The organism is Kitasatospora herbaricolor, assembly GCF_030813695.1.
GTDB classification, from domain to species: domain Bacteria; phylum Actinomycetota; class Actinomycetes; order Streptomycetales; family Streptomycetaceae; genus Kitasatospora; species Kitasatospora herbaricolor.
In genome coordinates this window covers 911,826-1,142,511 of sequence record NZ_JAUSVA010000002.1, presented here as the reverse complement: position 1 = coordinate 1,142,511, position 230,686 = coordinate 911,826, and the positions used below count along the sequence as shown (strand labels likewise).

Below are 230,686 nucleotides of genomic sequence, written 5' to 3'. Positions count from 1 at the left end.
ACGGCCAGGTGCACGCCCTCCAGGGCGCCGACTTCACCGTCCGTCCCGGCGAGGTGGTCGCCCTGATCGGCGACAACGGCGCGGGCAAGAGCACGCTGGTCAAGACGCTGTCCGGCACCGTCCGTCCGGACGGCGGGCAGATCCTGGTGGCCGGCGTGCCGGTCGAACTCGGCAGCCCGCTCGACGCCAGGCGCCACGGAGTGGAGACCGTCTACCAGGACCTCGCCCTCGCACCGGACCTGGACGCGGCGGCCAACCTGCACCTGGGCCGGGAGCTGTACCGGCCCGGACTGCTCGGCCGGCTCGGTGTCCTGGACCACGCGGCCATGCGCCGATCGGCCGTCACCGCGTTCGCCGAGCTCGGCGTCGACCTGCGGGACGTGGGGGTACCGGTGGCCTCGCTGTCCGGCGGACAGCGGCAGTCGGTCGCGGTCGCCCGCGCGGTGGCCTTCGCCAACCGCATCATCTTCATGGACGAACCGACCGCCGCCCTCGGCGTGGTCCAGCGCGGCCGGGTGCTGGAGACCATCAGGCGGGTCCGCGACCGGGGCGTCTCCGTCGTGCTGATCAGCCACAACATGCCCGAGGTGCTCTCGGTGGCGGACCGCGTCGAAGTCCTGCGGCTGGGGCGGCGGGTGGCGGTCTTCGAGGCCGCGAACACCTCGGTGGAGGAGCTCGTGGGAGCGATGACCGGTGCGCTGGACCCGGTGCCCGCGGAACCCGGCTCCGCCGGACCCGGTGCCACCGGACCAGACCTCGAAGCACCCGGCGCCGCAGTACCCGACCCCGAAGCACCCCGCCCTGTGGCGCCCCGCTCCGCGGGACGCCCCTCCGCGGAACGCCCCTCCACGGTGGGGGAGTCCGCGCGGCCCACCCCCGGAAAGGACGGTGCCCTGTGAGCGCGCACGTACCCGGCGAGGCCGACCGGGCCGCCGCGACCACCCCGCTCCGGCCCGGGCGCGCCGTACCCGGCTGGGTGCGCCGGATCGCCGCGATGAACGAGACCTGGACCTTCGGCGTCCTGGCGCTGCTCGTCGCGTTCTTCACCGCGGCCCGGCCGGACACCTTCCTGACCCGCTACGACATCACCCAGATCGCCACCAACGCGGCCATCTACCTGGTGCTCGGCGTCGGCATGACCTTCGTGATCATCGTCGCCGGCATCGACCTGTCCGTGGGGTCCGTCCTGGTGCTGTCCGCCGTGCTGTCCGCGGAGTACACCATCCACCACGGCGGCGCGGAGTCCGGCTGGGGCACCATCGCGGTGTCCACCCTGATCGCGCTGGTCACCGGAGTGGTCTGGGGCGGCCTGCAGGGCTGGCTGGTGGCGAAGGCGAAGGTGCCACCGCTGATCGTCACCCTCGGCGGCTTCGGGGCGGCCCTCGGCATCGCGCAGATCATCACCGGCGGCCAGGACCCGACCGGTGCCGTCTCCGGCGAACTCCAGCACCGGGTCGGCTTCGGCAAGCTCTTCGGCCAGATCCCCTGGCTCGTGGTCATCGCCTTCGCCACCACCGTGGTCTTCGGCCTGGTCCTCGCCTTCACCCGGTTCGGCCGGTACACCTACGCCATCGGTTCGAACCCGGAGGCCGCCCGCCGGGTCGGCATCGACGTGGACCGGCACCTGGTCAAGATCTACGCCCTGACCGGCCTGCTCTCCGGGCTCGGCAGCGTCATGTGGCTGGCCTACTTCGGCACCACCTCGATCGCCGGGCATTCCAGCGACAACCTGAAGGTCATCACCGCCGTCGTGCTCGGCGGAGCCAGCCTGTTCGGCGGCCGCGGCAGTGTGCTCGGCACGGTCATCGGCGTCTTCATCCCGGCGGTGCTCACCACCGGACTGATCATCATGGACGTCCAGCAGTACTGGCAGGACGTCGCGATCGGCATCGTCCTGGTCGCGGCGGTCTACCTGGACCAGTTCCGCAGGCGCGGCCGCGAACGCGGCTGAACCCACCCTCCCGCCGGTTCTCCCCTTCCAGGAACCCTCCCGCAGAAGGAAGTTCACCATGCTCGAATCCAGTGGAGCCAGAACGCTCGCCCGCGGCTGCGCCGTCCTCGCCCTGGTGGTGGCCGGCACCACCGGCTGCGGCAGCGGCGGCGACAGCGGCCCGGCGGCCTCCAAGGCCACCACCCTGAAGCTCATCACCGGGGTGAAGAGCGACCCGTTCTACATCACCATGGCCTGCGCCGCGCAGGAGCAGGCCAGGAAGCGGGGCGTGAAGCTCACCGTGGACGGATCGGCGCAGTGGGACGTCGCCGTGCAGCGGCCCATCGTCGACTCGGTCGCCGCGACGCGCCCCGACGGCCTGCTGATCTCCCCCGTGGACACCGCCGCCCTCACCCCGTCGCTGTCGCAGCTGCAGAGCGCGGGCACCAAGGTCGTCCTGGTCGACACCACCGTCAGCGACAGCTCCGTCGGCGTCTCCCGGATCTCCTCCGACAACGAGGCCGGCGGCCGCACCGCCGCCAAGGCCCTGGCCGAACTGATGGGCGACAAGGGCTCGGCGATCGTGATCAGCGTCAAGCCCGGCGTGTCCACCACGGACGCCCGGATCAAGGGCTTCACCGAGGAGATGAAGGCCGGCCACCCCGCCATCACGCTGCTCCCGGTGCTCTACGACAACGACCTGCCGGCCACCGCCGCCTCGCAGATCCAGGCCACCCTGGCCGCGCACCCCGACCTCGGCGGGGTATTCGCCGGCAACACCAACACCGCGCAGGGCGTCGCCACCGGGCTGCAGGCCGCCGGCAGGCAGGGACGGGTGAAGGTCGCGGCCTTCGACGCGGAACCCGACGAGGTGACGGCGTTGAAGAGCGGCACCCTGGACATCCTGGTCGCCCAGGACCCGGCCGGCATCGGTGCCCAGGGGGTCGACCAGGCGATCGCCGCCATCGAGAAGAAGCAGGTCAGCGCGCAGATCGGCACCACCATGGTGGCGATCACCAAGGCGAACATGGACGACCCGGCGGTCAGCAAGTACATCTACAAGGACGCTTGTTGAGCGCTTGCTGAGCCCTCGCTGAGCCCTTGACGGGACGGCCGGCGGCGAGCCACGGGTCCGCCGCCGGCTCGGGGCCCGCTCCGGTTCCGTCGTACCGGCAGGCCCCCGGCAGGCACGGCCCGCGCGGCGCCGGCCGCGTCCGGCGCCCCGGCCCGCCCGGGAAGTCGAGCACCGTAAGATTGCACACTCCAGGGGCGCTTGGGCGGACCGGGAGCGTGCCGAGGAGGAAGCCTGTGAAGCGCCCGACGATGAAGGACGTGGCCCAGGCGGCGGGGGTCAGTCTCATGACCGTCTCCCGGGTGATCGCCGGCGAGGCGGGAGTCTCGCCCGACACCGCCGCGCGGGTCGAACAGGCGGTGCGCAAGCTCGGGTACCAGCGCAACGACAACGCGCGCAACCTGCGGCAGAAGAGACCCGGGACGTCCACCATCGGCCTGGTGGTGGACGACCTCGCCAACCCCTTCTACGCCCTGATGGTCCGTTCGATCGAGGACGAGGCGCACCGCCGCGGCTACGTGGTCCTGGTCGGCAGCACCAACGACGAGCCGCGCCGGGAACGCGAGGTCATCGCCGCCTTCACCGCCCGGCAGGTGGACGGCCTGATCATCGTCCCCACCATCGGCGGGCACGGATTCCTCAAGCCGCCGATGGAGGCCGGCACCCAGGTGGTCTGCGTGGACCGCCCGGCCAGGGACCTCGACGTCGACACCGTCACCGTCGACAACCGGGAGGGCGCGCGGGGGGCCGTCACCCACCTGCTGGGCCACGGCCACACCCGGATCGCCTATCTCGGCGACCGCTACGAGATCTGGACCCAGTCCGAGCGCTACGCCGGCTACCTGGACGCACTCACCGCCTGCGGCCTCGCGGTCGACCCCGACCTCGTACGGCACGGGCTGCGCTCCCACGGCGACGCGCAGGGCGCACTGGCCGGCCTGCGCGCCCTGCCCGACCCGCCGACCGCCCTGTTCAGCAGCAACGACGTGATCACCCTCGGCGTGCTGGACGGCCTGGAGCACCCGACCCCGATGTCCATCGTCGGATTCGACGACCTGCCGCTCGCCAAGCAGCTCGACCCGCCGCTGACCGTGGTCAGCCAGGACCCGGTCGCCGTCGGCAGCACCGCGGCCAACCTCCTCTTCTCCCGGATAGCCGGCGACCGCTCGGCCCCGCGGAAGGTCGTCCTGCTCACCCGCTTCATCGCACGGAGATCGGGTGAACGGCCCGTCCAGCGGGTGTCCGACTGACCGCCGTCCGCATCGAGGAGCGCGCCGCCCGTCGGCCGTTGTCGGCGTCCGTCCCGGCCGTTGTCCCGTCCGCCGGTCGGGCGGCCCCGGGCCGGGGCGGTGGCCGCGGCGCCCGGTCGGCACCGGACGCCGCGACCGCGCCCGTCAGGCCTGCGGGGCGAGCGCCCGGCCGAGGTGCCGGGCGAAGAAGCGGACCGCGCTGTCGGCCTCGAACCGGGGCAACTCCTTGTGGGCGCCCGCGTTCACGTGCAACGACTTCTCCTTCGAGGCGAAGGCGTCGAACAGGGCGAGACCCTCCTCGCGCGAGATGTGCTCGTCGTCCCACTGCAGGTCGAACTCGATCGGGATGCTGATCCGCTTCGCCTTCTCGGCCAGGACGTCGGGCCAGTGCTGGCCGAAGACCGCGGCGGTGACCCTGGGCTCGGCCGCCACGAACGGGATGCCGATCGCGGTGCCCATGTTGATGCCCCAGAAGCCGACCGGCCCGTCGGAGCCGATCTCCGGGAGCTCCTGGAGGGCGTCCAGCAGCATCCGGTACTCGGGCACGGCGAGCTGCGCCAGGTGGTCGTTGTAGCGCACGACGATCGGGCCTTCCGGCTCGCCCGCCGCCCTCGCCCGGAACAGCTCGGCGATCTCCGCCTCGTCGTGCGCCGTGCGGGGCCGGTCGCCGTGACCGGGCGCGTCGACGACGGCGACGTGGAACCCGCAGCCGGCCACCAGCAACCGGGCGCGGCCGGCCATCGCCGGGTGCTTCTTGTGGTTGCCCCCGCCGTGGGCCATCAGGACCAGCGGGGCTCGATCGGCTGCGCCGGAGGCCGGCGACCAGAGAACGCCGGGGACGCCGCCCACGGTGAAGTCGTGCTCGACCACGCCGTTCGACGACGACTCGGCGGTGAACTGCAGAGAGTGCATGGATGTTGCCCTTCGGGAGTGCCTTGTTGTCGAGGCGCTCCCGGCGAGACCTAGGTCAATCGCCCAGCCGTGACGGGAGGGGGAGCACCCACAGAAGTACAGCGTTCATGGGTCTCACCTCCTCGGGCAGTGTCACCGGCAACTGAAAGCTACCAGATCGACCGCCGGCTCGCCGATGATTCCTGCTGGTGGAACGCTCCTGTGCCGCGCTGCGAACCGAGCGGTGGCGAGTGGGGAGTTGGGGGCGGCGTCAGTCGAGCCGCTTGTAGTAGAAGCTGCAGTCCCGGAGCGCGCCGTCCGGGTCGGCCGCGTACTCCGGGACGATGCCGTACCTGGTCCAGCCGGCCGCCCGGTAGAGGTGGTCCGCCGCGCTGCCGGTCTCGGTGTCCAGCAGCAGGAGAGTGGCCCCCGCCCGGACGGCGGCCTGCTCGGCGACGGCGAGCAGGGCCCGGGCCAGGCCCCGGCCGCGGGCGTCGCGGTGCACCATCAGCTTGACGATCTCGCCCCGGTGCCGGCCGTTGGCCTTCTGCTCCAGGGTGAGGCTCACCGTGCCGCTGAGGCCGTCCGGGCCGTGGCTGACCCAGACCGTCCGGGTGCCGTCCGCGACCGAGGGCAGTTGGGCGCGCCACCAGCGGGCCGCGGCCTCCCGGTCGAGCGGGGCGAGGAAGCCGAGCGAGGCGCCGCCGGCCACCGCGTCGGCCAGCAGGTCGGCCAGTCCTGGCACGGCGGCCGCGAAGCCGTCGGCGGACAGGCGGCTGACGGCGGGCGCCGGGGTCCTTCCCGGAAGGGGGCCGGCTGCCGGGCTCGGTGCGGAGGGCGACGGGGTCGGCGCGGGCCCGTGCGTACCCGGTCGGGCGGTCACGGCAGCACCACCAGGACCGCGTAACGGACCGGGCCGGCGGCGGGGTTGCGGAACCGCGAGCGGCCCCAGAGGCGCAGGCGCAGGCAGTCGCCGGCCCGCAGCAGGTGCGCCTGCTCGCCGGCGGTGACCTCCAACTCGCCTTCCAACACCCAGATGTGCTGCTCCAGCCCGGGCACCGGCGGTCCGTCGTACGAGATGTCCGCGCCCGGCAGGAGGACGCCCTCGACGACCTCGCCGCGCAGTCCCGGGTGCGGCGGGGAGACCGACCGCCGGGTGAAGCCCGAGGCCTCGTCCCGCCATACCGCCTGCCGGTCGGCCGGCACCAGCTGCGGCGGCTCGGACTCGACCTCGGCCAGCAGCTGGGACATGGTCCGCCGGTACGCCGAGCAGAGTTTGCCGAGCAGGGCGGCGGTCGGGCTGATCTCGGCCCGCTCCAGCCGCGACAGGGTCGAGCGGCTGATGCCGGTCTGCCGGGCCAGCTCGTCCAGCGACCAGCCCTGTTCGGTCCGCAGGGTGGCCAGCCGGGCGGCCAGGCGGGCCTCCAGCTGTTCTCCCACGTGCTCCCCGGCAGCCTGGCCGCTCTCGCTGGTTCTCATGATGGAGACAATATCCCATATCGGGGATGGAACTGGACGGAACTGGAAGCGGGGTGGGAAGCGGGGTGGCGGACGGGGCTGCGGGCACGCGGTCAGCCGCCGGGCTGCTGCGCCACCGGGAGCTGAAGCGGCGGGCCGAGCAGGTTCAGCAGGGAGCGGTTGTGCTGGAGCAGCCAGGTCAGGTAGGCCGGGTTCACCCGGGCCAGGTCGGTGTAGGCGGCGCGGAGATCGGTGTGCAGGGCGTCGAGCGCGGCGCCGCTGAGCGCCCGGGGTCTCCAGGCGAGCAGCAGGCGTACGGCGAGGGGGTCGCCGTGGACGGGCCGGACGACGGTCCCCGGGCCGGGGGTGGAGGTCGGCTGGCAGGGGCGGACGGCCTCGCCGGAGGCGACCAGTTCGGCGGCGGTGGCGTTGTCGCGGACCTGAAGGACGCGCGGGTCGAGCCCGGCCTCGCTGAAGACCCGGCGCAGCGCGGCGTACTCGTGGTCGGCCGTCGGGTCCACCATCCAGGTGTCGTGGGCCAGGTCGGCGAGCCGCACCACCGGCTGGGCGGCGGCCGGGTGGCGGACCGAGAGGGCGACGAACTGCGGTTCGCGGGCCACCACCACGCGGTGCTCGGCGCCGGCCGGGACGGGCAGCGGGAACCCCTCGCTCTCGTGCACGAAGGCGATGTCCAGCTGGCCGGCGGCGACCATCCGCAGCAGGGCGATGGCGGAGATGTCGATGTGGATGGTGGTGTCGGTCTCCGGGAGCCGGTCGTGGACCCGGCGCAGCCAGGCGGCGACTGCCCGGCTGCCGACGCTGCCGATGCGCAACTGCCGCTTCGCCGTCCCGGAGGACTCCTGGCGGGCGGCGGTGACCAGAGCGGCCAGGTCGGTGATGATCGGCCGGGCCCGGGAGAGCACCGAATGGCCGAGGGCGGTGGGCTGACTGCCGGTCTGCTCGCGGGTGAACAGCGGTCCGCCGACGGTGCGTTCGATCCGGTGCAACTGGGTGGTGAGGGACGGCTGGGTCATGCCGAGCTGCTGGGCGGCCTTCCGCACGCTGCCGGTGTCCGCGATCGCGCACAGCACCCGGAGGTGTCTCACGTCGAGCTCCACCCGGGGAGCATATCGGGATGGCAAACGAACGACAAGGACATGTCAAATTGTCGAATACCGGATTCCCGGACGCGGGACCATTGGCCCGAGCTATCGCCGGTTGGCATCATCCGCTCACCCGTTCTGCTGAACGAAGCTCTGCGCATCAGAAGTTCACCCGCCGCCGCACGGTCACCGATCACCCCCAGGGCCGGGCGGCACGCGAACGGAGTCCCCCACGTGAAGCGCTCCTTGATCTCCCTGTCGCTGACCATCGGCCTCGCCCTGGGCACCGGCCTGGCCGCCGTGCCCGCGTCCGCCGCGTCCGCCGACAGCGCTCCCCGTCAGCACTACACCGCGTCCTCCTACGCCGGCTCGGCCGAGGAGGAGGCCGCCAACCAGGCCTTCTACGAGGCCGTGATGAAGTCCGCACTCGCCAAGCAGGCGGCGGCGCCCTTCCTGCAGACCGTCACGGTGACCTACGACGCCAGCAGCGCACCGACCTTCCGCAACCAGATCGCCAGCAGCGCGCAGATCTGGAACGGCTCGGTGCGCAACGTCCAGCTCCGCTCCGGCACCAACGCAGACTTCCGGTACTACGAGGGCAACGACTCGCGCGGCTCCTACGCCAGCACCGACGGCCACGGCCGGGGTTACGTCTTCCTGGACTACCGGCAGAACCAGCAGTACAACTCCGTCCGCGTGACGGCGCACGAGACCGGCCACGTGCTGGGCCTGCCGGACCACTACTCGGGCCCGTGCAGCGAGCTGATGTCCGGCGGCGGGCCCGGCACCTCCTGCACCAACGCGTACCCGAACACCACCGAGCGGAACCGCGTCAACTCGCTCTGGGTCAACGGCCTGAGTGCCAACACCGGGGCCCTCACCACGGTGCGCTGACCCCGTAGCACCCGTCCCGCGGCACCGGCACACCGGCACCGCGGCGCCGGGGTGCCCGACGCCGGACGGCCCGGCCCCGATCGAACGGGGCCGGGCCGTCCGGCGTCACGGGTGCGGTGCGTCAGGCCGGGCAGCCCCCGTCGGCCAGCACGAACCAGCCGGGAGCGGTCTGCGCCAGGGTGTGGGTGACGAAGGTGTTCCACAGGCCGAGGTTCTGGTTGGAGCCGTTGGCGTACGCGATGCCGCCGCTCTGGTGCGCCCGCCCGGCCGCGACGTGCGCGTAGTTGCTGGCGGTGAAGCACTGCGGCCGGGAGCCCGTGGTGGTGGCCGTCACGGCGGCGGAGCGGGCACCGGTGTTCCCGGCGGAGTCGACCGCCGCGACGGTGTAGCCGTAGGAGGTGGCGGCGGTCAGTCCGCCGTCGGTGAACGAGGCCGAAACGGCGCTGCCGGCCGCGGCGCCGTCACGGTAGACGGTGTAGGAGGCCGCGCCTGCGACCGCGGTCCAGGAGAGCGAGACGGTGGTGTCGGTGCTGCCGGTGACGCCCAGCCCGGCCGGGGCGGGCAGCGAGCCGGTGCCGCCGCCGGTGGGGGCGCCGTCCAGGCCCCAGAACTTCGCCGTCCAGTAGCTGGAGCAGATGGTGCTGAGGAAGTAGGCGCCGGCGCTGCCGCACTGGTCGGCGCCGGAGCCGGGGGCGATCGGCAGGCCGTGGCCCATCCCGGCCACCGAGTACAGCTCGACGGCGGGCCTGCCGGCGGCGTCGTTGTAGACGGACAGCGTGGTGCCGCCGGGCAGCGACTGGGTGCTGGAGGCGCTCTGGCCGATGCCCCAGACGTTGGTCCACTGGTCGCGCAGCTCGGTGGCGTTCACGGGGTACACGGTGTAGTCGGAGGTGCCCTGCCAGATGGCGACCCGCGGCCACGGGCCGGTGTAACCGGGGTTGGCGCCGCGGACCTTGTCGCCCCACTGCGCGGGGGTGAGGTTCTGGTTGTTCTGCTGGCAGCCGGAGGCGGCGGCCAGCGAGGTGGCGCACTGCGCCGGCAGGCCGGAGTCGACGGCGCCGCCGGCGAACACGTCCGGGTAGGCCGCGAGCAGGTCGGCGGTCATTCCGCCGCCGGCCGACAGCCCGGTCACGAAGACCCGGTGGGTGTCCGAACCGTACTGCGCCGCGGCGGTGTTCACCATCTGAACCACGGAGGCGGCCTCGCCCTTGCCCCTGGTGTCCTTGGTGGCGTCGAACCAGCTGAAGCAGGAGGAGCTGTTGTTCGCCGAGTTGGTCTGCGGGAAGACCACCGCGAAGCCCCACTGGTCGGCGTACTTCTGCCAACCCGAGTGCGTGAAGTAGTCGTTGGCGCTCTGCGTGCAGCCGTGCAAGGCGACCACCAGCGGCGCGCCTGCCGGCAGGCCGGCCGGCGTGTACGCGTACATCGCCAGATTCCCGGGATTGGTACCGAAGTTGCCGACCTGCTGGAGGGTGCCGGCGGCCGTGGCCGCGCCGGTGGACGTGGTGGTGACGAGTCCGGTGGCGACCAGGCCCAGCACCGCGGTGCAGGTGACGCGGCGCAGGAGTCTGCGCAGGACGGAGGGACGCACGGGTACTCCTTGAGTGGGGTGGGGGAGGCGGCGGCCGCCGCGGTCCGTGGGGGGACCTCGGCGGCGGGGGCCGCCCACTCGGTTGCTGATGCCGGACGGTACGGCCGGCCGGGCGGGGGCCGATACGTGGCACGCGCACACACCGGGCGGTCGCGGATGGCAGCCGGCGCCATTGTCCGGAGCCGGCCACCCGTCCCGCCGTCGCCCCCGTCGCCCTGCGCCTGCGCCTGGCCGTGCCGTCCCTGCCGTCCCTGCCGTCCCTGCCGTGCCCGTGCCCGGGCATGCGGACGCCGCCCGTCGCCCGCCCGGCGGCGGGCAGGCGACGGGCAGGCGACGGGCAGGCGACGGGCGGGCCGGAGGTGGGCGGCGGGCAATGGCGGGCGGTCAGGCGGTGACCGGGTGTCGGTCGGGCGCGGGTCGGGGCGGCGCCGCTACCCCAGCCGGTCCGCCGGCAGGCCCGCGGCCGTCAGCAGGTGGCGGGCCACCACGCCGGCGCCGTCCTCCCCGATCAGCAGGGTGTAGTGGTTGGTGCCGGGCACCAGGTCGGCCGGCACCCGCTCGCGGTCGAGCCCGGCGGCCTTCAGGCGCTGCTCGTCGTACAGGCCCTGCGGCTCGTCCAGCAGGCCCCGCTCGGCCCACAACAGCCGGGCGGGCCGCGGGATCCGGTGCACGGCGGCGAGCACCTCCGGGGCGAAGAGGCCCACCCCGTCCACCCGGACGGCGTCGATCAGGCAGGAGGAGCGCAGCTCGGGCTCCTCGCCCACCAGGTCGCGCTGGACGTAGGCGTCCACCGGCGGCGACCAGCTCCCGGCGAAGGCCGGGTGGGCCTGCCAGAAGGCGCGGTAGGCGTCCCGGTCGGGGAAGGTCATGGAGAGCCGCTGCATGGCCGGGCCGATGACGGCGGTGATCAGCTCGTCCGGGGTCAGCCCGGTCGGGGCGGGGAACCCCACGCCGCCGTCCACCAGCAGTACCGAGGCGAACCGCGCGGGGTGCCGGACGGCGGTCAGCGCGGCCACGAAGGCCCCCATCGAGTGGCCGGTGAGGACGGCGTCGCGCAGGTCCAGTGCCTCGGCGAGCGCCGCGACGTCCGCGGCGTGCGCGGGGATCCCGTACGGGCCGGGAAGCCCGGCGCTGGCGGCCCGGCCGCGCAGGTCGGGGGCGATCAGGGTGACCCGGCCGGCCAGCTGCCGGGCGACCGGGCCCCAGGACAGCGCGTTGGCGGTGATGCCGTGCACGGCGAGCACCACCGGGGCGCCGGGGTCGGTGGCCGGCCAGCGCAGCACGGCCAGCCGGCCGCCGGCGACGGGCACCGTCGACTCCTCCGGCGTGGCCGGCGCGTGACCCTCGGTCGTCTCGTACGTCAAGGTGTTCTCCTTCGGTCGGCCGGCTGCCCCGCCACGGGTCACCGGGTCACTCGGCGGGAACGCTCCGCCGCTGGGCGGGAACGCCCCCGGGCGGCCCGCAGCCGGTCCGGCAGGCGCACCACGCCGCCCGGCAGCAGATAGACCACCAGCACGAACAGTGTGCCGAGCAGGAACAGCGGTTGCGAGAGCGGCACCCGCAGGACGGCGGGCAGCCCGGCCACCGCGCCGGATCCGGCCAGGTCGCCCAGACGGTGGTCGGCCCAGGTGTACAGGACGCCGCCGACCAGCGGCCCCCAGCGCGTCCCGGAGCCGCCGAGGACGACCATCACCAGCAGCGAGAGGGTGAAGTCGGAGGTGGTGGTCTGCGGGGTGGCGCCGCCGGTGAGCAGCAGGTAGACGACGCCGCCGAGCGCGGCCAGGGCGCCGGCCAGCACGAAGGCCACCAGCTTGAACCCGTACGGACGCAGGCCCAGCACCTCGACCCGGCGCTCGTTCTCCCGGATGCCCTCCCAGACCCGGCCGGTGGGGGAGCGGACGACCCGGTGCACCACGGCGAGCGTCAGCACCAGGTAGGCCAGCGCGATCCAGTACAGGTTGGCGGTGTGCTCGATTCCCACCAGGGCGGCGGGGAGCCGGTCGGCCGGGGCGGCCCGGCCCTCCTCGCCGCCGGTGAAGCCGCCCGGGTCGCGCTCGACCAGGATCGAGCCGGCCTGGGCGAAGGCCAGCGTCACCATGGAGAATCCGATGCCGCTCATCCGCAGGCTGACCGAGCCCAGCAGCGCCGCCAGCAGCACGCCGGCCAGCAGTCCGAGCAGCGCGGACGGCAGGAACGGCAGGCCGGCCTGCAGCATCACGGTGTTGGTCGCGTAGGTGCCGGTGGCGAAGTACAGGGCGTGGCCGAAGGAGAGCAGGCCGGTGCGGCCGAGCAACAGGTCGTAGCCGGTCGCGAGGGCGCCGAACAGCAGGCACAGGGCGATCAGTTGGAGGCTGCCGGGGCTGCCGAGCGGGCCGTCCAGCAGGCCGGGCAGCGGCAGTGAGCTCCAGGGCGCGGTGAGCAGGACGAGCAGCAGGGCGGCCGGCCACCAGCGGGCCAGCCGGCGCAGCCGGTCGGCCGCCGGTGCGGCGGGCGGTGCGGCGGGCGGGGCGCCCGCCTCGCTCTGCTCGGGCGTGGCGGTGGTCATGCGAGTCTCCCGGTGAGTCCGCTCGGCCGGACGAGCAGCAGGGCGGCGAGCAGGACGACGACGGCGAGGTCGCCGAGCCCGGCGGTGGTGTAGTAGTTGGCGAACTGCTGGACGAGGCCGACGGCGACGGACGCGCGGGCGGCGCCGCCGACCGAGCCCATGCCGCCCATCACCACGACCACGAAGGCGAAGATGAGCAGCGAGGTGCCCTGGCCCGGGTCGACGGAGCCGAAGTAGAGGCCGCCGAGCGCCCCGCCGAGGGCGGCGGCGGCGCCGCCGATGGCGAAGACCAGGGTGAAGGCCTTGCGGACGTCGATGCCGAGCGCGGTGACCATCGCCCGGTCCTCGACGCCCGCCCGGACCACCAGCCCGTGCCGGGTGCGTCCGAGGAACACCTTGAGCACCGCCAGCACGGCCAGGGCGGCGGCGATCAGCACCAGCCGGTTGACCGGCACCTGGGCGCCGAGCAGGCCGAAGGTGCCGCTCAGCGCGGCCGGTCCGGGGAACGGGCGGGCGTCGGCCCCCCAGATCGCGGAGAGCAGGGCGGGCACGGCGAGGCCGACCCCGACGGTCGCGAGCACCTGCTCGCGGGGGCGCTCGTACAGCGGGCGGATGACGGCCAGTTCGAGCAGCACGGCGGCGAGGGTGCCGGCCGCCGTCCCGAAGGCGACCGCCAGCACGAAGCCGAAGCCGTCGGAGCCGGCGCCCGGCAGGTGCCCGGAGGCGGCCCACCAGGTGCCGTACGCCCCGACGCTGAGCAGGGCGCCGTGCGCGAAGTTCAGGACGTCCATCAGGCCGAAGATCAGCGACAGGCCGGAGGCGACCAGGAAGTACAGCGCTCCCAGCCCCAGCCCGGTGAGGGTGAGCAGGACGACGGTCGACATTCAGTGTTCCCTGTCGGTGTGGGGGCGGGCGGCCGGCAGCGCGTCGACGGCGGTCCGGTCGGCAGGGCCCCGGCCGGGGGCGCCCTGGTGGCGTCCGACGCCGAGCAGCCGGCGGGTGGCCTCGGCGTCGGTGAGCAGCTCGTCGGCGGGGCCGTGGTGCGCGGTGCGGCCGTCCGCCAGGACGACGCAGTGCTCGGCCAGCCGGCGGACCATGGCGAGGTTCTGCTCGACCAGCAGGACGGGTACGGCCTCGGCCGCCCGCTCCAGCACCTGCGCGACCTCGGTGACGACCTTGGGCGCCAGGCCCTTGGTCGGCTCGTCGGCGATGATCAGGCGGTTGCCGTTGAGCAGGGTGCGGGAGATCGCGACCATCTGCTGCTGGCCGCCGGAGAGCGTCCCGGCGGGCTGCCCGGCGCGCCGGCGCAGCTCCGGGAACAGCTCGTGCACCAGGGCGTAGGCGGGCTCGCCGGCGCCCGGCCGCTCGGCCAGCCGCAGGTTCTCGGCGACGCTCAGCCCGGCGAACACGCCGCGGTCCTCGGGGGCGTAGCCGATCCCGCGCCGGACCAGGGCGTGGGTGGCCAGCCGGACGGTCTCCGTCCCGTCGAACAGCACGCTGCCGGTCCGCGGGACCAGGCCGAGGATGCCGCGCACGGTGGTGGTCTTGCCGGCGCCGTTGCGGCCGAGCAGGGCGGTGACGCCGTGCGCCCGGACGTCGAGGTCGACGCCGTGCAGGATGTGCCGGCCGCCGATGACGACCCGCAGGTCCCTGACCCGCAGCAGGGGTTCGCCGCTCACAGTTCCTCCCCGAGGTAGGCCTGCTGCACGGTCGCGTCGGCCATCACGGCCTGCGGGGTGTCCAGGGCGAGCAGGGTGCCGTGGTGCATCACCGCGAGCCGGTCGGCCAGGCCCAGCAGGACGTCCATGTGGTGTTCGACCATCAGTACGGTCCGGCCCTCCTCGCGGTGCAGCGAGCGGATCAGCTCGGTGAGCGCCGGGACCTCCTCGGCGCTCACCCCGGCCATCGGCTCGTCCAGCAGCATCAGGCGGGGCTCGCCGACCAGCAGGACGGCCAGTTCGAGCTTGCGCTTCTCGCCGTGCGAGAGGTCCCGGGCCGGGGCCTCGGCGCGGTGCCCCAGGCCGGTGCGCTCCAGGGCGCCGACGACCTGCCGGGTGTGCGCGCCGGCCCGGCGCCAGACCCGGTACGAGCCGCCGCCGGCGGCCTGCGCGGCCAGCCGGACGTGGTCGGCCACCGTCATGGCCGGCCACAGGCTGGAGGTCTGGAAGGTCCGGCCGAGGCCGAGCCGGGCCCGGGTGTGCGCGGCGGCCGCGGTGATGTCGGCGCCGTCGAGCTCGATGCTGCCGGCGGTGGCCGGGTTCAGGCCGCTGATCAGGTTGAACAGGGAGGTCTTGCCGGCGCCGTTCGGGCCGATGAAGGCGAGGAACTCGCCCTCCTGGACGTCGAAGGAGACGTCCTCGACGATGGTGGCGCCGCCGACGGCCCAGCCGAGGCCGCGCAGCCGGAGCACGGGGGACGCGAGGGCGGCCGCCCGCCCGCTCCCGGTGTCACCCCGTGGTGCGGTGTTCGGGGATCCCATCGGTCAGCCCGCGATCGTCTTGACCGTCGGCGCGGCCGCCGACATGGGCAGGACGTGCAGCAACTCCGGCTTGGCGTCGGCCCCCTGGCCGTTCAGCCGGGCGGTGAACATCGGCTGGAGCAGCGCGTGGTCCTCCGCGCGGACCTGCTCGTCCCCCTTGGGGCCGGCGAACCGCCAGTCCTCCAGGGCCTTGACCATGGCGGCGGTGTCGGTGGGGCTGCCGGCCTCGACGGCGTGCACGATCATCTGGGCGGCGGTGAAGCCGTCCGGGTTGAAGAGGTCGGGCGTGCCGCCGGCCTTGGCGACGCCGTCCAGCATCGCCTTCTCGACCTCGTTGCCGCCGGCCGCGCCGGGGAAGTAGTGCGCCAGGAAGGAGATCTTGGCGGCGGCCGGGCCGAAGATCGGGTACGAGGCGGTGCCGGCCAGGCCGGTCACCACCTTGCCGGCGTCCAGCACGCCCTGCTGGTCCAGCGCGGTCCACAGGGCCGGGGCGCTGGCGCCGGCCCAGGCCACGAAGACGAGGTCGGGGGAGCCCGCCTTGACCTGCTGCGCGAACGGTGTCAGGTCGGTGGCGCTGGGCGGTGCCAGCACCGAGGTCACCACCGCGCCCTGGCCCTCCAGCGCGGACTTCACGGCGGCGACGTTGGCCTGGCCGAACGCCGAGTTCTGCGAGAGGACGGTGACCTTCTTGTCCTTGGTGCCGAGCAGCAGCGTCCCCGCCGCGAGGATGTCCTGGTAGGACTGCCGTCCGGAGCGGAAGGTGTACTTGTTGATGCCGGTCAGCGCGTCGGTGGCGGCCGCGCCGCTGACGAACAGCAGGTGGTTCTGCGCGGCCAGCGGGGCCACCTGCAGGGCCACCCCGGAGTCGGTGCTGCCGGCCAGGATCCGGTAGCCCTTGCCCGCTAGGTCCTTGGCCGCGGCCACGGCCTTCGCCGGGTCGCCGGCGTCGTCCTGCTCGGTCACCTCGATCGGGTGGCCGGCGACCATGTTGGTGCCCTTGGTGGCGTAGGCGAGGCCGGCGGTGAAGCCGTCCAGGTACTGCTTGCCGTAGGCGGCCAGCGGGCCGCTGCGCGAGTACACGAGGCCGACCTTGACGGGTGAGGAGTCCCCCGCGGCGGCCTTGTCGGAGCCTGCCGTGCCGGCGGCGGCGCACCCGCTGAGGAGGGCGCCGGCCGTCAGCAGGGAAAGCGCCTGCAGGGGTCTGCTGCTGGCGACGTGTGCGGTGCGCATGCGCATGGTGGTCGGCTCCCGGGGGGTCTGTTGCCGTCCGCCGCCGCCCGGGGTGCGGGAGTGTCCGTGCGGACGCTCCCCGAGGGTCACGCTCCGGGTGGCGGCGGGGTCATGGTGGGTGGTTGGTGAGACCTTAGGAGCGGCGGCCGGGCCCGGACATGTGGGCGGCAGCAACACCTGGGCCGGGCGCCATGTGGCGGGCGCACATGGCCGAGCCGCGGGCGGAGCCGGAACAGTGAAAAGGGCCTCACCGCCCCGGCCTGCGCGGATTCCCGCCGCCGGGGGAGGCGGCGAAGGCACGGCTCCCCGGACGGAAGGCAGGAACATGGACAAGGTGGTGACCTCGGCGTCGGCGGTGGCGGACATCCCCGACGGGGCGACGCTCGCGGTCGGAGGCTTCGGCCTCTGCGGCATCCCCTCGACGCTGATCGACGCGCTGGCCGAGGCCGGCCCCACCGGGCTGCGGGTGGTCTCCAACAACTGCGGCGTCGACGACTGGGGCCTCGGCCTGCTGCTCCGGGCCGGCCGGATCGCCCGGATGACCTCCTCCTACGTGGGGGAGAACAAGGAGTTCGCCCGCCAGTACCTGAGCGGTGAGCTGGAGGTGGAGCTCACCCCGCAGGGCACCCTCGCCGAGCGGCTGCGCGCGGGCGGCTCGGGCATCCCGGCCTTCTTCACCCCGGCCGGCGTCGGCACCCAGGTCGAGGAGGGCGGCCTGCCCTGGCGCTACGCGGCCGACGGGTCGGTCGCACTGGCCTCACCCCCCAAGGAGGTGCGGGAGTTCGGCGGCCGCCGCTACCTGCTGGAGGAGGCCGTCACCGCCGACTTCGCCCTGGTCCGCGCGGCGGTGGCGGACCGGCACGGCAACTGCGTCTTCCACGCCGCCGCCCGCAACTTCAACCCGCTCTGCGCGATGGCCGGCCGGATCACCCTGGTGGAGGCCGAGCGGATCGTCGAGCCCGGCGAACTGCCCCCGGACGCCGTCCACCTGCCCGGCGTGTACGTCGACCGGGTGGTCCCCGCCGGCCCCGCCGGGAAGCGCGTCGAGCGCCGTACCGTCCGCCCCGCCGTCCGCGCCGCAGCCGAGGAGATCTGACCATGCCGCTCGACCGCGACCAGCTCGCCGCCCGCGCCGCCCGGGAACTGCGCGACGGCCAGTACGTCAACCTGGGGATCGGTCTGCCGACGCTCATCCCCAACCACGTCCCGCCGGGGGTTCACGTCGTCCTGCACTCCGAGAACGGCATCCTCGGGGTGGGTCCCTACCCGTACGAGGGCGAGGAGCACCCGGACCTGATCAACGCCGGGAAGGAGACCGTCACCACCGCCGACGGCGCCTCCTACTTCGACTCGGCGTTCTCCTTCGGCATGATCCGGGCCGGGCGGATCGACGTCTCGGTGCTCGGCGCGATGGAGGTCTCGGCCCGCGGCGACCTGGCCAACTGGATGATCCCCGGCAAGATGGTCAAGGGCATGGGCGGCGCGATGGACCTCGTGCACGGCGCCCGCCGGCTCATCGTGGTGATGGAGCACACCGCCCGGGACGGCTCGCCCAAGATCGTCCAGGAGCTCACGCTGCCCGCCACCGGCCGCCGGGTGGTCGACCGCATCGTCACCGACCTCGCCGTCGTCGACGTCACCCCGGACGGCCTGCGGCTGGTCGAACTCGCCCCCGGCACCACCCTGGAGGAGGTCCGCGCGGTCACCGGCGCGGACCTGGCGGTCGGAGGCGATCCGGTCGTCGGCGTCTGAGGCCGGGGCCTCCACCGGGCCGTCACCGGTCCGTCGCCAGGCCCGGGTCAGGACGCCCCGGCCCGGCGGCCGCGCCCGGCCCGCCGTGTGTCGCTGGGGCGCAACGCCGGGCCGGGCCGGGAGGATGACGGGGACCAGGACCCACCGGCCCGCCCGGGCGGGACCGACCGAGGAGGAACCGCGTGCCGGACACCGAGGAGACCGGGCGGACCGCCGGCGGCGACGACGCGGGCGAGGACACCGGGCACGCCGAGTCGCACGGCGGGGCGCTCGGCCCCCGGCTGAACTGGCTGCGGGCCGCCGTCCTCGGCGCCAACGACGGCGTGGTCTCCACCGCCGGCCTGGTGATGGGCGTGGCCGGCGCCACCACCTCGCGGAGCGCGCTGCTCACCGCCGGCCTGGCCGGAATGCTGGCCGGCTCGCTCTCGATGGCGGTCGGCGAGTACGTGTCGGTCAGCAGCCAGCGCGACTCCGAACGGGCCGCCCTGCGCCAGGAGCAGCGCGAACTCGCCGAGGACCCGGCGGCCGAACTCACCGAACTCGCCGGCTTCTACGAGGCCAAGGGCCTACCCGCGCCGCTGGCCCGCGAGGTCGCCGTCCGGCTCACCGAGCGGGACCCGCTGGCCGCCCACGCCGAGGTCGAGCTGAAGATCGACCCCGAGGAGCTGACCAGCGCCTGGCAGGCCGCCTGGGCGAGCTTCGTCTCCTTCACCGTCGGGGCGCTCTGCCCGCTGCTCGCCGTCCTGCTGCTGCCGGCCGCCGCACGGGCGCCCGGCACGGCCGGCGCGGTGCTCTGCGCGCTGCTGGTCACCGGCCTGCTGAGCGCCCGGCTGGGCGGGGCGCCGCCCCGGCGGGCCGTTCTGCGCAACGTGCTCGGCGGCGGGCTGGCGATGGCGGTCACGTACGGTGTCGGCGTCGGACTCGGTGCGGCCGGGGTGTGACGGCCCGGGCGGCGCTGTGGCCGCGGTGTGTCCTCCCCGGGCCAGGGTGCGGCCGGTCCGGGACCGGGCTCAGCCGTGGAACTGCGGGATGATCAGATACAGCCCGTAGAGCACGGCGCCGCCGCAGGCCAGGAAGCAGACCGCGGCCCCCGCCAGGGCGGCGGCCGAACTCCGGCCGCTCTCCCGGGCCTCCTGGCGGTTCAGCATCGACCGGACCCCCAGGGTGAACACCACGGCGATCGCCACCGTCGAGCCGATGCTGACGGCGGCCACCTCGCCCAGGGCGCTCCAGTGCAGTGCCACGGCGGTCTCCTCCCTCTCAGTTTCCCGCTGCCGCGGGCTGCGGGTTGACCGTCACGGTGCGGGAGTCGTTGACGTTGTCGGCGGTGACCGGGCTGCGCCGCGACAGCAGGTAGATCACGGCCGCCGCGACCACGGCGGTGACCGCCACCGCGACCGTCCCGGCCGTCCCGCCGTGCACCACGACGGCTGAGGCGCCGCCGCCGATCAGACCGGCGGCCGGCAGGGTGATCAGCCAGGCGACGGCCATCCGGCCGGCCGTGCTCCAGCGGACCTGCGCCCGCCGGCGGCCGAGCCCGGCGCCGATGATGCTGCCGCTGCAGACCTGGGTGGTGGAGAGCGCGAAGCCGAGGTGGGCGGAGGTCAGGATCACCGTGGCGGAGGCGGTCTCGGCGGCGAATCCCTGCGGCGAGCGGATGTCGGTCAGCCCCCGGCCGAGCGTGCGGATGATCCGCCAGCCGCCGAGGTAGGTGCCCAGGCCGATGGCCAGGCCGGCGGTGAGGACCACCCAGGTCGGCGGTCCGGCGCCGGTGGGCAGCGCGCCCGCGGAGATCAGGCTGAGGGTGATCACGCCCATCGTCTTCTGGGCGTCGTTGGTGCCGTGGGCGAGCGAGACCAGCGAGGCCGACCCGATCTGCCCGAACCGGAAGCCCCGGGTCACCGACTCCTCACCGGCGCGCCCGCGCAGCCGGTAGACCAGCCAGGTGGCGAGGAACGCGGCGATCCCGGCCACCACCGGTGCGGCGAAGGCCGGGATGATGATCTTCTCGAGCACCTCGACGAAGTCCACGGCCTTCAGCCCCGCGCCGACCCAGGCGGCGCCGATCAGCCCGCCGATCAGCGCGTGCGAGGAACTGGACGGCAGTCCGAGCAGCCAGGTCAGCAGGTTCCAGAGGATCGCGCCGACCAGCCCAGCGAAGATCATGCCCAGGGTGATCAGCCCGTCGTTCACGATGCCGCCGGAGATCGTCTTCGCCACCGCCGTGGACAGGAACGCGCCGACCACGTTGAGGACGGCGCTCACCAGTACCGCCACTCTCGGGGGCAGCGCGCCGGTGGCGATCGAGGTGGCCATGGCGTTCGCGGTGTCGTGGAAACCGTTGGTGAAGTCGAACGCCAAGGCTGTGATGATCACCATCACCAGGAGGAGCGTGATGTGGGCCATGCAGCCAGTAGAACAGCGTTCGGAGCCGCTCGCCGGTGCGACACTCGCCCGGGCGGGATGCTTGTCGGACTAAAGGTGGGATACACACGGCCGTTCCCGGCCGTGGCCGGGCCCCGGGAGTCGGGCCCGGCCACGGCGGGGAACCGCACTGGGGCATACGTGTCGCTAGGCCTGGTTCCTGGCCGCGCTCAGGCCCGTCCGCCCGCCCGCCGCGGGGCGGCGCAGCAGCTGTTCGAGGGCGAGGGTGCCCGGCCCGGTGACCGCGATGGCCAGGAAGGCCCAGCAGAACAGCACGGCGGGTTCACCGCCGTTCTGGATCGGCCACAGCGCCTTCTCCTGGTGCACGGAGAAGTAGGCGTAGGCCATCGAACCCGAGCAGAGCAGGGCCGCCGGACGGGTGCCGAGTCCAAGCAGCACCAGCACCCCGCCCGCCAGCTGGATGAGCGCGGCCCACCACCCGGGCCACTGGCCGACCGGCACGGTGCCGCCGCCGCGGGTGCCGCCGAGCACCCCGAACAGCGAGGCGGCGCCGTGGCAGGAGAACAGCAGGGCGGTGACGATCCGGAACAGTGCCAGCGTGTGGGGCCTGACGGGGTCGAGCACGGAACGGGGTTCGAAGGACACGGGGACTCCTCGGTCGGCGTCCGGCCGCTGGCCGGTACGGGGATCGTGCGGACCCGGCGCCGGCCCCACTCCGGCGCCGTCGGGCAGTCCGGTCGTCCGTCATCCCGTCGCGGTCCCCGGCCCGGCGCGCCCGCGCACGCCTCGACGGGCGCGGGACAGGTGCGCCGCCCGGCCCGCGGGCATCCGGCACCGGCGGGGGCGGACTGCGGTCCGGCCCGCCGGTCGGTGGCCTCGGTGCCTGGTGCGGCCGTGCTGGGCTGCGCCGGGTGATCGGTTGACCTGGCACCGACAATTCTGTCGCACCGTCAGGTCCCGGCGGGAGTCCCCTGAACCTCAAAGATTCCTCAAGTCGCCGTGGCGCGTCCGGAATCCGCGCTGCGGCGTCCGGGCCCGGCGCCGCCCGGCCTCTTCGCCCGTCGCGCCCGGCCCGTCGCGCCCGGCCCGTCGCGCCCGGCCCGTCGCGCTCGGCCCGTCGCGCCCGACCCGGACCCCGGGGCGCGTCAGACCCGCCGGATCGTGTTGATCGGCATGGCGTCGGCCTTCATCACCTTGACCACGTCGCCGCTGTGCGGCGCGTGCACCACGAGCCCGTCGCCGATGTACATCCCGACGTGGTGCCGGTCGCTGCCGTAGATCACCAGGTCACCGGGCTGCGCCTCGGCCAGCGAGGGCACCCGGGTGCCGACGTTGCCCTGCTCCTGGGAGGTGCGCGGCAGCGAGACGTTGGCCTGGCGGTAGGCCCACACCATCAGGCCCGAGCAGTCGAACTGGTCCGGGCCGGCGGAGCTCCAGTGGTACGGCGCACCCTGCTTGCTCATCGCCTTGGCGACCGCGACGCCGGCGTAGCCGCCGGCCTGCGGCAGGCTGCCCAGGTCGACGCGGACGGCGTCGCGCGAGGCGCGGCCGTCGCCCTGGACGATCGAGGCGCGGTCGGCGGCGCTGAGCGTGTTCAGCAGGGTGTTGGCCGCCTGGAGCTTCTTGTTGATGTCAGCCTTGGCCTGGTTCAGGTCCTTGGTGGTCTCGTCCAGCGAGGCGAGGACGGCGGCCGCCTCGGTCTTCTGCTGGTCGAGCCGGCGCTGCTGGTCCTGCAGGCCCCTCAGCGCCTCGGTCTGGCCGGCGGTGGCCTGCTGGACGCTGGTCGCCTGCTGGAGGTAGCCGGAGGGGTCGGAGGTGAGCATCAGCTGGACCGAGGGGTCGATCCCGCCGGTGCGGTACTGCTCGCCGGCCACCTCGGCGAGGCCGACCTGAAGGCGCGTCATCTGCTCCTGGCCCCGGGCGACCTGGTCCTGCAGCTGGTCGGCCTGCTTGCGGAGCTGGTCGGCCCGCTCCTTGGCGCCGTTGTAACGCTCGGCGGCCTGCTCCTGTTCGGCGTTGAGCTGGTCGACCTGCGCCTTCACCTCCTCCTTCTTGGAGGGTGTGGTGGGCGCGGCGTGCGCGCTCATCTGGGCGGAGAGGGCGACCGTGGTCGCCGCGGCAGCGGTCAGCACGGTCACCCGCGCGCGGTTCGGCTGCTTCGGACGGCGGTGGGAGGTCAAAGACCCACTCCTTCTTCCTGCGGATTCACCCGAACGAGTGAAGTTCCGGAAAATAAGGTTTGGTAACAACCTAGTCAAGGCCGGCACTTCCCACCACTCCCATCCGACTCTGAACTCGCTTCCCCGGCAGGGAATTCACGCGATCCACACACCAGCGCCGGAGGCGGCCGCCCTCGCACGTGCCGGTATCGGCCGCCCCGCCCGCCCCCGGGAGCCTGCTCGGACTCCTCGCCCGTCCACGTCGAGGGTCGCAACGCGGGCGGCCGCGACCCCATGGCTAAACGGTCGACATATCTAAGTCAATGACTTATCGTCGCGGCATGGCACACCGTCAACTGCAGGAACCGACCCGCCTCGTGCTCACCGCGCTGGCCGACGCGCCCCGGCACGGGTACGCGATCGTCCAGGAAGTCCTGACGATCACCGGGGGCCGGACCAGGATGCTCACCGGAACCCTCTACACGGCACTGGACCGCCTGCTCCAGCAGGGGCTCATCCGGATCGACCACGAGGAGGTGGTGGCCGGACGGCTGCGCCGCACCTTCGCGCTGACCGAGCAGGGCCGGCAGACACTGGTCGACGAGACCGAACGGCTGCGCGCCGGCGTGGCCGAGGCCGAGCGCCGGCTCGGCCTCGGCAGCCGCCGGCCGCAGCTCCGGACGAACGCGGGGACAGCATGACCGACTCGCACACCCCCGCGTCCGCGCTGCTCCGGCGGCTGCCCCTGATCGGTCTCTACCCGGCCGGGTACCGGGCCGCGCACGGGGAGGAGATCGCCGCCGTCCTCGCCGAGGCCGTCCGGCACGCCGACCGGCGGGAGGCCCTGCGCGAGTGGGCCGCCCTCGCCGCGCACGCCCTGCGGCTGCGCACCCGGCTCAGCTCGCGCGACCCCGCGGGCCGGATCCTCGCCGGCGCCGCGCCCTTCCTGCTGGCCGGCGGGGCCGCGCTGAGCGTGGTGCATCTGCTGACCTGGCTCCTGCTGCCCGACTCCTCCACGGACTTCGCCCGGGAGGCGGTGGGTGCCGCGCAGACCCTTCCCTGGGTACCGGCCCTGCTGTGCCTCACCCTCGGGCTCCGGGCGCCGGCCCGGGCCCTCGTCCTGCTGGCCGTCCTGAGCAGGCTCGGCGTCGCCGCGGCGGCGCACTTCCATCCGGGCACGGCCCTCACCCGGTACGCCGACCTGCTCCCGCTCTGGGTCGTCATGGGCGTCCTGGTGCTGATCGCACCGCCCGACGCCGTCGACGGCTCCCCGCGCGGCCGGTCCTGGACGATGGCCTCCGCCGTCGCCGTCGCCCTGCCGATGAGCGGCCTCGCCGTCCTCTGGCTCGGTACCTGGCCCGAGGACTACGGCAACGTCGTCTTCCCGTCCTCCGTCCAGGGCGTGCTGGACGCCTCCACCGTCTGGCCGGCGTCGGTGATGACCCTCGCCTACCTGCTGCACCTCGGGAGTCCGGACACCGACCCCCTACGGGCCGGCGGTGTCGCGCTCGCTGTCCTGCCCTGGACCGTCATGGTCGCCCCGCCCATCTACCGGAGCGGCCCGACCGACCACCACGACCTGCTCCGCAACGGTGGTGCGGTCCTCGCCCTGCTGGCCGTGGCCACGCTCGTCGGCACCCTGCGCCGCACCGCCCGGCCCACCCGGGCCGGGACCCGTCCCGGAGCGTCCGACCCGACGCCGTGACCCGACGCCGTGACCCCACCTGAGAGGTCGCGGCACTCGCCCGCCGGCCGATCAGGCGGCCTCCCCGTGGGGCCGCCGGGACCTGCCCGCGACGGACGCCGCCGCCCGGTACCTGTTCGACCGGCCGGCCGACCCGCTGCTCCGCGAACTGCTGGCGAGCCCCGGCCCGGGCGAGCTGGCCGCGTGCGCCCGGTCGGTCGAGTCCTGGTGGCACGTCGGCCCTACGACCCGGGTGGGACTCACCGGGAGATCCCTGGCGTTCCGTCATCTCCCCGCCCTGGGGACCGTGCCGGACCTGGTGGAGACCCTGGATGTCGCCCTGGTCCACCGCGCGGCCGTGGAGCTGGTGACCGGCCGCGACTGCGGGCTGACGCTGCTCGGCGAGGACACCACCGTGCTGCCGCTGGAGGCCGGCTGGCGGCGGTCGCCGCCGGGCGTCCTCGGCGGTCGGCTGGAGTGGACCGGGCCGCCGCTGCCCGAGATCGCGGCGGCCGCGGGTTCCACCGACCACCCGCACCTGACCCGTCGGTTCCGCGAGCGCTTCGGCCGCACCCCGCAGGAGTTCCGGGCGGAGCGGTGAGGTCGGCGGCGCCCGGGCGGCATGGCCCGGCGGCCCCGGGGCACGGGGTTCCGACGCCCCGGGCCCGGGGGCCGCCGGACCTCGCGGCCCGGACGGCAGGCCCCGAAGTCGCTTACAGCGCTGCCAGGTTGTCCGCCAGGTCGTCCAGGCCGAGCGAGCCCTGCGAGAGCGCCTTCATGTGCCAGGCCTTGAGGTCGAAGGCGGCGCCGTGCCGGGCGCGGGCCGTCTCCCGGCCCCGCAGCCAGGCGCGTTCGCCCAGCTTGTACCCGATCGCCTGGCCGGGCCAGCCCAGGTAGCGGTGGATCTCGCTGGTCCGGGTGGGCTCCGGGCTGCCGTTGTAGGTGGCCATGAATTCCGTGGCCAGTTCCGGGGTCCAGGTCTCGCCGGGGTGGAACCCGGAGCCGGCCGGGACGGGCAGCCGCAGGTGCATGCCGATGTCGATGATCACCCGGATGGTGCGCAGCATCTGCTCGTCCAGGAAGCCCAGCCGGTGGGCGGGTTCGGCGAAGAAGCCGAGGTCGTCCATCAGGCGCTCGGAGTACAGCGCCCAGCCCTCCAGGTTGGCGCTGACCTTGCCGAGGGTGACCTGGTAGGTGGAGAGCCGGTCCGCCACGTAGTTCCACTGCGCGAGCTGGAGGTGGTGTCCGGGCACGCCCTCGTGGTACCAGGTGCTGACCAGCTGCCAGGTCGGGAAGGTGTCCCGGCCCAGCGTCGGCAGCCAGGTGCGGCCCGGGCGGCTGAAGTCCAGGCTGGGGGCCGAGTAGTAGGCGGCGGCGGAGCTGCCGGGCGGCGCGATCCGGGACTCCACCTTGCGCACCGGGCCCTGGATGTCGAAGTGGGTGCCGTCGAGCGCGTCGATCGCGCCGTCCATGAGCTGCTGCAGCCAGTCGCGGATGCCCTCCTCGCCCTTGATCGCGTGCCCGTGCTCCTCCAGGTGACGCATCGCCGCCAGCGGGCCGGCGCCGGGGAGCACCCGCTCGGCCTCGGCCGCCATCTCGACCCGCAGCCGGTGGAACTCCTCCCAGGCCCAGCCGTAGGCCTCCGCCACGTCGAGGTCGGCGCCCGTGCCGAAGCGGACGGCCCGCAGGTAGCGCTCGCGGCCGACGGCGTCCGGGGTGCCGTCGGCGGCGGGCAGGTAGGTGTCGCGCAGCCAGTCGCGGAACCCGGCGACGGCGGCGGTGGCCCGCGCAGCGGCGGCGTCCAGCTCGGGACGCAGGCGCTCCGGGCCGCCGGCCGCGAAGCCGGCGAACCAGCCGGCCCCGCCGTCGGCCTCGCCGGTCCACGCGGTGAGCTGGTCGACCACCACGGCCGCCTGGCGGGGGGCGGAGAGCAGCCCGCGCGTGATGCCCTCGGCGAGGGTGCGGCGGTAACTGTCCAACGCACCGGGCAGGTTGCGCAGCCGGCCGGCCACGGTGGCCCAGTCCTGCTCGGTGGCGGTCGGCATCAGGGTGAAGATCTCGCGGACCTGGTGGACGGGCGCGGCGACGTTGCGCAGCTGGCGGTAGTTGTCGCCGGCGTCCTGGACGGCCAGGGCGGCGGTGAGGCGCTCGCGCAGCAGTCGGGCGCAGACCTGCTCGGCCGGGTCCTGCGGGCCGTCGCCGGCGGCGCGGGCCTCGGCCGCGTCGAGTTCGGCGAGGGCGCGCCGGTTGAGTTCGGCGGCCGCCTGGTAGCCCTCGGGGGAGAGGTCCGGCTGCCGCTGGTCGTCGGGGTGCACACCCAGCCAGGCGGCGACCGTCGGGTCCAGGGCGGCGACCCGGGCGACGTGCTGGTCCGCGATCCGGCGGGGTGTGATCATCTCATCTGCCATCCGGTCATCCTGACGCATGGTGATCGTCGGCGGGGGCGATTTTGACGGTGCGCAGGCGATGCACCCGGGTTCCGGGCGCGGGCGCCGGGCGGGTTCCGGGCGGGCGCCGGGCGGGTTCCCCGACCGGTCGGCCCGCGCCGCCGGTTCAGCCGCCCGCCGCCGACCCGCCCGCCATTCCGTCCGCCATTCCGTCCGCCGGCTCCGCCGCCGCTCCGCCCGGCGGCAGTACCGCGGTCACCGCCGTGACCAGCGCGGCGATCCCGGTCCGCAGGGTCAGGCCGGGATGCGGGCGGAACTCCGGGGAGTGGTTCGGGGGCAGCGCCGCCAGCTTCTCGGCGGCGGTCGCCCCCGGCGCGGCCGCCCACTGCCCGGGGCCGACCGTCCCCAGCATCCAGTACGCCGTCCGGACGTCCGTGACCCCGTGCAGCCCGGCGCCGGCGGGGCCGAACAGCGGGAAGTCCTCGGTGGCCATGGACGGCGGCCAGTCGGCCACCCGGTGCGTGCCGAAGGCGGCCCGGTGGGCGGCGCGGACCGTGGCCGTCAGCCCCGGGTCGGGCAGGTTGACGCCGGATTCGGCGACGACCTCCACGGTCGGCGCCACCGGGCAGCGGGAGGCCTCCGCCTCGGCCCGGACGATCCGCCGTACGGCAGCCACCACCCGCTCCAGCACGGCCGGCGAGAACGCCCGGACGGTCACCCCCAGGGTCGCCCGGTCCGGGACGAGGTTCGCCGGGCCGCCCGCGCGCAGCGACCCGACGGTGAGCACCACCTGCTCGGCGGGGCCGCACTCCTGCGACACCACGGCCTGCAGCCGCAGCACGATCGAGGCCGCCGCCAGCAGCGGGTCGACCGCCAGATGCGGCGCGGAGGCGTGCCCGCCGCGGCCGTGCACGACCACCTCCAGCGTGACGCTGCCCGCCGTCACCGGGCCGCCGCCGTGCGCGACCATCCCGGCCGGCAGCGGCGCGGTGTGCTGGGCGAGCACCATCGACGGCGGCTCGAAGCGGCGGTACAGGCCGTCCGCGAGCATCGCCCGCGCGCCGCGCAGGGTCTCCTCGGCGGGCTGGCCCACCACCAGCAGCGTGCCGCGCCATCGCTCCCGCGCGCCGGCCAGCGTGTCGGCCGCCCCCGTCAGGCAGGCCAGATGGGCGTCGTGGCCGCAGGCGTGCATCACCGGGACGTCCTCGCCCTCGGCGGTCCGGGCGCGCGCGGTGCTGGCGTACGGCAGGCCGGTCCGCTCCTCGACCGGTAGCGCGTCCAGTTCGGCGCGCAGCATCAGGACCGGTCCCGGGCCGTTGCGCAGCACACCGGCCACCCCGTGGCCGCCGATGCCGCTCTCCACCCGGTAGCCGGCGGCGGCCAGCCGGGCCGCCAGCCGGGCGCCGGTGCGCTCCTCCTGCCCGGACAGCTCCGGGTCCCGGTGCAGCGTCACGTAGAACTCGGCCGCGCGGGTGGTCGGCCCGTCCGGCCCGGCGGCCCGTCCGGGCGGCGGCCCGGTCATCGGCGGGCCTCCCGGCCGGGCTCGGACAGGGCGCCGGCCTGCGGTGTCAGCGAGGTGACAGCGGACGGCGGCCGGGTCTGCCAGTGGCCTCCCGTACAAAGGGCGGTGTGGCGGGGCGGGCCGTACGGGCGCCCGGGTTCCGCCCGGTCCGGCCGTCGCGGCCGGGCCGTCCCCAGCGTCCTGAAGGAGCTCTCATGGCGGCGAACACCACCCCCGACACCAACCTGGCATCCCTCGCGCAGGAGATCCTCAACCTGGAGTCGGAGACCTTCGAGATCAGCGACTACTCGGACGCCAGCGAGGTCATGCTGGGCTCCTCCACCAGCTGCTCCTCCACCAGCACCTGCTCCAGCACCACCAGCACCACCAGCTGCACCGCCTGACCCTCGCGGTCCGGCCGTCGGCCCCCTCCGAGCCGAGGGGGCCGACGTCGTTCCGTCCCCCGGGCGTCCGGGGCGTCCGCGGCGTCCGGGGGACGGTGCCGGCCGGGTCCGGGCGCGCCTCACGGGAAGGGGTGCGGCACCAGCCGCAGGTCGCCGTCGGCCAGGTCCGACCCCCGCAGGCCGCCGCGCCTCAGCGCGGTCCGCAGCCGCGGCATCCCCAGCGCGCGCTGGCGTGACCAGCCGAAGTCGATCGGCAGCAGGCCGGGGACGATCGTGCACACCGTCCGCAGTCCGAGCCGCAACTGCTCCGGCGAGGTCTGGTCGACCACGATGACGTCGAAGCCGGCCCCGACCAGCTCGTCCCGGCAGAACAGCAGGTCGTCCAGCAGGTCCGAGGAGCGCGGCCGGGCCTTCGCCCAGCCCTCGTACACCTCGTCCAGCGACCGGACGGCCGCGGGCTCCAGGTAGCTCCCGGCGTACCGCGCCATCTGCGGCAGGCCGAACAGCGCCGCGTGGTCCGGCAGCCGGCGGACCAGGCCGAAGTCCTCCGCCATCGCGGCGAGTTCGGCCGGGCGCTCGCGGACCTGGCCGGGCAGGTGCGGGAGGTAGGTGAGGATCTCGGACAGCGCGGACTCCACCGCCTGCCCGGGGTCGAAGCCGGCGCCGGCCGCGAAGGCCAGCGTCCCCGGCCCGCCGTCCCGGCGCACCGCCAGGCCGGTCACCACCGGCACCGCGAGGTCCACCCGGTTGTCGAAGGCGTGCACCTCGTACCCCTGCAGGGCCGCCCGGTCGACCATCGCCCGCAGCGCGCCCCCGCCGCAGGAGTCCAGGTCGATCTCGGTCAGCCGGGCGCCGCCGTACCAGCCGAGCAGGAAGGCGTCCCGCTCGATCAGCTCCAGCAGCCCGAACAGCACCGCCTCCTCCAGGCAGCTGCCGATCGCGCAGCCGTTGGAGCACTCGAAGACGAAGTTGTCGGCGGCCAGCCCCGCGCTGTAGTAGCAGAGCCTGGCCGGCACCAGCACCGGGCGCGCGTCCCGCAGCGAGTACCCGCGCACCCAGGGGATCGGGCGGTCCGGGTCGAAGGGGCTCACCATCGGGTCCTCGCGGTAGGTCCGCGGTGCGTACAGGCCGCACTCGCGCGGGTCCAGGGCCGCGCCGGCCAGGTTGCGGTACGAGTCGACGAGCATCGCGCCGCCGCGGCGCCGGTGCGTCCCGGCATAGCGCTCCAGGCCCTCCAGGAAGGCCAGGTCACGGCTGGCCCGGAACGAGTTGGCCTGACCGCTCCAGGTCACGTCGGTCAGCCCGGCGTACCCGCGCATGAAGACGCTGCCGGCCACCGGCGCCGTGGTCGGCGAGGTGACGTCCGGCCAGGTGCCCGCGCCGAGCACCCCGCAGACCGGGTTCGCCAGCGCCTCGGCGGGCAGCGCGTAGGAGCCGGGCGGACGCAGCCGGTACCCGTCCGGGCCGGGCTTCGGCCGTGACAGCAGCGGCAGCACCGGGCCCTCGACGGCCCCCTCGCCGGCCCCCGCGCCGGTCGCGGCGCAGACCGGGCAGAGCGGTTCGGCGAGCAGCGGCACCGTCGTCACCCGGAGGGTCTCCAGGTCCAGCCGGCTCACCCGGGGGAGGTCCGAGGGCGGCGCGCCGGGCCCCAGCACCAGCAGGCAGAGCGACCAGACGGCGTCCGTCACCCACGAGGTCGGCCGCGGCCAGCCCGGGTCCACCGCCGTGCTGCCGAGCCCCGCCTCCAGGGCCTCGCGTTCGGTCCGGCTGCGCAGCCGCTGCCACCGCATCGCCAGGCAACTGCCGCAGGCGGCCGGGGAGTCCGGTGCGCCGCCCCACGGGCCGACCAGCACCGCGGACGAGGTCAGGTGGACGGTGGCGGCCGAGCGCGGCCCGGCCTGGGCGGCCGGCTCCGGCCCCAGGGCGTCCCGGTTGCCGAGGGCGGCGACCTCGGGGGCGGGCAGTCCGGCGCCGGCGGCCCGGGCGGCCAGTGCGCGGGCCAGCCCCGAGCGGGCGGCCTCCAGGGGCAGGGCGTCAGTGGTCATGTCCGGTTGCTCCAACGGAAGGTCCGGGCGGCCAGCAGCGCGAACAGCCCGGCGAACACCGCCAGGGCGAGGCAGTCCGTCGCCGGCCCCAGCAGGCCGCCGCGCCCGGCGAGGGCGTCGGTCACCCCGTCGACGAACCAGCGCAGCGGCAGTACCCGGGAGAAGGCCTGCAGCCAGCCCGGCATCAGGTCGATGGGGTAGAAGGCGCCGGAGAGGAAGGCCATCGGCACCATCACGCAGTTGGCGATCGCCGCCACCGCCTCCGGGGTGTTCGCCAGGCCGCCCACCACCAGGCCGACCGCCACGAAGGCGGTGACGCCGAGCAGCAGCACCGGGAGCGCCGCCGGCCAGGAGGCGGCGAGGTGCAGGCCGAACACCGGCAGCAGCGCCACCGCGGTGAACAGCACGGCCTGGACCAGCCCGGTGCCCAGCGCCACCGCGTAGCGGGAGGCCAGCACCGTGGGCAGCGGCGTCGGGGTCCGCCAGACCAGCCGCAGCAGGTCGTCGCGGCGCCAGTGCATGAGGGTGAAGGCGACGCCGAACAGCGCGGCGTTGCCGATGCCCCAGGCGAGCACGCCCGGTGCGATGTAATTGATGTACGCCAGACCGCCGTTGACCGTCTGGCCGCGGAACAGCAGCCCGAACACGACCAGGAAGAGCAGCGGGAAGGCGAAGGTGAAGAAGACCGAGGTGCGGTCCCGGACGTAGGCCAGGTAGGTGGCCCGGGTCATCGCGGCGTAGGCGCTCATCCGTGCTGCTCCGATCCGGTCAGCCGGAGGTAGGCGTCCTCCAGGGTGGCGGTCCGGGTCTGGACCGTCTCGATGCCGACCAGGTCGCCCACCGCCACCAGCACCCGGTTGGCGGCCCTGGTCTCGATCACCACCTCACCGCCCTCCACGGTGACCCGGTCCACCCCGTCGAGTCCCTCGGCCTGCGCGACCGAGAGCCGGTCCGCGGGGACGAGCAGCCGGGCCGGGGCGGCCAGCGACCTGACCAGGCTGCCGGGGCTGTCCAGCGCCAGCAGGGCGCCGCGCGCGACGATCGCCACCCGGTCGCACAACGCCTCGGCCTCGTCCAGGTGGTGGGTGGTGCAGACGATCGTGCGGCCCTCGCCGCGCAGCGAGCGCAGCACCTCCCAGAGCGAGCGCCGGGCCTGCGGGTCGAGCGCCGCGGTGGGCTCGTCCAGGAAGATCAGGTCGGGGCGGTGGATCAGCGCGGTGGCCAGCGCCAGGCGCTGGCGCTGGCCGCCGGACAGGTCGTCGACCCTGGTCCGGGCGCGGTCCGCCAGGTCGACCTGATCCAGGGCCCGACCGGCGGCAGCCCGGTCGAGGCCGTAGAGGGCGGCGACGGTGGCCAGGTGCTCGCCGGCGGTCAGCCGGGTGAAGAAGGCAGAGGCCTGGGTCTGCACGCCGATCCGGCGCAGCAGCGCGGTGTCCCGCGGCCAGGGGCTGCCGCCGAGGACGCTCACCGTGCCCGCGTCCGGCCGGCGCATCCCCACCATGATCTCCACCAGGGTGCTCTTGCCCGCGCCGTTGGGGCCGAGGATGCCGAAGAACTCCCCCTGCCGGACCGTCAGCGAGACGCCGTCCAGGGCCCGTACCTCGCCGTAGGACTTGCTCACCCCTTCGAGCAGGACGGCGGGGGCGGGTGGGCCGGCCGTGTCCGGTGTGCTGCGCGCGGAACTCATGCTGTGCTCTCCATCGTTGTCCGGACGGGGCGTCGGCGGGGGCGTCGGAGTGGGCGTCGGCGGGATCAGGGGCGGGTGCGGCGAAGACGTCGTCCGCCGCGTCCCGGGGCGGCCGGTCACGGCGCGCCGCCGCGCCGGCCGCGGGCGGCCCTGGCGAGCATGCCCACCGCCCAGAGCGCCGACGCGCAGCCGGCCAGCAGGACGGGCGCCCAGCCCGCCGCGCCGGCCCAGCGGTCCGGCAGCAGACGGCGGCAGAGCGGGCCGGTGGCGGCCAGGGCCAGGGCGGCCAGTCCGGCGCAGAGCAGCGCGTAGCCGCCGAGCACCAGCCGCAGCCGGCCGGAGTACCCGGCGAGTGCCGCCGGCCGGCCCCGCCGGACGGCCGCCCGGGCCAGCAGGACGGCGAACGTCCGGCTGTCGGTGGCGAGCTGGACGTGCCCCAGGGCGTACCCGAGCATCTTGTAGCCGTCCAGCGGCGGCAGCGGCAGCAGGTTGGCGAGCGCCATCACGGTGCCGAACAGCAGCAGCCCGGCCAGGAACGGCCGGGCCTGGGCCCGGTCCGGGAGCAGCGCCCAGAGCGGGTAGCACGGCAGCAGCAGGACCAGGTTCGTCAGCACCCCCGCGCCCGCCGTGGCGACCTGCTGCCGGCGGCGCGGGAAGAACCGGACGTCCTCCATCTCGCAGTACAGGTACGTCATCAGCAGCCACCGGCGCAGCCCGATCTCGGTGGTCCGGCCCCCGAAGGCCCGCCCGGCCAGGCCGTGCGCCAGCTCGTGCAGGGCGAGGCTCACCCAGAGCACCGCGCCGACGGCCGCCAGGGCCACCGGCTGGTGGGTGAGCCGGGCCGCTTCGTCGACGAGCTGCCCGAGCCGGGCGGCGATGCCCGCCAGCAGGGCCGGGACCAGCACCGACAGCGGGAGCAGGGCGAGCGGGCGACGGACGGAACCGGTGGCGCGGTGGATCCGGTCGAGCAGGGCCGGCGGGTCGGCGACCAGCCGGACGCTGCCGGTGAGCAGCGTCGAGCGGCGCCGGGGCCCGGGCCCGTGGGCGGGCGCGTGCGAGGGCGCGGGGGCGGCTGCGGGGGCGTGGCCGGCCAGCAGCCCGCGCCCGTACAGCAGGCCCAGCATCTGCTGCCACTGGGCACCGCCCAGGCGCAGCCGGAAGTGCCGCGCGTACTCCTCGCCGATCTCGTCGAGCGACCGGGTGCCGTCGAGCCGGACGATGATGAAGTGCTCCTTCACCCCGACCTCCAGCCGCCGGTCGCCGTCCGGGTCGCGGATCAGGTGGATCGTGCCGGTGCCGCGCCGCAGGGCGCCGCTGATCCGCACCCCCGGCTTGATCCGCGGTCTCAGCGTGAGCAGGTCCCGGTCGCTCACGGCGCCGCCGCCGGGTGCGGTTCGCGCAGCGCGCGGCCGAGGACGTAGCTGAGGTAGGCCTCGTCCCGGACGGTCACCGACAGCCGGTTGTTGGTCATGTGCAGGTAGGGCGAGAGCAGCATCGGGAGGGACTCGGCCGGATCGCCGACCGGGAGGTCCCGGGTGCCGTCCCAGGAGCGGAAGACCAGTTCGCCGCGCCCGGTCAGGTCCAGCACCCGTTCGCGCAGCTCCAGGCAGTGCTCCGCCCAGCCGCGCAGGACGCTCGGCAGCCGCTGCGGCGCGCCGTCCGCGACGGCGGCCCGGATCATCCGGAAGCGCTGCGGCAGGGTGGCGTCCATCGCGGTCCAGGCCCGGTCGTAGCCGTCCTGGGCGGTGTAGTTGGTACCGGCGAACGCGCCGTTCCAGAAGGCGTGGTAGCGGTCCAGGAAGGAGAGCAGTGCCTCGTCCTCGGCCAGGAAGCAGCCGGACATGGTCATCATCAGCTGGGCGGACAGCCCAAGGACCACCGTGCGCAGGTGCACGTTCATCGTGCGGGCCGCCTCGACCACCAGGTCGCTGGAGCGCTGGAAGTGCCATTCGGCGAGCGCGATCCCGGCCGGACCGCCGTACTTGCCGTACTCCGGCTCGTACGGCTCGGCGCTGAAGGTGTTGTTGGCCCGCAGCCGCATCCGGCCGTCCTCGCCGAGCAGCCGCCCGCGCTCCGTCTCCGGGTACTCCAGCTCGAAGAGGGTGTTGTACAGCTCGGCCAGGAATCCGCCCTTGACCTCGTACAACGCCGGTCGCCGGCGCAGGAATCCGGCGATCGCCTGCTCGGCGCGCGCCCGCACCGCCTCGGTCGCGGCGGGGGAGGAGGGCCGTAGCCGCAGCCGCAGGTGCGGGCCCTCCAGCCAGTAGTTGATGAAGAACCAGCCCGCCAGCAGGCCGTCGCGGGCCAGCTCCTCGGTCAGCGGGCGGACGCACTCCAGCAGCAGCGGGCGCGGGCTCGCGGCGTAGAAGACGTGGAAGGCCAGCCAGTCGCCGGGGGCGGGCCCGGGACCGGCGTGCGATGCGGTGGGGTCAGTCATGGCCGTGCGCTCCCTGCTGCTCGGGCGCGGCGGCGGCCGCCGCGCGGGGGACGGTCTCCACGGCCAGCTCGGCGACGTGCCGGCCGAGCGGGGAGCGGACGTGCAGGGCCTGCTCGCCGGGCAGCATCTCCTCCAGCACCACTCGGGCCGGGCCGCCCGCGAGCAGGGCGTCCAGGGCGGTCAGCGACAACGGGCTGTCGAAGTCGACGTACTGGGGCTTGGTGGCGCCCTGCCAGCCGGCGGCGCCGCCGGGCCCGGGCTCCGGGCGGACCCTGGCGAACACCTGGGCGGGCAGCGCGTGCCGGCGCCGCCACCGCTGCCAGGCCAGGTAGCGGGCCGCCTCGCCCTCGCCCGGCCGCGGCTCGGGCAGCGCCCCCGGGCCGGCGCTCCAGGACCGCCGGTGCAGCACGAGGCTGCCGTGCCGCAGGCGCGGGCGGTGGGTCACCCCGCCGTCCGCCGGGCCGGCCGGCACCCCGCGCCAGGCGTCCGGGGTGACCCGCGAGGTGGGGGAGAACAGCAGCAGGGTGCGGGGGATCTCGGGCAGCACCATCGGGACGAGGTAGCCCAGGTAGAGCGGCACCACCTCCCGCCGCAGGCGGCGCGAGCGCAGCACCAGCCGGTCCGCCGCCGGGTCGTGCTCGACGTACAGGTCGTCGAGCCGGATCCGGGCGGCCGAGGGGGCGGTGCTGGTCTCGCCGGGGCAGACGATCTCGAACTCCGTGAGCCGGGCGTGCAGGTTGAGGTTGGTGGTGGCGGCGCCCGCGGTGACCTCGGCGAAGACCGAGCCGGCAGGTTGCAGGCCTTGCAGCGTCCGGCGCAGCCCGGCGACCAGCCCGGCGGCCGGTCCGGCCTCCGGTCCGTCACCGGCTGTGCCGGCCGGTTCCGGCGGCTCCGTAGCGGCGTCCTCGGCCGGGTCGAAGCAGTGGGTGAAGCGGGTGAACGGGAAGCAGAGGCCGCCGTAGGAGTTGTTGAGCACCACCAGCGGGTCGCCGTCGCGCCGGGCCAGCTGAAGGAAGTGGCTGTACGGTGCGAAACCTCCTGGGAGGGGTGCGAGTTCGGCGGCCACCGCGGCCACCGTGGCATCGTCCAGTTCGAGTTCCTCGGCCCCGGCGGCCCGCCCCTCCCACAACGCCTGCATCCGGAGGGAGAGTTCGCTCCGGGCGCGGTCGAGGGCGGTGATCTCCGGCATGCCCAGCCAGTTCTCCTCCGGCGGGTGGGCGCCGTCCGGGCCGGTGGCCGGGCGCCGCGAGGTGAACTGCAGGTACTGGTTGAAGATGTCCTCGTGGAAGTCGTGCACCAGTTTGAGCAGGTCCTCGCAGCGGCCGCCCCGGCCGTACCGCACCAGGAAGAAGCCCTTCAGGGTGAGGCGTTGGGCGAGGGCCACGTCGAAGAGCGGCAGGATCCGGGTCAGCGACTCCAGCGGTCCGGCCGCCAGCCGCGCCCACGGGCCGGCGTCCGCCGCCACCGGCGGGCCGGCCACGTCCTCGTACAGCAGGGTCTGCGGCAGCGTGGGCTCCGGTGCGCCCAACGCGCGCTGTACGTCCAGCAGATCGCGGCGCAACCCGGCCAGCAGGGAGCGGCGCCCGGCGGTGTCGGCGGTCGGGTAGCCGGCCAGCCGGCGGGCAGGTCCGTCCAGCCGGTCGGCCAGGACGCCGGCCCAGGGGCGGTCGAGGTCGCGCAGGGCCCGCCGGAACGAGCTGAGCGGATCGCGGCTGTGCACATCGGTTGCCAGCCAAGGGAGTTGGAGGATGCCGAGGTCCAGCAGGGCGGTCAGGTACTGCTCGGCCTCGACCGGGCCGGCGCCAGTCCCGGTGGCCAGCAGTGCGGCCAGCTCCCCGTACCGGACCAGCGGCGCGGTCCGCAGCAGGTCCAGCACCTGCTCCAGGGCGCCGCTGAGCCGCAGGAAGAACAGCCGGTCCTGCGCGGCGTCGAAGCTGACGGCGGCGCTGTCGTCGCCGGCCGTCACCGACCGGCGGACGTAGCGGACCCGGTCCTCGTCCAGCGCCCAGCCGGAGGCGACGGTGAGCGGCAGGTCGCGGCGGCGCTCGGGGTCGGCGGCGACCAGCTCGGCCAGCCGGCTCAGGACCACCACGTTCAGCCGGACGTGGCCGGCCGGTTCGCCGTCCAGCAACACGTCCTCCATCGCCGGGAGTTGCCCGGCAGGACCGGCCGTCACGCCGTCGGTGGGAAGACGGAAGACGCCGGGGGACACGGTGGTGAGGGTGCTGAACGGGCTGGTCTTGCAGGCCGTTCGGTAGAGGTAGGAGAGCAGTGAGCGCTCCATCCTGCGGCCGCGCTTGTCCGGGGCGGTGGCCGGGCCGGCGATGAAGGCGTCCAGTTTGCCGTCCAGCGTGGGGGAGGCCAGCAGCAGGCCCAGCCGCAGCACCGGGAGGCCGGCCAGTCGCCGCAACTCCGCCCGGCTGTTGATGAGTTCGTCGGCCAGCACGGCCTCACCCCGGGCCTGCAGGGCGGTCAGCCGGTGGCGGGCGTCCAGCCAGTCGGCCAGCAGCCGGTGGGCCGGGCCGTCGGAGCGGGCGGCCAGGGCCAGGACGTCGGAGACGTCCCGGGGCGGCCGGTGGTTGAACACCGCGCGGCGGACGGCGAGCACCTGGCGGCGCAATCGCTCGTCCGGGGCGGCCGGGACCAGCGCGGCCAGCGGTTCGCCGAGCCGGGCCCCGAGCCCGGCCAGCCGCTCCTCCTCGTCGAGCAGTCGGTCCGCCCAGCGGCGGGTCCGCGGGCCGCGCAGGCCGTGCACGGCCTCGATCGGCAGGCCGGCCGCGCGCAGCACGAACCGGGGGCTCAGGGCTGCGGCGCGGGGCTCGCCCGCGGGCGGTCGCCCGGCCGACCGCTCCTCCGCCGGGGCGTGCTCGTTCAAGGGGTCCTCCGGGGGTTCAGGCGATGGCATGGCTGAAGTCGGCCGGGTGCGGCCGCTCGTGGCCGATCATCATGATCAGCAGTGGCGTCTCGCCGGGGCCGTCGAGCCCGAGCTCCTCGGCGTACGAGACGCAGTCGAAGCCGAGCGCGACGCCGCAGGCGAGGTGGAGTGCGGCGCAGGCGGTGTAGACGGCCTGCGAGATCGCCCCGACGGTGGCGTTGACCAGGCGCAGCCCTCGGTCGCCGACCGCGTCCAGCACGGCCGCGGTGGGAGCGGCCGGGACGATCACCGCGCCCGCCTGCTCCAGGTTGTAGTTGGAGAGGAAATAGTTCTCCTGCAGGAAGGCGCCCGGTGGGCCTGGTTTCAGCAGCCGCAGAGCGCCGGTCGGGCCGTCGTAGGCGTAGGTGCCGGCGGGTACCGCCTCGATCCGGTTGACGAAGACGTACAGGCTGGTGAGCGGCGGCCCGCCGGGGGCCTGCGCGTCGCTGCCCAGGTCGCCGCCGGCCGCGGCGGCCGCCAGCGCCGCGGCCAGTTCCCCGGCGCGGACCGGGACGGTCGCGGTGAACCGGCCGAAGCTGCTGCGGCGGGCCCGCAGGGCCTCGCGCACGCCGAGCGCGAGCCGGTCGGGCCGGGGGAGCGGCACCACCTCGCCGCCGGTCGGGGCGGTCGGGGCGGCAGGGGCGGCCGGGCGGACCAGTGCCCGGGCCAGGGCGTCGGCCGGCGGACGGTCGGCGGCGCCGGCCAGGGTCGCGGCGTGGATCCGCCGGACGGTCTCGAAGCCGAGGACGCGCCGGGACTTCTCCTGCTCCCCGATCCGCACCCGGGCCCCGCCGCCGGTCGGTGCGGATGCGGATGCGGATGCGGGGGGCGGGGCCGGGGCGTCCCCGGTGTCGGGGCCGGTCACCGGACCGGCCGGACCGGTCGCCGGGCGTTGCCAGCGGAGCGGGACCACCGCGAAGACGCCCTCCTCCTCGGGGGAGAGCCCGAGCAGGTTCCCGATCCGGGTTTCGTCGAACCACAGCACAGGCCTGATCTCCAGGCCCCGGGCCCGGGCCCACAGGCGCCAGGTGCCTAGCAGGGCGCCGACGTCCATGGTGACCACGTGGTAGGCGAAGCTGTTGTACTTGAAGGCGTTCTGCCAGAACTTCACGCCCAGCACCAGGAACTGGTCGGTTCCCCGGTCGTGGGACGGTGCACCCGGCGGCCCGTCCGCCCCGCCGCCGAGCGCGGCGCGGACCTCCGCCGAGACGTCGCCGGCCAGCAACCGCTGCATCGAGTGGTGCGGCGTGGCGTAGTGGTAGACCCCGGGGGTGAGCGGGCCGCTCGGCCCGGCGACCCAGTGGATGCCGATCGGGTACAGGCCGCCGCCGGAGGCGGTGCCGCGCGACCAGTTGGCGTGGGTGTAGAGCGGCAGGGTGCCGAGGTCCGAGTTGGCGTGGACGGCCAGCCGGCGGCCCGTCAGGCCGTAGGAGTCCTGCAGCATCCCGCCGAGCAGGGCCGGCGTGAACCCACCGTCCCGGGGCGGTCCGAACAGCCCGTCCTGGACGGTCGCGTCGGCGGGTGCGTCGCTGTCGGGCAGCGGGAAGTGCTCGGCCCGCGGGTAGAACTTGCCCTTCCTGGGCCGGTCGGCCCAGTCGGGCACGAAGTCCGCCGGCTCCATGGGGACTCGGCCCCGCTGCATCACCGCGTTCGCGTACGCGTGGGCGTAGCCCATGTGGGTCCTTTCAGGAACTCGGTCGGAAGCGGTCGGGGGCGGTCGGGGACGGGGCGGGGGTCGGGATTCGGGGACGGGGGAGCGGTGGACGGCGGGGGCCGGTCCCGGTAGCGGGCCCGGCCCGGTGCGTGGACCGGTTCGTGGGGCGGCCTGGTCATGGGAACGGGTGCGGGGCCGGATTGAGCTCGTCCGGGCGCAGGTCCCGGGTGAGCAGACCGGCCTCGCGTGCCGCGGTGCGCAACCTCGGCATGGTCAGGGCCCGTTGGCGGCTGCGGCCGAAGTCGATCGGCAGCAGTCCGGGCACCAGCACGCTCGCGGTGTGCAGGTCGAGGTCCCGCTGTTCGGGCATCGTCTGGTCGACCACGACGACGTCGAACCCGGCGCCGGTGACCGCCTCGACGCAGGCCAGCAGGTCGTCCCGGAGGTCGCCGCCGGGCTCGATCACCGCCCGACCGCCGGGGCCCGGCCGGCGCAGGCTGTCGAGTCCGGCGAGCCCTCGGCCCCCGCCGGCCGGGCGCGGCGCCAGCAGGAAGTCGGCGTACCGGGCCATCTCGGGGAGTCCGTACACCAGCGGGTGGTCGTGCAGCACCTGGATCCGGTCGAAGTCCTCGGCCATCGCCCGCAGTCGCCGCTCCTCGCGGGCGGTGCGGCGGCGCAGGTTGACGGCGTCGGTGGCGATCTCGCAGAGGCCGGCCCACACCGCCGCCTCGGGGTCGAGGCTCGCGCCCGCACCGAAGCAGAGCCGGCCGAGACCGCCGTCGACCCGCTCGGCGACGGCGGTCACCACCGGGATCGGGAAGGTCGTCCGGGTGTCGAAGAACCGGGCCCGGTAGCCGTACATCTCCAGCCGGTCGACCATGGCGGCGATCCCGGGCCGGACGGCGCCTCGGACGTCCAGTTCGGGCAGCGCCAGCCGGCCGTACCAGGCGAGCAGGAAGGCGTCCCGTTCGACGGCCTCCATCAGGCCGAAGTAGACCGCCTCCTCCAGGCAGCCGCCGGAGGCGCAGCCGTTGGAACTCTCCTGGACGAACCGGTTCTCCAGCCCGCCGGGTGCGTGGTAGTAGGTGAGGATCTCCGGCACCAGCAGCGGCTTCCGGTCGCGCAGCGACCACCCCCAGACCCAGGGGATCGCGCGGTCCGGCGCGAACGGCCGCACGCCCGGTTCGGCGCGGTGGAACTCCTCGGCGTAGAGGCCGCAGTCGCGGGGGTCGAGGGCCTGTCCGTCGAGGTCGTCGAAGGCGGCGACCACCGTGGTGCGCCGGCCCCGGGCGCGCATGCCGGCGAACCGCTCCAGGCCCTCCAGCAGCCCGACCCGGGTGCTCGCCCGGTAGCTGCCGGTGTGACCGCCCCAGAAGCACTCGCGCAGGTAGTCGCCGGAGCGCATGGTGAAGCAGCCGACCGTGGCGGAGGTGGACGCGGAGACCAGGTCCGGTACGACCGAGGGCCCGAGCATCCCGGCGACGGGGTTGACGAAGGCCTCCGACGGGAGGTCGTAGGCGTCGGCCCCGCGCAGCCGGAACTCCTCGGGGGCGGGCTTGGGCCGGCTCTGCAGCTCGATCCGGGCGGCGCCGGCGCTGTCGTCGGTGCGGTGCCCGCAGCGCGGGCACTCGGCGTCGGGGACCAGCGGGAAGGCGCTGACGTGCAAGGTCTCCAGGTCCAGCAGGTCGACCAGGGGGAACCGCGCCGCCGGGCCTGCGGCCGTCGCGGCCCGCTCCCGCCGGGCGGTGATCAGGGCCGCGACGGCGTCGGCGAGGAACGGCACCGCCCAGGGCGGGCGGCCCGCGGCCCGGGTGCCGCCGCCGAGTTCCAGCGCTTCTCGCAGCGGGCCGGAGCGGACGGCCTGCCAGCGCCGGGCCAGACAGCGCGCACAGGGCGCCGGCACCCGGCCCCCGGCGGGCCCGTGGGCCGCGGGGACGGCCAGGGGGTAGGGGCCGATGATCGCGTGGTGGCCGTACAGGTGGAGCGGAGTGCTCGGGGCGTCCCCGTCGGCCGATACCGCCAGTTCGTCCCGGACGCCGAGCACGGACACCCGGGGCGCCGGGCCCGGCAGCCGGTCGGCCAGGGCCCGGGTGAGCTGGGCCGCCAGGCCTTCGCAGACCTCCGCCCACGGGCCGGTGTACCCCGTCCGCGCGTCCCGTCCGGGTGGGACGGCCGGGCGGGCGAGGGTCTCACCGAGCACCGGTCGGCCCGTCCGTGAGCAGCACCCGGGCGACCGCGATCCGGCCGGCCCGCAGGTCGGCGGCGGCGACCGGGGCCACCAGCGCGTCCCGGCCGAGGGCCCGCAGCCGGGCCGTGACCTCCGGCAGGGTACGGACGGCGGCCGGGTCGCTCGGTGCCCCGGTACCCACCGGCAGCGTGGCGGTGGCCAGTTCGCGCAGCATCGGGTCGCCGGTGTCGGGGTGTTCGGCGGCCGGTCGGCCGGCCGCGGGGCCCGCGGTGTCGCGGCCGAGCTGCACCCGGCCGAGCAGGTCCCGGGCCGCCTCCAGGGCCGCGCCGCGCAGTCGCGGTCCGCTGCCGACCGCCCAGCTGTCCCGCCCGGTGCCCGGGTCGGTGGCCCGGGCCAGCACCACCGGTACCAACTGCTCGGGGCCGGCGCCGAGTTCCAGCAGTTCGAGCTCCAGGCCGAGGTTCTTCGCCGAGCGGGCCAGGAAGACGAGTTCGGGGTCGTCCTGGAACAGACCCGGGTCGACCCGGGCGGCTGGTGCGCCGCGCAGCGTCCGGCGCAGGGCGTCGTGGGCCAGCGCGGAGAGCAGCCCGCGCGCCGTCGCCGCGGCGGGTGTGCCGGCCGCACCCGTCCCGGCGCAGGTCGCCTCGAAGGCCCGGTCCCGGTTGTAGGGGCCGAAGGTGCGCAGGGCGCCGGCGGGGACGAGCACCTGACCGCCGGTCAGCAGCGAGCCGGCCCCGGCCCAGAGCGGGACGTCGGCGGCGCCGGCCCCGGTGCCCGCGCCGATGCCCAGCGACCGCGGGTCCACCAGCGGCCGGTCCGCCGCCCCGGCCAGGGCCTCCTCGGGCGTCACCCGTCCGGCCGGCGGCACCACGTGCTCGGCGTAGACCTCGGCGGCCCGGTACAGGGCGCGGAGCCGGGCGCCCGCGACATGGTGCACGTCGAAGGCGGAGATCTCGCGGGGAGCGCCGTGGCCGACGGAGAGCGCCACCGTGCCGATCTTCAGCGGGGTCTGGTTCCACCCGTCGTCCGCGTAGGCGGTGAAGACCCCGGCGTTCGGCCGGACCAGCACGGCCCGTTCGTCGAGTTCGGCCAGCGCGGCCCGGGCGGCGTCCTCCTCGGCGGCGCCGTCGGCGGGCGGGCGGCCGTCCCCGGCCGGGTCGTTCGGTGCCGGCCGGGCCGGGGCCGCGGGCCGGTCGGTGCCCAGGTCGGTGAACCCGCCCCGGACCGCGGCGTCCGCACCCCGGGCGTCCGGGGCGGCGTCCTGCGTCCCGCCGCAGCGCGGGCAGCGCGGGTGGGGGAGCAGCGGCTCGGCCACCACGTCCAGGGAGTCCAGGTCCTGGATGATCAGCCGGCCGTCGGTCTCGGCGGGCAGCGCCCCCGTGGTGAGACGGAACACCTCGTAGCCGAGCAGGTTGCCGAGCATCGCGGCGAGCGGCCGTCCGATCCGGGGCCCACCGGGATCGAGCGGTGCGAGCGGGCCGACCGAGCTCCACAGCTCGGCGGCGGCGTCCGGGGCGGTGTTCGCGCCCAGCCGCAGCGCCGCGCACGCCCAGCAGCCGCGGGTGTCCGCCGTCATCAGGGGGCCCACCACGGCGCGGTCGCCGATGGTCCAGGCGCCCAGCAGCCGGCGGCCGTCCGGGATCCCGGCGTCCAGCAGCCCGACCAGTTGCCGCAGCCCGGCCGGGCCGCCGGTGACCACCACCAGGTCGAAGCCCTCCAGGTCGGCCCAGCCCAGGCCGGTCCGGTGCGGCTGCGGCGCGGCCCCGCCGCCCAGCAGGGTGACCGAGACCGGGCAGCCCTCGGCCACCAGGGCCGCGACCTCCGTCCGGACCTCCTCGAACCCGTTGCCCGGCCGGTCGACGCCCGCCGCCACGCCCACGGCCGCGCAGCCGTTGCGGACCAGGCTCAGCACGCACCAGCGCGCCGTCAGGTCGTCGCCCAGCACCGCCACCCGGCTCTCCCGGAACCGCTGGAACCGGCTCCCGGCCTCGCCCACGTAGTGGTCGACGTAGTCGATCTGCGCGGCGAACCGGGCGGCCACCTCGGGTGCCGGGGACGGTGCGCCGGCCGGGCCGGCCGGGCCGGCGTCCCGTGCGAACCCGCGCTTGTAGAGGGCCCGGACCAGCTCCACCACCATGCTCCGCCGGGTGCCGTCCAGCCCCTGGCAGATCTCGGCGACGCTGTTGCGGCCGTTCAGGTGCGGCACGATCAGCGAGGCGAAGCGGTACGCCTCCTTGGTGGTCAGGCTGAAGCCCCCGTGGGCGTTGTGGAACAGCACACCCTCCGGAGTCCGGGTGAACAGCACGTCCCGGCGGACTCGTGGGCGGGTGTCGGCGATCTCCTCGTACGCGGCCATCGGCCTCACACCTCTGTCGTACGCAGCGGAGCGGCTGGCTGCCGCGGGGACCCGGCCGGCCCGGGAGCGGCGGCGGCGCGCTCCACGGGGCGGTCGGCAGGACGGTCGGCGGGGCGGTCGGCGGTCCCGGGGTTCTCCGGGTGCCGGGGGCGCTCCGGGGGCTCGGCGCGCTCGGGACGGTCCGACCGCGCCGGACGGTCGGAGCGGTCGGGCCGGTGGGCGGGGGGTGCGGGGGAGCGGCCGTGCGAGGCCGCCCGGGTGAAGGTGCGCAGGAGTTCGTGCACCCGGTAGCGGCCCGGCGGCCATTCCTCCAGCAGTCCGGCCCGCACCAGGCTCGCCAGGACGAGTTCGCCGCTCGCGGGGGCGTCCGGCCCGGGGCCGAGGTTCCGGTCGCCGGCCGCGCGCCGGTCGGGCAGGTCCGCCGGGTCGAGCGGGTCAGGCGGGTCGAGCAGCTCCGGCGGATCGGGTGGGTCGAGTACGCCGGCCGGCTCCGGTGGTCCGGGCCGCCTCCGGACGGCCGGGATGCCGGCCGGGCCGAGCCGCTGCGCCGGGGCCGCGAACGGGGCCGCGAACGGGGTCGGGGACCGCCCGGGCGGCCAGGGCTCGCCGCTCAGCAGGGCCGCTTCGAGGCGCCGCAGCGCCGGGCCGGGGCCGACCCCGAGCTCCGACCGCAGTTGCACCTCGACCCTGCGGTACTCGGCGAGGGCCTCCGCGCGGCGGCCGGTCCGGTGCAGCGCCTCGATCAGCTGCTCCCAGAAGCGTTCGTGCAGGGGGTGCGAGTGGGCCACCGGCCGGAGCTCGGCCAGCGCCTCGCGACATCGGCCGAGTGCGAGCTGGATCTCGAAGACCCGCTCGGCGGTGCGCAGCCACTCCTCGGTCAGCCGGGGGACTTCGTCGAGGTGCAGCGCGTCCGAGTGGACGTTGGACAGGACGGGCAGCTGCCAGAGGGCCAGCGCCGTGCGGAGCAGGTCCAGCTCGGCGCCCGGGTCGGCCTCCGCGGCGGCGGCCCGGCCGAGTAAGGAGCGGTACTCCAGCAGGTCGAGCGTGTCGGCGTCGGCGGCCATCCGGTAACCGCCGGGCACGGCCTCGATGGTGTTGCCGGAGATGCCGTACTTGCCGAACAGCCTGCGCAGCCGCAGGACGCAGGTCTGCAGGGCGGCCTTCGCGGTGGCCGGGGTCTCCTCGCCCCAGATCACCCGTTGCAGGGAATCCACCGAGACCACGCTGTTGGGACGGACGAGCAGGGCGGCCAGCAGGGCGGCGGGTTTGGAGGGCTGGAGGACGACGGTCTCGTGGCTGTCCGCGATGGCCAGCAGCCCGAGGACGGTGAACCGGGCCGGTGCCCTTCGGTCTGGGGTCCTCCCGTCGGGCGCCGGCCCCTCGCCGGCCCCGGGAGTCGTCTCGCTGTCCCCCACGGTTCCCCTCCCCCACGTTGCGTGTGCGCTGCAGAGATCCGGTGCGGGCCGTGGTCGGACCGTGCCGTCGGGTGGGGAAGGCACCGACTTGACTGAACGGTGCCAACGCCCAGGTGGTCGAAAGTACGGTGTGACGATCCATCAAGTCAACGATGCGTATGGTCATTTGAGCGAACATTGAGCAAAGGGTTGTGACGGCTCCACGGTGTCGGGCCGCCGCACGATCGGTGATCCCGGCTACCCGTGCGCCGCCGCTCCCGGGCCGGCGGCCCAGGCGGCGAGCACCTCGAAGTCCTCGTCCCGCAGCCCCTTCGCCGGATGGACGCGGTGCAGCAGGGCCGGGCCCGGATGGCGGGCGGCGACGAAGGCGCGGTCGGCCTCGTCGATGTCGTCGTCGACCCAGGCGAAGGGCTGCCCCGCCGCCCAGCCGACGATCTCCCAGGTCTTGGCGCAGGTCCCGTCGGGGCGCCTTTCCTGGCTGATCGCGGCGTTCGCCGCCGGGCGGACGTACGGCCGCACCGGCCCCGGGGGTCCAGGGCCGGTGCGGTCTCCGGGTGATCGGTTTCGGACGGATCAGACTTCGGACGTTTCAAGGGGGTGGACGTGGGCCCGCCCCGGAGGGAACTGTGTCAGACGCAGAGGACGTCGCTGCCGGGCAGGTCCTGAATGGTCGACTCGGTCAGGCTGCCGGCCTGGTACTCGTAGTAGAGGTACGTGTAGAGGTCGATCCGGCCGCCGCAGGAGGAGTCGGCGGCCACCTGGTAGGAGATGGTCACGGTGGTGCTCGCGCCGGGGGCGATCGGTGCGGAGTAGTCGACGGTGTTGCCGCTGAGGGTGAACTTCAGGCCGGCGGCCTGGGTGGTCTGCCAGGTGGGCAGGACGGACTGGTAGATGAACTGCACCGGGGTGTCGTGGACGTTGGTGAACGTCAGGGAGAGCGACACCGAGCCGCCGGGCGTCACTGTCGAGGAGCTCGCGGTGACCGACAGGGCCGGGGAGGCCGCGTGCGCCGGGGAGGCCATGAACGCCAGGGCGAGGACGAGGGACAGGATCGCGGACAGGCCGAAGCGCCTGAAAGTTGTGGTGGGCATGGCAAGGGAGCCTAGGCGCCGATCCCGGGCCCGGGCCGGTCCTCCTGGCAGGACCGGACAGATGACGGAGCGGCCGGCCGGAGGAGGGTACGCATAGCCGGTCAGAAAAGTACGGGGACAGAGGATTAACCCGGCCGATCCCGGGTCCGCAGGACGACCTCGGCACCTCCTTCGCGGTATCGGCCGGCCCCGCTCGGGCCCTTGCCCGTCCTCCCGACCGCGGTGTCGGCCGGCCCCGCTCGGGCCCTTGCCCGTCCTCCCGACCTGGGGTTCTGCTGTGTACGTCGCGCCGCAGCCCCGGTGCGGCAGCCTCCGTCACCCCGCCGCCCGGGCCGTGCGGAGCCCGGCCGCGCCCGGTCGTCAGTCGTCCGCCGGCAGCTCGGCCAGAGTGGCGATCACGTCCACCAGGGCCTCGCCGCGCAGGGCGGTGAGTGCCAGCGGTCGGCCGATCGCGTCGGCCAGCATCAACCGCTGCAGGGCCTGGGCGTTCGCCACCGGCTCCCCCTCGGCGGTGAGCAGCAGATCGCCGGGGCGCAGCCCGGCGCGGGCCGCGGGCGCGCCCGGGACGACCTCGACGACCCGCATCCCGTCCCGCCGGCCGGTCCGGGCACGGAGCGCCGGCGGCAGCGGTGCGGGCACGCCGGCGAGGCCGAGGTACGCCCGGCGGATGCGCCCGTCGCTGAGCAGGGTGCTGATGATCAGACGGCTGGTGACGTTGATCGGGACGGCCAGACCAAGCCCGTTCCCGGCCACCGCCGTGGTGATCCCGACCACCGCGCCGTCGGAGGTGGCGAGCGCCCCGCCGGAGTTGCCCGGATTCAGGGCCGCGTCGGTCTGGATCACGTCGTCGATCACCCGGGTCGCGGTGCCGGTGCGGGCCGGCAGCGAGCGGCCCAGGGCGCTGACCACACCCGCGGTCACCGTGCCGGCCAGCCCGAGCGGGTTCCCGACCGCGACCACCAGCTGCCCGACCCGCAGCGCGCCGGCCTCGCCGAGCCGCACCGGCGGCGGGGTCGCCGCGTCCGCCCGGAGCACGGCCAGGTCCGACAGCGGGTCCGTGCCGATGGTGTGGAACGGCGCGGTCGTGCCGTCGGCGAAGTCCAGCGTCCCGGCGTCGGCGTGCCCGACCACGTGGGCGTTGGTGAGCAGGAACCCGTCCTCGGTGAACACCACGGCGGACCCGGTCCCGGACGCGAACCACCCGCCCCGGCTCCGCCGGAGCACCTGCAAGGCCGCCACCCGTGGCGTCAGCTCGGCCGCCACCGTGGTGACGGCCCGGGAGTAGGCGTCCAGCTCCGCCCGCTCCGCGGGGGAGCGCCCGGGCTCGGGCAGTGTGCCGGACACGGCTCGGCCCTCCTCACCTGACCCGGCTGTCGCCGGCCGCCGGCACCCTCGGCCTGGGCGCCGCGCTCTACCTCCTCAACAACGACCGACCCGCCGCACTTCCGCACCGGCCGTCCGGTCGACCGGCCGTGGACCGTACGCCCGGGGCACACGCCTACGCCCGGGGCACGCCCGGTACGCCCGGGGCCTCAGCCCCGGCCGCCGCCTTGCCACCGGCCGGCCCCTTGCTCCGGTAGCGGCCGGAATTCGCCCGTCCCCAGCGCGACCGTGGCCCGCGCCAGCATCGGCCCCGCCTCCCGCCGCGAGAGCAGCGTCAGCTCCCCGACCCTCGCCTGACGGCCGCCGAGCCGGGCCTCGCACTCGGCGGCCAGCCCGCGCGGATCGCCCGTCCGGCCGAGCGACAGGTGCGGGGTGAAGCCGGCGCCGCGACCGGCACAGCGCGGGAAGCGCTCCACCAGGGCCTCGTGCAGTGCGGCCCACGGCCGCTGCCCGGCCGCCGCCGGATCGAGCCAGACGGTGGCGTAGCGGCGGTGCCGGAAGCTGCGCACCCCTTGCAGCCGCGCGGTGAATCCCGGGGTCAGGGCAGCCACCTCGGCCAGCAGCGGGCCTGCCTGTGGGAACTCCGGCTCCGGGACGAAACCGAAGAGCAGATTGACGTGCGGCGGCCACCGGCGGACCTGCGGGTCGTGCTCCCACCTGATGTCCTGGACCGCCGGCCAGAGCTCCGGCGGGGGGATCCAGGCCAGTGCCGTCCGGGGCGTCGGCGCGAGGTCGAGCACGCCCGGGACGGCGGCCGCCCCGGCCGCGTCCTCGGGACCCGGCCACGGTTCCACCCGGCCATGATCCGCCGCGGACGGCCCCGGGCGCGAACGCCGGCGCCGGTCATCGGTGCGCCGAGGATGCGTCCGGGTCGGCCGCGTCCAGGGCGCCCGGAACGGACCTCAGGCGACCGGCGCCGGGAAGTACGCCTCGGTCCAGCGGTCCAGCTCGGCGAAGACCTGGGCCCGCGCCTGGTCGCCCGAGAGCACCAGGTCGTGCATGCCGCCGTCGATCCGGACGGTGGTGACGTGCCGGCCGAGGCGGGGCGCGAGGGCGGCGATGTCGTCGGCCCGCAGGATGGCGTCGGTGCGCAGCAGCGCCGGGTCCCACTTGCTGGTGACGGTTGACGCCGTGGAGGCCATCAGCAGGACCGGGCAGTCGATCCGCAGCCCGCGCCGGACCTCGCGCTGCCCGCGCTGGATGGCGGCGAGCCAGCCGGCGTAGAGCGGGAAGCCCGCGGCGGGCTTCAGGGTGAGGTCGAAGTCCCAGTCGCCCCGGTGGTCCCGGTGCAGGCTGTGGACGTAGTGCGGGTTGAGCGGGGCGGGCAGCTTGCGGGTGGCCGCCAGCCGGCCGAGGGCGTCGATGGCCGGGGCCCCGATCGCGCGGATCGCCGGAGCGGTGGGCAGGGAGAGGAACGGGCTGTTCAGGAAGAGCCCGTCCACCAGGCCGCGTCCCGCCCGCCGGGAGGCCCAGAGCGCGCCCACCAGCCCGCCGGTGGAGTGGCCGTTGACGAGCAGCCGGGTGTGGCCGTCCAGATCCCGGACGACCCGGACGGCCTCGTCGATCTCCTCGTCGTAGGCGGCCAGGTCGCGGACGAAGTTCGGTGACTGGTGGGGGCGCAGGGATCGCCCGTACTTGCGCAGGTCGAGGGCGTAGAAGGAGAAGCCGGCCGCGGTGAAGTGCTCCGCGAGGTGGGTCTGGAAGAAGTAGTCGGTGTAGCCGTGGAGGTAGAGCACGGCCTGCCGGGAGCCCGGCACCAGCCGCCGCACCAGGGTCGCGTGGACGGGACCCTCCTCGTCGGCGCGCAGCGGCAGCTCGGCCGCCTCGTACGGGGCACCCAGGATGTCTTCTCGGAACTCCACGTCTGACCCACCCAGCCTCTGCTCTGACCTGCTGTCACAGGAACCACTGCTTCAGGGAGCACCGACGATACCGGCCGGTAGCCTTTCCGGTGGCAGCGACTCCACACTCGGCGCCTATGCTGCGGGAATGCCCAGAATCACCGCCACCGGGAGGACGTCCCCGGTCGCCTCCCGCCCGTCCGTCCGGTCCCTGCGGCCCCTCGTGCCCCTCCTGCCGGACCACCGGACCGTCCCGGACCACCGGACCGTCCCGGGCCGGCAGCGGCAGGGGGCGGCGTGAGCGGCACCCCCGGACCCGCCGGCACCCCCGGACCTTCCGGCACCCCCGGCACCCCCGGACCTTCCGGCCCGACCGGCGGCCTCCCCGAGCCGCTGCCCGTGCAGCGCCGGGTCGACCTCGGGACCGCCAAGCTGATGCCGGACCTCGACCAGGACGGCGGCTGGCTGCTCACCCTCGACGACACCCCGCAGTCCTACGTGGACCTCGGCGACCCGACCCACCTCGAATTCGAGTACACCCGCCGGCTCGGCCACCTGGTGGACGCGCTCGCCCCCGCCGGGGAGCCGCTGGACGCGCTGCACCTCGGCGGCGGCGCCCTCACCGTGCCGCGCTACCTCGCCGCGACCAGGCCCGGCTCCCGCCAGCGGGTGGTCGAGGTCGACGGCCCGCTGCTCGCCCTGATCGAGGAGCGGCTGCCCTGGCAGGGACCGGGCGTCGACATCACCACCACCGTCGCGGACGCCCGCGCCGCGCTGGCCGCCGCACCCGCCGGCTCGGCGGACCTGGTGCTCGCGGACGTCTTCCACGGGTCGCGCACCCCCGCCCACCTGACCTCGGTGGAGTTCCTGCGCCACGCGGCCGCGGTGCTGCGCCCCGGCGGCTGCTACGCGGCCAACCTCGCCGACGGCCCACCGCTGGCCTTCGCGCGGGCCCAGGCCGCCACCCTTCGGGCGGTCTTCCCGCACACCTGCCTGGTCGCCGAGCCCTCGGTGCTGCGCCGGCGCCGCTACGGCAACATCCTGGTGATCGGCTCGGACCGGCCGCTGCCGGTGCCGGAGCTCAGCCGGCTGCTCGCCGCCGACCCCTTCCCGGCCCGCCTGTGCGACGAGGACGAGCTGACGGCCCTGGTCGGCCGGGCCCGCCCCGTTCTGGACGAGGACGCCGAAGCCTCGCCGCCGCCACCCGCCGGGGCGTTCAGCGTCGGCTGAGCGCGGCTGGGCGTCACATCGGCGGAGCCCTGCGCCGTCCCGCCGAACCGATGCTCCCACCGGCGCGTCGGGCGGGCCGGGGACCGGCCGGGGGCGGCGCCGGTGCCAGAATCGGCAGGTCCAGTCACCACGTCCCGAGGAGCGCGACCATGACCGCCCGCCGACCGGCATCGTCCGACCGCGTCCCGTCCGACCGCGTCCCGGCGGACGCGGCCCCGACCGGCGCGACACCCGCAACCCCGGCGCCGGCCGGCCGGGCCGCCGCGTCCGCGCCGGTGGTCGCCGACGACCTCGCGGCGGTGCCCGAAACCGCCCTGTGGACGCTGTACCACCGCGCCGTCGAGGCCGCCCGCCCCGACACCGTGCTGCCGGACCCGAAGGCCGTCGAGCTGGTCGAGCGGATCGACTACCCGTTCGACGACCGCTTCGCCGGGGGCGGCGGCCTCCAGGCACAGCTCCAGGCGCTGCGGGTGGCCTGTTTCGACCGGGAGGTGGCGGACTTCCTCACCCGGCATCCGCGCGGGACGGTGGTCTGCCTCGGCGAGGGCCTGGAGACCCAGTACTGGCGGGTCGACAACGGGCGGGCCAGGTGGCTCTCGGTCGATCTGCCGGAGCTGATCGCCCTGCGGGAGCGGCTGCTCCCGACCGGGCCCCGGCAGCGGCTGCTCGCCTGCTCGGTGACCGACCCGCGCTGGATGGACGAGGTCGATCCGGCCCAGGGCGTTCTGATCACCGCGCAGGGCCTGCTGATGTACCTGCGTCCGGGGGAGGTCCGCGAGCTGATCGCCGGCTGCGCCGAGCGCTTCCCCGGCGGGACGCTGGTGCTGGACGCCGTACCGCGCTGGTTCAGCAGGCTGACCCTGAGCGGCAGGATGCGTACCCGGAGCTACCAGGCGCCCCCGATGCCCTGGGGGATGGACGCGGACGAGCGGTCGAAGCTCCGTACGGCGAGCGCGGCCGTGGTGGCGGTGCGGGACGTGTGGCCGGTCGGCGGGCGTGGCCTGCTGGGTGCCCTGCTGCCGCTCGCGCTGAGGGTGCCGCCGCTGGCCACCCGCCGCCCTTCGGTGGCCGCGCTGGAGTTCGCCGGCCGGCCCGAGCAGTCGTAGGGCGCCCGCGCCCCGCCGCCGGCCGACGATCGAAGGACCACCGCCGGGCCGGCCCGCTGCGGCTCGGTCGGGAGGATGTCTCCCGCCGGGACGGGCCGGCCGGCCCGACGCGCTCCGGTGACCGCGGCAGGGCCGGCCCGCCGCCGCGGTGATCCGGGCGTGTTCAGCCCAGTTGCTGGGCGTTGAGGCTCGTGAGGTGCTCCTGGTCGGGGCTTTCCTTGGCCTTGAGGACCTGTCGCGCTGTTGATCCGCCGTGCTGAGGGGGCGAGGCGGTGCCCTCCGGCGCACGTCCGGGACGCGTCGGGCGCACGCCCGGTGCACGTCCGGCGCCTTGGCCGGTGTCGACGCCGCCGAACGAGGGCGTGCCCGGGCCCGGGTCCGCGCGGGGGTGCGTGCCCGGGCCCTCCGGGGCCGGGTCAGCGGTGGCCCAGCACGTTGACCACCCGGCCGTTCGGGTCACGCACGAAGAACCGGCGCACTCCCCACTCCTCGTCCTGCAAGGGGTGGACGATCTCCGCGCCGCTCTCCCGCACGGCCGCGTAGGCGGCGTCCACGTCGTCCACCTCGATGCTCATGTCGGGCGTGACGGGCGCGGTCAGGTCTTCGGTCATGAAGCTGATCTGCGCCGCCGGCGCGGACGGCGAGGCCAACGTCATGATCCAGCCGTGATTCATCACCTCCTCGAATCCGAGCAGGCCGTAGAACTCCCGGCTCTCCGGCCCGGCTTCCGACCGGACATTGGGTACCACGCGGCGAACGGTCATCGACTGCTCCAAGTGAGTACGGGCGTGCCTTGCGGATTCCTAGGAGTACTACGCCGGCCCGGCCGGCGCGCACCTGCTCGAACGTGTCCCGGGCGAGGGCGGGGTGCGGCCTCCGGGCGCGCGGGCGGCCGGCCGTGCGGTCCGGTGGCCACCTCGGGTGACCGGCGGGCGCCCGGCCGGCTCGCGGCCCCGGATCGAATACCGGCTGTCGCCCATTCAAACCTTATGCGGGGAAAGATCGCTGCAACGAGGTAATGCATTGGTTCGTCCGGGGCAACGGGAGGCGGCGGCCGATACTGTTCCACCGTGTCCGGACGGATTCCCGGATATTCGCCCTCTTTTTCTCTTTTCCCGGTGATGTGTACGTACAGGGATCGCCGCCTGACGAATGAGAGATCTCCCGATGACCACCGAAACCAGCCCCGAAGTCCAGCCTGCGCCGTCCCAGCAGTCCAGTCTGAGCACGGCCGCCGCCCGCAATCTTGCGAGTACGACCAAGTCCGCCCCGCAGATGCAGGAGATCACCTCCCGGTGGCTGCTGCGGATGCTGCCCTGGGTGGAGACCAAGGGCGGCACCTACCGGGTGAACCGCCGGCTCAGCTACACCGTCGGCGACGGACGCATCGAGTTCATCCAGAACGGCGGCGACGTCCGGGTGATCCCGCGGGAGCTCGGCGAACTGGCCCTGCTGCGCGGCTACGAGAACGAGGAGGTGCTGACCGCGATCGCCGGCCGGTGCGTCCAGCGCGACTTCCGGCCCGGTGAGGTACTGGTCGAACGTGGTGGCCCCGCCGACCGGATCCACCTGATCGCCCACGGCCGGATCAGCCAGACCTCGGTCGGCAAGTACGGCGACGAGGTCGCCGTCGCCGTCCTCGCCGACGGTGACCGCTTCGGCGAGAACGCCCTGCTGGACGCCGATGCCAGCTGGGACTACACGGCCACCGCCGAGACCCCCGGCACCCTGCTCTCCCTGTCCCGCGCCGACTTCGCCTCCGTGCTGTCCGCGGCGCCGGATCTCCAGGCCCACATCCAGCAGTTCAGCTCGCTGCCCCAGCAGCGGCAGAACAAGCACGGCGAGGCCGAGATCGCACTGTCGGCCGGCCACACCGGCGAGGCCGAACTGCCCGGCGCCTTCGTCGACTACGAACTCAAGCCCCGCGAGTACGAACTCTCCCTCGCGCAGACCGTGCTGCGGATCCACACGAGGGTCGCCGACCTCTACAACGGGCCGCACAACCAGACCGAGGAGCAGCTCCGGCTCACCATCGAGGCCCTGCGCGAGCGGCAGGAGCACGAACTCGTCAACAACCGGGAGTTCGGCCTGCTCCACAACGCCGACTTCAAGCAGCGGATCCAGACGCACTCCGGCCCGCCCACCCCGGACGACCTCGACGAGCTGCTCTGCCGCCGGCGTGGCACCAAGTTCTTCCTGGCCCACCCCAAGACGATCGCGGCGGTCGGGCGGGAGTTCAACTCCCGTGGCCTCTACCCGGACCACGTCGACGTCGGCGGGCAGCAGGTACCGGCCTGGCGCGGGGTCCCGATCCTCCCCTGCAACAAGATCCCCATCAGCAAGGAGAACACCAGCTCGATCGTGGCCATGCGAACCGGCGAGGACAACCAGGGCGTCATCGGCCTGCGCCAGACCGGTCTGCCGGAGGAGTACGAGCCGGGCCTGTCGGTGCGCTTCATGGGCATCGACGAACGGTCGATCATCTCCTACCTCGTCTCCACCTACTACTCCGCCGCCATCCTGGTGCCCGACGCGCTCGGTGTGCTGGAGAACGTGCAGATCGCCCGCGGGCGCGACTAGGGCCCGCTCCACGGTCACGACAGCCCGGACCTTCCCGGGCCGGTCGAGCATGCCCGGACCCGGGACAGCCCACCCACCTCACCAAGGAGCCAAGGATGCCCGATCCCGGGCTTTCCCCTCTGCAGTCGAGCCTGCCTGCCGCGGCGGCCCGCTTCGGAACGCACATCCTCGCCGGCGCCCGGTCCCCCGGCCCGGAACCCGTCGCCGGCACCCGGTCCGCCCTGCCGTCCCTGCCCGGCCGGGTCTTCGCACCCGTCCCCGCCGCGGGGGAGGCGCCCGTGGCGGTGCCCGCGCCCCTGGTACCGGACGCTCCGGGGGGCGGCCCCGCCGCCCGACAGGTGGTGGAGGGTGCTGCCGAGGTGGGGCGGTCGAGCCCCGTGCTGGACCGGATCCTGCGCGGTCCCAGCGGGTTGGGCACGTCGAGCCTGCACCCGGCCCTGCGCGAGGAGCCCGCGGCATCCGGGGCGCCGGTGGCGGGTCGTCCGATCCCGGGTCTCTACCACCACCCGGTGCCGGAGCCCGACCCGGCGCGGGTGGAGGAGGTCAGCCGGAGGATCAAGGCCTGGGCCCTGGACGAGGTCCAGTTGTTCCCCGAGGACTGGGAGGACCAGTTCGACGGCTTCTCCGTCGGGCGCTACATGGTCGGCTGCCATCCGGACGCGCCGACCGTCGACCATCTGATGGTCGCCACGCGGCTGATGGTCGCCGAGAACGCGGTGGACGACTGCTACTGCGAGGACCACGGCGGGTCACCCGTCGGCCTCGGCGGACGCCTGCTGCTGGCGCACACCGCGCTGGACCCGTTGCAGACCACGACGGAGTACCGGCCGCAGTGGGCGCAGTCCCTCCACGCGGACGCCCCCCGGCGCGCGTACCGCTCCGCCATGGAGTACTTCGTCCAGCGGTCCACCCCCTCCCAGGCCGACCGGTTCCGGCACGACATGGCCCGTCTGCACCTGGGGTACCTGGCCGAGGCCGCCTGGGCCCAGACGGATCACGTGCCCGAGGTGTGGGAGTACCTGGCGATGCGCCAGTTCAACAACTTCCGCCCCTGTCCCACCATCACCGACACCGTCGGCGGCTACGAACTGCCGGCGGACCTCCACGCCCAGCCCGCCATGCAGCGGGTCCTCGCGCTCGCCGGGAACGCGACGACGATCGTCAACGACCTGTACTCGTACACCAAGGAACTCGCCGGCCCCGGCCGGCACCTGAATCTGCCCGTGGTGATCGCCGAACGCGAGGGCGTCTCCGACCAGGAGGCCTACCTCAAGGCCGTCGAGGTCCACAACGACCTCATGCGGGCCTTCGAGGACGAGGCCGCCGCCCTGGCCGCCGCCTGCCCCGCCCCGACCGTGCTCCGCTTCCTGCGGGGAGTGGCCGTATGGGTCGACGGCAACCACCACTGGCACCGGACCAACACCTTTCGCTACAGCCTGCCCGACTTCTGGTAAGGACGGACTTATCCGTGACCAGCACTGATCTCAGCACCGCCAACGGCACCTCCGCCGGCACCTCCCTTTTCATCCCCACCCCGGCCACGCCCTACCAGGGGGACATCGCCCGCTACTGGGACCACGAGGCCAGGCCGGTGAACCTGCGCCTCGGCGACGTGGACGGCCTGTACCACCACCACTACGGCATCGGCGACGTCGACCACGCCGCCCTCGGTGACACCGAGGACAGCGCCTACGAGAAGAAGCTGATCGCCGAACTCCACCGCCTGGAGTCGGCGCAGGCCGAGGTCCTCCTGGACCACCTCGGCACCATCGGGCGCGACGACACCCTCGTGGACGCCGGCTGCGGCCGCGGCGGCTCGATGGTCATGGCCCACCAGCGCTTCGGATGCAAGGTCGAGGGCGTCACGCTGTCGGCCAAGCAGGCCGACTTCGCCAACCGGCGCGCCCGCGAACTCGGCATCCAGGACCACGTCCGCGCCCGCGTCTGCAACATGCTCAGCACGCCCTTCGAGACCGGGCAGGCCGCCGCCTCGTGGAACAACGAGTCGAGCATGTACGTCGACCTGCACGACCTCTTCTCCGAGCACTCCCGCGTCCTCGCGGTCGGCGGCCGCTACGTGACCATCACCGGCTGCTGGAACCCGCGTTACGGCCAGCCCTCCAAGTGGGTCTCCCAGATCAACGCGCACTTCGAGTGCAACATCCACTCCCGCCGGGAGTACCTCCGAGCGATGGCGGACAACCGTCTCGTACCGCAGGCCGTCATCGACCTGACTCCCGCGACCCTGCCCTACTGGGAACTCCGGGCGACGTCCCCCCTGGTCACCGGCATCGAAGAGGCGTTCATCAACTCCTACAAGGACGGCTCCTTCCAGTACCTCCTGATCGCGGCCGACCGCATCTGAACCCGACCGCCTCCGGGCGGGCCGGGTCCGTCACCCGACGGACCCGGCCCTGCCGGCGCCGTCGGGTGCCTTCACCCGCCGGACGCCCCGTCCCGGATCCACCCCGGTCGCTGGTGCGCCAGTTCGAATCGAGCCCCTTGCCGCTCATACGGCCGGGGCCGGGAGTCATCCCCGCCGCTCGGCCCGGCGCTCGGGCGGCGCCCACGCCGTTCGCGAGTACGGCTCCGGCGCGGGCGGCGGGTGGCGGCGGGCGGACGCACTCGCCCACCGGGGCCCCGTACAGGGGCCGACCGGCTCCGGTGCGGCGCGTTGTGCCGCGCTTCGCCCCTCCCGGCGGGCAGACTCACCGGGGGAGACCGGCGGAGCGCGGACGAGCGGAGGTGGTCAGGTGGCCGAGGTCCCCTTGCTGTCGCTGCGCGGGATCTCCAAGCGGTTCGCCTCCCGGCAGGCGCTCAGCTCCGTCCGGCTGGACATCGGGCCGGGCGAGATCGTCGCCCTGGTGGGTGACAACGGGGCCGGCAAGTCCACGCTCGTCAAGACGGTCTCCGGCGTCCTTCAGCCGGACAGCGGCGTGATCGAGTGGCGCGGCCGGCCGGTCGAAGTCCGCCGCCCTCTGGACGCCCAGGAGTTGGGCATCGCGACCGTCTACCAGGACTTGGCGCTCTGCGAAGGTCTGGACGCCGTGGCCAATCTCTTCCTCGGCCATGAACTGCGCAGGTTCGGGCTGCTGCGCGAGGTCGAGATGGAACGCCGGGCCCGGGAGGTGTTCGACAGCCTGTCCGTCCGGCTGCCCAGCCTGCGGATCCCGGTGGCCTCCCTCTCCGGCGGCCAGCGGCAGGCCGTGGCGATCGCCCGCTCCCTGATCGGCCGGCCCGACCTGGTGATCCTGGACGAGCCGACCGCCGCGCTCGGGCTGGAACAGACCGCCCAGACCCTGGAGCTGATCCGCCGACTGCGCGACCGCGGTCACGCCGTGATCCTCGTCAGTCACAACCTCGACGACGTGCAGGCGGTCTCCGACCGCGTCGCGGTGCTTCGCCTAGGGCGCAACAACGGTGTCTTCGAAGCCCGCTACACCACTCAGGAACAGCTGTCCGCGGCGATCACCGGCAGTCACGCCATGGCGATGACCCTCCAGCGCAGCCTGCTGCCGCGCGGCCTGCCCCAGCAGAACGCGGTGGACGCCGCCTACCGCTACCTGCCGGCCCACGCGGGTGTCGGCGGCGACTGGTTCGACGTCATCCCGCTGTCCGGGGCCCGGGTCGCCCTGGTGGTCGGCGACGTGGTCGGCCACGGCGTGCACGCCGCGGCCACGATGGGCCGGCTGCGCACCGCCGTGCACAACTTCTCGGCGCTGGACCTGCCGCCCGACGAGCTCCTCACCCACCTCGACGACGTCGTCAGCCGCATCGACGAGGAGGAGGCGGCCAGCGGCACCGACGTGGTGGTGGGCGCCACCTGCCTGTACGCCATCTACGACCCCACCTCCCGACGGTGCCAGATCGCCCGGGCCGGACACCTGCCCGCCGTCCTCGTCCACCCGGACGGCACGGTCGAGATCCCCGACACGCCCGTCGGCCCCCCGCTGGGCCTTCGCGGCCTGCCCTTCACCACCGCCGAGGTGGAGCTGCCCGAGGGCAGCCGGCTCGTCCTCTACACCGACGGCCTGGTGGAGGCCCGCACCCGGGACATCGACATCGGGCTGCGGATGCTGAGCGAGGCGCTGGCCCCGCCCGGCCGGACCCCGGAGGAGACCTGCCAGGCCGTCCTGGAGGCGATGCTGCCGGCCCGTCACGAGGACGACGTCGCCCTGCTCGTCGCCACCACCCGGGCCCTGTCGCCGGACCGGATCGTCGAGTGGGAGGTGCGCTCCGACCCCGCCGCCGTCGCCGAGGCCCGCGCCACCGCCACCCGCCAGCTGGAACGCTGGGGTCTGGACGCGCTGGTGTTCAGCACCGAGCTGATGCTGAGCGAACTGGTCACCAACGCGGTGCGGCACGCCGCCGGACCGATCGGCGTGCGGCTGCTGCACGACCGCCGGCTGATCTGCGAGGTCTCCGACGCCAGCAGCACCGCCCCGCACCTGCGGTACGCCGCCGCGAACGACGAGGGCGGCCGCGGGCTCTTCCTGGTGGCCCAGCTCAGTGCGCGCTGGGGCACCCGATACACCAGCACGGGCAAGGTCATCTGGTGCGAGCAGGACCTTCCCGGCCCGCACCGGACGGGCTGACGGGCCGTCCGGGCGGCCGGTGGCGAGCCCCGCCCCGGTCGATGGGCGAACCCGTCAGCGCGGCACCGGGCCGACGGGCCGACGGGGTGCGTCCGCCGCCCGGCGTCGTTCAGCGGCCGGTCCAACGCGTGACGGGCGGATCCACCCGGGCCGCGAACGGCTGCGGCAAGGCGGCAGGCCATCAGGCCCCCGATCCACATCGACGACCCGGACGGTGACCAGGCCTCCTCGGTGGGGGCCGTACGACTGCGCCGACCAGGGGAGAGCGCTCCCGAGCGGTGGCCGGATCGACGTCGGCCGGGGCTCGACGTGTCCGGGCCGCCCGACCCGCCGGCCGCCGGTGCCCGGACGCGTGCCGCGCCCCGCGGAGCGTCGCCCGGGCCCATCGCCCCGGCTCCCTTCGGCCACGGCGGCTGCCACCTGCGACGACGGTGCCAGGGCGGCCGACGGGCCGTCAGCAGGCGGCCCGGTTCGGCGGGGGGATCCGTGCGGCGGATCCGGAGCCCCTCCGTCACAGGTGATCCGGAGTCATTGACGCCGCACGGTCCCGGTGATTCACTTCCGAGCGCGGGAGAGCGCTCTCAAGCCGTGGGAAACCGGCCCCGGGTCCGCTCCCCGTCCATCCACCACGCCTGGGAGAGTCATGTCTGTCACCCCGCCCCGCCGGACCGTGCTCCGCGGCGCCGCGGTAGCCGCCGCACTGCCCGTGGTCGGCGCCCTTTCGAGCGGCGCGGCCCATGCCGCGCCTGAGTCCCGCAGGCCCGCCGGGCTGGGCGCCAACTTCCTGGTCTTCGACCCCTCCATGGGCGACGCGGCGATCCAGGCCCAGGTCGACGCCGTGTTCAAGATCCAGGAGTCCAACCAGTTCGGCTCCGAGCGGCACGTCCTGGCGTTCAAGCCGGGCACTTACAACGTCGACGTCAACGTCGGCTTCTACACGCACGTGCTCGGCCTGGGCGAGAGCCCCGACGACGTCGTGATCCACGGTCATGTCACGTCCGACGCGCAGTGGTTCGAGGGCAACGGCACCCAGAACTTCTGGCGCGCCGCCGAGAACCTGTGCATCGTCCCGCCGGACGGCCTGGAGCGCTGGGCGGTGTCCCAGGCGGCCCCGATGCGCCGCACCCACGTCAAGGGCGACCTGACCCTGTGGCCCAGCCCGCCCGGCAACCGCTGGTCCAGCGGCGGTTTCCTCGCCGACAGCCTGGTGGACGGCCAGGTCGAGTCGGGTTCGCAGCAGCAGTGGCTGTCCCGCAACGACACCTTCGGCAGCTGGACCGGCTCCAACTGGAACATGGTCTTCGTCGGTACCCAGGGCGCCCCCGCCCAGAGCTTCCCGACGCCGCCGATGACCACGGTCGACCGCACCCCCGTCGTCCGGGAGAAGCCCTTCCTCACCGTGGACGCCCACGGCTCCTACCAGGTCTTCGTCCCGGCCCTGCGCCGCAACTCCACCGGGACCACCTGGGCCGCCGGCAAGGCCGCCGGGCACAGCATCGCGCTGTCCCGCTTCCACGTGGCCCGGCCCGGCGACTCCGCCGAGACCATCAACCGCGCCCTCTCCCGGGGGCAGCACCTGCTGCTCACCCCGGGCGTCTACCGGCTCGCCGACCCGCTGCGGGTGTCCCGGCCCGGAACGGTCGTGCTCGGCCTGGGCCTGGCCACGCTGCAGGCCGTCGACGGCAACTCGCTGATCGAGGTCGACGACGTCGACGACGTGACCGTGGCCGGCGTGCTGCTGGAGACCGCCTCCGCCGGCTCCCGCGTCCTGCTCAGCGTCGGGGACGGCCGCAGCCGGAGGGACCACTCCGCCCGACCCACGGTGCTCTTCGACGTCTTCGTCCGGGTCGGCGGTTTCGTGCCCGGCGGCACCGAGACCGGGATCCGGATCGACAGCAACGACGTGATCGTCGACCACGTCTGGATCTGGCGCGCCGACCACGGCCTCGACGGCAGCGTCGGCTGGGCGGTCAACCCCGCCGGCACCGGCTTCCTCGTCAACGGTGACCGGGTCACCGTGTACGGGCTGTTCGTCGAGCACTTCCAGAAGTACGAGGTGCACTGGAAGGGCGAACACGGCCGCACCTACTTCTTCCAGAACGAGCACCCCTACGACGTCCCCACCCAGTCCGCCTGGGGCCACGGCGGTACCCGGGGCTACGCCGCGTACAAGGTCGCCGACTCCGTGCGCGACCACCAGGCCTGGGGGCTGGGCAGCTACTGCTTCTTCAACCTGCAGGCCGACATCTACACGGACCGGGCCTACGAGGTCCCCGACACCCCCGGGGTCGTCCTCACCGACCTGATGACCGTCTGCCTCAACGGCCCGGGCGGCGGAGGCGTCCTGCACTGCGCCAACAACAGCGGTGACCCCGTGCAGAACGGTTTCGGCACCTACTTCATGAAGAAGTACTCGAACGGCGTCGCGACCTCCTGACGCACGCCGGGAGCGCCGGCCGGGCTCCCGGCACCGTACCTGTGGGCACGCCACGGCTCCGGCCGGGGCGTGCCCACAGGCGTGCCCGCGGTCCTCCGCCGCCGGGACGGCTCCACCGACCGTGACGGCCCCAGCACCCGGGTCGGCTCCACCGCCCGGGGCCTGGGCCGTTCGGGCGCCCGGCGCGGGCTCGGCCGCACCAGGCGGGGCAGGCCGCGGGACCGGGCTGCCGGGGGTGCAGCGGGTGACCCGGCGCGAAAAAACCGCGGGACCCGGAGCCGGGGTCCGGCTACAGTCCACCTGTGGCCGTCGTAGCGATCTATCGCCGATTTACCGGCCCCCCGGCCCCCGAAGGGCGCCGCAGGGGTCCGACTTCGCCACGTCCGCGGAGCTGAGTCGGCCGACCCAGGACGGCGGTCATGCCCAGGGGCTGGGGGGGAGTGCGGACCCCCCGTCACCGCCCTTGGCCAGGAGGCCGACATGCCCGCTCACCTTTCCGCCGAACAGCTCGCCCGTGACCTGTCCGTCCGGGATCTCACCGACCCGGCCGCCGGGCCGCACGCCCTCCAACTCGTCCTCGACCGCGCCGTCGGCACACTGGCGAACCGCTGGGGCTGCGAGGTCCGCTGGTACCGGGGCGAGCGCACCGTCACCGTCGAGGACAACTACGACAACCTCGGCTACCGCACCGACGACATCACCCGGGACACCCGCTACACCCGCTACGTCGACGATCGGCGCATGCTGCGGAGCCACTCCAGCGCTCTCGTCCCGGCCGCGCTGCGCGCTCTGGCAGCGGACCCGGCCGACGACGTGCTGCTGGTCTGCCCCGGTCTGGTCTACCGCCGCGACAGCATCGACCGCCTGCACACCGGCACTCCCCACCAGCTCGACCTGTGGCGTCTCACCCGCTGCCCGGCCGCCATGACCACGCCCGACCTGGACGACATGGTGACGACCCTGGTGGCGGGGATCCTCCCCGGGGCGGAGCACCGCCACGAGGACCGTGTCCACCCCTACACCCTCTCCGGCCGCCAGGTGGACGTCGAGCGCCAGGGCGAGTGGATCGAGGTGGCGGAGTGCGGCCTGGCCCACCCGCAGGTGCTTCAGCGGGCCGGCCTGGACGCCTCGTGGAGCGGCCTCGCGCTCGGCATGGGGCTCGACCGGATGCTGATGCTGCTCAAGGGCGTCCCGGACATCCGCGTCCTGCGCTCGGCCGAACCGTCCGTGGCCGGCCAGATGACCGACCTGACCCCGTACCGGCCGGTGTCCGCGATGCCCCCGATCCGCCGGGACCTCTCGGTCGCGGTCGACCGGGACGACCTGGCGGAGGACCTCGGCGACAGGGTCCGTGACGCGCTGGGCACGGATGCCGACTGTGTGGAGAGCGTCGAGATCCTCACCCGGACGCCCTGCGCGGACCTGCCGCCCCGGGCACGGGAGCGGCTCGGGGCCCGCCCGGACCAGATGAACGTCCTCCTCAAGGTGGTCCTCCGGCACCTGGACCGCACCCTCACCGACCACGACGCCAACCTGCTGCGCGACCGGATCTACGCCGCCGTCCACCAGGGCAGCGGCCATCAGTGGGCGGCGAGCAGCTGACGGACGGTGAGACCGGCACGGCCCGCTGGGACGGGGCCGGCCTCACCGGCGCGTCACCCCGCACCGGGGCTGGTGAGGTCCCGGTGCGGGCCGCAGGCCACCGCCCGCCCCGGCGGATCGGGCCGGTCACCCGCAGCAGGGCTTGCACTCCTTGACCTGGACGTTGTCGATCACCGGGCCGTACGCCCCGGCGACGGTGCTGGCGAAGCCCAGGGTGGTGGACGTGCCCTGCGCGACGAAGCTGAACTGGTGTCCGACGTACCCCATGGCCGTCCTCGTCCTGCCGGTGACGTCGAAGGAGAAGTCCTGGAAGTCCTGGCCGTCGATCAGTGCCCGGCCGGTCCGCAGGGCCACCCCGCCCTCCGGGTTGCCGGCGAGTGCGTAGGTGACGGAGTAGGTGGTACCCGGGACGGTGGTGAAGCTCTGGGCGACGGTGCCGCTGCCGGACCCGTTGAGGTCGAGCGACTGGTCGCCCTCGGCGGCCTGCCAGAATCCGGCGCCGATCAGGTCCACGCTGCCGGCGGTGACCTTCCACGGGCCGACGGTCTGACCGGCGGTCAGGCCGGTGAAGGCGTTCGCGGGGGCCTTGGGCGTCTCGAAGCTTCCGTCGTCGAAGTGGCTGAGCGCGCGGTGGCCGCCGGCGGCCTGGGCCGGGGCGGCCATGGCGGTGGCGCCGGCGACGAGCACGGCGGTGAGCACGATGCGGGTGCGCGAGAACGACATGGAGGGTCCTCCAGGGCAGGTGGCTGAGGCCGGTCGACGATCGGCCGTGCACAGAGCTTCTGTGGTCGCGGTGATCCCTGCCAAGGCCGGCCGGGGGGCGGCCGGTGTCGCGTGGCGGCTGCGGGTGCGCTCTTGCGCGCCGGTTTCGACCGGTCGAGGCCCGCGGCGGCGGCCCGGACGAACCGTTTCCGGCGGCTGCGCCGCCCCGGACGGGCGCGTCTGCCCGGGGCGCGGAACGCATCGTGTACGCCCCTCCCCGGCGGCGCACTCCGCCGGGCCGTCCGCGCCGCGCCGTCGGGCGGTCGCCTCGGGCCGGGCAGCCCGTCCGGCTGCCGTCCGTAGGGCCGTGGTCCGGCCGGTTGGTGCCGGCCCGCGCTCAGGGGGCCTTGAACAGCCGGGGGAAGTCCAGGGCCAGCCACGGCCGACGGCCCCAGGCGAGCACGTTGCCCCGGAGGAGGGCGTCGGTGGCGCTGTAGCGGCCCAGGGCGATGAGCAGGAACGCCACCGGCCCGGTGAGGATCGTGCAGTCCGGCCGGCGCGGCGGCTCCTGGCTCACCACCGCGGCGCCGTCCGTGAAGGTCGCCGCGAACCCGTCCAGACCGCGCACCCGCAGCCGGTAGCAGGCGTTGTGGCCGGCCGCGGCGCGCGCGTCCACCACCCACGGCATGGCCGTCCGCACGAACGGGAGCGCCAGCGCGGCGCGGTGGCGGTCGATCGGGTGGGGCCGCCCGAGGGCGACGGCGATGTCGTACAGGTGGCCCAGCATGTGGGTCAGCAGGTAGGAGCCGAGGATGTCCAGGCTCATCGGGCCCAGCGGGGTCACCACCGTCTCGGTGCCGGCGCGCGGGCCGGCCGCCGCGGTGAACGCCCGTGCCTGCCGCGCGATCTCCTCGGCCAGCACGGCCGGGTCCCGCTCCGGTCGCTCGGCCAGCGACGCGGCGTTCGCCGCGGCCAGCGAGCCCGGGGTGCCGTCCCCGTAGGGACGTTCCTCGCCCGCGGCCAGTGCGGCCATCAACTCGTTGACCATCGCCAGGTGGGCGGCGGCCTCGGCCACCGTCCACTCGGCGCCGGGTATCGGCGCGTCGCCGCGGCAGCCGGCGAGCAGGGCGACGGCCTCGTGGCCGACCGCGGTGACCGCCTCGAAGAGCGCGGTGCGCACGGCATCGGGGGACTGCTGGGAGAGCGGGAGGGTCATGGTGGTGAAGACTGACCGACCGCTGCGGCCCTGTCCAGACCCACGACCCTGGCGGCCGCCCCGGGCCCCTCGCAGATGGGTCCCCGGTGGACCGCCGGGCGCAGCCCGGGACGGGGGGCGTGGTCGGCGCCCCGGCAGACCGCCTGCGGCCGGGAGTTCGGATGCCGTCCGGGGCCGTCTCCGGGCGTCGTCCCGGTGCGCGGAAAGATCTTCGAAACCGCCTGCAACCTCCGATGGGGATGCACGTCTATCAGGGTGAGGGCGCGGGGAAGCGCCCGGTTCGAAAAACCACCGACACTCACCGCCCTGGGGGACTCCTGTCATGCGTACGCCCGTTATCTCCCGCTTTGTCGCCACCTCCGCCGCCGCCCTCACCCTCGGCGTGGCCCTGCCGCTGCTCGCCGCCCCCACCAACGCCTGGGCCTGCGGCGAGGAGCCGGAAACCGCCGCCACCGCCCCGGCCGCGAACGCCACGACCCCGGCGGCCGGCGGGGGCACGGGCCCGCAGCAGGACGTTCCTGCGAGGCACAAGGGGGCCCTGAACGTCACCGTCCTGAAGGTGCCCACCGCCGTGACGGTCGGCGACGAGCCGCAGGAGATCTCGGTCGACATCACCAACGACACCGACGGTCCCTACACGACGGTCCGGCCGCTCGTCGCGCTCTTCAACCCGAACGGCGGACTGCAGATCCCGGACCTCACGATGCAGTGGTGGAACCGCGGCGCCTGGCAGCCGCTGTCGCTGCGTCACAGCTGCGACCCGGTGGTCTGGGTGCGCGACGAGGCGATGCCGACCTTCGGCCTCGGCAAGGGCGAGACGGCGCACATGAAGTACCGCTTCGGCGTCTCGGCGAAGCTGCCGACGGACGTGTCCGTCATCAACGTCGGCCTGCTGGCCGAGGCGGAGGACTCCACGGTCTCGGACTCCAAGGACTTCGACATCAAGATCAACCACGCCAAGGCCCCCACCAGCCCCACCCCCACCAGCCCCGCCCCGGTCAGCTCGACCCCCGCCCCGGCGAAGTCGACCCCGGTGCCCACCGCCGCCCCGACCACCGGCGCCCCGGCGCAGCCGGCCACCGTCCCCGCCGCCGACAACACCACCCCGGCCGTCGTCCCGACCACCGGCGCCCCCGACACCGCCGCCCCGAGCCCCACGCCCGCTGCCGCGCCGCAGGAACTCGCCCGCACCGGCTCCTCCGGGACCACCGGAATCCTCCTCGGGTCCGCCGTCGCCATGCTCGTCGTCGGTGCCGGCGTCTTCTACGCCGTCAAGCGGGCCGCCGAGCGCTGAAGCGGCGACGGCCGGCCCGAAGGCGGAGACGCGGCCGGCGCTCGTCGTTCACATCGGTGGTCGATGGGTGGGCCGCCGAGGCCCTGATGTGCGAGGTGGCGGCCGGGCAGGCTAGGTTTGCTCGGGTGAGTCTCCTTGATGATGTGGCTGAGCGCGACGGCTGGCGCTGCTGGGTGTGCGACGAACCGGTCGACCCCGACAAGTCGGTGAACGACCAGCGGGGGCCCAGCGTCGACAGCCGGACCACCGACCGGAAGGCCAAGGTCGCCGAGCGGCTGGCGCACCGCGGCTGCAACTCGCGCAAGGGCGCGGTCAAGGTGGTCATCGCCTGGCCGGAGCGCCTGTACGTGGTCGAACCCGCGCCGCTGCTCACCGTTGCCGGGCGGCTGGAGCGCAAGGGCGGCCGCGAGACGGTCGGCCGTTGCCCGACCCGGAAGGACGCCCAGGAGGCGGCGGACTGGCTGGTGGACCGGTTCTCCCGGCTGGTGCCGGGGCTGCCGGTGACCGCCGACATCGAGGCGGGCGGCGGCCAGTTCCTCGTCATCCTGGCCACCGGCCGCCGCTGACCGGGGAGCACGAGCGCACACCCGCTTCGAGCCGAACCGGCGGTCCACGGCCCCCGGCGGTGGCCAGGGCCGGTCGGACGGCGCCGTCGCCCGATCTGCCCGGCCGCACCCCGGCACGCGTCGGTCCCGACGTGCGCAGCGCAGCGGGCGCCCGCTGCGGCGTCCGGCCGTCCGGCGCGCCTTACGGGGTGCCGTGACGTCATCCGAGGTGGGAGCGGTAAGGACGGGCCCGGAATCCATGTCGCAGTGGCGGCCGCCGCCGCGTTAGCATCCCTGGTCGATCACTTGGCGAGGAGAGCACATGGGCGGGGAACAGCAGGCCGGCACACCGGTGGAACTGACGTACCAGCTGACGGTCGAGGACTTCCGGGAGGCACTGGCAGCCCGCTCGAAGGCCGGCGCAGCCGGCCGGCGGACGAGCCGGCTGCTGGTCGCGGCGTTCGCCCTCACGGTGGTCGCCACGGCACTGTCACTGGCGAACGAGGGCACCGTCGATCCGCCGCTGGTGGTCATGCTGGTCGTCCTCCCGCTGGTACTGCTGGGCGTGCCGCGCTTGCAGGCCCGGCAGTTCCACCGGCTGGCGGCCGACAAGGGCGAGTTCCGGGCCGCCGTGGACGCTTCGGGCATCGCGGTGCGCAACGAGCACTCGTCCAGCACCCTCACCTGGCAGGCGGCACCACGCTACGTCGAGACCCCCGGGCTCTTCGTCCTGCTGAGCGGGGACAAGAACGCCTCCTGCGTCACCCTGCTCCCCAAGCGGGGACTCGCCGGGCCGGCCGAGGTCGACCGGCTTCGCGTCGCACTGGACCACGGCTGCGCCGGCGCCGCCGTTCAGCCCGCCGTGCCCTAGCAACGACGGGAACGCTCCCTCTGCCGCACCGTAGGGGAGGGAGCGGCCCGGCCCGCCGACAGCCCGCGTGGTGCGCCCCTCCCGCCGCTGCTGGTCCCGCCCCGGGTGGTCACGGTGGTTCCCAAGTGGCTTGCGGCGTGGGAACCATGACGCTGGTCCGGTCGTCTCTCCGGTTCGGGTGGGTCGGTCGTCACATGACCGGAGCCCGGCCCGGCCTTCGGAGGACGACGACACGACGGGGTGGGATGGACTGGCTTCGCAGGTACTGGTTGAAGCTCTTCCTGTTGGTGAGCTCCAGCGCCCTCGCCTCGGGCGTCTTCCTCACCTCGGTCCTCGCCGGGGACAAGGAGAACGGCAACCACCGGACCGTCCTGTGGATCGGCGCGGTGCTGGCGGTGGGCGTCGTCCTGGTGGCGGCTTCGGAGACCGCTCTCAACGAGCGGGAGAAGGAGCACGCGCGGAAGGAGGCCGGTGACGCGGCCGCCGCCCTCGCCCTCTCGTACCATTCGACGCTCGCTCCGCTCTCGGTGGCGCTGGGCAAACTCGCCCAGGACCACCTGGCCGCGCACCCAGGGGCGGGGGCGCCGCCCGTCGGACTCGTCGCCTCGCAGGCTGCGCAGTCCGCTCTGATCCTGCAGAAGGTGCTGGTGGGAGCCTCAGTCCTGACCGCCGGGCGGGATCCCGTGTCGCAGCTCCCGACCGCGCGGTGCGCCTTCTACCGCCTCGCCGACCCGGCCCTGCACAGGTTCACCCTCGTGGACTGGGCGGGTGCCACCCCCGGCCCGCGCCCCGTGATCGACGGGGCAGCGGGGAGCCACTTCCTGCATGACATCCTGGAACCGGGCGCCCACTACCACGTCGGCTCGGTGACCGAACTGGTGAGCAAGGTCGACCAGGCGAGCACCAGGTACCGCTCGGTCATCGCCGTTCCGGTGCTGGCCGGGAGCCGGCAGATCGGCGTCCTGGCCGTGGACGCGCCGGGAGCCGCCGATCTGACCACCGTCCATGTGGACCTGATGAAGTCGCTGGCCGGGTTGCTGGGCGCGGCGCAGGCCCTGGCCTAGGAGGAGGACGGACATGACGGGGTACGCCGCATGGTGAGCCTCCGGCCGCGGCGCCGCCGGGGCCGGGAGTGGGAACCGGAGCCCCCCGAGGGCATGAACCACATCGAGGAGACCTACGGCCTGCTGCACGAGCACGAGGAGCACCTGCGCGCCGCGCACGCCGGCTTCGACCGGAGGGTGGCCGCCGCGAGCGGCACCTTCGGCTGGGAGAACTTCAGCCTCCTCGTGCTGTCCGCCATGGGCTTCGCCGTGGCCGTGATGACCGCCCTGAGCCGCTTGGGGTGGTGGCCCTACCCGTTCGGTGCGGTCGGCGTGCTGTGCGCGGGCCTGGTCCTGCTGCGAGTGCGTCGCTCACGGGCGGCGCGGCACGGTGGCGCGACCGTAGGCCGGTGAGCCGAGGCGGCCGATGCCGACCCCCCGGCGGCCGTGCGGCGCGGAGCGGCCGCGCGGGTGCCGAAGGCCTCCGGACCGGGAGGAGCGACCGGGAACGGACGTGGCAAGCAAGTCGTGACGCCGGTCTGCCCGGACGCTCCCGCCGAAGGGCGCCGGTCCCGCCCCGCGGCGGGGGCCTGCCGGTCGGCCGGGAACGCCGGGGGTGCTAGAAATCCCTGGTGGACGTTTCCCCCGAGCCCTCGACCCTGCGCGTCTTCGTGGCGCTGGCCCCGCCCGACGACGCCAAGGACGAGCTGGCCCACGTCCTGCAGCCTGCCTACACCAGGTACCCGCGGCTGCGCTGGAACCGGATCGAGGACTGGCACATCACCCTGGCCTTCCTCGGTGAGCTTCCCGCCACGGCGGTGCCGTCGCTGCGGTCGGCACTGGCCGGCCGGGCCGCGTCGCAGCCCGCCCTGGAACTGGGCCTGCGTGGGGGCGGCCACTTCGACGAGCGACTGCTGTGGAGCGGCATCGACGGCGACCTGGAGGGGCTGCACCGGTTCGCCACCGACGTCCGGGAGCTGGTCAGGTCCCGCGGGATCGAGTTCCGCGACCGCCCGCTGCGCCCTCATCTGACGCTGGCACGGGCCCGCCGCGACGATCCCACCAGCGTGCCGCAGGTTGCGGCCGCTCTCGCCGGGTTCGTCGGCCGACCGTGGCGGACCGAGCGTCTCCACCTGGTCGGCAGCAACATCGGCCGCGGCCCCGGGCCGATCCGCTACCGCGACATCGAGGCATGGCGCCTCGGCGCCGCGGGCCCGGGCGACGGTGCCCCCGTGGAGGGGCAGCCCACGGGGAGGTAGTCCGCGGGCGGGCCGCAGCCACCTGCACCGCCCTCCTGCGGCGCGCTCCGCCGCTGGTGGGATGATCGCCGGACAGGACGCGGGACAGTGCGGAGGGGCGTGATGGAGGGCCGTTTCACCGACCCCGGGGCCACGGTGCACGAGTTCGCCGACGAGGTGCTCGTTCGCTGCCCGGTGTGCGGTGGCTGCGCCCTCGTCCTCGCGCAGGTGGGTGAGCGCGCGGACGACTGGGCCGACCGCCGCAAGCACACCCGCCGACTCCTGCGGTGCGGCTGCGGGTACGCCAAGGACGAGCTCCGGGGCTGCCGGGTGTTCGGCGGCCCCGTCGACCCGTACTTCCGGCTGCCGCTCTGGCTGGTCGCGGACTGCTGCGGCGGACGCCGGCTCTGGGCGTACAACCTCGCTCATCTCGACCTGCTGGAGGGCTACGTCGGCGCCGGGCTGCGCGAGCGTACCGCGATCCCCCGCTCGATGAGCCTGGTGGAGCGGCTGCCGGCCTGGGTGAAGTCGGCCAAGCACCGGGCGGAGATCCTCCGGACGGTCCGCAGGCTGCGTGCCTCGGTTCCCGCAGGGCCGCTGCCCCGGGCAGCCGGCCGGTGATGTCTTCCCCGGGATCCGGACGGCCCCGACGGTACGGCCCGCCCGGCCCGCTCGCCCCCGGGGAGATGCGCACCGAGCAGTAGCCGTTCGGTACCCGCCGGGCAGCAATGATGGCACCATGTCAGAGGCCGAAGTCGGCGACGGACCCGAGGAGGACGCATGCTGGCCGAGTCGATGGTGGCACTGGCCGGGGCGGGCGGTACGGCCCTGGTCGGTGCGATGGCCACCGATGCCTGGCAGTCCGTCAGGACGGGGGCGGCCAGGCTCTTCGGCCGGGACGGGGAGAGCCGGCACGACGCCGTCGCCGTCAGGCTGGAGCACGACGCCGACCTGGTCGTGCGGGCCTCGGACCCGGAGCGGGTGCGCGGCGCCCTGGCGCCGGCCTGGCAGATCGAGCTGGAGTCGCTGCTGACGGAGCACCCCGAACTCGCGGGGGAACTGGAGGCGTTCGTGACCCGCACCGTCGCCGCCCTGCCCCGGGCCGAACAGAACTGGACCCTGAACGTCACCGCCCGGGACCACGGCCGGGCCTACGGATCGCTCGGCGGCAACGTGGTGGTGTACGAGTCCGGGCACGCCGACCCGCCCCGGCCGCCGGCGCCCGATCGGGGCGAGGAGGCGGCCGAGGGGTCGTCGTGAAGGTGCCCGGCGACCCCGACACACCGGACCTTCCGCCGCGGCGGCTGGATCAGCGGGTCGTCGCGGAAGCCGGATTCGCCTACGGCGCGGTCGGCGCCGACATCCACGTCTTCGGCGACGGTACGCCCGTCTACCTGCTGCAGAACTGGCGCCCCGAGGATCCCGCGGACGGTGGCTGGCTGCGCGAGCTGCCGAGCCGGATGCTCAACGCCCGCTGGGAGGTGGTCGGTTTCACCGGGCGGTCCGGTGAGCTGGCCGCGCTGCGCTCCTGGTGCGCGGACGGTCCCCGGCTGGCCGTCCGATGGCTGCACGGCCCCGGCGGCCAGGGCAAGACCAGGCTGGCGGCCCAACTGGCCCGCGAGGTGGCCGCCGAGGGCTGGAAGACCGTGACCGCCAGCGAGGGCCCGGGCACCGTCCTGCCACCGCCGGGCAGCCAGGACCTTCGCCTGGACGGCGCCGCCGGCCTGCTGCTGCTCGTGGATTACGCCGACCGGTGGCCGCTGTCCCACCTGACCTGGCTGCTCAGCAACGCGCTGCTGCACCACCCGACGGTCCCGGCGCGGGTCGTGATGATCGCCCGCGACACCGGGCCGTGGCCGGCGGTCCGCGCGGCGCTGGCGAACCACCGCGCCGGTACGTCGTCCCAGGCGCTCGCCGAGCTCGCCGCGCTCGACGAGCGGGCCGAGAAGGCCGAGGGCGACGATCCCGCCGGCCTGCGCGGCCGGATGTTCCTCGCCGCCCGGGACGGCTTCGCCGCGCGGTACCCGTACCAGGTGCCGTCGGGGGAGACGGCGCCGCCGCCCTGGCTGGACGGCCCCGAGTTCGGGTTGACCCTGGCCGTCCACATGGCGGCGCTGGTGTCCGTCGATGCCATGGTGACCGGGCGGCGGACCCCGACCGACATGGCCGGGCTGACCCTCTACCTGCTGGACCGCGAGCACCTCCACTGGGCCCGTCGGCAACGCGACGGCACCCACCGGATCGGCGGCCGGGAGTCACCCGGGCCCGCCTGGACCACCCCGCCCGAGGTGATGAACCGGGTGGTCTTCACGGCCACCCTCACGGGCCCCCTGACGCCGCCGGCCGGCGCGGAGGTGATCGGACACCTCGGCCTCGCCCTCCCCGCCGACCGCGTGCTGGCCGACCACGCGAGCTGCTACCCGCCCGCCGGTCCCGCCCGAGCCACCGTGCTCGAACCGCTCCACCCCGACCGCCTCGCCGAGGACTTCAGCGCCCTCACCCTCCCCGGCCACCTCGCCGACTACCCGGCCGGAGCGTGGGCGCCGCACATCCTCCGGCTGCTCACCGAAGGCCTGCCGCCCCCCGGCTGGACCCGGCGCAGCGTCAACCTGCTGGCCGCCGCCGCGGACCGCTGGCCGCACGTCGGAACCGAGCACCTCTTCCCGCTGCTGCGCGAGCGGCCCGAACTCGCCGTCGAGGCGGGCAGTTCCGCCCTCAGCGCCCTGGCCGCCCTGCCCGGCGCCCCGCTCGACCTGCTGGAGGCCGTGGAGTCGTGCCTCCCCGGCCATGAACTCACCGACCTGGCCCCCGGAGTGGCCGACCTGGCCGGCGCACTGGCACGGCGGCGGCTGGCCCGTACGGACGACCCCGCGACCCGGGCCGCGATCCACGCCCGCCTCGCGGTCGCCCTGACCGGCGCCGGCCGCTACCGGGAGAACCTCGCCGCCCTGCAGGAGGCGGCCGCCCTCTACCGGCCGCTGGTGCGGGCGGACCCGGAAGCCTTCGAGGCGAAGTTCGCCCTGGTGCTGACCAACCTCGGCACCCGCCTCGGGCGGTACGGCCGGCAGCAGGAGGCGCTCGCCGTCTCCCGCGAAGCCGTCGACATCGCAGGGCGGATCGGCTGGCTGGACGCCGACGCGCCGATGTCGGCGGGCGGCGCACTGCTGGTCAACCTCGCCGGCAGGCTGCGCGCCGCCGGCCGGACGGCGGAGGCCCTGGCGACCGAGCACCGGGCGTTCGGGATCTTCTGGCAGCTGTCCAGGACCGACCCGGCCGAGGACATCCATCTGGCGCCCTGCCTGGTCAATCTCGCCTCGCTGCTGCCGGCCGCCTACCTCCACGGCCGGGGCGCGCTGGCGGCCCTCGAACAGGCGGTCGCCCTGTACCGCCGCCTCGCGGCGGACGACCCGCCCCGCCACGAGGCCGGCCTCGCGTACGCCCTGACCGTGCTGGCCGGGCGGATCGTCAGCTACCACCAGCTGGCCGAGGCGATCGCCAGGGTGATGCCGGACAGCGCCCGCCGACCGCCCGTCACCCCCGGCTGGCGGCAGCGGGCGGTGGATCTCGCCACGGAGGCGGTGGCCGTCGACCGGCGCTGGGTGACCGCGAATCCGGCCGTGCTGGAGCTCCAACTGGCTGACGGGCTGCAGGTGCTGTACACCACCCTGGCTGTCGCCGACCGGCCGGCCGAGGCCGCCGCCGCGCTGAGGGAGAGCACGCTGGTGCGCTCCCGGCTCGCCGACCCGGCCTCGGCCGTCGCGACCGACCCCGACGATGACCGGGACCCGGCGGACCGCCCGGCGCACACGACGGCGGGCGCCCGCGCCGGCGTCACGCTCTTCGCCTACCTGACGGAGACCGACCCGCAGAGGTACCGCGCCGACCTGGCCGAGGCCTTGGACCAGGTCGCCGCCGTCGCGGCGTTCGACCAGGACGGGCTGCCCGACCGCGAGGCCGTCCTTCCCCACTGGCGCCGGCTCGCGGACGAGGACCTCCCGGCCCACGGTCCGGGCCTGGTCCGGGCCCTGGCCCTGATCTGCGCCATCCAGCGCAACGCGGGCCTGCACGAGGCGGCGGCGCGGACCTCCGAGGAGTCGGAGCGGTGGGCGGCCCGGATCGCCGCCGTCGAGGAGAAGAAGGAGCGCCGCCGCCAAGCCCCCCGGATCCCCTGGGGGACGGCCGAGGAGATCGACCGCGAAGCGCGGCGCCTCACCGCGGCCGGAGACGGCGCGGCCCTCTGGACGCTGGCCCTGTCCGTCCCGCTGGCGGACGGCATCCGGCTCGCCCGAGCACTCCTCCAGCACCTGCCCCCGCCGGGCGCCGCCGCACGGTCGCTGGCGGAGCGCCTCGCGGCGGCGCAACCGCCGGCGTTCCCGTCCCCCGCCGCCGTCGCCGCGCCGCGCACCGCACTGCCGACCTACTACGGCGACGGGGAGGGCATCTCCTTCGCGCACGGCCGGCCCGCGCTCACCCTGCGCGGCATCCAGGCGGACGGCAGCTGGGGGATCAGCGCCCTCGACCTCACCAGCGGCCGCCTCCGGCGGCTCCATCGCGGAGACCGGCACGAGTGGATGTCGGTGGCCTGCCTGGGCCCGCGCCTCGCCGTCGGCCTGCGCGGCCTGCCGCATCCCCCCGACCTGGAACTCGTCCTGCTCGGCCGCGGCCGGGAGCAGCGCCTCGCCTGGGGCGACGCCCTGCGCGGTGCCCGCGTGGCGGCCACCGCCGGAGGGTACGTGGTGGGCCTGGGCCTGATGCGTTCCGTCCTGGTGGGCGAGGGCGGCGACTTCCCGGTGTCGGTCCCGCTGGCGGACACCGGGCTGCGGCGCTGCGACCGCCTCGCCGTCGACCCCACCGGCACCAGGATCGCCCTGGCGGACGGCCACCGGATCGTGGTCGCCGCACTGCCCGGGGCCCGGGTGATCGCCGCCGCCGATTCGGCCGGTGCCTTGGAGCCCGTCTTCCTCGGCCCCGATCGGCTGTTCACCGCCGGCGCGAACGGCGGGCTGCGCCGGTGGGAACTGCACGGTGACGAGCTGTTGCCCGCGGGCGAGGTGGCCACGCCGATCCTGGAGCAGCTGTTCGCGGTGCCGGCCTGGCGGGTGGTGGGCGGGTGGGCGCTCGCCCGACCGCACTTCTTCGACCCGTGGACGCTGCGACCGGTGCCGGAGCCGCCGGCGACCGCCGCGTTCCAGGAGCCGACCATGACCTGGAAGCCCTCGACCGACGGCCGGTTCGTCGCGCACGGCGGCTGGCCTCCGCAGTCCGAGGCCCAGGACGGGCCCCGCACCGTGCACCACGACCTGCATCACCCGCTGGCCTGGCTCGCCCGGCCCGCGGCGGCGATCACCCCGGCCGACCTGCCGGCCCTGGAGGATGCCGCCCGCCGCGCCGACCGCAGGCTCCGCCCGCTGCTGCGGCTGCTGCGGGACGTCTGCGTCCACCGTCGGCTGCCGGGCCCGGCAGCCGGCTGAGGCCGGCCGCCGTCGGCGCCCGTCCCCGCGCACCAGGAGCGCGCCGGATGCGCGGCGACGGGGCCCGCCCGCCACCGACGGGCGGCGGGCCCCCCGGCCGGGCGCCCTTCTCAGCCTGCCGTCTCCAGCAGCAGCTTCGCGGCCACCGTCGCGCCGTCAGTGCTGATCCGGGCGGCCACCGCGGCCGCCCGGGCCCGGGCCTCGGGAGTCAGGGCGACGGCGAGCGCGGCCGACAGGGACTCGAAGGTCGGGTGCGGGCCGTCGTGCGCCGCGCCGATGCCGAGATCGGCGACACGGCCGGCCCAGTACGGCTGGTCCGCCAGCTGGGGCACGACCACCTGGGGCGCACCGGCCCGGGCAGCGGTGGTCGTGGTGCCCGCGCCGCCGTGGTGGACGACGGCGGCGACCCGCGGGAAGAGGGCGTGGTGGTCGACCTCGCCGACGGCCAGGCAGTCGTCCTGGTCGTCGGCCGGGGCCAGGTCGGCCCAGCCGCGGGAGAGCAGCACCCGGCGGCCCTGCGCCCGGACGGCCTCGACGGCGCTCCGGGCCACGTCGTCCGCGTCGCGGAGGGGAATGCTCCCGAACCCCACGTACACCGGTGGTTCGCCGGCCTGGAGGAACGCCTCGACGTCGGCCGGCAGCGGGCGGTCGTCGTCCGCCCGGAACCACGCTCCGGTCTGCACCACGTCGAGGTCCGCGGGCTCCTGCCACGGGCCGAGCACCGGGTCGGTGGCCAGCCACGGGCGGTCGGTGAGGACGTGGTCGCGGAAGTGGTCCACCGGCGGTAGGCCGACGGTCGCCCGGAGGGCGTTCAGGCCCGTCCCGAACAGCACGTTCATGCTTTCGGCGTCCAGGTCCCACAGGACCCGGTTGTCGGTCGGGCCGGGCGGGAACGGCCGGCCCGGCCGCTCGAACGGCGGGTGGTGGGGCGAGGGCAGGTAGGCGGGGAAGTAGGCGACGAACACGTAGGGGATGCCGAGGCGCTCGGCCGCGGCCGGGAGCAGGCCGGTCGCCAGGACCACGTCGCATCCCTCGGCAGCCCTGACGACCGCCTCGTAGGTCGTGGCGGTCATCGCGGCCGCGCGGGCGGGCAGCCCCTCCGCGGGCGCCTGCACCTTCCCGGTGAGCACCCCCGTCACGAAGGGGCGCGCCGGCTCGCCGATCGGCACCATCGGCAGGCCGACGGAGTCGAACAACTCGGCGAAGTCCGGCGGCGTGCACATCCGCACGTCCACTCCGAGGTCCCGCAGCCGCATCGCGACCGCGACCAGCGGTTCGACGTCTCCGCGCGACCCGTAGGCCGTCAACAGCACACGCATGCAGTGAGTCCCTTTCCTGGAATTCCGGGCCCGGCACGGCCGGGGCCGGCCCGCTGTCGGTGGCAGTGGCCGACCTGGGTCGGCTTGCACGAGGGTCGCTCTCCTTCCCCGCAAGGAATGTGAGGACCGATCAGGTCGCCGGAGGGCGCACCCGGACCTGGTGACCGTGGGTCAGGTGGACGATTCTGCGGTACCCCGGGGGCCTTGCCGCAAGCCCCCCTGTGGGCTATATCTTGATCATGGAAGGCGTGACCGAGCCGCCTCCGTCCTGGTCCGCGGACGACGGACAAGCCCCCGAAACGGCCCGCGGCCCCGCATCGCAGGCCACCGGGCAGCAGAACTGCGACAGCCCGGGCACGGGGGCGCCATGTCGACGGCCTGCCCCACCTCGTACTTCGCCACGTCCCGATCGCCGCCGTCCTCGCACCGGCCCGGCGATCGCACCTGGAGTCACGGCTCCCCCCTCGCCGGGAGCCGCTTCCGGGAGCCCGGGCGCGAAACACCCTTGACCAATGGTCAAGAAGCGTTGACCATTGGGGGCATGCCTGCCGACGACCTTCCCGAGACCTTCCACGTCACCACCGACGAGCAACTGCGCGCCGTCTCCAGTCTCACGCGTCACCGGATCATGGCCGTGCTCCGCTTCGAGCCCGCGACGATCACGCAGATCGCCGAGCGGGTGGGCCTCGCGAAGGGGAGTTCGAGCTACCACGTACGGCTGCTGGAGCGGGCCGGCCTGGTGAAGGTGGTACGAACGCGGAAGGTGCGTGGCGTCACCGAGCGGTACTACGCGATGGCCGCGCGCGCGATCGTGCTGCCGGACCCGGGCGAGGGCGGGCCGGATGTGCTGATGCGCCATGCCGTGGCGGACCTGGAGGCGGCGCCCGCCGACGGGGAGCGGCACGTCGGGATGGCGCACCTCCGGCTCACCGAGGAGCAGTTCGCGGAGCTGGGGGAGCGGCTGCAGGCACTGGCGGAGGAGTACCGGGAGCTGTCCGACCCCTCCCTGCCGGACGCGTCGTTCGTCTTCGCACTGTTCCACCCGGCGCAGCGCGCGCAGGCCGAAGGAGAAACCGAGTGACCAAGGACGTGAAGAAGTTGCCGACCGGGTTCGGACGGCTGTGGACCGCGCAGACGGTGTCCTCGCTCGGTGACGGGGTGACGCATGCCGCGCTGCCGCTGCTCGCGCTGACGTTGACGCGGGATCCGATGGCGCTCGCCGTCGTCACGGCCGCCGGAACGCTGCCCTGGCTGCTCTTCGGGGTGCTCGGCGGCGCCTTGGTGGACCGCTGGGACCGCCGGCGCACGATGTGGGTCACGGACGTGGCGCGAGCGGTCCTGCTCGCGACACCGGCGGCAGCGGCCGCGCTCGACCTGCTGAGCATTCCGCTGCTCGCGGCCGTCGCCTTCCTGCTCGGCCTCGGCGGACTCTTCTTCGACACGGCCGCCACGGCCTACCTGCCGGACCTGCTCGGCCGCGACCCCGCACTCCTGGAGCGTGCCAACTCCCTTCTGCGCGGCACCCAGACCGCCGCCTCCGGCTTCGTGGGCCCGCCCGCCGGCAGTGCCCTGCTCGCCCTCGGGCGGACGGTTCCGCTGCTCGCCGACGCGGTGTCGTTCGCGCTCTCCGCCCTGCTCGTACGGTCGCTGCCCGCCGCACCCCGGCCCGTCCCGCAGGCCCGGGAGTCGCTGCTCCGGCAGGCGAGGGCCGGCGCCTCGTACGTGTTCCGGAACCAGTTGCTGCTCGGGCTCGCGCTGCGTCCGGCGGTCGGGAACATCGCCTTCCTCGCCGTGGAGACCGTGCTCGCCCTCTTCGCCCACGACCGTCTCGGCATCGGCACCTTCGGCTTCGGCCTGCTCCTCACGGCGGAGGCCACCGGCGGTCTGCTCGGCGCGGGCATCGCCTCCTTCCTCGGCCGACGACTCGGCACCGGCACCGCGCTGACCTGCACGGCCGCGGTCGAGGGCCTCGCCGTCCTGGGTCTCGCCGTCGCCCCGAACCCTTACGCCGCCGGCCTCGCGCTCGCCGTCTGCGGTGCGGGCATGGGCGCCACGATGGTGCTCGGCCCCTCCCTCCGGCAGGCGATCGTCCCGGCACACCTGATGGGCCGGGTCGCCTCCACCTCCCGCATGCTCGCCATGTGCGCCGCCCCCTTCGGCGCCTTCCTCGGCGGCTGGTTGGCGACCACCTACGACGTACGCACCCCGCTCTACGCCGCCGCCGGCCTCCTCCTCGCCATGACCGCCGTCACCTCGACCATGACCACCAACCGCCGGATCGAGGCGGCGCTGCTCGCCGCCGCCCCGGCCGATCCTCCGGAGCACCCGGAGCCCTGGTCCCCCGTTCAGGAGGGTGCCCTTCAGAGCTCCGCGAGGTCGTCGAGCCAGGGCTGAGTGCAGTTCGCCGAAGCGCGCCGGTCGGGGTGACTCCCAGCTGTGCCAGGGCGGTTCGGGGGTGGTGGGCCGGGGGTAGGCCCTGCCACGGTCCGGCCCGGGCCGGCGGTCACCACTTCGTGACTACGCCGATGTAGCCGACGGCTCCGGATTGGTACTAAGGTATGCCTACCCTTGCTGCGCTGACCTTGCGTGGCCGTGGCCTGTCCTGCTGTCACCGACCAGTCCGTGGAGTACTCATGTCCGCCCGTCGTCTCACCGCAGCCACGCTGCTCTCCGTCGCCGTGGTCGGCGCCGCCCTGGCCGGCTGCTCGAAGAAGGACGCCGGGACCTCCTCGGACGCGGTCCAGGTCAACGCCTCCGACAGCGCCTGCGACCTGTCCAGGACGAGCTTCCCGGCCGGCACCGTGAACCTGGCCGTGCAGAACAAGGGGGCCAAGGTCACCGAGGTCTACGTCTACGCCGCGGGTGACAAGATCGTGGCGGAGCGCGAGAACATCGGCCCCGGCACCAAGGCGACCATCACCGCCGAGATCAAGGCCGGCGAGTACGAGGTCGCCTGCAAGCCGGGCATGGTCGGCGACGGCATCCGGCAGAAGATCACCGTGACGGGCGACGGCGCCCCGGCCAAGAGTGACCCGCGCCTGGACAAGGCGGTCGCCGAGTACCGCAAGTACGCGCAGGAGCAGGCCGACGCGACGATCCCGGTGGTGCAGCAGTTCGCGGACGCGGTGAAGGCCGGTGACCTGGCGAGGGCGAAGTCCCTGTTCGCGGCGTCCCGGGTGGGTTGGGAGCGGACCGAGCCGGTGGCGGAGAGCTTCGGGGACATCGACCCGAAGACGGACACCCGTGAGGACGGCCTGGAGGCCGGCCAGGAGTGGACGGGCTGGCACAAGCTGGAGAAGTCGCTCTGGGCGGACGGTGCGATCACCGACGCGGACAGGAAGCTCGCCGACCAGTTGGTGGCGGACCTGAAGGACTGGCAGACGAAGGTCCCCGCTGCCGAGATCACCGCGACCAGCATGGCGAACGGTGCCAAGGAGCTGCTGGACGAGGTCGCCACCGGCAAGGTGACGGGTGAGGAGGACCGTTACAGCCACACCGACCTGTCGGACTTCGCGGCCAACGTCGAGGGTGCCAAGTACGCCTACGAGCTGCTGAAGCCCGTCGCCGCGGAGAAGGACGCCGAGCTCTCCAGGACTCTGGACGGCGAGTTCGCCGCGCTGCAGACCCTGCTGGCGAAGTACAAGCAGGCCGACGCCACCTACACCTCGTACGACAAGGTCACCGAGACGGAGCGGAAGGCCTTCTCGGACGCCGTCAACGCGCTCGCCGAGCCGCTCTCCAAGCTCGCCGCCGCCGTCGTCGTGAGCTGACGTCGCCGAGCGTGCGAGCCGGTGCCTTCGGTGCCCGGACCACCGCTGCCGCCGCAGCCGACCAACCTGAGCAGTCACCCCCGACCCAGGAAGGCCACCGTGCCCTCGCTGTTGCTGCCCCCTGCCCTGACGCCCCTGCCCTGACGCCCCTGCCCTGACGCCCCTGCCCTGACGCCCCTGGCGGGCGCCGTAGCCTCGACGCCGCTGGGCCCGTTCGTCGACACCGCCGTGAGCTGGACCACCTGGGTCACGCTGATGGGTTCCGTCGGCCTGGTCGCCCTCGCGCTGCCGGCCGCCGTCCGCACCGCGCCTGGGGCGGCACCTGCCGTCACCGCCCGGCTCGCCCTGGCCGCGGTCGTCACCGGCGTGCTCGCCGTCCCGGCCGTGCTCACCCATCTCGCCCACGGCGCCCCGACCGAGCTGACGAGCTTCCCTCCGGGCGGGTCGGTCAGCCGCCCTGGCCGGCGCTGCCGATCGGGCCGACCTTCACGGGGGAGCCGGTGCCGTCGGTGACGGGGAGGGTGGCGGCGCCGGGCCAGTTGAGGGTGACCGACTTGGTCTCGTCCGGCGGGGTCACGATCAGCCCGGTGATGCGGACGCCGGAGCCGTTCGACTTGTTGAGCGGGTAGCTGATGCCGAAGAACGTCGATTTGCCGTTCTTCAGGACGGCGGAGACGACCGGCTCGCCGGTCCGCTTCGCGGACAGCTGCCCCGCGCTGGTCTTCAGGTCGGCGCCCGGGTACCCGGAGATCGAGCAGTCCCGGCCGCCGTGGTTCTTCAGCTCCACCACGACGGTGCCGTCGAGGTCGCCGTCGATGGTGCGCTCTACGGCCGTGATCTCCAGCTCGTCGGTACGGCACTTGCCGGACGTCCCGTTCCCGGTGGCCGCCCCCGACCCGCCGGAGCCCCCGGCGGTGGCCTGACCCGCACTGCCCGGGCCCGAACTCCCGCCCGGGGTGGACGCGGTGGACGCGGTGGTCTTGGGCGGGGCGGCCGGTGCGGTGGAGGCGGAGGACGCCGTGGGCGCGGACGAAGGCCTGCCCTGCGCCTCCGGGCCGCTGACGTCGTCGTTCTGACAGGCCGTCAGCGAAAGACCGGCGGCAACGGCCAGGGCGGCTGCGAAGGTGAGCTTGTGGACGCGCATGGTTCATCCTCGGTGTCGGTCGGCGGTGCCGGGTGTCCGGAACGGATTGGCAGGAGCGGGCAGTTCTGATCAGCAGGACTCGTCCGCCCGGCCGAGCCGTTCCGCCCGGCCGCCACCCAGCACGTTCCTGTTACACATGACCGGGCCCGACGCCCGCCCCCGGGGCCGCATCGTGTCGGCGGGACGGCGCTGACCAGGCCGGGGACGCTGGTTCCGGTCACCTTCGCGTGCCGTCCCGCGGCCGTCGTCCGCCGGTACGGACCCGTGACCCGGAGGATCTTGACCAGAAGCGGTCATGCCCCCTCAAGGTCGCCCGTCCTCCTTCGGGAAGCCCTGGCCGGCCCGCGCGTCGACCACGGGGTGTCGGCCGCCCGCGTGGATCGCCGTCATCAGCACTCGCGGAACGCACGGCCCGGCCGGTCCGACGCATCTCCGAGAGATGCCGTGTCCGTCGCTCCTCGCCCCAGCCGCTCGACAGCCGGCATCGGGAGGCGCCGCCGGCCCGGCCTGCACGGCCTCCGTCCTGGGCGGCCGGCGCGTGTCCCGACCGCCCCCGGGCCTCCGACGGAGGCCCGGGGGCGGCGGTCAGTGCCCCGGCGTCCGGCGGTCAGGCTCCGCGCTGCAGGACCGCCGCCTCGAAGTCCCGGAACTCGCACTCCTGCTGCCACTCCTGCTCGGCCTTGGGGCTGGCCGCCAACAGGGCTTCGCAGCCGGCGCTCGGGTGGGCGCCGCCGATCTCGTCGCCCGCGCACTGCGGCGCCGGCTCGAAGCCGTCGCGGTCCCGCCAGAGGCTGCGACCGGGGAGGAAGCCGTACTCCAGCGAGTTCCGGGCCAGCTCCTTCAGGTCCCGGTAGCCGAGGTCGTAGCGGGTGGTGGCCTTCTGGTACTCCTCGGTGATGTCGCCGCGCGAGACCCCGGGGTCGTCGGTGGCCAGGGCGGTCGGCACCCCGTGCCGCCGGTAGAGCGGGAACGGGTGGTCCGGGCCGGAGACCTGGAGGATCTGCTCGTTGCTGGTCAGCGGTACCTCGATCAGGGTGTGCCGCTCGGCCAGGGTGTTCAGCAGGTCGGCGGAGTCGTCCTCGTGCACGACGTCCACGCCGTGGCCGATCCGCTCGGCGTGGCCGGTCAGCACCGCCTGCCGGATGTGGAAGCGCAGGTCCTCCGGCTTGACCAGTCCGGGGACCAACTCGCCCGCGTGGAGGGTGATGTGGGCCTTGGGGTAGAGCGGGTGCAGGAAGTCGAGCATCTGCATCTGCAGCTCGTAGTTCTCCAGCGAGGCCGGGTAGTCCTCGGGCTGGACGAGGTTGACCGCGACGAACCGGTCGTCCTGACTGGCCAGTTCCATGCCGAGCATCAACTGGGTGAACACCCGGGCCGGCGTCGAGGCCCGCGAGGCCTGGGAGATCAGCCGGACGGTGACGGCGCAGCCCGGGGCAGGCCGGGTGCCGCCGCAGTTCGCGGTGGCCTGGTACTCGGCGAACATGCGGTCGGCCTCGCCCCGGGCGTCGGCCACCACCTGCGCCATGCCGCCGTCGGCGAGCAGCTTCTCGCGGAGCGCGGCCAGGTCGGGGTCGAAGCCGACCTTGGCGGCGAGGGCGGCGCCGCTCGACGAGGCCGGGGTCAGCATGGTCTCCAGGTAGCTCTGCTGCTGGGCGGCCATGCCGTCGGTGACCTCGGCGAGCATCCGGCCGGGGTGGCGCCAGCTGGCCTCGCCGAACTTCCCGAAGGTGGCGAAGAAGTGGTCGTGGCCGGACTCGGGGCCGGGGACGAAGTCCTGCATCGACCAGGCCCGGATCACCTCCTGACGGAACGTCTGGTCGGAGACCGCGTCGGAGGCCGGACGGGCGGTCGCCGAGCAGGGCGCCACCTGCGCGGTGAGGGTCGCGGTGTCGATGCAGAGCCCGTCCTCGGCGGCGAGCTGGATCAGCAGCTCGGTGGTGACCGCGCCGGAGAGGTGGTTGTGCAGGTCACCGCCCTTGGGCAGGTCCTGCAGGAAGCGTCGCAGCGCCTGCGGGTCGTCCCGGATCCGGTCCAGGAGGGCGTTCACCCGGTGCTCGGCGGCGCCGCGCACGGCCGCGCCGGTGGGCAGCGCCGCCTGGGCCGCGGCGGGGAGCAGGGGGGCGAGCAGCGCGGCGCAGGCGACGGCCGCGGCGACGGTGGTTCGGCGTAGCGTGATCATGGCCGTATGTTCGCGGGTGATCGCCGCGCCGGTCGGCCTCATCGGCGCCTGTCCCGGACACACCACCCGGACGGGCGAGCGGTGGGGAGCACTGGTAGGACGTGCACACACGAACCCCCGGCGGACGACGGTACGGCGGCACTGCCGGGGCTCGCGCCCGACGGAACCGCGGGCTCGTGGCGGCACGCACCGGCTTGTACGGCGCGCGCGCCCGCCCCGCGCACCGGCCGGGGTGCCGTGCGCCGGTGCGCGGGGCGCCGTCCGGCCGGGACAGTGGCCGAGGACGTCCGTCGCATCGCTGCGGTGTGGCCGTGGCGAGCGGTCGGACGGCAGGAGAGGGGTGCGGGATGAGTGGCTCCAGGTGGAGGGGTTTCAAGCTGAGGGGAACCGGCACGGGTCCGGCCGACGCGGCACCGAGGCGGCGGATCCGCCGGCGCGGATCCGGACGGGCGGGCGGGCGACGGCGAGCCCGCTCGGTCGCCACCGCGCTGCTGGGCGTCACCGTGCTGGCCGCCGGATCGCTGGCCGCGACCGGGCCCGCCGTGGCGAACGCGCCCGGGCACGCCGGCACGCCGAGTGCCCCGACCACCGTGTTCACCGAGGGTTTCGAGAACGGCCAGGGTGCCGCGGTGACCGCACTGACCGACTACACCGGTGCCCCGCCGCCGGCCGAGCGGTACACCGCCGATCCGGCCTGGCTGACCGCCTGCAACGGCCTGATCGTCTCCGCGCAGGCCCCCGCCGCCCCGCCGGCCGGCGTCAACTGCGGCAGCTTCTGGGAGGCCAACAAGCAGATGGCCGCCGCGCTGGCCACCTGGGCCGGCGAGGACGCCGCCACCAACCACTCGCTCACCGCCTACACCGCGGGCGATCCGGGCGCCGGACGCACCCAGCTGGAGACCGTGCAGCCGATCCCGCTGAGCGCGGAGAACCGCTTCCTGACCTTCTCGGTGGACGCGGCGGCCCAGAACTGCTTCGCGAACCACCCGCTGCTCGCCTTCTACCTGCTCGACGGCGGCACCGCGCGCCCCGCGTTCAGTTCCCCCATCGACCCCTGCCTCCGGCCCGGCCGGGTCATCGGCGGCACCTCCGTGGGCACCTACGCCAGCAACGGCTCGGTCCTGTTCACCGGCGATGCGGCCGGCATCCGGCTGGTCAACGAGCAGGCCGGCGGAGGAGGCAACGACGGCGCGATCGACAACATCCGGCTGCTGGACGCCACCCCGCAGCTCGACCAGGGCTTCGGGCCGGCCCGGCTGCCCGTGGGCGCCCCCAGCACGCTGACCTTCACCGTCACCAACACCGGCGAGCTGGCCGCGAAGAACGGCTGGTCCTTCACGGCGCAGCTGCCCGCCGGGCTGACCCTCGACGGCGCGAGCGCCGCCACCGGCTGCGGCTCCGGCACCGCCACCGCGGACGCCACGCAGGGCACGGTGACCGTGCACGGTGACCTGGCCGCCGGGCAGCAGGCCTGCACGGCCACCGTCCGGCTCACCTCCACCACCGGCGGCACCTACCAGGTGTGCGGGTCGGCGATCACCGCCCGGGTCGGCGTCGACCTGCCCGGCTGCGCCGCGGTGACCTTCGACGCGCCGGTCTTCGACGCGCGCTCGCACGGTGTGCGGCTCACCTCGCCGCTGGTCGGTGTCGGTCCGCTGCCCGCCTCCGCCCATTCCTGCACCTCGCTGCCGGGCGAGGACGGCGACACGGTGCTCGGCGCCGGGCTCGGCACCGTCGGCAGCCTCGGCGTGCTGACCACCGACGCCTCAGGCACCGTGGGGGCCGACGGCACCCGTGTCGCCGCGGCCCGTGCCAGGAGCGCCGGGATCAACCTGCTGGGCGGCCTGATCACGGCCGATCTGGTCGGCACCGAGGCCCAGGCACGGCAGCCGCTCACCGGCACCGGGCCGGGAGCGGTCGACCTGACCGGTGCGACCACCCTGGTCAACCTCCGCGTCGCGGGGGTGGCCGTCTCCGCCGACACCGCGCCGAACACCGTCATCGGCCTGCCGCTGGTCGGCTCGCTGGTCGTCAACCAGCGGACGCCCGTCGCCGGGGACAAGGGCGTCACCGTCACCGCGCTCTCGCTGAACCTCCTCACCGGCGTGCAGCTCACGATCGCCAGGAGCACCGCGGCGCTGCTCACCACCGCCGACACCTGCCCCGCGTCCTGACCTCTCCGTCTCCCTGCCACCTCGCACTGCCGGCGGCGGTCCCGATGGCCGGGCCCGCCGCCGGGTCACCCGCCCGTAAGCCCGCCCATCGCCATCGCCCATCGCCCACGCCCACGCCATCGCTCGCCCGTCCGCTCGTCCGCCCGCCCGCCCGCCCGTGCGCGGGCCGTCCCAAGGAATTCCCAAAGACGGATCAAGGAACCGGAAACCCGGCCGGAGCGTTCTCAGCAGCGGGCTCGCTTCGGGTGCGGGGTGCCGGGGGATTAGGCTGCCCTTCCGGGGTGCGGGCCGACGCACCCCGGACCGCACCCCGAACCCGCGCAATCCTGAAACGGCGAGACCACCGTCTCGTCCTGCCACGGAGGTAACCGGCCTTGCACATCGACGCCTGGATCGAGAGCGTCCCACCTGGCTGGGTGTACGCACTGATCGCGCTGATCATCGGCCTGGAGAGCCTCGGCATCCCGCTGCCCGGCGAGATCGCGCTGGTCTCGGCGGCCCTGCTGTCCTCGCGCGGTGTGGTCAGCCCGTGGTGGATCGCGATCTGCGCGATCCTCGGCGCCATCATCGGGGACTCGATCGGCTACTCGATCGGGCGCCGGGGCGGCAAGCCGCTGTTCGAGAAGCTCGGGCGGAGGTTCCCGCGGCACTTCGGGCCTGAGCACCTGGCGAGCGCGGAGCGGTCCTTCCAGAAGTGGGGCATGTGGGCGGTCTTCTTCGGTCGGTTCATCGCCCTGCTGCGGATCTTCGCCGGGCCGCTCGCCGGCGCGCTGCGGATGCCGTACTGGAAGTTCCTGATCGCCAACGTGCTCGGCGGTGTGGTCTGGGCCGGTGGCACGACCCTGCTGGTCTACCACGTCGGCAAGGTGGTCGAGCAGTGGCTGAAGGGCTTCTCCTGGGTGGGCCTGGTGCTCGCCGCGCTCGGCGGGGCCTTCTCCGCCTGGCTGCTGAAGCGCCGGGCCGCGAAGGCCAGGGCGGAGGACGAGGCGCAGGGTCTGCTGGACGCGGCACCCGAACCCGCCGCCGGCACCACCGGCACCACCGCGCCGGAGCCGGCCGCTCCGGGCACCGCCGCGGCTCCGGCGACCGCCCCCGCGACGGCCGTGGCGCCCGCGGCGGACTGACGGTCCGGCAGTCCCGGCGGGGTAGCATCGGGCGGGAATCCCGGCGGTGACGACGCAGCATGTGGAGGGCCTTGTGAGCCAGCAGCAGTGGGACGCGGTCGACGACTACTTCGCCGAGACCCTGATCGGCCACGATCCCGTGCTGGAGGCCGCCACGGCCGCCGCCGACGAGGCCGGGCTGCCGCACATCGCGGTGGCGCCGAACCAGGGCAAGCTGCTGCACCTGCTCGCGCTCACCCAGGGCGCCCGCCGGATCCTGGAGGTCGGCACGCTGGGCGGCTACAGCGCGATCTGGCTGGCCCGCGCGCTGCCCGCCGACGGCACCCTGATCACCCTGGAGATCGACCCCAAGCACGCCGAGGTGGCCCGCCGCAACCTGGAGCGGGCCGGCCTCGGCGAGGTCGCCGAGGTGCGGCTGGGCCCGGCCGCGGACTCCCTCGCGGCGCTGGAGGCCGACGGGGCGGAGCCCTTCGACCTGGTCTTCATCGACGCGGACAAGCCGGGCAACCCGGAGTACTTCGCCCGGGCGCTGAAGCTGACCGCGCCCGGCTCACTGATCATCGTCGACAATGTGGTGCGCGGCGGGGCGGTCGCCGACGCGGACAGCGCCGACCGGAGCGTCATCGGCACCCGGGCGCTGCACGACCTGATCGCCGCCGAGCCCCGGGTGTCCGCCACCTCCGTCCAGACGGTCGGGGCGAAGGGCTACGACGGATTCACGCTGGCCCGCGTACAGGGCTGAACCATCGGAGGAGCGAGAACGTGCGGATCGGACTGCTGGGAACCGGGCCCTGGGCGGAGCGCGTGCACGCTCCCGTGCTCGCCGAGCACCCCGGAATCGACTTCGTGGGGGTGTGGGGGCGGCGGCCGGAGGCGGCCGAGTCCCTCGCCGAGGCCCACGGCGTACGCGCCTACCCGGACGTGGACGCCCTGCTCGCCGACGTGGACGCGGTCTCCATCGCGCTGCCGCCGGGCGTCCAGCCGGACCTCGCCGTCCGCGCGGCGGAGGCGGGCTGCCACCTGCTGCTGGACAAGCCGGTCGCGCTGACCGTGCCGGACGCCCGCCGGCTCGCGGCCGCCGTGGCCCGGCACGAGGTCGCCTCGGTGGTCTTCTTCACCGTCCGCTTCGGCGGCGAGCAGGGGCCCTGGCTGGAGAAGCAGGCGGAGGTCGGCGGCTGGTTCACCGGCCGCTCCGACTGGCTCGGCTCGGTCTTCGCGCCCGGCAGCAGCAGCCCGTACGCGGCCTCGCCCTGGCGGGAGGAGAAGGGCGCGCTCTGGGACGTCGGCCCGCACGCCCTGTCCGTCCTGCTGCCGGTGCTCGGCGACGCGACCCGGGTGACGGCGGCCTCCGGCCCCCGGGACACCGTGCACCTGGTGCTGCGGCACGAGGGCGGCGCCTCCAGCACCCTGGCGCTGAGCCTGACCGCGCCGGTGGAGGCCGGCGGCACGGGCATGGAGCTGCGCGGCAGCGCCGGCGTGGTGCACCTGCCGGAGCGCGGCGAAGGGCCGGTGCGGGCGCTGCACCGCGCGGTGGACGCGCTGCTCGACTCCGCCCGCACCGGCACGCCGCACCCCTGCGACGCGGCCTTCGGTCTGCGGGTGGTGGAGATCCTGGCCGGCGCCGAGCGGTCGCTGGCGACCGGCGGGCCGGTGGACCTCCGCTGACCCGAGGCCCGGCACGGACCTGCCCCGCCGGAGGGGGCGTGGTCCGGCCGGGCCGCCCCTCTGCCGTCCGCACCCGGGTCAGCGCGGGCCGCCCCGGAACGGGTGCACGTGGACGTGCTGGGCGATCGGGTCGAACCGGCCGGTGAAGGCGAAGAGCGTCGCGCTGCACGCGCCACTGGTCGGCAGGCCGATGACCGCCGCTGCGCACAGCAGTCGAACCAGTGCGAGCAGCGGACCCGGCGCGCGTCGGGGCGCGCGCCGAAAGGTCCGCCGGGGCTTCCGCCCGGCCGCTCCTGAGCGTTCCCCCACGGCGCCCCCTCGGTGGCCCGCCGCACCTCGGTGGTACCCCGAGCATCCCCGGCCCGGGACGGCCGCACCAGTCAACGGGCATGCGGTGAGGCCGAGTTGTGATGCATCCCCGGCGGCTTGCGTCACTGTCCGCCCGCGGCCCGCGCCCGGGATCTGCGCCCGCGCCCGCACCCGGGAACCGGCAAGGACCGCCGCGGGCCCACCGCCTGCCTCCCGCTCTTCCGCCGGCTACCTGCCGCTCGCTCGTCGAGACCCCCGCTCGCCCGGGGGCGGGGCCCCCGGGCGCCGCTCGGACGCACCGATCGGGGTGGGGGCGTTGACAGGGTGCCCTCCTCGGCTGAATGCTAAGCAAGCGCTTAGTCACCCGGTGGGGCCTCCGCCGGGCGGGTCACCGAAACGCTTGGGAGCGAGCCGATGTCCGACACCCCCGCCGACCCGCCCGGCCTGGACCTGGCGCGGCTGCGCGTCCACCTGGACCGCGAGCTGCCGGGCCTGGTCCGGGGCCCGCTGCGGGCCGAGCTGATCGAGGGGGGCCGCTCCAACCTGACGTACGTCCTCTCCGACGGCGCGTCCAGCTGGGTGCTGCGCCGGCCACCGCTCGGCCACGTCCTCGCCACCGCGCACGACATGGGCCGCGAGTACCGGGTGATGACCGCCCTGCGGGCCACGCCCGTACCCGTGCCCGACACCCACCTGCTGGTCGAGGACACCGAGGTGATCGGCGCCACCTGGTACCTGATGTCCTACGTGCCCGGCGTCGCCCACCGGGACGCCGCCGCCCTCACCGCGCTCGGCCCCGAGCGGGTCCGGGCGCTCGGCCTCGGCCTGGCCGAGACCCTGGTCCGGCTGCACGCCATCGACCCGGCCGCCGTCGGCCTGGCCGACTTCGGCCGCCCCGAGGGTTACCTCGCCCGCCAGCTCCGGCGGTGGAGCACCCAGCTCGCCGCCTCGCGGAGCCGCGAACTGCCCGGCGTCGACGCGTTGCACGCGCTGCTCACCGAGCGGCTCCCCGACTCCCCGGCGCCCACCCTGGTGCACGGCGACTACCGGCTGGACAACGTCCTGGTGGACGGCGAGGACCGGATCACCGCCGTACTGGACTGGGAGATGTCCACCCTCGGCGACCCGCTCACCGACCTCGGCCTGCTGGTGATGTACACCGAACTCGCCGGCGCCGGCGGCGGGATCATCCCGGCCGCCGCCACCGCCCCCGGCTACCCGGCCGCCCCGGAGCTGGTCGCCCGCTACGCCGAACTCTCCGGCCGGGACGTCTCCACGCTCGGCTGGTACGTCGCCTTCGCCTCGTTCAAGCTCGCCGTGGTGGCCGAGGGCATCCACTTCCGCTACCAGCAGGGCAAGACCCTCGGCGCCGGCTTCGAACGCGCCGGCGAGATGGGCCCGATCCTGGTCGACCACGGCCTCGCGGCCCTCAAGGAGCACTGACATGGACTTCTCGTACGACGCCCGCACCCTGGAGCTGCGCGAGCGGCTGCTCGCCTTCATGGACGAGTACGTACACCCGGCCGAGGCCGTGCTGGAGGAGCAGCTCGCCGACCCGGCCAGGGAGCACTGGGACATCCCGCCGGTGGTCGCCGAACTGCAGGCCCACGCCCGCCGCCTCGGCCTGTGGAACCTGTTCTTCCAGGATCGGCACAGCCTGCCGGGGGAGGGCGGAGCCGGCCTGACCAACCTGCAGTACGCGCCGCTCGCCGAGATCACCGGCCGCAGCCCCCACCTGGCGCCCGCCGCGCTCAACTGCGCCGCGCCCGACACCGGCAACATGGAGCTGCTGGCCCAGTTCGCCGACGCGGACCAGCGCAAGCAGTGGCTGGAGCCGCTGCTGAACGCAGAGATCCGCTCCGCCTTCGCGATGACCGAGCCCGAGGTGGCCTCCTCCGACGCCTCCAACATCGCCACCCGGATCGAGCGCGACGGTGACGAGTACGTGGTCAACGGCCGCAAGTGGTACATCACCGGGGCGATGAACCCGGCCTGCAAGATCTTCATCGTGATGGGCAAGACCGACCCGTCCGCCGAACCGCACCGGCAGCAGAGCATGATCCTGGTGCCGCGCGACACTCCCGGGGTGACCGTCCGGCGCGGCATGCGGGTCTTCGGCTACGACGACGCCGACCACGGCGGGCACGCCGAGATCACCTTCGAGGACGTCCGGGTCCCGGCCGGCAACCTGATCGGTGAGGAGGGCTCCGGCTTCGCCATCGCCCAGGCCAGGCTCGGCCCCGGCCGGATCCACCACTGCATGCGGGCGATCGGGATCGCCGAGCGCGCCCTGGAGCTGATGTGCCGCCGCACCCTGGAGCGGGTCGCCTTCGGCCGCCCGCTGGCCGAGCAGGGCGTGGTGCAGGACTGGATCGCCGAGTCCCGGGTGCGGATCGAGCAGGCCCGGCTGCTGGTGCTGAAGACCGCCTGGTTGATGGACACCGTCGGCAACCGGGGCGCCCACACCGAGATCCAGGCCATCAAGATCGCCACCCCGCTCACGGTGGAGTGGATCCTGGACAAGGCCGTCCAGGCGTACGGCGCGGCCGGCGTCAGCCAGGACACCCCGCTCGCCCAACTCTGGGCCGGCAATCGCACCCTGCGGCTGGCCGACGGCCCGGACGAGGTGCACAAGCGCTCGCTCGCCCGCCGGGAGCTCAAGCGTCACCGGGAGGCCGGCCGATGACCAGCGCCGACGAACTCGTCATCCGTACAGCCGAGTTGCTGGCCGCCCACGACCCGGCGGCCACCGAACCGCTGGAGTTCCTGCGGGCCCGGTTCGACGCCGGACTGGCCTGGGTGCACTTCCCGCCCGGCCTCGGCGGCCTCGGCGCCCCGCGCGCCCTGCAGGCCGTGGTCGACGCGGAACTCGCCGCCGCCGGCGCCCCCGACAACGACCCGCGCCGGATCGGCATCGGGCTCGGGATGGCCGCCCCCACCATCCTGCGCTACGGCACCGAGGAGCAGAAGCGCCGCTTCCTGCGCCCGCTGTGGACCGGCGAGGAGGTCTGGTGCCAGCTCTTCAGCGAGCCCGGTGCCGGCTCGGACCTGGCCGCGCTCGCCACCCGCGCCGTCCGCGACGGCGACGGCCCGGACGCCGGCTGGACGGTGGACGGCCAGAAGGTGTGGACCTCCAGCGCCCATCTCGCCCGCTGGGCCATCCTGCTCGCCCGGACCGACCCGGACGTCCCCAAGCACCAGGGCATCAGCTACTTCGTCTGCGACATGACCGACCCCGGCGTGGACGTCCGGCCGCTGCGCCAGCTCACCGGTGAGGCCGAGTTCAACGAGGTCTTCCTGACCGGCGTGCGGATCCCCGACGCCCATCGGCTCGGCGCGGTCGGCGAGGGCTGGCGGATCGCCCAGACCACCCTCAACAACGAGCGGGTCGCGATCGGCGGCCAGCGCACCCCGCGCGAGGGCGGCCTGATCGGCATCCTCGCCGAAACCTGGCGCCGGAACCCCGAGTTGCGCACCCACGAGCTGCACCAGCGGCTCCTCCAGGGCTGGACCGACGCCGAGGTGCTCCGGCTGACGGGCGAGCGGCTGCGCCAGCAGCTCGCGGTCGGCCAGCCGGGCCCTGAGGGGGCCGCGGCGAAGCTGGCCTTCGCCCGGCTGGCCCAGGAACTGACCGGACTGGAGGTCGAGTTGCTGGCCGAGCAGGGGCTCGCCTACGGCGACTGGACGATGTCCAGGCCCGAACTGGTCGACTTCACCGGCCGCGACGCCGGCTACCGCTACCTGCGGGCCAAGGGCAACTCGATCGAGGGCGGCAGCTCCGAGATCCTGCGCAACATCATCGCCGAGCGCGTCCTCGGCCTGCCCGCCGAGCCCCGCTCGGACAAGGACGTGCCCTGGAAGGAGTCGGCCCGATGACCGAACTCGACCTGCTGTACTCGGAGGTGGAGGAGGACCTGCGCTCCGCCGTCCGCGCGTTGCTCGCCGACCGCTGCCCGCCGCAGGCCGTCCTCACACGGTGCGAGGGGCCCGAACCGCAGGACACCGGGCTGTGGCGGACGCTGGCCCAGGAGCTCGGAGTGGTGGCGCTCCAGGTGCCCGAGGCGCTCGGCGGCGCCGGGGCCTCGCTGCGCGAGACCGCCGTGGTGCTGGAGGAGCTGGGCCGCGCCTGCGCGCCGGTGCCGTTCCTGGGCAGCGCCGTGCTGGCCACCACCGTGCTGCTCGCGGCCGGTGAGCTGGCGGCGGGGGAGTGGCCCGCGCTGTGCGCCGGTGACCGGACGGCCGCGCTCGCCGTACCGTTGTCCACCGCGCCCGACGCGCCCTTCCCGCTCGGCGTACGGGCCGACGCGGCGGGCGCCTTGACCGGTGCGGTCACCTCGGTCGCCGACGTGCCGGGGGCCGGCCTGCTGATCGTCCCCGCCGACGGCCCGGCCGGGCCCGGCCTGTACGCCGTGGACGGGGCCGACGTCACGGTGACCGCCCGGGGCTCGCTCGATCTCACCCGCCCGCTCGTCGACCTCCGGCTGGACGGCGCCCCCGGCCGGCTGCTGGTGGGGCCGGACCAGGCCGAGGCCGTGCTCTGGGAGGCCCTGCTGACGGGCGCCGGACTGCTGGCCTCCGAACAGCTCGGACTGGCCGAGTGGTGCCTGGCCACCACGGTGGCGTACCTGCGGGAGCGCCGGCAGTTCGGGCGGGTGGTCGGCTCGTTCCAGGCGCTCAAGCACCGGCTGGCCGATCTCTGGCTGGACATCGCGGGCGCCCGGGCCGCCGCCCGGGCCGCGGCCGACGCGCTGGCCACCGGGAGCGCCGACGCCGCCGTCCTGGTGGCGGTCGCCGCCTCGCACTGCGGCGCGGTCGCCGTCCGCGCGGCGGAGGAGGCCGTGCAACTGCACGGCGGGATCGGGATGACCTGGGAGCACCCCGTCCACCTCTACCTGAAGCGCGCCAAGGCCGACCAGCTGGCCCTCGGCACGCCCGGCCGGCACCGGGCCTCGCTGGCCACCCTGGCGACGCTGCCGGCCCCGGGCGGGCCGCTGCCGCGGATGCCGCACGTCTGACCGGTCCGCCGGGCCACGTCCGGCCGCCGCCCGGTCCCGCTCCCAGCGCTTTCGGGGCGCGGGACCGGCTCCGGCGGGCCGCCACGGCCGATCGGCCTACCGGGGGTCATACGCCGGTATGAGAGGAGGAGTTGGCTCCGGGGTATGACGTGCGGTGCCGGTGCCCCGCCGTACCGTCGGCGTCACGGGCCCACCGCACGGAGGCGGGCCGACGGGAGGAACCAGGGCCGATGCACGCCTCGTCACCGATCGCCGCACCAGCAGTCGCAGCGCCGCCGTCCGCGGCGCACCCGCGCGCCGGGGCGGGCCGGCGCCGCCTGGCCGCGGCACTGGCCCTGGCCGCGACGGCCACCCTGCTGGGGGTGCTGGCCGGCCCGGCGGCCGCCGCCGCACCCGCCGGTGCCTCCGGCCCACCGGCCACCGCGGCGCTCCCGGTGCCCACCGGACCCTTCGCGGTGGGCACCACCTCGCTCCGGCTGGCCGACCCTGGCCGGCCCGACCCCTGGCACCCGGACCGGACCAGGGAGCTGATGATCAGCCTCTGGTACCCGGCCACCGGGACGCCGAGCCCGCGGGCCCCGCAGATGGCACCGCTCGCCGCCGCGCACTTCGGCACCCCGCGCGGCGCCGGCACCTTCAACTACGGTCTGCCGCCCGGCCGGACCAACTGGTCGGCCACCCGCACGCACGCCCGGCAGGACGCTCCCGCCCTGCGCGCCGGCGGCCCGCGCCCGGTCCTGCTGTACTCGGCCGGCCTGGGCGATCCCCGCACCTGGAACACCGGCCTGGTGGAGGACCTGGCCTCGCGCGGCTACGTCGTGGTCACCGTCGACCACACCTACGAGGCCTCCGAGGTGGAGTTCCCGGGCGGGCGCCTCGCGGAGTCGGTCTTCCCCGACCTGGCCGGCCTGCAGGACCCGGCGGCGATCGACGCCGTCCTGCGCAAGGCCGTGCAGGCCCGGGTGGACGACGTCCGCCTGGTGCTGGACCGCCTCACCGCCCTGCACGCGGGCGGCGACCGGCCGGTCGGATCCGCGGACGGGGCCGTGCCGGGCGGCCTGGCGGGCGTCCTCGACCTGGGGCGGGTCGGCATGGTCGGCCACTCCGCCGGCGGGTTCACCGCGGCCCAGGCCATCCACGACGACCCCCGGATCAAGGCGGGCGTCAACCTGGACGGCACGATGGAGTTCCCGCTGCCCGACAGCACCGGCAGCCCCTTCGGCACCGCCGTCCAGGACGGCCTGGACGTGCCCTTCCTGCTGATGGGCACGGACAACCCGGACTCCGGCAGCCACCAGCAGCAGCCCTCCTGGCAGGCCTTCTGGCAGCACACCCGCGGCTGGCACGCGGACGTGACCCTGACCGGGTCCCGGCACGGTTCCTACACCGACGCCGAGTCGCTGCTGCCCCAGCTGGCCCGGCAGGACGCCGCCCCGGCCGCCACCGTCGCCGACGACATCGGGACGGTGCGCCCCGAGCGGGCCGTCGCCGCGACCCGCGCCTACGTGGCCTCGTTCTTCGACCGATGGCTGCGGGGCCGGGACGACCACCTGCTGGACGGTCCGTCGGCACGCTTCCCCGAGATGCGCCACGAGCCCTGATCCTCCGGCCGGCCCGATCCCCGGCCCCGGCACGGCTCAGGTGGGGCCGGGCCCCTCGCTCAGCCGTCGTGGTCGGTCCGGTGTGCCGGGGCCGGCGTGCGCAGCGAGTAGAGCGAGGTGACCAGCGCGGCCAGCCCCACCACGGCGCCGAGCACGGACGCCGCCCGGTCCGCCGTCCCCAGGTCCCCCACCATCGCGTAGACCGCCAGTCCGACGGCTGCCAGTGCCCCGAGGGTCGCACCCGCCCACGCCCATGCCCTGTACTGAGCTGTCATTTCCTCATCATCACCCCTGGGCGGCCGAATGCAAGTGTGATCTCCATTCGCCCAGGCCAACCGATGTGACGGAAATCGGAGGCCGCCGGGCCGGCCGCCGGGGGAGGGGGCCGGCCCGGCGACGGGGCTCAGGACTCCGGTGCCGATGCCGGGTCGGCCGCGCTCACCGGTACGTCGGGGTGGCGGCACCAGGAGCCCTGCACGGCCCACTGGACGAGCATCAGCACGACGCCGAGCAGCAGCGCCCCGATGCCGATCACTGTCACGCCGCCGGTCTCGCCGAACAGCGGCAGGTCGACGGTGGTGCTGCCGTAGTCCGGCTGGGCGTAGACGTCGAAGGCCGCGTAGCAGAAGAAGTAGAGCAGCATCAGCCCGCCGAGCAGCGGCAGTACGCCCTTGAAGATGAAGTCCTTGGCGCTGCGGGTCAGCACCCGGCGGTAGTACCAGACGCAGGCGAACCCGGTGAGCCCGTAGTAGAAGGCGATGCCGAGGCCCACCGAGGCGATCGAGTCGGCCAGCACGTTGTCGCTGATCGAGGTCAGCAGCACGTAGAAGGCGATGGAGGCGATGCCCATCCCGACGGTCGACCAGGTCGGGGTCTGGTGGCGGGCGTGCACCCGGGCGAACTGGGAGGGGATGGCCTTGTGCGCGGCCATCGAGAAGGTGGTCCGGGCGGTCGGCAGGATGGTGGTCTGGGTGGAGGCCGCCGAGGAGGTCAGCACCATGAAGATCAGCAGCTTGGTGAGGAAACCGCCGAAGCCCGAGTCGCCGAAGATCGCGCTGCCGAGGCTGGAGAGCACGTCCTCGGAGTTGTCGGGGTTGCCCAGGCCGATGCCTTCGGTGCCGACGCCGGCGAAGGCCTGCGAGGCGGTGGCCACCAGGGCGTAGATGCCGAGCAGCAGCACGGTGGAGATCACCGCGGCCCGCCCCGGGGTGCGGGCGCTGTCGGCCGTCTCCTCGTTGACCGACACGGCCGTGTCCCAGCCCCAGTAGATGAACACCGCGGCGAGGATCCCGGAGGTGAGGGCGCTGGAGGAGGCCACCTCGAAGGGGTTGAACCAGGAGGCCGAGACCTGGATCGCGGTGTCCGGCGGGCTCGACCCGTAGACCTTCACCAGGGCGGTCACCGACAGCAGCACCAGCATGATGATCTCGATGGTCAGCAGCCAGCGCTGGAGGGCCGCGGAGATCTCGATGCCGATGTAGCAGATCCAGGTCATCACGATGATCCAGATCACCCCGGCGATCGTGGTCCAGGTGGTGTTCTCGGCCAGTGAGTCCAGTCCGAACAGCCGGAAGCCGTAGACGCCGGCGATCTGGGCCAGGTTGGCCATCACGATGATGTCCGCGACGACGATGCCCCAGCCGCCGAGCCAGCCGGTGCGCGGGCCGAAGGCGCGCGCGGCCCAGGTGAAGGTGGTGCCGCAGTCGGGGTCGGCGGCGTTGAGCTCCTTGTAGGCGTAGGCGATCAGCAGCATCGGGACGAAGCCGAGGATGGTGATGATCGGTGCCTGCAGGCCCACGCCGGCCACGATGATCCCCAGCGTGGCGGCCAGGCTGTACGCCGGGGCGGTGGAGGCGAGGCCGATCGCCACCGAGGAGACCAGGCCGAGCGCGCCGGTCTTGAGCCCCTTCTCGCCGGCTCCGGAGCCGGTGACCAGCGGCGCCGCGGGCGGGGTGGGCCGACCGGGCGAAGGCGGAGTGGGAGGACCGGGGGGAGTGGACACTGAGCCCCACCCTCTTCTCGTCAGGTGTTGGTTGACGGCCTGCGGAACCGCGGCCGGCGATGGCGCCGGGCCGCGTCCGCGCCGGGCTCCGGCCGCGGTCGGCGGCGGGCGCGGCGCCCCGGTGGGGAGGCGTCTCACATCTTCCTCCCGCCGTTCCGCGGGTGCCAGAGGTCGCGGTCCGAACGGGCGTCGCCGGTGCCGCGCGGGGGCCGCGTCACCCGTCCGGCCCTGCCGGATGAGCACATTCGGCCGTCCTGGATAGCCGCGGGCGGCGGGCCGCCGGAGACTCGGATCCCGGGGGGTGTTCTCCACTCTGAGAGGCATTCCAGTGAAGCCAGGTCCTTCCCGCATCGTCGCCGCCGCCGCGGCCGTCACCGTCGCGCTCACCCTCGCCTCGTGCGGGAGCGCGAAGCAGTCCACCGGGTCCTCGGGCGGGGGCTCGGGCAGTGCCAGCGGGCCGATCAAGATCGGCCTGCTGCTGCCCGAGACCAAGACGACGCGCTACGAGCAGTTCGACAAGCCCCTGATCGAGCAGGCGATCAAGGCCATCGCGCCGGACGCGCAGATCGACTACTACAACGCCAACCAGGACGCGACGACCCAGCAGACCCAGGTGGACACCGCCCTCACCAAGGGCAACCAGGTCCTGATCCTGGACGCGGTGGACGCCAAGTCGATCCAGTCCTCGGTGCAGAAGGCGCACGACGCGGGCGTGAAGGTGGTGGCCTACGACCGGCTGGCCCAGGGCCCGATCGACGGGTACGTCTCCTTCGACAACTTCAAGGTCGGCGTGCTGCAGGGCGAGGCGCTGGTGACGGCGGTCGGCGACAAGGCCTCGGCCGGCAAGATCATCATGATCAACGGCTCGCCGACCGACCCCAACGCGGCCGAGTTCAAGGCCGGCGCGCACAGCGCCATCGACGGCAAGCTCACCATCGGCAAGGAGTACGACACCCCGAACTGGGACCCGAACAACGCCAACCAGGAGGCCGCCGCCGCGATCACCGCGCTCGGCGCCCAGAACGTGGTCGGCGTCTACTCCGCCAACGACGGCATGGCGGCCGGCATCGCCACCGCCCTCAAGGCCGCCAACCTCTCGGTGCCGCTGACCGGCCAGGACGCCCAGCTGGACGCGGTGCAGCGGATCCTCGTCAACACCCAGACGATGTCCATCTACAAGCCCTACAAGCCGGAGGCCGAGGCGGCCGCGGCGATGGCGGTGGCCCTCGCCCAGGGCAAGGGCGTGCCGACCGCCTCCGCGACGGCGACCTCCACCAGCGGCAGCGGGCACAAGGTGCCGTCCGTCCTGATCACCCCGATCGTCCTGGTCAAGGCCAACATCAAGGACACCGTGGTGAAGGACGGCCTCTACACCGTCGCGCAGATCTGCACGCCGGACTACGCCGCGGCCTGCGCGGACGCGGGTCTGTCCTGACCGGAGCCCGGCCCGTCCGGGCCGCCCCGGTCAGCAGCAACGGACCAGGTGAACAAGGGAGTTGATAGCTGTGGCAGCTGAGCCCGTACTCGCGCTGCGCGGGGTCTCCAAACGGTTCGGCGCCGTTCAGGCGCTCACCGACGTCGAGCTGGAGGTGCGCCCGGGCGAGGTCGTCGCCCTGGTGGGCGACAACGGCGCCGGCAAGTCCACGCTGGTCAAGACGATCGCCGGGGTCAACCAGCCGGACGACGGAGTGATCGAGTGGGAGGGCCGGCCGGTGTCCATCCACCGGCCGCAGGACGCCCAGACCCTCGGGGTCGCCACCGTCTACCAGGACCTCGCGCTCTGCGACAACCTCGACGTGGTCGGCAACCTCTTCCTGGGCCGCGAGATGCGGCACTTCACCATCCTCGACGAGGTCGGGATGGAGAAGCGCTCGCGCGAACTGCTCAGCACCCTGTCGATCCGCATCCCCAGCGTCCGGATCCCGATCGCCTCGCTCTCCGGCGGCCAGCGCCAGACCGTGGCCATCGCCAGGGCACTGGTCGGCGACCCCAAGGTGGTCATCCTCGACGAACCCACCGCGGCCCTCGGCGTCGAGCAGACCGCCCAGGTCCTGGACCTGGTCGAGCGACTGCGCGACCGAGGTCTCGGCGTCATCCTGATCAGCCACAACATGGCCGACGTGATGGCCGTCGCCGACCGGATCGCGGTGCTGCGCCTCGGCCGCAACAACGGCTTCTTCGACCGGCGCTACACCAACAAGGAAGAGATCATCTCCGCCATCACCGGCGCCACGGACAATGCCGTGACCCGCCGTCAGGCGCGTGGCTCGGAGGGTCAACTGTGAGCAGCGACAACAATCCGCAGCCGGGCGACGGCGAGTACCACCGCCCCCCGCTGCCCGAGGACAGCATGCCGAAGGGCGGTGTCAACGCGCCCGTTCCGGTGGCGGCCGCCGCCACCCCGGTGGTCGACCCGCGCCTGATCGTGCGGGAGGGGGGCATCAAGGGCTACCTGGGCGAGTTCAAGCGCCGGCTGAGCAGCGGCGAACTCGGCTCGCTCCCCGTGGTGCTGGCCCTGATCATCATCTGGGCCGTGTTCGGCAGCCTGAACAGCACCTTCCTCTCCGCCCAGAACCTCTCCAACCTCTCCCAGCAGATCGTCGGCACCGGGATGATCGCCATCGGCGTCGTCTTCGTGCTGCTGCTGGGCGAGATCGACCTCTCGGTCGGCTCGGTCAGCGGACTCTGCGCGGCCATCTTCGCGGTCATGAACGTCACCCACGGCGTCAACGAGTGGGTGGCCCTGATCTCGGCCATCGCCGGCGGCGCGATCGTCGGCCTGATCCAGGGCCTGTTCTTCGCCAAGGTCGGCGTGCCCGCCTTCGTCGTCACCCTCGCCGGTAACCTCGCCTGGAACGGTCTGATGCTCCAGATCCTGGGCTCCTCCGGCACGGTCAACCTCTCCGGCAAGGACATCGTCTCCCGGCTCTACACCACGATCTACAGCCAGACCATCGCGGCCTACCTGCTCGCGGCGGTAGGCGTGCTGCTCTTCCTGGCGGCCAACCTGCTCGACGCCCGGCGGCGCCGCGCGGCCGGCGTGCCGTACCGCCCACCGCTCGACATCGCGCTGCGCACCGTGGTGCTGGCCGTCATCGCCTTCGTGGTGGCCTACACGCTCAACCAGTACAAGGGCCTGCCGCTGGCGCTGCTGATCTTCCTGATCTTCATCGTGGTGCTGGACTTCGTGCTCCGCCGCACCACCTACGGCCGGCAGATCTTCGCACTCGGCGGCAACATCGAGGGCGCCCGCCGGGCCGGTATCAACGTCTCGTGGATCCGGATCTCGGTCTTCATGATCTGCTCCACCATGGCGGCGGTGGGCGGCCTCTTCCTGGCGGCCCAGATCCAGTCGGCCAGCCAGACCTCCGGCGGCGGCAACCTGCTGATGAACTGCATCGCGGCCGCCGTCATCGGCGGGACCAGCCTCTTCGGCGGACGCGGCAGCACCTGGTCCGCGTTGCTCGGTGCGCTGGTGATCGGCTCGATCCAGTCCGGCATGAACATCATGGGCGTGAGCAACGCCATCCAGTTCATGATCACCGGTGCGGTGCTGCTGGCCGCGGTCGTGGTCGACTCGCTCTCCCGGCGCACCCAGAAGGCGGCCGGCCGCGCCTGACGCGGCGGGCGGTCCACCCTACGGGGGCCGGCGGTCACCACCGCCGGCCCCCGAGGCGCGCCCGGGTACGGGCGCCGGGGCGCCGAAGCCCGCGAATCCGCCCGCGGCGGGGCCGTCCGCGCGGGCCCCGCCCGGTTCAGTCGCCGAGCACGACCACCCGGCCGGTGCTGCGCCCGTCGGCGACCAGCTGGACGCCCGCCGCCGCCTCGGCCAGCGGCAGCCGGGCGCTCACCAGCGGGCGGACCACACCCTGTTCGGCGAGCTTGCACAGCTCCTCGTGGGCGGCCCGGACGGCCCGCGGGTCGCGGGTGTTGTAGAGGCCCCAGTGCAGTCCGAGGATCGAGTAGTTCTTCACCAGCGCGTGGTTCAGGGCGGGAGCGGGGATCTGCCCGGCGGCGAAGCCGACCACGACGATCCGGCCCTCGAAGGCGACGCACTTGGTGGAGCCGGTGTAGGCGTCGCCGCCGACCGGGTCGAAGACGACGTCGGCGCCGCGACCGCCGGTGGCCTCCTTGACCACCGCGACGAAGTCCTCGGCCGTCCGGTCGACCACCAGATCGGCGCCGAGCTCCCGGGCCACCGCCGCCTTGGCGGCGCCGCCGACCACCCCGATCACCCGGGCGCCGGCCGCCTTGCCGAGCTGGACGGCCGCGCTGCCCACGCCGCCGGCCGCCGCGTGCACCAGCAGTGTCTCGCCGGGGCGCAGCGCGGCCCGGCGGTGCAGCGCGAACCATGCCGTCTGGTAGCCGATGTGCAGGGCGGCCGCCTCCGCGTCGTCCAGCGCGTCCGGTGCGGCGAACACGGCGGCGGCCTCCAGCAGGGCGTACTCGGCGAAGGCGCCGCCGGGCAGCACGGGGTTGCCGATCACCCGGTCGCCCGGGGTCAGGTCGCTCACGCCCTCGCCCAGGGCCTCGACCACGCCGCAGAGTTCGACGCCCGGGGTGAACGGCAGCGGCGGGCGCACCTGGTAGTGGCCGCGCACCATCAGGGCGTCGGGGAAGTTCACCGCCGCCGCGCGGACCCGCACCCGCACCTGGCCGGGCCCGGGCTCGGGCTTGCCGGCCGGCTCGCGCAGGCGCATCACCTCGCTCGGCTCGCCCAGTTCGTCGACCTGCCAGGCCCTCATGCGGCCCCGCCCTTCTCCAGTGCGCGCTGCAGCTTGTTCATGCCGCCGAGCCAGCGGTCCGGGTCGGTGGCCCGGTGGGTGTAGTACTCGGCGACCTCGGGGTGCGGGAGGATCAGGAAGCGCTCGTCGCGCAGGCCCGCCAGGACCGCCCCGGCGACCTCCTCGGCCTCGATGGCGGTCGGGGCGAGCAGGATCTCGCCCATCGCGCCGGTGGAGCTGAGCATGTCGGTGCGCACGCCCTGCGGGCAGACCGCGTGCACCCGCAGGCCGCGGTGGCGGTAGGTGGCGGCCAGCCATTCGGCGAAGGCCAGCGCGCCGTGCTTGGAGACGGCGTACGGCGCGGAGCCGAGGCTGGTGAGCAGCCCGGCGGCCGAGACGGTGGCGACGAAGCGGCCGGAGCCGCGCTCCAGCCAGCGGGGGAGCAGCAGGTCGGCGGCCCGGACGTGCGCGAGCACGTTGACCTCCCAGGCCAGGGCCCAGGCGGCCGCCGGTGCGTCGGCGCCGCCGGTCGGGGCGACCCCGGCGTTGGCGCACCAGACGTCGATCTCGCCGAGTGCCTCGCGGGCCTGGGCGACCAGCGCGGCCACGCCCTGCTCGCCCGCCGCGTCGCCGGGTGCGGCCACGCCGCCGCATTCCTTGGCGACGGCCGCCGCGGCCGCCGCGTCGAGGTCGTTGACGACCACCCGGGCGCCGGCCGCGGCGAAGGCCCGGGCGAGGGCGGCGCCGATGCCCCGGCCGGCGCCGGTCACCACCACGCCCTGCCCGGAGAGGTCCTGGCCGGAGAGTTCCGGGGTGCCCGGGTTCACAGTCCGCCGCCGAGGGTCACGCCGCCGTCGACGACCACGGTCTGCCCGGTGATCCAGGCGGCGTCGGTGGAGAGCAGGAAGGCGACCGCCCCGGCGACGTCCTCGGGCAGCCCGAGCCGGCCGAGCGGGTAGGCGGCCGCGACCTCCTCCTCGCGGCCCTCGTACAGCGCCTCGGCGAACTTCGTCTTGACCACGGCGGGGGCGACGGCGTTGACCCGGATCCGCGGGCCGAGGTCGGCGGCCAGCTCCATGGTGAGGCGGATCAGGGCCGCCTTGCTGACGCCGTACATGCCGATGCCCGCGGAGGAGCGGATGCCGGCGATCGAGGCGACGTTGACCACCGAGCCGCCGTGCTCGCCCATCCAGGCGGCGTGCGCCCGGCGGGTCCAGGCCAGCGGGGCGAGCACGTTGACCGCCAGGATCTTCGCGGCGAGGGCGTCGTCGGTGCCGAGCACCGGGCCGTAGGCCGGGTTGATGCCGGTGTTGTTGACCAGGTGGTCGAGCCGTCCGAACGCCGCCATGGTGCGGCTGACGGCCTCCTCCTGGTGGGCGGGGTCGTCGGCCTTGCCGGCGACCCCGATGGCGACCTCCGGTCCGCCGAGGTCCTGGACGGCCTCGGCCAGCGCGTCGGCGCCCCGGGCCGTGACGCAGACCTTGGCGCCGCGGGCCACCAGCTCGCGTGCGATGCCGAGGCCGATCCCGCGGCTGGCTCCGGTGACGACGGCCACCTGGCCCTTGAAGGAGTGCACCACTGAGGGTCCTTTCGCGTCCGGCGGGCCGGGGGGAGTACGGCGTCCGCGGGGGGTGAGCGGGGTGGAACAGGAGTGACTAAGCGCTTGCTTAGCATGCTGTCGGTGCGAGACCCTGTCAACAGTCCCCGGTGGCTCCGGGCCGGGCCGTGGGCCCGCAGCGCAGTTCTGGGAGGATGGCGCCATGACCAGCACGCCGATCGCCGACCTCTGGACCACGCTCCCCGGCGGAGCCGGGCCCCGCCCCGAGGCCGCGTACCGCTTGCTGGCGGCGGCCGTCGAGGCGTTCGCCGAGCGTGGCTACCACGCGACCACCACCCGGGACATCGCCACCGCGGCCGGGATGAGCCCCGCCGCGCTCTACATCCACTACCCGTCCAAGGCGGCGCTGCTCGCCGAGATCAGCCGGGCCGGCCACGCCGCCACCCTGGAGCTGGTCCGGGCCGCCGCCGGTGCCGACGGCGGCCCGGTGGAGCGGATGCGCCGGCTGGTCGAGGACTTCACCAGCTGGCACGCCCAGGGCCGCACGGTGGGCCGGGTGGTCAACTACGAGCTGCACGCCCTGCCCTCCGAGGACTACGCGGTGGTCGCCGGCCTGCGGCTGGACATCGAGCGTGAGGTCAGCGGGATCATCGCGGACGGCCTGGCGGCGGGCCTCTTCGAGGTGGCCGAGGTGAAGACCGCCGCCCGGGCGGTCACCTCGCTCGGGATCGACGTCTCGCGCTGGTACACCGGGCGCAGCAGCGAGTCCCCGCAGGAACTGGGCCGGCGCTACGGCGAGCTGGTGCTGCGGATGCTGGGCGCCCGGCTCTGACCGGTCCCGCCCCGACTCGTCCGGCTCTTGTTCGTGCTGGCCTGACTCGTCCGGCCCCGGCCCGTCGGCTTCGCGACGGAGGGGCGGGCCGGCGGGTCGGTCGCGCCGGGCCGCCCCTCCTGGGCGGGGCTCAGCCCTTGGCGAGGGCCTGCAGTCGGTCGTACGCGCCGTTGAACCAGTCCTGGTCACCGGGCAGGGTGCCGGAGTCGGCGTACTGCCAGATGGTCTGGTAGCTCCAGCCGGCCGGCAGGGTGCCCACGCTGCTCGCGTACCGGGCCACCCAGAGCGGGTTGGTCGCGCCGAAGCCGGAGTTGTTGCCGGTGCAGGTGCTCCACCAGTTTGCTGTGGTGTAGATCGTCGGGTAGCGGCCCGTCCGGCTGTGGACGGTGTTGCTGAACTCGCGGATCCAGTTCACCATCGCGCTCTGGCTGAGGCCGTAGCAGGTCGCGCCGTAGGGGTTGTACTCGATGTCCAGCGCCGGCGGCAGGGTCTTCCCGTCGCCGGACCAGCCGCCGCCGTGCCCGACGAACCAGTTCGCCTGGGCGGCGCCGCCGGAGACGTTCGGCAGTGCGAAGTGGTACGCGCCGCGGATCAGGCCGGCGCTGTAGGAGCCGTTGTACTGCTGGGTGAAGTAGGGGTTGGTGTAGGTGGTGCCCTCGGTGGCCTTCACGTAGGCGAACCTGGCGCCGTTCGCCGCGGCCGTGCTCCAGGCGACGTTGCCCTGGTAGCTGGAGACGTCCATGCCCTTGGTCTGGGCCGCCAGTGACCGTGCGTCGGGCAGGCCGGCTCTCCCCTCGTGGGCGGCGACGGTCGAGCCGGCGAAGTCCTGCTCGGGGTGCAGGACGGGTGCGGGCCGCGCCGCCTGCGCGGGTGCGGCACCGCCGGCCAGCAGGGCGCCGGCGGCGAGCGCGGCGGCGGCCAGCCGCGGCAGGCGCCGGGTGCGGGCGCCTGCGTCGCGGCCGGCCGGCGGGGCGGGTGCGGTGGGGGTGGGAGCGGCCGGGGCGGGTGCGGTGGGGAGAGGTGCGGTGCCGGTGCTGACTGTGCGGGCGGAGCGGGAAGTGCTGTGCATGAACACTCCTCTGGTCCTGGGCATGGTCGTGTACGGACCGCACGGTGTCCGCGCGGTTGCCGCTACGAGAGTAGCCATGTACCCGCCACAGTGGTGAGGGTTCTGCCGGGAGTTCGCCGGAGCTTCCCGCGGGCTCCGCCCGCCGCGCCGTCCGCCGAGGCGGCGGGCGGTCTACGGGCGTAGGGCGCCGCCCCGGTCGCGGGCCTGCTCAGCGCCGGTCCGGCCGGCCGCCGGCCGCCTCCGGGGCCGCCCGCCGGCCGCCTCCGGGGCCGCCCGCCGGTCGCCGCCCGCCGGGCGACCGCCGGAGCTACGGCGCCGGAGCCACGGCGCCGGACTCAGCCGTTGGCGAGCGCCTGCACCCGGTCGTACGGACCGTTGAACCAGTCCTGGTCGCCGGGGAGGGAGCCCGAGTCGGCGTACTGCCAGATGGTCTGGAAGCCCCAGCCGGCCGGCAGCGTGCCCACGCTGCTCGCGTACCGGGCCACCCAGAGCGGGTTGGTCGCGCCGAAGCCGGAGTTGTTGCCGGTGCAGCTGCTCCACCACGCGGTGGTGGTGTAGATCACCGGGTAGCGGCCCGTCCGGTCGTGGACGGTGTCGCTGAACTCGCGGATCCAGTTCACCATCGCGCTCTGGCTGAGGCCGTAGCAGTCCGCGCCGTACGGGTTGTACTCGATGTCCAGCGCCGGCGGCAGGGTCAGGCCGTCTGGCGTCCAGCCACCGCCGTGGTCGACGAAGAAGTTCGCCTGCGCGGCCGCGCCGGAGAGGTTCGGCAGCGCGAAGTGGTACGCCCCGCGGATCACGCCGGCCACGAAGGAGCCGCCGCTCTGCGCGTAGAAGTACGGGTTGAGGTAGGTGGTGCCCTCGGTGGCCTTGAGGTACGCGAACCGGGCGCCGTTGGACACCGCCGCGTCCCAGTTCACGTCGCCCTGGTAGCTGGAGACGTCCATCCCCTGGGTCTGGACGGCCCGCGGCCGGGCGACCGGACTGGTCGACCGCCCCTCGTGGAGGGCCACCGTCGAGCCCGCGTGGTCCAGGTCGGGGTGCAGGATGATCGGCAGCGGCCGGGTGGGCTGCGCCTGTGCCGGGGCGGTGGCGCCGCCCAGCAGCGCGCCGGCCGCGAGGGCGGCCGCGGCCACCCGAGGTAAGCGCCGCGAGCGGGCCGGCCGGTGGCCGGGCGGGCGGGCGGCGGCTGCGCGGGCGGCGCGGGACGTACGGGGCATGAACACTCCTCGGTGCCGGGGCGCGCGGGATTCGCGGCGCCTGCTCGGAAGGAGCTGGAGGGGTACCCGCCCCCGGCGGGCGGTACCCGCGGACACACCTGAACGGCTGCCAGGTTCCCCCCGCCCGGCGCAGTGCCCGCCGGGATCGCGCCGGGCCGTCGGCCCGGACCCCGGCGACGGCCCCTCCGGGCCCTGACCGACGGCCCCTCCGGGCCCTGACCGACGGCCCCTCCGGGCCCTGACCGGGCCTGTGGCACGATGCCGGGAGGCCGGTGCCCGAGCCGGCCTCCGCGTACGACGAGAGGACGGTGCACCGTGGCACCCGAGCAGACCGACGACCGAACCGTGTTCCGCCCGGCCGTCCCGGCCGATGTGCCGGTGCTGGTCGAGCTGGTCGAGTCGGCCTACCGCGGCGACGCCAGCCGGGCAGGCTGGACCACCGAGGCCGACCTGCTGGACGGCCGGCGGACCGACGCGGACGGCGTCGCCGAAGTGATCGGCAAGCCCGACAGCGTCCTGCTGGTCACCGAGCGGGCCGGCCAGGTGCTGGCCTGCTGCCAGCTCGAACACCGTGGCGACCGCGCCTACTTCGGCATGTTCTCGGTCCGCCCGGGCCTGCAGGGCGGCGGGATCGGCCGGGCGGTCCTCGCCGAGGCCGAGCGGATCGCCCGCGAGGAGTGGGGCGTCGCCGCGCTGGAGATGACGGTGATCGAGCAGCGCGCCGAACTCATCGCCTGGTACGAGCGCCGGGGCTTCAGCCGGACCGGGATCTACTCGCCGTTCCCGTACGGCGACGAGCGCTTCGGCATCCCGCGGCGGCCGGATCTGCGGTTCGAGACGTTGGTGAAGAGCCTCTGAGGGTTCGGCGGGGGCCGCGGACCGGCCGTGTTGGCGGCGCCGGCGCGGGTGCCGTCCGGGCCCGCGCCGGCCCGGCCCGGGCCCGGACGGTCCCCGCGTCCGCGGTCGTTGACGTGCGCCGGGCGAGGGGAACGGCGGTGACGTAGCGTCAAAACCGCTGGCGGGCAAGGGGGCGAGGTTCATACCTTGTTCATGAATGGTCTAGGCCAATGTGAGAGGGTGGGGCCATACGGCACAGTTCCGTTTCAAGCCCAGGGGGGCCACGTCCGCATGCCCGTACTCCATGGCACCGCCATGCCCGCGACCGGTCCAGGCCGCGCGAACGACCATGAACCCGGGAGCCCCGAGCCCCGGGGGCCCGGGGGGAGCACCGAGCCCGTCCACCGTCAGGCGCCCGGCCGGCAGCCCGGAGCCCAGCGCCTGCCCGCCCCGCCGGACGACGAGGAGCTCTACTGGTACTTCGGCCCGCAGCGCCGCTGGGTCCCGCTGCTGGCGACCCTCTCCTACGCCGGTGCCACCGTGACGCTCGGCCTCTTCGCCCTGCGCCACCCGCTGCTCTGGCCCTTCCTGCTGCTGCTCGTGCTGAACGCCGCCACCTGGACGCTCTCGCTCGGCGACGGGCAGCGCCGGCGCCGCTACACCCAGGACTCGCACGAACTGCTGCTCCGGGCCCGGCCCGCGCACCACCCCGGAGTCGACATCCTGCTGCCCACCTGCGGTGAACCCCTCACCGTGCTCGACAACGCCTACCGCCACACCGCCGCGGTGCGCTGGCCCGGCGCCCTCACCGTGCTCGTCCTGGACGACGCCGACCGCCCGGAGGTCCGCCGGCTCGCCGAGTCCTACGGCTTCGGCTACCGGGCGCGCCCGGACCGCGGCCGGTTCAAGAAGGCCGGTAACCTCAACCACGGCCTGGCCGAGGGCGACGGCGAGATCATCGCCGTCCTGGACGCCGACTTCTGCCCGCGCGCGGACTTCCTGCACCACCTGGTGCCCTACCTCGACGGGCCGCGGGTCGGCATCGTGCAAAGCCCGCAGTGCTTCGACACCGACCCCTCGATGTCCTGGCTGGAGCGCGCCGCCGGAGCCACCCAGGAGATCTTCTACCGCTGGATCCAGCCCTCCAGGGACATCCAGGACGCCACCGTCTGCTGCGGCACCAACGCCCTCTACCGGCGCGAGGCACTGGCGGGAGTCGGCGGATTCGCCGAGTACGACCACAGCGAGGACCTCTACACCGGGCTGGCGCTGGCCAACCAGGGCTGGAGCACCCGCTACGTTCCCGTCCTGGTCGCCAAAGGCATGTCGCCCACCGGCCTGCCCGCCTTCATCAGCCAGCAGTACCGCTGGTGCCTCGGCTCGCTGGCCCTGCTGCGCGACCCCGGCTTCCGGCGCGGGCCGCTGCCGCGCTCGGCCCGGCTCTGCTTCTGGAACGGCATCCTCGGCTACCTGAGCAGTGCGGTGAACGTCTTCGCGGTGCCCCTGCCGGCCCTGATCATGCTCTTCTTCGCGCCCACCGAGATCGCCCCCTGGCAGGTCCTGCCCTTCCTGCCGCCGCTGTGGGTCGCCCTGGTGCTGCTGCCGGCCGCCTCCCGGACCCGCTGGCGCTTCGAGGTCACCCGGGTCCAACTCCTCGGTGGGCTCTGCCACGTGGTCGCCCTCGGGCACGCGCTGCGCCGCCGCAGCGCCGACTGGGTGCCGACCGGCGCGGTCAGCGGAAGCACCGCGCTGGCCCGGACGGTCGCCCGGATCGGCGTCGGCTGGCTGACCCTCTGCCTGCTGGCCGCCGCCGTCGGACTCGGCCGGGCCGTCGCGGCCCACGGCTGGCAGCCCTACTGGGCACTCGCCGGGCTGCTCGGTCTGAGCGCCTACACCGTGCTGCCCCTGATCCGCACCCTCCTGCCGCTGCTGCGCGGCGCGGCCGGCGAGGTCCCACCGCCGATCCGCCAGGCCGACGGCGGGCGTTTCGGCCGCGCGGAGGCGGTCGCGGTCAGCGCCGTCATGGCCCTCGGCGGCCTGCTGGCCTCGGGCTGGGCCGACCCGCTGCTCTGAGCCGCGGCCGGGCACCCGCCCCGGACGCTGCTGTGCCCGACGCCCCCGTGCCCGACGCCCCGTGCCCGACGTAGCCGTACGCACCGCAGCCGTCAGCACCGCACCCGCCCCCGGCGCAGCCGCGCCCTGCGGGGACGGCCCCGGCCGCACCCCCGCCCGCACCCCCGGCCGCACCACCGGCCGGCGACCCGCCCGGAGCTGAGCCGCAGCTCCGGCCACCGGCCCGAAGTCCACTACCCCGTACCGTCCTTGCGCGTCGCCCCACCGGCGCGGCCCGCCGCCCGGCCCCCCACGGCCCGGCGGTCCACCGACCGCTGCCAGCCCCTTGCAAGGAGCACCGCCGTGCCCACGGCCGTACCACCCAGCCCCGCCCGCACCGCGACGACCGGCACCGCCACGACCACCGTCGCCACGACCCGCGCCGCGACGACCACCGCCGCGACGACCACCGTCGCCACGACCGCCCGGGCCGCCGCCTTCCGCCCCGACATCGAGGGCCTGCGCGGGATCGCCGTCCTCGCCGTCCTCTGCTTCCACGCGGCCGTCCCCGGCGTCACCGGCGGATACGTCGGCGTCGACGTCTTCTTCGTCATCTCCGGCTTCCTGATCACCGGGATGCTGGTCGCCCGGCCGCTCGGCCTGCTCGACTTCGCCGCCCGCCGGGCCCGCCGCATCCTTCCTGCCGCCGCCGTCGTGCTGGTCGCCACCGCCCTGGCCGGCGGGCTGCTGCTCGACCCCTTGCGCGGCACCGACCTGGCCCGGGACCTGCTCGCCGCCGCCGGCCAGTTCGCCAACTGGCGCTTCGTCGGCCAGCAGACCGACTACCTGGCCGCCGGCCGCGACCCGAGCGTCGTGCAGCACTTCTGGTCGCTCGGCGTGGAGAACCAGTTCTACGCCCTCTGGGGCGTGCTGCTGCTCGGCCTCGGCCGGCTGCTGCCGCGCCGCCGGACGGCGCTGACCTGGCTGGTCACCCTGGCCGTCGGCGCGGGCTCGCTGCTGCTCTGCCTGCGCTGGACGGCGCAGTCCGCGCCGCTCGGCTACTTCTCCACCGCCAGCCGGCTCTGGGAGTTCGCGGCCGGGGGCGCGGCCGCACTGCTCGCACGCCGGCTCGCCCTGCGGTCCGCCGCCGCCGGCGCACCGCACGGCCGGTCCCGTACCGGGCGGGCGGCCATGTGCCTGCTGGGGTGGCTCGGCGCGGCCGCCGTGCTGGCCGCCGTCCGCTGGTACGACCGGGCCACGCCCTTCCCCGGCACCGCCGCGCTGCTGCCCGCCGTCGGCACGGCCGCCGTCCTGCTGGCCGGCGGGAGCGGACGCCCGGCCGGCCGGACGGAGATCGGCCGGCTGCTGGCCACCCGTCCGCTGCGCGCCGTCGGGCGGCTCTCCTATCCCTGGTACCTCTGGCACTGGCCCGTGCTGACGATCGCCGAGGCGCGGTTCGGTCCGCTGCCGTGGACCGCCCTCGGCGCGCTCACCCTGGCGAGCGCGGTACCCGCCTGGCTGACCCTGCGCCTGGTGGAGGAGCCGCTGCGGCGCGGCTCGACTGCCCCGCGCCGCGGGCTGTCGATCGCAGCGGCCGCGCTGGCCGTCCCGCTGATCGCCGGGCTCACCCTGGGCGGCGGTACCGTCCGGGCGCTCGGCAGCGCCGAGGGCGTGCGCCCGCCGAGCGGCGCGGCGGACGGCGCCGACCTGCTCGCGCCCGGCACCCGGGTGCTCACCCTCACGCCGTCGCTGGCCCGGGCCAGGACGGACTTCCCGCCCGGCCGGGACTGCGAGATCCCGCTGGCCGCCGAGAACAGCCCGCGCTGCCTGTTCGGCGACGAGCGGAGCCCGGACCGGATCGTGCTGCTCGGCGACTCGCACGCCGGGCAGTGGATCTCCGGTCTGCTGCCGATCGCCGAGCAGCGGCACTGGGCGCTGGAGGTGCTGGTCAAGCCGGGCTGCCCACTGGCGGCCGTCACCGTCCGCAACGACGTCCTCGGACGGACCTTCACCGAGTGCGACCGCTGGCGGGAGAACACCCTCGCCCGGCTGGCGAGCGGCCCGGCCCCGCGCCTGATCGTGCTGTCCGGCCTGAACCGCTACGGCGGCGCCGGGGAACGCGCCGACGGCTGGCGGCACACCCTGGACCGGCTCTCCGCGCTGGGCGCCCCGCTCGCCTACCTGGCCGACACCCCCATGCCGGGCAAGGACATCCCGACCTGCCTGGCCGCCTCGGACGGTCGTTCGGACGCCTGCTTCTTCCCGCGGGACACGGCCTTCGAGGCCGACCCGCTGCTGGCGGGCGGCCTCGCGGCGCGGTACGGCATCAGGGTGCTGGACGTCGGTCCGGTGCTCTGCCCGGGCACCGGACCGGACTGCCCGGCAGTCCTGCAGGGCGTGCTGCTCTACCGGGACAGCGGCCACATCACCGACACCCTGGCATCCGTCCTGTCGCCCCGGCTGGAACGGGGCCTGGGCGGCCTGCTGCCGGAGTGACGGTACGGCGGTCGCAGCCCGGAGCGCCAGGCCCGGCGCCCGGGCCCGGCCGTCGCCACACAGGCTGGTCCGTCGACCGCCCTGGGACGGCTGTTCCGTCAACCGCCGTACATGCCACGGCACATCGCGGCCTGCGCCGAGCCGGCCGGCCACTGGCCCAGCTCCTCGGCCTTCGCGCAGAGCGACTTGGCGGCGGGCGGGGCCGCCGGGCCGGGCGCCGGGGCGGGCCCCTGCTGCGCCGCAGGGCCCCGGGAGGCCTTCGGCCGCGCCGGGCGCTGCGGGGCCGGTCCCCTGCCGGCGGCTCCGCCCGCCCCGCCGGCGCCCTCGGTGCCGTCCGTGCCCGCGGCGGGGGAGTCCGCCGCGGGCGGTGCGGGTTCGGGGCCGCCGGCCGCGCCGTCCGCAGTCGCGGCGTCCTGGGGGGCCGGGGCCGCCGCCGGCTCGGCGACGGGAGCCGGAGCCGGGGCGGGCGCCGGGGTCGGCAGGGCGCCCCAGGGCGGTGGCGGCAGCGGTTCGGGGCTCGGCCCGGCCGGGCCGGCGGACGGTCCGGATAGCCTGGCGGGCCCGTCCTCGCCGCCCTGCGCGCCCGGGCCGCACATCACCAGGACGGCCGCCATCACCACCAGCATCCCGGAGGTGGGCAGTGCCACCAGCCGGCGGCGCCGGACGCGGGCCGGCTCCGCCGCTGCCGGCCGCCCTCGTGTTCCCTCCCGCCCGTGCTCCGGCAGCTGGTCCTGCTCCTGCCCGTGCTGCGGGGCGTACTGCCCGCCGGGTTGCCCGTCGTACCGAAGGTGGTCCATCGCGCTCGTCCTCCTGTGCGGGCCCGCGCGGCCCGTCGCGCTGTTCAACGAGCACGGGACGCGCCGGACATGACCGGTCGACGATCGGCCGGGCGGCGGCGCGCGGGGGCGACGGGCCCCGGCGTGGCCGGGTGACCGGAGGGCACCGAACGGGTGCGGGCCGGGTGCGAAGCCCCGGCGTCCGCCACATCCTTGACCCATGAGCACCGACACCCCCCTGAAACCGCTGGTCGAGATCGCCGGGTTCCGGACCGACAGCCGCTACCGGCTGGTCCACTTCGAGGGCGCCGGCTGGGAGCCGCTCGCGCCCGAGGAGTTCGAGCCCCGCCTGCACCAGCTCTTCCCCGACCTCGACCCGCACGACCCGGAGCGGGTGCACTGGGAGGACCGCCCCTGGGAGTGGCCCGCCTGGCGCCCCGGCGAGGCCTGACCGCCCGATCCGGCCCGACCTGACCCGGCCCGACCTGACCCGACCCGGCCCGATCCGATCCGACCGCTCCGGCCCGGCCCGCCCGTCCGGAGCCGCCGTCCGAGGGGCAACGCCCTGAACCGACAACTCGGTTGCGGCGGCGGCACCCGGCTGCCAGACTCCCGCCCAGGGTGGCGGGCCGCCGCCCGACGAGCCCTCGGGAAGGCGGACCAGACGTGCGGACAGCCAGCCCCGGACCGGTCGCGGGACGGACCTGGACCCCGGTCACCGTCGTCAACGCGGGGGTGGCCTTCGCGCTGGAGATGGGCCTGCTGGCGGCCCTCTGCTACTGGGGAGTGCGGACCGGCCGCAGCGTCCCCGCGAAGATCCTGCTCGCGGTCGGCGCGCCGGCGCTCGCCGCCACCGTCTGGGGGCTGTTCCTGGCGGCCGGCGGGCCGAAGTTCCCGTTGCCGACCGCCGCCACGATCGTGCTCAAGCTGCTGGTCCTGGGGACGGCCCCGCTCGCGCTGGTCGCCACCGGGCGCCCCGTGCTGGCCGCCGTCTTCGGCGGCCTCGCCGTGATCTCCGTCGCGGTGGAGTACACCGTCCACTGAGCCCGACCGGCCGCCCGTGCCGCGCCGGGTCCGCCGGTCCGCCTGCCGGGCCGCGGCGCCGGGCCGTAGGCTCGGGGCATGGGGGAGCAACAGGACGGTTGGCGGGACGCCTGGGCGGACGGCCGTCCCGCCGTGCACATCGGCAACGTGGCGGACTTCAACGCCCAGTTCCTCGCACCCGGCCTGGACGCCGGCCAGGCCGAGCGACGCCGGCGGCAAGGCCACCACTACGCGTCGATGGCCGTCTGCTACAGCCCCGAGCCGGCCGTGATCCTGCTGCCGCACCAGGTCGAGGACGCCTGGATCGACCTGCTGGCCGTGGAGTTGGCGTGGGGGCGGGTCGAGCTCCACAGCGGGCTGGCCACCAGCGCCGACACCGGCCTCGGCATGGCCGACGCGCTCCGGGCCCGACCCGCGCTGCTGGCCCGGATCGGCTCCGCCGGGCTTCCCGTCCTGCCCTGGGGTCTGACGGCCGGTCTGCTCGACCTGTTCGACCCGGCCGGCCCCGCACCTGCCCCGGCCGCCTCCGTCGGCTCGGCGGCGGCCCTGGCGGTCACCCGGCGCTACGAGTCCAAGGCGGCCTCGCACGAGCTGTTCACGGCGATCGCGCCAGGCCACCCCGGGATCTTCGTCCCGCGCCAGGAGCGCCCGGACGGCCCGCGCCGGGCGGCCCGCCGGATCGCCGCCCGGGCGGCGCGCGGCGCGACCACGGTGCTGAAGTCCCCGCACGGCGTCGGCGGTTACGGCACCACCGTGGTGACCCCGCGCCAGGTCGCCGAGGCCGGCGGGGCCAGGGCGCTGCTGCGCCGGCTCACCGCCGAGGAGGCGCTCGCCCCCGGCGGCCTGCTGCTGGAGGAGTACGTCGAGGGCGCCGGCCGGCTGCGCGACCTCACCTTCGACGCGGTGGTCGGCCCGGACGGCGCCGTCCACCCGGTCGGCGTCGGGGTGATGGCGGTGGACGGCACCCACTACCAGGGCGTGACCGTCGGCCCGCACGTCGTGCCGCGGGGCCCGGCCCGGGCGGCCGAGGCGTTCGGACTGGCGGTGGGCCGCGCGCTCGCGGCGGAGGGCTACCGGGGCTGGTTCGACGTCGACTTCGTCATCGACCGCACCCGGCGGCTCGCCCCGACCGAGATCAACCTGCGGCTGACCGGCCCGGCGGTCGCCTTCGTCCTCAAGGCACGGCTGGACGAGGTGCGGGGCCCGGGGCACCTGGTGCGGACCCTGGACGCGCTGCCGCTGGGCGCCAGGCTCTCCCAGCAACTGCTGTTCGACCACGTCGAGGGGCTGAGGGCGCGCTGTGGCCGGCTCGGGGTGACGCTGCTGCCGCTGGTGCCGACCGCGAGCTACCAGGAGCTGCCCTCCGTCGGGCTCGCGCTCGCGGCCCGCGACACCGACGCGCTGGACGCGGCGGAGTCTCTCGTCCGGGTCGCCAACCAGGCCCTCGGCGAGCTCTTCGACACCTTGGCCGGGTAGCCGGCGCAGGGCCGGTGGCGCCGGGCGGGCGCCCTCACCCCTTCCCGTCGCGGGCCGGCCGCGCGCGCCAGGTGACGAACCGCACGAGGACCAGCGCCGCCAGCATCAGCGTCACGTTGAACGTGTAGACCAGGGCGACCTGGCGGGGCCAGTCGGTCGCCCGGCTCGTCCGGTAGAGGTTGTCCTGCGGCCACCAGGCGGCGAGCAGCCAGACCAGGGAGAGGTGGGCCGCGGTGGTGAGCGCCGGTGACCGGCCCAGCCGGCGGACCGCCGGGCGGCCGGCGAGCAGGACGACCACCCCCGCGCCGAACGACAGGCACTCGCAGATGTGGAGCAGCCGGAGCAGGCCGGCCCAGGGTGAGGGAATGCCGACCACATCGGTCGAACCGGGGAACAGGACGAAGGTCGCCAGGCTCGTGAGCAGGCCGAGGGCGACCGCGAGGCAGGACCCGGCGAGCCACTGCGCCCCGGGGGAGGGTGGCTCGCCGGTGCCGGGGCGTCCGCCGGCCTTGCCACCCGGCCTGCCGCCCTTCGCGGACCGGGGGCCGGGCAGGGTGTGGCCGGCGGCGTGGCCGTCCGGCGCCGGCAGCGGCAGGGCCCGCCGGTCGGGCTTGCCCGCCCGGGTGCGCGGCAGCGACGGCAGCAGGACGACGGCCTCCGGCAGCTGGGCGAGGGGCAACCGCTCGCGCAGATGGGTGGTGAGCGTCCAGCTGTCGGCCCCCTCGCCGGTCACGACGACGTACGCCACCAGGGACCGTCGCCCGGGGGCGGTCTCGACCTCGGCGACCACGCACTGCGCGACCCCCGGGTGGGCGCCCAGGACCGCCTCGGCCTCGGCCGCCGCCGCGGCGCGGGCCGGGCCGCCCGGGAAACCGTCGGCGCGCCCGACGAATTCGAGCAGACCGTCCGCGCGCAGCCGGCCGAGGTCCCCGGTGAGGTGGATCCGGCCGTCCGGGTCGAAGTCGGCGCTGCGGAAGCGCTGCGCGGTCGCGCCCGGGCGGCCCAGGTAGCCGGGCCCGACGCCGGACCCGCCGATCGCGATCTCGCCGGGCACCGGGCCGTGGCCGGGCGGCAGCGGCCTGCCGTCCGGCCCGAGCACGTACAGCCGGGTGCCGGGGAACGCCACGCCGATCAGCGAACGGCGGCGCGGAGCAGTGCGGTTGCCGTCCGCGTCGTCGACCCCGGTGTCGGCCCCGTCGTCGTCGGCCGGGCCGGAGGCGTCGAGGCCACCGGCGTCCGGGCCGTCCGGGTCGAGGCCACGGGCGTCGAACCAGGCACTGTCCACGCACGTCTCGGCCGTGCCGTACACATTGAGCAGCCGGACCTCCGGCCCGAGCAGTTCCTGCAGCGCCGACTGCTCGTCGAGGTACCACTTGTCGGCGCCGACCGTCAGCAGCCGAACGCCCGGCAGGCCGGGGCTCCCGGCGGCCGAACGCAGATGGGCGTACAGGCGCCGGGCGTTGTGCAGATTGAGCTCCAGGACGGTGACGCCCTCGGCGACGGCGAGCTCCACCAGCTCGGCGATCCCGGCGGTGCGGTCCAGGGTGAAGTTGCGCCGGGCCATCACCAGGGTGGCGCCGGAGCAGAGGGCGCGGACCCAGTCGCCGGTGAAGACGTCGAACTCCAGGGTGGCGCTCTGCAGGATCCGGTCGTCGGGGGAGAGCTCGTAGACCTGCTGCCAGGCCCGGCAGGCGGCGAGCAGTGAGCGGTGCTCGATCATCGCGCCCTTGGGGTCGCCGGTCGAGCCGGAGGTGAAGACCACACAGGCGAGGCCCGCGGCTGCGGTGGCCGGGAGCGGCTCGGCGGAACGGGCGGCGATCGCCCCGGCGGCGGAGTCCAGGCAGACCACCGCGCCCGCGGTGGCGTCGGCCAGCCGCACCCGGTGGCTCTCGTGGGTCACCACCACGGCGGGGGCGGCCTCGGCGAGGATCCGGCGCAGCAGCGGGTCCGGGCCGGCCGGCTCCAGGGGCAGGTACGCGCCGCCGGCCTTGAGCACCGCGAGCAGGGCAACCAGGATGTCCGGTCCGCGGCCCATCGACACGGCGGCGAGGCCGCCCGGCGCCAGTCCGGCGGCCAGCAGGTGGCGGGCCAGCCGGTTGGCCCGGGCGTCCAACTCGCCGTACGTCAACCGCTGGTCGCCGAAGCGGAGGGCCACCGCGGCGGGCGCCCTTCGGGCGTGTGCCTCGAAGAGCCGGTGGATGCCCGTCCCCTCGCCCGTTCCGGTACCTGCACCGGTGGCGCCGGCTCCCGCGGCCCCCGCCCCGGTCCTGCCCACCCCCGCCCAGCCCGTTCCGGTCCCAGCCGTCCCGGTCCCACCCGTACCGCCGCCGTCGGTCGATCCAGCGTCCACGTTCCGTCCCCCTCCGTGCTCGGCGCCGCGCACCCCGGCGCGCGACTGTCCTGATACTGCCCGCCGCGGCGGTCCCGTACCGGGCGAACGCCCAGGTCGGTCGCGCCCGGGTCGAGGGCCCACCGCCCGGGGGCCGGGCGGGCTTGCTAGTCTGCACGCGGACGACCGGCCCCGAGCCGCGCGAGGCCGCCACACCCGGGCCCGCCCGCGCGGACAGCTCTGACGCACCGTCACCATGCCGCTCCGGCAGGCCCGCCGTCGTCCGGTGTCCCGGAAGTCCGCCCGTCCAGGAGTGCATCCCCATGAGCCTGTCCGCATCCCCGCTGTCCGACGGCCCGCTGCTGCGCACCCGGGAGGTGGACGTGGTGCGCGACGGCCGGTATCTGCTGCGCGGGATCTCGCTGACCGTCGAACCCGGCGAGCACTGGGCCCTGCTGGGCGCCAACGGCGCGGGCAAGAGCACGCTGCTCGCGCTGCTCGGGGCCGTCTCGCACCCCACCAGGGGCGAGGTCGACGTGCTGGGCCGCCGGCTCGGCCGGGTGGACATCCGGGACCTGCGCGCCTACCTCGGGCACGTCAACCCGCGGCACCCGCTGCGCTCGCCGCTGACCGTCCGGGAGGTCGTCCTCACCGGCCTGGGCAACAGCATCGAGCCGGACCTGCAGAAGTCGCCGACCGCCGCCGAGCAGGCCCGGGCCGACCAGGTGATGGACACCCTCGGCATCGCCGCGATGGCGGAGGCCACCTGGCCGACCCTCTCGCAGGGCGAGCGCGGCCGGACCCTGATCGCCCGCGCGCTGATGCCGAGCCCGCGCCTGCTGCTGCTGGACGAGCCGGCCACCGGGCTGGATCTGACGGCCCGGGAGCAACTGCTCGACAGCCTGGACCTGCTGCGGCACCAGCACCCCGAACTGGCCAGCGTGCTCGTGACGCACCACCTGGAGGAGCTGCCGGAGAGCACCACGCACGCCCTGCTGCTGCGGGACGGCGAGTGCGTCGCCGCGGGCAAGGTGGACGAGGTGATCACCACGGAGCTGATCAGCGACTGCTTCGCGCACCCGATCAGGATCACCCGGCACGACGGCCGCTGGACGGCGCGCGCGGCGGCCCGCCGGGTGGGCCGAGCGCCCGGGGCGTGATGGTGGCGGCCGGCCGGCCGGGCCCGGCGGTCGGCCCGGCCGACCGGGCCGACCCGCCCGGGGTGACTCCCGTCGGGCGGTGCTCGTCTCACCGGCGTGTCCGCATGTCGGAGAGGTGGGGGCTGGTGTGGACGGACAAATCGATATTCCCTAAGGTATGCCTCAGCTAAGTCGAGGGGGCGCCGGTGTCGCCGGTTCCGTCTCCTCGGACTTGCCCTGCCCTCTTCGCCCTGCCTGCCTGTGGAGCACTCATGTCCGCCCGTCGTTCGACCGCAGCATCGCTGCTCACCCTCGCCGTCGCGGCGGCCGTGCTGACCGGCTGTTCGCAGAAGAAGGACGACAAGTCCTCCGCCGACGCCGTGCAGGTGACCGCCTCCGACAGCGCGTGCGAGGTGTCGCGGACGACCTTCCCGGCCGGGCACGTCAGCATCGAGGTCCAGAACAAGGGCTCGAAGTCCACCGAGGTCTACGTCTACGCCGCGGGTGACAAGATCGTCACCGAGCGGGAGAACATCGGCCCGGGCACCAAGGCGACCATCGCCGCCGAGATCAAGGCCGGCGAGTACGAGGTCGCCTGCAAGCCGGGCATGGTCGGCGACGGCATCCGGCAGAAGATCACCGTGACGGGCGACGCCGCCGCCGCGGCCGGCGCGACCGACCCCCGGCTGACCGCCGCCGTCGACTCCTACCGCAAGTACGCGCAGGAGCAGGCCGACGCGACGATCCCGGTGGTGCAGCAGTTCGCGGACGCCGTCAAGGCCGGCGACCTGGAGAAGGCGAAGTCCCTGTTCGCCGCCTCCCGCGTCGGCTGGGAGCGCACCGAGCCGGTGGCCGAGAGCTTCGGCGACATCGACCCGAAGACCGACACCCGTGAGGACGGCCTGGAGGCCGGCCAGGAGTGGACCGGCTGGCACAAGCTGGAGAAGTCGCTCTGGGCGGACGGTGCGATCAGCGACGCCGACAGGAAGCTCGCCGACCAGCTGGTGACGGACCTGAAGGACTGGCAGACGAAGGTCCCCACCGCCGAGATCACCGCGACCAGCATGGCCAACGGCGCCAAGGAGCTGCTGGACGAGGTCGCCACCGGCAAGGTCACCGGTGAGGAGGACCGCTACAGCCACACCGACCTGTCCGACTTCGCGGCCAACGTCGAGGGCGCCAAGTACGCCTACGAGCTGCTGAAGCCCGTCGCGGCCGAGAAGGACGCCGAGCTCGCCAAGACCCTGGACGGCGAGTTCGCCGCCCTCCAGGCCCTGCTGGCGAAGTACAAGCAGGCCGACGCCACCTACACCTCGTACGACAAGGTCACCGAGGCCGAGCGCAAGGCCTTCTCGGACGCCGTCAACGCGCTGGCCGAGCCGCTCTCCAAGCTCGCCGCCGCGGTCGTCGTCAAGTAGTCCGCGCACCCCCAGCCTCCGGGGCGGCCGGACCTCCGGCCGCCCCGACCCGATCACCCCCCACCACACCGCCGTGGCGGCCCCAGCGGCCGCCACGGCATCCGTGAGTCAGCACAGAGAAGGGCCGCCCGTCATGGACGCCGAGAGCGCGCAGCCGTCGGAGCAGTCGACCGGACAGCAGCAGAGCGGACAGGGGCCCGCCGGCGCGGCCCGGGGCGACGGGGCCGGGTCCGCCCCGCTCAGCCGTCGTGCGGTGATCGGTTGGGCGGGTGCGGGGGTGGCTCTGGGTGCGGCTGCGGTGGGTTCGGTGGCGGTGGCGACCGGGTCGGGTGGTGCGGTGCCGGCGGCCGCGGCGGCGGGCGGGGAGGTTCCGTTCTTCGGGGAGCATCAGTCGGGGATCGCGACGCCGGTGCAGGACCGGTTGCATTTCGCGGCGTTCGACGTGTCGGCGACGGCGACGCGTGAGTCGTTGGTGCGGGTGTTGAAGGAGTGGACGAAGGCGGCGGCGGCGATGACCGGTGGCCGTGAGGTGGGCAGCGGTGCGGCGAGTGGTCTGCCGCAGGCGCCGCCGGACGACACGGGTGAGGCGTTGGGTCTGCCGGCGTCGCGGTTGACGTTGACGGTCGGGTTCGGGCCGTCGTTGTTCGAGAAGGACGGGGTGGACCGGTTCGGTCTGCGGGCGCGGCGTCCGGAGGCGTTGATCGACCTGCCGAAGTTCCGGGGTGACGCTCTGGATCCGGCGCGCAGTGGTGGTGATGTGTGTGTGCAGGCGTGTGCGGACGATCCGCAGGTGGCGGTGCACGCGATCCGTAACCTGGCGCGGATCGGGATGGGTGTGGTGAACGTCCGGTGGTCGCAGCTGGGGTTCGGGAAGACGTCCTCGACGACGCCGGAGGCGCAGACGCCGCGGAACCTGATGGGTTTCAAGGACGGGACGCACAACATCGCGGGGTCGGACGCGGCGGCGTTGGCGGAGCACGTGTGGGTGGGGCCGGGTGAGGGTCCGGAGTGGATGACGGGTGGGTCGTACCTGGTGGCGCGGCGGATCCGGATGCACATCGAGACCTGGGACCGGACTCCGTTGAAGGAGCAGGAGGACATCTTCGGGCGGAGCAAGGGGGAGGGTGCGCCGTTCGGGAAGGTGAAGGAGAGGGACGCGCCGGATCTGAAGGCGATGCCGGAGGATTCGCACGTGCGGTTGGCGCATCCGGACAGCAACGACGGGTTGATGATCCTGCGTCGGGGGTTCTCGTTCACGGACGGGACGGACGGTCTGGGGCGGTTGGAGGCGGGTCTGTTCTTCCTGGCGTACCAGCGTGACACCCGGAAGGCGTTCGTGCCGTTGCAGCAGCGGTTGGCGGGCGGTGACGCGTTGAACGAGTACATCCAGCACGTCGGTTCGGCGCACTTCGCCTGTCCGGCGGGCGTCCGCAAGCCCGGTGAGTGGTGGGGTCAGGCCCTGTTCGGCTGAGACCTCCGCGATCCGTACGTAACCCTTCAACCCCTCGGGAGCCCGCGTGTTCGGCAACTACCTGATCGGCCTGCGCGAAGGCCTCGAAGCCAGCCTGGTCGTCTGCATCCTGATCGCCTACCTGGTGAAGACCGGCCGCCGGGAGAAGCTCGCGCCGGTGTGGACCGGCATCGGCGCCGCCGTGGGGCTGAGCATGGCCTTCGGCGCCGTCCTGCAGTTCGGCTCGACCCAGCTGACCTTCGAGGCCCAGGAGGCGCTCGGCGGGAGCCTGTCGGTGATCGCCGTGGGGCTGGTCACCTGGATGGTGTTCTGGATGCGGCGTACCGCCCGGCACCTCAAGGCCGAGTTGCACGGCAAGTTGGACGCGGCGATCGCGATGGGCACCTTCGCGCTGGTCAGCACCGCGTTCCTGGCGGTGGGCCGGGAGGGGCTGGAGACGGCGCTGTTCATCTGGTCGGCGGTGCAGGCCACGAACGACGGGTGGAACCCGCTGGTCGGCGCGGCGCTGGGGCTGCTGACCTCGGTGGTGCTCGGCTGGCTGTTCTACCGGGGCGCGCTGCGGATCAACCTGGCGAAGTTCTTCACCTGGACGGGTGCCATGCTGGTGGTCGTGGCGGCCGGTGTGCTCGCCTACGGGGTGCACGACCTCCAGGAGGCCGGCTGGATCCCGGGCCTGCACAACCAGGCCTTCGACATCAGCGCCACCGTCCCCAAGGACAGCTGGTACGGGACCCTGCTCAAGGGCGTGTTCAACTTCCAGCCCGACCCGACGGTCCTGCAGCTCGCCGTCTGGGCGGCCTACCTGGTCCCGACCCTGGCGATCTTCCTCGGCCTCTTCGGCAGCCGCCCGGCCGCACCACCCGCACCCGCGGCCGGGAACTCCGGCGCCACGGGGTCCACCGCCTGACCCGGCTCCCCGCCCGCACCACCTCGCGCCCCGCCCGGCCAACGCCCGGCGGGGCGCGGCGCGTTCACCGCCGGTAGCCCGCCATCAGGACCAGGAACACCACGAAGGCCGCCAGGCCCAGCAGCCACGGCAGCCCGCTGTACTCCTTGTGGAAGCCGCCCGCGCCGTGCTCCGTCGTCAGGTGCTCCCGGGCCCGGTCGTGCGCGAAGGCCCGCACCCGGCGCCGGTGGCCGCAGGTGTCGCACACCACATGGCGCACCTGTCCCGGCCCGGTCGTCACCCGCATCACGTGCCGGTGGCCGTCCTCGTCCTCGCCGGCCACCCTGCTGGTCTCCACCGACCCCACCGCCCTTCCCCGTGCCGGCATCCTCGCACGGGTCGGCCGGAGGCCCGCCCCGGACCGGTCCGGGGCGGGCCTCCGGCGGAGGCATTTGTTGACCAGCGGTCAAAAATTAACCTCCAAGGTCTACCCGCGTAAACCCCCTGGGCGCCAAGCTGGTTGTCCACCCGGGCGGACTCCGCCCCGGGCGCCTCCGCCTGCCCTCACCCTGGGAGACCAGCATGCCCGAGATACGCTCGTTCCGCCGTGCCCTCACCGCCCTCGCCGGCGCCCTGCTGCTCGCCGTCACCACCCTGCTGGCCGGCGCCGGCAGCGCCCAGGCCGCCCTTCCCACCCCGGTCTCCGGCGCCACCGCCCGCAGCTACCTCGCCTCGCTCACCGTCGCCGCCGAGGCCCACGCCGACACCTACGACCGGGCGCTGTTCCCGCACTGGATCACCATCTCCGGCACCTGCAACACCCGTGAGACCGTCCTCAAGCGGGACGGCAGCAACGTGGTCACCGACTCCGCCTGTGCCTCCGTCAGCGGCAACTGGACCTCCGCCTACGACAACGTGACCACCACCAGCGCGTCCAGCTTCGACATCGACCACCTGGTGCCGCTGGCCGAGGCCTGGCGCTCGGGCGCCTGGGCCTGGAGCACCGCCCAGCGCCAGGCCCTCGCCAACGACCTGACCCGCCCCCAGCTGATCGCCGTCTCGGCCTCCTCCAACCGCAGCAAGGGCGACCAGGACCCGGCGCACTGGCTGCCGCAGACCTCCTACCGCTGCGTCTACTCCCGCGCCTGGGTCCAGGTGAAGTACTACTACGGCCTGACCGTCGACAGCGCCGAGAAGACCGCCCTCACCTCGCTGCTGAGCGGCTGCGCCTGAGCCCGGACGGCTGATCCGGGACATCTGAGCTCGTACGGCTGAGCCGGGGCCGCAGTTGGTCCCGGGTTCCCCGTTCGCCGTTCGGGCCGTGGGCCCCGGGGTGCGTGGCCGCCCGTCCTCGTGACGGGCGGCCGCACCCAGGGGCCTTTCGCGTGCCTGACGCGCCGGCGCTCGCGGCCCGGCCGGGCCGGCGGGCCCAGCTGCCTCCAGTGCGCCAAGTGGTCCGAGCGGCCGGGCAACTGACACCTTGCCGGACCACGGTCAGCCGGTGCCGGATACCGTGTCCCCGTGCGTGCGGATCACCGCGCGGGAGCGGTGGGGCCCAGGAGGTTCCTGGCGGCGGGCCCGGCGCGGGCCGGGGAGGCCCGGGACGCGCCGGGGACGAGAGGGAGAGAACGGCATGAGCGGTGGGGGGACCGTGCTCGGGGGGCGCTACCGGCTGGTCGAGCGGATCGGCGGCGGGGGCATGGGCTCGGTCTGGCGGGCCGAGGACGAGGTGCTCGGGCGTCAGGTCGCGGTGAAGGTGCTGCACCGGGCACTGTTCGAGGAGGGCACGTTCGCGGCCCGCTTCAAGCGCGAGGCGCAGCTGCTCGCGGCGCTGCGGCACCCGGGGATCGTCGACGTCCACGACTACGGCGAGGGCGAGGAGGAGTCGGGCGAGCGCGCGGCCTTCATCGTGATGGAGCTGGTCGAGGGGCGGCCGCTGAACGAAGTGCTGGCCGACGGTGGGCCGATGAGGGCGGAGCGGGCGCTGGGGCTGCTCGCCACCGCGCTGGACGCGCTGGAGGCCGCGCACCGGCGGGGCATCGTGCACCGCGACCTCAAGCCGTCGAACCTGATGCTGCGGGGCGACGACCGGCTGACGGTGACGGACTTCGGCATCGCCCGGGCGGTGGCGAGCAGCCGGATCACGGCCTCGCACACGGTGCTGGGGACTGCGCTGTACATGGCGCCGGAACAGGCGGAGGGCGCGGCGACGACGCCGGCCTCGGACCTGTACTCGATCGGTGTGGTCTGCTACGAACTGCTCACCGGCGAACCGCCGTTCCTGGGCGAGAGCGTGCTGGAGGTGGCGCTGAAGCACATCAGGGACCCGGCGCCCGAGCTGCCGTCCGGCATCCCGCCGGCGGTGCGGGAGTTGGTGGCCAAGGCCCTGGCCAAGCGCCCGGAGGACCGTTTCGCGGACGCCGCGGCGATGGCGGCCGCGGCCCGCGCCGCGCTCGCCGACGGTGCGGCGGCCTCCGCGCCGACGGTCCGGGTGCCCCCCCGCGCCGGCGCCCGCGCTCCCGGTGGCCGGGGACGGACCGGCGGCGGACGAGGCGCCGGCGGCGAAGGACGCGCCCGCGGCCGGGGCGAGGGACGAGGCCGCGCCGGGCAGGGCCACGCCCGCTCCCGGGACACCGAAGGACGCTCCGGGCGCGGACGCTCCGGGGAAGGACGGGCCGGGCGAGGAAGCTCCGGGCAAGGACGGGCAGGGCGAGACGGGGGCGCGGGCCGTCAGCGAGCGGTCCGGACGCCGGTCGCGGCGCCGGCTGCTGGTGCCCTTCGTCGTCCCGGTGATCATCACGGCCGGTACGGGGACCGTCCTGCTGATCGACCGGCCCTCCTACCGGGCCGACGCGAACGCGCCGGGCCCGCAGCAGTCCGCCCCGGCGTCCGGCGCCCCGGCCGGGCCCGCCGGCACCGGCACCGCGTCCCCGGGGGCACCCGCACCCACGCCCACGGACCCCGCGGCGCAGGCCACCGCCGTCCCGTCCGCCGCCGTAGCCGGCACGGCCGTGCCGGGCAGCGGCCCGGGCGCCCCGGGGAGTCCGCAGCCGAACGCCGCCGGGGGCGGGGGCACAACCGGCGGCGCTGCGGCGGCCGGTGGTACGGGCGGGCAGGGCACCACCCCGCGCGGCGGGGCGTCCACGCCGGCGGCAGGCGCGCCGGCGCCGCCGGCTCCCGTCACCCAGCCCGCGCCGGCTCCCACCACCGCGGGGCCGGCGCCCGCCGTGCCGCAGGGCTGCGGCGGTACGAACTGGGGCGCCATCGTCAACGTGGGCGACAACCTCAAGATCGGCCTGGCCAAGGACGGACCGGCTGGCGGCACCCCCGCCGTGATGGGCGGGTACACCGCGTACGGCTGGGTGCACTCCGTGCCGAGCAGCTGGCACCACTTCAACCCGTGCAACATGAACGCCCCGGAGTTCGTCCAGACCACGGACGGGAGGGCGGCACTCTCCGACGGGTTCAGCTTCCTGGCCAACTGGAAGGTGGACCCGGCCACCACGAGCGGCGCCGTGCTGCTGAAGGACTACATGGGTTCCAAGTGCCTGACCGACAACGGTGCGGGGAACCAGCTGACGATGGCCACCTGCACCCCCGGGAACAAGGCGCAGGAGTGGCGGATCCCGTAGAGCCCGGGTGCAATCACGCCGGTGGGCCCGGTTTCCTGCCGGGCGTGGCGGGGAGCCGGGCCCACCGGGCTCACTCCACGGACACGCCCCAGCGGGCCGCCAGGCCCGCGAGCCCGCCTGGTACCGGGTCCGGCCCGGCCTCGAAGCGCCAGCCCCCGGTGGCGGTGCGGCGGATCGCCCCCACCGTCATCGCGGTGTCGGCGATCCCCGCCGTGCCGCCCGCCCAGCGCTCGGGGCCGTCGGCCGCCGACCCCAGGGCGGCCTGCACCGCCAGCCCATGGACGTAGCCGAGCGGGAGCGCGGGCGGCGTCTCCTCCTCGGTCGAGACGGCGATCACCACCTCCTCCACGCCGGGCGCGAGCCGGGCCAGGTCGATGCTGAGCGCCGCGCCCCGGGCCGGCTGGCCCGCCACCGAGTGCGTGGGGTGCAGGGACACCGCGCCGTCCGGGTCCTGCGGGTTGTTGAAGAAGACGAAGTGCTCGTCGCTGAGCACCCGGCCGGAGGCGCAGAGGAACGCCGACACGTCCAGCTCGACCGGGTCCCCGCCGACCGTCCGGCTCTGCCAGCTGATCTCCAGCCGGACGGCGCCGCCCGGCTCCTCCGCCGTGGCGCCGCCGGATCCCGCCGCCGCTGCCCCGGCGGCCGCCGGACCGCTGCCCGGCCGGCCCTGCGGCGCCGGGCCGAGCCGCCCGCGCAGTCCCTGCTCGGCCAGCAGCTCCACCAGTTCGGGGCCGGTGACCAGGCTGAGCGGCTTGTTGCGGATGTAGTCGTACGAGCCCGGCCCGAAGCCCGCCGTGGTCACCAGGATGCCCTTGATCGCGCCGTGGTGGCGGACGGTGCTGTCCAAGTCCCGTACGGCGGTGGGCGAGACCGTCGAGCGGTAGCGCTTGGCCTGGATGACGATCCGGCCGCCGGTCACCGGGTCGAGGTCCTCGGCCACCACGTCGACGCCTGCGTCACCGCTGCGGGCGGTGGTCATCACCCGGTACCCGCGGGCCCGGAACAGCTCGGCGATCAGCTCCTCGAACTCGATCGGGTCCATCTCGAAGAGGTCCGGCTCGTCCTCGCCGCCTTGCCCGGCCAGGCTGCCGCCGACGGTCTGCGGGAGCCGGTCCGGCTTCACCTCGTCCAGCCGCTCCGGCCGGGCCGAGAGCCGGCCGCCCAGGCCCAGCAGGCATTCCACCGCCGCGACCCGGTCCAGCGAGAGCGCCGAGAACTCCGCCCGCGACACCGTCGCCGTCAGCAGGAACCGCTCGGCCTCCCGCCCGGTCGCCGGGTCGATGCCGCGGACGAAGCCGTTCAGCACCACCGAGCCGAGCAGCCCGTCGGCGTCCGCCCGGAACAGCTCGGTGACCACCCGCAGCCCGCTCTGCGCCAGCACCTCCCGGTACAGCGCCTTGCGTTCGGTGGCCGGCCGGGCCACCTCGGCCTCCCGGTCGTCCGACTTCACGTACCGCACCCGGGCGGCGCCCGGCACCACCTCGGCGCCCGGCAGCTCCCAGTTCACCACCAGCTCGCGGCTGGAGGCCTCCCAGGCCGCCACCAGGTTGTGCGGGAAACCCTCCGGCCAGCGCGCCGAGGCGTACAGCACGGCCGTGAAGTACTCCTGCACGGCCTCCGCCTCCCCGCCGCGCAGCCGCTCCAGCAACTCGCGGGTACGGGAGCCGCGTTCCTCGTCCTGGCGGCGGTGGTCGGCGACCCACGCCAGGTACTGCTGGTGGTACTCGCCGAGCCGGCGCTGCCGGTCGGCCTCCGCCGCCTGGGCCCGGTACCAGTCCTGCTCGAAGCGGGCACGGGCCTGGGCGAGGTACTCCTCGTACTGCCGGCGGATCGCCGGGTTCCGGGACTGCACGGCGTCCGGCGGCTGCACGTGGTACTGCGCCTGGTCGGGCATCGGCACCGGCACCCCCAGCCGGCCCGGCTCGAACGGTGGCACCTGGCCCGGCGTCAGCAGCGCCGCCGGACGGAACGCCGGCTGCGCCAGACCCGTCCGCAGCACCTCGCGCAACTCCGTCACCCGGGAGTCCAGTTCGGCCGTCCGCCGGGCCGCCTCGGCCTCCCGGGACTGTTGGTACGCCCGCAGCGCCTCCCGCTCCCCGCGCGCCGCGGAGCGCTGCGACTCCCGCGCCTCACGCTCCTGCCGGCGCTGCTCGGCGGCCTGCGCCCGCCACTGGGCCTCCTCGCGGCGCTGCTGCTGCCGCTGCGCCTCCGCCCAGACCGCCAGCACTCCGTTGTTCCGCCGCCCCGCCACGTCCACCCCTTCGGTCCACGGCCGCCTGCGCCGCGTCCGGCCGCCCGGCCGCGGTTCGACCGCGCGGCAACAATAGAACGTGGACGGGTGGATCACCCAAGCGGCGGTCGGCAGCGGCCCGGAGCGCGGTGCCCGGGTGGCCGCGACGACGGCGTGGGCGGGCTCCGGGAGGGGGCGTGCGGACGGGCCCGGCGGCGGTCGCGCCCGCCGGACCCGTCGTGCGGCGACCGGGCCGCCCGCGCCCTGGCGCCCTGTCAGGGGAGCTTGCTCGCCAGCACGGCGACCTTCCGGATGTCCGGGGGCGAGGCGAGATGGGTGCCGGCGACGGACATCAGGGCCTCGGCGATCCGCCCCCGCAGGTGGGCGTCACGGCCCTGGTCGTCGGCGAAGGTGTCGAAGATCCCGAAGGTGGTGTCGTTCTCGCGGAACGCGAACCAGGTGACCGTCCCGGTCTCCTGCCGGGCCAGCTCCAGGGCGTCCCGCAGCATCGCCGCCACCGCGTCGGCGTACTCGGGCCGGGCTTCGATCCTGGCGAGCAGTGCGACCTCACTCATCGGGCTCTCTCCTTCATCTCGTCGCGGGGCCGCCCCTGCACCCGCCGGCTCCCGCCGCTCCGCGTCGCCGCTGCGGGGACGCCGCCGGGGCGTCGAAGGGGACGTCGATGGGGCGGTGAACGCCACCAGCGCACCACGGGCCCGGTGCCGGGCCGCCCCGGACATGCCGCCCGCGGGCGGCAACCACCGGAACGGCCCCGCCCCGGCGCGTGGCCGGGGGCCCGGGCGGCCCAGGACGGACGGTCTAGCTGTACTGACCACGGAGGTTGGTGACACGACTCACGGCGTGGTGATCTTGAAATGAGTGAGGGCCTTCTGGCTCGGTGTGGATTGCGACATCTGCACCAGCGCCAGAAAGGCCCTCATGCCACACCGTAACGCACCGCTGACCGAGACCGGACGCCTGCGCCTGGCCCGCTGCGTGGTCGAGGACGGATGGCCGCTTCGGCGGGCCGCCGAGCGCTTCCAGGTCTCGCCGACCACGGCCAAACGCTGGGCCGACCGCTACCGCGCCCACGGCGAGGCCGGCATGAGCGACCGCTCCAGCCGCCCGCACCACAGCCCGCACCGGACCCCGACCCGCACCGAGCGGCGGATCATCAAGATCCGCGTCCTGCGACGCTGGGGACCGGCCCGCATCGCCTACCTCCTGCACCTCAACCCGGCCACCGTGCACCGCGTCCTGACCCGCTACCGGCTCGCCCACCTGGCCCACCTCGATCGCGCCACCGGCCGGCCTGTGCGCCGCTACGAGCGTTGCACTCCAGGTGAGTTGGTCCACGTCGACATCAAGAAGCTCGGCAACATCCCCGACGGCGGCGGCCACCGGGTGCTGGGCCGCCCCGCCGGGAAGAAGAACAGCTCCGGCGCTGGCTACAGCTACCTGCACAACGCCGTCGACGACCATTCCCGCCTGGCCTACAGCGAGATCCTGCCCGATGAGCGCAAGGAGACCGCCACCGCCTTCTGGACCCGCGCCCAGGACTTCTTCGCCCAGGCCGGGATCACCGTCCAGCGCGTGATGACCGACAACGGTTCCTGCTACAAGTCCCACCTCTGGCGCGAACTCCTGGTCTCGGCCGGGATCGCCCACAAGCGAACCCGGCCCTACCGGCCCCAGACCAACGGCAAGGTCGAACGCTTCAACCGCACCCTGCTCGACGAATGGGCCTACGCACAGCCCTACCGCACCGAACAGGAACGACGCGACGCCTACCCCGCCTGGCTCCACACCTACAATCACCACCGCGGACACACCGCACTCGCAGGCAAACCACCCGCCAGCCGCGTCCCCAACCTCACGGGTCAGGACATCTAGCCGTTGCTGCCCGGAACGCCCTGGAAGGGCTGGACCGAGAGCTTCCCGCAGATGTTGAGGGTGTTGTTGTCGACGCCGCCGGTCACCTTGACCTGCTTGGCCTGCGTCTCGTCCGGCAGGATCACCTGGACCTTGGCGGCGGTCACCGCGCAGACCCGGCGCCCGGACGGCGAGCCCTCCGGGTTGACGTTGCTGTACTGCAGGTTGGCGTTGGCGAGCTGCTTCGGCTTGAGCGTCACCGCGGCCACCGGGAACCCGGTGTTGCGTTCGGCGGTCAGCGGCGCGGCGCCACGTCCGGCGTCGTCGGTGACCTGGATCCCGGGGAAGCCGGTCAGCGTGCAGGTGCGGGCCGAGACGTTGACCACGTGCAGCGACGCGTAGGCGGGCTGCTTCCCGTCCGCGACCAGGTCCGGGCCGAGGACACTGAGCTCCAGGTCGGCGGCGGTGCACCGGGCGCCGGCCGGGGCCGCCGACCCGGACGTCCTGGGGGCCGCCGACGCGTCACCCGCCGGCTTGCCCGCCGCGCTCCCGGCCGGCGCCGAGGGGGCCGCCGCGCCGCCGGCCGTCGGTGCCGGCGCACCGGCGGCCGGCGCCGCGGCCGGGCTCTTCTCCCCGCTGTCGCAGGCGGTCAGGGCGAGTCCGGCGGCGAGTACGGCGGCGACGGTGAACGGAACCCGGCGGACGTGCATGAGTTCTCCTCCCGGAGAAGAGTGCAGGGCTTCGGCGCGCCCCGAACGATGATGTCGGTGCGGAGGACACGTGATCACCGGCAGTCGGTTGCGGGCGCCGGCTCCGGGTGCCCGTTCGGGCAGTCCGGCCTGCCCGATGGGGCAGCGGCGCATCCGCCGGCCATCCACCGTGGACCCGTCGGCCACCTGCCGAGGACCCGGTGGCGGGTGCCCGGCAGGTGGCCGACGGGGCGGTCAGGACGCAGCCGGCACGGGCTCCTTGACCTCGCTGAGCGGCGCCGCCAGCGATTCCAGGCTCCGCCGCTCCGCCTTCACCCCGATCGCCGCCTCGACCAGGCCGGCCGCCACCATCAGCCCCGCCCCGATGCAGAACGCGAGCGTCGTGTCGGACGGCTTTCCGCTGCTGACCAGCCCGTTGAAGAGCAACGGCCCGCTGATGCCGCCGATCGCCGTCCCGATCGCGTAGAAGAAGGCGATGCACAGCGCCCTGGTCTCCAGCGGGAAGATCTCGCTGACCGTCAGGTAGGCGGCGCTCGCACCGGCCGAGGCGAGGAAGAGGACGGCCGTCCAGCAGGCGGTCATCGTGCCGGCACTCAACGAACCCTGGTCGAAGAGGTACGCCGTGCCGAACAGCAGGGCTCCCGAGCCGATGTAGCAGCCGGCGATCATGGGCTTGCGGCCCACCGAGTCGAACAGGTGGCCCAGCAGCAGGGGGCCGAAGAAGTTGCCGACCGCGATCACCGCGAAGTAGTAGCCGGTGTCGCCCTCCGGAACGTCGAAGAAGGTGGTGAGGATGACGGCGTACCCGAAGGTGACCGAGTTGTAGAGGAACGCCTGGCCGACGAAGAGCGCCAGCCCCAGCACGGTGCGCCGGGGGTAGCGGGTGGTGACGGTCCTGGCGATGGTGACGAATCCCAGTGGCCCCCGCGGCCGGATCCGGATGGCCTTCTCGGTGACCGCGGGGAGGCTCTCGCCGGTCTCCCGTTCGATGGTCCGCTCCACGTCCGTGACCAGCCGCTCCGCCTCCTCGGCCCGGCCGCTGGTGATCAGCCACCGGGGGCTCTCCGGGACGTGCCGGCGGACCAGCAGGATCACCAGCCCGAGCACCACCCCGATGCCGAAGGCGAGCCGCCAGCCGATGTCGGTGGCGAACAGGGCGGTGTTCAGCAGGGCGATGGAGGCGAACGCGCCGATCGCGGCGCCGATCCAGAAGCTCCCGTTGATGATCAGGTCGATCCGCCCGCGGACCCGCGCGGGGATGAGCTCGTCGATCGCCGAGTTGATCGCCGCGTACTCGCCGCCGATGCCGAACCCGGTGAAGAAGCGGCAGACGAAGAAGAACCAGGCGCTCCAGGAGAAGGCGGTCAGGGCCGTCGCGGCCAGGTACACCGCCAGCGTGATCATGAACAGCTTCTTGCGGCCCAGCCGGTCGGTGAGCCAGCCGAAGAACAGCGCCCCGCTGCAGGCGCCCGCCACGTAGATCGCGGCCGCCATGGTGGTGACCTGCGCGGTGGAGATGCTGATCCCGCTGCCCGACTCGGCGAGCCGGCCGGCGATGTTGCCGACGATCGTGACTTCGAGGCCGTCCAGGATCCAGACGGTGCCCAGGCCGATCACGATGCGCCAGTGCCAGCGGGACCACGGCAACCGGTCGAGCCGCGCCGGCACCGAGGTCTCGACGACATCGGCGTCCGCCGTAGACGGCTTGCCTTCGTGCTCCCGGCGCGTCGGTGGATTCTGCGATGCGGCCATGACGGACCTCCGTACCCGTGCGTGTCCCGGCTGTGGGGCGGCGTCTGCCCGACAGGGCGCCGCCCCACACATGGGACCGGGCGGAGTGCCTTCAGGCACCGCGGGGGCGGACCCACCGCGAGCAGCCGGTGGCTGTCGACGAGCAGACGGAGCGGCGCCCGGCCCGCCGCAGAGCAGGCGGAACGTGCCGGCTGCACCTCCGCGGCAATCCGTGCCGCCGCGAACCGGACCGGCCGGCGCCGGGGCGCCTGCCGTCCGCCGGGCGGGGTACGCCGGGGATCAGGCTGCCGGATCGGCCCCGGCGAGACGGTTGATGTCCTTGGGGCGCAGGATCCGGGTGCCGGGATCCACGCCCGGCGTGGCCAGGGCGATCATGGCGCGGCCGAGCTGGTCGCCGGTGTTGACCAGGTTCGGCGCCACCTTGCGGAGCAGGAGCAGCAGCGGCCCGGCCACCGCGTAGACCGTCCGGTAGAGCCGGGTCTTGGAGACCACCCCGTGCTGCGGCGCCACGATGCCGGGCCGGACCATGTACGCCTGGAACGGCAGCCGCAGCAGCTCGTTCTCGGTCCGGCCCTTGACCCTGGCCCACATCGAGCGGCCCCGCTCGGTGCTGTCGGTGCCCTCGCCCGAGACGTAGACGAAAGTCAGCGCGGGGTTGGCGGCGGCCAGCGTGCGGGCCACCTTGAGCGTCAGGTCGTAGGTGATCCGCCGGTACGCGTCCTCCTTCATCCCGACCGAGGAGACGCCCAGGCAGAAGAAGCACGCGTCGTAGCCGGCCAGGCCGAGGTCCGGCGCGCCGAGGTCGGACGGGTCCGGCTGGAGGACGTCCCGCAGTTTGCGGTGCGCCAGGCCGAGCGGCGTCCGCCCGATCGTCAGGACGCTTTCGACGGAGTCGTCCCGCAGGCACTCGCGCAGGACGGCCCGGCCGATCATGCCGGTCGCACCGAAGATGATGACGTTCACGGGCCCAGCCTAGGCGCCGGCGGGCGGGACCCGGCGGACCGCCGGGACCGCGTCGCCGCGCACCCGCGCACCCGCGCACCCGCGCACCCGCGCACCCGCGCACCGGCGGACCGGCGGACCGCGGTCGGCCGTCCGCCGGGGCCCGGCTACCGCAGGCTGCGCAGGTACTCGCGGTTCATCGCCGCGATGCTCGGCAACGGGATGCCCTTGGGGCAGGCGGTGGCGCACTCGCCGGTGTTGGTGCAGCCACCGAAGCCCTCGCTGTCCATCGCCTCCACCATCGACCGCACCCGGCTGCTCCGCTCCGGCGCGCCCTGCGGCAGCACGTTCAGGTGCACCACTTTGGCGGAGGTGAAGAGCATCGCCGACCCGTTCGGGCAGGCGGCCACGCAGGCGCCGCAGCCGATGCACTCGGCGTGCTCGAAGGCGGTGTCGGCGGCCTCCTTGGGGACGGGCGTGGCGTGCGCCTCGGGGGCGCTGCCGGTGGGGGCGGTGATGTACCCGCCTGAGCCGATGATCCGGTCGAAGGCCGAGCGGTCCACCACCAGGTCCTTGACCACCGGGAACGCGGCGGCCCGCCAGGGCTCCACGTCGATGGTGTCGCCGTCCTCGAAGTGCCGCATGTGCAGCTGGCAGGTGGTGGTCCGCTCCGGGCCGTGCGCCCGGCCGTTGATGACCATGCCGCAGGCGCCGCAGATGCCCTCGCGGCAGTCGTGGTCGAAGGCGACGGGGGTGTCGCCGCGCAGGATCAGCTCCTCGTTGAGGGTGTCCAGCATCTCCAGGAAGGACATGTCGGGGCTGATGCCGCCGACCTGGTAGGTGGTCATCGAGCCGGCGGTGTCGGGGCCCGCCTGGCGCCAGATCCGCAGGGTGAGGTTCATGCGTAGCTCCGCTGGGTGGGGTGGACGTACTCGAAGTCGAGGTGCTCGCGGTGGAGCACGGGCGGGGCACCGGTGCCGGTGAACTCCCAGGCGGCGGCGTACGAGAACTCCTCGTCCCGGCGGGCCGCCTCGCCCTCCGGCGTGCGGCTCTCCTCGCGGAAGTGGCCGCCGCAGGACTCGGTGCGGTGCAGGGCGTCCAGGCACATCAGCTCGGCGAGTTCGAAGTAGTCGACCAGCCGGTTGGCCTTCTCCAGCGACTGGTTGAGCTCCTGGCCGGTGCCCGGCACCTTGATCCGGCGCCAGAACTCCTCCCGCAGCTGCGGGATCCGCTCCAGCGCCCGGCGCAGCCCGGCCTCCTCGCGGGCCATCCCGCACTCCTCCCAGAGGAGTTCGCCGAGTTCGCGGTGGAAGGAGTCGGGGGTGCGGTCGCCGTCGACCGCGAGGATCAGGTTGAGCCGGTCGGTGACCTCGGCCGTGACCTCCTCGATCGCGGGGTGGTCCGCCGGCACCGGCTCGGCGGTGTGCCGGGCGAGGTAGTCGTTGAGGGTGGCCGGGAGGACGAAGTAGCCGTCGGCCAGGCCCTGCATCAGGGCGCTGGCACCGAGCCGGTTGGCGCCGTGGTCGGAGAAGTTGGCCTCGCCGATCGCGAACAGGCCCGGCAGGCTGGTCTGCAGGTCGTAGTCGACCCAGAGCCCGCCCATGGTGTAGTGGATCGCGGGGTAGATCCGCATCGGCACCCGGTACGGGTCCTCGGCGGTGATCCGCTCGTACATCTCGAACAGGTTCCCGTACCGCGCCTCGACCTGCTCGCGGCCGAGCCGGGCGATCGCGTCGGCGAAGTCCAGGTAGACGCCCTGGCCGCCGGGCCCGACGCCGCGCCCCTCGTCGCAGACGTTCTTGGCGGCGCGGGAGGCGATGTCGCGCGGTACCAGGTTGCCGAAGGAGGGGTAGATCCGCTCCAGGTAGTAGTCCCGCTCCTGCTCGGGGATCTCCGCCGGCGGGCGGGTGTCGCCCTTGGCCTTCGGCACCCAGATCCGGCCGTCGTTGCGCAGCGACTCGCTCATCAGGGTCAGCTTCGACTGGTGGTCGCCGCTGCGCGGGATGCAGGTCGGGTGGATCTGGGTGAAGCACGGGTTGGCGAAGTGCGCGCCACGGCGGTGGGCTCGCCAGACAGCCGTCGCGTTGGAGTTCTTGGCGTTGGTGGAGAGGTAGAAGACGTTCCCGTAGCCGCCGCTGGCGAGCACCACGGCGTCCGCCAGGTGGGTGGAGATCTCGCCGGTGACCAGGTCGCGGGCGACGATGCCGCGGGCCCGGCCGTCGATCACGACCAGGTCGAGCATCTCGGTGCGCGGGTGCATCTCGACGTTGCCGGCCGCGATCTGGCGGGAGAGCGCCTGGTAGGCGCCGAGCAGCAGCTGCTGCCCGGTCTGGCCGCGGGCGTAGAAGGTGCGGGAGACCTGGACCCCGCCGAAGGACCGGGTGTCCAGCAGGCCGCCGTACTCGCGGGCGAACGGGACGCCCTGGGCGACGCACTGGTCGATGATCTCCACCGAGACCTGGGCCAGCCGGTGGACGTTGGACTCGCGGGCCCGGAAGTCCCCGCCCTTGACGGTGTCGTAGAACAGCCGCCGGACGGAGTCCCCGTCGTTGCGGTAGTTCTTGGCCGCGTTGATGCCGCCCTGCGCGGCGATCGAGTGGGCCCGGCGGGGGGAGTCCTGGAAGCAGAACTGCACGACGTGGTAGCCCTGTTCGGCCAGGGTGGCGCCCGCGGAGCCGCCCGCCAGGCCGGTGCCGACCACGATCACGGTGTGCTTGCGGCGGTTCGCCGGGTTGACCAGCTTCGCCTCGAACCGCCGCTGGTCCCAGCGCTGTTCGATCGGCCCGGCCGGGGCCTTGGTGTCGACGACCGGCTCGCCGACGGTGTAGGCGGCGTAGTCGGTGGGCGGGGCGGACTCCGCGGAGGGGGCGGGGCCGCCGGGGCCGGCGGCGTTGCTGGGGGTGTCGGGCGTGTTCAACTCACCACTCCGGTCATGACGGCCACGGGTACGGACAGGAAGCCGGCGGTCAGCACCAGGGCCAGGCCGTTGGCGGTGGCCTTGAGCGCGCGGTCCCGGCGGGCGTTGTTGGCGCCCAGGGTCTGGGCGGCGCTCCAGAAGCCGTGCCGGATGTGCAGCCCGACGGCCAGCATCGCCACGATGTAGATCACGCAGCTGTACCACTGCGAGAACGAGGCCACGATGTTCTGGTACGGGTGCCCCTCCTCGGCGCGCGGGTTCACGGTGAGGGTGGTCAGGTCGAGGATGTGCCAGACGATGAACAGGGCCAGGATGATCCCGCCCCAGCGCATGGTGCGGGTCGCGTAGCTCGCCCGCCGCCGGCGGTGCGCGTACCCGGTCGGCCGGGCGGCGAGGTCGCGACGGCTCAGCTGGTAGGCGGCCACGCCGTGCAGGCCGACGGCCGCCAGCAGCCCGAGGCGGGCGATCCAGAGGAACCAGCCGTGCCCGAGGAACGGCTGCCCGAGGGTGCGCAGCCAGGCCGCGTACCCGTTGATGTCGTCGGGGCCGAAGAAGACCTTGAGGTTCCCGAGCATGTGGAAGACGAGGTAGAGCAGCATGACCAGTCCGCTGACGGCCATCACCGCCTTCTTGCCGACGGTCGACCGCCAGAGGGTCTCCAGAGTGGACGGTTTACGGCCCGTCCGAGTCGCCTGTGCCATACCGACCACGGTAGGAACCGCCGGACGGTGCGTCCAAGACATGCTGCGGCTGGTGACCATAGCCCTGGCCTATCGTGGGAGGTGTGCAGCTCCAGCAACTCCGCTACTTCGTCGCCGTCGCCGACGCCCGGCACTTCACCCGGGCGGCCGAGGCCGAGCATGTCGCCCAGCCGTCGCTCTCCCAGCAGATCCGCTCGCTGGAGAGGGAGTTGGGGGCCGAGCTGTTCCACCGGGCCCGGGGGAACATCGCCCTGACCGACGCCGGCGACGCCCTGCTCCCGCTGGCCCGGCGCATCCTGGCCGACACCGAGAGCGCCCGGCTGGCCGTGCAGGAGACCGTCCGGCTGCGACGCGGCCGGGTCCGGCTCGGGGCGCCGCCGAGCCTGTGCACCAGCCTGGTGCCGGACGTCCTGCGCGGGTTCCGGGACCAGTACCCGGAGGTCACGCTGGTGGTGAGGGAGGGCGGCTCGCGGGACCTGGTGCGCAGCCTCGGCGCCGGCGAGCTGGACCTGGCGCTGATCATCGCCTCGCCGGCCGGCGAGGCGCTCGGCCCGGCCCTCGCGGTGACCGAGCTGCTGCACGAGGAACTGGTGCTGGTCTCGGCCGGCGCCGGCCCGCGCCGCCGGCCACGGATCCGGGTCGAGGAGCTGCGGGAGCAGCCGCTGGTGATGTTCCGGGAGGGCTACGACCTGCGGGAGACCACCATCGAGGCCTGCCGGGCCGCGGGTTTCGAGCCGGTCTTCGCCGTCGAGGGCGGTGAGATGGACGCCGTGCTGGGGTTCGTCCGGGCGGGCCTGGGGCCGGCCGTGCTGCCGGGGATGGTCGCCGCGCACTCGGGGCTCGTCGTCAGGCACTTCTCCGGCACCGGGCTGGGGCGGACCATCGCGGTCGCGCACGGGCGGGAGGTGCCGCTGACCAGGGCCGCCGCCGCGCTGCGGGCCGCCCTGCTGGAGCATCTGCGGGAGGCGGCCCGGACGGGTGGGCTGCCGCCCGGCACGCGGTTGCTGCTGGACTGATCGCGCTGGGAGCGCGCGGGGTTCGGGCGGTGGCCGGGTGGGGTCGGGTGGGTCCCGGGCGGCCGAATATGCAACCCGATGGTTGCGTCTGCGTCGGGAATCGTGCGACCATCGAACCAACGTTTCCGGGGAGGGGTACGGCATGGTCGCTGACCGAATCGAGCGTGAGATCGTCATCGCGGCGCCGCCCGAGCGGGTCTGGGCCGTGCTCACCGACCCGGCGTTCCTGGGCACCTGGTTCGGCGGCGGCGCCCCGGCCGACCTCGACCTGCGCCCCGGCGGCCGGCTGGTCTTCGACCGGCTGGGCCAGGGCACGATCCCGGCCCGGATCGAGCGGGTCGAACCCCCGCGGTGCCTCGCCTACCGCTGGTCGCAGGGGCTCCCCGGTGAAGAGCCGGACGCGGGCAACTCCACCCTCGTCGAGTTCACCCTCGTCCCGGACGGCGCGGTCACCAGGCTGCAGATGGTGGAGAGCGGCTTCGCGGGCCTGGACACCACCCAGGACGTCCGCCGGGCGCGGCGCGAGCAGAACAACGCGGGCTGGCACCACAAGCTCGCCGAGCTGCGGCAGCACACCGAGCAGCTGGTGGTATGACGCCCGCCCCCGACGCGGTGGACCGGGTGCTGGTCGCCCTGGCCGACCCGATGCGGCGCCGGATCCTGGACGGACTGGCCGCCACCGGCGACGCCACCGCGACCACCCTGGCCGCCGGGCTGCCGGTCAGCCGGCAGGCCGTCGTCAAACACCTCGCCGTCCTCGGCCGCGCCGGCCTGGTGCTCGCGCTCCGCTCCGGGCGGGAGGTGCACTACCGGCTCTGCCCGCAACCGCTCGACGCCACCTCGCGGTGGATGGCCGGGCTCGCCACCGCCTGGGACGGCCGGCTGCAGGGCCTCAAGCACCTCGCCGAAGCGGCCCGGGACACCGGCGCCGCCGTCCCGGCCGGGCTGTCCGGACCGGTGGCGCAGCCCGGACAGCCCGAGCAGTCCGGGCTGCGGGCGCAGCCCGGGCGGTCCGGACGGGCGGAGCGGACCGGCGCCGCCGTCCCGGCCGGGCTGTCCGGACCGGTGGCGCAGCCCGGACAGCCCGAGCAGTCCGGACAGGTGGCGCAGCCCGGGCGGTCCGGACGGGCGGAGCGGACCGTGGACCGGGCCCCGCAGCCGCCGGCCGGCACCGGCCCCGCCACCGCGACGGCGCACGAAGGCCCGGGGACACCCCGGGCCTTCGCCGCTACCGGGGTCAGGCGGGGAGGATCGCCTCGATCGCCTCGACGACCTCCGGGGCCAGCGGCTCGGTGCGCGGGCGGATCCGGGCGGCCACCGTGCCGTCCGGGGTGATCAGGAACTTCTCGAAGTTCCAGCTGATGTCGCCGGCCTCGCCCGCGGCGTCGGCGGCCTTGGTCAGCTCGGCGTACAGCGGGTGCCGGTCGTCGCCGTTCACGTCGGTCTTCTCGAACAGCGGGAAGGAGACCCCGTACGTGGTCGAGCAGAAGGTCTGGATCTCCTCCGAGCTCCCCGGCTCCTGCCCGGCGAACTGGTTGGAGGGGAAGCCGAGGACGCTGAAGCCCCGCGCCCCGTACTGCTCCTGCAGGCTCTCCAGGCCGGCGTACTGCGGGGTCAGCCCGCACTTGGAGGCGACGTTGACGATCAGCAGCGCCTTGCCCTTGTAGTCGGCCAGCGAGGCGGCCTCGCCGGACAGCGTGCGCAGCGGGATGTCGTACAGGCTCACGAGGGTGTCCTTCGGTCGGTCGGGTCGGTCGGGTCGGTCGGGTCGGTCGGTACGGATGGTGCCATGGCGCACAACCACGACCGGGACCGGCATGTTCCGCCCCGGCGGCCCCGATCCGCGCGCGGTGCGCCGCCCCGCGCCGGGTACTTGCCGACCGCAATGGCTGAGATGGTGTGCGAATCGCCCGAACCGTGACCTACCGGTGCCTCAGAACGGGAACCCGCAGGCCGCGCGCCGCGTCGATTGCAGAGGCCGCACCACCGTGCGGCGCAGGTGGAGGCAGGAACGAACGGGGGGCGGTCGCGATGGACGCCGACGCTGCGGGCAGGAACGGCGAGGACGCGGGGCAGGCCGACGGCACCGGCGGCTGGGTGCTGCCCGGCTACACGCACGGCAGGGAGCTGGGCACCGGCGCCAGCGGCCGGGTGGTGCTGGCCACCCACGACGCCACCGGAACCCCCGTCGCCGTCAAGTACCTCAACCGCGCGGCCGGCGGCGACAACCTGCGGGCCGAGGCCGAGGTGCTCGGCGGGCTCCGCTCGCCGTACGTCACCCGGCTGTACGAGTACGTGGAGAGCAGCCAGGGCTGCGCCATCGTGATGGAGCTGGTCGACGGCCTCGCGCTGCGCACGCTGCTGCGCGAGGAGGGCGCCACCACCCCGCGAGCCGCGCTGGTGGTGCTCAAGGGCTCCCTGCTCGGCCTGGCCGCCGCCCACGCGGCGGGCGTGGTGCACCGCGACTACAAGCCCGGCAACGTGCTGGTCGCCGCCGACGGCAGCTCCAAGCTGGTCGACTTCGGCATCGCGGTGCGCAGCGGCGACGACCGCGACATCTCCGGCACCCCGGCCTACCTGGCGCCCGAGCAGTGGGCCGGCCGGCCCGCGTCCCCGGCGGCGGACGTCTACTCGGCGACGGTGACCTTCTTCGAGTGCCTGACCGGCGCCCGTCCGTACGACGGCGCCACCATCGCCGAACTCGCGGTGCAGCACACCGAGGCCCCGATCCCGGACGAGCTGGCGCCCGCCGAGGTCCGGCCGCTGATCAGGGCCGGGCTGGCCAAGACCCCGGCGTCCCGCCCGGACAGCGCCGCCAGCTTCGTCACCGAGCTGGAGGCGGTCGCGGTGGCCGGCTACGGGCCGGACTGGGAGGAGCGCGGCCGCGCGGAGCTCGCCGCCCTGGTGCTGGCGCTGGCGATGCTGCTGCCCTGGGGCGGCGCGGGGGCCGGCGACGGCGGTACGGCGCTGGCGCACACCTCGCTGGCGCAGAGCAGCCTGCCCCCCGCCGGCGCGGGCGCGGGCGCGAGCGGGCTGCGGACGGCGCCCAGGCTCGGCAGGCGCGCCAAGGTGCTGGCCGGGGCCGGGGTGGGCCTGCTGGTCGCCGGGTCCTTCGCCGGGGTGGCGGTGGCCGGAGCGGGCGAGCGGGACGCCCGCACCGTGCTGGCGGCCCCGTCGCCGGAGGCCACCACGGTGATCGGACCGGGGAGCCTGCCGTCCGGGACACCGACCGCCACGGACGGCCCGACCCCCACCGGCGAGGCCTCGCCCTCGCCCGGCCCGACGGAGTCCGGCTCCCCGTCGCCCTCGGCCTCGGCGTCGGCCGGCCCGGTCGCCACGGCCACGGCCACCACCCGGCCGACCACCGCCGTCCCGACCGCGAGCGGCAAGCCCTCGGCGCCCGCCACCTCGCCGGCCCCGCCGACCCCCAGCGCCACCACCCCGAGCGCGACGGTGGCGCCCCCGCCGGTGAAGGCCCGGGTCACCGGGCTCAGCCTGGACTCGCTGACCTGCGGGGGCCGCTACGACACGGTGGGCACGGTGACCGTGCAGACGGACGGCGCCGCCGACGTCGTCCTGACGCTCAGCTGGACCCACCGGGCCAGCACCACCGCGCCCAACGTGGTGGCGGCCACCCAGACGGTGGTGATCCCGAAGGGGTCGACCGGGCTGAAGGCCGTCGCCTACCCGCACGCCTTCGGCTCCGCCGACACGTACCCGATCTGGGGCCTGCAGATCTCGACCAACCCGACGGCCGACCCGAGCCGGACGGTCAAGTACCGGGAACTGTACGCCTACACCTGCAACCCGCCCCGCTGAGCCGGAACCACACGCCCAGGAGGGCAGCATGACCACACCGGGAAAACCCCCGACCGACCCTGACGAGGCGCTCACCGTCCGGCTGGACGAGGAGGCCGCCGAGCGGACCGCCAAACTGGGCCGGGCGTCAGGCGCCACCGCGCCCGGGGCGCCGGCTCCGTCCGCCGGACCGTCCGACGACGATGCCGCCACCGTGTTGGACCCGACCGCCTGGGCCACCGCCGCTCCCGCGCAGCCGGTCGTCCCCGCGCAGCCGGTGGCACCGCCGCAGCCGATGGCGCTGCCGCCGCTGGTGGGCGGTACCCGGACCCTCGGCACCTCCGGTGCGGCGGAGGACGCCACCCAGCGGCTCGACGCGCCGGTGCCGGCCGGCCATTTGGCCGCTCCGGTGCCGTTGCCGACCGCCGCCCCCGAGGACGAACGGCCGCTGGCCGAGGGTGAGTTGCGCCGCTTCGGCCCGGGTGTTCCGGCGGCGGCCGCCGCGGTCTGGCACGGCGAGGTGGAGCCGGAGCGGCCGGTCCGGCGCAAGGGCCGGCGCCGGCTGCTCGCCCTCGTCCTGCTGCTCGCCGTGCTGGCGTTGCTCGCCTGGCGCTGGTACACCCCGCCGCTGGCCGTCAGCTCGGTCACCGTCGCCACCGACCCGGCCGGCCCGCCGTGCGGCGGCGCCGCCGTCGTCACGGCCACCGCGCAGACCAACGGCCGTGCGGGGAACATCCGTTACCGCTGGGTGCGCAGCGACGGCAGCTCGTCCGGCGAGCTGGTGCAGTCGGTTCCGTCCGGTACCCGGCAGGCCGACCTGGTGCTGCGCTGGACCTTCGACGGCCACGGCACCATGCAGGCCACCGCCACGGTCGAGATCCTCTCCCCGGGGCAGCGGACCGCGGCCGCGAGCTTCACCTACTCCTGCCCCTGAGGGGGCGGACCCCGCCCCGCCGGAGGCCCGGGTCCCGGGCCTCCGGCGGTCAGAGGGTGATCTGGTAGAGGATGAACCCGCGGTTCTCCGCCACCTGGTCGTAGAGCCGGCGGGCGGTCGCGTTGCTCTCCTGGGTGGACCAGTACACCCGGCTGCAGCCGCGCTCGCGGGCCCGGTCGGTGACGGCGGCGATCAGCGCCCGCCCGACGCCGCGGCCGCGGACCTCGGGGGCGGTGAACAGGTCCTGGAGGTAACAGACGTCCGGTGCGGTGGTGCTGGCGTGCACCAGGAAGTGCGTGATGCCCACCAGCCGGCCGTCGAGCCGGGCGCCGAGGGCGTGCAGCACGGTGTCGTCGAGGAACGCCGTCCAGGCCCGCTCGTACATCTCCGGCGTGATCTCGCGCCGGTAGAAGTCGAGGTACCCCCGGAAGAGCACCTCCCAGTCGGCGCGGTCCTCCGGGGAGAGCCTGTCGATGCTGACGCCGTCCTGAGTCATGGGTGCCGCCTTCCGCGGGTGGGGCCGTCCGAACGGCACGACCTTACGCGGGCGCACACCCGTACGGGCCCCCGGCACTGCTCGTGGCAGTACCGGGGGCCCGTACGGGTGGTCAACTCCGCCGCGGTGCAGCGGTGCTGACGTCGATCAGGACTTCGATCAGGACGTCGATCGGGACTTCGGTCAGGACTTGAGGGCCTTGATCGCGGTCGGGGCGTGGCCGGGCTCGGTGGCCAGCTCCTCCCACTCGTTGATCGCGTCGATGCCGGCGGCACCCATCGAGATGTTGGTGACCCGCTCCAGGATCGCCTCGACGACGACCGGCACGCGGAACTCGGCGGCCAGCTTCTTGGCCTCCTCGAAGGCCGGCAGCAGCTGCTCCGGCTCGGTGACCCGGATGGCCTTGCAGCCGAGGCCCTCGACGACCTTGACGTGGTCCACGCCGTAGACGCCCAGCTCGGGGGAGTTGATGTTCTCGAACTCCAGGTTGACCTGGAAGTTGATGTCCAGGCCGCGCTGCGCCTGGCGGATCAGGCCCAGGTAGGCGTTGTTGACCAGGACGTGGACGTAGGGGATCCGGTGCTGGGCGCCGACGGCCAGCTCCTCCAGCATGAACTGGAAGTCGTAGTCGCCGGAGAGGGCGACCACCGGGGTCTGCGGGTCGGCGGTGGCGACACCGAGGGCGGCCGGGATGGTCCAGCCGAGCGGGCCGGCCTGGCCGCAGTTGATCCAGTGGCGCGGCTTGTAGACGTGCAGCATCTGCGCGCCGGCGATCTGGGACAGGCCGATGGTGGTGACGTAGCGGGTCTCCGGGCCGAAGGCCTTGTTCATCTCCTCGTAGACGCGCTGCGGCTTCATCGGCACGTTGTCGAAGTGCGTGCGGCGCTGCAGGGTGGCCTTGCGCTCCTGGGTGGAGGCGGCCCACGCGCTGCGGTCGGGGAGCTTGCCGGCGGCCTTCAGCTCCTTGGCGACCTCGACGAACAGCTCCAGGGCGGCCTTGGCGTCGGAGGCGATGCCGAAGTCCGGGGCGAAGATCTTGCCGAGCTGGGTCGGCTCGATGTCCACGTGGACGAACTTGCGGTCCTTGGTGTAGACGGCGAGGTCGCCGGTGTGGCGGTTGGCCCAGCGGTTGCCGATGCCGAGGACGAAGTCCGACTCCAGCAGGTTGGCGTTGCCGTAGCGGTGCGAGGTCTGCAGGCCGACCATGCCGGCGTTCAGCTCGTGGTCGTCGGCGAGGATGCCCCAGCCCATCAGGGTCGGGATGACGGGGGTGCCGGTGAGCTCGGCGAACTCGACCAGCAGCTCGGAGGCGTCGGCGTTGATGACGCCGCCGCCGGCGACGATCAGCGGGCGCTCGGATTCGAGCAGGAACCCGACGGCCTTCTCGATCTGCGCACGGGTCGCGAACGGCTTGTAGACCGGCAGCGGCGCGTAGGTCTCGGGGTCGAACTCGATCTCGGTCAGCTGGACGTCGATCGGCAGGTCGATCAGGACCGGGCCGGGACGGCCGGAGCGCATCAGGTGGAAGGCCTGCTGGAACACGCCGGGGACCTGCGCGGCCTCCAGGACGGTGGTCGCCGCCTTGGTGACCGGCTTGGCGATCGAGGCGATGTCGACGGCCTGGAAGTCCTCCTTGTGCAGCTTCGCGACCGGGGCCTGGCCGGTGATGCAGAGGATCGGGATCGAGTCGGCGATCGCCGAGTAGAGACCGGTGATCATGTCGGTGCCGGCCGGGCCCGAGGTGCCGATGCAGACACCGATGTTGCCGGCCTTGGCGCGGGTGTACCCCTCGGCCATGTGCGAGGCGCCCTCGACGTGGCGCGCGAGCGTGTGCCGGATCTCGCCGGAGGCCTTGAGCGCGGCGTAGAAGGGGTTGATCGCCGCGCCGGGCACGCCGAACGCGACCTCGACGCCTTCGCGCTTGAGGATCTCCACTGCCGCGCGGGCGGCTGTCATTCGAGGCATCGGGTTTCTCCTGCGTCGGCCCGTTGTGGGTCGGAGGGCTCATCTCCTGAGTTCCACGATACGGAAGAACGGTTTTGGTATGCGGAAACAACGTACGGTGAGCCCCGCGCGGCCGTCAAGGCCGATTCAACAGAATGTTGTAGTTTGCGGAAGGGCCAGGCTGTCACCTCCCCGGCGGCCCGAACAGGCGGCCTTCCTACAGCCCGGGGGTGCCCGCGGGCCGCCGGTCTCGTCGTTTGATGCAATCCGGGCACCGTGTGCAGGCGGGCCCGGCCCGCCGTGAGTCGCCCTGACCGGAACTGCCCCGCCGGGAACCGCCCCGCCCGGAACCGCCCGCCCCGCCCGGAACGCCGACGAGCCGGCCCCTCCACCCAGGACGGGGGGAGGGGCCGGCTCGTGCGGTGCGGGCGGCGCGGCGGCCGCCGCGGCGGGATCAGGCGGCGCGGCGCCCGCGCAGGCGGTGGGCGGCGGCCAGCTCGGCGTAGCGGCGCCCGCTGGTCTTCACCGTGCGCTGCTGCGTCTTGTAGTCGACGTGGACGAGGCCGAAGCGCTTGTCGTAGCCGTAGGCCCACTCGAAGTTGTCCAGCAGCGACCAGGCGAAGTAGCCGGCCAGCGGAGCGCCCTTGGAGACGGCCCTGGCGCAGGCGGCCAGGTGCTGCTCCAGGTACTCGGTGCGCTCCGGGTCGTGCACCGAACCGTCGGCGCCGACCACGTCCTGGTACGCCGAACCGTTCTCGGTGACGTAGATCTTCTGCACGCCGTAGTCGTCGGTCAGGCGCAGCAGCAACTGCTCCAGGCCGGGGCCGTGCACCTCCCAGTCCATCGCGGTGTGCTCGACGTTCGGGCCGGGCACCTGGCGGAAGTGCGGGGCGGGGCCGGTGGTGTCGCCGGTGACGATCTGCCGGAAGTAGTAGTTCAGGCCGATCCAGTCCAGCGGCGCGCTGATCAGCTCCAGGTCGCCGTCCCGGACGGGCAGCTCGACCCCGTACAGCTCCACCATGTCCTGGGGGTAGCCGCGACCCAGGATCGGGTCCAGCCACCAGCGGTTGATGTGGCCGTCGCCGCGCTGCGCGGCCAGGCGGTCGCCCTCGCTGTCGGTGGCCGGGTGGACCGGGCTGAGGTTGTTGACGATGCCGATGCTCGCGTTCGGGATCGCCGCCCGCAGCGCCTGCACGGCCAGGCCGTGGCCCAGGTGCAGGTGGTACGAGGCGCGGACGGCGGCGGTGAGGTCCTTGAGACCGGGCGCCATGTTGCCGTCGAGGTGTCCGATCCAGGCCGAGCAGAGCGGCTCGTTCAGGGTCGCCCAGTTGGTGATCCGGTCGCCGAGCGCACCGGCGACGACCTCCGCGTACTCACCGAAGCGCTCGGCGGTCTCGCGGACGGGCCAGCCGCCGCGGTCCTGCTGGGCCTGCGGGAGGTCCCAGTGGTAGAGGGTGGGGAACGGTGTGATCCCCTTCTCCAGCAGGCCGTCGGTGAGCCGGTCGTAGAAGTCGAGGCCGGCCTGGTTGACCCGGCCGTCGGCCTGCGGGACGATCCGCGGCCAGGCGATCGAGAACCGGTAGGCGTCCAGGCCGAGCTGCCCGGCTATGCCGAGGTCCTCGGGCCAGCGGTGGTAGTGGTCGCACGCCACGTCGCCGGTGTCACCGTTGTCGACCTTCCCCGGGGTGTGGGAGAAGGTGTCCCAGATGGAGGGGGCGCGGCCGTCCTCGTCCACGGCTCCTTCGATCTGGTAGGCGGCGGTGGCCGCGCCCCAGACGAAGTCGTCGGGGAGAGCACTGAGGTCGTTCACGAAATGCCTTTCGGGGATGGTCACTTGACGGCTCCGGCGGTGAGGCCGGCTACCAGGTAGCGCTGCAGGAGGAGGAAGCCGGCGACGACGGGGATGCTCACCACGAGGGAGGCGGCCATCACCTGGTTCCAGTACACGTTGTTCTGGGTGGCGTACCCCTGGAGGCCGACGGCGAGGGTCCGGGTGGTCTGGTTGGTCATGACGGAGGCGAACAGCACCTCGCCCCAGGCGGTCATGAAGGCGTAGACCGAGACGGCGACGATGCCCGGCACGGCGGCCGGCACGACGATCTTCAGCAGCGTGCGCAGCGGCCCGCAGCCGTCCACCGCGGCGGCCTCGTCGAGGTCGCGCGGGATGGAGTCGAAGTACCCGACCAGCATCCAGATGGAGAACGGGAGCGAGAAGGTGAGGTAGGTGAGGATCAGCCCGCCGCGGCTGCCGAGCAGCGCGATCCCGGTGCTGTTGCCGATGTTGACGAAGATCAGGAACAGCGGCAGCAGGAACAGGATGCCGGGGAACATCTGGGTGGAGAGCACCGTGACGGTGAACAGCTTGCGGCCGCGGAAGCGGTAGCGGCTGACCGCGTAGGCCGCGAAGATCGCGATCACCACCGAGAGCGCGGTGGCGCTGACCGAGACGATCAGCGAGTTCACGAAGTAGTCGCCGAGCGGGACGGTGGTCCAGATGTCGACGTAGGGCTGCAGGGTGAAGCTGCTGGGTATCCAGGAGAACGCTCCCTGGACGTCCTGCAGCGGCTTCATCGAGGAGCTGATCATCACGAACAGCGGGGTCAGCACGAAGGCCGACAGCAGCAGCAGGAACACCCGGCGCGACCACTTGAACGAGGCCGGCGGAGCCATCGGTGAGACGGGAGCCTTAGGCATCGGCGTCCCTCCGTCGTGAGGTGAGGAAGAGGTAGACGGCCGTCACCAGCAGCAGGAAGAGCAGCAGCAGCACGGACATCGCCGAGCCGACACCGAAGTTCCAGGTGACGAACGAGGACTGGTAGATGTGGATGGAGATCAGGTCGGCGGCCTCCGGTGCGGACTTCCCGAACAGCACGTACGGCGTGTTGAAGTCGTTGAAGGTCCACAGGAACAGCACCAGCACCAGGACCTGGTTGACCGGGCGCAGCGAGGGCAGGGTGATCTTGCGGATCTGCTGCCAGACGCCGGCGCCGTCCATCGAGGAGGCCTCGTACAGCTCCCGGGGGATGTTCTGCAGGCCGGCCATCAGCGTGAGGAACGCGAACGGCCAGGACTTCCAGACCGAGACCACGACCAGGGCGGTGAAGCTGTTGTCACCGATCAGCCAGAACGGCTTCTCGTCCATCAGGTGCAGCTGGTCGACCAGCACGTGGTTGATCAGGCCGGTGTCCCGCTGGAACATGAACGACCAGGTGATCACGGCGGCGTAGACCGGCAGGGCGTACGGGACGAGGAACAGGGCCCGGAGGATGCCCCGCCCGCGGAACGCGTCCTGCATGTAGATCGCCGCCGCCGTGCCCAGCAGCCAGGAAAGGCCGACCGACAGGACGGTGAAGCAACACGTTGTCCAGAACGAGTTGAGCAGCGACTGGCCGACCGGAGCACTGAAGTCCACCGCCATGCGGTAGTTCCCCAGGCCGGTCCAGGGTGCGGCCGACCAGTCTCGGATGAAGAACTGGGTGAGCTGTTTGAAGCTCATCACGATGCCGACCACCATCGGGACCAGGTGGATCAGCAGCTCCAGCGCGAGGGCGGGGAGCAGGAGCAGGTAGGGCAGAGCCCCTCGGGGGTGGCGCAGTCGGCGCAGTCGCTGTCGCACGTCAGGACGCCGGCATCTGCTGCTGAGCCTTGGTGAGCTCGGCCTTCACGCTGTCGTCGGTGACCGGCTTGCCCGCGGCGGCGGCGGCGAGCAGGTTCTTCACCGCGGTGCCGACCAGGGTCTCGAACTGGCTCTCGTTGGCGACCTGGGGGAGCGGCGCGGAGCTGGTGGCCAGCACGTCGTTCAGGGTGGTGAGGTCCGGGGTGGCGAAGACCGGGTCCTTGCCGGCCTCCTTCACCGGCGGGATCGAGCCGTAGGTGCTGTTCAGGGTCTTCTGCTCCTCGTTGCTCGTCATGAACTTCACGAACTGGAGCGAGCCGTCGAGGTTCTTGGTGTTCTTGAACACCGCGAGGTTGATGCCGGCGACCATCGACTTGATGGCCTTGTCACCGGTGGCACCGGCCTGGATCGGGACCGGGGCGACCCCGTAGTCCTCCGGGTTCATCCCCTGGGACTTGAGGTTGGCACCGGCCGACTGCCACATGATCATCGCGGCCTTGCCGGTGGCGAAGTCGCTCAGCGTCTGGTTGTTGGAGTACTCGGCGTTGCCGGGCGCGGCGACCTTGTCCTTGGCGACGAAGTCGACGTACTGCTTGATCGCCTTGACGGCCTCGGGGCTGTCGAACTTCGGCTTGCCGGAGGCGTCGAAGAAGTCGGCGCCGTTCTGCTTGCCGAAGGTGAAGGCGTGGTGGACGTTCTCCGAGACGTTGCCGCCCTCGATCGCGAGGCCGTACTTGCCGTCCTTGGTGAGCTTCTGCGCGTCGGCCTGGAACTCGTCCCAGGTGGCCGGGGCCTTGTCGATGCCGGCGGCCGCGAACATCTTCTTGTTGTAGTAGAGGCCGTAGGCCATCGAGTACAGCGGCACGGCGGCCGGGTCCTTGCCGGCGGCGCCGGCCGAGGCGATGGTGGACGGCAGGAAGCGGTCCTTGCCGCCGATCTTGCCGAAGGTGGCCTCGTCGAAGGGCAGCAGCGCGCCGGTGGCCTGGAGCGAGGCCGACCAGGTGTTGCCGATGTTGAGGACGTCGGGGCCCTGGCCGGAGGCGGTGGCGGCGAGGATCCGGTTCAGCAGGTCGGACCAGGGCACGACCTCCAGGTTGACCTTGATGCCGGTCTGCTGCTCGAACTTTCTGAGCTCGGGCTCGAGGACCTGCTTGTCGTTCTCGATGCTGGTGCCCTGGTTGCTGGCCCAGTAGGTGAGCGTCTTGGGGGCACTGTTGCCCCCGCCGCTGCCGGTGTCGGAGCCGCCCCCGCAGGCGGTTGCGGTGACGGTGAGGGCGGCTACCAGAGCTGTGGCGGCGATGACGCGGCTCGTGCGCATAGCGGAGTTCCCCTCTCAGGGGATGGGTGAGCGACCTTGGTGAAGTGATCAGCCGTGAGGCTTACTTCAGGCCGTGATTTAACTTGTGAGAAAAGCTGGCGTCAAGACTTGTCGCAGCGATAGATTCAGACCAGGAGGGAGTCCGAATGGTGGAGCGAAGCAAGCAGACCGTACGTGACCTGCGAAGAGGCAACCGATCGGTGCTGCTGCGGCACCTGTACTTCGAGGGCCGGCTCAGCCGTCACGAGCTGGGCCGGGACACCGGACTGAGCGGGGGCACGATCAGCAACGTGGTCGGCGAACTCATCGCCGACGGCCTGGTGGAGGAGGCCGGATCGGTCGACTCCGACGGCGGACGACCACGCGTCCTACTCCAGGTGGCGGCCGACCGGGGCTTCCTGATCGGGGTGGACGTCGGAGAGACGCAGGTCAGGGTGGCCCTGTTCGACCTGGCCCTGACCGAGCTGGCCGCCAGCGACCATCCGCTGTCCGACCACGGCCACGACGTCGACCACGTGGTCCAGCTGATCCTGGACGGCCTGGCCGAAGTCCTGGACAGCACCGGGACCGACCGTGACCGGGTGCTCGGCGTCGGCATCGGGGTGCCCGGCATCGTCGAACAGGGCGACCCGGCGGCCGACCCCGCGGACCCGGGCGGCATCGGCGCGGTGGTGCACGGCCAGACCATCGACTGGGACGCCGTCCCGCTCGGCCGCCTGCTGCGGGCCGGCACCGACCTGCCGCTGCACATCGACAACGGCGCGAAGACCCTCGGTCAGGCCGAGATGTGGTTCGGGGCCGGCCGCGGCGCCGGCAACGCCGTGGTCGCGCTGTTCGGCTCGGGCGTCGGGGCCTGCGTGATCGCCAACGGCGTCCCCTACCGCGGCGCCACCAGCAGCGCGGGGGAGTGGGGCCACACCAAGGTCCACGTGGGCGGACGGCTCTGCCGCTGCGGCTCCCGCGGCTGCCTGGAGGCCTACGTCGGCGCCGAGGCGCTGGTGGAGCGCTGGGGGGAGGCCTCCGACTCCAGCGAGAAGGCCGGCCTGGCCGCCCTGCTCGCCGCCGCCGAGGCCGACGACCCGGTGGCCGACGCGCTGCTCTGCGAGACCGCCGAGTACCTGGGCGCGAGCATCGCCGACCTGATCAACCTGTTCAACCCGGAACGGATCGTGATCGGCGGCTGGGCCGGTCTGCTGCTGGGCCCGCGCCTGCTGCCGGCGATCCGCGCCGCGGCCCGCTCGTACGCCCTGCGCTTCCCCTGCGAACAGACCTCGATCGAGCTCGGGCTGCTCGGTCCGGACGCCGTCACGGTGGGCGCCGCGACGCTGCCGCTGGCGCGCTTCTTGGACTCCGGCGGGGACGTGCCGGAGCCCGGGCGGCGAGAGGCCAGGGCGCTGCGCTGAGCGCCGCCGGACGGCCGTCCGGGGCCGGTTGCCCCGGGTGGCCGGGCGGCCGCCCCGGCCGAGGCCCCTCCTGATCTTCGGGGCTCCGGGTGGGGCCCTTCCGGCGGCGCGGTGGGGGAGCGCTCTCCCGACAGGGGCTCTGACCTGCGGCTTCTGCGGCCCGTCGGCTCGCAGCTGGCGCCATAACCCTTTTTCCGCAGGCAAGTTGATTCGCACCGGAAGTGCTGTCCACAGTCTTGACACGCTGGATACGCCACCGCAACACTCCATCCGGGAGCGCTCTCCCGAGTCCCGGTGCGCAGGCACCGGTTGATCCTCCGGCGGTCTCCGCCCTCTTTGCGCAGGTGTCATCGGCACCCGTCAGGCGTCCCGCTCAACCGGCCCCGCACCGGCTTCGCGCGACAGCGTCCCCATCCCCCGCACCCCACCCACAGCAGGAGATGCCCCAGTGAGGTTCACCTCAGCAGGCTCAGGCTCCAGAGTCCGGCGCGCCCCGGCCGCCCTCACCGCGGCCGCCGTGGTCGCCGGCCTCTGCATGGCCGTCCCGGTCACCACCGCCAACGCGGCCGGCACGCTGCTCTCCCAGGGCAAGACGGTCACCGCCTCCTCCACCGAGAACGGTGGCACCCCGGCCACCGCCGCCGTCGACGGCAACACCGGTACCCGCTGGTCCAGCGCCGCGGCCGACGCCCAGTGGCTGCAGGTCGACCTCGGCGTCAGCGCCTCGATCGACAAGGTCGTCCTCAACTGGGAGGCCGCCTACGGCGACGGCTACCAGATCCAGGTCTCCGCCGACGGCGCCTCCTGGACCACGATCTACACCACCACCACGGGCACCGGCGGCGTCGAGACGCTGAACGTCAGCGGCACCGGCCGCTACGTCCGGTTCAACGGCACCCACCGCCACACCGGATACGGCTACTCCCTCTGGGAGTTCCAGGTCTACGGCACCCCCGGCGGCGGCACCGGCCCGACCTGCTCCACCGCCAACGCGGCGCTGAACAAGCCGGCCACCTCCTCCTCCACGGAGAACGGCGGCACCCCCGCCTCGGCCGCCTTCGACGGCAACACCGGCACCCGCTGGGCCAGCGCCGCGAGCGACCCGCAGTGGCTGCAGGTCGACCTCGGCTCCAGCCAGCAGGTCTGCTCGGTCGACCTCAACTGGGAGGCGGCGTACGGCGACGGCTACCAGATCCAGCTCTCGCCCGACGGCACCACCTGGAACACCGTCTACAGCACCACCACGGGCACCGGCGGCGTCGAGACGCTGAACGTCAGCGGCACCGGCCGCTACGTCCGGTTCAACGGCACCCACCGCCACACCGGGTACGGCTACTCCCTCTGGGAGTTCGCCGTGCACACCGGCGGCGGCTCGACCGTCCCGCCGGTCCAGGGCGGCGGCGACCTCGGCCCGAACGTGAAGGTCTTCGACCCGTCCACGCCGAACATCCAGGCCACGGTCGACCAGATCTTCACCCAGCAGGAGTCCAACCAGTTCGGCTCCGAGCGCTACGCGCTGCTGTTCAAGCCGGGCACCTACAGCAACCTGAACGCGCAGATCGGCTTCTACACCTCGATCGCCGGCCTGGGCCTGAACCCCGACGACACCACCATCAACGGTGACGTGACCGTCGACGCCGGCTGGTTCAACGGCAACGCCACCCAGAACTTCTGGCGCTCGGCAGAGAACCTGCACCTCAAGCCGGTCAGCGGCACCGACCGCTGGGCCGTCTCGCAGGCCGCGCCGTTCCGCCGGATGCACGTCGAGGGCGGCCTCAACCTCGCCCCGGCGAGCTACGGCTGGGCCAGCGGCGGCTACATCGCCGACAGCAAGATCGACGGCCAGGTGGGCAACTACTCGCAGCAGCAGTGGTACACCCGCGACAGCTCGATCGGCGGCTTCAGCAACGGCGTCTGGAACCAGACCTTCTCCGGTGTCCAGGGCGCCCCCGCCCAGGGCTTCCCGGACCCGCCGTACACCACGCTGGACACCACCCCGATCTCGCGTGAGAAGCCGTTCCTCTACCTGGACGGCAACGAGTACAAGGTGTTCACCCCCGCCAAGCGCACCAACGCGCGCGGCGTCTCCTGGGGCGCCGGCGCGCCGCAGGGCGAGTCCCTCCCGCTGAGCCAGTTCTACGTGGTCAAGGCCGGCGCGACCGCCGCGACCATCAACCAGGCGCTGGCGCAGGGCCTCAACCTGCTCTTCACCCCGGGCGTCTACCACGTCGACCAGACGATCAACATCACCCGGCCGAACACCGTGGTCCTCGGCCTCGGCATGGCCACCGTCATCCCGGACAACGGCGTCACCGCGGTGAAGGTCGCGGACGTCGACGGCGTCAAGCTCGCCGGGCTGCTGCTCGACGCGGGCACCGCCAACTCGCCCGCCCTGCTGCAGGTCGGCGACGGCGGCCCCGGCGCGGACCACTCGGCGAACCCGACCACCGTCCAGGACGTCTTCGTCCGGGTCGGCGGCGTCACCGCCGGCAAGGCCACCGCGGGCATGCTGATCAACAGCAACAACACGATCGTCGACCACACCTGGATCTGGCGCGCCGACCACGGCGCCGGTGTCGGCTGGGAGAGCAACCGCTCCGACTACGGCATGCAGGTCCGCGGCAACGACGTGCTGGCCACCGGCCTGTTCGTCGAGCACTTCAACAAGTACGACGTGCAGTGGTTCGGCGACCGCGGCAAGACCATCTTCTTCCAGAACGAGAAGGCCTACGACGCCCCCAACCAGGCGGCCATCCAGAACGGCGCCGTCAAGGGCTACGCGGCCTACAAGGTCGAGGACTCGGTCAACACCCACGAGGGCTGGGGCCTGGGCAGCTACTGCTACTTCAACGTCGACCCCACCATCGTGATGGACCACGGGTTCGAGGTGCCGAACAAGCCGGGCGTCAAGCTGCACGACGTCCTGGTGAACTCGCTCGGCGGCAACGGCCAGTTCAACCACGTGGTGAACAACACCGGAAACCCGACCTCGGGCACCGGCACCGTCCCGTCGAACCTGGTCTCGTACCCGTAACGCGGCCGGCACCGTAGCGACCGGAGCCACCCCGGTGGCCACCCGGTAGGAGGAGGAGACGGAGGAAGGACGGCCCGCCGGTCACCGGCGGGCCGTCCGCACCGCACCGGGCGCACCTGCGAAGGGCAGCAGGGAGCGCTTTCCGCCATGCTATAAAAGCCGCTATGAGTGATGCCCTGCGAACGGCCGCCTCCCGGCCCGCGACCCTGGAGGACGTGGCCCGGGTCGCCGGGGTCTCCAGGTCGACCGTCTCCCGAGTGATCAACGGCATCCGCAACGTCGACCTGGAGATCCAGGAGACCGTCCGCGAGGCCATCGCCGCCACCGGCTACGTCCCCAACAGCGCGGCCCGCTCGCTGGTCACCCGCCGGGCCGGGTCGATCGCGCTGGTCCTCTCCGGCGTCGCCGGCGAGGTGGAGGACGAGGACAGTGCCAGGAACCGGGTCCTCACCGACCCCTTCTTCGGCCGCGCCCTCAGCGGGGTGGTGGGCGCGCTGCGCCCGCGCGGACTGCACCCGCTGCTGATGGTGGCCGACACCGCCGCGGCCAGGGACCAGGTGGTCGGGCACCTCAAGCAGGGTGGCGCCGACGGCGCCGTCCTGGTCTCCACCGACCCGGACGACCCGCTGCCCTCCCGGCTGGTCGAAGTCGGCCTGCCCGTCGTCCTGTTCGCCCGACCGGTCCGGCCGATCCCGATCAGCTACGTCGACCTCGCCAACCGGGACGGCGCCCGGCTGGCCGCGGACCACCTCGCCGCCCGCGGCTGCCGGCAGGTCGTGATGATCGGCGGCCCGGCCGGCGTCCCGGCCGCCCAGGACCGCCTGACCGGGTTCCGGGAGGCGATGGCCCGCCACGGCTTCCCCTACGTCCCGTGCGTGGAGGGGGACTTCACCCAGCGCGGCGGCGAACTCGCGATGGAGCGGCTGCTCGCCGAGAACCCCGGCCTGGACGGGGTGTTCGCCGGCAACGACCTGATGGCCCAGGGCGCCATGTTCGTCCTGCACGAGCAGGGCCGCCGGATCCCCGATGACGTCGCGGTGATCGGCTTCGACGACAGCAGCGCCGCGCTGGCCAGCCGGCCACGGCTGACCACGGTCCGCCAGCCGGTGGAGGAGATGGCCGCCGAGCTGACCCGGCTGCTGCTGGACCGGGTGGAGAACCCGGCCGGCCCGGTCACCTCGGTGATCTTCGAACCGAACCTGGTGGTCCGGCAGTCGGCCTGAGCCTGAGCCCGAGCCCCGACCCTGAGCACCGGCCGCCGGGCCCGGATTGCTGAGACCCGGGCCCGGCGGCCGGTGCTCAGGGGCGGACGGTCGCCCGCCCGCCCCGGGCCGGGCAGGTCACTTCTTGCCGACGGACGGCAGGAACGCCGTCGCGGTGATCTTCTTGTCGCACGTCGCGAACAGCCCGCCGCCCTCCCGGCCGACCTGGTACTTGCCCGCCTCGGGCACCCCGACCACCAGCGAGGGCGGGGCGAACGGCGCGGCGCCGGACGGGCAGTAGCCGTCCGCCTCGCCCAGCACCGGCTTCAGACCGAGCGTGGTGAACATCTTCGCGCCCGGCAGCAGCTGGACCGCCACCGCCGGACCGACCTGCTGCACCTGGAGCGGCAGGGACTTGTCCGGCGAGCCCTGGCCGGCCCCCGCCAGGGTGGGGAATCCCTTCACGCCGCAGGCGTGGCCGCCGACGTTGGTGAACTCCACGGTCACCACGTAGGAGCCGACCGGGCTCGGCTCCACGTCCCGGGCGGGCGAGGCCTTGAGGTCGGCGTCGGCGCAGGCCGGCAGCACGCCCGGCGCGGTGGAGGCCGAGGGCTTGCCGGCCGTCGCCGTCGCGCCGGTGCCGGGCGACCCGCTGCCGGCCGGAGCGGCGCTCGGCGCCGCGCTCGTGCCGACGGGCGGTGCGGGCACGGCGGCCGAGGGGCCGGCCGCACCGCCGGCCTCGGTGGGGCCGCACCCCGTGAGCAGCGCGGCCGCGGCGCCGACCGCCGCCAGCGTCGCCGCCGTCCTACGGGTGCCCGGCCGGTTCGTACGTCGCTCCATCAGATCCCCCTGCTGTCCGTGCCGTCCTCGTTCGTTGCCGCAGATGACGCGACGGACCCCGGTGCCCGGTTCCCGCCGTGCCGGGCTGTGACGAACCGTTCCCAGCCGTGACGATCCGGGTCGAACCATGACGGTCCACGGCCCGGGGCGGCCACCGGGACGGGTGGGGCTGCGCGGGCGGGCTGCGCGGCGTGCGGGCCGCCCCCGGCGGGGCCGGTACGGTCGGGGCGGCCCGGCCGTGCGGGCGCCGACGCTGCGTGTCCGGTTCCTGCCCGGTGCGGGGAGTGATCGGCACGTTCGTGCGCGACTTGAACTCCCTTTGCCCGCCACGAGCGCCGACGGCCCACGATGTGCATCCGGCAAGGGCAAAGGGCGAGGGAACGGCTGGCTCGCATCCATGCAGGAGTATGCGGACTGCCTCAACCAGAACGGCGCCCAGGGCATCAAGGTGGACAAGGCCCGCGGCGGCCTGGACCTCAGCTCCGTACTCCCCCCGGAAGCCGTACGGAAGTGCCAGCAGTACAACCCCGTGTACAAACAAGGCGGCGCCGAGGAGAAGCGCCCCTGACCCCGCGCAATCTCCAGCCCACGGACCATCGCATGGCCAAACCGTCGCCGCGCTGGCCGCCGTGCTGGTGCACGCCGGGGCGAAGCTCGTCCCCGTCCGGCGGATCGGCGCGCTCTGGCGGGACCACCGCGGCGAGGCCGTGGTGCTGGCCACCACCGCGGGCGCGACCATCGCCACCACCTGTTCGAAGGGGTGCTGGCCGGCATCGGCCTGGCCGTCCTGAAGTCGGCCTGGCAGACCTCGCACCTGCACATCGGGGTGGAGGACCCCGCGGACCCGGACGGCCCGCTGCGGGTGCGTCTCACCGGGCAGGCCACCTTCCTGCGGCTGCCCCGGCTACTCGACGCCCTGGAGCGGCTGCCGGCCGACCGCGCCGTCGAACTCGACTGGTCCGGTCTGCGGCACCTCGACCACGCCTGCACCGTTGCGCTGGTCACCTGGGCCGCGCAGCACCGCGCGCCCGCAGCACCGGGACCCTGGACGTGGAGCCGCCGCTGCCCACCGCGGTCTGAACGGCCGCCGGCCGCACCCGCCCACCGGTGGGCGCGCCGGCGGCGTCCGCAGCCACCCCCGGCCGCTGCGGCCCGATCGCGTCAGAGCCCTGTCCTCGCGGGCCCGCCGGGCGGAGGATGGCACCCACCGTCGTCCGTACCGCCCGAGGGGGAGCTCACCGTGGACCTGCTGGACGCCGCCCGAACCCTGCAGCCCGAACTGGTCGCGCTGCGCCGCGCGTTGCACGCCGAACCCGAGGTGGGCCTGCGGCTTCCGCTCACCCGGCGCAAGGTGCTCGACGCACTGGCCGGCCTGCCGCTGGAGATCTCCACCGGCACCGGGCTGGACTCGGTGACGGCCGTGCTGCGCGGCGGCGGCGACGGACCGACCGTCCTGCTGCGCGCCGACATGGACGCCCTGCCCGTCCAGGAACGGGCGCCGGCCGGCGCGCCGGAGTCCGGGATCCCCGGCCGGATGCACGCCTGCGGCCACGACCTGCACACCGCGATCCTGGTCGGCGCGGCCCGGCTGCTGGCCGAGCGGCGCGAACTGCTCGGCGGCGACGTGGTGCTGATGTTCCAGCCCGGGGAGGAGGGCGAGGGTGGCGCCAGGGTCATGGTGGACGAGGGGGTGCTGACCGCCGCCGGCGCCGACCGGCCGGTGGGCGCGGCGTACGCGCTGCACGTGACCTCGGCGGTGCTGCCGACCGGGGTGGTCGCGGGGCGGCCGGGGCCGATCCTCGCGGCGGCGGACCGGCTGCGGGTGGTGGTGCGCGGACGCGGCGGCCACGGCTCCTCCCCGCACACCGCGCTCGACCCGGTGCCGGCGGCCTGCGAGATGGTGACGGCGCTGCAGACCGCCGTCACCCGGACCTTCTCGGTCTTCGACCCGGTGGTGGTGACCGTCGGATCCTTCCACGCCGGCGACGCCCACAACGTGATCCCCGACGAGGCCTGCTTCGTCGCCACCGTCCGCAGCTTCTCCCCGGCAGCGGGGGCGAGGGCCGCCGAGGTCTTGCCCGCGGTGGTCCGGGGCATCGCGGCGGCGCACGGCCTGGCCGTCGAGGTGGAGTACCGGCAGGACTACCCGGTGACGATCAGCGGGCCGGACGCGGCGGCCGAGGTCGCGGACACCGCCCGCGACCTGCTCGGCGCGGACCGCTGGGTGGAGCTGGAGCACCCCTTCGCCGGCTCCGAGGACTTCTCCTTCGTGCTCCAGCGGGTACCCGGCGCGTTCTTCTTCCTCGGCGCCACTCTGCCCGGCCGTGATCCGGCCGACGCGCCCTACAACCACTCGCCCGAGGCGGCCTTCGACGAATCGGTGCTCGCCGACGGCGCGGCCCTGCTGGCCGCGCTCGCGCTGCGCCGTCGCTAGGGCGGTACGCAGCCCGCCACGGCGTGCCGGGGGAAGAGGCACGTACCCGCCCCGACCCGCCCGTTTATCCGCTGTGCATCGCCGTGGGCCACGCTGCGGCCGTGCGGGCGCCCCCGCCGTCCGGGCCCGGGCACCGCCGTCCCCCCGCAGACCACCACCGCCGCCCGGCCCGCGCCGGGAACCGAGGAGAACCCCTTGAGCCGAGAGCTGACCGAAGACGAGAAGAAGGTCCTGGTGGTGCTGAGCCAGCAGGTGCACGGCGTCACCGCGGGCTGCACCCGGCAGGAGCTCGCCCTGACGGGTGTGCTGGCAGGATCGACCGACCCGGCCGACTACGGGCGCTTCCATGACCGGTTCCAGCAGATCGGCCTGGAGCTGCTGGAGCTGGTGAAGGGGGGCGTGCACCTGGTGGTCAACGAGAGCCTGCCGGCCGGCATGGGGGCCAGCACCCGGCTCAGCTGGGGCATGAAGCCGCAGCTGATCGACATCGAACTCGCTCCGTCCCTGCTGGCGTCGTCGTCGCCCCGGGTGCTCCCGCTGCACACCGTCACCCTCGTCCACGAGCTGTCGCACGCCCTCCACGAGGCGCCGTCCTTCCCGGTGAAGGACTACGCGTACCGCTCCGGCTGGGCGCTGGAGTACCTGCCGGCGGCGATGGCCGAGTGCAACGCCGACACCTACGCCGAGGCCGCCGCCCTGCTCGCCGAGGGGCTGCTCGACCGGCCGGGGCAGCTCCGGGCCCCGGGGCGCACGCCGGCGATCCGCCGGGCCCTGTTCAGGACCGCGGGCTGGTCGGCCCTCGGCCCGGCGCTGGCCTGGGCCGACATCACGGTCAACCGGGCCTGGCTCCGCAGCAACGACTACCTGGCCACGGCGGAGAAGGATGCCGCGGACACGGCCGAGCGGGCCGTTCAGCTGGCGAGCTGGCTGGCGGACGAGGACCTGGCCGCCCGGGTGGAGATCGAGGACGAGCTTGAGCGGGCCGGCCTGATCAAGCCGCGCTACCAGGGCATGCTCAACAGCGGGTTCGGCCTGAGCCGGACCGACAAGGCCACCGCCGGTCAGATCCACAACTTCTTCACGGCGGTGAAGAACGCGCTGACCGACCTCGTCCCGGTGCCGGTCGTCGACGGCTCGGCCGTCCGCTACCAGCACGCGTCCCGGCAGCTGAGCATTCCGCACGCCGTGATGAACCAGGGCCCGGTGCCGCTGGCCGCGCTCGTCGTCGATGCCGTGATCCTGGGTCTGGGAGAGCCGGCCGGTTCCGAGACGCCCGCGTTCGCCGCCGCCAAGAGGCGTCTGGCCGACCTCTTGGTGCGCAACGACCGGCCCGTCGAACGGGCCGCCCTGAAGGAGCTCGGGAAGACCTTCGAGACCGCCAGGTACCGGGTGCCCACCCCGGCCGAATGGCAGGCCCTGGCCGTCGGCCTGCGGATGGCACGGCTGGACGACGTGGCCGCCCTGTGGCGCGTGGTGACGGTGCAGGCCAGGGACCTGGTGACCAGGTCGAAGGCGGACGCCGCCCGCGCCAAGGACCCCTTGCTGCCGCCGGCCTCCGCCCCCGCCGTCAAGGAGCAGGCCGCCCAGTCGCTGGCGGACCTCGAGGTGCTCGCCGGCCTCGACAAGAACCTGGCCGTGGAGGTCGGGCTGGCCGCCACGATCACCGGGGAGCTGGCCGCCGACCAGATCGTCCCGGTGGCGCAGATCGTCGAGCTGGAGGAGATCCTGGCCCAGCTCACCACGCTGGTCTGCGGCGTCCACCCGGAGAAGACGGCGGTCTACCAGGGTCTGTGGAAGCTGATGCCCCATCGCGCCTGAACCGTACGCGGCCGGGCCCCGGGCGCGTACGGGCGGACGCGGGCGCCGAAGCGGCCGCCCGGTGCGGGGGCTCCGCCGGGCGGCCCGGCCCGGGTAGTTTCGTGCTGCCCCGGCTGCGGGGCCCTGACGAAGGAGGAGAAGCGTGATCGCAGCATTCTCGGTCACCCCGCTGGGCATCGGCGAGGACGTCGGCGAGGCCGTCGCCGCCGCGGTGAAGGTGGTGCGGGCGAGCGGCCTGCCCAACCGGACGGACGCGATGTTCACCAGCATCGAGGGGGAGTGGGACGAGGTGATGCCGGTCATCCGGGAGGCGATCGACGCGGTCAAGGCCTACAGCGGCCGGGTGAGCACCGTGATCAAGATCGACGACCGGGCGGGCGTGACCGACGGGCTCACCGCGAAGGTGGTGACCGTGGAGCGCCATCTGGCGGCCGGCGGCTGAACGGCCGCCCCGAACCGCCCGGCGCCGCCCCTGTCGGGCAAGCGGGTAGGCAAGCGGACGGGCCGGCCGCCGGCGGTCGGGGCCCGTTTCCCGGACGGCTCCGTGCCGCCGGACCGGCCGTGCGATGATCGTCCGGTGGTGCGATCGAACACGGGAGACTTCGCGAGGCGCCGGCTGCTGCGGGCCTGCGCGCCGGCGCTGGCGGCCGCCGCCGTCGCCCTGGGCGCGACGGCGCCGCCCGCCCTCGCGGCGGACGGCGTGCACCAGTTCACCATCTCCGACCCGCGGATCACCGAGTCCAGCGGCCTGGCGGCCAGCGCCGCCCACCCGGGCGTCTACTGGACGCACAACGACAGCGACGACGGCCCCTACGTCTACGGCGTCGACTCCACCGGCCGCACCGTCGCGACGATCACCCTGCGCGGGGTGAAGCCGCGGGACGTCGAGGCGATCTCGCTCGGCCCGGACGGCCGGCTGTACGTCGCCGACATCGGCGACAACCTGAACGGCACCTGGCCCGAGGTGTGGATCTACGCCTTCGCCGAGCCGAAGGACCTCCGGGACCAGACCGTCGACGCCGTCCGCTACCGCGTCCACTACGAGGACGGCCCGCGCAACGCCGAGGCGCTGATGGTCCACCCGGTCACCGGCCGGGTGTACATCGCCAGCAAGCGCGAGCAGGGCGGCAACCTCTACCAGGGCCCCGAGACGCTCTCGGCGACGGCGGTCAACACCTTCCGCAAGGTGGCGGAGGTCCCGTGGGTCACCGACGGCGCCTTCTCCCCGGACGGCACCCGGCTGGTGCTGCGCGGCTACTTCTGGGCCAACCTCTACCGCTGGCAGGAGGCCGCGCCCGAGCTGCTCGGCGCGGTGGACCTGCCGTTCCAGCGGCAGGGCGAGTCGGTCACCTTCACCACCGACGGCCGTACGGTGCTGTTCGGCAGCGAGGGCAAGGACAGCCCGGTCTCCCCGGTGGCCTTGAAGGACGCCCAACTCCCGGACAGCGTCCGGCCGACCGGATCCCCGTCCGCCGCCCCGGCTCCCTCCGGCAGTGCAACTCCCGCTCCTTCGGGGAGTGCTGAGGCCTCGGGCGGCAAGAGCGGCGACGACAAGGTCTCCGGGCGTGGCCTGCTCGTCCTGGCGCTGGTCGTCGGCGGTGTGGTGCTCGCCGGCGCGCGGAAGAAGCGCCGCGGCGACTGAGCCTGCCCGCCAAGCCCCCTGACGGAGCGTCGGGAACGTGCGGCCAGGTCCGGCTCCGAGGGTCGACGTGCGGCGCACCGTACGTCACACTCGTGCCAGGCCGACGGGGGCACGGCGCCGCCCCGGCCGCGGTGCACCGCGGGCACTCCGCGTCCCACCCGCTCCGCCGCCGGCTCCGCGATCCGGAGCGCCGGGCGGGTACCCGGCAGCGAGGGCACCCCGCACCCCGCAGCCCGGCCGGCCCGGAAGCCACCGAAGCCGCGCGCACCGGCACCTGCCGGCCGGCCGGCTGCGCGATCTGCCCAGCAGCAGCTCAAGTACCCGACCGGACCAGCGAATCGGAGACGTCCATCGTGAGCACGACTCGACAGCTGGAGATCGGACTCTCGTCCGGCCGCTCCGGCACCGGCCCGGCCACCTGGGGCCAGCAGGCGATCTGGGACACCGTACGGGGCCTCGGGCCCGCCGACGCGCCCAGGTACAACGTCTCCCTGGCCGCCCCGGTGGACCCGGGCGTACCCCTGGCCCCCGTGCTCGACGCCCTCGGGCAACTGCTCGAACTGCACGACTCCCTGCACACCCGGCTGAGCCAGGACGACGACGGGCGGCTGCGGCAGACCGTCGACGGGGACGGCCGCCTCACCGTCCACGTCCGGGAGTGCGCCGACGGCGAGGAGGTGACCGCCGCCGGCCGGCAGCAGCTCGCCGAGCTGGCGGGGCAGCCCTTCGACGTCGCCCGGGAGTGGCCGGTCCGGGTCGGACTGGTCGAATCCGGCGGCCTGGTCAGGCACTTGGCCTTCGTGCTGTCCCACACCGCGGCCGACGCCTGGGGTCTGCGCCGACTGGCGACCGACCTCACCGCGATCGTGCTCGGCGACACCCCGCAGGCGCTGGGCGAACGGTTCCCGGCCCTCCAGCCGCTCGACGAGGCCGCCTTCCAGGCCGGTGACCGGGGCCGGCGCCGCGACGCCAACGCCCGGCAGCACTGGCAGCGCAAGCTGGCCCTCGGCCCCGAGCGGCTCTTCCCGCCGCCCGCGCCCGCGGCGGCCGGCACCCCCGCGGCGCTCTTCCCCAACGCGGTGCTCAACTCCCCGGCCCTGGCCCGAGCGGTCCCGACGGTCGCGGCCGAGCTCCGGGTGAGTCCCTCCTCCGTCCTGCTCGCCGCCGCCTCGGCGATGACGGCCCGGCTCACCGGTGCGCCGGACGCACTGCTCCAGGTCGTGGTCAACAACCGCTTCCTGCCCGGCCTCGCGCACGCCGTGAGCACCGTGGCCGCCGAGGGGCTGTTCCGACTGCCGGACGCCGGCGGCGAGTTCACCGACGTGCTGCGCCGCACCCACGCCGCCTCGATCGCGACCTACCGCAGCGCCTACTACGACAAGCGTCTGCTGGACCAGGACATCGCCGACCTCGCGGCGCGGGACGGCGTGGCGGCCGACCGCTCGTGCTTCTTCAACGACACCCGCGACCTGATGCCGGCGGAGCCGGAGCAGGGGACGGCCGCCGGGCCGCTGGACCGGGAGAGGTCACGCACCACACTGAGCTGGCCGGTCGAGTTCGCGCCGCGCGCCAACGTCAGCTACGCCCTGGACGCCGTCCAGGCACCGGGCGCACTGGAGCTCTCGATGACCGCCGACAGCGCCGTCCTCCCTCGCCCCGACATGGAGCGATTCCTCTACGGCATGGAGGAGTTGGTGGTCGCGGCGGCCCTCGCGACCGGAGCCGGCTGACCTCCGCGCCCGGGCCCTGCCGCCCAAGGGGCCCCGGGGGCCCGCGACTGCTGCCCGCCCCGGGCCGGGAGGGGGCGTGCCCACGGGGGAGGCGGTGGGATTCGGGGCGGTTCCGCCGGCAGGTGGCGCGGGGGCGGGGCGGCTCATCCGGCCTGGGGGTGGTGGCCGGGGTCTGCGGCCGGGCGGGTGGCGGCGATGCCGGCGAGGACGAGGTCGATGCCGGCGAGGAACTGCTCCCGGTCGTCGTGTTCGCGCATCTGCTCGGCGATGTCGTGGATGAACGGGTACTCGTGAGGGTCCAGGGCCTGCCAGGCCCGGGAGGCGACGTCGAGGTAGGCGGCACGGTCCGGCTCGGCCGTGGAGCCGGTGCCCCGGCCGGCGTCGCCGGGGGCCTGGGCGTTCTGGGCGGTGGCGCCGAGGATGTAGTGGACCAGTGTCGAGGTGGCGGCGAACCAGTCGCGTCGGGGTACGCCCAGCGTGCGCACGTGTCCGCCGATGCTCTCGAAGACCCGCGGTGTCACCGCCCCCCAGGGGCTGCGGGTGAGCTGCACGGCGAACTGGGTCGCCAGCCACGGGTGCTCGCAGACCGCGTCGTACAGGGCCAGTGCGACACCACGGATCTCCTCCGCGGCTGCCGGGACGGCCGTAGGGGCTTCGGCGGGTTCGGGGCGCGCGGCCAGGGCGCCGACGAGGACGCTCTCGGTCGCGGCGGTCAGCAGTTCACCCATGTTGCCCACATGGTGGTAGATCGCTCCGGCCCCGGTGGAGAGGCGCTCGGTCACCGCCCGGACCGTCAGGGCGTCCTGCCCGGCCGCGTCCAGCAGCTCGACGGCTGCTTCGACGATGCGCTCGCGGGAGAGCACCTGCCTGCGCCTTTGTGACTGCTGTGTCTGCATGGCCATACCCCCATCATGCCAGAGTTGGAGCGATGCTCCATGTTGGAGTACCGTTCCAATATTGGAGCGACGCTCCAAACGGGTTGCCGGCTCGCCGCTCGCGGCCCCGGCTTCCCCCGGAGAAACCCGCACGACGCGCGGGATTCCGACTGGAGGAGGTTCCAGGTGTACGACGTGATGATCGTGGGTGCCGGCCCGGTGGGCCTGTTCCTCGCCGCCGAACTCGCGCTGGCCGGCTGCTCGGTGGTGGTGTTCGAACAGGACCCGGAGCCCACCACCGCCTGGAAGCGGCTCCCGCTCGGCCTACGGGGCCTGAACGCCGGGTCGGTCGAGGCGTTCCACCGCCGCGGGATGCTGCGCGAACTGCTGGACGCCTCGGGCGTCGACGCGGCCCGGGTCGGAGCCGATCCGCAGGGATCGACAGCCCCCCGCGACGTGAGCCATTTCGCGGGCCTGCCCGTCGACGCGAGCCGCATCGACCCCGGCGCCGACTCCTTGAGGCTCCCCGGCCCGGCCATGGAGGGCATCATGACCAGCCTGGACGCGGTCGCAGGCGTCCTGGAGCGGCGCGCGGCCCGGCTCGGCGCCCGGATCGTCCGCGGTGCAGGGGTGGACGCCCTGACCCAGGACGGTGAGGGCGTCGTCGTACGGGCAGGCGGCCACGAGCACCGGGCGCGCTGGCTCGTGGGCTGCGACGGCGGACGCAGCACGGTGCGCCGGCTGGCCGGCTTCGCCTTCGCCGGCACCGAACCGCTGTTCACCGGCTACGTCGCCCACGTGGACCTCGCGGACCCCGAGCAACTGGGCATGGGCTTGCGGCACACGCCCACCGGCACGTACCTGCGCACGCCCTTCGAGGGGCACCTGGGCATGATGGACTTCGACGGCGGGGCCCTCGACCGCTCGCAGCCACTGACCCGCGAACACCTGTAGTCGGTCCTGCGCCGCGTCAGCGGCACCGACGCGACCTTGAACGAGGTCCACCTCGCCTCCAGCTTCACCGACCGCGCCATGCAGGCCACGAGCTACCGCGAGGGCCGCGTCCTGCTGGCCGGCGACGCCGCCCACATCCACTCCCCGCTCGGCGGCCAGGGCCTGAACCTCGGGCTCGGCGACGCGATGAACCTCGGCTGGAAACTGGCCGCCACCGTTCACGGGACCGCGCCCGAGGGCCTGCTCGACACCTACACCGCCGAACGCCACCCCCGTCGGCGCGGCCGTCCTCGACTGGTCCCGCGCGCAGGTGGCCACGATGCGGCCCGGCCCCGACACCCCCGCCCTGCGCAGGCTGCTCACCGGCCTGCTCGACACCCGGGACGGGGCCACCCACGTCTTCCGCAGCACCTCGGGACTGGCCCACCGCTACGACCTGGGCAGCGACCTGCCCCTGGTCGGCGGCACCGGCCCGGACTTCCGCCTCGCCGACGGCGCCCGCCTGGCCGACCTGCTGCACCAAGGACACGGCGTCGTCCTCGACTTCACCGCCGACCGCCGGCTGAAGGACGCGGCCACGGCCTGGACGGACCGCATCCACTACGCCGCCGGGCCAGCCGCCGACGACCTCGGGTACAGCGCCGCACTCGTGCGCCCCGACGGAGTCGTCGCCTGGGCCCAGGCCCGTGGCTCGGACGGCGGCCCCGAGACGTTCCGGCACGCCGCCGGCCGCTGGTTCGGCAGTCCGACCCCTTGACCGCAAGCCCGCGACAGCACCACACCCCCGCGCGACCGGAATCAACAGGCCCTCATGACCTGCGGACAACACACCCGGTCGGGCCGGGCGGGCCGTCGTCGAACGCCCGCCCGGGCCCGCGCCGGAGCGGGGCTCAGCGCACGCCGCGCGAGGCCCAGAAGTCGGCCCGGGCGAGCACCGCGGTGTCGCTCTGGTCGGTGAAGAACCCGTCCACGCCCTGCTCGTACAGGTACCTGGACCAGCTGAGGGCGTCCCCGTACGCGGCCGGGTCGGTGCCGCGCCGGTGGTCCACGGGCAGGAAGCCGTTCTCGTTGCGCACGGTGTAGGGGTGCAGCACCAGGCCCGCCCGGTGGGCGTCGGGCACCAGGGTGGTCGGCGGCTGCAGCTTGCCGGTGGCGTCCACCGGGGCGATCAGCTGGGTGGTCGGGCCGATGCCGTGCGCGAACGAGGCGATCCACTTCAGACCGGCGGGGGTGACCAGGTCGGCCACCTTGCGGGTGTCCCCGGCGAGCACGAAGTCGTACGGCCGGGAGGCGGCGTCGCCCAGCAGCTGCACCCGCGGGTTCTCCACCAGCTGGGCCAGGCGCTGCAGGCTGCTCGGCTCGAAGGACTGCAGGATCGCCCGGCCGCGCCGGCCTGCCAGCCCGGCGCGGCGCAGCTCGGCGGCGAGCCGCTCCTCCAGCGGGAGGCCGATCGAGCGGAAGTAGCTGGGGTGCTTGGTCTCCACGTACAGCCAGACGTCCCGCCCCAGGGTGCGCGAGCGCTTCTCGGCGAAGTCGATCACGTCGCGGAAGGTCGGGACCGGCCACCGGCCGTCGTACAGCGTGTTGCGCTGGCGCTGCTGCGGCAGCCGCTCCTTGGCCCGCAGGGTGCGCAGTTCGGCGAGGGTGAAGTCCTCCGTGAACCAGCCGGTCAGGCTCTGGCCGTCGATGGTCCTCGTGGCCCTGCGGGCCGCGAACTCCGGGTGGTCCGCGACGTCGGTGGTCTCCGCGATGTTGTTCTCGTGCCGGACGACGAGCTGGCCGTCCTTGGTGGGGACCAGATCCTGCTCGATCACGTCGGCGCCGAGCTGCAGGGCGAGTTCGTACGAGCCGAGGGTGTGCTCGGGGCGGTAGCCGCTGGCCCCGCGGTGGCCGATCACCAGCGGGTGCGGGAGCCGGTCGAGGCCGGTGCCGGTGCGGACCGGCGGGGTGGTGCCGGGGGCCCGCCCGCTCTCCTCCCCGGAGGAGTCGGCGGGTGCCGCGGCGGCCTCGCCGGCGCCGGCGGTGCCCACCGCGACGGTGCCGAGCCCGACCGCGCCGGCGGCCCGGAGGAACCCGCGGCGGGAGGCGCCCGCCGTCCCGCCGCCGCTCCCCGCCGTTCCGTCGGTCCGGTCGCCGTGACTGCCGGTGCCGTTGATCGGGCGGTCCGTCATGGATGCTCCCTGTCCGCGCTGTTGTCGGTGTCGCCCGCAGACTAGGAGGGCCGGGCGCTCACCGGGTGGCCGCCCGACGAACGGCGGGAGAAGATCGGCCGCCGCCGCGCACACCGGTCCTTCGCCCGCCGTCGACCGGGCGCGGTCGGCTCCGACGGACCGGTCGGCGGGTGGGATTGAGTACCCGTACTCAGGCGCCGGGCCGCCGGGCCCGGGAGGATGACGGGCATGTCGCACAGCATGCTCGCTCTCCTCGCCGGCGCCGGACCGGTGACCGGTTACCTCGCGGGCTACCTGCTGCTGACCGCCGGAGCCGGCCGCGAAGCGGCACGGGGACACGGCGGGGCCGGGGCCGGCCTGCGCGGGACGCTCGCGCTCTGGACGATGCCGGGCTTCCTGGTGGCGCCGGTGCTGTGGCCGTTGCCGGAGCGGACGCCGGGCGAGCAGTTCCTCGCGGCCTCGGCGGCGGGGGCGGCCGCCAACGCCTTGGTGGCCGGCCTCGCGGGGTACGCCTTCGGGCCGTCCTGAGGCCGCCGTCCCTGGGCCGCCGTCCGGTCAGCGGTTGCTGGGCGTCGGGCGGGCGGTCGGGCGGCGGGCGGCGGGCGGTCGGGTGTCAGGCGGTCAGCAGGTCGAGCAGGGCCCGGCCCTCGGGCCAGGAGCCGAGTCCGGAGTCGGCGTTGACGTGTCCGCGGGGCCCGAGGTCGACGTACCGGGAGCCCCAGCCGTCCGCGAACCGGCGCGAGCGCTCGGGGGTGCACCAGGGGTCGTCGCTGCCGGCGACCACGATGCTGGGGAAGGGCAGCGGCCGGAGCTCCACCGGCCGGAAGCCCTCGATCTCGGGGACCTCGGCCCGGTCGACGTCGGGCGGGGCCACCAGCAGGGCGCCCAGCACCCCGGAGCTGCCCGCGGACGCGGTGCGGGCGGCCCAGCGCGCCACGGTGGTGCAGCCGAGGCTGTGGGCGACCAGCACCACCGGGCCCGGCCGGCCGGTCACGGCACGCTGCAGGGCGTCGGTCCAGGCGTCCGCGTCCGGGTGGTCCCAGTCCTCCTGCTCCACCCGGCGGAAGGCGGGGTCCTCGCGCTCCCAGATGCTCTGCCAGTGCTCGGGGCCGGAGTTCTGGTACCCGGGCAGGACGAGGTAGGCGGGCTGGGGTGCCATCTGGGGTGATCCCTCCTGGGGGCGGCGTATGCCGCGGGATTCTACGGGGCGCGCACCCCACGCCCCCGGCGCGTCCGCGGTTCGGTGTGCTTCGAGTGATCCGGTGCGCCCTGTTGCGCGCCGGTCCCGGTGGGGGAGGTTGATCTCGGTCACGGCCGGCGACGTCACCGGCCGCGCACCGGCACGTCCGACGGTCGATCATGGAGGTTTGCTCAGCGATGGCATCGAAGATCCTGCTTGTCACCGGTGACGCGGCGGAGTCGCTGGAGGTGTTCTACCCCTACCAGCGCTTGCAGGAGGAGGGGTACCAGGTCGACATCGCGGCGCCCGCCCGGAAGCGGCTGCAGTTCGTCGTCCACGACTTCGTGGACGACTTCGACACCTACACCGAGAAGCCCGGCTACACCTGGCCGGCCGACCTGGCCTTCGACGAGGTGGACCCGGCCGACTACGTCGCCCTGGTGATCCCGGGCGGCCGCGCCCCGGAGTACCTGCGCAACAACCCCGAGCTGCAGCGGATCGTCAAGCACTTCTTCGACACCGACAAGCCGGTCGCGCAGATCTGCCACGGCCCGCTGATCACGGCCGCCGCCGGCGTTCTGAACGGCCGGCGCAGCGCCGCGTACCCGGCGCTCCAGCCGGACGTCCAGGCGGCCGGCGGCGAGTTCGTGGACGGTGAGGCCGTGGTGGACGGCGTGGTCGTCTCGGCCCGCGCCTGGCCCGACCACCCGGCCTGGATCCGGGCGTTCGTCGAGGTGCTCCGTGTGAAGGCCCCGGTGGCCTGACCCTGACGGCGGGGCCCCGGCGCCTGACAGCCCGGGCCCCGCTCCCGAACTCCCCGCCCACGGCCGCGGCCGTCCCACCGCCGTCGCGCGCCCGCTCCCGGTCCGGTTCCCGCTGCCGGGGCGGCCGCCTTCCGCCGGGTGACCTGCCGTCGGCCGCCGCCGTCCCCGGTGCGATCATGGGGCCCACCGGTCGGAGCAGGAGGACGAGACATGGCAGAGCCGCTGATCGCCGCGGTGGCGGGGCTGGTGCCCCGGCTGGACCCGTCGGTGTTCGTCGCGCCCAACGCGGTGGTGGTCGGCTCGGTGGCCGTCGCCGCCGACGTCAGCATCTGGTACGGCGCCGTGCTGCGCGGCGACGCGGGCCCGATCACGGTCGGCGCCGGTACCAACATCCAGGACAACTGCACCCTGCACGCCGACCCCGGCTTCCCGCTGCTGCTGGGCGAGCGGATCTCGGTGGGGCACAACGCGGTCCTGCACGGCTGCACGGTCGAGGACGACGTCCTGGTCGGCATGGGGGCGACGGTGCTGAACGGCGCCCGGATCGGAGCCGGCTCCCTGGTGGCCGCCGGTGCGGTCGTCCCGCAGGGCATGGTGGTCCCGCCGGGTTCACTGGTCGCGGGCGTGCCCGCCAAGGTGCGGCGGGAGGTCGGCGAGGAGGAACTGGCCGGCATCAAGGCCAACGGCGAGGGGTACCGGCTGCTGGCCGAGGCCCACCGGGGCGTCGAACCGCTGGAGGTCTGACCCCGGCTGACCCCTCGGGGCCGGAGGGCCTGCCGGAGGACGGTGGGCGGGGGCCTGCCGGAGGACGGCGGGCGCCGCCGGCTCCTGATGGCGGGCCGTCAGTGGGCCGACGCCACCGGCACGGAGGCAGCGGCCGGCTTCCCGTCGGCCGGACCCGTCCCGGGGCCGGCGCAGGCCCGCCGGTCGGCGGCCCAGGCGAGTACGGCGATCAGCGCGCCGATCCCGGCCAGCCCGGCCCCCACCAGCGGGGGCGCCGTCCAGCCCAGTCCGGCGTCGATCGCGAGCCCGCCGAAGAACGCCCCCTGCGCGTTGGCAAGGTTGAACGCGCCCTGGACGGTCGCCGAGGCGAGGGTCGGGGCGTTGCGTGCCTTCTGCAGCACCAGGGTCTGCACGCCGGGGACGATGGCGAAGCCGAACAGGCCGACCAGGACGACCGTGAGCGCCGCCGACCACTCGGCCCGGGCCGTCACCGAGAAGGCGGCCAGGGTGAGCGCCAGCAGCACGAAGGACGCGCAGATGCCCGGCCGCAGGGCACGGTCGGCCGCGTAGCCGCCGACGACGTTGCCGACCGTCATGCCGACGCCGAACAGGGCCAGCACGCCGGTCACCGAGCCGGTGGTGAACCCGGAGACCTCGGTGAGCAGCGGGGTGATGTAGCTGTAGCAGGCGAAGAAGCCGCCGCAGCCGAACACGACCGTGCCCAGCGCCAGCCAGAGCTGCCCGCTGCGGAAGGCGCTCAGCTCGTGGCGCAGCCCGGCCCGTTCGGGGGCGGGCAGGTGCGGGACCAGCCGGGCGATGGCCAGGGTGCCGGCCGCGCCGATGGCGACGACGACGAGCATGGTGGCCCGCCAGCCCAGCTGCTGGCCGAGCAGGGTGGCGGCCGGCACGCCGACCACGTTGGCGAGGGTGAGACCGGAGAACATCACGGCCACCGCCCGGGCCCGCAGGTGCGGGGCGGCCAGTTCGGCGGCCGCCACCGCGCCGGCCCCGAAGAACGCGCCGTGCGGCAGGCCGGTGATCAGTCGGGCGGCGGCGAGCAGCCAGAAGTTCGGGGCGAGGGCGCAGAGCAGGTTGCCCACGGTGAACAGGGCCGCCAGACCGACCAGGACGGCCTTGCGCGGCATCCTGGCCGCCGCGGCGGTCAGCAGCGGCGCACCGATCACCACGCCGATCGCGTAGGCGGAGATCAGCCAGCCGGCCTGCGGGATGGAGACCTGGAGGTCGTCCGCGACCTGGGGGAGCAGCCCCATGGCGGCGAACTCGGTGGTGCCGATGGCGAAGGCGGTGATCGCCAGCGCGACGAGCGCCAGTGGCATGACGGTCTCCCGGGTGACGCCCGGTCACGGGCGGTTGGGCTCCGGCAGCACTGACGAAGCTGGTCTGGTGCAGGTCTACCCGGCCCGTGTGTGCGGCGGGCGGGCGGGAGTGGAACAGGGGCGGAAGGAACGGCTGCGGGCCCGGGGCCGTGGTGCGGCGTCGGGCCCGGAAGGCCGTTCGGAGCAGCGGTTTGTTCGTTCAGAATCTTAATACGGCCGCGAGTGCGCTCCGGACACCTCCCGGGCCGGCGAGGGGCCCGGCCGCGGCCCGGCGGCGGTCCCGCGGCGGGTCGCCACCGGGTCTCCCGGGCCGGACGTCCCGAACTGCCGTGCCCGCCGATGCGACAGTAGTCCGAACGGCCGAGCCCGGTCCGCGGGGGATCCGGCCGGGGCGCTGGCCGCGGGGCCTTCCGCGCGCGAGACTGGGGGCATGTGTCGCAGTATCAAGACGTTGAGGCCACCAGTCACGCCCGAGGTCCACGACGAGGACATCGTCGCCGCCGCCCTGCAGTACGTTCGCAAGGTGTCGGGATTCCGGGCACCCGCCGCCCACAACCGTGAGGCCTTCGACCGTGCGGTGGAGGCGGTGGCCGAGGCCACCGCCCGCCTGCTCGGGGAACTGGAGGTGCGCGGATCGGCCGGCCGCGTGGAACAGTCGGCCTAGGTCCTGTCCGGCTCCCTCGGATCCGGCCGGGGTGCACGAGGAGGTTGTTCATGAGCGACGAGAAGCGGTACGCCCTGACGTTCCCCGGTACGCCTGGCACCCAGGCCCCCCAGGACGTCGTGATCGTGTCCTGGACCAGCGCCACCGGCCCCGGCGGGCACCCCGTCTACGAGGACGCCTCGGGCATCGTCCGGGCCGAGATCAGCGACTCGGGGGAGGTCCGGATGCTCGCCTCCGGCGGCCACCAGTCCCCGCACCTGCCGGTGCACGCCGAACCGCTGCCACAGGCCTGAGCCGCGTCCGGACGTCCGCAGCCCTGCCCCCGCCCCTACCTGCTCGACCCGAGCAGCTCCGACTCCACCCGTACCCCACCCGTACCCCACCCGTGCGTCCCCCGGGCCGGCACCCGAGCCGCTCCGGGGGACGTGCGGCTGTCCGGGGGCGGCCGGCCCGGCCGTCGGGCCCGTCGGGGTTCTTGGCCCGGCGACGCCCGTCCTGGGGCAGAATCGGCGCATGACAACTGCGCGTTGGCAGGGCACGATCATCGCCGAGAGTGACGAGACCACGATCGTCGAGGGCAACCACTACTTCCCGCTCGCGTCCGTGCGGGTGGAGCACCTGCGGGCCTCCGACACCACCACGGTCTGCCCCTGGAAGGGCACGGCCGGCTACTGGACCGTCCACGTCGACGGTCTGAGCAACCCGGACGCCGCCTGGTTCTACCCGGACCCGAAGCCGGAGGCGGCCCACGTCCGGGACAAGGTGGCGTTCTGGCGCGGGGTGGAGATCAGCGACTGACCACGGACGGTGCCCGGCCCGGGCGGGGTGCCCGGTACGACCTCGTCCGCCGGCGCGGCCCGTCACCCGGTCGCCCCGCGTCCAGGACCGGGCGGGTGGCCGCGCCCGGTCGCCGTCCCGGCCCAGGCGTGCCCGCGCACCGGTTCGGGTAGGCGCAGTGCATGGCACTTTTCAGGAAGCCCAAGCGGTCCGGCGAGCCGGACGGCCGGACGGCCGACACCGGCGAACCGACGCCCGGCCGGCTGGCCGAGGACCTGGCCGAGCTGGTCGAGGGGATGGAACGGGGCCCGGCGGAGGCCGTCCCGGAGGGAGCGGCCGCAGGGCTGCCCGAGGCCGTCGGACCTGCCGGCGAGGGCCCGGCCCCGGGGAGTCTGGTCGAGTCGGCACTGGTCCAGGAGCGCGGACGGCAGCGCGCCGCCCGGCTGGTCGGCTCCGTCGCCAAGCAGCTCGGCCGGGGCGGCCGGGTGGCGGCGAAGGGCGCGGGGTTCGGCGGGCGCGCCCTGGCCGACCGGCTGCTGGTGGCGGCGCCGCGCATCCCGGTCCGCAACCTGGCCACCCTCCGGAGCCACCACCCGGACGTCGCCGACCCGGAACAACTGGCCGACCTGCTGACCTCCGGGGCCTGCAGGGCCTCCGCCGCACTCGGCGCGGGCGTCGGCGCCGCCGCGATGCTGCCGGTGCCGCCCGCGATGGCGGTCGAGATCGCCGCCGAGACGCTCGCCGTGGCCGCGGTGGAGATCAAACTGATCGCCGAACTGCACGAGGTCTACGGTGTGCCCGCCCCCGGCAACGGCTCCCAGCGGGCGAGTGCCTACGTCACCTCCTGGGCCAACCGGCGGGGCATCGACTCCTCGCTCCTGGTGAAACCCGCCGGGCTCGCCGCGATGGCGGTCGGCAGCGAAGTCCGCGGGCGGCTGCGCCAGCGGCTCACCCGCAGCTCGCTGCGCAGGCTTCCCTCGCTCGCCCCGCTCCTGATCGGGGCCGGCATCGGGGCGCACATCAACCGCCGCGACACCGCCAAGCTGGCCCGCCAGATCCGGGCGGACCTGCGAGGTCGCCGGGCGGTCGACCCCGGCTACTGGACGGCGGCCGCCCCCGCTTCCGGTACCGGTCGGCCGGTGGCCCGGAAGAAGCGCGGCTGACCGCACCGCGCCGGAGCCTTGCCGTACGGCGCCTGAGTCCCGGTCCCACCGCGGCGCAGCCCCGCCGGACCGCGGCGCACCGGACCCGGTCCCGGTGCGTCGCGTCCGCCGGATCCCGGCCCCGGCGGATCCCCGTCCCGCCGTACCGCGCCGCCGTACCGCGGCAGCAGCCGGCCGCCCGTCCGGCTGCTGCCGCCGACGGGCGGCCGGCTCCCGTCCGGGCCCGGCTGTCCGGGCCGTCGTCGCCGCCACCGCTGCTCCTGCTGCTCCTCCCGCTCCTGCTGCTCCTCCCGCTACTGCGCCTCCGCCGCGGGCGCGTGCGCGCCGTGGCCCGCCTTGCAGGCGACCACCATGGCCTGGTGGATGGCGCGGGCGGTGGTCTCGTCCGCGGCCGGCACGGGGCTGCCGACCACCGTGTACCAGTCCAGCGCGCCGGTGTACTGCACCGTCAGCCGCGCCTCGCCGTCCACCCAGGTGGTGTGCATGGTGAGGTCGCCGGAGATCGGGCCCACCTCGGCCGTCTCGACGCCCCCGGGGCCGCTGATGATGCTCTGCGTGGTCCAGGTCGCCCAGGTGTTCATCGCACCTCACCGCCCCGGCCGGCAGTTCCGCCCGGCAGCGGCCGCCCGCGCGCCTCGCACCGCGTGACCCGCCCACGCGGGAGGTCCCCGCCCGTCGTCCCGGTCCGCCGGACACCGCCGCCGCACCGCGTCCGCCGCCCGGAGCCCGTCGCGGGCCCCCCGGAATCCGCCGTCCGTCCGCCTCCGCCGTGCGGCGGCGGCCCCGCCACGGCGCTCAGGACCGCCCCTCCATCTCCTCGTAGGTGTCGCCCTCGGCCTGCGACGTCTCCTGCGCGTGCATGTTCTGCATCGAGGTGATGCCCTCCTCCGGGTCCGCCGCGCGGACGTCCTCGCCCTGGTCGCTGCTCGCCTGTGCGCGTGCGCTCATGTCCGACATGGCGAACTCCCTCGCCTCGGCCGGCCGAGGCCGGCCGTCGCTGCGGGCGGTCGCCGGGCCGGGTCTGTGCCTCCCTCCAGCGTGCCTCCGGCCCGGCATCGGGGCCAACCGGGTTCACCAGGCCACCGGCAGCGAGTCGACGCCGTAGACCACCGAGTGGCCGCGGAAGACCAGCTCATCCTCCGGCACCGTGATCCGCAGGCCCGGCAGCCGGCGCAGCAGGGTCTCCAGCGCGATCTGCAGCTCGGCCCGGGCCAGCGGCTGACCGAGGCACTGGTGGACGCCGAAGCCGAAGGCCAGGTGCCGGCGGGCGTCGCGGGACACCTCCAGCTCGTCGGCCGCGCCTTCGCCGGGCGCACCGAAGAGCCGCTCGTCCCGGTTGGCGGTGGAGAGCATGGCCAGCACGCCTTGGCCGGCCCGGACCAGCGTGCCGCCGAGCTCCACGTCCTCGACGGCCACCCGGGGCAGCCCGGACTGCACGATGGTGAGGTAGCGCAGCAACTCCTCCACCGCGCCCCGGAGCAGCTCCGGATCGGCTCGCAGCCGGGCGGCCTGCTCGGGCCGGCGCAGCAGTGCGACGGTGGACAGCGCGGTCATGTTGGCGGTGGTCTCGTGCCCGGCGACGAGCAGCAGCAGCCCGGTCGCCGCGATCTCGGCCGGGCTGACGTCCTCGCGGGCGGCCAGCCTGCTCAGCATGTCGTCGGCCGGGTGACTCCTCTTACGGGCGGCCAGCTCGGTCAGGTACCCGGTCAGTCCGCGCTGCGCCGCTTCGACCTCCGCCGGGGTGGCACGGTTGTCGAGCAGCGTCCTGCTCTGCGCCTGGAACAGCTCGTGGTCCTCGTACGGGACGCCGAGCAGCAGGCAGATGACGAGGGAGGGGACGGGCAGGGCGAAGTCGGTGACCAGGTCGGCGCCGGTGCCCGCGGCGGTCATCCGGTCGATGGTCTCGTCGACGATCCGCTGGATCCCCGGACGCATCGCGTCGACCCGGTGCACCAGGAAGTCCTTGGTGACCATGCGGCGCAGCCGGGCGTGCTCGGGGTCGTCCATCCGGATGAAGCTCGGGTTGGTCACGGCCAGGGCCCGGCGGCCGGGGGTGAGGAAGGGGAAGCCGGGGTGGCGGGCGTCGGCGCTGAAGCGCGGGTCGGACAGGACGGTCCGGACCTCCTGGTGGCCGGTCACCAGCCAGCAGAACGCGCCGTCGGGCAGCTCCGCCGGGGTCACCGCCCCCTGGCGGGCGGCCTGGTCGTAGGCGGGCGGCGGGTCGAAGGGGCAGCTGCCGTGGGCGGCGGGGAGGGCGAGGGCGGGCGCGGTGGGTGTGGTCGTCACGATGAGTCCTTCCGTTTCCGGCCGCGCGCGGGGCCGGCCACCCGGGGCGGGCGGCCGGCGCGCGGCGGATGTCACGGTGTCCCGGTGGCTTCTTCCACGGTGATGGCGCCGCCGGGGCAGAGCACGGCGGCCAGCCGGACGTCGGGGTACAGGCCCGGTTCGGGGCGCGCCCGGCGGAGCGTCACCAGACCGTCCTCGTCGCTCTGCCCGAACACCTCCGGCGCGGTCAGGACGCACTGGCCCGAACTGCAGCAACGGTCCTGATCGAGGATCACCTGCATGCGGAACACCTCCGTGGGGCGGCGGCGGGCGGCGGGGGCCGTCCTCCACTGGCGTCCACACAACCTAGCGGCCACTCTGTCGCACACGAATGGTGCGGGGCCGGGCGGGACGAGAATGGCCGATTAACGGGGGTGGGGGAGCAGGCCGCCGGCCCGGGACGGACGGCTGGGCCCTGGGGCGGGCGGCGCGGCGGAGTGCCGGCCATGCCCGGGAGGGGGCCTTCGGGTCGTCCGCGCCTGGCGACGGAGATACTCCGTGGTGCATTGAGTGCAAAACTGTTCGAAAATGTTGTAGATTCTGGAGTGCGGTCGAGGCCGGACCTCCGGGCCGGACCGCCCCCCGAACGTCCCCCGCCGGTTGCCCTGACATCGCCGGCGGGGGATCCCCGGTCGACCCCGCGCACCTCGCGGGGATCGGAGCACCGTCCCGACGGACCAGCTGTCCGGCCCCGCAGAGTCGCGCGGGCCGTGGTCCCGTCGGCGGTGGGACCACCCACGGCCGCTGAGGGTCGGCCTGATCGTGGGCCCGGGGCCGCCGGTGCCGCGCGTCAGCGGGCGCCGGCGGCTCTCGCCCGCCCGCCCGAGGCGAGCGGCGGCAATCGGCAGCGGCGGTCCGAGGCGGCGGTGGCCTAGCCGGGCAGGGCGTCCGTGCCCGCGGCGTCGGAGGCCTCCGCGATCACCAGCTCGCCGACCACCTCGGCGAGGGCCGAGCGGTCCTCCGTCGTGAGACCGGCGTCGGTGACGAAGTAGTCCACCTCGTGCAGGCCGGCGAAGCTGCTCAGGCCGGTGACGCCCCACTTGGTGTGGTCGGCGACCACGGCCACCCGCCGGGCGCACCCGATCAGGGCCCGGTTGGTCTGTGCCTCGGCGAGGTTCGGCGTGGTCAGCCCGGCCCGGCCGGAGGCGCCGTGCGTCCCGAGGATCAGCAGGTCCACGTGCAGCGAACCGATCACCATGTCGGCGAGCGGCCCGACCAGCACCTGCGAGGGGGTCGGCGCGCCGCCGGTGAGCAGGACCGACGGCGAGGTCGGGCTCTTCACGCCCTCGGACTCCAGCAGCTGCGCGATCGGCAGCGAGTTGGTCACCACGGTCAGCCCCGGGACGTTCACCAGCCGGGTCGCCACGGCGTGCACCGTGGTGCCGCCGCCCAGCGCGACCACGCTGCCGGGCGTCACCAGAAGGGCGGCCGCCTCCGCGATGGCCCGCTTGGCGGACGGCTCCAGGCCGCTCTTGGCCGCGAAACCGACCTCGTCACCGGTGCGGCCGACCAGCCCCACGGCGCCGCCGTGCACCTTCTCCACATCGCCGCTGCGCGCCAGAGCGTCCAGGTCGCGCCGGACGGTCATGTCCGACACGCCCAGCTGCTCGACCAGCTCCGACACGCGGACAGCACCGTCGCGCCGGATCGCTTCCATGATCAGCGCACGGCGCTGATGTGCGAGCAGTCCTTGATCAGCCACCAGATCCCCAGACCCGCCGTCGAGAGTGTCGTCCGTCGGCATGAATCTACTGCACAGGCATTCCGCAGTGTGCGGACGGTTCCGACGTCGGAGACGGGCCACCGCGCCGAGGCGACGCGCACCGGCCTCCCGGGGGGCCGGGACGAACGGGACGGCGGGGATTTCGGGGTCCATCGGGCAGCTCCATTCTCGGCTTCGGCCACCTGCTGCGGGTGGCTCCACGACGCCCGGCCGGGGCCGCGAGGTGCTCCGCCGGTCCGGACCGGCGGAGCCCGGGCCTGGCTGCGACCCGTCCCGGGCGTCGTTCCATTCCGCCCTCCGCGCACGCCGGTTCCGACACCGGCGAGGACACCGAACCGACACGGTTCCCGCCGAGACTGCGGGCACCCTAGGTAGTGCGGCCGGTAGGTAGTTCCGGGGACTGGGGATCGAGGACGGCAGGCGGCCGGGTTCGGATCCGTCGCCCGACGGGGCCGCTGCCGGCCTGCGGGTGGTTCCGGTCCGGTCGTGGTGGATTCCCGGACACCCGTCCGACGCGTTCTGCTGCTCCGCACGCGCGCTGCCCGTTGGCCCGAGGTCGCTCCGGGGGCGAGCTGCACCGCCGGGCCGACTATTGCCTTCCGTTGATAAATGTTGGAAAATGCTGACTATGGACGAGGGCGCCACCCCTGCGCCGGGCGGCGCTCTCGACCTCCCCGCCGGGCTGCCCTGGAACCCCCGGCGGGGCACGCTCCTCCACGGCGCAGGTCACCGCCGTCGGTACCGGCGCGGCCGCGGCCGCGGGCCGTACCAGCTCGGCGCCGTGAGACTCCGTCACGACTCGGAATCCCCCTGAGCCGTCGCCCCTCGCACAGCGGCGCCGGCTCGGATCCGGATCGTGACGGCGGCAGCGAGCCGTTGAGGGACGGCGATCCTGCCATCCACCGGGCCGCCGGTGCGCGCGTCCGCCACGCCCGCACCGGCAGCCGTCCCACCTCCGGGCGCCGGTGCGCCCCGCTCACCGCTCGGCGTCCTGGTACTCCAGCAGGACTTCGATGTCTTGCCTGCTCAGCGGCTACGCGCGGTGAGTACGACGGCCTGATGTCCCATCACCGCCACGGACTCTTCCAGCAGTCGGCGGAAGCGTCCTTCCTGTCCGTGAGCCGAGTCGGCGGTGACCCAGGGGACGGGCAGCTGGTAGGCAGGTGCGCGCAGGACCAAGGCCTCGGCGAGCCGGCCCCTGGTGCGGAACTGCCGCTCGTCGGGGATCACCGCCGCGCGGCGGCGGTCCCGATCCCCGGTCCAGGACCTGGGCAGGTGGGGCTCGCGGTCGACAGGAGCCCGCAGACGGAAAGGCCCCGCTACCCGCCTCCCGTACGTGCGGTGACCAGGCCGGACTCGTAGGCCGCGATGACCGCCTGGGCGCGGTCCCGGACGTAGAGCTTGCCGAAGATGCTGGTGATGTAGTTCTTCACCGTCGACAGGCTGATGTCCAGGGCCCGGGCGATCTCGGTGTTGTCGAGGCCGGTGGCCATCAGCCGCCACACCTCGACCTCCCGGGGCGTCAGCCCGCCCGTGTCGGTGACCGGCGGCGGGGTGCCGACCGGGGCTCGGACGTAGGTGGAGATCAGCCGGGTGAGCAGGCGCGGGGCGACCACCGCCTCGCCGGCGTGGACGGTGCGGATCGCCGCGCCCAGCTCCTCCGGCGAGACGTCCTTGGGCAGGAACCCGTGGGCGCCGGCGCGCAGCGCGGCCACCACGTACTCGTCCATGTCGAAGGTGCTGAGGGCGAGGACTCGGCAGGAGGGGAGGGTGCGGGCCAGCTCCTGGGTCGCGCCGACCCCGTCCAGCACGGGCATCCGGATGTCCATCACCACGACGTCGGGGCGCAGCAGGCGGGCGGCGGTGACGGCCTGCTCCCCGTTCTCGGCCTCGCCCACCACCTCGAAGGACGGGTCGGGGGAGAGGATCAGGGACAGGCCGCGCCGCACCAGCGGCTGGTCGTCCGCGATGAGGACCCGGATGCCCGGTGTCACCGCGCCCACCGGGCCGACGTCGTTCGGCCTCACCGGGCCGTCGCCCTGCGTGCTCACCTGGCCGTCACCGTTCCGTGCTGGACGGCCGCGTCGGCCGTCTCCTCCGGGGCCAGCGGCAGGTCGGCCAGGACGGCGAAGCCGCCCTCCGGACGTGGTCCGGTCCGCAGGGTGCCGCCGTGCAGGGCGACGCGCTCGCGCATGCCGATCAGGCCGTACCCGCTCCTGCCGCCGGCCGGCACCGCCTCCTGCGGTGCGGCGCCGCCCGTGCCCGCCGTGCCCCCGTCGTCGCGCACCTCGACGGTGACCCGGTCCGGACCGTACGTCAGGGTGACGGTCGCGCGGGCGGGCCCGGCGTGCTTGCGGGCATTGGTGAGAGCCTCCTGGACGATCCGGAAGACGGTCAGGCCGACGGTGGGCGGCAGCGGGCGGCGGGGCCCGTGGACGCCGAGGTCGGTCGGCAGGCCGGCCACCCGGGACTCGTCCACCAGCCGGCCGAGGTCCTCGGCCCCGGGCTGGGGCGAGGGCGGGGCGGTGTCCGGTTCGTCGCCGGCCCGCAGGACGTCCAGGAGCTGGCGCATCTCCCGCAGGGCCATCCGCCCGGAGGACTCCAGGGTGACCAGGGCGTCCCGGACCACCTCCGGGTGGGCGAGGTTGGCCCGGGCGCCGCCGGCCATCAGCTGCATGGTGGTGATGTGGTGCGCCACGATGTCATGCAACTCCCTTGCGATGCGGCGGCGTTCGTCGGCCACCGCGCGGTCGGCCAGCAGTTTGCGGTTGGCCGCGACCTCCCGCTGCCAGCGCGCCACGGCGAGGCCGGCGCCGGCCACGAGCAGGGTGGAGCAGGAGGCGCTGGCGAGCGCCTGCCAGGAGGGGACGCGCAGGTGGCTCTGGCTCAGAGCGGTCAGCACCGTCGTCGCCGCCGCGGCGGCCGCCGTCACCCGGGCGGGGCGGGCCCGGGCGACCGAGTACAGGCTGACCATCAGGACGGCGCCGAAGTGGGTGCTCGCCGGTGTGGACAGGTCGATCGCGGCCTCCACGGCCAGGACCACGGCGAGCGCCGGCCCCGGGTGGCGGCGCCGGACGAGCAGCGGCAGGGCCGACAGTGCGACGAGGAGCAGGCCCGGCGGGGTCACCCGGCGTACCCCGTCCATCTCGCTGAAGAGCAGGTAGTTGAGCAGGTCGAGCGTGCAGGCGCCGGCGGCCACCAGCGCGTCGGTGTGGGTCCACGGCGCGCCGTCGGTCTCCGGCGGCGCGTCCGCCACCGCCACCCCGCCGGTCCCCGGGCTCCCGCTCGCCCGGTGTGCCGGGTGCGCCGGGTCCGCCCCGAGTGCCGCGTCCAGCGTGGGGCGCTGATGACCGCCCATGTCCGTTCCCCCTCCGTGCCCGGCCCGCGCCGCGCCCAACCGATGAGCCCTGACGAGCCCCGATGAGCCCGATCAGGGCCCGATGAGACCCTGAACAGGCTTTGAACAGGCCCGACGACCCCATTCTGGCATCGGCCCACCCCGCCCCGGCATGGTCCCCACGGCCGATCACGGGGGCCGGACCAGGACCACGGTCCCGGGTCCGGGCCCGGCCGAGGAGCAGGGCCCCCGGTGCGGATCGTCCGTCGCGGGGACGTCCGCGACCCGCCCCGGGTGATGGTCTGGAACCCGGCCGGGAACCCCCGGAGCCGAGACCGACCTTGCGGACGCTCGCGTCCACCGCCGGAGGAAATCTTGATCCGCGCACTGACCGGATACTCCACCAGGAACCCGTGGAAGGTGATCACCCTCTGGGTGGTGCTGGGAATCTCCCTGGCCCTGCTGAGCCCGATGCTGCTCGACCGCGTCACCCAGTCCCAGACCGGGGACTTCCTGCCCAAGAGCTACGACTCGGCCGCCGCGCTGCGGATCGCCGAGGAGAACTTCGGGATGAACCCCGACGCCACCACGGTCACGGTGCTGGTCGCCAGGACCGACGGCCAGGCGCTCACCGCCGCCGACCAGCAGCGGGTCGAGGCCGAGGGGGCGAAGCTCGCCCAGCGCCGGGTCGTCATGCCCAGGAAGGACGACGCGCCGGCCTTCCTCGTCCCCGACCGGTCCCAGACCCCCCGGGTCGCCCCGGCCATGGTGGCGCCCGACCGCGGCTTCGAACTGCTCTCCGTCGAACTGACCGGCAGCGCCGCGGACGAGGGCGTCCAGGGCGTCTACCGGGCGTTCCGGGACGCCACCCGAGCCCAGTTCGCCGACGCCGGGATGCGCACCGGGTTCACCGGGGGACTGGCCGACGCCGTGGACACCGCCGACTCCCACCGCACCGCCGCGAAGGTCGGCAGCGCGCTCGTCATGGGGCTGATCGTCCTGCTGAACGTGCTGGTGTTCCGCAGCGTGGCGGCGGCCCTGCTGCCGCTGCTCGCCGTCGCCATGATCGGCAGTGTGGCCGGCGGAGCCGTGGCCGTCGCCGCGACGCTGACCGGCCTCAAGCTCGACGCCGGCACCCCCGGGCTGGTCTCCGTGGTCCTGCTCGGCATCGGCGTCGACTACCTGCTCTTCCTGCTCTTCCGCTTCCGCGAGCACCTGCGGGCCCGGCCCGAGCAGCCCGCCCGCGAAGCCGCCACCCAGGTGACCGCCCGGGTGGGCACCGCGATCACCTCGGCCGCGCTGACCATCGTCGCCGCCTTCGCCACCCTCGGCGTGGCCAGCTTCGGCCAGTTCCGCTCCCTCGGCCCGGCCATCGCCGTCGCCGTCCTGGTCATGCTGCTGGGCAGCCTCACCATGATGCCCGCCCTGCTCGCCGCCTGCGGCCGCGGCATGTTCTGGCCCTCCCGCAGCCTGCGCCGCCAGCCGGGCGAGGGCTTCGCCGCCCGCTTCGGCACGCTCGTCGCCCGGCGGCCGCTGCCGATGCTGTTCGCCGCCCTCGCCCTGCTCGGCGCGCTGGCCGCCGGGATGACCGGGATCCGGATGGACTACGGCCTCGGCGGCGCCGACGCCCGGACCCCGGCCGCCGCCACCGCCGCCGAGATCTCCCGCACCCTGCCGGCCGGCGTCTCCGACCCGACGAGCGTCTACGTCGTCACCACGGACGGCACCACCCTCACCCCCGACCGGCTCGACGGCCTCGCCCACGCCCTCACCCAGGTCGAGGGCGTCGGCAAGACGGGCGGCACCGTCCTCAACGGGGACCGCCGCGCAGCCCGGATCGACCTCTACCTCACCGCAGACCCGCAGAGCCGACGCGCCCGTGACCTGGCCTCCGGCCCCGTCCGCGCCGCGGTCGCCGCCCACACACCCGCCGGGACCAGCGCCCACGTGGGCGGCACGGCGGCGATCTTCGCCGACATCTCCACCGCCGTCGACCACGACCTGGCGGTCGTCTTCCCGGTCGCGGCCGCCCTGATCGCCCTGATCCTGCTGCTGCTCCTGCGCAGCCTGCTCGCCCCGGTGGTCCTGATGCTCTCGGTCGGGCTCGGCTTCGCCGCCACCCTCGGCGCCGCGACCCTGCTGTTCCAGCACGGGCTGGGCGAACCGGGCGTCAGCTTCACCCTCCCGCTGGTGCTGTTCCTGTTCGTCGTGGCGCTGGGCACCGACTACAACATCCTCATCACCGACCGGATCCGCGAAGAGATGCAGCGCCCCGGCCCGCCCCGCGCCGCCGTCGCCCGCGCCGTACGGCACACCACGCCCGCCATCGCCACGGCCGGCCTGGTCCTGGCCGGATCCTTCGCGACCCTCGCCGCCACCCCGGGCAGTGAACAAGTCGCCTTCGCGCTGACGCTCGGCATCCTGCTCTCCGCGGTCGTCCTGTCCCTGGTCCTGGTGCCCGCCGTCGCCGCCCTGCTCGGCCGCGCCCTCTGGTGGCCGCTGCGCCAGGCCCGCCACGACCACCGGGCCGAGCCGGTCCCGGAGCCGTACCGCGTCCCGGTGCCCTGACCGGCGAGCAGTTGGTACTCCAGCACGACTTCGATGTCTTGCCTGCTCAGAGGTTGTGCGCGGTGACTGCGGCGGCCTGATGCCCCATCAGGGGGCGGTCTTCATGAGACCGCCCCTCGATCGCGTGCAGCCGACGTTGCGAGCCGGGCACTTGCAGCAGCCGTCGGGCCGGTAACCCCGCACCTTCGTGCACGCCGACCAGGCGGTGCTGCCGGGCGGAGCCGTGCGGCTCACCTGCACGTGGAGCTGACCGCTCCCGACCTGCGGAGAAACGAGTCGCCATCTGGGTGTTCGTCAGGCAGACTGCGGGATTCGACCTGAACACCCGTCCACGGCCCGATCCACCCGAAGGACCACCGCATGACCGAAGCCGTCAAGTCCGGCACCCAGCAGGCCGCCGGGGATCCGGCCGCTGTGAACCCCTGGGCGCCGCCCGGGTCCGGGTCCGGGCCCACCCCGGCGCCGGCTGCGCCTGCAGGTCCAGCTCCAACTCCAGCGGCGGAGGGCATACCGGAACCGGTTCCGGCCGCAGCTCCGGCCCAGGTCCCGGCGGCGGTGCCGGGGCCGGACATGAACGCGGGGGCGGGCACCGGCGTGCCGTACTGGCCGTTCCTGCAGCCCGCGCCGCAGCCCCGGAACGGGCTCGGCGTGGCGGCCATGACGCTCGGGATCGTCGGTGCCGTCCTCGGACTGTTGATCGTCTTCTTCTGGCTCGCCTGGCTCCCGGCGCTGCTGGCCGTCATCCTCGGCGCCATCGCGCTGAGTCACGTCCGCAAGGGCCTGGCGACCAACCGCGGCATCGCCCTCACGGGCGTGATCCTCGGTGCCGTCGGGCTCCTCGCCTCGGTCACCGGCGGGGTACTCGTCGTGGTGCAGGTGCACAACGTCAGGGAGGAGCAGCGTTCCGCGACGGCTGCTGCCGACGCCGAAGCGGAACGGCAGCGCGACAAGGTGGCGCGGCAACGCGAGGAGGTGGCGCGGCAGCTCGAACAGTTCGAGGCCGAGAAGCAGAAGCGGGCCGCGGACGAGCAGGCCCGAAGGCTGTCGTTCGGCGGGTCCTACACGTACGGGGAGACCGGGCTGAAGATCAGCCTGGCGGCTCCGCAACCGTTCGTCCCGGACAGGTCCGTGTCCAAGGCCCCCGAGAACGCGAAGGTCGTCGTTCTCGCCGTCACCGTGGTCAACACCGGTTCGACGCCGCTGTCGCTGACCGGCTCGCAGTTGCTCTTCGTCAAGGACGCCAACGACAAGTTGCTCTTCCCCCTGGTCGACATCTCGGGCCGGATCACCAGGATCCCCGCCTCCCTCGACCCCGGCCAGTCGGTCACCGCCCAGGAGGTGTACGCCCTGCCCAACGGCTCGACGGACACCATCTCGGTCCGGTTCGACCACGGCGACGGCTCGAAGCGCCGCGACGTCGTCTGGACCGGCTCTCCCGGCTGACCCGGCTGACCCGTCTGCCCTCTTGCGGGGCCCGGTTCGGTGCGGGGACGCGGCGCGTGGTTCACCCAGGCGGGGAACAAGTCGTACCGGAAGGAGCCTCGTCCGGCCGGAGCCCGGGGTGGATTGCTGAGCGGCCCGCACCGCACGGGGTGGTTCTCGGGGCCACGGCCGAGCGGACCGGGTCCTTCAGGGTCCGATGGGCGCTCGGGCCAAGCCTCGCCGGTTGCCGTCGGTCAGGTGCCGTGGCCGGACACGTTTGTCAGGAGTCTGCCGAAGAGTTCGGGTTGCTCCTCGGCGATGGTACGGGCCTGGTCCACCAGCGGGCGGTGTGCGGGCGGGTAGTGGTCGGTGTTCAGGGGGAAGACGTCCTGGAGGCGATGCCGGAGGTCGTTGTCCCCGCAGTGGACGAAGGCCTCTGCCGCCGCCACCCACAGGCCGGGCCAGAGGTCGGCGATCTGGTCGTTGGTGCGCCAGGTCGGCTGTCGCTGGTCCTGCAGCAGCAGGGTCTGGGCCTGTGCGCCGGTGAGGGTCCCCTGACGGATGGCCGCGACGATCTCGTCGCGACGGTCGGTGGGCTGCCACATGCCGACCCAGTGAGCCGCCGAGCAGGCGTTGATTCTTGTTCGCCAACCGCCCTGCCCGGCCTGGGCTATGAGGTGGGTCAGGACGGGGCGGCGGCCGAGCGCCGCGACCACGGGGAAGACCAGCTGGCTGGAGGCGTTGTCGTCCAGGACGAGCAGTGCCAGTACGTCGTCGGCCAACCGGGCGGTCAGGGCCGGGTCGGCCTTCAACGCGCGGCCCAGGTACATGCGGGCCGCCCCCACCCCTGGGTGGGGCTGCTGTCCGTCGGCGCCGGACAGCAGCGGCAGTTCGGGGCGACCGGGCAGGGCACGGTCCAGGAGATCGTCGAGCAACTGCTGCAGCGGGCCGGAGTCCAACAACAGGTCCTTTCCCGTGGATCCTCGTTTCCCGGCCACAGGCTACCGGCACCGGGAAGTCCGAGGGCGGGCAGGACCGGCCCTGCCCTGGGCCTGCTCGGGCACCCTCGCGAACGACCACAGGGTACCGGGGCCACCAGGCTGCGTCGGTGACTCTTCAGCTTCCCCGCTCTCTGACTCCCGAGACCGCGCGCATCCTGCATCGCATGCTCGGCGCTGAGATCTCGGCGGGGATGCGCGAGCGGGAGCTGGACGTGGTGGAGGCGCGGTACGGGTTCCGGTTCGCGGCCGATCTCACCGACTACCTCCGCACCGAGTTCGCGGGCCTGCCCGCCGCACTCGACACCGCCCGCGCCGCCGTCCCTTCTGGTCCTACGTGCGCGGGAAGAACAGCGACACCGTGCGGCCGGCCACCTGCACGACACCGCACGACCCCTACGCCCGCACCGCCCAGGAGGCGCCCACCGACCTACAGAGACGGTTGGCCGTCGGCGGGTATCGGCAGCCGCTGCACCGGGCCGTGGTGTCAGGCGCGAGGAGGACAGGGAACAGGCGGATGCCCTCTTCGCCGACCGGGAGCCGGACCCGAGCGGAACCTCGGGCGAGCGGGCCGGTCCGCCACCTTTCGGGCTTTCGGGCTGCGGCGCGTCGCGGGAGGCGCGGCGACGTGGACGACCGGGGTCAGGCGGGGAGGCCGATGCGGCGTTCGCCGTTGCGGCGTTGCTGGATGACGACGGCGACGACGAGGAGGGCGCCCTGGGCGACGTTCTGCCAGAAGGCGTTGATGCCCTGGACGGTGAGGCCGTTCTCGAGGGCGCCGAGGAGGGCGACGGCGAGGAGGGTGCCGCCGATGCCGCCCTTGCCGCCCTTGAGGGCGGCGCCGCCGAGGGCTGCGGCGGTGATGGCCTTGAGTTCGAGGCCTTCGCTGCCGGAGGTGGGCTGGCCGGAGCCGGTGCGGGCGGTGAGGAGGATGCCGGCGAGGGCGGCGACGACGCCGATGAGGGCGTAGACGGCGACGAGGTACTTGTTGATGTTGATGCCGGCGAGGCGGGCGGCGGTGTCGTTGCCGCCGATGGCGTAGATGTTGCGGCCGATGTCGGTGTACTTGAGGAGGAGGTGGACGGCGAGGGCGACGACGATGAGGATCCAGACCATGACGGGCAGGCCGGCGATCTTGCCGCGGCCGAGGAAGACGAAGACGTCGTTGTTGAGGACGTAGCCCTGGGCGCGGCCGTCGGAGATGAGCTGGGCGAGGCCCTTGTAGGCGGCGAGGCCGGCGAGGGTGGCGATGGTGGGGTTGACGCGGCCGTAGACGATGATGACGCCGTTGAGGATGCCGACGAGCAGGCCGACGCCGACGGCGGCGGCGATGCCGGCGAGGGCGTTGGAGCCGGTGGTGGTGAAGGCCATGGCGCTGACGACGGAGGCGACGCCGGCCTGGGAGCCGACGGAGATGTCGAGGCCGCCGCAGATGATGACGGCGGTCTGGACGACGGCGAGCAGGCCGGTGATGGTGGCGGCCTCGGCGATGACCTGCATGTTGGGGACGCTGAGGTAGTTGTCGTTCAGCACGCCGAACAGGCCCAGGACCAGCACCAGCGCGCCGATCAGGCTGAGGTTCTGGCCGCCCAGCGAGGCCAGCGGGGAACGCTTGCGGGCGGGCTTGGTGGCGCGCCGGTCGGCCGTCGCGGTGGTCATGAGGAGGCTCCGGGGGCGGTGTCGGCGGTGGTACCGGTGTCGGCGGTGGTGTAGGTGGTCGGGGCGGGGGTGCTGCCGGGTGCGGGTCGGCGGTCGGCGGGGCTGAGGTCGTCGGCCATGGCGAGGTGCAGGATGGCCTCCTCGGTGGCTTCGGCTCGGTCGAGTTCGCCGGTGATCCGGCCGTTCTGCATCACGACGACGCGGTCGGCCAGGCCGAGGACCTCGGGGAGTTCGGAGGAGATCACCAGCAGGGCGACGCCCTCCTTCGCCAGGTCGGCGATGATCTGGTAGATCTCGATCTTGGCGCCGATGTCGATGCCGCGGGTGGGCTCGTCCAGGATCAGCAGTTTGGGCTTGCGGGCCAGCCAGCGGGCGAGCACGACCTTCTGCTGGTTGCCGCCGGAGAGCTTGCGGACTTCGTGCTCGATCGAGGGGGTGCGCACCCGCAGCCGGTCGGTGTACTCCTGCGCGAGCTGCCGCTCGGCGCCGCGGCGCACGAACCGCAGCCGGCGCAGCCGCTCCAGGACGACCAGGGAGGTGTTGTCGCGGATGGTGCGGTGCAGCAGCAGGGCCTGGGCCTTGCGCTCCTCGGGGGCCAGGCCGATGCCCGCGGCGATGGCGGCGCCGGGGCGGCCGGTGCGCAGAGGGCGGCCGTCCATGGTGATCGTCCCGCTGTGGACGGGCTGATCGCCGGCGAGTGCGAGGGCGAGCTCGGACCGTCCGGCGCCGATCAGGCCGGCCAGGGCGACCACCTCGCCGGCCCGCACGGTGAGGTCGATGTCGCGGACGGCGTCGGTGGTGACCCCCCGGACGTCCAGGACGACGCGGTCGGTGGCGACGTCCTGGCGGGTGAACAGGGTGGACAGGTCGCGGCCGACCATCAGGCGGACGACGTCGGCCTCGTGCGCGCTCCCGGCGTCCAGCACTCCGGCGAGCGTGCCGTCGCGCAGCACCGCGATCCGGTCGGCGAGCTGGGAGATCTCCTTCATCCGGTGCGAGACGTAGATGACGGCGATGCCCTGGTCGCGGAGGTTGTTGATCAGTGCGAAGAGGGCGTCGACCTCGGTGTCGGAGAGCGAGGAGGTGGGTTCGTCGAAGGCGATCACCCGGGCGTTGCCGGTGAGGGCGCGCAGGATCTCGACGATCTGGCGCTGCGCGGGGGTGAGGTCGGAGCCGAGCAGGTCGGGGGAGACGACCTTGTCGAAGCCGAACCGTTCCAGGTCGGCGGTGATCCGGCGGTCGAGTTCGACGCGGTCCAGGCGGCGGCCGGCCTTGCGGGGCAGGGAGCCGGCGTAGACGTTCTCGGCGACCGAGACGTGCGGGATGATCTCCGGTTCCTGCGGGATGATCCGGATGCCGGCGCCCCGGGCCTCGGCGGGGGAGGCGAGCGCGGTGCGCCGGCCGTCGACGAGCAGGTGGCCCTCGGTGGGCTGGTGGTCGCCGGTGAGGATCTTCAGCAGGGTGGACTTGCCGGCGCCGTTCTCCCCCATCAGCGCGGTGACCTGGCCGGCCGGGAACTCCAGGGACACCCCGCCGAGGGCCTGGACGGCGCCGAAGCGCTTGACGATGCCCTCGATGGCGATCACCGGGCCGGCTGCGGTCGGGGGAGGGAACACCGGGGATTCGGTGCCGGGGCTGGTCATCGAGGGCCTCGCAAACGATGGGCCGATCGGCGCCGTGAGCCGATCCGACGGGTGGGTGAGGGCGCCGGCGCGGTCGGGTGGGGGACGTCCGCGCCGGCGCGACCGGGGGTCGCCGGCTCAGCTGCAGCTGACGCCGGAGGCCTTCCAGTTGGAGGCGTCGACCATCTTGGTCGGCGCGAACGCCTCCTTCGGGAAGTCCTTGCCGTTCTTGAGCTTGTCGTACATGGTCTGGACGGCCAGCGCGCCGACGTCGCTGCCGTTGATGAACAGCGCGGCCTTCATGCCGGAGGGCTTGCCCGAGTTCCAGTTCTTGCAGGCCAGGTAGGCGCCGAGGCCGACCCCGATCACGTCGTCGGCCTTGAAGCCGGCGTTCTCCAGCGCGGTGACGCCGCCCTGGACGTTCTCGTCGTTGCAGCCCCAGACCACCCAGTGCTTGACGCCCGCGTTCGCGGTGACCGTGGCGGCGATCTTGTCCTGGGCGCCGGTCGGGGTGTTGTCGGTGGCCACGTCGATGTTCTGGACATTGGCGCCAGCTCCGGCGAAGAAGGCGTTCTTCGCGGCCTTCACCCGGTCGGTGCAGACCGTGACGTCCTGCTTCCAGGCGGAGATGGTGCGGGTCTCGGCGGGGTTCCAGCCGGCCTTCTTGAACTCCTCGGCCGCCCGCTTGCCGACCTCGCCGCCCATCTGCTCGCCGCTGAAGCCGATCCGGGGGACGAGCGTGTCGGAGGTGCAGACCGCCGGGTCGGGGCCGGTGGTGCAGATCTGGTCGTCGGAGGTGAGCAGCGCGACCTTGGCGTCCTTGGCGGTCTGGACGACCTGCGGGCCGACGGCCGGGTCCGGCACGACCACGATCAGGCCGTTGGACTTCTGGGCGATCGCGGACTTGGCCTCGCTGACGGTCTTGTTGGCGTCGGTGCCGAGGTTGACGACCTTGAGGTCCACTCCCAGCTCCGCGGCCTTGGCCTTCGCGCCCGCCGCCTCGCCGACGAAGTACTCCTGGTCCCCCTGCTTCTGCAGGTAGGTCATCGAGATCTTCCCGTCGACCTTCGCCACGTCGCCGCTGCCGCCGGGCTCCTGGCCGGTCGAACACGCGGTGAGGCCGAGGGCTGCCACCAGGCCCAGCGCCATGACTGCGGCCGGTCTGCGGTTACGTGCAGTGAACATGTGCATCCCCTTGCATGGACGGGCCGGGGGTGGCCGACCCGATGAGGCATGGCTGCGCGGAGCTCGCGGGGGCCGGCCCGAGGAGGGGGACGGTAGCGGCTGCGCTCGCTGCTTCGATCAAAAGTAAACGTGATCCAACGCGATGAACCACAGGAAAACAGCTGTTTCCGGCAGGCGTCAACCAGGTGAATGGCACCAATCGGATCGAGACCCGGCCGTTATGCGGCAGCCGTCCAACAGAGACACCGGGGCCTTGCCAGATGGGATTCCGCCTGTAGTCGCGGGGAGAGGGCGGCCGGGCTTCGCCGGCCCGCCCGGTTGCAGGCCGCTCGGGATCCGGTGGACGACTCCGAGGCGTCTGATGGAAGCCTCAATGGGTAAGTGGTGGAAGCATAAACATTTTCCACCACGCTGGGTGTGCTTCCCAATACGGCGATCAAGAACAATCAGATTCACTGTTGTCCGGACATCAGCTGCGCTACTTTGGGCGCCGGTGGTACATGCCGCACGGTCGTCGTGGCCGTGCGCCCGACGTCGCCGGGATGGAGGGACAGCCGTGGCCGATCAGGGACTGCTGGCGCAGCAGCGCAGGTCGCTCATCCTGGAGCAGGTGCGCAGGGACGGCGCCGTCAAGGTCGCCGAGCTGGTGGACCAGTTCGGCGTGTCCGACATGACCGTCCGTAGGGATCTCGACGTGCTGGCCCGCGGTGGCGGGGTGGAGAAGGTGCACGGAGGGGCGATCGCCGTCGGGGCGAGCACGGACGAGCCGGGATTCGAGGCCAAGTCCACCCGTGAGTCGGCGGCCAAGGCCGCCGTCGCGTCGGCCGCCGCCGACCTGGTCGAGCCCGGCAGCGTGGTCGCCGTCTCGGCGGGGACGACCGCCTTCGCGGTGGCCTCCCGCCTGCTCGGGATCCCCCGGCTGACCGTGGTGACCAACTCCCTCCCCGTCGGGGACCTGCTGCGGACGGCGGCCCGTGAGCTGGGCGACGCCGCCCCCGCGCTGCTGCTGACCGGCGGCAGCCCGACCCGCTCGGCCGCGCTGGTCGGGCCGCTGGCCGACCAGGCGATCCGGTCCCTGCACGTGGACCTGCTGATCCTGGGCACCCACGGGGTGTCCGAGCAGTCGGGGCTCACCACGCCGAACATGGGCGAGGCCGAGACCAATCGCGCGCTGGTGGCGGCAGCGCGTCGGGTGATGGTGGTCGCGGACCACACCAAGTGGGGTGTGACGGCGCTGAGCAGCTTCGCCGGACTCGCGGAGGTCGGCACCTTCGTCACCGACGACGGCCTGCCGGAGGAGGCCCGGTCGGTGCTCGCCGAGTCGGTGGGCGCGCTCGTGGTGGCGCCCCTGTCCGGCGCCGGGCGCTGACCGCCGAACGCGCCGGCTCCCGTCCGCCTCTCCGTCCGTCCTGCCCTGATCGGCCACGCCCTGGCCTGCTGTCTGCCCTGCCCTGCCCTGATCGGTCACGCCCTGATCGGCCAGGCCCTGCCGACCCGCCGGCCGAGGGTGCTAAGACCCCTCCTGCCCAAGTGAGTTGAACCCGCCGAGGGTGGCGTCGAGCGCCGCCGGGCCGGCCCGTGCCGCTGCGCGGGACGCCGGGTGCTCCCCGTCCCCGACGCGGCCGCGCCCACTCTATTGACGCAGCGTCTAATAGCTTCTAGCTTCTGAACCGGGCCCCCATCGCCACCCCGACCGGACGGTCGCCCACCCAGGAGCCGAGGAACCGCCGATGACAGCCACCACCCGCCGGGCGAACAACGGGCCCGACGCTCCCGACCACGCCCCCGCCCGGGAACGGACGGCCCAACGCCTGCTCGCCTCCTCCGCGAAGCTCTCCTTCGACCCCGTCAAGGACATCGACTGGGCCACCGGACCGGAGCCCGGCCGCTACTACTGCCCTCCGCACCGGCTCTCCCTCTACGGCACCCCGCAGTGGGAGCGGATGACGGAGGAGGAGCGGATCGAGCTGAGCAAGCACGAGGTCGCCAGCATCGCCGCCGTGGGCATCTGGTTCGAGGAGATCCTGATGCAGATGCTGCTGCGCCACGCCTTCGACCGCGACCCCACCACCGCCCACGTCCAGTACGCCCTCACGGAGATCGGCGACGAGTGCCGGCACTCGGTGATGTTCGCCCGGATGATCACCTGGATGGGCGTGCCGGCGTACCGCCCGGCGCGGCTGGCGCACGAGCTGGGCCGGATCTTCAAGGCCGTCTCCACGCACAGCCAGACCTTCGGCGGCACGATGTACGTCGAGGAGATCCTGGACGCCTTCCAGCGCGAGGTGATGGCCGACGAGACGCTCCAGCCGCTGACCCGCCAGGTCTCCCGGATCCATGTGATCGAGGAGTCCCGGCACATCAGCTACGCCCGGGAGGAGTTGCAGCGCGGGCACCTCGGCCCGCTCCGGCGGCGCTGGGAGCAACTGCTCATCGGACTGATCGTCTACTTCTCCACCACCAGCCTGATCAACCCCCGCCTCTACGCCGCCGTCGGGGTGAGCCCCGCCGAGGGGCGCCGGGCGGCCCGGGCCAACCCGTACTGGCACACCACCAAGCGGGAGATGGCGGCGAAGACCCTGGCCGTGCTCGACCGGGCGGGGCTGGTCGGCGGTGCCAACCGGTGGCTGCTGCGCGCGGCCGGCGTGGTGTAGCGGCCGCCCCGCGGGCCGGCCGCTCGCCCCTTACGGCCCCGGCGGCTGCGGCGCCGGGGCCGTGAGGGACCGCCGGCGGGTCAGACCCTGGTCCAGTGCCGGCTGTCGTCGCCGGTGCAGACGCCCAGCTCCAGCGGCGCGCCGTCGTCCCTGCGGGCGCCGGCCACGCTCAGGCAGAGTCCGGACCGGGCGCCGACGATCGTGCCGTCCCCGTTCAGGGTCCAGCGCTGGTCGGCGCCGCCGTTGCAGGCCCCGAGGACGACCGGTGTGCCGGCCGCGGCGCCCCGGCCGGCCGGTACCAGGCACTTGCCGTAGACGGTGAGGGCGGCGTCGGGGGCGAGGGTGACCCGCTGGTTGGCGCCGCCGTTGCAGGTCCAGAGCTGGACGGCGGTGCCGTCCGCGCTACCGAGCGCTGCGGCGTCCGCGCACCGGTCCGACCCGACGCCGACCAGTGTGGAGGTGTCGCCCGCTCCGCTGCCGGTGACGGCCAGGTCGTCGAACTGGGCGGGCTGGTACCCGGTGGTGCCGAGGCCCGCCAGGCCGACGGAGTACGTGCTGTCGGCGACGGTGCCGAGGACGGCGCCGTCCAGGGCGGCGGTGATCGTACTGCCCTGGAAGCCGAGGCTGACGGTGTGCCAGGACGTGCTGCCGGGAGGGGCGGTGGTACCGCTGAGGAGCGTGGCCACCGCCTCGGCGTCGGTGGCGCTGTTGCGTGTGACGGACCAGGCGCCGGTGTCCGAGACCCGCAGGTAGTACCCGGCCTGGTGGCCCGGTGCGCCCTTGGACTGGCGGGTGGCGCGGCCCAGCAGTTCGACGCCGCCGCCCTGCGGGAGCAGGGCGTCCAGGCTGACGGTGTAGTCGCCCCAGCCGGGGTCGCCGATCAGGGCGAACGGTTCGCAGTCGGCCCGGGACCACTCGATCGGCCGCGTCGGCGCGGCCTGGCGCAGGCAACTGCCCGGGCGGCCGCCGGCGCACGGTGCCGTCTCGAAGGCGCCCTGCATGTCCGACAGGTAGCGGGCCTCCCGGCCGGCCGGGTAGCGCTCGAAGTCGTCGGTGTAGGGGAGCGGCATGGCGTGCCGGGCCGGGACGGGCGAGGGGCTGCCGAGGGCGTCGGGTTCGGTGCTGGTGAGGGTGTAGGCGTAGCCGGGCTGCAGGGTGAGGGAGAAGGCGCCGGCGGTGGGGGACAGGTCGGGCTGCCGGGTCATCCACTGCGCGGGGTCGGTGGAGTCGAGTTTGCTGGCCCAGACGTGCACCTTGGCGTCGGGCAGGCCGCCGCGAACCCGGAACCCGGTGCTCCGGGCGGAGGTGGCGGTGGTCGTCTCCACCACGGTCGTCCAGGCGCTGCCGTCGGGGGACTTCAGCGAGACGTGGCTGCCGTTCGCCCGGTCGCCGCCGAGGTATCCGCTGCCGGTGTCCAGGTACTGCCAGCCGGCCCGGGTGAAGCGGGTGGTGTGCGCGGTGGCCCAGAGGTTGCGGCCGACGGTGTAGTTGCCCGACCAGGGCTGGTTGGCCAGCAGGAGCCCGTCGGTGGAGAACGGCAGGCTCTGGTGGACGGCGGCGACCAGCGGCCAGTTGATGTACGAGGTCATCCTGGCGTCGAGGTAGGCGCGGTTCGTGCCGCGGATCAGCGCCACGCCGTCCTGGTGGTCGTGCGACCCGCTCTCGCTCGCCCAGACCGGCTTTCCGCCGGCCAGGGCGTTGCCGTTCGGGGGCCGGCAGTCGGTCTGGGCGGTCAGGTACCCGCAGGGGTAGTGGATGCCGATGACGTCGACGGCCGCGGCGAACGCGGGGTCGGCGGCCGTCTTGTCGGCCACCGTCCAGTCGGCTCCGCCGTCGTCGGCGCCGACGATCCTGGTGGGCAGGCCGTGCGCGGCGAGGGCGGCGTGGAACTCCTGGTACCAGGCCTTGTCGACGTCCTGGTGCTCGTTCCAGCCGCCGACGAAGTCGATGGTCAGGCCGTGGTCGCTGCGGGCGTGCTCGATCCACCGGACGTAGTAGTCGATCATCGCGGTGGACCAGGAGGAGCCGATCCAGCCCGGGGCGCCCCAGGCCAGGGCGTAGAGCCGGATGTCGGGGTTGCGGGCCTTGGCCTGCTCCATCAGCCACCACTCGTAGCCGCGGTTCCAGTCGACGTCGGTGGCGGTGTGCTCGGCGCTGGGCTCGGCCCCGTCCGTGGAGTTGGTGTCCCCGCCCACCTCGACCTTGAGGATCTGCAGGCTCGCGCCGTAGCCGGGTTCGAAGAGGAGGTCGAGGATCTCGGAGCGCTGCGGCTCCGGGTAGTCGTACAGCAGCCGGCTGTTGCCGCCGCCGCCGCTGGCCGCGCCGATGCCGTCGAAGACCCGGCCGCCGGAGGCCCCGTCGACGGTGATCGTGCCGGTGGCCGCCGGGCCCACCGCCGGTACGGGGAGCACCACCGCGGCCGGGGCCCGGGTGGCGCCGGGCGGTGCGGCGGCGGGTGGCGCGGCGCCGGCGGCCTGGGGGACGGCCAGCATGAGCGCGGCGGCCAGGCCGACGGCGCGCAGCCGGCGCAGGGCACGCCGACGCGGGCCGCCGGGCGGACCCGTCCGGGCCGGGGGAGCGTCACCGGGCGGATCCAGGGGTGCGGGTGCTGGCACGGGCAAGGCGGACTCCCGGGGTGCTCCGAAGGGGTGACATGACGTCAGGACGCCGCTGGGGAGGCGGCCGTGCGCGGTGCCGGCCCCGCCCGACCACCCGGGGCCGCGTCGCAGCACCCGTGCCACCTGTCCGTCATACCGGCCGGCCGGCGTCCGGGCCGGTGACGCGCCGTGAGCACTCGCCCTACCGGGTGAGTCGAGGCATGGAACGGGCCCCGCACCGGGAACGAGTCCCGCCAAACCGACGGAGGCCGCATTGCAGACCGTACGCACCTCGGAGCGGATCACCGAAGCGGTGACCGCCTACCTGGAACCCGCCCTGCGCGAGGCGACGGCCAGGCTCAGCCAGCCGGTCAGGCGGATGGCGGAGTACCACTTCGGCTGGATCGACGCGGACGGGCGGGCCTCGGTGCCCGTCGGGTTCCGCCGCCGGCCCGCGCTGGTCGCGCTGCTCTGCGCGGGGAGCACCCGTGAGGCCTGGGACGCGGTGCGCGGCGCCGCCGTGGCGGGCACCCTGATGTCCGCGGCGGGCACCGTGCACGACGACATCGGCGACCAGGAGATGCTCCGCAAGGGGCGGCCGACCCTGTGGACGGTCTTCGGGGTGCCCGCCGCCGTCCAGGTCGGTGTCGCGCTGCACTGCCTGGCCTTCGAACTGCTGGCGACCGACGCCACCGCGGCCTCCTGCGAGCTGGGCCGGCAGGCGGCCTTCGCGATCCGCGAGTGCTGCTCCGGGCAGATCCGCGACCTGGACTCCGAGGGCAGCTCGCGGGCCGACCTCCAGGGCGCGCTGGACCTGCTGGAGAGCACGATCGCGCTGCCCACGGCGGGGGTCGCGATGGTCGGCGCCGTGGTGCGCGGCGCCCCGGTGGCGGAGGTCGAGGCGGCGAAGCTGTTCGGCTACCACGCCGGCATGGCGATGGCCTTCTTCGACGACTGGGAGGGGGTCTGGAGCAGCTCGCGCGACCGGCTGGAGGATCCGCTGGCGGACCTGCGCCGGCGCAAGACCCGGGCCTTCGTCGCGGTGGCGCTGCAGGGCGAGGGGCCGGCCCGCGACCGGTTGGCCGCCTTCTACGACGACACCTCGGACCCGTCCCTGGCGGAGCTGGAGCAGGTGGCCGCGCTGATCGAGGAGTGCGGCGGCCGCGCCTGGCTGGAGGACCGGATCCGCGAACACGTCGGGCTGGCCGCCCGCGCGCTGCCCGGCGCGGTGCCCGACCCGGTCGCCCGGGCCGAACTCGCGGCCTTCGTGAGCATGATCACCGACGAGCTGCCGTAGCGGCGTTCTCCGGGCCGCCCGGCCGGTCGGCCCGGCCGGGGTGTGCCGGCCTGTTCGGCCCGGCTACGGCGCGTCCGGGGCCGCTCCGGCGTGCTCGCCGTGCTCGCCGTGAGCGCCGGGTCCGCCGTGCTCGTCCGGCCCCGCCAGGCTGCCCGGGGGCCGCCACCGGGCGGGCGTGCGACGCAGCGACAGGGCGGCGATGTCGTCGCGCCGGGCGCCGGCGGTGAACCGGTCGATGTCGCTCCGCAGGGCGGTGAGCAGCTCCGCCGGGGGCAGCAGGGCCAGTCCGGGGAGCCGCTGCTCGAGGGGGTAGAACCGGCCCTGCGGGTCGCGGGCCTCCGTGACGCCGTCGGTGTAGAGCAGCAGGGTGGTCCGCGGCGGGAGGTCGAACCAGCCGACGGTGCGGGGGCCGTCGGCCAGGGCGGCCAGGCCGAGCGGGACGGCGGTCTCCGCGATCGGGACGGACCGGCTTCCGTCCTCGTCGATCAGGTACGGCTGGAGGTGGCCGCAGTTGACCACCTGGACGCCGACCGCCCCGTCGATGCTCAGGGCGAGCGCGGTGACGAAGCGTGACGGCTCCTCGTTCTCCTCGGCGAAGGCGTTGTGACGGACCACCGCGTCCTCCAGGGCGTCGACCACGGCGGTGAGCGTGGGTTCGCGGAACGCCGCCTCGCGGAAGGCGCCGAGGACGGCGAAGCCGGCGCCGATGGCGGCCAGGCCCTTGCCCTGGACGTCGCCGATCAGGACCCTGGTGCCGTACGGCGAGCTGACGATCTCGTAGATGTCCCCGCCGACCAGGCGGTCCTCCTCGACGGGGGAGTAGAGGCCGTCCACCATGACCTGCCGGGTGACCACCGGCAGCGGGCGCAGGATCTGCCGCTGGAGGGTGACCAGGGTGGAGCGCAGCCGGTCCAGCTCGCGCTGCCGGGACGTCCGCCAGAAGCAGGCGGCGACGGCCAGGGCCTGGAAGGCCAGCGCGGCGACGGTCGCGGCGACGACGTCACCGCGGTGCGCGGGGTGCTCGTAGACGAAGGACGCCCAGATGCCGGTCATCGCCCAGGCCGAGGCGATGACGGTCTGGCGGACGCTGCCCAGCCCGGCCACCAGGGCCGGCAGCACGATCAGCAGCGGCGAGAGCCGGCCCGCGGTGCTGGTGGTCACGGCGAGCAGGACAACCATCAGGGTGACCGTGATCAGTCCCGGCCAGAACACGCGGGCGTTCAGCGCGGAGGGGTCGGACCCGGCCTCGCGGGGGGTGGCTGTTGCGGTCATCTGTCCTCTCCTGGCCCCGCCCGGCCCCCGGTGGGCGACGGCCGTGGTCCTGGACTGCGATTTCCTCTGCCTCCATTGCCGCGCGCGGTGGGCGTCACCGCCACCGGACCGGCCCGCGGCCCCGCGCCGGCCGGAGCCCGGCGCGGCTCCCGGCTCCTGGCTCCCGGATCCCGGGACCGGGACGGACACGCGGGGTAGCGTGGCGCCGGGCGCGGCACGGCGCGGCCGGGCCCGCGCGTCCGGACGCTACGGGGCCTCCTCGGCGGCCCCGGTCCCGGACCGGCCCCCCGCGCGCGCCGCCGACCGGACCACCGGACCACCGGACCACCGGACCACCGGACGACCAGGGGAGAACGCGATGGACAGGACGATGCGGGCCGTGGTGCTGGACGGGCCGGGGCCGGTGGAGCAGTTGCGGCTGACCCGGCTGCCGCTCCCGGAGCCGCCCCCGGGCTGGGTCCGGATCAAGGTCGAGGCGTTCGGGCTGAACCGCTCCGAGCTGCACACCCGGCTCGGCCTGGCCCAGGGGGTGACCTTCCCCCGGGTGCCCGGCATCGAGGCGACCGGGACGGTGGACACCGACCCTGACGGCGTGCTGCGCCCGGGGCAGCAGGTCGTGACGCTGATGGGCGGCATGGGCCGTACCTTCGACGGCGGCTACGCCGAGTACACGGTGGTGCCGCGCGCGCAGGTCGTGCCGTTCCGCTCCGAGCTGCCCTGGGAGGTCCTGGGGGCCGTCCCGGAGACCCTGCAGACCGCGTACGGGTCGCTGACCGTCGGGCTGGACCTGCGGGCCGGGCAGTCCCTGCTGATCCGCGGCGGCACCTCGGCGCTCGGCCTGGTGGCGGCCACCCTGGCCAAGGACCTCGGCGCCACCGTACTGGCCACCACCCGGGCCGCCGGACGGGTGCAGGCGCTGGCCGACCACGGCGTCGACCATCCGGTCGTGGACGACGGCGAGGTCGCCGCCCGGGTCCGGGCGATCCTGCCCGGCGGGGTGGACGCGGCGCTGGAGCTGGTCGGCACGCCGACCCTGCCGGACACCCTGGCGGCGACCCGGGTGCACGGCACGGTGTGCTTCACCGGGATGCTCTCCAACCGGTGGACGGTCCCTGACTTCTACCCCATCGACTACCTGCCCCGGGGCGTGCGGCTGACCGCCTACTCCGGCGGGGCCGCGGACCTGCCCGCCCGGGTGCTGCAGCGCCACCTGGACCGGATCGAGGCCGGTGACCTCACCCCGGGGCCCACCCACGTCTACCCGCTCGACGCCATCCGGGCCGCGCACGAGGACCTCGAACACGGCCGGCGGTTCGGGAAGCTGGTCGTCCGCACCGGCTGAGCGCGCCCGCGGCGGGCGTCCGGGCAGCTCGGCGGGGGCCGGCCGGCCCGCCGCCCGCCGAGCTGCCCGGACGCCCGAAGTACGCCCCGTCCGGGCTGCTGCTTGTCGACGCCGACCTGATCACCGACGTGGTGCCGGCCAACGCCCGCCCGCTGACCCCGGGCGCGCTGCCCGCCGCCGAGCAGGCCATGGGCACCGAGGACGCGGCCTGGATCCCGCTGGTGCTCTGGGGGGGAGGGGCTGCTGCTCGCCGCTGTCGCGCTCGCCACGGCCTGGTCGCGCTGGGGCCGGCGGCAGGCCTGGATCGTCGGGGTGCCGGTGCTGACCGCGCCGGCCCTCGCGGTCGCCGACCAGGTGGCCCGGCTGCTGCCGAACCTGGTCTGACCCCGCGTCTCCTGCCCGCCGTACTCACCCGCTCAGCACCCGATCCGCCGACCGACCGTCACCACCACGAAAGGGGCCGTCCCGTGACCAGCCTCGACACCACGGCCGTCCTGCCCACCGTCCGGGCCGGCGCGGCCGGGGCCCTCGACGCCCGGGCCGTCTCGGCCTGGTTCGGCGACCGCAAGGTCCTGGAACAGGTCTCGCTGCTGATGCCCGCCGGTCAGGTCACCGCGCTGATCGGCCCGTTCGGCTGCGGCAAGTCGACCTTCCTGCGGATCCTGAACCGGATGCACGAGCTGATCCCCGGCGCCACCCTGGCGGGCGAGGTGCTGCTGGACGGCGCCGACGTCTACGCCCCCGAACGCCGCCTCACCGCCGCCCGCCGGGACATCGGCATGGTCTTCCAGAAGCCCAACCCGTTCCCCGCGATGAGCATCTACGACAACGTGGTGGCAGGCCTCAAGCTCACCGGGGTCCGGGCGAGCCGCCCCGAGAAGGACCAGCTGGTCGAGGAGTGCCTGACCAAGGCGGGCCTGTGGCGCGAGGTCCAGGACCGGCTCCGCCAGCCCGGTGGCGCACTCTCCGGCGGCCAGCAGCAGCGGCTCTGCATCGCCCGCTCGCTCGCCGTACGCCCGAAGATCCTGCTGATGGACGAGCCCTGCTCGGCCCTCGACCCGACCTCCACGCGCCGGATCGAGCAGACCGTCCGCGAACTGGTCCACGAGGTGACCATCGTCATCGTCACCCACAACATGCAGCAGGCCCAACGGGTCTCCGACCGCTGCGCGTTCTTCCTGGCCGAGCAGGGCGCCCCCGGCGGCATCGTCGAACACGGCCCGACCGAGGCGATGTTCGGCAGCCCGGTGGACCAGCGCACCTCCGACTACGTCAACGGCCGCTTCGGCTGAGGAGGGCGGGTCGATGCCGGCGGGCTCCCCTCCTGGGGGCACTCCCACTCCCGCGGGCCCGGTTACCGGCTGACCTCGACCGGGACGCCCCGGCGCCGCAGCAGGGACGCCAGGTGCTCCATCTCCGGCACCGTCCCCGTGAACCCGTCCTGGCTCAGCTCCGCGACAAGTTCCCGGGCCCGGAGCAAGGACACCGACATGGTCTCGCGGAAGGCCTTCATGGCCGCGACGGGTGCGGTCAGCGGGCCGGTCAACCGCAACCCGGCCGGTCCGTGCGCCGCGAGCAGGGCCTGCCGGACGTGGTCGGGTGCGGTACCGGGGCCGGCGTGCTCGCAGCAGTAACTGCCGCAGGCCGCGCAGGAGAACTCGGAGTCCCACCAGAGCTCGTCGTGCAGGACGAACTGGTTCACCTGCCGCACCGCCGTGCTCCCGCACGCGCAAGTCGTTCCGATGCTCGCCGTCCGACCGCTCACCCTGGCTCCCCCGTGGTCACTGCCCCGCCGGCGTGATCCTCTCCCGGCCGGGGTGGTCGGCGCGACCGGTTTGGGGGCCGGCGCCCCGGCCGGCTGGCCGGCTGGCCGGCTCCTGGCTCCTGGCTCCTGACTCCTGGCTCCTCTGGACAGTTCGTCCGAACTGGACGTACAGTCCGAACATGGGAGACGCAGAGCTGGGAAAGGACCCGCGCGTCCGGATGTGGGCCCCGGTGTGCCAGGCCGTGGTCCTGCTGCTCGGGCCGTACGCGGAGGTCGTCCTGCACGACCCGGCGACCGACCGGGTGCTAGGGATCTGGAACCCGATGACCGCCCGCCGGCGCGGTGATCCGTCCCTGCTGGGAGAGCTGGACGCGCTCGATCCGACGAAGCAGGACGTGTACGGCCCCTACGAGAAGGTGCTGGCGGACGGGCGGCGGCTGTCCTCGGTCAGCGCCGTCCTGCGCGACGCCGGCGGCGAGCCCTCGGCGGTGCTCTGCATCAACCTGGACCGCACCCCGCTGGAGGAGGCGGCCGCCGTTCTGGCGGGCTTCGCGGCCCCCACCGTGCAGCGGCCGGAGCCGCTGTTCGAACAGGACTGGGCCGACCGCGTCCAGCACACCGTCGGCAGCTACGTACGGGAGTCGGGGCGGCCGGTCGAGCGGTTCGGGCGCGAGGACCGCCTCCTCGTGGTGGGGCGGCTCGACGAGGCCGGGGTGTTCGCCGTGCGTCGTGCGACACCGGTGGTCGCCGCCGCCCTGAAGGCCTCCCGCTCGACCGTCTACGCCCTGCTCGCCGAACACCGCGACCGAAGGACCAGCTCGTGACCCGACTGCCCGACTTCCGGCTGGAAACCTACTTCTCCCGCTGGGAGTTCACCGCCCGCCACCACCTGACCGCCTCCGACGCGCAGACCATGACCCTGGCGGACCTGCTCGCACTGGCCGACGACGAGGACCGCAAGGCCTTCGAGAACCTGTCGCTCGGCTACACCGAGACCTTCGGAGACCCGGGCCTGCGCGAGGCGATCGCGGCCGGCTACCGGCAGGCCGGGGCCGACGACGTGATCTGCTTCGCGGGTGCCGAGGAGGCCCTCTACCTCGCGATGAACGTGCTGCTCGGGCCCGGCGACCACGCGGTGGTGCTGACCCCCAACTACCAGGCGGCCGAGACGGTGCCGATGGCGCTGTGCGAGGTCACCGGGGTGGCCCTCGACCCGGCACGGGACTGGGCGCTGGACCTGGACCAGGTCGCCGCGGCGATCCGGCCGAACACCCGGGTGGTCTCCGTCAACTTCCCCAACAACCCGACCGGAAAGGTCATCGGTGCCGACGACTTCGGCGCCCTGGTCCGGCTGTGCGACGAACGCGGCGTCCACCTGTTCAGCGACGAGGTCTACCGCGGCCTTGAGCGGGACCGGGCCCGCACCCTGCCGAACGCCGCTGACCTCTCGGAGCGCGCCCTCTCACTGAACGTGACCTCGAAGTCGCTCGGGCTCCCGGGCCTGCGGATCGGCTGGATCACCTGCCGCGACCGTGAACTGCGCTCCCGTCTGGAGCGGGCCAAGCACTACACCACGATCTGCAACTCCGCCCCGAGCGAGGTGCTGGCCCGGATCGCGCTGAAGGCGAGCGGGACGATCCTGGGGCGCAACCGGGCCCTGATCGCCGCCAACCTGCCGCTCTTCGACGCCTTCTTCGGCGAATTCGCCGACCTGTTCGAGTGGCGCGCCCCGGACGGCGGCTGCGTCGCCTACCCCCGCTACCTGGGCGGGGAGGGCGTCGAGGAGTTCTGCACCCGGCTGGTGGAGGAGGCCGGCGTCCTGCTGCTGCCGGCCGGCATCTACCGGTCCGAACTGACTCCCACCCCCACTGATCGCTTCCGGATCGGCGTGGGCCGCGGCAACCCGCAGGACGGACTGGAGGCCTTCGCCCGCTGGCTGCGCGAACGCCGGTGACCAATCCGGAGGGGTGGGCCGCCGGGCGCAGACCGGCCGGTCGTCATATTCGGCTGACTCCGGCATGTACGGACCGACCGGTCGTCATATTCGCTTGCCACAAGTGTGAATCGACCGACCGGTCGTCATATTCGGCTGACTCCGGTATGTACGGACCGACCGGTCGTCATATTCGCTTGCCGCAAGTGTGAATGGACCGACTGGTCGTCATATTCGGCTGCCTCGGGCGTGAATGGACCGACCGGTCTTCATGCGACTCCGCCCCCGGCCCGTCAACCGGCCTCGGTGGCCGCCCGGGCCTTCGCCTGATCGCGGGTGATCCGCCAGATCCGGTCCTCGCCGGTGTCGGCCGGGGCGAGGCGCTCGGCGGGGCGCCGGAGGTGTTCGGTGAAGCCGAGCCGGGCCGGGACGGCGCCGCTGGCGTGGTTGCCCGTGTCGTGCACGACCTCCACGTAGTCGACGCCGGGCAACCGGAAGGCCTGTTCGACCAGGGCGCGGGTGGCCCGGGTGGCCGCACCACGGCCGGTGGCGGCGGGGTGCAGCCAGTAGCCGATCTCGCGGCCCGTCTCCGGGGTGTCGTCGCGCCGGAACAGCCCGCAGGCGCCGACGATCGCGCCGTCCAGCACGATCGCGTAGGTGTAGTCCTGGCCGCTCGCCCAGCGTTCCGCGCGCCGCGCCAGGAACTCGGCCGTGCTGGCCCGGCTGTGCTCGGCGATCCAGGGCATCCACGGGCGCAGGTGCTCCAGTGACTCCTCGATCACCTGGAAGAGCTCCGGAAGGTCTGCCTCGCCGTCGAAGCGGCGCAGGGTCAGTTCGTCCAGTTCGATCACCGGCTGCGGGAGGTTCATGCCAAGAGGATCGTGGGCAGTCACACCTGTCGGCAACGGGATTTCGGTGTCCCGGCCGCCCCGGGGCCCAACCCCCGGTCGTTCGGAACGGCCGTCCCCGGCCGGCTCCGGGGACGATCGGGGACGGCCGTCAGGCCGGGTCGGGCCGGTCCGTCCGTTCGCGGGTGAGAGCGGTCAACAGGGGGACGAGGAAGTGGCGTTCGAGCTGACCGGGCGGGAGCTGCTCCGGCTCCACGTAGCTCTGCGCCAGCCCGCCCTCGCGGATCGCGATCAGGAGCCGGGCGAGTTCGTCGGCGTCCACGGTGAGGGTGCGGCCGGCCCGCGCCAGGTGCTCGGTGAGGCAGCGGGCGATCTCCGCGCGCAGCCGGGCGTCGTGCTGGGCGAGGGCCCAGCCGGCCTGCGGGTCGCGGATGGCGTACAGGGTGAACTCGGTGGTGACGAGGTACCAGTCACGTTCGGCCGGCTCGATGTCGGCGAGGACCTCCACCAGGCCCTGCAGCGTGAGGTTCTCGGTGGCGATCGAGTCGACCAGGGTGGTGATCCGGGCGACGACACGTTCGCTGTGCTCGTCGAACAGCGCGAGGAAGAGCTCCTCCTTGCTGCTGAAGTTCGAGTAGAAGGCGCCCCGGGTGAAGCCGGCCCGCTCGCAGATCTGCTCGATCGGGGCCGCGTGGAAGCCGTACTCGGCGAAGACCTCCAGTGCGGCCGCCAGCAGGGCGGCGCGGGTGCGCGGGCGGCGCTTGGTCACTCCCCTGGGCATGGGCTCCCTCTCCCGGCGGTACTGCGTGGTGTTGCGCAGTGTTGCGCGGTGCTGTGCGGTGCTGTGCGACGGCGGGCGCGTCGCGGTTGCGGTGCGACGGCGTCCGTCCGTCACGATACCGCCCGGACCGAGGGCGCGGATGCATTGGCGTATCCGATACATCGCTGTATCTTTCGTGCTGTCCGCACCGTCGCTGACCCCTGGAGCTGTCATGAGCACCGCGTTGCCGTCCGCCCTGGCCGCCGTCGTCGGACCCGTTCCGGAGGGGGTCAGCCTGCCGATGCCGCCGACCTTCGACTCGGTGGTGGACGAACGCCAGTACCGCAAGGAACAACTCGCGGCCGGATTCCGGCTGTTCGGCCGCTTCGGGTTCTCCGAGGGGGTGGCCGGACACATCACCGTGCGCGACCCGGAGAACCCGCAGTCGTTCTGGGTGAATCCCTTCGGGATGAGCTTCCAGCAGATCAAGGCCTCCGACCTGGTCCTGGTCGACCACGAGGGCACCCTCCTGCACGGCAGCCGTCCGGTGAACCGCGCCGCCTTCGTCATCCACTCCCAGGTGCACGCCGCCCGCCCCGACGCGATCGCCGCCGCGCACTCCCACTCGCTGTACGGGAAGGCCTTCTCCAGCCTCGGCGTCCCGCTCGACCCGATCACCCAGGACGCCTGCGCCTTCTTCGAGGACCACGGCCTCTACACCGACTACCGGGGCGTGGTGAACGAGGTCGAGGAGGGCAAGCGGATCGGCGTCGCGCTCGGTGGCCACAAGGCCGTGATCCTGCAGAACCACGGTCTGCTCACCGTCGGCCGGTCGGTGGCGGAGGCCGTCTGGTGGTTCATCACCATGGAGCGGTCCTGCCAGGCCCAGCTGCTCGCGATGGCCGCCGGCACGCCCCGGCTGATCGACCGGGAGACCGCGCTGACCACCCGGGCCCAGATCGGCTCGCATCTCGCGGGCTGGTTCCAGGCCCGGCCGCTCTGGGACCAGATCACCGCCTCCGACCCGGACCTCTTCGACTGACGGCCGCGCCCCCACCGCCTCGGCCGCGCCCCGCCGTCTCGGCCCGCCCACCGCCTCGGCCCGTCCCACCGTAGGAGGCCGGCGCGCCCGCCCCGGCTCTGCCGCCCCCGCCACACCCGCCACCGTCCGGAGGAACCGCTCGTGCCCACCGACACCGCCCCCTCCCCGCCGCGCCTGCGGATCGCCGTGCTCGGCGCCGGCAGCATCGGCTGCCACCTCGGCGGCACGCTCGCCGCGGTCGCCGACGTCACGCTGATCGGGCGACCGGCCGCGATGGACGAGATCGAGCGGCTGGGCCTGACATTGACGGGGCCCGCCGAGGCCCGTCGCGAGATCCGTGACCTGACCCTCGCCACCGACGCGGCGGCGGCCGCCGGCGCCGACTGGGTGCTGGTGACGGTCAAGAGCGACGACACGGCCGCCGCCGCCCGCGACCTGGCCGGTCACCTCGCCCCCGGCACGGTGGTGGCCAGTTTCCAGAACGGGCTGCACAACCCCCGGGTGCTGCGCGCCGGTCTCCCGGGCCGCCGTGTGCTGGCCGGCATGGTCCCGTACAACGTGGTGCGCACCGGCCCGGCCGCCTTCCACCAGGGCAGCGCCGGGCAGGTGATGCTGGACGCGGGCGGCCCGGCGGCCGGGGGCGGTTCGGACGGTGACGCGCTGGCGGCCGCGGCCGCCGCGGCCGGGCTACGGCTGGCGCTGCGCCGGGACATGGCGGCGGTGCAGGCGGCGAAGCTGCTGATGAACCTCAACAACGCGGTGAACGCGCTCTCCGGCCTGCCGCTGCGCGAACAGCTCGGCGGCCGCGCCTACCGTGCCTGCCTCGCCCGGTGCCAGCGGGAGGCGCTCGCGGCCTTCCGGGCCGCCGGCCTCCGTCCGGCCCGGTTGGGACCGGTGCCCCCGGGCTGGACGCCGGCCGTACTGGGGCTGCCCGACGCACTGTTCCGCCGGCTGGCCGGGGCCTCGCTGCGGATCGACGGCCAGGCCCGCTCCTCGATGTGGGAGGACCTGCAGCGCGGTCGCACCACCGAGATCGGCAGCCTGCAGGGCGAGATCGTCACCCTGGCCGGGGAGTCCGGCCTGGCGGCCCCGGCCAACGCCCGGCTGGTGGAGCTGGTCCGGGAGGCGGAGCGGGCCGCCCCCGGCACGGCACGGCGGTGGAGCGGGCCGGACCTGCTGGCCGAACTCGCCGGGGCCGTCGGGTAGCGCCGCAGCGCCGTGCCGGCGTCCGGGCTGTGCCGGTGTCCGGGCCCTCATGAGCGGGCCCTCATGAGGGCCCGGACGGGCGGGCCCTGACGGGCGGGCCCCCGGGCCGAGGAGCCGGCCCGGGGGCGGTGGACAGGTGAGGGGTGGCCGAGTGGGGCCGTGGACGGCCGGGTGGCGCGGGGTCAGCTCGCGGCGGCCGGCTCCTGCTTCCACTCGGGGTCGCAGTCGATCGGCAGGACCAGGAGCTGGTCCGCCTCCTGGTTCTGCGCGCGGTCGACCGAGCGGAAGAGCAACTCGTGCCGGCCCTGGCCGCGCACCGTGACAGGGCCGGTGTAGGTCGTCCAGCCGGCGCCGTCGAGGTTGTACTCGGTCAGGGCGACGCCGGAGATGTCGTCCGTGGCGGTGAGCGTGACGACGGCCTCGTCCTGGTGGTCACCGCCCTTGTGGTGGACCTGCACCGGGCGGACCGCGGCGGTGGTCACCGGGACAGTGGTGTCCACCGGGAGGTCCATGGCCTCGTCCTCCGGGGTGGCCTCGTTGTCGAGGGTGGGCGCGGAGACGCCGCCGGTCGCGCCCTGGTGGCCGACCGAGCCGCCGCGCAGCTGCAGGGCGCTCCAGTCGTCGTGCCCGGCCAGCGAGGTCTTCTGGGTGTCGCCGTTGACGTCGACGCTGACCGCCTCGGTGGCGATCCGGCCGTTGCAGTCCCAGTCGACCGAGGTCCTGGTGGACGGCACCGTCACGAACTTGCCGACCGTCCCGTCCACGCCGGGGCAGTAGTGGCTGACGTCGTAGCGCGGCGTGGTCGGCGGGTAGGTGTTCTCGAAGAGGGTGGTCTCGTTCAGCGAGAGGTTCTGGCGGGAGTAGTCGACCAGGCCGGTGGTGGTTCCGCTGGCCAGGCCGAACTGGTAGGTGTAGTTCATCACGCTGAAGTACTGCGGCTCGTGGTTGGGCAGGTCGGAGTCGCCGCTGTGCCGCAGGCCGAGGTTGTGGCCCAGCTCGTGCATCAGGGTGCCGGCCTGCTCGCTGACCGTGCCGACCTGGTTGGTGAAGCCGCCCAGGCTGACGATGAAGTCGCTGCCGGGGGTGCCGGCGGAGATGCCGCTGGAGTTGGTGCCCACCTCCAGCTTGTGAGCCGAGATCGCATAGTGGAAGATCGGCGCCCGCGCGGTGCTGCGGAACCCGCCCACGGCGTTCTTCAGCGCGGTGAAGGCGTCCCACTGGTACATGCCGTCGACCTTGGTGCCCAGGTTGGTCGTCTCGGTGAGCTTCTTCGCCTGGCTGAGGGTGCCCCAGGTGGTGTTCGTAGCGAAGTCCATGATGCTGTCGGGCCCGGCGTCGATGTGCAGATTGATGCCGGTGCCCGTCTGGCGCTTGCTGTACGGCGAGTTCTTGAAGGCGTCCACGACCTGCTTGATCGCGGCGGGGTCGATCGCGTGGCTGTGGGCGGTGTCGGCCATCCAGTCCAGCTGGATGAAGACGTCCGGCTTGTTGACGTCGGCGCCCATCTTCTTCAGGTCGATGAACTTCGCGGGGCTCCCGTCACCCGGGTTGAGGGTGACGCCGTTGAGCTTCCACGCGTCGGGGATGCCGTCGCAGGTCTTGGAGTTGCAGTCGAAGGCGAACCGGACCGGGGTCTGCGGGTCGGTGCCACCGGTGTGGCTGATCACGTAGCCGGTGGGAGCCGACTCGGTGAAGGTGTTCTGGCCGGTGATCGGGACGTCCCAGCCCACCTGGAGCGTCGCGTTGCCCTCGCCCTGGACGAAGAGGTTGACGGTCGCTTTGGCGCCGTACCCGGAGTCGCAGGGCGCGACGGTCCAGCTCGCCGAGGAGCCCGCGGGGATGACGGACGGCACGAAGGGGATCACGCAGCCTTCGGGCTGGTTGGCGCTGGCGGCCGTCACGTCGCGGTCGCTCTTGTTGTCGAAGAACACGGTCACGGTTCCGCCCGCCCGGCGCGCGGCCGCGGCGGGCGTGATCGCCGCGATGAAGGTGAGCAGGGCCAGGGTCAGCACGAAGAGCGCTGCGAACCTGCTGCGCCGGGGCATCTCGAAGATGCCCGGCCCGCCCGCGGCGCCGAGAGCGCGATGTACATTCATGCTGTCACGCTAGGTCGTTACTTGACCACATCCTGTCACGACGCGACATGTTCTCACTCCTACGGACGCTTCACCGGACGGCGGCCCCGCCGGGCGGTCGCCCCGCCGGCCGGTCGCTTCACCCGAGGGCCTGCCGCGGAGTGCTCGCGCGGGCCCGCTACCGGGGTGACCAGCCGACGTCGCGGCTCAGCTCCAGGGCGAGCACCTGGTCCACCCGGACGAAGGTCTCGAACACGGCGCCCGTCGGGAGTTCCGGACGGGTGCTCAGTTCGTCCAGCAGCCGCAGGGCCGGCGCGGGGTCCAGGTCGTCCGCGAAGCCGTCGAAGGCGCGCTGCACGGCGTCGGCGAACGGCGGCCTGGAGACCGTCCGGGCCGCCTCGGTGACCACCCGGCGCCAGCGCTGCAAAGTGGCCTGGGCCTCGGCGAGCGACTCGGCGGTGAGTTCGACGGGCGCGTGGTGGGGCGTGCCGAACAGGGCGAGGCGGACAGCCAGGGGTTCGGGGCCGGCCGGGGACAGGGCGGCCAGCGGACTCGGCAAGCCGGACGTGTCCGGGGGGAAGGGCGCCGTCACCGGCCCGACCTCGATGCACGGCGGTGGCTCGCCGGCCTCCGGGGCGTGCTCCGGGGCGGCCGGTGGCGCGGCCGGCCCCGCTCGGTGGGCCCGTACCTCCAGGTCGGCCGCGCCGCTCTCGTCGTCGGCCGGCGGGTGGATGCCCAGCAGGCCCGCGTCCCGCTGGAGCAGCTTGACCTCCTGCGGGTCGGTGGCCGGGTGGCCGAGGGAGGTCGTGACCTGGAGGTGGCGGATCTCGCCCGTGCGCAGCAGCAGGTCGGTGACCAGCAGGGCGCGCAGGTCGGAGAGGTCGAACGGGCGGCCGGGCCCGCCGACCAGCGTGCGGACCCGGAGCAGTCCGGCGCGGCGGGGGCGGATCTCGGTGCCGCGGCCGGTACGGGCGTCGGTGATGCGCAAGGGTTCCTCCCGGGCCGGCCGGGTGAGAAGGGGTGGTGGCCTGCGGTACGACGGCCGGCCGGTCCATTCTCCGCCCGGCGGGGGCGGCCGGTCCGGTAGGCGCTGACTTCGGGCGCGTTCCCCGGCGCCCGCCCGTACCTGCCCGCTGTCCGTGCCCGCCCGCTGTCCGTGCCTGCCCGCTGTCCGTGCCCGCCCGGCGCCCGTACCGGCCCGCCGTCCGTACCGCGAGCGGGCCCGTCGCCCCGGTGGGCGCCGGGCCCGGCGGCTCAGCGGGTGACCTGCCAGGACAGCGAGTCGGTCAGCGAGTCGCGCAGCTCGGGGTCGAGCACGTCCGGGGTCGGGTCGGTCGCCACCGCGGTGAGGCGGTGCCGCAGGCCCTTGGGTCCGGCGAGGCCCAGGGAGGCGACCTGGACGGTGGTGCGGCCGCTCAGCGAGCGGACCTCCCGGCCGTCGACGAACCAGCGCAGCCGGGTGGCGGGGGTGGCCAGGCCGACCGTGACCTGGTCGGTGCGGCCGAGGACGGCGTCGGCGGGGGTGGCACTGGCCAGTACCGAGGCGTACCGGTAGAAGCCGCCGATCATGGCCTCGCGGCCGGGCAGGTTGAACTCCCGCCCCAGCGACCGCATGATCGAGTTCTCGGTCGGCCGGTACAGCCCGAGCGGGTGGTAGCCGCCGCCCTCGTAGGTGCCGACGGCGCCGCCGTCCGGCGAGGTGCGGCCCAGCCAGCGGTACCACTTGCTGTGGGTGCGCCGCAGCTGGGACGCCGTCAGCTCGGTGAGGTTGGCCTCCGGGGGTTCGTCGCCCTGGTAGGCGCCGCCGTCCTCGTAGGAGTACTCGTCCGCGAGCTTGCCGAGCGAGTGGCCGGTCTCGTGCACCGCGATCTGACCGGACTTGGCGTTGCCACCGGCCACCGTGGCTATGCCCGAGTACCCGAGCGGCGACACCACGTCGTTGTAGCCCGCGCCGCCGTACTTGGCGCTGTTGGCCACGACGACGACGAGGTCGGCCTGCGGCGCCTTGGCCGCGTACCGCTCGACGGCGTCGGTGTCCACGCACAGCAGGCGCTCCACCTCCTCGCACCAGAACCAGGAGCCGAGGGCGGTGCTGCGGACGGTGGCCCGGTCGGGGTCGCCCGAGACGCCCGACTCGGCCGAGACGGCGTCCACGGCCCAGACGTTGAACAGCGCGCGGTACGTCGCGTACGGCTCGACCGCGGTGATCTCCTGCCACTTGGCGGCCGCGTCGGCGCGGAACCTGTCCTGCTCGGCGGCGGTGTAGCCGTCGCCGACGATCACGACGTCGAGCTTGGCGTCGGTGCCGCCGTTCTGCACGATCGCGGTCACGGCGCCGTCCTCGGCGGCGGCGCCCCCGGGTGCGCCCAGGCCCCGTGTTCGGGGGTCGGGCCGGCCGGCCGCGAACGGGGAGGCGGCCGGCACCCGGGCGCGGCCGATGCTGCCGTCCTCGCCGAAGACCTCGACCTGGTGGGCGGGTCCGGATGCCGGCGGGGCGTCAGCGGTGGTGGTGCCGGTGGTGGACGGGACCGCACCGGCGGGGGCGGCCGCGGCGCCCGGCGCGCCGGCCGGACCGAGGACCGCCAGGGCGGTCAGGCCGGCCAAGGCCATGGCGGTGAAAGGGGCTCTGCGCACTGGAGCTACCTCCTGGCTGGGTGTTAACTTGACGCTTAATCAGACTTAAGCGCGGAGTTAATGTAGGGCACCCCTACGCGTCGGGCAACGGTGCGGGGAAGAATGCGAGCGAACGACGAAGGAGGCGGCCATGACCCAGCGGACCGGGACGGACGGTGCCGGAGCGGCCGCGGCCGCGGCGGAGGAGCAGGCCCCGGCGGACCGGCGGGATGCGGCCGCCATCGGGGCCCGGGTCCTCCGGTTGCGTCGAGAACGGGGGCTCACCCAGCGGAAACTGGCCGAACCCGCGTACACCGCCGCCTACGTCTCCACCCTGGAGGCGGGCCGGGTCAAGCCGTCCGAGCCGGCGCTGCGGCACCTCGCCGAACGGCTCGGCGTCACCTACGACGAACTCGCCACCGGCCGCCCCGCCCACCTGGCCACCGACCTGCGCCTCGCCCTCACCGAGGCGCACGGCGCCCTCGCGGCCGGCGACACCGCCGACGCGGCCGAACGCTTCACCGACTGCCTGGACCGCGCCCGCCGGCACGGCCTGACGGCCGTCCAGCCCGCCGCCCTGCTCGGCCTGGGGGAGTGCGCCCTGGAGAGCGGGCACCTCGACCGGGCCCGCGCGCACTTCGAGGAGGCCGAGCGGCTGCAGGCCGGCGAACCGCTGCCGCGACGGGCGGCCGCCGTCCGCGGCCGGGCCGTGGTCCACCTGCTCGCCGGTGAACTCCGCTACGCCTGCTACCTGCTGGAAACGGCGATCGACCGGCTCAACGAGAGCGGCCTGCACGACCCGGACGCCCTGCTGCTGCTCTACTCGGCCGCCATCGGGCCCTACATGGACATGGGCGCGCACGCCCGCGCCGCCCAGGCCGCCGAACTGGCCCTCGCCCTGGCGCCCGGCGCCACGGACCCCGCACTGGTCGCCGGGATGCACCGCAGTGTCGCCCGGACCCTGATCGCCGAGGGCCGCACCGCCGAGGCCGACGCCTCGCTGGCCAAGGCCCAGGAGCTCTACCAGGGGCTGCGGCTCAGCGCCGACCTCGCCAAGTGCCACTGGATGCGCGGATACGTCCACGCGCAGGCCGGCGAGCTGGACCGGGCCGAGAGCGAACTGCGCACCGCCCGGGCGATGCTGGCCTCCCGCAAGGCAGCCCTCTTCACCGACCAGGTCGAGGTCGAGCTGGCGGACGTGCTCCGCCGCCGGGGCCGTACCGCCGAGGCCGCCGAGCTGCTCGGCAGCCTGCTGGGCCGGATCGGCCCGGAGCGCGGCGCCGTGCACGCCGCCGGCGCGCACCGCCTGCTCGGGCTGATCGCCGAGGACCGCGGCGACGCCGAGGCCGCCGAGGAGCACTACGTCAACGCGCTGTCGCTGCTGGAGCGCGCCGGAGCCGCCGGCGACCTGGCCGACCTCTGCCGGCTGCTGGGCGACCTGCTGCGCCGTACCGGCCGGGTCGAGGCGGCGCTGGACGTCTACCGGACCGGCCTCGGGCACCGCGCGGCCCCCGGCACCACCACGCTCGGGCCCGCGCCCGCGGCCCCTCCCCTCGGGGCCGGCGGTTCCCGGGCGGCCGGGCGCCCGTAGCACTCCGTGACGGCGTCCCGGCCCCCGGTGACCGGCGGCCGCCCGAACGCCGCGGACGCCGGTGCCCGGGCGTAGTCCGGAGGGTCCGCCACCGGGCCCGGCGGCGTGCCGCACCCGCCGGTGCCGTACTCGTCCTCGTCGTACCGCCCGATGCCGCACGCCAGGCGCTGCCCGCCAAAAGCCTCGCACGAGCAAGGCTCGTGCGAGAGCAAGGATCGCAGATACGAGGCCGCCCGCGGACGGCCGCCGCTGGTCGATCCTCCAGCCGGGCGGTGGATCACTGGTGCTCGACACCACTCGTCCCTGCCGCCGGGCGTTGCTTCAATCGCCGTAACGGGCTGCGACGGAGCTGCTGAGGACGGTGGGACAACGTGGATCTGAACACGGTGCTGGAGGTGCGCGACGCCCGCGGCGGCGGCGCGTGGCGACCCGGTGACGCCTGGCTGGGCGGCGGCACCTACCTGTTCTCCGAGCCGCAGCCGCACCTGCGCCGGCTGATCGACCTCAGTCGCACCGGCTGGGAGCCGCTGCAGATCACCCCCGAGGGGGACCTGGAGATCGCCGCGACCTGCACCATCGCCCAGCTGTCGCGGTTCGCCCGCAACGCGTCCTGGACCGCGCGGCCGCTGTTCGAACAGTGCTGCCGGGCCTTCCTGGCCTCCTGGAAGATCTGGAACATGGCCACCTTCGGCGGGAACCTGTGCAACTCGCTGCCCGCCGGCCCGATGATCTCGCTGGCCGCCGGGCTGGACGGCGTCGCCCTGCTGCGCGCCCAGACCGGGGCGCTGCGCCGGGTGCCGGTCGCCGACTTCGTCGTGGGCGCCGGGCGCAACGTGCTGAAACCGGGCGAGCTGCTGCGCTCGGTCACCCTGCCGGCCCGCGCGTTGGCCTGCCGGACGGCGTTCCGGCAGGCCTCGCTGTACGGACTGGGCCGTTCGGCCGCGCTGCTGATCGGCACCCTCGACCGTCCCCCGGCCTTCGGCCGGGAGGTGCCCCCACGCGGCACCTTCACGCTCACCGTCACCGCCTCCAGCGTGCGGCCGGTGCAGCTGCGGTTCCCGCTGGCGCCCAACGCCGAGGCGGTGCGCGAGGCCGTCGAGTACGCGATCCGCCCCGACGAGTACTTCGACGACATCCACGGGCTGCCCGCCTGGCGTCGGCACATGACCTTCCGGTTCGCCGAGGAGATCCGCCGCGAACTGACCGAGTGCGAGAACAGGGAAGAGGCCGGACGATGAGCTTCTCGATCCGTGTCAACAACCAGCCGTTCGAGGAGGAGCCGCGCCCGGGCCAGTGCCTGCGCACCTATCTGCGCGACCGCGGCTGGTTCGGCGTCAAGAAGGGTTGCGACGCCGGCGACTGCGGCGCCTGCACGGTGCAGGTCGACGGCCGGCCGGTGCACAGCTGCATCTTCCCGGCGGTCCGCGCCGAGGGCCGCGCGGTGACCACCGTCGAGGGCCTGGCCAGGGAGGGCGGCGAACTGCACCCGATGCAGCAGCGGTTCCTGGACGCCCAGGGCTTCCAGTGCGGCTTCTGCACGGCCGGCTTCCTGATGACCACCTCGGCCCTGGACGAGGAGCAGCTCACCGACCTGCCGCGGTCGCTCAAGGGCAATCTGTGCCGCTGCACCGGCTACCGGGCGATCGAGGACGCCGTCCGGGGCGTCAAGCACGCCGAGGAGCCGTGCGCCGGCCAGGCGGTCGGCCGCAGCCTCGGCGCGCCGGCCGGCCCGCAGGTGGTCACCGGCACCGCCCGCTACACCTTCGACGTCGAGGTGGAGGGCCTGCTGCACATGAAGCTGCTGCGCTCCCCGCACCCGCACGCCCGGATCCGCTCGATCGACACCACGGCCGCGCTGCGGGTGCCCGGCGTGCACGCCGTCCTCACCCACCACGACGCCCCCGACAAGCTCTACTCCTCCGCCCGCCACGAGCACCCCACCGAGGACCCGGACGACACCCGCGTGCTGGACGACGTGGTCCGGTTCGCCGGGCAGCGGGTCGCGGCCGTGGTCGCCGACACCGAAGGCGCCGCCGAGGAGGGCTGCCGCCGGATCGTCGTCGACTACGAGGTGCTCCCGTTCGTCATCGACCCGGAGGAGGCGATGCTCCCGGGCGCGCCGGTGATCCACCCGAAGGGCCCCCAATCCCGGATCCACCGGGCCCAGGACAACGTCTGCGGCGAGGTGCACGGCGAGACGGGCAGCGTCGAGCAGGGCTTCGCCGAGGCCGACGTGGTCTACGAGGAGACCTTCCGGACGCAGCGGGTGCAGCATGCCAGCCTGGAGACCCACGGGTGCGTGGTCCGGTTCGAGAAGGGCCCCGGCAACGGAGGCGGCGAGGACGGCGGCGAGCCGGCCGAGGAGCGGATCGTGGTCCGCTCCAGCACCCAGGTGCCGTTCCTGACCCGGCGCGCCCTCTGCGACCTGTACGACCTGCCGATGGAGAAGGTCAGGGTGGTCGCCGGCCGGGTCGGCGGCGGCTTCGGCGGCAAGCAGGAGATGCTCACCGAGGACATCGCGGTGCTCGCCGCGATGAAGCTGCACCGCCCGGTGAAGCTGGAGTTCACCCGCCCCGAGCAGTTCTACGGCGCCACCACCCGGCACCCGTTCAAGGTCACGGTGAAGCTCGGCGCCAGGAGCGACGGCACCCTGACGGCGATCCAGTTCCGGGTGGTCGCCAACACCGGGGCGTACGGCAACCACGGCCCCGCGGTGATGTTCCACAGCGTGGGCGAGTCGATGGGCGTCTACCGGGCGCCCAACAAGAAGGTCAACGCGTACTCCGTGTACACCAACGGCGTGCCCGCCGGCGCCTTCCGCGGGTACGGCCTGGGCCAGGTCACCTTCGCCCTGGAGTCGGCGATGGACGAACTCGCCCGGCGGCTGGGGATCGACCCGCTGGTGCTGCGCGAGAAGAACGTCATCGGCCCCGGCGAGCACATGGAGGGCCCGCTCGGCGAGGAGGAGGACCTGCACATCGCCAGCTACGGCCTCGACCAGTGCCTCCAGGTCGTCCGGGACGCGCTCGCCGACGACACCAGTGCCGAACTCGCCCCCGAGGGGTGGCTGGTGGGTCAGGGCTTCGCGATGTCGGCGATCGCCTGCGGCCCGCCCGGCGGCCACATCGCCGATGCCACGGTGAAGCTGCTGGAGGACGGCACCTACGACATCGCGGTGGGCACCGCGGAGTTCGGCAACGGCACCACCACCGTGCACAAGCAGATCACCGCGGGCGCGCTCGGCACCACCGTGGACCGGATCCGCATCCGGCAGTCCGACACCGACGTGGTCAAGCACGACACCGGCGCGTTCGGCTCGGCCGGCACGGTGGTGGCGGGCAAGGCGGTGATGAAGGCCGCCAACGCCCTCGCCGAGCAACTCCTCTCCTTCACGAGCGAGTACGCCCGCACCCCGCGCAGCCTGCTGCGGCTCACCGCCGACTCGGTGCAGTGCGAAGGGCGACCGGTGTCGCTGAAGGAGATCTTCGAGGCCGCGCGCGTCAAGGGCGTCGAACTGAAGGCGGACGGGTACTTCGGCGGCTCGCCCCGCTCCATCGCCTTCAACTCCCAGTGGTTCCGGATCGCGGTCGACCCGGACACCGGCGAGATCAGGATCCTGCGCAGCGTGCACGGCGCCGACGCGGGCAAGGTGATGAACCCGATGCAGTGCCGAGGCCAGGTCGAAGGCGGCGTCGCGCAGGCGCTCGGCGCGACCCTCTTCGAGCAGGTCCTGGTGGACGAGGACGGCCGGGTCACCACCGCCGCCTTCCGCCGCTACCGCCTGCCGGCCTTCGCCGACGTGCCGCGAACCGAGGTGCACTTCAGCGAGACCTCCGACGCCATCGGCCCGCTGGGCGCCAAGTCGATGAGCGAGAGCCCGTTCAACCCCGTCCCGCCGGCCTTCGCCAACGCCCTGCGGGACGCCACCGGCATCCGCTTCACCGACGCGCCGTTCCTGCGCGACAAGGTCTGGCTGGCCATGGAGGAGGCCCGGACGGGCCGCCCGGTGGCGAGGGGCTGACCCCGGCCGGGGACCGGAACGCCGCCACCCGACTCCTGCGCTCCGTCCCGGTGGGGGCCCTTGGTCACCCGATCGACCGATGCCTGCCTGCCGTGCCTCGCCCGGGGTTCACCGGCCGGGGTAGGCGGAGGGGGACGACCGGGAGGGCCGCCATGACGAACGAACGGGTACGGGACGGATCCGGGGACGGGCCGGCGATCGACCGCCGGGCCCTGCTCCGGGCGGGTGCGCTGGCCGGCGCGGTCACCCTGGCCGCGGGAGTGAACGCCGGCGGGGCCGCGGCGGAGCCGGGCGGTGCCCCGCCGGTGGGCGAGGGGCCGCCCGGCGGCGAATCGACCGTCGTGCTGACCGGCCGGCTGGAGACCGGCGCCCCGGACTTCGTGTACCTGCCCCTCGACGTCCCGGCCCGGGTGCGGGAGATCGCCGTCGCGTACTCCTACGACCGGCCGCCCGTCCCGGCCGGGACGCCCGGGAACTCCTGCGACATCGGGATCTTCGACGAGCGCGGCACCGGACTCGGCGGCCAGGGGTTCCGGGGGTGGTCCGGCGGGTTCCGGACGTCCTTCGCGATCAGCCGCACCGAGGCCACCCCCGGCTACCTGCCGGGCCCGGTGCGGCCGGGGCGCTGGCACGTCGTGCTCGGCCCGTACCAGGTGGCGCCGCAGGGGCTGGAGTACCGGGTCGAGGTGACCCTGCGGTTCGGCGAGCCGGGGCCGGAGTTCAAGCCGGCCTATCCGCCGGAGCGGGCCCGCGGCCGCGGCCGCGCCTGGTACCGGGGTGACTGCCACCTGCACACGGTGCACTCCGACGGACGGCGGCAGCCCGCCGAGGTGGCGGCCGCCGCGCGCGCGGCCGGGCTGGACTTCATCGTCTCGACGGACCACAACACGCCCTCCGCGCACGGCAGCTGGGGGCCGCTGGCCGGCCCCGACCTGTTGGTGATCACGGGCGAGGAGGTCACCACCCGCAACGGGCACTGGCTGGCGCTGGGCCTGCCGGCCGGCCGCTTCGTGGACTGGCGCTACCGGGCCCGCGACGAGGCCTTCCCGCGGCTCGCCCGGCAGGTCAGGCGGGACGGCGGCCTGGTGGTGCCGGCGCACCCGTACTGCCCGTACGTGGGCTGCCAGTGGAAGTTCGGCTACCAGGACGCGGACGCCGTCGAAGTCTGGAACGGCCCGTGGACGTACGACGACGAGTCGGCCGTCGACAGCTGGGACTCCGCGCTGGCCGAGGCCCTGCGGCAGGGCCGGCCGTGGCTGCCGGCCGTCGGCAACAGCGACGCGCACAGCGCGCCGCAGGTCGTCGGCTCCCCGCACAACGTGGTGCTGGCGCAGGATCTGACCCGGGACGACGTGCTCGACGGGATCCGGGCCGGCCGCAGCTGGATCGCCGAATCCGCCGCCGTCCGCCTGGAGTTCACCGCGACCGGGGCCGGCCGGCAGGCGGGCGTCGGGGAGCGGCTCGCGGTGCCGGCGGACGTACCGGTGGACGTTCGCCTCACGGTGTCGGGGGTGCCGGGCGGAACGGTGCGATTCCTCACCGACGAGGGGCAGTTGCACCAGGAGTCGCTGCCGGCCGACGGCTCGGGCACGGTCGTCTGGCGCACCACGGCCTCGCTGGCCGGGTACGTCCGCGCGGAGGTCCGGCACCCCAGGGCCGACGGCACGCCCGGGCGGGGCAACAGCATGGGCCCCGAACTGCCCTGGGGCCCGATGGCGGCGCTCACCAACCCGGTCTTCCTCGGGGCCCCGCCGCGGGACGGTTGAGCCGCCGGCCGGGCCACCCGTCCCGCGTCCGGGGGCGGGCCGCGGCGGGTCGGGCCGGGCCGGCGCCGGGTCAGCGCCGCCGGGCGACCGTCACCCCGTCGCGGACCGGCAGCATCACCGCGTCCACCCGCTCGTCGGCCGCGATCAGCTCGTTCAGCCGGCGCATCGCCACGTGGTGCGGCTCCTGGTACGCGGGATCCAGCACCCGGCCGCCGAGGAATACGTTGTCGAGCACCACCAGCCCGCCGGGACGCAGCCGGCGCACGATCTCCTCGTAGTACGCCGGGTGGTTCTCCTTGTCGGCGTCGACGAACGCGATGTCGACGACCGGATCGGGGCCGAGCGAGCGCAGCGTGTCAAGCGCGGGGGCGATCCGCAGGTCGATCCGGTCGGCGACGCCCGCACGCTCCCAGTACGGCCGGCCGACGGCGGCCCACTCCTCGCTGACGTCGCAGGCGAGCAGCCGGCCGCCGTCGGCCAGGCCGCGGGCGATGCAGAGGGCCGAGTAGCCGGTGAAGACCCCGACCTCGACCGCGAAGCGGGCGCCGGTCAGCCGGGTCAGCATGGCGAGCAGCGCGCCCTCGTCGGGGGAGACCTGCTCCTTGAAGTCTCCGAGGCAAGTGGCGAGAATCGCCGCCACTTCATGAAGGGGATTCCGGGACCGGCCCTGACTGGTTGTCAAAAGCATTCGGATTCGTGGACACTTCCGTCCATGGCAGACGACCGGCCCGCGGACCGCACACCCGCCGAGGAGAGCGGCGCCGACCCGGACACGCGGCTCCACGACGAGCACGGCCACCTCGTGCTGCGCTCACCCGAACAGTTCAAGGCCCTCGGACACCCGCTGCGGCACCGCGTGGTCAACCTGCTGCGCCATCGCCCCGCGACCCTGCGCCAGCTCGCCGAGGCGCTGGGCATGAGCAAGGGCACCATCGGCCACCACGTCCGCGTGCTGCGCGAGGCCGGCCTGCTCCGGCTGGCCGAGACCCGCCACGTGCGCGGCGGCACCGAGCAGTACTTCGCGCTGGTCGGCCGGGGCTTCAGGCTGCACCGGGACGCGGAGGTCGGCGCGGAGTTCCTGGTGAACGCCGCGCTCGGCGAGATGCTGCCGGGCGGCCCCGGCCAGGCCTCGCACACCGTGCTGCGCCACCTCTGGCTCACCGACGCCGAGGCGCACGCGCTGGAGGCCCGGCTGCGCGCGACGGCCGACGAGCCGCACCCCTCGGAGCCGGGGCGGGGTGAGGCGTACGGGCTGCTGGTCAGTCTGTTCCGCGCCGACGTGCCCAGCCTGCCGCCGGACGACGGGCGCTGAGCGCCGGGCCTGCGGTCGGCGCCGCGGCGGACCGCGGGCCCGGCGTCGGGTCCCCGCCCGACAGAACAAGAGAATGGCCTAGACCACTGGCCCTGTGGGTGACGCTGCCCTATCGTTCGAGGTGATCGGAAGCCACCCGCCCGGCGGTCCGTCGAACGGCCGTCTCACCGGCACCGCACGGCCGTTGGCGCACCCCGGGCCCGGCCGCCGCCGGGCACCCTTGCCCCGAAGTGGAGCCCCGCACCATGAGCGCCTGGCCGCAGCTGCGTGAGTCCCGTACCGTCCGCGCCGGCCGGGCACCGGGCACGGTGGTGCGCTGCGGGCTGGTGGACACCATGCTGGCCGACCTCTCGGTCTCGGTGGTGTACTTCTTCGAACGGCCGCTGGACGAGGACCACCTCACCACCGGGCTGGCCCACGCCCTGGAGCGGCTGCCGGTGTTCGGCGGCCGGCTGCGGACGGTCGACGGCCGCCTGGAGATCGTCTGCGACGACTCCGGTGTACCGGTGGACAGTTACGACCTGGACGAGACGCTCGCCGAGGCGATGGGCCGGGTCACCATGCCCACCGCGCGGCTGGTGGACCCGGTCGAGGCCTCGGCCGGCCGGGCCGGCGGCCTGCCGCTGTTCACCGTCCGGATCAGCCGTCTGGCGGGCGGGGGCACCGCGCTGGGCTGCTCCTGGCACCACGCGGTCGGCGACGTGCAGACCTTCATGCTGCTGATGCGGACCTGGTCCGCGGCGGTCGAGGGCGCGGAACTCCCGCCGGCCGAACTCGTCCAGGACCAGGACGCCTTCCTCGACGAGGTGCTGCCGGCCGAGGACTGCGGACGCCCGGGATTCCGCCTGCCCGGCCCGGAGGAGGCCGAGCTGCTGGGCCGGGAGGTGGCCGGCGCGCTGCGGGCCAACCGGACCGTCCAGGTGTACTTCGGCCAGGCCGAGGTGGACCGGATGCGTCAGGAGCTCAGTGCGCAGGCCGGCCGCAGGCTCTCCTCCGGCGACGTGCTCTGTGCCCATATGGTCTCCTCGGTACGGGAGTTGGACGCCGACGCGGAGGTCAGGTGGTTGACCGTGCCGGTCAACGTCCGGCGTCCGCTGGGGCTGTCCGCCGGCCTGGTGGGCAACCTGCTGAGCGAGATCCACCTGCCCTGGGCACCGAAGGAGGGCAAGGTCGCGCTCGCGGAGGCGCTCCGGGCGGCGGTGGAGGAGTTCACCGCCGAGCACCTCAACCTGCGCTCCAACCTCCGGTTCCTGGAGTCGATCGGACGTGCGCGGTTCGCCGACTGCGTGCCGCTCGGGTTCGACCCGGAGCGGCGCAGGTTCACCTTCTCCAACTGGAGCCGGTTCGGCGCGTACGAGGTCGGGTTCGGCGGACAGCGCCCGGTGTTCTTCAGCCCGGCGGCCAACCTCCCGCTGCCCTGGGTGTCCTGGATGGTGGAGGGCTTCGAGGGCAGCGGGTACCTCTTCACCGTCGTGCTGCCCGCCAAGCTGGCCGGGCGCCTGCGCGGGGCGGAGGGCCGGACCGTGCTGCACCGGTTCCGCGATCCGGCCGACGTGCTACCCGCGGCAGCCGCATCCGTTCCCAAGGTGCTCTGAGAGGGTCGACCCCCGGTTTCCGCCGGAACCGCAGCACGCTCACCGGAACGCGCACTCCGGGAGGGCGGAGAATCGGAAGGGCGGAGGGGCACCGGTCGATCCTGCCGACGGCGAACGACCTGCGGATCCAGGCCGAGCCCGCCCGATCACCGTGCCCCTCCGCCCGAGGACTCCGAGGTCCTCGACAGGTCGGTCCCCGACCACGGGACCGGGTCGCTAACCTGCGTAGGTCTCGAACTCGGCGACCTTTGGCGTTCCGGTCGAGCTGGTGATCTCGAAGGTGATCTTGCTCAGCGAGGTGCGGGGGACGGCGATGGCTCCCGCACCGCTGCCGGACGTCAGGACGGCGCCGGTGTCACCGTTGAGGACCCGCCAGGATCCGATGCTGCCCGCCGAGCCGGCCGCCTCCCGGATGTTGATGCTTGCCACGGCGATGGCGGAGGACCACTTGACCGAGACGGACCCGGTGGAGCCGGCCGGTGACCAGAAGGTGCTCAGGTTGCCGTCCTTCACGTTGCCGTAGCTCGTCCCGGCGGCCTTGTCGGAGCCGTCGGCACCGGCGCCGATGCTGAGGTTCGTCCCGCCGGGCCGGGTCGGGGTGGAGGTCGGCGTGGTGGGGGTGGCGGTGGGGGTGGAGCTGGGGGTGGTCGGGCTCGGTGACGGTGTCTGCGGCGTGCAGGTGCCGTTCGACACCTGCAGTCCCTTGCCGGCCCCTGCCGTCCGGGTCACGACGTCCGGCACGCAGGAGGCCGGATCGAGGCTGAAGGAGTAGGGGATGCCGACGGTGGTGGTGGACTTCACGTCGGGCCCGGCGGGGTTGGTGTCGGTGCCGGGGCTGGACCAGGTCACGTTGTCGAAGATGTTGCCGGCGACCTGCCAGTAGCCGGCCGCGCTGGTGTAGAAGGTGCCCAGGACGTCCTTGGAGTCCTTGAAGTAGTTGTTGTCCACCCTGGCGTGGGCCCCGGCCCGGGAGTTGATCCCGGACTCGTTGAGCTTCACGTAGTAGTTGTTGTAGATGTGGGCGGTGCCGCCGCGCAGCAGGGGCGCGCGGGAGTCGATGTTCTCGTACAGGTTGTGGTGGAAGGTGATGAAGCTGTTCGAGAGCTCGGTCTCGCTGGACCCGATGAGGCCCCCGCGGCCGGAGTTGCGCAGGGTGCTGTAGGACAGCGTCACGTACTGGGTGTTGTCCTTCATGTCGAAGAGCCCGTCGAACCCTGCCGACTCCCCGCCCGAAGCCTCCAGGCTGGCGTGGTCGACCCAGACGTTGCGCACGTCGGTCTCCATGCCGATGGCGTCACCACCGTTGGAGGTCGGCGAGCCCGACTTCTTGACGTTCCTGACGGTCACGTTCTGGATGATGATGTTGCTGGACTGGCGGATGTGGATGCCCAGTTGGTCGAAAACGGCGCCGCTGCCGACGCCGACGATCGTGACGTTGCTGATCTGCTTGAGCTCGATGACGCCCGCGGCCGTGTTGCAGGAGGCGCCCGACACCTTGTCGGTGTTCGCGTGGTTGATGGTGCCCTCGACCTCGATGACGATCGGGGTGCTGGCACTGGCCCGGCCGCACAGAGCCGCGTGGATCGCGGTCCCGGTGGTGGCACGTACGGTCTGTCCGCCCGCGCCGCCGGTGGTCCCACCGTTCTGGGACGCGTAGCCGGTGGCGCTGCCGGTCGCCGCGGCCGATGCCGAGGGCATCGCCACCAGGACACCGGTCGTGGCCACCAGGGCCGTTGTGGCGAGTGCCGCGCTGAGCCGCAGGGCGACTGGTCGTCTCATGTCCGTCTCCCGATCCGTTGTCCAACTTCGAGTGTTGGTGCTGCGTACGTGCGACGGCCCTGCCGACGGACCGCCGGACCACGGACCCGTCGCAGGGCAGGCCGGCGTGGGTCCAGTTCTGAGTGCGCTCCCCGGTGCCACCGGTCCGGCGTTCCCGCCGGGGCCCGGCCGCGCGAGGCCGAAGGTCACCGTCGCCGTCACCGCCGCCGTTCGCCGCCGACGGCGACGGCGACAGCGACGGTGACGGCGACGGAGGGTGCACCGCGTCGTCGGCACGACGTGCATCCTTCGTCCCGTAGCGGGTCGACAACCTGCCTGAGGACCCCGCAACGGCATCGGCCCGTGCGGAGGTCGCGGTCGATGCCATGGCGGCCGCATCAACCGGAAGGTGGGTTGCGAACGGGAAGTGTTTCTGTCCGCGAGCGTAGGTGCGGGTCTGACGGGCTGACAAGGTTCCGGTCACATATGGAATTTGAGCTGTGTCGGCTCCGACGACGGAGCTGTCCGGCCGAAGTGGCAATGAAGGACAACTTCTCCTGCAGCAAGGCGTGTTGGCAGAAGAAGCTTCTGTCAGACGGAGGTCTTACGAAAAGTCGGCCATGATGGTCCGGCTGAAAAAGTTCATGATGAAGAGCTTTGTTCGAGGATGTGAACAGCTTGGGCCCTTTGTCGCATCCGTGACGGGTTTGTGCGGCTCGACGGGGGCGAACCGTGCGGGTGTCACGCGGGGTGGTCCCGGCGCGGTCGGGGGAATGCCGGAAAAGCCCGACGGGACCGGCTGCCCGGGGTGGGCGGCCGGCCCCGTCGGGGCCGTGCGAAAGGGTGTCGGGTCAGCCCGCGAAGGCCGCCTCGATCGCCGTCCAGAGCTGCACCCGGGCCCGCAGCGCGGTGCGGACGGTCTCGGCGCAGGCCTCCCACTTGGCGGTGTCGTCGCCGCAGAGGTCGATCAGCATCTGCATCGCCATCGGTGTGTGCTGCTCGCCGTCCACCTCGATGTGGCGGGCCAGGTAGTCCTTGAAGGTGGTCAGGACGCCGTCGGTGTCGTCGATCTTGATGACCTGGGCGAACATGTCCGGGATGAGGTCCTCCCGGCCGAACGCGAAGGCGGCCGCCCGGCAGTGCACGGGCGCGTTCTCGATGATGTCCCAGGTGGTGCTGGTGAAGTCCACGGCGGCCTGCGGAACCCCGGCCGCCCGCAGTGCCTCGGGCACGGCGGTGCCGGAGCGCAGCAGCTCCAGGAAGGTCTCGACCGGTGCCGGGTCGGCGCCGGCCTGCCGCATGCCGTCGACGTACAGCTCGAAGTGGCTGATGAAGCCCTCGCCGAGTTCGTCGCTCTCCTCCACGAGCACGATCTCGTTGATCAGGCGGCGGCTGGCGGTCGGGCCGGACGGCACCCACGGCACATCCACGCTGGTCAGTTCGCGCTGCAGGCTCTTCAGCAGCGACATGAAGTCCCAGACGGCGAAGACGTGGCGGTCCAGGAAGACCCGGACGCGGTCGAGGCTGTCGAGCCCGCTGTAGACGGTGTGCTCGACGACCTCGCGGCGCAGCGGCTCGATGGCCTGCTGCAGACCGGACAGGCCGGGGTGCGAACGGTCCCAGTGGTAGCGGTTGTTGGACATCTGAGGGCTCCTCGGGGCAGGCCTGGCTTCGGTGCAGGCGGGCGTGGGGGGTATGTCCGGTGCGGTGTGGAGCGCCGATTCTGGCAGGATCGGTAAGTCAGCGCCACGGATTCTTCACAACTGACCTGACCGCGTGCAGGAGTTGATCCCGGCCGGGCTGCAGGGCGCGGTCGAGCCCCAGGGCGAAGGGCAGCACGGCTCCGTCCGGCCGGGTGATCCGGCGCGGCGGTGCGATCAGACGCATCTCCTCGGCGGCGGTGGCCAGGATCTCGGCGCCGATGCCGCAGCTGCGGTTGGAGTCGTCGATCACCACCAGCCGGCCGGTGCGCTCCAGCGAGGCGGCGAGCGCCGCCCAGTCGAAGGGGTGCAGGGTGCGCGGGTCGAGGACCTCGACCGAGATCTCGCCGGCGAGCTCCTCGGCCACCGCGAGCGCCTCGTGCACCAGATGGCCCACGGCGACGACCGTGACATCGGTGCCCGTGCGGTGCACCCGGGCCGATCCCAGCGGGACGGGCGCCAGCTCCCAGGTGACGTTCTCGCGGACGCCGAGGAGGGCGGCCGGCGCGAAGACCACCACCGGGTCCGGGTCCCGGACCGCCGACAGCAGCAGGCCGTAGGCGTCGGTGGGGGTGGCCGGGACGACGGTCTTCACCCCGGCGTGCGCGAACAGGCTGTACGGGTGGTCCGAGTGCTGGCCGGCCCAGCCGTCCCGGGATCCGGAGCCGGGCACCAGGCAGGTCAGCGGGACACCGGTCTGGCCGCCCGTCATCAGGGAGAACTTATGGGCCTGGTTGACGAGTTGCTCGAAGACCAGGAAGAGCAGCGCGGGGATCTGGAACTCGATCACCGGCCGCCGACCGGCCAGGGCGGCGCCGACCGCCATGCCGGTGAAGGCCTGTTCGGACAGCGGGGTGTCCACCACCCGGCCGGGCCCGAAGCGGTCCAGCAGGCCGAGGGTCGGTCCGGCCAGGCCGGCGCCGATGTCCTCGCCGAGCACGAAGACCGCCGGGTCCTCGGCGAGGGCGTCGCCCAGCGCCCGGTTGAGCGCCTTGGTGTACGACAGCTTGCTCATGCCACCGCCCCCGCCCGGGGCCTAAGCCCGTCGGCGTACAGGTGGTCGCAGGCGCCGGCGGGGTCGGGGTGGCCGGAGGCGAGCGCGAACCGTTCGGCCTCGGCCAGCTCCGCCTCCACCTCGGTGTCGATCGCCGCGCGCCGGCCGCCGTCCAGGGCGGCGGCCGCCCGCTCCAGCGGGTCCCGGGCGCGCCACTGCTCGATCTCCTCGGGGGAGCGGTAGCGCAGCTTCATCCGGCGCTCCATGGTGTGGTGTCCCTCGAAGCGGTAGGTCCGGCACTCCAGGAAGGCCGGGCCCCCGCCCTCCCGGGCCCGGCGCACGGCCAGCGCGGTCGCCTCCCGGACGGCCTCGGTGTCCATGCCGTCCACCTCGACGGCCGGGATCCCGAAGCCGGCGGCCCGGCCGGTGCCGCTGCCGGCCACCGCCGTGGCGGCCGGCAGGGTGGTGGCGTAGCCGTTGTTCTCGCAGACGAACAGGACGGGCAGCTGCCACATGGCGGCCAGGTTGAGGGACTCCAGCAGGACGCCCTGGTTGAGCGCGCCGTCGCCGAAGAAGCTGACCGCGACCCGGTCCTCCCCGGCCTGCCGGGCGGCCCAGGCGGCGCCGACCGCGATCGGCGCGCCGGCGCCGACGATGCCGTTGGCGCCGAGGATGCCGAGCGAGAGGTCGGCGGCGTGCATGGATCCGCCCCGGCCCTGGTTCAACCCGTCGACCCGTCCGCACAGTTCGGCGAGCAGCCGGCCCGGGTCGGCGCCCTTGGCCAGCACGTGGCCGTGGCCCCGGTGGGTGCTGGTGATCCGGTCCTGCGGGCGCAGCGCGGCGCAGACGCCGACCGCGACCGCCTCCTGCCCGATGTACGGGTGGATGCCGCCGGTGATGGCCCCGGACTTCACCAGGCCGAGCGCCAGCTGCTCGAAGCCGCGGATCAGCCGCAGCATCCGATAGCGGCCCTCCAGGCTTTCCAGAGAGCCGAGTTGACGATCCGTCACAGTGCGCCCCGCCAGATCGGCGGGCAGATGTCCGGGTCGGCGTAATCGGGCCGGCCGTCGGGGGTGCGGCGGACCACCACGTCGTGGTTGTAGACCACCGGGCTGCCGTCCGGCCGGGTGTGCCCGCGGTACTCGTTGGCGCCGTCCTGGAGGTGCAGCGAGACGGCCCGGCGCGGGTCGGCGGCGAGGTTGGGGCCGCTGCCGTGGTACGTGCGGCAGTGGTGGAAGCTGACGTGACCGCGCGGGATCAGCATCGGGACCTTCCGCACCTGCTGTCCGTTGAACCGGGCGTTCTCGGCCAGCAGTTCCTCCAGCTCGGACCGGTCGCGCTGGGCGAAGTGCCGGCTGGAGTCCTCGCCGGAGTCGAGTTCGCGCCAGCGGTGGCTGCCGTCGACCATGGTGATGGTGCCGTTCTCCACCCCGCAGTCGTGGAAGGGGATGAAGGCGGTGAGCATCCGCTCCGAGGTGCTGGTCTGCCAGTAGTGCCGGTCGAAGTGCCAGGGCACCTGGTTGCTGGGCTCCTCGGGCACCGGCGGCTTGTAGATCAGGGTGGCCTGGAAGATCCGGATCTCCTCGGCCCGGGCGAGCAGCGCGGCGACGGCCCCGAGCAGCGGCTTGCGCAGGATCGCGCCGATCGCGTCGCTCTCGTGGTGCACGTAGTCGTTGTGGCGCTGGACGGGCCCGTGCGAGGGCTCCCAGGCGGCGAGGTTGGGCGGCCGCACCGCCAGGGTACGGTCGCGGTGGCCCTCGTAGTACTTCTCGGTGGCCGCCTGGAGGGTGTCCAGCTCCTCGTCGGTGAACAGCCGGCGGGAGAGGTACCAG

General features: G+C 74.2%; 188 protein-coding genes and 5 pseudogenes (2 of these 193 only partly in view). 99 read left to right on the top strand and 94 right to left on the bottom strand.

Features of this window, described 5'->3' with window-relative positions; all coding sequences use genetic code 11:
- From J2S46_RS05415 to J2S46_RS05400, 4 genes are all read left to right on the top strand, one after another.
- Positions 1-899, top strand: the 3' portion of a protein-coding gene (locus J2S46_RS05415; RefSeq protein WP_307348887.1) for an ATP-binding cassette domain-containing protein. It extends 13 nt beyond the left edge of the window; 899 of the gene's 912 nt are visible here — the last part of the coding sequence; its start codon lies beyond the left edge, outside the window; it ends in the stop codon at positions 897-899.
- Positions 896-1,951: an ABC transporter permease gene (locus J2S46_RS05410; RefSeq protein ID WP_229913153.1), complete on the top strand. Its 1,056-nt coding sequence runs from the start codon at positions 896-898 to the stop codon at positions 1,949-1,951. Before J2S46_RS05415 ends, J2S46_RS05410 begins: the two co-directional genes overlap by 4 nt.
- A 58-nt stretch (positions 1,952-2,009) precedes the next feature.
- Entirely contained in the window at positions 2,010-3,005 is a 996-nt protein-coding gene (locus tag J2S46_RS05405; protein WP_191292821.1) for an ABC transporter substrate-binding protein, read from the top strand.
- Between the two features lie 233 nt (positions 3,006-3,238).
- On the top strand, positions 3,239-4,252 hold the full coding sequence (locus tag J2S46_RS05400; RefSeq protein ID WP_229913152.1) for a LacI family DNA-binding transcriptional regulator: 1,014 nt from the start codon (positions 3,239-3,241) through the stop codon (positions 4,250-4,252).
- A gap of 144 nt (positions 4,253-4,396) precedes the next feature.
- On the opposite strand, the gene J2S46_RS05395 is transcribed toward J2S46_RS05400, so the two are convergent.
- The 4 genes from J2S46_RS05395 to J2S46_RS05380 form a co-directional block, all read right to left on the bottom strand.
- Positions 4,397-5,164 carry an alpha/beta hydrolase family protein gene (locus J2S46_RS05395; RefSeq protein WP_191292820.1) on the bottom strand — a complete coding sequence of 256 codons (768 nt, stop codon included), beginning with the start codon at positions 5,162-5,164 and terminating at the stop codon, positions 4,397-4,399.
- 250 nt (positions 5,165-5,414) lie between these two features.
- A complete protein-coding gene (locus tag J2S46_RS05390) occupies positions 5,415-5,888 on the bottom strand; it encodes a GNAT family N-acetyltransferase (RefSeq protein ID WP_307348883.1) in 474 nt (157 codons plus the stop codon).
- Between the two features lie 134 nt (positions 5,889-6,022).
- Entirely contained in the window at positions 6,023-6,622 is a 600-nt protein-coding gene (locus tag J2S46_RS05385; RefSeq protein WP_191292819.1) for a helix-turn-helix domain-containing protein, read from the bottom strand.
- A gap of 92 nt (positions 6,623-6,714) precedes the next feature.
- Positions 6,715-7,719 carry a LysR family transcriptional regulator gene (locus J2S46_RS05380; protein ID WP_229913151.1) on the bottom strand — a complete coding sequence of 335 codons (1,005 nt, stop codon included), beginning with the start codon at positions 7,717-7,719 and terminating at the stop codon, positions 6,715-6,717.
- 219 nt (positions 7,720-7,938) lie between these two features.
- Here J2S46_RS05380 and snpA point away from each other — a divergent pair, with 219 nt between their 5' ends.
- Positions 7,939-8,598 carry a snapalysin gene (snpA, locus tag J2S46_RS05375; RefSeq protein ID WP_229913150.1) on the top strand — a complete coding sequence of 220 codons (660 nt, stop codon included), beginning with the start codon at positions 7,939-7,941 and terminating at the stop codon, positions 8,596-8,598.
- 121 nt (positions 8,599-8,719) lie between these two features.
- On the opposite strand, the gene J2S46_RS05370 is transcribed toward snpA, so the two are convergent.
- The 7 genes from J2S46_RS05370 to J2S46_RS05340 all read right to left on the bottom strand — a co-directional run bounded on the left by J2S46_RS05370 (position 8,720) and on the right by J2S46_RS05340 (position 16,443).
- Positions 8,720-10,189 carry an extracellular catalytic domain type 1 short-chain-length polyhydroxyalkanoate depolymerase gene (locus J2S46_RS05370; RefSeq protein ID WP_191292817.1) on the bottom strand — a complete coding sequence of 490 codons (1,470 nt, stop codon included), beginning with the start codon at positions 10,187-10,189 and terminating at the stop codon, positions 8,720-8,722.
- A 431-nt stretch (positions 10,190-10,620) separates the two neighbouring features.
- Entirely contained in the window at positions 10,621-11,553 is a 933-nt protein-coding gene (locus J2S46_RS05365) for an alpha/beta hydrolase (RefSeq protein WP_229913149.1), read from the bottom strand.
- A 38-nt stretch (positions 11,554-11,591) separates the two neighbouring features.
- Positions 11,592-12,734 carry a branched-chain amino acid ABC transporter permease gene (locus J2S46_RS05360; RefSeq protein WP_191292816.1) on the bottom strand — a complete coding sequence of 381 codons (1,143 nt, stop codon included), beginning with the start codon at positions 12,732-12,734 and terminating at the stop codon, positions 11,592-11,594.
- Positions 12,731-13,618 (bottom strand): branched-chain amino acid ABC transporter permease, encoded by an 888-nt coding sequence (locus tag J2S46_RS05355; protein WP_191292815.1) that lies wholly within the window; start codon positions 13,616-13,618, stop codon positions 12,731-12,733. The genes J2S46_RS05360 and J2S46_RS05355 overlap by 4 nt, the downstream gene beginning before the upstream one ends.
- The gene (locus J2S46_RS05350) at positions 13,619-14,413 is read right to left on the bottom strand and encodes an ABC transporter ATP-binding protein (protein WP_191292814.1); all 795 of its coding nucleotides are present in this window, start codon (positions 14,411-14,413) and stop codon (positions 13,619-13,621) included. It abuts the gene before it with no gap.
- A complete protein-coding gene (locus J2S46_RS05345) occupies positions 14,410-15,213 on the bottom strand; it encodes an ABC transporter ATP-binding protein (protein WP_191292813.1) in 804 nt (267 codons plus the stop codon). Before J2S46_RS05345 ends, J2S46_RS05350 begins: the two co-directional genes overlap by 4 nt.
- Positions 15,214-15,216: 3 nt before the next feature.
- Positions 15,217-16,443 (bottom strand): substrate-binding domain-containing protein, encoded by a 1,227-nt coding sequence (locus J2S46_RS05340; protein WP_191292812.1) that lies wholly within the window; start codon positions 16,441-16,443, stop codon positions 15,217-15,219.
- 325 nt (positions 16,444-16,768) lie between these two features.
- Here J2S46_RS05340 and J2S46_RS05335 point away from each other — a divergent pair, with 325 nt between their 5' ends.
- The 3 genes from J2S46_RS05335 (at position 16,769) to J2S46_RS05325 (ending at position 19,136) form a co-directional block, all read left to right on the top strand.
- Entirely contained in the window at positions 16,769-17,539 is a 771-nt protein-coding gene (locus J2S46_RS05335) for a CoA transferase subunit A (RefSeq protein WP_191292811.1), read from the top strand.
- A gap of 2 nt (positions 17,540-17,541) precedes the next feature.
- A complete protein-coding gene (locus J2S46_RS05330) occupies positions 17,542-18,195 on the top strand; it encodes a CoA transferase subunit B (RefSeq protein WP_191292810.1) in 654 nt (217 codons plus the stop codon).
- Positions 18,196-18,476: 281 nt separating this feature from the next.
- Positions 18,477-19,136, top strand: coding sequence for a VIT1/CCC1 transporter family protein (locus J2S46_RS05325; protein ID WP_229913159.1), 660 nt, complete (start codon positions 18,477-18,479; stop codon positions 19,134-19,136).
- Positions 19,137-19,205: 69 nt separating this feature from the next.
- Here J2S46_RS05325 and J2S46_RS05320 read toward each other — a convergent pair whose 3' ends face one another.
- From J2S46_RS05320 to J2S46_RS05305, 4 genes are all read right to left on the bottom strand, one after another.
- The gene (locus J2S46_RS05320) at positions 19,206-19,439 is read right to left on the bottom strand and encodes a hypothetical protein (protein ID WP_191292808.1); all 234 of its coding nucleotides are present in this window, start codon (positions 19,437-19,439) and stop codon (positions 19,206-19,208) included.
- 16 nt (positions 19,440-19,455) lie between these two features.
- A complete protein-coding gene (locus J2S46_RS05315) occupies positions 19,456-20,601 on the bottom strand; it encodes an inorganic phosphate transporter (protein WP_191292807.1) in 1,146 nt (381 codons plus the stop codon).
- 165 nt (positions 20,602-20,766) lie between these two features.
- Complete coding sequence (locus tag J2S46_RS05310; RefSeq protein ID WP_191292806.1) at positions 20,767-21,225, bottom strand: DoxX family protein; 459 nt, start codon at positions 21,223-21,225, stop codon at positions 20,767-20,769.
- Between the two features lie 500 nt (positions 21,226-21,725).
- The gene (locus J2S46_RS05305) at positions 21,726-22,760 is read right to left on the bottom strand and encodes a C40 family peptidase (protein ID WP_191292805.1); all 1,035 of its coding nucleotides are present in this window, start codon (positions 22,758-22,760) and stop codon (positions 21,726-21,728) included.
- Positions 22,761-23,080: 320 nt separating this feature from the next.
- Between J2S46_RS05305 and J2S46_RS05300 the strand changes: the two genes are divergently transcribed.
- The 3 genes from J2S46_RS05300 to J2S46_RS05290 all read left to right on the top strand — a co-directional run bounded on the left by J2S46_RS05300 (position 23,081) and on the right by J2S46_RS05290 (position 25,024).
- The gene (locus tag J2S46_RS05300; RefSeq protein ID WP_191292804.1) at positions 23,081-23,440 is read left to right on the top strand and encodes a PadR family transcriptional regulator; all 360 of its coding nucleotides are present in this window, start codon (positions 23,081-23,083) and stop codon (positions 23,438-23,440) included.
- Positions 23,437-24,444, top strand: coding sequence for a hypothetical protein (locus J2S46_RS05295; RefSeq protein ID WP_191292803.1), 1,008 nt, complete (start codon positions 23,437-23,439; stop codon positions 24,442-24,444). The genes J2S46_RS05300 and J2S46_RS05295 overlap by 4 nt, the downstream gene beginning before the upstream one ends.
- A 286-nt stretch (positions 24,445-24,730) precedes the next feature.
- The gene (locus tag J2S46_RS05290; RefSeq protein ID WP_191292802.1) at positions 24,731-25,024 is read left to right on the top strand and encodes a helix-turn-helix domain-containing protein; all 294 of its coding nucleotides are present in this window, start codon (positions 24,731-24,733) and stop codon (positions 25,022-25,024) included.
- 112 nt (positions 25,025-25,136) lie between these two features.
- Here the strand turns inward: J2S46_RS05290 and J2S46_RS05285 are convergent, their stop codons facing one another.
- Complete coding sequence (locus tag J2S46_RS05285; protein WP_191292801.1) at positions 25,137-26,831, bottom strand: DUF885 domain-containing protein; 1,695 nt, start codon at positions 26,829-26,831, stop codon at positions 25,137-25,139.
- A gap of 145 nt (positions 26,832-26,976) precedes the next feature.
- Complete coding sequence (locus J2S46_RS05280; RefSeq protein WP_191292800.1) at positions 26,977-28,332, bottom strand: amidohydrolase; 1,356 nt, start codon at positions 28,330-28,332, stop codon at positions 26,977-26,979.
- Between the two features lie 194 nt (positions 28,333-28,526).
- On the opposite strand from J2S46_RS05280, the gene J2S46_RS05275 reads away from it, so the two are divergent.
- The gene (locus J2S46_RS05275; protein ID WP_073926695.1) at positions 28,527-28,715 is read left to right on the top strand and encodes a thiazolylpeptide-type bacteriocin; all 189 of its coding nucleotides are present in this window, start codon (positions 28,527-28,529) and stop codon (positions 28,713-28,715) included.
- Positions 28,716-28,834: 119 nt separating this feature from the next.
- On the opposite strand, the gene J2S46_RS05270 is transcribed toward J2S46_RS05275, so the two are convergent.
- The 15 genes from J2S46_RS05270 to J2S46_RS05200 all read right to left on the bottom strand — a co-directional run bounded on the left by J2S46_RS05270 (position 28,835) and on the right by J2S46_RS05200 (position 49,747).
- Complete coding sequence (locus tag J2S46_RS05270; RefSeq protein WP_191292799.1) at positions 28,835-30,760, bottom strand: TOMM precursor leader peptide-binding protein; 1,926 nt, start codon at positions 30,758-30,760, stop codon at positions 28,835-28,837.
- Entirely contained in the window at positions 30,757-31,509 is a 753-nt protein-coding gene (locus tag J2S46_RS05265; RefSeq protein ID WP_073926694.1) for an ABC transporter permease, read from the bottom strand. Before J2S46_RS05265 ends, J2S46_RS05270 begins: the two co-directional genes overlap by 4 nt.
- Positions 31,506-32,447: an ABC transporter ATP-binding protein gene (locus J2S46_RS05260; RefSeq protein ID WP_191292798.1), complete on the bottom strand. Its 942-nt coding sequence runs from the start codon at positions 32,445-32,447 to the stop codon at positions 31,506-31,508. Before J2S46_RS05260 ends, J2S46_RS05265 begins: the two co-directional genes overlap by 4 nt.
- Before the next feature lie 116 nt (positions 32,448-32,563).
- Positions 32,564-33,820, bottom strand: a complete 1,257-nt coding sequence (locus J2S46_RS05255; protein ID WP_191292797.1) for a zinc metalloprotease — start codon at positions 33,818-33,820, stop codon at positions 32,564-32,566.
- Positions 33,817-34,884 (bottom strand): lantibiotic dehydratase C-terminal domain-containing protein, encoded by a 1,068-nt coding sequence (locus J2S46_RS05250; RefSeq protein ID WP_191292796.1) that lies wholly within the window; start codon positions 34,882-34,884, stop codon positions 33,817-33,819. Before J2S46_RS05250 ends, J2S46_RS05255 begins: the two co-directional genes overlap by 4 nt.
- Positions 34,877-37,789, bottom strand: coding sequence for a lantibiotic dehydratase (locus J2S46_RS05245; protein ID WP_191292795.1), 2,913 nt, complete (start codon positions 37,787-37,789; stop codon positions 34,877-34,879). The genes J2S46_RS05250 and J2S46_RS05245 overlap by 8 nt, the downstream gene beginning before the upstream one ends.
- Entirely contained in the window at positions 37,776-39,473 is a 1,698-nt protein-coding gene (locus J2S46_RS05240; RefSeq protein WP_191292794.1) for a nitroreductase family protein, read from the bottom strand. Before J2S46_RS05240 ends, J2S46_RS05245 begins: the two co-directional genes overlap by 14 nt.
- A gap of 154 nt (positions 39,474-39,627) precedes the next feature.
- Complete coding sequence (locus J2S46_RS05235) at positions 39,628-41,652, bottom strand: TOMM precursor leader peptide-binding protein (RefSeq protein WP_191292793.1); 2,025 nt, start codon at positions 41,650-41,652, stop codon at positions 39,628-39,630.
- Positions 41,642-43,996, bottom strand: a complete 2,355-nt coding sequence (locus J2S46_RS05230; protein ID WP_191292792.1) for a TOMM precursor leader peptide-binding protein — start codon at positions 43,994-43,996, stop codon at positions 41,642-41,644. Before J2S46_RS05230 ends, J2S46_RS05235 begins: the two co-directional genes overlap by 11 nt.
- 5 nt (positions 43,997-44,001) lie before the next feature.
- A complete protein-coding gene (locus J2S46_RS40795; protein ID WP_191292791.1) occupies positions 44,002-45,411 on the bottom strand; it encodes an AfsR/SARP family transcriptional regulator in 1,410 nt (469 codons plus the stop codon).
- Positions 45,412-45,648: 237 nt separating this feature from the next.
- A complete protein-coding gene (locus tag J2S46_RS05220) occupies positions 45,649-45,930 on the bottom strand; it encodes a hypothetical protein (protein WP_191292790.1) in 282 nt (93 codons plus the stop codon).
- A gap of 110 nt (positions 45,931-46,040) precedes the next feature.
- Positions 46,041-46,502 (bottom strand): COG1361 family protein, encoded by a 462-nt coding sequence (locus tag J2S46_RS05215; protein WP_191292789.1) that lies wholly within the window; start codon positions 46,500-46,502, stop codon positions 46,041-46,043.
- Positions 46,503-46,862: 360 nt separating this feature from the next.
- Positions 46,863-47,846 carry a S1C family serine protease gene (locus tag J2S46_RS05210; RefSeq protein WP_229913148.1) on the bottom strand — a complete coding sequence of 328 codons (984 nt, stop codon included), beginning with the start codon at positions 47,844-47,846 and terminating at the stop codon, positions 46,863-46,865.
- Between the two features lie 188 nt (positions 47,847-48,034).
- Positions 48,035-48,679: a 2'-5' RNA ligase family protein gene (locus tag J2S46_RS05205; protein WP_191292788.1), complete on the bottom strand. Its 645-nt coding sequence runs from the start codon at positions 48,677-48,679 to the stop codon at positions 48,035-48,037.
- 108 nt (positions 48,680-48,787) lie between these two features.
- A complete protein-coding gene (locus J2S46_RS05200; protein WP_191292787.1) occupies positions 48,788-49,747 on the bottom strand; it encodes an alpha/beta hydrolase in 960 nt (319 codons plus the stop codon).
- A 414-nt stretch (positions 49,748-50,161) separates the two neighbouring features.
- On the opposite strand from J2S46_RS05200, the gene J2S46_RS05195 reads away from it, so the two are divergent.
- Both J2S46_RS05195 and J2S46_RS05190 read left to right on the top strand, forming a co-directional pair.
- Positions 50,162-50,956: a spermidine synthase gene (locus J2S46_RS05195; protein ID WP_191292832.1), complete on the top strand. Its 795-nt coding sequence runs from the start codon at positions 50,162-50,164 to the stop codon at positions 50,954-50,956.
- 149 nt (positions 50,957-51,105) lie between these two features.
- Positions 51,106-52,062 carry a class I SAM-dependent methyltransferase gene (locus tag J2S46_RS05190; protein ID WP_191292785.1) on the top strand — a complete coding sequence of 319 codons (957 nt, stop codon included), beginning with the start codon at positions 51,106-51,108 and terminating at the stop codon, positions 52,060-52,062.
- A 416-nt stretch (positions 52,063-52,478) separates the two neighbouring features.
- Here J2S46_RS05190 and J2S46_RS05185 read toward each other — a convergent pair whose 3' ends face one another.
- A complete protein-coding gene (locus J2S46_RS05185; protein WP_191292784.1) occupies positions 52,479-52,826 on the bottom strand; it encodes a VOC family protein in 348 nt (115 codons plus the stop codon).
- Positions 52,827-53,229: 403 nt separating this feature from the next.
- Between J2S46_RS05185 and J2S46_RS05180 the strand changes: the two genes are divergently transcribed.
- The 6 genes from J2S46_RS05180 (at position 53,230) to srmL (ending at position 63,276) form a co-directional block, all read left to right on the top strand.
- Complete coding sequence (locus J2S46_RS05180; RefSeq protein WP_191292783.1) at positions 53,230-54,642, top strand: family 2B encapsulin nanocompartment shell protein; 1,413 nt, start codon at positions 53,230-53,232, stop codon at positions 54,640-54,642.
- Positions 54,643-54,737: 95 nt separating this feature from the next.
- Complete coding sequence (locus J2S46_RS05175; protein WP_191292782.1) at positions 54,738-56,096, top strand: family 2 encapsulin nanocompartment cargo protein terpene cyclase; 1,359 nt, start codon at positions 54,738-54,740, stop codon at positions 56,094-56,096.
- Positions 56,097-56,110: 14 nt separating this feature from the next.
- Positions 56,111-57,007 (top strand): geranyl diphosphate 2-C-methyltransferase, encoded by an 897-nt coding sequence (locus J2S46_RS05170; protein WP_191292781.1) that lies wholly within the window; start codon positions 56,111-56,113, stop codon positions 57,005-57,007.
- Between the two features lie 388 nt (positions 57,008-57,395).
- Complete coding sequence (locus J2S46_RS40790; protein ID WP_191292780.1) at positions 57,396-59,237, top strand: SpoIIE family protein phosphatase; 1,842 nt, start codon at positions 57,396-57,398, stop codon at positions 59,235-59,237.
- Positions 59,238-59,880: 643 nt separating this feature from the next.
- Positions 59,881-61,674, top strand: a complete 1,794-nt coding sequence (locus J2S46_RS05155) for a pectate lyase-like domain-containing protein (RefSeq protein ID WP_229913147.1) — start codon at positions 59,881-59,883, stop codon at positions 61,672-61,674.
- Positions 61,675-62,154: 480 nt separating this feature from the next.
- Positions 62,155-63,276, top strand: a complete 1,122-nt coding sequence (gene srmL, locus J2S46_RS05150) for a PheS-related mystery ligase SrmL (protein ID WP_191292779.1) — start codon at positions 62,155-62,157, stop codon at positions 63,274-63,276.
- A gap of 126 nt (positions 63,277-63,402) precedes the next feature.
- Here srmL and J2S46_RS05145 read toward each other — a convergent pair whose 3' ends face one another.
- Entirely contained in the window at positions 63,403-63,999 is a 597-nt protein-coding gene (locus tag J2S46_RS05145; protein WP_191292778.1) for a choice-of-anchor C family protein, read from the bottom strand.
- Positions 64,000-64,375: 376 nt separating this feature from the next.
- A complete protein-coding gene (locus tag J2S46_RS05140; RefSeq protein WP_191292777.1) occupies positions 64,376-65,194 on the bottom strand; it encodes a maleylpyruvate isomerase family mycothiol-dependent enzyme in 819 nt (272 codons plus the stop codon).
- Between the two features lie 322 nt (positions 65,195-65,516).
- On the opposite strand from J2S46_RS05140, the gene J2S46_RS05135 reads away from it, so the two are divergent.
- The 9 genes from J2S46_RS05135 (at position 65,517) to J2S46_RS05095 (ending at position 75,656) form a co-directional block, all read left to right on the top strand.
- Positions 65,517-66,488: a hypothetical protein gene (locus J2S46_RS05135; protein ID WP_191292776.1), complete on the top strand. Its 972-nt coding sequence runs from the start codon at positions 65,517-65,519 to the stop codon at positions 66,486-66,488.
- 125 nt (positions 66,489-66,613) lie between these two features.
- Positions 66,614-67,054: a hypothetical protein gene (locus J2S46_RS05130; protein WP_191292775.1), complete on the top strand. Its 441-nt coding sequence runs from the start codon at positions 66,614-66,616 to the stop codon at positions 67,052-67,054.
- 301 nt (positions 67,055-67,355) lie between these two features.
- Positions 67,356-67,904, top strand: coding sequence for a YcxB family protein (locus tag J2S46_RS05125; protein WP_191292774.1), 549 nt, complete (start codon positions 67,356-67,358; stop codon positions 67,902-67,904).
- Between the two features lie 245 nt (positions 67,905-68,149).
- A complete protein-coding gene (locus J2S46_RS05120; protein ID WP_191292773.1) occupies positions 68,150-68,968 on the top strand; it encodes a GAF domain-containing protein in 819 nt (272 codons plus the stop codon).
- 93 nt (positions 68,969-69,061) lie between these two features.
- Positions 69,062-69,361, top strand: coding sequence for a hypothetical protein (locus J2S46_RS05115; protein ID WP_191292772.1), 300 nt, complete (start codon positions 69,062-69,064; stop codon positions 69,359-69,361).
- A 218-nt stretch (positions 69,362-69,579) separates the two neighbouring features.
- Entirely contained in the window at positions 69,580-70,206 is a 627-nt protein-coding gene (gene thpR, locus J2S46_RS05110) for an RNA 2',3'-cyclic phosphodiesterase (protein ID WP_191292771.1), read from the top strand.
- 102 nt (positions 70,207-70,308) lie between these two features.
- Positions 70,309-70,806 carry a TFIIB-type zinc ribbon-containing protein gene (locus J2S46_RS05105; RefSeq protein WP_191292770.1) on the top strand — a complete coding sequence of 166 codons (498 nt, stop codon included), beginning with the start codon at positions 70,309-70,311 and terminating at the stop codon, positions 70,804-70,806.
- Between the two features lie 159 nt (positions 70,807-70,965).
- Entirely contained in the window at positions 70,966-71,445 is a 480-nt protein-coding gene (locus J2S46_RS05100) for a hypothetical protein (protein WP_191292769.1), read from the top strand.
- Positions 71,442-75,656, top strand: a complete 4,215-nt coding sequence (locus J2S46_RS05095) for a hypothetical protein (RefSeq protein WP_191292768.1) — start codon at positions 71,442-71,444, stop codon at positions 75,654-75,656. The genes J2S46_RS05100 and J2S46_RS05095 overlap by 4 nt, the downstream gene beginning before the upstream one ends.
- Before the next feature lie 110 nt (positions 75,657-75,766).
- Here the strand turns inward: J2S46_RS05095 and J2S46_RS05090 are convergent, their stop codons facing one another.
- Positions 75,767-76,975: a glycosyltransferase gene (locus J2S46_RS05090; RefSeq protein WP_191292767.1), complete on the bottom strand. Its 1,209-nt coding sequence runs from the start codon at positions 76,973-76,975 to the stop codon at positions 75,767-75,769.
- A 541-nt stretch (positions 76,976-77,516) separates the two neighbouring features.
- Here J2S46_RS05090 and J2S46_RS05085 point away from each other — a divergent pair.
- From J2S46_RS05085 to efeO (J2S46_RS05075), 3 genes are all read left to right on the top strand, one after another.
- Positions 77,517-78,056 (top strand): ArsR/SmtB family transcription factor, encoded by a 540-nt coding sequence (locus J2S46_RS05085; protein ID WP_191292766.1) that lies wholly within the window; start codon positions 77,517-77,519, stop codon positions 78,054-78,056.
- Positions 78,053-79,369 (top strand): MFS transporter, encoded by a 1,317-nt coding sequence (locus tag J2S46_RS05080; protein WP_191292765.1) that lies wholly within the window; start codon positions 78,053-78,055, stop codon positions 79,367-79,369. The genes J2S46_RS05085 and J2S46_RS05080 overlap by 4 nt, the downstream gene beginning before the upstream one ends.
- A gap of 239 nt (positions 79,370-79,608) precedes the next feature.
- Positions 79,609-80,745 (top strand): iron uptake system protein EfeO, encoded by a 1,137-nt coding sequence (gene efeO / locus J2S46_RS05075; RefSeq protein ID WP_307348843.1) that lies wholly within the window; start codon positions 79,609-79,611, stop codon positions 80,743-80,745.
- Positions 80,746-81,193: 448 nt separating this feature from the next.
- On the opposite strand, the gene J2S46_RS05070 is transcribed toward efeO (J2S46_RS05075), so the two are convergent.
- Entirely contained in the window at positions 81,194-81,889 is a 696-nt protein-coding gene (locus J2S46_RS05070) for a DUF4232 domain-containing protein (protein ID WP_191294240.1), read from the bottom strand.
- Between the two features lie 607 nt (positions 81,890-82,496).
- A complete protein-coding gene (locus J2S46_RS05065) occupies positions 82,497-84,068 on the bottom strand; it encodes an adenosine deaminase family protein (protein ID WP_191294239.1) in 1,572 nt (523 codons plus the stop codon).
- A 347-nt stretch (positions 84,069-84,415) separates the two neighbouring features.
- On the opposite strand from J2S46_RS05065, the gene J2S46_RS05060 reads away from it, so the two are divergent.
- The 9 genes from J2S46_RS05060 to J2S46_RS05020 all read left to right on the top strand — a co-directional run bounded on the left by J2S46_RS05060 (position 84,416) and on the right by J2S46_RS05020 (position 95,956).
- Positions 84,416-86,242 (top strand): choice-of-anchor P family protein, encoded by a 1,827-nt coding sequence (locus J2S46_RS05060; protein ID WP_191294238.1) that lies wholly within the window; start codon positions 84,416-84,418, stop codon positions 86,240-86,242.
- 374 nt (positions 86,243-86,616) lie between these two features.
- The gene (locus tag J2S46_RS05055; protein WP_191294237.1) at positions 86,617-87,366 is read left to right on the top strand and encodes a DedA family protein; all 750 of its coding nucleotides are present in this window, start codon (positions 86,617-86,619) and stop codon (positions 87,364-87,366) included.
- Between the two features lie 73 nt (positions 87,367-87,439).
- Positions 87,440-88,108: an O-methyltransferase gene (locus J2S46_RS05050; RefSeq protein ID WP_191294236.1), complete on the top strand. Its 669-nt coding sequence runs from the start codon at positions 87,440-87,442 to the stop codon at positions 88,106-88,108.
- Positions 88,109-88,128: 20 nt separating this feature from the next.
- The gene (locus J2S46_RS05045; protein ID WP_191294235.1) at positions 88,129-89,031 is read left to right on the top strand and encodes a Gfo/Idh/MocA family protein; all 903 of its coding nucleotides are present in this window, start codon (positions 88,129-88,131) and stop codon (positions 89,029-89,031) included.
- A 723-nt stretch (positions 89,032-89,754) separates the two neighbouring features.
- On the top strand, positions 89,755-90,783 hold the full coding sequence (locus tag J2S46_RS05040; protein WP_191294233.1) for a phosphotransferase family protein: 1,029 nt from the start codon (positions 89,755-89,757) through the stop codon (positions 90,781-90,783).
- Position 90,784: 1 nt separating this feature from the next.
- Positions 90,785-92,026 (top strand): acyl-CoA dehydrogenase family protein, encoded by a 1,242-nt coding sequence (locus J2S46_RS05035; protein WP_191294232.1) that lies wholly within the window; start codon positions 90,785-90,787, stop codon positions 92,024-92,026.
- The gene (locus tag J2S46_RS05030) at positions 92,023-93,216 is read left to right on the top strand and encodes an acyl-CoA dehydrogenase family protein (protein WP_191294231.1); all 1,194 of its coding nucleotides are present in this window, start codon (positions 92,023-92,025) and stop codon (positions 93,214-93,216) included. Before J2S46_RS05035 ends, J2S46_RS05030 begins: the two co-directional genes overlap by 4 nt.
- Positions 93,213-94,355, top strand: coding sequence for an acyl-CoA dehydrogenase family protein (locus J2S46_RS05025; RefSeq protein WP_307348835.1), 1,143 nt, complete (start codon positions 93,213-93,215; stop codon positions 94,353-94,355). Before J2S46_RS05030 ends, J2S46_RS05025 begins: the two co-directional genes overlap by 4 nt.
- Before the next feature lie 230 nt (positions 94,356-94,585).
- On the top strand, positions 94,586-95,956 hold the full coding sequence (locus J2S46_RS05020) for an alpha/beta hydrolase family protein (RefSeq protein WP_191294229.1): 1,371 nt from the start codon (positions 94,586-94,588) through the stop codon (positions 95,954-95,956).
- Positions 95,957-96,015: 59 nt separating this feature from the next.
- Here J2S46_RS05020 and J2S46_RS05015 read toward each other — a convergent pair whose 3' ends face one another.
- Together J2S46_RS05015 and J2S46_RS05010 are read right to left on the bottom strand one after the other, a co-directional pair.
- Complete coding sequence (locus tag J2S46_RS05015; RefSeq protein ID WP_191294228.1) at positions 96,016-96,231, bottom strand: hypothetical protein; 216 nt, start codon at positions 96,229-96,231, stop codon at positions 96,016-96,018.
- 128 nt (positions 96,232-96,359) lie between these two features.
- Complete coding sequence (locus J2S46_RS05010; RefSeq protein ID WP_307348832.1) at positions 96,360-97,958, bottom strand: APC family permease; 1,599 nt, start codon at positions 97,956-97,958, stop codon at positions 96,360-96,362.
- Between the two features lie 328 nt (positions 97,959-98,286).
- Between J2S46_RS05010 and J2S46_RS05005 the strand changes: the two genes are divergently transcribed.
- From J2S46_RS05005 to J2S46_RS04995, 3 genes are all read left to right on the top strand, one after another.
- Positions 98,287-99,393, top strand: a complete 1,107-nt coding sequence (locus J2S46_RS05005; RefSeq protein ID WP_229913356.1) for a substrate-binding domain-containing protein — start codon at positions 98,287-98,289, stop codon at positions 99,391-99,393.
- Positions 99,394-99,463: 70 nt separating this feature from the next.
- Positions 99,464-100,243, top strand: a complete 780-nt coding sequence (locus J2S46_RS05000) for an ATP-binding cassette domain-containing protein (protein WP_370882165.1) — start codon at positions 99,464-99,466, stop codon at positions 100,241-100,243.
- 65 nt (positions 100,244-100,308) lie between these two features.
- On the top strand, positions 100,309-101,577 hold the full coding sequence (locus tag J2S46_RS04995) for a sugar ABC transporter permease (RefSeq protein WP_191294245.1): 1,269 nt from the start codon (positions 100,309-100,311) through the stop codon (positions 101,575-101,577).
- Positions 101,578-101,713: 136 nt separating this feature from the next.
- Here the strand turns inward: J2S46_RS04995 and J2S46_RS04990 are convergent, their stop codons facing one another.
- Genes J2S46_RS04990 through J2S46_RS04980 form a run of 3 tightly spaced genes read right to left on the bottom strand, consistent with a single transcriptional unit; the run spans position 101,714 to position 104,261 of the window.
- The gene (locus tag J2S46_RS04990) at positions 101,714-102,703 is read right to left on the bottom strand and encodes an NADPH:quinone oxidoreductase family protein (RefSeq protein ID WP_191294226.1); all 990 of its coding nucleotides are present in this window, start codon (positions 102,701-102,703) and stop codon (positions 101,714-101,716) included.
- The gene (locus tag J2S46_RS04985; RefSeq protein ID WP_191294225.1) at positions 102,700-103,509 is read right to left on the bottom strand and encodes an SDR family oxidoreductase; all 810 of its coding nucleotides are present in this window, start codon (positions 103,507-103,509) and stop codon (positions 102,700-102,702) included. Before J2S46_RS04985 ends, J2S46_RS04990 begins: the two co-directional genes overlap by 4 nt.
- Positions 103,506-104,261: an SDR family oxidoreductase gene (locus tag J2S46_RS04980; protein WP_229913355.1), complete on the bottom strand. Its 756-nt coding sequence runs from the start codon at positions 104,259-104,261 to the stop codon at positions 103,506-103,508. The genes J2S46_RS04985 and J2S46_RS04980 overlap by 4 nt, the downstream gene beginning before the upstream one ends.
- Before the next feature lie 181 nt (positions 104,262-104,442).
- Between J2S46_RS04980 and J2S46_RS04975 the strand changes: the two genes are divergently transcribed.
- Entirely contained in the window at positions 104,443-105,072 is a 630-nt protein-coding gene (locus J2S46_RS04975; protein WP_191294224.1) for a TetR/AcrR family transcriptional regulator, read from the top strand.
- Between the two features lie 130 nt (positions 105,073-105,202).
- Here J2S46_RS04975 and J2S46_RS04970 read toward each other — a convergent pair whose 3' ends face one another.
- Together J2S46_RS04970 and J2S46_RS04965 are read right to left on the bottom strand one after the other, a co-directional pair.
- Positions 105,203-106,141 carry a lysozyme gene (locus tag J2S46_RS04970; protein WP_191294223.1) on the bottom strand — a complete coding sequence of 313 codons (939 nt, stop codon included), beginning with the start codon at positions 106,139-106,141 and terminating at the stop codon, positions 105,203-105,205.
- A 335-nt stretch (positions 106,142-106,476) separates the two neighbouring features.
- Positions 106,477-107,361, bottom strand: a complete 885-nt coding sequence (locus J2S46_RS04965) for a lysozyme (RefSeq protein WP_191294222.1) — start codon at positions 107,359-107,361, stop codon at positions 106,477-106,479.
- A 315-nt stretch (positions 107,362-107,676) separates the two neighbouring features.
- Here J2S46_RS04965 and J2S46_RS04960 point away from each other — a divergent pair, with 315 nt between their 5' ends.
- The 3 genes from J2S46_RS04960 to J2S46_RS04950 all read left to right on the top strand — a co-directional run bounded on the left by J2S46_RS04960 (position 107,677) and on the right by J2S46_RS04950 (position 112,746).
- Positions 107,677-108,219, top strand: a complete 543-nt coding sequence (locus J2S46_RS04960; RefSeq protein WP_073926837.1) for a GNAT family N-acetyltransferase — start codon at positions 107,677-107,679, stop codon at positions 108,217-108,219.
- A gap of 270 nt (positions 108,220-108,489) precedes the next feature.
- Positions 108,490-110,271 (top strand): glycosyltransferase family 2 protein, encoded by a 1,782-nt coding sequence (locus J2S46_RS04955; RefSeq protein WP_229913354.1) that lies wholly within the window; start codon positions 108,490-108,492, stop codon positions 110,269-110,271.
- 342 nt (positions 110,272-110,613) lie between these two features.
- Positions 110,614-112,746: an acyltransferase family protein gene (locus J2S46_RS04950; protein WP_268255742.1), complete on the top strand. Its 2,133-nt coding sequence runs from the start codon at positions 110,614-110,616 to the stop codon at positions 112,744-112,746.
- A 98-nt stretch (positions 112,747-112,844) separates the two neighbouring features.
- On the opposite strand, the gene J2S46_RS04945 is transcribed toward J2S46_RS04950, so the two are convergent.
- Complete coding sequence (locus J2S46_RS04945; RefSeq protein ID WP_191294221.1) at positions 112,845-113,543, bottom strand: hypothetical protein; 699 nt, start codon at positions 113,541-113,543, stop codon at positions 112,845-112,847.
- Between the two features lie 199 nt (positions 113,544-113,742).
- Here J2S46_RS04945 and J2S46_RS04940 point away from each other — a divergent pair, with 199 nt between their 5' ends.
- The 3 genes from J2S46_RS04940 to J2S46_RS04930 all read left to right on the top strand — a co-directional run bounded on the left by J2S46_RS04940 (position 113,743) and on the right by J2S46_RS04930 (position 116,042).
- Positions 113,743-113,973 (top strand): hypothetical protein, encoded by a 231-nt coding sequence (locus tag J2S46_RS04940; protein WP_191294220.1) that lies wholly within the window; start codon positions 113,743-113,745, stop codon positions 113,971-113,973.
- Positions 113,974-114,188: 215 nt separating this feature from the next.
- The gene (locus tag J2S46_RS04935) at positions 114,189-114,566 is read left to right on the top strand and encodes a YrdB family protein (RefSeq protein ID WP_191294219.1); all 378 of its coding nucleotides are present in this window, start codon (positions 114,189-114,191) and stop codon (positions 114,564-114,566) included.
- A 78-nt stretch (positions 114,567-114,644) separates the two neighbouring features.
- Complete coding sequence (locus J2S46_RS04930) at positions 114,645-116,042, top strand: ATP-grasp domain-containing protein (protein WP_191294218.1); 1,398 nt, start codon at positions 114,645-114,647, stop codon at positions 116,040-116,042.
- A 34-nt stretch (positions 116,043-116,076) separates the two neighbouring features.
- On the opposite strand, the gene J2S46_RS04925 is transcribed toward J2S46_RS04930, so the two are convergent.
- Complete coding sequence (locus J2S46_RS04925) at positions 116,077-118,629, bottom strand: amino acid adenylation domain-containing protein (protein ID WP_307348817.1); 2,553 nt, start codon at positions 118,627-118,629, stop codon at positions 116,077-116,079.
- A 65-nt stretch (positions 118,630-118,694) separates the two neighbouring features.
- On the opposite strand from J2S46_RS04925, the gene J2S46_RS04920 reads away from it, so the two are divergent.
- The 4 genes from J2S46_RS04920 (at position 118,695) to efeU (ending at position 123,306) form a co-directional block, all read left to right on the top strand.
- On the top strand, positions 118,695-119,531 hold the full coding sequence (locus J2S46_RS04920) for an ABC transporter ATP-binding protein (RefSeq protein WP_191294216.1): 837 nt from the start codon (positions 118,695-118,697) through the stop codon (positions 119,529-119,531).
- A gap of 251 nt (positions 119,532-119,782) precedes the next feature.
- Positions 119,783-120,928 (top strand): iron uptake system protein EfeO, encoded by a 1,146-nt coding sequence (gene efeO / locus J2S46_RS04915; RefSeq protein ID WP_307348814.1) that lies wholly within the window; start codon positions 119,783-119,785, stop codon positions 120,926-120,928.
- A gap of 133 nt (positions 120,929-121,061) precedes the next feature.
- Positions 121,062-122,399 (top strand): iron uptake transporter deferrochelatase/peroxidase subunit, encoded by a 1,338-nt coding sequence (gene efeB, locus J2S46_RS04910; protein WP_307348811.1) that lies wholly within the window; start codon positions 121,062-121,064, stop codon positions 122,397-122,399.
- A 46-nt stretch (positions 122,400-122,445) separates the two neighbouring features.
- Positions 122,446-123,306 (top strand): iron uptake transporter permease EfeU, encoded by an 861-nt coding sequence (efeU, locus tag J2S46_RS04905; RefSeq protein ID WP_307348808.1) that lies wholly within the window; start codon positions 122,446-122,448, stop codon positions 123,304-123,306.
- Between the two features lie 64 nt (positions 123,307-123,370).
- On the opposite strand, the gene J2S46_RS04900 is transcribed toward efeU, so the two are convergent.
- A complete protein-coding gene (locus tag J2S46_RS04900) occupies positions 123,371-123,643 on the bottom strand; it encodes a hypothetical protein (RefSeq protein ID WP_191294808.1) in 273 nt (90 codons plus the stop codon).
- Between the two features lie 224 nt (positions 123,644-123,867).
- On the opposite strand from J2S46_RS04900, the gene J2S46_RS04895 reads away from it, so the two are divergent.
- The 3 genes and pseudogenes from J2S46_RS04895 (at position 123,868) to J2S46_RS04880 (ending at position 126,917) form a co-directional block, all read left to right on the top strand.
- On the top strand, positions 123,868-124,518 hold the full coding sequence (locus J2S46_RS04895; RefSeq protein ID WP_191294807.1) for an HNH endonuclease family protein: 651 nt from the start codon (positions 123,868-123,870) through the stop codon (positions 124,516-124,518).
- A gap of 400 nt (positions 124,519-124,918) precedes the next feature.
- Positions 124,919-125,641: pseudogene (locus J2S46_RS40785) on the top strand (serine/threonine-protein kinase); the annotation flags it as partial.
- A gap of 166 nt (positions 125,642-125,807) precedes the next feature.
- The gene (locus J2S46_RS04880) at positions 125,808-126,917 is read left to right on the top strand and encodes a ricin-type beta-trefoil lectin domain protein (RefSeq protein ID WP_191294810.1); all 1,110 of its coding nucleotides are present in this window, start codon (positions 125,808-125,810) and stop codon (positions 126,915-126,917) included.
- Between the two features lie 70 nt (positions 126,918-126,987).
- Here J2S46_RS04880 and J2S46_RS04875 read toward each other — a convergent pair whose 3' ends face one another.
- Positions 126,988-129,168, bottom strand: a complete 2,181-nt coding sequence (locus J2S46_RS04875; protein ID WP_229913452.1) for a restriction endonuclease — start codon at positions 129,166-129,168, stop codon at positions 126,988-126,990.
- Between the two features lie 254 nt (positions 129,169-129,422).
- Positions 129,423-129,722 (bottom strand): putative quinol monooxygenase, encoded by a 300-nt coding sequence (locus tag J2S46_RS04870; RefSeq protein WP_191294806.1) that lies wholly within the window; start codon positions 129,720-129,722, stop codon positions 129,423-129,425.
- A gap of 364 nt (positions 129,723-130,086) precedes the next feature.
- Between J2S46_RS04870 and J2S46_RS04865 the strand changes: the two genes are divergently transcribed.
- Complete coding sequence (locus J2S46_RS04865; protein ID WP_191294931.1) at positions 130,087-131,040, top strand: IS481 family transposase; 954 nt, start codon at positions 130,087-130,089, stop codon at positions 131,038-131,040.
- Here J2S46_RS04865 and J2S46_RS04860 read toward each other — a convergent pair.
- The 6 genes from J2S46_RS04860 to J2S46_RS04835 all read right to left on the bottom strand — a co-directional run bounded on the left by J2S46_RS04860 (position 131,037) and on the right by J2S46_RS04835 (position 138,041).
- Entirely contained in the window at positions 131,037-131,729 is a 693-nt protein-coding gene (locus J2S46_RS04860) for a DUF4232 domain-containing protein (RefSeq protein ID WP_191293807.1), read from the bottom strand. The two genes, J2S46_RS04865 and J2S46_RS04860, sit on opposite strands and share 4 nt — an antisense overlap.
- Positions 131,730-131,963: 234 nt before the next feature.
- Complete coding sequence (locus tag J2S46_RS04855) at positions 131,964-133,481, bottom strand: MFS transporter (protein WP_191293808.1); 1,518 nt, start codon at positions 133,479-133,481, stop codon at positions 131,964-131,966.
- A 279-nt stretch (positions 133,482-133,760) separates the two neighbouring features.
- On the bottom strand, positions 133,761-134,444 hold the full coding sequence (locus J2S46_RS04850; RefSeq protein ID WP_191293809.1) for a Rossmann-fold NAD(P)-binding domain-containing protein: 684 nt from the start codon (positions 134,442-134,444) through the stop codon (positions 133,761-133,763).
- Between the two features lie 146 nt (positions 134,445-134,590).
- The gene (locus J2S46_RS04845) at positions 134,591-135,325 is read right to left on the bottom strand and encodes a succinate dehydrogenase/fumarate reductase iron-sulfur subunit (protein ID WP_191293810.1); all 735 of its coding nucleotides are present in this window, start codon (positions 135,323-135,325) and stop codon (positions 134,591-134,593) included.
- Complete coding sequence (locus J2S46_RS04840; protein ID WP_191293811.1) at positions 135,322-137,340, bottom strand: fumarate reductase/succinate dehydrogenase flavoprotein subunit; 2,019 nt, start codon at positions 137,338-137,340, stop codon at positions 135,322-135,324. Before J2S46_RS04840 ends, J2S46_RS04845 begins: the two co-directional genes overlap by 4 nt.
- A complete protein-coding gene (locus J2S46_RS04835; protein WP_191293812.1) occupies positions 137,337-138,041 on the bottom strand; it encodes a succinate dehydrogenase cytochrome b subunit in 705 nt (234 codons plus the stop codon). Before J2S46_RS04835 ends, J2S46_RS04840 begins: the two co-directional genes overlap by 4 nt.
- Before the next feature lie 83 nt (positions 138,042-138,124).
- On the opposite strand from J2S46_RS04835, the gene J2S46_RS04830 reads away from it, so the two are divergent.
- The 3 genes and pseudogenes from J2S46_RS04830 to J2S46_RS04820 form a co-directional block, all read left to right on the top strand.
- Complete coding sequence (locus tag J2S46_RS04830; protein WP_191293813.1) at positions 138,125-139,057, top strand: LysR family transcriptional regulator; 933 nt, start codon at positions 138,125-138,127, stop codon at positions 139,055-139,057.
- Between the two features lie 142 nt (positions 139,058-139,199).
- A complete protein-coding gene (locus J2S46_RS04825; RefSeq protein WP_191293814.1) occupies positions 139,200-139,652 on the top strand; it encodes an SRPBCC family protein in 453 nt (150 codons plus the stop codon).
- Positions 139,649-139,969: pseudogene (locus J2S46_RS04820) on the top strand (ArsR/SmtB family transcription factor); the annotation flags it as partial. The gene J2S46_RS04825 and the pseudogene J2S46_RS04820, both read left to right, overlap by 4 nt.
- Positions 139,970-140,294: 325 nt before the next feature.
- Here J2S46_RS04820 and J2S46_RS04815 read toward each other — a convergent pair.
- The gene (locus J2S46_RS04815) at positions 140,295-140,783 is read right to left on the bottom strand and encodes a glutathione peroxidase (protein ID WP_073923641.1); all 489 of its coding nucleotides are present in this window, start codon (positions 140,781-140,783) and stop codon (positions 140,295-140,297) included.
- A gap of 305 nt (positions 140,784-141,088) precedes the next feature.
- On the opposite strand from J2S46_RS04815, the gene J2S46_RS04810 reads away from it, so the two are divergent.
- Positions 141,089-142,876: a serine/threonine-protein kinase gene (locus J2S46_RS04810; protein WP_229913293.1), complete on the top strand. Its 1,788-nt coding sequence runs from the start codon at positions 141,089-141,091 to the stop codon at positions 142,874-142,876.
- A gap of 28 nt (positions 142,877-142,904) precedes the next feature.
- Complete coding sequence (locus J2S46_RS04805) at positions 142,905-143,789, top strand: hypothetical protein (protein WP_191293816.1); 885 nt, start codon at positions 142,905-142,907, stop codon at positions 143,787-143,789.
- Positions 143,790-143,838: 49 nt separating this feature from the next.
- On the opposite strand, the gene J2S46_RS04800 is transcribed toward J2S46_RS04805, so the two are convergent.
- From J2S46_RS04800 to J2S46_RS04775, 6 genes are all read right to left on the bottom strand, one after another.
- On the bottom strand, positions 143,839-144,285 hold the full coding sequence (locus J2S46_RS04800; protein ID WP_191293817.1) for a GNAT family N-acetyltransferase: 447 nt from the start codon (positions 144,283-144,285) through the stop codon (positions 143,839-143,841).
- Between the two features lie 183 nt (positions 144,286-144,468).
- Entirely contained in the window at positions 144,469-146,250 is a 1,782-nt protein-coding gene (gene gcl / locus J2S46_RS04795; RefSeq protein ID WP_191293818.1) for a glyoxylate carboligase, read from the bottom strand.
- Between the two features lie 433 nt (positions 146,251-146,683).
- A complete protein-coding gene (locus tag J2S46_RS04790) occupies positions 146,684-148,039 on the bottom strand; it encodes a GH1 family beta-glucosidase (protein WP_191293844.1) in 1,356 nt (451 codons plus the stop codon).
- Between the two features lie 20 nt (positions 148,040-148,059).
- Entirely contained in the window at positions 148,060-148,923 is an 864-nt protein-coding gene (locus J2S46_RS04785; RefSeq protein WP_073923646.1) for a carbohydrate ABC transporter permease, read from the bottom strand.
- On the bottom strand, positions 148,916-149,845 hold the full coding sequence (locus J2S46_RS04780) for a carbohydrate ABC transporter permease (RefSeq protein ID WP_191293819.1): 930 nt from the start codon (positions 149,843-149,845) through the stop codon (positions 148,916-148,918). The genes J2S46_RS04785 and J2S46_RS04780 overlap by 8 nt, the downstream gene beginning before the upstream one ends.
- 1 nt (position 149,846) lies before the next feature.
- Positions 149,847-151,163: an ABC transporter substrate-binding protein gene (locus J2S46_RS04775; protein WP_191293820.1), complete on the bottom strand. Its 1,317-nt coding sequence runs from the start codon at positions 151,161-151,163 to the stop codon at positions 149,847-149,849.
- 146 nt (positions 151,164-151,309) lie between these two features.
- On the opposite strand from J2S46_RS04775, the gene J2S46_RS04770 reads away from it, so the two are divergent.
- The 3 genes from J2S46_RS04770 to J2S46_RS04760 all read left to right on the top strand — a co-directional run bounded on the left by J2S46_RS04770 (position 151,310) and on the right by J2S46_RS04760 (position 156,823).
- Positions 151,310-152,566 (top strand): ROK family transcriptional regulator, encoded by a 1,257-nt coding sequence (locus J2S46_RS04770; RefSeq protein ID WP_191293821.1) that lies wholly within the window; start codon positions 151,310-151,312, stop codon positions 152,564-152,566.
- 535 nt (positions 152,567-153,101) lie between these two features.
- Positions 153,102-155,600: a pectate lyase-like domain-containing protein gene (locus J2S46_RS04765; RefSeq protein WP_191293845.1), complete on the top strand. Its 2,499-nt coding sequence runs from the start codon at positions 153,102-153,104 to the stop codon at positions 155,598-155,600.
- 164 nt (positions 155,601-155,764) lie between these two features.
- On the top strand, positions 155,765-156,823 hold the full coding sequence (locus J2S46_RS04760; RefSeq protein ID WP_191293822.1) for a LacI family DNA-binding transcriptional regulator: 1,059 nt from the start codon (positions 155,765-155,767) through the stop codon (positions 156,821-156,823).
- A gap of 117 nt (positions 156,824-156,940) precedes the next feature.
- On the opposite strand, the gene J2S46_RS04755 is transcribed toward J2S46_RS04760, so the two are convergent.
- A complete protein-coding gene (locus J2S46_RS04755; RefSeq protein ID WP_191293823.1) occupies positions 156,941-157,642 on the bottom strand; it encodes a DUF4232 domain-containing protein in 702 nt (233 codons plus the stop codon).
- Positions 157,643-158,039: 397 nt separating this feature from the next.
- Between J2S46_RS04755 and J2S46_RS04750 the strand changes: the two genes are divergently transcribed.
- The 7 genes and pseudogenes from J2S46_RS04750 to J2S46_RS04720 all read left to right on the top strand — a co-directional run bounded on the left by J2S46_RS04750 (position 158,040) and on the right by J2S46_RS04720 (position 165,266).
- A complete protein-coding gene (locus tag J2S46_RS04750; protein ID WP_191293824.1) occupies positions 158,040-158,210 on the top strand; it encodes a hypothetical protein in 171 nt (56 codons plus the stop codon).
- Positions 158,211-158,253: 43 nt separating this feature from the next.
- Positions 158,254-158,681, top strand: a pseudogene (locus J2S46_RS04745) (STAS domain-containing protein); the annotation flags it as partial.
- A 201-nt stretch (positions 158,682-158,882) separates the two neighbouring features.
- The gene (locus J2S46_RS04740; protein ID WP_191293846.1) at positions 158,883-160,076 is read left to right on the top strand and encodes a M20 metallopeptidase family protein; all 1,194 of its coding nucleotides are present in this window, start codon (positions 158,883-158,885) and stop codon (positions 160,074-160,076) included.
- A 195-nt stretch (positions 160,077-160,271) separates the two neighbouring features.
- Complete coding sequence (locus J2S46_RS04735) at positions 160,272-161,894, top strand: M35 family metalloendopeptidase (RefSeq protein ID WP_191293826.1); 1,623 nt, start codon at positions 160,272-160,274, stop codon at positions 161,892-161,894.
- A gap of 142 nt (positions 161,895-162,036) precedes the next feature.
- Entirely contained in the window at positions 162,037-162,336 is a 300-nt protein-coding gene (locus J2S46_RS04730) for an MTH1187 family thiamine-binding protein (RefSeq protein ID WP_073923656.1), read from the top strand.
- 138 nt (positions 162,337-162,474) lie between these two features.
- Positions 162,475-163,536: a hypothetical protein gene (locus tag J2S46_RS04725; protein WP_370882301.1), complete on the top strand. Its 1,062-nt coding sequence runs from the start codon at positions 162,475-162,477 to the stop codon at positions 163,534-163,536.
- Positions 163,537-163,889: 353 nt separating this feature from the next.
- Complete coding sequence (locus J2S46_RS04720) at positions 163,890-165,266, top strand: condensation domain-containing protein (protein WP_191293827.1); 1,377 nt, start codon at positions 163,890-163,892, stop codon at positions 165,264-165,266.
- Positions 165,267-165,409: 143 nt separating this feature from the next.
- On the opposite strand, the gene J2S46_RS04715 is transcribed toward J2S46_RS04720, so the two are convergent.
- Positions 165,410-166,168 (bottom strand): TetR/AcrR family transcriptional regulator, encoded by a 759-nt coding sequence (locus J2S46_RS04715; protein WP_191293828.1) that lies wholly within the window; start codon positions 166,166-166,168, stop codon positions 165,410-165,412.
- A gap of 159 nt (positions 166,169-166,327) precedes the next feature.
- Between J2S46_RS04715 and J2S46_RS04710 the strand changes: the two are divergent.
- Positions 166,328-167,852, top strand: a pseudogene (locus J2S46_RS04710) (FAD-dependent monooxygenase).
- Between the two features lie 133 nt (positions 167,853-167,985).
- Here the strand turns inward: J2S46_RS04710 and J2S46_RS04705 are convergent.
- The gene (locus J2S46_RS04705) at positions 167,986-169,266 is read right to left on the bottom strand and encodes a glycerophosphodiester phosphodiesterase (RefSeq protein ID WP_191293829.1); all 1,281 of its coding nucleotides are present in this window, start codon (positions 169,264-169,266) and stop codon (positions 167,986-167,988) included.
- Positions 169,267-169,494: 228 nt separating this feature from the next.
- On the opposite strand from J2S46_RS04705, the gene J2S46_RS04700 reads away from it, so the two are divergent.
- A complete protein-coding gene (locus J2S46_RS04700) occupies positions 169,495-169,794 on the top strand; it encodes a hypothetical protein (protein ID WP_191293830.1) in 300 nt (99 codons plus the stop codon).
- Between the two features lie 85 nt (positions 169,795-169,879).
- Here the strand turns inward: J2S46_RS04700 and J2S46_RS04695 are convergent, their stop codons facing one another.
- Positions 169,880-170,425: an RBBP9/YdeN family alpha/beta hydrolase gene (locus J2S46_RS04695; RefSeq protein WP_191293831.1), complete on the bottom strand. Its 546-nt coding sequence runs from the start codon at positions 170,423-170,425 to the stop codon at positions 169,880-169,882.
- Positions 170,426-170,643: 218 nt separating this feature from the next.
- Here J2S46_RS04695 and J2S46_RS04690 point away from each other — a divergent pair, with 218 nt between their 5' ends.
- A complete protein-coding gene (locus J2S46_RS04690) occupies positions 170,644-171,210 on the top strand; it encodes a DJ-1/PfpI family protein (RefSeq protein ID WP_191293832.1) in 567 nt (188 codons plus the stop codon).
- Positions 171,211-171,420: 210 nt separating this feature from the next.
- Entirely contained in the window at positions 171,421-171,954 is a 534-nt protein-coding gene (locus J2S46_RS04685) for a gamma carbonic anhydrase family protein (protein ID WP_191293833.1), read from the top strand.
- A gap of 98 nt (positions 171,955-172,052) precedes the next feature.
- Here the strand turns inward: J2S46_RS04685 and J2S46_RS04680 are convergent, their stop codons facing one another.
- Positions 172,053-173,270 (bottom strand): MFS transporter, encoded by a 1,218-nt coding sequence (locus J2S46_RS04680; RefSeq protein ID WP_191293834.1) that lies wholly within the window; start codon positions 173,268-173,270, stop codon positions 172,053-172,055.
- 430 nt (positions 173,271-173,700) lie between these two features.
- Here J2S46_RS04680 and J2S46_RS04675 point away from each other — a divergent pair, with 430 nt between their 5' ends.
- From J2S46_RS04675 to J2S46_RS04660, 4 genes are all read left to right on the top strand, one after another.
- Positions 173,701-173,934 carry a DUF2277 domain-containing protein gene (locus J2S46_RS04675; protein WP_073923665.1) on the top strand — a complete coding sequence of 78 codons (234 nt, stop codon included), beginning with the start codon at positions 173,701-173,703 and terminating at the stop codon, positions 173,932-173,934.
- Between the two features lie 50 nt (positions 173,935-173,984).
- Positions 173,985-174,227, top strand: a complete 243-nt coding sequence (locus tag J2S46_RS04670; protein WP_073923666.1) for a DUF6296 family protein — start codon at positions 173,985-173,987, stop codon at positions 174,225-174,227.
- A 220-nt stretch (positions 174,228-174,447) separates the two neighbouring features.
- Positions 174,448-174,732, top strand: a complete 285-nt coding sequence (locus tag J2S46_RS04665) for a DUF427 domain-containing protein (RefSeq protein WP_073923667.1) — start codon at positions 174,448-174,450, stop codon at positions 174,730-174,732.
- A gap of 161 nt (positions 174,733-174,893) precedes the next feature.
- Positions 174,894-175,874, top strand: coding sequence for a hypothetical protein (locus tag J2S46_RS04660; protein ID WP_191293835.1), 981 nt, complete (start codon positions 174,894-174,896; stop codon positions 175,872-175,874).
- 293 nt (positions 175,875-176,167) lie between these two features.
- On the opposite strand, the gene J2S46_RS04655 is transcribed toward J2S46_RS04660, so the two are convergent.
- From J2S46_RS04655 to J2S46_RS04620, 8 genes and pseudogenes are all read right to left on the bottom strand, one after another.
- Positions 176,168-176,455 carry a hypothetical protein gene (locus tag J2S46_RS04655; RefSeq protein ID WP_191293836.1) on the bottom strand — a complete coding sequence of 96 codons (288 nt, stop codon included), beginning with the start codon at positions 176,453-176,455 and terminating at the stop codon, positions 176,168-176,170.
- Positions 176,456-176,669: 214 nt separating this feature from the next.
- Entirely contained in the window at positions 176,670-176,822 is a 153-nt protein-coding gene (locus tag J2S46_RS04650; protein ID WP_191293837.1) for a hypothetical protein, read from the bottom strand.
- A gap of 123 nt (positions 176,823-176,945) precedes the next feature.
- The gene (locus tag J2S46_RS04645; protein WP_370882300.1) at positions 176,946-178,163 is read right to left on the bottom strand and encodes a cytochrome P450; all 1,218 of its coding nucleotides are present in this window, start codon (positions 178,161-178,163) and stop codon (positions 176,946-176,948) included.
- Positions 178,164-178,231: 68 nt separating this feature from the next.
- On the bottom strand, positions 178,232-178,441 hold the full coding sequence (locus J2S46_RS04640; RefSeq protein WP_191293839.1) for a ferredoxin: 210 nt from the start codon (positions 178,439-178,441) through the stop codon (positions 178,232-178,234).
- A gap of 629 nt (positions 178,442-179,070) precedes the next feature.
- On the bottom strand, positions 179,071-179,904 hold the full coding sequence (locus J2S46_RS04635; protein WP_191293849.1) for a DeoR/GlpR family DNA-binding transcription regulator: 834 nt from the start codon (positions 179,902-179,904) through the stop codon (positions 179,071-179,073).
- 1,095 nt (positions 179,905-180,999) lie between these two features.
- Positions 181,000-181,230: pseudogene (locus J2S46_RS04630) on the bottom strand (transposase); the annotation flags it as partial.
- An 11-nt stretch (positions 181,231-181,241) separates the two neighbouring features.
- Positions 181,242-181,949 (bottom strand): response regulator, encoded by a 708-nt coding sequence (locus J2S46_RS04625; protein WP_370882299.1) that lies wholly within the window; start codon positions 181,947-181,949, stop codon positions 181,242-181,244.
- Positions 181,950-181,969: 20 nt separating this feature from the next.
- Positions 181,970-183,280, bottom strand: coding sequence for a sensor histidine kinase (locus J2S46_RS04620; protein ID WP_191293840.1), 1,311 nt, complete (start codon positions 183,278-183,280; stop codon positions 181,970-181,972).
- A gap of 354 nt (positions 183,281-183,634) precedes the next feature.
- Here J2S46_RS04620 and J2S46_RS04615 point away from each other — a divergent pair, with 354 nt between their 5' ends.
- The gene (locus J2S46_RS04615; RefSeq protein ID WP_191293841.1) at positions 183,635-185,827 is read left to right on the top strand and encodes an MMPL family transporter; all 2,193 of its coding nucleotides are present in this window, start codon (positions 183,635-183,637) and stop codon (positions 185,825-185,827) included.
- A 570-nt stretch (positions 185,828-186,397) separates the two neighbouring features.
- Positions 186,398-187,270, top strand: coding sequence for a DUF4190 domain-containing protein (locus J2S46_RS04610; RefSeq protein ID WP_191293842.1), 873 nt, complete (start codon positions 186,398-186,400; stop codon positions 187,268-187,270).
- A gap of 233 nt (positions 187,271-187,503) precedes the next feature.
- On the opposite strand, the gene J2S46_RS04605 is transcribed toward J2S46_RS04610, so the two are convergent.
- The 4 genes from J2S46_RS04605 to J2S46_RS04590 form a co-directional block, all read right to left on the bottom strand.
- Positions 187,504-188,208: a hypothetical protein gene (locus tag J2S46_RS04605; protein ID WP_191293843.1), complete on the bottom strand. Its 705-nt coding sequence runs from the start codon at positions 188,206-188,208 to the stop codon at positions 187,504-187,506.
- A gap of 681 nt (positions 188,209-188,889) precedes the next feature.
- Positions 188,890-189,906, bottom strand: coding sequence for an ABC transporter permease (locus tag J2S46_RS04600; protein ID WP_307348773.1), 1,017 nt, complete (start codon positions 189,904-189,906; stop codon positions 188,890-188,892).
- Positions 189,903-191,522: a sugar ABC transporter ATP-binding protein gene (locus J2S46_RS04595; RefSeq protein WP_307348771.1), complete on the bottom strand. Its 1,620-nt coding sequence runs from the start codon at positions 191,520-191,522 to the stop codon at positions 189,903-189,905. Before J2S46_RS04595 ends, J2S46_RS04600 begins: the two co-directional genes overlap by 4 nt.
- Positions 191,523-191,666: 144 nt before the next feature.
- Positions 191,667-192,713, bottom strand: coding sequence for a substrate-binding domain-containing protein (locus tag J2S46_RS04590; RefSeq protein WP_191294013.1), 1,047 nt, complete (start codon positions 192,711-192,713; stop codon positions 191,667-191,669).
- A 556-nt stretch (positions 192,714-193,269) separates the two neighbouring features.
- Here J2S46_RS04590 and J2S46_RS04585 point away from each other — a divergent pair.
- Positions 193,270-194,082 (top strand): DeoR/GlpR family DNA-binding transcription regulator, encoded by an 813-nt coding sequence (locus tag J2S46_RS04585; protein WP_229913320.1) that lies wholly within the window; start codon positions 193,270-193,272, stop codon positions 194,080-194,082.
- 361 nt (positions 194,083-194,443) lie between these two features.
- A complete protein-coding gene (locus J2S46_RS04580) occupies positions 194,444-195,367 on the top strand; it encodes an AurF N-oxygenase family protein (RefSeq protein WP_191294011.1) in 924 nt (307 codons plus the stop codon).
- 80 nt (positions 195,368-195,447) lie between these two features.
- On the opposite strand, the gene J2S46_RS04575 is transcribed toward J2S46_RS04580, so the two are convergent.
- Entirely contained in the window at positions 195,448-197,982 is a 2,535-nt protein-coding gene (locus J2S46_RS04575) for a ricin-type beta-trefoil lectin domain protein (RefSeq protein WP_229913322.1), read from the bottom strand.
- A gap of 256 nt (positions 197,983-198,238) precedes the next feature.
- Here J2S46_RS04575 and J2S46_RS04570 point away from each other — a divergent pair, with 256 nt between their 5' ends.
- The gene (locus tag J2S46_RS04570) at positions 198,239-199,261 is read left to right on the top strand and encodes a polyprenyl synthetase family protein (protein ID WP_191294010.1); all 1,023 of its coding nucleotides are present in this window, start codon (positions 198,239-198,241) and stop codon (positions 199,259-199,261) included.
- Between the two features lie 63 nt (positions 199,262-199,324).
- Here the strand turns inward: J2S46_RS04570 and J2S46_RS04565 are convergent, their stop codons facing one another.
- Positions 199,325-200,533 (bottom strand): PP2C family protein-serine/threonine phosphatase, encoded by a 1,209-nt coding sequence (locus J2S46_RS04565; RefSeq protein ID WP_191294009.1) that lies wholly within the window; start codon positions 200,531-200,533, stop codon positions 199,325-199,327.
- Positions 200,534-200,891: 358 nt separating this feature from the next.
- On the opposite strand from J2S46_RS04565, the gene J2S46_RS04560 reads away from it, so the two are divergent.
- Entirely contained in the window at positions 200,892-201,875 is a 984-nt protein-coding gene (locus J2S46_RS04560; protein ID WP_229913319.1) for a zinc-binding dehydrogenase, read from the top strand.
- Positions 201,876-202,342: 467 nt separating this feature from the next.
- Positions 202,343-203,167, top strand: a complete 825-nt coding sequence (locus J2S46_RS04555; RefSeq protein WP_191294008.1) for a phosphate ABC transporter ATP-binding protein — start codon at positions 202,343-202,345, stop codon at positions 203,165-203,167.
- Between the two features lie 62 nt (positions 203,168-203,229).
- Here the strand turns inward: J2S46_RS04555 and J2S46_RS04550 are convergent, their stop codons facing one another.
- Complete coding sequence (locus J2S46_RS04550; RefSeq protein ID WP_191294007.1) at positions 203,230-203,577, bottom strand: hypothetical protein; 348 nt, start codon at positions 203,575-203,577, stop codon at positions 203,230-203,232.
- Between the two features lie 242 nt (positions 203,578-203,819).
- Here J2S46_RS04550 and J2S46_RS04545 point away from each other — a divergent pair, with 242 nt between their 5' ends.
- Positions 203,820-204,464 carry a helix-turn-helix transcriptional regulator gene (locus J2S46_RS04545; RefSeq protein ID WP_191294006.1) on the top strand — a complete coding sequence of 215 codons (645 nt, stop codon included), beginning with the start codon at positions 203,820-203,822 and terminating at the stop codon, positions 204,462-204,464.
- Entirely contained in the window at positions 204,461-205,594 is a 1,134-nt protein-coding gene (locus tag J2S46_RS04540; RefSeq protein ID WP_191294005.1) for a pyridoxal phosphate-dependent aminotransferase, read from the top strand. The genes J2S46_RS04545 and J2S46_RS04540 overlap by 4 nt, the downstream gene beginning before the upstream one ends.
- A 272-nt stretch (positions 205,595-205,866) precedes the next feature.
- Here J2S46_RS04540 and J2S46_RS04535 read toward each other — a convergent pair whose 3' ends face one another.
- Both J2S46_RS04535 and J2S46_RS04530 read right to left on the bottom strand, forming a co-directional pair.
- Positions 205,867-206,442, bottom strand: coding sequence for a GNAT family N-acetyltransferase (locus J2S46_RS04535; protein ID WP_191294004.1), 576 nt, complete (start codon positions 206,440-206,442; stop codon positions 205,867-205,869).
- Positions 206,443-206,572: 130 nt separating this feature from the next.
- Positions 206,573-207,202 (bottom strand): TetR/AcrR family transcriptional regulator, encoded by a 630-nt coding sequence (locus tag J2S46_RS04530; RefSeq protein ID WP_191294003.1) that lies wholly within the window; start codon positions 207,200-207,202, stop codon positions 206,573-206,575.
- A 211-nt stretch (positions 207,203-207,413) separates the two neighbouring features.
- Between J2S46_RS04530 and J2S46_RS04525 the strand changes: the two genes are divergently transcribed.
- Positions 207,414-208,223, top strand: coding sequence for a class II aldolase/adducin family protein (locus J2S46_RS04525; RefSeq protein WP_191294002.1), 810 nt, complete (start codon positions 207,414-207,416; stop codon positions 208,221-208,223).
- Positions 208,224-208,364: 141 nt separating this feature from the next.
- A complete protein-coding gene (locus J2S46_RS04520; RefSeq protein ID WP_229913318.1) occupies positions 208,365-209,429 on the top strand; it encodes a 2-dehydropantoate 2-reductase in 1,065 nt (354 codons plus the stop codon).
- A 182-nt stretch (positions 209,430-209,611) separates the two neighbouring features.
- On the opposite strand, the gene J2S46_RS04515 is transcribed toward J2S46_RS04520, so the two are convergent.
- The 3 genes from J2S46_RS04515 to J2S46_RS04505 form a co-directional block, all read right to left on the bottom strand.
- Positions 209,612-211,525, bottom strand: a complete 1,914-nt coding sequence (locus tag J2S46_RS04515; RefSeq protein WP_191294001.1) for an OmpL47-type beta-barrel domain-containing protein — start codon at positions 211,523-211,525, stop codon at positions 209,612-209,614.
- Between the two features lie 157 nt (positions 211,526-211,682).
- Entirely contained in the window at positions 211,683-212,492 is an 810-nt protein-coding gene (locus J2S46_RS04510; RefSeq protein WP_191294000.1) for a hypothetical protein, read from the bottom strand.
- A 266-nt stretch (positions 212,493-212,758) separates the two neighbouring features.
- On the bottom strand, positions 212,759-214,138 hold the full coding sequence (locus tag J2S46_RS04505) for a M64 family metallopeptidase (RefSeq protein ID WP_229913317.1): 1,380 nt from the start codon (positions 214,136-214,138) through the stop codon (positions 212,759-212,761).
- Between the two features lie 130 nt (positions 214,139-214,268).
- Here J2S46_RS04505 and J2S46_RS04500 point away from each other — a divergent pair, with 130 nt between their 5' ends.
- The 4 genes from J2S46_RS04500 (at position 214,269) to J2S46_RS04485 (ending at position 221,495) form a co-directional block, all read left to right on the top strand.
- The gene (locus J2S46_RS04500; protein ID WP_191293999.1) at positions 214,269-215,708 is read left to right on the top strand and encodes a helix-turn-helix domain-containing protein; all 1,440 of its coding nucleotides are present in this window, start codon (positions 214,269-214,271) and stop codon (positions 215,706-215,708) included.
- Between the two features lie 371 nt (positions 215,709-216,079).
- The gene (locus J2S46_RS04495) at positions 216,080-216,946 is read left to right on the top strand and encodes an FAD binding domain-containing protein (protein WP_191293998.1); all 867 of its coding nucleotides are present in this window, start codon (positions 216,080-216,082) and stop codon (positions 216,944-216,946) included.
- Entirely contained in the window at positions 216,943-219,729 is a 2,787-nt protein-coding gene (locus tag J2S46_RS04490) for a molybdopterin-dependent oxidoreductase (RefSeq protein ID WP_191293997.1), read from the top strand. The genes J2S46_RS04495 and J2S46_RS04490 overlap by 4 nt, the downstream gene beginning before the upstream one ends.
- A 152-nt stretch (positions 219,730-219,881) precedes the next feature.
- Positions 219,882-221,495, top strand: a complete 1,614-nt coding sequence (locus J2S46_RS04485) for a CehA/McbA family metallohydrolase (RefSeq protein WP_191293996.1) — start codon at positions 219,882-219,884, stop codon at positions 221,493-221,495.
- A gap of 70 nt (positions 221,496-221,565) precedes the next feature.
- Here the strand turns inward: J2S46_RS04485 and J2S46_RS04480 are convergent, their stop codons facing one another.
- Positions 221,566-222,135, bottom strand: a complete 570-nt coding sequence (locus J2S46_RS04480) for an O-methyltransferase (protein ID WP_229913316.1) — start codon at positions 222,133-222,135, stop codon at positions 221,566-221,568.
- A 72-nt stretch (positions 222,136-222,207) separates the two neighbouring features.
- Here J2S46_RS04480 and J2S46_RS04475 point away from each other — a divergent pair, with 72 nt between their 5' ends.
- Together J2S46_RS04475 and J2S46_RS04470 are read left to right on the top strand one after the other, a co-directional pair.
- The gene (locus J2S46_RS04475; protein WP_191293994.1) at positions 222,208-222,807 is read left to right on the top strand and encodes a winged helix-turn-helix domain-containing protein; all 600 of its coding nucleotides are present in this window, start codon (positions 222,208-222,210) and stop codon (positions 222,805-222,807) included.
- Positions 222,808-223,052: 245 nt separating this feature from the next.
- Positions 223,053-224,402, top strand: a complete 1,350-nt coding sequence (locus J2S46_RS04470; protein WP_191293993.1) for an acyltransferase — start codon at positions 223,053-223,055, stop codon at positions 224,400-224,402.
- A 216-nt stretch (positions 224,403-224,618) separates the two neighbouring features.
- Here the strand turns inward: J2S46_RS04470 and J2S46_RS04465 are convergent, their stop codons facing one another.
- From J2S46_RS04465 to J2S46_RS04445, 5 genes are all read right to left on the bottom strand, one after another.
- Positions 224,619-226,181 (bottom strand): pectate lyase family protein, encoded by a 1,563-nt coding sequence (locus J2S46_RS04465; RefSeq protein ID WP_191293992.1) that lies wholly within the window; start codon positions 226,179-226,181, stop codon positions 224,619-224,621.
- A gap of 830 nt (positions 226,182-227,011) precedes the next feature.
- Positions 227,012-227,803 carry a DUF3050 domain-containing protein gene (locus J2S46_RS04460; protein ID WP_191293991.1) on the bottom strand — a complete coding sequence of 264 codons (792 nt, stop codon included), beginning with the start codon at positions 227,801-227,803 and terminating at the stop codon, positions 227,012-227,014.
- Between the two features lie 97 nt (positions 227,804-227,900).
- On the bottom strand, positions 227,901-228,875 hold the full coding sequence (locus tag J2S46_RS04455) for an alpha-ketoacid dehydrogenase subunit beta (RefSeq protein WP_191293990.1): 975 nt from the start codon (positions 228,873-228,875) through the stop codon (positions 227,901-227,903).
- On the bottom strand, positions 228,872-229,864 hold the full coding sequence (locus J2S46_RS04450; RefSeq protein ID WP_229913315.1) for a thiamine pyrophosphate-dependent dehydrogenase E1 component subunit alpha: 993 nt from the start codon (positions 229,862-229,864) through the stop codon (positions 228,872-228,874). Before J2S46_RS04450 ends, J2S46_RS04455 begins: the two co-directional genes overlap by 4 nt.
- A protein-coding gene (locus tag J2S46_RS04445; protein WP_191293989.1) for a phytanoyl-CoA dioxygenase family protein crosses the window boundary here: on the bottom strand, positions 229,861-230,686 show its 3' portion. 110 nt of this gene lie beyond the right edge of the window; the window shows 826 of its 936 coding nt (coding positions 111-936); the start codon falls outside the window, past its right edge — the gene reads right to left on this strand; it ends in the stop codon at positions 229,861-229,863. The genes J2S46_RS04450 and J2S46_RS04445 overlap by 4 nt, the downstream gene beginning before the upstream one ends.

What these genes read in the sequence shown, in the direction of transcription:
- J2S46_RS04530 (WP_191294003.1), bottom strand. Translation starts at nt 207,202, where the DNA reads ATGCCCAGGGGAGTGACCAAGCGCCGCCCGCGCACCCGCGCCGCCCTG.
- J2S46_RS04685 (WP_191293833.1), top strand. Translation starts at nt 171,421, where the DNA reads ATGGCAGAGCCGCTGATCGCCGCGGTGGCGGGGCTGGTGCCCCGGCTG.
- J2S46_RS05240 (WP_191292794.1), bottom strand. Translation starts at nt 39,473, where the DNA reads ATGGGCTACGCCCACGCGTACGCGAACGCGGTGATGCAGCGGGGCCGA.
- J2S46_RS04560 (WP_229913319.1), top strand. Translation starts at nt 200,892, where the DNA reads ATGGACAGGACGATGCGGGCCGTGGTGCTGGACGGGCCGGGGCCGGTG.
- J2S46_RS04470 (WP_191293993.1), top strand. Translation starts at nt 223,053, where the DNA reads ATGAGCGCCTGGCCGCAGCTGCGTGAGTCCCGTACCGTCCGCGCCGGC.
- J2S46_RS04655 (WP_191293836.1), bottom strand. Translation starts at nt 176,455, where the DNA reads ATGAACACCTGGGCGACCTGGACCACGCAGAGCATCATCAGCGGCCCC.
- J2S46_RS05030 (WP_191294231.1), top strand. Translation starts at nt 92,023, where the DNA reads ATGACCAGCGCCGACGAACTCGTCATCCGTACAGCCGAGTTGCTGGCC.
- J2S46_RS05285 (WP_191292801.1), bottom strand. Translation starts at nt 26,831, where the DNA reads ATGGCAGATGAGATGATCACACCCCGCCGGATCGCGGACCAGCACGTC.
- J2S46_RS04620 (WP_191293840.1), bottom strand. Translation starts at nt 183,280, where the DNA reads ATGGGCGGTCATCAGCGCCCCACGCTGGACGCGGCACTCGGGGCGGAC.
- J2S46_RS05250 (WP_191292796.1), bottom strand. Translation starts at nt 34,884, where the DNA reads ATGACTGACCCCACCGCATCGCACGCCGGTCCCGGGCCCGCCCCCGGC.
- J2S46_RS04700 (WP_191293830.1), top strand. Translation starts at nt 169,495, where the DNA reads ATGTCGCACAGCATGCTCGCTCTCCTCGCCGGCGCCGGACCGGTGACC.
- J2S46_RS05070 (WP_191294240.1), bottom strand. Translation starts at nt 81,889, where the DNA reads ATGCGCGTCCACAAGCTCACCTTCGCAGCCGCCCTGGCCGTTGCCGCC.
- J2S46_RS05015 (WP_191294228.1), bottom strand. Translation starts at nt 96,231, where the DNA reads ATGACAGCTCAGTACAGGGCATGGGCGTGGGCGGGTGCGACCCTCGGG.
- J2S46_RS04640 (WP_191293839.1), bottom strand. Translation starts at nt 178,441, where the DNA reads ATGCAGGTGATCCTCGATCAGGACCGTTGCTGCAGTTCGGGCCAGTGC.
- J2S46_RS05335 (WP_191292811.1), top strand. Translation starts at nt 16,769, where the DNA reads ATGGACAAGGTGGTGACCTCGGCGTCGGCGGTGGCGGACATCCCCGAC.
- J2S46_RS05360 (WP_191292816.1), bottom strand. Translation starts at nt 12,734, where the DNA reads ATGACCACCGCCACGCCCGAGCAGAGCGAGGCGGGCGCCCCGCCCGCC.
- J2S46_RS05105 (WP_191292770.1), top strand. Translation starts at nt 70,309, where the DNA reads ATGGAGGGCCGTTTCACCGACCCCGGGGCCACGGTGCACGAGTTCGCC.
- J2S46_RS05195 (WP_191292832.1), top strand. Translation starts at nt 50,162, where the DNA reads ATGCCGGACCTCGACCAGGACGGCGGCTGGCTGCTCACCCTCGACGAC.
- J2S46_RS04975 (WP_191294224.1), top strand. Translation starts at nt 104,443, where the DNA reads ATGACCAGCACGCCGATCGCCGACCTCTGGACCACGCTCCCCGGCGGA.
- J2S46_RS04990 (WP_191294226.1), bottom strand. Translation starts at nt 102,703, where the DNA reads ATGAGGGCCTGGCAGGTCGACGAACTGGGCGAGCCGAGCGAGGTGATG.
- J2S46_RS04600 (WP_307348773.1), bottom strand. Translation starts at nt 189,906, where the DNA reads ATGACCACCGCGACGGCCGACCGGCGCGCCACCAAGCCCGCCCGCAAG.
- J2S46_RS04835 (WP_191293812.1), bottom strand. Translation starts at nt 138,041, where the DNA reads ATGGCACAGGCGACTCGGACGGGCCGTAAACCGTCCACTCTGGAGACC.
- J2S46_RS04845 (WP_191293810.1), bottom strand. Translation starts at nt 135,325, where the DNA reads ATGAACCTCACCCTGCGGATCTGGCGCCAGGCGGGCCCCGACACCGCC.
- J2S46_RS04765 (WP_191293845.1), top strand. Translation starts at nt 153,102, where the DNA reads ATGGCCGTCCCGGTCACCACCGCCAACGCGGCCGGCACGCTGCTCTCC.
- J2S46_RS04580 (WP_191294011.1), top strand. Translation starts at nt 194,444, where the DNA reads ATGACAGCCACCACCCGCCGGGCGAACAACGGGCCCGACGCTCCCGAC.
- J2S46_RS05180 (WP_191292783.1), top strand. Translation starts at nt 53,230, where the DNA reads ATGACCACCGAAACCAGCCCCGAAGTCCAGCCTGCGCCGTCCCAGCAG.
- efeB (WP_307348811.1), top strand. Translation starts at nt 121,062, where the DNA reads ATGGACGCCGAGAGCGCGCAGCCGTCGGAGCAGTCGACCGGACAGCAG.
- J2S46_RS04680 (WP_191293834.1), bottom strand. Translation starts at nt 173,270, where the DNA reads ATGCCACTGGCGCTCGTCGCGCTGGCGATCACCGCCTTCGCCATCGGC.
- J2S46_RS05100 (WP_191292769.1), top strand. Translation starts at nt 70,966, where the DNA reads ATGCTGGCCGAGTCGATGGTGGCACTGGCCGGGGCGGGCGGTACGGCC.
- J2S46_RS04660 (WP_191293835.1), top strand. Translation starts at nt 174,894, where the DNA reads ATGGCACTTTTCAGGAAGCCCAAGCGGTCCGGCGAGCCGGACGGCCGG.
- J2S46_RS05035 (WP_191294232.1), top strand. Translation starts at nt 90,785, where the DNA reads ATGGACTTCTCGTACGACGCCCGCACCCTGGAGCTGCGCGAGCGGCTG.
- J2S46_RS05385 (WP_191292819.1), bottom strand. Translation starts at nt 6,622, where the DNA reads ATGAGAACCAGCGAGAGCGGCCAGGCTGCCGGGGAGCACGTGGGAGAA.
- J2S46_RS04940 (WP_191294220.1), top strand. Translation starts at nt 113,743, where the DNA reads ATGAGCACCGACACCCCCCTGAAACCGCTGGTCGAGATCGCCGGGTTC.
- J2S46_RS04955 (WP_229913354.1), top strand. Translation starts at nt 108,490, where the DNA reads ATGCCCGTACTCCATGGCACCGCCATGCCCGCGACCGGTCCAGGCCGC.
- J2S46_RS05085 (WP_191292766.1), top strand. Translation starts at nt 77,517, where the DNA reads ATGCCTGCCGACGACCTTCCCGAGACCTTCCACGTCACCACCGACGAG.
- J2S46_RS04490 (WP_191293997.1), top strand. Translation starts at nt 216,943, where the DNA reads ATGAGCTTCTCGATCCGTGTCAACAACCAGCCGTTCGAGGAGGAGCCG.
- J2S46_RS04525 (WP_191294002.1), top strand. Translation starts at nt 207,414, where the DNA reads ATGAGCACCGCGTTGCCGTCCGCCCTGGCCGCCGTCGTCGGACCCGTT.
- J2S46_RS05405 (WP_191292821.1), top strand. Translation starts at nt 2,010, where the DNA reads ATGCTCGAATCCAGTGGAGCCAGAACGCTCGCCCGCGGCTGCGCCGTC.
- J2S46_RS05265 (WP_073926694.1), bottom strand. Translation starts at nt 31,509, where the DNA reads ATGAGCGCCTACGCCGCGATGACCCGGGCCACCTACCTGGCCTACGTC.
- J2S46_RS04750 (WP_191293824.1), top strand. Translation starts at nt 158,040, where the DNA reads ATGCAGGAGTATGCGGACTGCCTCAACCAGAACGGCGCCCAGGGCATC.
- J2S46_RS05115 (WP_191292772.1), top strand. Translation starts at nt 69,062, where the DNA reads ATGAACCACATCGAGGAGACCTACGGCCTGCTGCACGAGCACGAGGAG.
- J2S46_RS05280 (WP_191292800.1), bottom strand. Translation starts at nt 28,332, where the DNA reads ATGACCGGGCCGCCGCCCGGACGGGCCGCCGGGCCGGACGGGCCGACC.
- J2S46_RS04755 (WP_191293823.1), bottom strand. Translation starts at nt 157,642, where the DNA reads ATGGAGCGACGTACGAACCGGCCGGGCACCCGTAGGACGGCGGCGACG.
- J2S46_RS04770 (WP_191293821.1), top strand. Translation starts at nt 151,310, where the DNA reads ATGGTGGAGCGAAGCAAGCAGACCGTACGTGACCTGCGAAGAGGCAAC.
- J2S46_RS04925 (WP_307348817.1), bottom strand. Translation starts at nt 118,629, where the DNA reads ATGGTGACGGTGCGTCAGAGCTGTCCGCGCGGGCGGGCCCGGGTGTGG.
- J2S46_RS05020 (WP_191294229.1), top strand. Translation starts at nt 94,586, where the DNA reads ATGCACGCCTCGTCACCGATCGCCGCACCAGCAGTCGCAGCGCCGCCG.
- J2S46_RS04760 (WP_191293822.1), top strand. Translation starts at nt 155,765, where the DNA reads ATGAGTGATGCCCTGCGAACGGCCGCCTCCCGGCCCGCGACCCTGGAG.
- J2S46_RS04535 (WP_191294004.1), bottom strand. Translation starts at nt 206,442, where the DNA reads ATGAACCTCCCGCAGCCGGTGATCGAACTGGACGAACTGACCCTGCGC.
- J2S46_RS05345 (WP_191292813.1), bottom strand. Translation starts at nt 15,213, where the DNA reads ATGGGATCCCCGAACACCGCACCACGGGGTGACACCGGGAGCGGGCGG.
- J2S46_RS04695 (WP_191293831.1), bottom strand. Translation starts at nt 170,425, where the DNA reads ATGGCACCCCAGCCCGCCTACCTCGTCCTGCCCGGGTACCAGAACTCC.
- J2S46_RS05300 (WP_191292804.1), top strand. Translation starts at nt 23,081, where the DNA reads ATGGCACACCGTCAACTGCAGGAACCGACCCGCCTCGTGCTCACCGCG.
- J2S46_RS05060 (WP_191294238.1), top strand. Translation starts at nt 84,416, where the DNA reads ATGAGTGGCTCCAGGTGGAGGGGTTTCAAGCTGAGGGGAACCGGCACG.
- J2S46_RS05215 (WP_191292789.1), bottom strand. Translation starts at nt 46,502, where the DNA reads ATGCCCACCACAACTTTCAGGCGCTTCGGCCTGTCCGCGATCCTGTCC.
- J2S46_RS04650 (WP_191293837.1), bottom strand. Translation starts at nt 176,822, where the DNA reads ATGAGCGCACGCGCACAGGCGAGCAGCGACCAGGGCGAGGACGTCCGC.
- J2S46_RS04475 (WP_191293994.1), top strand. Translation starts at nt 222,208, where the DNA reads ATGGCAGACGACCGGCCCGCGGACCGCACACCCGCCGAGGAGAGCGGC.
- J2S46_RS05025 (WP_307348835.1), top strand. Translation starts at nt 93,213, where the DNA reads ATGACCGAACTCGACCTGCTGTACTCGGAGGTGGAGGAGGACCTGCGC.
- J2S46_RS04465 (WP_191293992.1), bottom strand. Translation starts at nt 226,181, where the DNA reads ATGAGACGACCAGTCGCCCTGCGGCTCAGCGCGGCACTCGCCACAACG.
- J2S46_RS04565 (WP_191294009.1), bottom strand. Translation starts at nt 200,533, where the DNA reads ATGACCGCAACAGCCACCCCCCGCGAGGCCGGGTCCGACCCCTCCGCG.
- efeO (WP_307348814.1), top strand. Translation starts at nt 119,783, where the DNA reads ATGTCCGCCCGTCGTTCGACCGCAGCATCGCTGCTCACCCTCGCCGTC.
- J2S46_RS04965 (WP_191294222.1), bottom strand. Translation starts at nt 107,361, where the DNA reads ATGCCCCGTACGTCCCGCGCCGCCCGCGCAGCCGCCGCCCGCCCGCCC.
- J2S46_RS04870 (WP_191294806.1), bottom strand. Translation starts at nt 129,722, where the DNA reads ATGAGTGAGGTCGCACTGCTCGCCAGGATCGAAGCCCGGCCCGAGTAC.
- J2S46_RS04995 (WP_191294245.1), top strand. Translation starts at nt 100,309, where the DNA reads ATGCCGAAGGGCGGTGTCAACGCGCCCGTTCCGGTGGCGGCCGCCGCC.
- J2S46_RS04545 (WP_191294006.1), top strand. Translation starts at nt 203,820, where the DNA reads ATGGGAGACGCAGAGCTGGGAAAGGACCCGCGCGTCCGGATGTGGGCC.
- J2S46_RS04590 (WP_191294013.1), bottom strand. Translation starts at nt 192,713, where the DNA reads ATGTTCACTGCACGTAACCGCAGACCGGCCGCAGTCATGGCGCTGGGC.
- J2S46_RS04895 (WP_191294807.1), top strand. Translation starts at nt 123,868, where the DNA reads ATGCCCGAGATACGCTCGTTCCGCCGTGCCCTCACCGCCCTCGCCGGC.
- J2S46_RS04485 (WP_191293996.1), top strand. Translation starts at nt 219,882, where the DNA reads ATGACGAACGAACGGGTACGGGACGGATCCGGGGACGGGCCGGCGATC.
- J2S46_RS04800 (WP_191293817.1), bottom strand. Translation starts at nt 144,285, where the DNA reads ATGACTCAGGACGGCGTCAGCATCGACAGGCTCTCCCCGGAGGACCGC.
- J2S46_RS04670 (WP_073923666.1), top strand. Translation starts at nt 173,985, where the DNA reads ATGAGCGACGAGAAGCGGTACGCCCTGACGTTCCCCGGTACGCCTGGC.
- J2S46_RS05260 (WP_191292798.1), bottom strand. Translation starts at nt 32,447, where the DNA reads ATGAGTTCCGCGCGCAGCACACCGGACACGGCCGGCCCACCCGCCCCC.
- J2S46_RS04810 (WP_229913293.1), top strand. Translation starts at nt 141,089, where the DNA reads ATGGACGCCGACGCTGCGGGCAGGAACGGCGAGGACGCGGGGCAGGCC.
- J2S46_RS04455 (WP_191293990.1), bottom strand. Translation starts at nt 228,875, where the DNA reads ATGAGCAAGCTGTCGTACACCAAGGCGCTCAACCGGGCGCTGGGCGAC.
- J2S46_RS05230 (WP_191292792.1), bottom strand. Translation starts at nt 43,996, where the DNA reads ATGGCCGCGTACGAGGAGATCGCCGACACCCGCCCACGAGTCCGCCGG.
- J2S46_RS05145 (WP_191292778.1), bottom strand. Translation starts at nt 63,999, where the DNA reads ATGTCGTTCTCGCGCACCCGCATCGTGCTCACCGCCGTGCTCGTCGCC.
- J2S46_RS05155 (WP_229913147.1), top strand. Translation starts at nt 59,881, where the DNA reads ATGTCTGTCACCCCGCCCCGCCGGACCGTGCTCCGCGGCGCCGCGGTA.
- J2S46_RS04665 (WP_073923667.1), top strand. Translation starts at nt 174,448, where the DNA reads ATGACAACTGCGCGTTGGCAGGGCACGATCATCGCCGAGAGTGACGAG.
- J2S46_RS05125 (WP_191292774.1), top strand. Translation starts at nt 67,356, where the DNA reads ATGGGCGGGGAACAGCAGGCCGGCACACCGGTGGAACTGACGTACCAG.
- J2S46_RS04930 (WP_191294218.1), top strand. Translation starts at nt 114,645, where the DNA reads ATGGGGGAGCAACAGGACGGTTGGCGGGACGCCTGGGCGGACGGCCGT.
- J2S46_RS04705 (WP_191293829.1), bottom strand. Translation starts at nt 169,266, where the DNA reads ATGACGGACCGCCCGATCAACGGCACCGGCAGTCACGGCGACCGGACC.
- J2S46_RS04920 (WP_191294216.1), top strand. Translation starts at nt 118,695, where the DNA reads ATGAGCCTGTCCGCATCCCCGCTGTCCGACGGCCCGCTGCTGCGCACC.
- J2S46_RS04825 (WP_191293814.1), top strand. Translation starts at nt 139,200, where the DNA reads ATGGTCGCTGACCGAATCGAGCGTGAGATCGTCATCGCGGCGCCGCCC.
- srmL (WP_191292779.1), top strand. Translation starts at nt 62,155, where the DNA reads ATGCCCGCTCACCTTTCCGCCGAACAGCTCGCCCGTGACCTGTCCGTC.
- J2S46_RS05245 (WP_191292795.1), bottom strand. Translation starts at nt 37,789, where the DNA reads ATGCCATCGCCTGAACCCCCGGAGGACCCCTTGAACGAGCACGCCCCG.
- J2S46_RS04500 (WP_191293999.1), top strand. Translation starts at nt 214,269, where the DNA reads ATGACCCAGCGGACCGGGACGGACGGTGCCGGAGCGGCCGCGGCCGCG.
- J2S46_RS04715 (WP_191293828.1), bottom strand. Translation starts at nt 166,168, where the DNA reads ATGGCCATGCAGACACAGCAGTCACAAAGGCGCAGGCAGGTGCTCTCC.
- efeO (WP_307348843.1), top strand. Translation starts at nt 79,609, where the DNA reads ATGTCCGCCCGTCGTCTCACCGCAGCCACGCTGCTCTCCGTCGCCGTG.
- J2S46_RS04690 (WP_191293832.1), top strand. Translation starts at nt 170,644, where the DNA reads ATGGCATCGAAGATCCTGCTTGTCACCGGTGACGCGGCGGAGTCGCTG.
- J2S46_RS05185 (WP_191292784.1), bottom strand. Translation starts at nt 52,826, where the DNA reads ATGACCGTTCGCCGCGTGGTACCCAATGTCCGGTCGGAAGCCGGGCCG.
- J2S46_RS05330 (WP_191292810.1), top strand. Translation starts at nt 17,542, where the DNA reads ATGCCGCTCGACCGCGACCAGCTCGCCGCCCGCGCCGCCCGGGAACTG.
- J2S46_RS04675 (WP_073923665.1), top strand. Translation starts at nt 173,701, where the DNA reads ATGTGTCGCAGTATCAAGACGTTGAGGCCACCAGTCACGCCCGAGGTC.
- J2S46_RS05140 (WP_191292777.1), bottom strand. Translation starts at nt 65,194, where the DNA reads ATGACCCTCCCGCTCTCCCAGCAGTCCCCCGATGCCGTGCGCACCGCG.
- J2S46_RS05120 (WP_191292773.1), top strand. Translation starts at nt 68,150, where the DNA reads ATGGACTGGCTTCGCAGGTACTGGTTGAAGCTCTTCCTGTTGGTGAGC.
- J2S46_RS05175 (WP_191292782.1), top strand. Translation starts at nt 54,738, where the DNA reads ATGCCCGATCCCGGGCTTTCCCCTCTGCAGTCGAGCCTGCCTGCCGCG.
- J2S46_RS04785 (WP_073923646.1), bottom strand. Translation starts at nt 148,923, where the DNA reads ATGCCTAAGGCTCCCGTCTCACCGATGGCTCCGCCGGCCTCGTTCAAG.
- J2S46_RS04515 (WP_191294001.1), bottom strand. Translation starts at nt 211,525, where the DNA reads ATGAATGTACATCGCGCTCTCGGCGCCGCGGGCGGGCCGGGCATCTTC.
- J2S46_RS05090 (WP_191292767.1), bottom strand. Translation starts at nt 76,975, where the DNA reads ATGCGTGTGCTGTTGACGGCCTACGGGTCGCGCGGAGACGTCGAACCG.
- J2S46_RS04775 (WP_191293820.1), bottom strand. Translation starts at nt 151,163, where the DNA reads ATGCGCACGAGCCGCGTCATCGCCGCCACAGCTCTGGTAGCCGCCCTC.
- J2S46_RS05190 (WP_191292785.1), top strand. Translation starts at nt 51,106, where the DNA reads ATGACCGCCCGCCGACCGGCATCGTCCGACCGCGTCCCGTCCGACCGC.
- J2S46_RS04970 (WP_191294223.1), bottom strand. Translation starts at nt 106,141, where the DNA reads ATGCACAGCACTTCCCGCTCCGCCCGCACAGTCAGCACCGGCACCGCA.
- J2S46_RS05135 (WP_191292776.1), top strand. Translation starts at nt 65,517, where the DNA reads ATGCGTACGCCCGTTATCTCCCGCTTTGTCGCCACCTCCGCCGCCGCC.
- J2S46_RS04610 (WP_191293842.1), top strand. Translation starts at nt 186,398, where the DNA reads ATGAACGCGGGGGCGGGCACCGGCGTGCCGTACTGGCCGTTCCTGCAG.
- J2S46_RS05355 (WP_191292815.1), bottom strand. Translation starts at nt 13,618, where the DNA reads ATGTCGACCGTCGTCCTGCTCACCCTCACCGGGCTGGGGCTGGGAGCG.
- J2S46_RS05340 (WP_191292812.1), bottom strand. Translation starts at nt 16,443, where the DNA reads ATGCGCACCGCACACGTCGCCAGCAGCAGACCCCTGCAGGCGCTTTCC.
- J2S46_RS05275 (WP_073926695.1), top strand. Translation starts at nt 28,527, where the DNA reads ATGGCGGCGAACACCACCCCCGACACCAACCTGGCATCCCTCGCGCAG.
- J2S46_RS04460 (WP_191293991.1), bottom strand. Translation starts at nt 227,803, where the DNA reads ATGTCCAACAACCGCTACCACTGGGACCGTTCGCACCCCGGCCTGTCC.
- gcl (WP_191293818.1), bottom strand. Translation starts at nt 146,250, where the DNA reads ATGCCTCGAATGACAGCCGCCCGCGCGGCAGTGGAGATCCTCAAGCGC.
- J2S46_RS04945 (WP_191294221.1), bottom strand. Translation starts at nt 113,543, where the DNA reads ATGGACCACCTTCGGTACGACGGGCAACCCGGCGGGCAGTACGCCCCG.
- J2S46_RS04860 (WP_191293807.1), bottom strand. Translation starts at nt 131,729, where the DNA reads ATGCACGTCCGCCGGGTTCCGTTCACCGTCGCCGCCGTACTCGCCGCC.
- J2S46_RS04805 (WP_191293816.1), top strand. Translation starts at nt 142,905, where the DNA reads ATGACCACACCGGGAAAACCCCCGACCGACCCTGACGAGGCGCTCACC.
- J2S46_RS05270 (WP_191292799.1), bottom strand. Translation starts at nt 30,760, where the DNA reads ATGACCACTGACGCCCTGCCCCTGGAGGCCGCCCGCTCGGGGCTGGCC.
- J2S46_RS05315 (WP_191292807.1), bottom strand. Translation starts at nt 20,601, where the DNA reads ATGGCCCACATCACGCTCCTCCTGGTGATGGTGATCATCACAGCCTTG.
- J2S46_RS05040 (WP_191294233.1), top strand. Translation starts at nt 89,755, where the DNA reads ATGTCCGACACCCCCGCCGACCCGCCCGGCCTGGACCTGGCGCGGCTG.
- J2S46_RS04865 (WP_191294931.1), top strand. Translation starts at nt 130,087, where the DNA reads ATGCCACACCGTAACGCACCGCTGACCGAGACCGGACGCCTGCGCCTG.
- J2S46_RS04855 (WP_191293808.1), bottom strand. Translation starts at nt 133,481, where the DNA reads ATGGCCGCATCGCAGAATCCACCGACGCGCCGGGAGCACGAAGGCAAG.
- J2S46_RS05395 (WP_191292820.1), bottom strand. Translation starts at nt 5,164, where the DNA reads ATGCACTCTCTGCAGTTCACCGCCGAGTCGTCGTCGAACGGCGTGGTC.
- J2S46_RS05065 (WP_191294239.1), bottom strand. Translation starts at nt 84,068, where the DNA reads ATGATCACGCTACGCCGAACCACCGTCGCCGCGGCCGTCGCCTGCGCC.
- J2S46_RS05295 (WP_191292803.1), top strand. Translation starts at nt 23,437, where the DNA reads ATGACCGACTCGCACACCCCCGCGTCCGCGCTGCTCCGGCGGCTGCCC.